We start from the raw sequence: 226,191 nt of genomic DNA on the forward strand, positions 1-226,191 counted from the left end.
GGTGCGGATTTTTGAGCTGCACATTCGATGTGAGAACTGCCTTCGGGAATCCTTGAGGGCTGTCGAGGTTCCGAACGTGGACGATGCGCCGTCTGACGAGGACGAGTTGATGGAAAGCGGCTTCCTAGGATCGTTGCGGTTTTCCTGTCGCCGTTGTGAGGGAACGATTGGACGCCTGTTCGGGGTATCGCGCAGGCGATCCTAAAGAGGAACCTCGTTCTGTATCTTCCTCACAAGCGCGATGACTTCAACTGTGGTGCCTTCGTCGGCTGCCATGTCACGCTGCACCACAATCGGCTTATGTTTGGGGTTGGTCGACCTCGGGTGGAATTCAGTCCGGTCCTGGTATATTTCAACCTGTTTTACGGACCATTCGCGGATATGTCCGCCGTCTCGTGTGCGCTCAACCACCACAACCATTCGGTCTCTCAAGGGTACCTCGTGCGCAACATCCTCATATACAACGCACACGACACGGTCACCAGGCAAGATCGCTCGCGGACGGAGATCGTTCATTGAATCTCCACCGACATTGAAGATAAGCAAGCGGGCGTTTGGGAATCGTTCGTCGGGCGACAAAGTCATGTACTCACTCTCGGACTGATCGAATTGATCCACCTCCCGAAAGGTTCCGGCCTCTACCGTTCCGACGATTGCTGCCGATGTCATACGCTCGCGTACCGGGAATGCATCGGCATCCGCGGCGTCCAGTCCGTCCCGTAGCCAAAGGAGCGGCTTGCTCACTGTGTCTGCGAGCTTCTGCATGACATCGCCGCGAGGTTGATCAATGTCCCCCCGCAGGTATTTATTGATGTTGTCGTAAGGCACGCCTGAACGGCGAGCCAACTCAGCCTTATTCCAGCCAAGTTCCCTGCGGGCTTGATCAAGTCGTTTCCACCATTCCATATCAAGCATCATAGTTCCGGATAAAAATTCCGGATTGGATTTCCGGCGCCTTGTAATTGGATTTATAATCCAGTATTTGTTCAGCATGAGTGAAGCTCTTTCGATCAGGGACGTCATTAAGGTAGCTGGGGGGCCGGCGGCTGTTCAGGCCGAGCTGGAGAGGCGAGGCCACGACCTGACGCGCGATGCGATTTACAAGTGGCCGAAAACCGGCGTCCCGGATCGCTACTGGGATGCTCTGATTCAACTTACCGACCTCGGCCCCGCAGAACTTTATCAGGCCAACTGCGCGGCTCGCGAACAGACAGTGCTTCAGGAGGCCGCAGAATGATGAGCCTCTTTCATAAGTTCCTCCCGCGCGGCTTTTCAGGCATAGGCCGCGCCAACTGTCGCCGGAGTGGCGGACCTCGAAGCTCCGGCGACTTTCTTTTCCTGCAGATGACATGCGGTCCCCCGTGATTTGACAGGCGGATCTTAGGCCGCCTCGAAGCGGCATTCACGGAATCAAACCATCCACCTTTTTTCCTTGACCGATTTTCAGGGGTATTTTCGTGCGCTCACTCGACGCCAAAGAACAGGAAGCTCTCAAGGCCGCGACGGCCGCGAGCTATGACGCCATCGGCGGGGTTAGCCGCGCCGCCGATGCGATTGGGGTCGCCTCGTCGACCCTGACGAAATACGCCTCGACCGGATCGGAATGGGTATCGAGCTACATCCGTCTCGACCTTGCCGTGGCGCTGGATCGGCGGACTTCGCATCCCTTCTTCCTCGATGCCATGAACCGCCTGGTTCGCAACGAACCGATCGCGCCGGCAACGTCGCTCACGCCGACCGCAGTCCTAAAACTCGATGGGGTGCTTGACGACGTCGTGCGTGAGGTCGTGCGCGCGATCGAGGACGGGAGGATCGATGCTGCCGAGCGGGCCGCAGTGCGCAGCCGCATCGTCGCCGCCCAGCAGGATCTCGCGCGGCTCTTTTCAATGATGGGAGGATGAGATGGGAAATGTCTCCGACAAGGCGCGGGCATTCGTCAACCTCGTGGCGAGCAATCTCCCCGAAGGCGACGACGAAGCGCTTGGCGCGGCCGCCACGGCTTGCGCCTATGCCTGCATCAAGCGTGGCCACGACGACGTCGACGCGCATGTCGCGCTGCAGGCGGCGCTGGATGGGTTGCGCCACAGGATGAATGACGACGGCGGGGTTCTTCAATGACCGCCACGATCATCCAGCCGATCGGTGGCCATGCCCGCGCCTTCCTGCGGCAGGCCGTTATGAATTCGGGCGCGATCTGCGTCACGGGTGCCGATGAATTGGCGCTGGCCGGAGAATGTTTCTCCGCCGGGTATCTCGATCATGGTGTCGGCGACCGCTTCACCTTTGTCATCACCGAAAAGGGCAAGGATTATCTCCGGCGCCTCGCGAGGTGCGAGTGATGGCCTATTCTGGAAAGAAGCCTTTTGCCGTCCCTGGCGCTCGCGGGCTCGAAATCATCCGCACTGCGGTAGCGGGCGGCATATTCGATGACGGCAAGCGGCAATCCGACCGGCAGGCAGCGGCGAAGGCCAACGGGAACGGCTATCTCGACCGCGATTCGAAGGACGGGGCGAAGTGGTATCCGACCGAAAAGGCGCGGCAGATGCTGGCCTGGCTGGAAAGCCAGATCGCCGGTGGCGTCGCCGTGCCGGTTGCGTCCGCTGGTGAACCGGCCGGATCGGGCGTCGCGGCGATGGAGGCAAAACTGGGCGCAGCTCGGGCTTTGCTCGCCCATGGCGACGTGATGGCGGCGCGGGAACTTGCTGAGGGCATTTATGAGCAGGCGAAGGCCGGCGGGCGATTCTCGGCCCGGTTCAGGCTGAAGGAAAGCCTTGAGGCCTGCCACCGTATCCAGGCGGACGCGCTGAGCATCGAAGTCCGCACGAAAATGCGGATTGCCGAGGAGTGGGAGAAGGCAAAGGCGGAAGGCAAGACGTTGAAAGGTCGCCCGAAAAGCGTTCCGGACGAGAACGCTTTCACGGCCGAAGAAGCTGGCCTGACCCGAAAGGATCTGCACTACGCGAAACAGCTGCTGGAAGCAGACCGGCGTGAGCCTGGTATTGCCGAACGGGCGATTGCCGCACGGCTGCAGGCCGGCCTCGAACCTTCCCGGTCCAACCTGCGCGCCTCGATCGGCACCAAGACGGCGACCAAGGAAGAGCGCGGCGACAATCTCTACCAGACCGGTCCGGAAGCAATGTTCACGCTTCTGGGACTGGAAAGCTTCTGCTCGACGATATTCGAGCCCGCGTGCGGCAAGGGCGCAATCGTGCGGCATCTGGAGGCGGCGGGTTGGGATGATCTCATCCTCGCCGACCTCATTGACTACGGTACAGCCGACCAGTTCGGCGAGGTCCAGAAGGTCGAGGATTTTCTCACGTCGGCGCCGCCTGATGTTGATGGAGATTTCGATATCGTCACCAACCCGCCTTACGGGACGGTGTTGAACGCTTTCGTCGCGCATGCGCTGCGCGTCCATCGCCCGCGCAAGATGGCCCTTCTGTTAAACGTCAACTTCTTCGGCGGGTTCGACGACGACGACCGGAATTTCGCACTCGACGAATGCTCGCCCGCGCGGATCTGGTGGTTCTCACGGCGGCTTCCGATGATGCACCGCGAGGGCTGGGAGGGCAACAAGGCCAACAGCAGCATGAACACGGCGTGGTTCATCTGGGAGATGCAGCCGGACGGAACGTATGCGACGCCGACGACCATCCGGCGGGTCGATTGGAAGGATTATGTGCCGGCGGACCTGGCGGCCGTGGTGGATGACGAGGCCGAAGCGCGGCAGCCGGAAAGCGAGGACGCATGACCGATGCGACTGCGCATGCCGACCGGGAAAGGGAAAAGCTCAAGCTCAACAAGCTGCGCGACATTGCGGGTCGCGTGGCTGGTGATGTCTGGGACATGGAGGCCGATCGGGACGGCATCCATGTGATTTCGCGGAGGGCGACAGGGGAAGAGGTCAAAATCCTCACGATCCACCACGAAGCTTTGCCGGACGAGCAGGATCTGATCGCCGGCGCGCTTGACCACCTATTCTTCTTCCTCGGGTTCGTCGGCCGCGCCGTTCAGCGCGTGCGGGAATTGCAGGCCGAGCTGGACCGTTTGATCGGCCGCAAACGTGCCGAGAACTACGGCTTTATCGCGAAATCGCTCTGCGAGAAGACGTCATTCTGGCGCTTCCTTGAAACGCGAGGGATCGACGGCGTGATCACCTCCCGCATCGCGGCCGAAACCCGAATGAAGGGCCTGCTCAACATTTCCTCGAAAGCGGAACTGAACAGCGACGAGGCTGCGCGCAAGCGCTTCTTCCATCTGCGCGCCGATTACTACACCTGGCAGAGGGGTGGAGCGGCATGAGCGTTTATGTCGACGATATGGCGGCGGCATTCGGAAACATGGTGATGTGCCACATGTGGGCCGACACCGAGCAAGAACTGCTTGCAATGGCCGATCGGATCGGCGTGCAGCGGAAGTGGATTCAGGGGCATCCAACGCTTTCCTTCGGAAAGCACCGCAACGCGAGCTGGGTACATTTCGACATAGCCAAGTCGAAGCGGGCGCTTGCGGTGAGGGCAGGTGCGATCGAGACCGACAGGTTCGGACCTGTACTTCATTCCGCGCGTCTGCGGTTGGCTGTGGCGGTCGAACGCGGCGACGAGGAATGGGCTGAGCGCGAGAAAGGCCGGATAGCTCAGATCGAGGCGCTCCGGGCCGAACGGCAGGAAAGGCTGCCGTTATGATCTTCAGAACGTTCCCAGAAGAGCGAATCTCGTCGGGCGGCATCTCGGCGGTAGCCTATCGCATAGACTGCTCGGGTTGCCCGGCAGTGGGTTTTTACCCGCAGAAACGGGGCGGCGTACCCAGGCCGCCGCCTGCCATTACCGAGCATTTTCGCGGCATGAACTGGATCGTCGGCAGCTCGCCGCGAAAGGATCTCTGCCCAGCCTGCGCCAAGCGCCGCAAACCCCGGAAGGAAAAGAGCATGGACCAGACCGTCAAGGCCACCAGGCCCGTGGCGGAGCCGCCGCGTGAATGCACGCGTGAGGACCGTCGCATCATCATGGAAAAGCTCGACGAGGTATATGGCAAGGATGCCTACAAGGCGCCCTGGACGGATAACGCGGTCGCCAAGGATCTCGGCGTACCGCGCGATTGGGTCTTAAAACTGCGCGAGGAATTCTTCGGGCCGGCAGGCTCGAACCCGCTGTTTGACGAATATCTGGAAAAGCAGGCGGCTCTTGCCGCGCAGGCGTCGACGGTCTGCGATCTAGCCAAGCGGGCGGATGTCGCCGCCTCCGACTGCCGGAAGGCATGGGAGGATATGGTGCCGAAGCTTGACGAGCTGCGCCTGTTGTCCAAGCGCATCGAACGGGAGATCGGCCGGTGAAATACCGCCTGCTTCGCCCTGATATCGCCGACTGTACCGGCCATCGCGAAATGGCGGCCTGGCTGCTGGCCTGCCCGTTTTCGACGATGATTTCCGACGAGGCATTCATCCGCCGCTGGCTTCAGATGGCGGGTTTTCGCGAGGGGCTCGGCTACCTCGACACCATTCTTTCCATCCTGCGCGAGGACCGGCGCGAGGACGGGAATCTTCTTCACATCATGAGCTTTTCCGCTGCGAACGGGCGTCTTTGGCGCGTCGCGGATGGCGTGACGACGGACGATGAGGGGCGCGGATGAGCCACAAAGCGACCATGTGGGCCGTCACGGTGCGCGGCATCACTTGTGCGGAAGCGCGGGTGCTGTGGCATCTCGCTGACTGCCATAATCCTGTCGAGGGATGCTTCCCTTCCCAAGATTACCTTGCTGAAGCCTGCGAGATTGACGAGCGGACGGTGCGCCGGCTGCTGGCTAATCTGCGAGGAAAGAGCCTCATAAATTGGACTGAGCAGCGCGACGGGAAGTATCGCAAAAACAACCGGTATGCCCTTGCCTTCGAAGATGGGTTCCGTGCCGCGCCGACAGAAGATCAACCGGACAATTTGCCCGGTTCAAATTCGGCTTCAACCGGACAAATCGAGCAGTTTGAACCGGACATTTCTGACAGTTTGAACCGGACACTGGAGTCCTCTAAAGAGAAACCTGTAATAGAACCGGTAATATTAACCGAGAGAGAGGGCGCATGCGCTGGCTCGGATGAAGATCCGAAAAAAATAGAGCGCAAGTTCAAGGCCTGGTACCCGACCTGGCCAACATATCTTTCGAGCAGCGAAGAGGCAGCCCGTCGCGCCTTCCATGCCCTTTCGCCTGAAGATCGGGCCGCATGCATCGAACGCACGCCAGCGTTCATCGCAGCAGTGAGGGCGACCAAGACCGCCAAGTTCACATTCGCGGCCGTCTACCTCGCCGATCGCGCCTGGCGTCGGCTTGAAGACCCGAAAGACGAGATCGCGCCGCCGACCATGCACAAGGCATTCAGCCGGCCGTGGACGGCGCTGTTCCTCGCCGAGCTCTCCAAGCCCATGTCGACGACGGGATGGCCGGCGCTGACGCACTTTCAGCGAAACCAGATGCGTGATGCCGAAGAAGCTCGAAAGCTGGAGCGGGAGCGCACGGCGAAATACGGGTGGCCCAAAGCCTCGGCCATGGTGACGGACGGAAAGGCCGTATCCGTTCCTCCGAAGCTGGTCTCTCTATCAGAAAGCTTCGAGCGAATGCGCCGTGGTGACGAGCGATACCTGCGTTGGCAAGGGCTGCACGAACGCATGGGATGGCCGTGGTTCCCGGATGGCGATCACGAGTGGTTCTTCTTCCCGGCGGGCGAGCCGGAAGACGCGATGGCGGAATTTCAGGCACGGTTGAACGAGGGCAAGGGCGATGTTGATGCAGCGTAGGATCACGATGATGCACGAAGGCAATGAAGTGGACGTGACGCGGGGCATGGAGAAGATCGCGAGGGATGTGCGGGAGATGGGTGAAGAGGCAACGAATCGGCACGCCGCATGCGTCGATCGCGTCTATGAAAAGCTCTGGGAGGCGCGCTGGTACTGCCTGCAGGTCAAGAAAGATTGCGAAACGTCTGTGGAAAATGCCTTGCGGCTTTCGCGTATCGAGGCGTTTATGCCGCGTGAATTGCTGGTCGAAGTGCGTCGTGGGCGCAAGGTCGAACGCAATGTTCCTTGCTTTCCGGGCTACATGCTGGTGCGCATCGTGCCATCTGCAGCGGCCTTCCTGGGGCTGAAAAGCCATGATCATGTCGTCGATATCGTTGGCAGCAAGAGCGGTTCCTATCATGTGATTCGGGACGCGGATGTCGATGTTTTCAGACGGTTTTGCGAAAATACCGAGGCGCCGCGGGTGGCTGTCGACAAGACGATGAAGGATGGTGACAGGGCCGATATTGTCATGGGTCCGTTCGCCGGGTTCATGTGTGTCGTCACCTCGGTGAAGTGGTGCCGGGAAGCCAAGGCCAGCGTACGCATCGATGTCCAGGGACGGTCCTTCGACCTTGCCAGCATCCCTCTTGCGTTCCTGAAGAAGGTGTGAGAGTCGTATCAGCATTGGACACGTAGGAGTGTCTCACCGTCATCATCGCCCGACTTGATCGGGCCAGACGACGCCGAAAGGTGTCACGGAACAGGGCCTCCTACCCCAGCTTTGACGGCCTCGAAACGGAGGCGCCGACTCAAGGCAAGTGCTACCGCTATGAGCAGATGATGAGGCGACCGAGAGGTCGCCTTTGTCATGTCTAGAGTATGGCGCCTCGTCTCACCACACTGAAGCCGAAGCTATCCACTCTCGCACCTCGTATCGGTCGACTCCCTAATGATGAGCGGGAGCGTCACCGCGAGCGCGACCAGAACCTTGAGCATCGCAAGTGGTACAAGACGGCGCGCTGGCAGAAGCTGCGTATGTCCATTCTGGTTCGTGACCTCTTCATCTGCCAAATGGCCGGATGCGGCAAGATTGAGCCGAACACATCGCAGCTCGTCGCCGACCACAAGAAGCCGCACCATGGCGACGAGGCCTTGTTCTGGGATGAGCAAAACCTGCAGTGCCTTTGCAAGCCATGCCACGACAGGCTGAAGCAGAGGGAAGAGCGAGCGCAGGCTCGATGGTGACCGGCCGAAGGCTCGACCCCTCATAGGGGGGGGCGGGTCGAAAGTCTGGAAGGCCCCCGACCCCTAGACCCGCACCCCTCTCATTCGGAGATTTTTTTCTCGTGAACACGAATTTCGACCTGCTTGGCGACCCCATTCCGGAGGGGTGGGGTAAGCGAGGGCGTCCGCCGCATGTGGCGACCGAGAAAAACCGCAACAAAGTCATGCTGTTACTGGCGATGGGCTGGAGCATTTCCCGTATCGCCAACGCGATCGGCATTACGCAGCCGACTTTGCGGAAGAATTATTTTCAGCAGCTGCGTCAGCGTGACTTGGCACGCGATCGTCTTGAGGGCGCTCGTCTGGAGCTTGCCTGGGAGATCGCCAAGACCGGGAATGTCGGCGCTATGCGGGAATTCGGAAAGCTTATGGATCGCAACGATCGCATGGAAGTCGAGCGGGAGCTTTCTGCATCGCCCACGCGGGAGGTGGATGCCGCACCGTCAGATCGGCTCGGAAAGAAGCAGCTCGACGAGATCCGGGCAAGAGATGCTGACGCGGATCTGATGGCGGAACTGGAGCAGGAAGCATCTCAGAATGCCCGACATTAACGAGGAGCTTCCTCGGTTTGCCTGCCCGGATTGGTGGGAAAGGCTGCTTGCCGGCCGTCCGCCGATGGCGGACGTTCCATACGACAAGGTGAAGGCAGGCAAGGCGATCGCGTTCTTCAACCGTCTTCGCCTTCCGGATGTTCCAGGCAATCCGCCGTTGGCGGAAGCCTGCGGGGATTGGTTCCGAGACATGCTGGCTGTTTTTTTGGCGAGCGAAGACCCGGAAACTCTCCTTCCGACTGTCTGGGAACTGCTGTGCATGGTCCCTAAGAAAAACTCGAAGACGACATACGTGGCCGGCCTGGCGCTGACAGCGTTGTATATGATCGAGGTGCCTAACCGCCAAATGCTACTGGTCGGACCCAGCCAGAACATTTCCGAGCGGTGCTTCGATCAAGCGCAAGGCATGATCCGTCTCGACCCAAAGCTCGAGGTTATTTTTAAGGTTCAGGATCACACGAAGACAATCACTCGGTACAAGACCGGCACCTGTCTGGACGTGAAGACGTTCGATACTTCGATCGTAACCGGCGAAATCCCGATCCTCACGATAATCGACGAAGTTCATGAGTTGGGGAAGAAGGCTAAAGCTGCCGCCGTCATGCAGCAGATTCGGGGCGGCGGCATCACGAAGCAGCGCGGCCGATTGCTGATGATCACGACGCAATCGGATGAGCCGCCCGCAGGCATCTGGCGCACCGAACTGGACAAAGCGCGCAAGATCCGTGACGGAAAAGGCGGCCGGTTACCAATCATGCTGCCGGTGCTCTATGAATATCCTGTCGAGAAGCAGCTCGATCAAGACTTCTGGCGCAATCCGAAAAATTGGGACCTGATCCTTCCGAACATAGGGAGATCCATTGATCCTCAGGCCCTGTTCGAAGACTACGAGAACAACGGAAGGGTCAACAAAGAGGCCGAGCAGATATGGACCAGTCAGCACCTCAACATTGAAATTGGTGTTGGTCTTGGTGGCGATGGATGGTCAGGCGCGCTTCATTGGACCTCCTGTGTCGACGACAGACTGTCCGGTCTCGACGCTCTGCTCGCGAGATCAGAAGTCTGCACGATCGGTGGAGACTGGGGAGGCGCCGACGATTTGGCGGCTCTCTATGTGATCGGCAGGGAAAAGCACACCAAGCGGTGGCTTGGTTGGGGGCGGGCATGGGCAAGGCCTTCCGTATTCGAGCAACGGAAGAGCATCGCGCCGCGGCTTCGTCAGTTCGCGGAGGACGGCGATCTGGTCATCTCGAAGACCGGTGAGGAGCAGGCTGCTTCAGCAGCGGAAATTTGCCGTAAGGTATTTGATGCCGGCTTGCTTCCCGAAACGGGTGGTATAGGCCTCGACTCTGCTGGCATTGCGCTCCTGGTTGACGCGCTGGGTGATCTTGATCTGGTCGATCCTCTTGTTCAGGCCGTCATTCAGGGTTGGCGCCTCCAAACTGCTATTTCATCTGTGCCTTTGAAGTTGGAAGATCAGCGGTTTCTTCACGGTGACCAGCCGCTAATGGCCTGGGCAGTTGGAAACGCGAAGCAAACCCTCAAAGGGAGCAACTACGTGGTGACCAAGGAAGTTTCTGGCGCCGCGAAAATCGATCCGCTGATGGCACTTTTCAACGCGGCGATGCTCATGTTTCAGAACCCAGAAGCGGCCGGCAAGAAGGTGTCCGTCTACGAAGAGATGGCGCGCCGGCAGAGAGAGAACGCGTGACCTGGCTTGGTAGAATGTGGAACCGGGTGACCGGTTGGGGAAATCAGCCGACGTCGTCCCGTATCGTCCACACGGGGCGAACCATCGCTGGCGTCTACGTCGACGCCGATACGGCGCTCAAGAACGCGACTGTCTGGGCTTGCGTGCAATATCTTACCCGCGCCGTCTCTCAGCTTCCGTGGCACGTGATGGTCAAGGACGCCAGCGGCAACGCGACCGTCTCCGGTACCCATCCGCTTGATTGGCTTCTGTCCAGGCGTCCGTGTCCGGACTACGGTTCTTTCGCCTGGCGACAAGCCATGGTCGGAAACGCACTGTTACGGGGGAACGCCTACGCAGAGATCCAGTGGGACAACCGCGGGATGCCCTATGCGCTCTGGCCGATTCATCCGGATCGCGTGGCCGTGCGACGGGCTGCAAATGGAGAACTGGAATACGAGGTCTGGAACAATGGTGGAAATACCGTTGTTGCAGCTCGTGACATGTTTCACCTGCGCGGTTTCGGTGACGGCGTGGTGGGCTACAACGTGATCGAATATGCGGCCCAATCCATCGGCTGGGCGCAGGCCACCGAGGTTTTTGGTGCTTCGTACTTCGGGGACGGCATGAACCCGACCATGATTATCGAGACTGAGAACACCCTCAGCCCCGAAGCACTGGAGATGCTGAAGGCGGAAGTCGATCAGCTCTACAAAGGGCCGCGCGGCCGCCGGACAGCAATTCTCGACGCCGGGATGAAGGCAAATAAAATCACGGGGACGCCAGACGACGGTCAGTTCATCGAGACCCGTCAGCACCAGGTCGAAGAAATTTGCCGCTGGTTCGGTGTGCCGCCCCACAAGGTCATGCACCTGTTGCGGGCTACGTTCTCCAACATTGAGCATCAATCGATCGAGGTTGTCGTCGACTGCGTGACTCCATGGGTTCGGCTTCTGGAGGAAGAGGCGGACTACAAGCTGTTCGGCGCGACCAACCGGCAGAACTTCTACACCAAGATGGCGCTGCAAGCGTTGATGCGCGGTGACAATGCAAGTCGGATCGCCTTTTATCAGGGGATGCACGGCATGGGCATGACGATCAACCAGATCCTGGCGCTCGAAGACATGAACGGCATTGGACCGGAAGGCGACATTCCGTTCGTCTCCAATAATGTCCAGCCGCTCAGTCGTGCGTTGCAAGATCCGGCGCCTCCACCTGAACCTTCTACGGTAGACGACACCTCTGTCGATCCCGCACCAAAGCCCAATGGAGCCTTGAATGGAAAACCTTTCCGACACTGATTATTTGGTTTTCGCCGCGGCCCCGGGCGAAAACATTCCACATCGCTATAGCATGCAGGCGAAAGGGAATTCGGAAGCCGAAATCTTGCTCTACGGTGACATTGGCGACCCATGGTTCGGCGGCGTAACGGCGAAACAGTTTGCGGATGATCTGAAGGCGCTCGGCAAGGTGGATACCATCCACCTGCGCATCAACAGCTATGGTGGGGACGTTTTTCAGGGGCTGACGATTTATCGAATCCTGATCGATCACCCGGCCAAGATTATTGCCCATGTTGACGGGGTGGCCGCGTCGATCGCCAGCGTCATCGCCATGGCCGCGACCGAAATCAACATCAGCGAAGCCGGATTCATCATGATCCACAATGCCTGGGGAGTGGCTATCGGCAACGAGGGCGATATGCTGACCATGGCTGCGTTGCTGAAGAAGACGACGACAAGCCTTCGTGACGTCTACGTCGCTCGCACGTCCAATACGGCCGACAAGGTCAAGAAGTGGATGGACGATGAGACGTGGTTCACTAGTGATGAGGCCGTAGCGAACGGTTTTGCCGATAAAGTTTCCGACAACATGCGGATCGCCGCTCGCGTCGACCTTTCGAAACATCGCTTCAAGCGTCCGCCGGCCGCGCTGGCTGATACCCCGAATGCCGATCTCATGCGTCAACGTATCGCCCGCATGAAAAACAAACACGCCCGCAGCGCTTCTGCGGCTTAAATTCCGCCGGCGATTGATCGCCTCGGATACGTGCCGGCCCGGCACCCTATGGCTCGCCTGTCGCAGCCCTTTCACGGAGAGAACTACCATGACCAAGCACTTGACTGTGCCGGCGAGCGTTGCTGCGTTGCTGGCGCTCCACATTCCCTCGAACTTTTTCCTGTACGCGGAAGATCCAACCATTGCAGCCCATCGGGAACGCCAGATGGAGCTCATGAACTCCTCACAGGCAATCCTCGCCCGGGCGGAATCGGAGAGCCGTGACCTCACGCAGGCGGAGACCGATGAGGTCGAAGGGCTGACCAACGAGTTCGAAACGCTCGAATCGCAGATCAATCTGCGTGAGCGCGTCGCTCAGCAGAACGCCCTACTGACGGCGCCTCGCGCCCGGCAGACGGATCCGGACCCGGTCGGCAACGAACAGAATCCTTCCGATAATGTCCGCGGCATCAACAACCAGGCCCGCACGCCCGCTCCGCGGGTTCCGGCTGCGCCTCGCGCGACTGCCGGCGGCAATTCTGGGTTCCGTCACCTCGGCGAATTTGCGAACTCTGTACGCATGGCGTCCATGCGGTCGGGTGGCGACCTCGATCCGCGCCTGCGCAATGCTGCGGTCAGCACCTATGGCAATGAGGGGTCCGGCGCGGACGGTGGCTTTGCCGTTCCACCGGACTTCCGGACCGAGATCCTGAGCCCCGTTTTCAACGAGGACAGCCTTCTGGCGATGACTGACCGACTTCAGTCGAGCTCGAACACCCTGACGCTTCCAACCGACTCGACCACGCCGTGGCAGACCTCCGGCGGTATCCAGTCCTACTGGACGGCGGAAGGCGGCACCAAGACGCAGAGCAAGCCGACCCTCGGCGAGACGACGCTGAAGCTGCATACCTTGGCGACCCTCATTCCGGTTACGGAAGAGCTTCTCGAAGACGCTCCTGCGATGGGTGCCTATCTCAACCGCAAAGCCCCGGAGAAGATGGATTTCAAGGTTTCCGATGCAATCGTGCGCGGCACGGGCGTCGGAATGCCTCTCGGCTTCATGAATTCTCCGGCCTTGGTCACCGTTGCGGCTGAAGCGGCCCAGACGGCCGACACGATTGTCGTCGCCAACCTGGCGAAGATGTGGGGCCGTCTTCCTGTCCAGTCCCGGCGTACCGCTGTGTGGTTGATGCATCCGGACGCTGAAGCGCAGCTTCCCCTGATGACGCTTGCCAACCAGCCTGTTTACCTACCGCCCGGCGGCGTTTCCGGGAACATGTACGGCTCGCTCTGGGGCCGTCCCGTTATTCCGCACCAGGTTGCCGAGACTGTCGGTGACCTTGGTGACGTCATGCTCGTCGACCTGAAGCAATACCTGTCGGTCACCAAGACCGGCAATGGGCGCGACGCCAATGGACTGAAGTCCGACGTCTCGATCCATCTCTGGTTTGACCAGGACATGGTCGCGTTCCGCTTCACGATGCGCGTTGCCGGTCAGCCCTGGTGGCCCGCTGCGATCACGCAGCGCGACGGCGCGAACAGCCAGTCTCCCTACGTCGCGCTCGCCGCACGCTAAGCGCACGTGGCGCCGGGTAGCCGGCGCCTCCTCTCCACGGCGCCCGCGGGGCGCATCTCAAGGAACACGACAATGAACCTCAATGCCATGCTCTCCGAGCAGGTCAAGTTCGTCGAAGGCCTGCTTGGCGTCACTCCTTCCACGTCGACGCCCGATTATGTCTCGCTGAAGAACTTCGAGCGCTGCGCAGTCATCGTCTTGGTGAAAAATGCCACCACCGTTACCGGTTCGGCAATCACTCTGAAGCAGGCCACCACCGTCGCCGGCGGCAGTGAAAAGGCGCTTCCTTTCAGCAAGGCGTATCGGAACGTCGATACGGGCGCCGGCGACGCGCTGTCGGAATTCGCTGTGACGTCCGACACCTTCACCACGCAGGCGGTCAATAGCAAGAACGCCATGTATGTGATGGAAGTGAAGGCCGAAGATCTCGACGTCAACAACGGCTTCGACTGCATCCGGGCTGGTACAGGCGATGCGACGGCGACCACGATCACCGTTCTCTACGCTCTGTACGGCTCGAAGTTCGCGACAACCGTCGCGGCCATCACCGACTAAACCCATTCTCAACCAGCGAACATGTGGCGTGGGCGGCTATAGCCGTCCATCGCTTCATCACGCCAAATGGAGGCATGATCATGCCCCGCATTCGCTTTTCTTCCGAACAGATCTATGAGACCGGCGCGCCTGGCAAGGGGCCGAAATTCCCCCAGGGCTTCGTCCTGGATGCCGATGATGTGGGTGACGTCCTTCGAGTTGGGCGGGCTGACAACGCTTTCGCGCTGGCATTCCTCAATCGATGGGTTCAGCGCGGTAAGGCTGAATATGTCGGCGAGGATGTCGCCACTTCCGATCCTAAGGACGTTGTCTGGGCTGGAGCCAAGATCGTCGAGCCGATACCGAGCGAGCCGGAGGGTGCGGATCTCCTTGCTGATGACGGGCTCGACGATATGACCCGAGCACAGCTCGACGCTCTTGCCGCCGATCGCAACGTCGATATCTCTTCGGCCCGAAACAAGGCTGACGTTATCGTTGCGCTGCGATCGGCCGCTTCGACCGAGATTGCGTCCTGATCCCGGATTTTATCTCTAGTCTGCTGATGGACCAACAATGATCACCATCGTAACTCCGCCGTCGCCCATTGTGACATCTTCGGACCTTATCGGTTACGGAGGTGATCAGAATACCGCAATCGCAATTATTGCGGCCGTAACGGCGGAGTTTGATGGGCCGTACGGAAAGCTGAGGCGTTGTTTTGGACCTCAGACACTTGATCTTACGGTTCCTCAGCAGCGAAACCGACCCATTCGGTTGCCTTGCCCGCCAATTATCGAAATCGTGAGCGTGACTTCAATCGACCAAAGTGGCGACGAGGCCGTCATCGACGAGGCCGGTTATAAATTGAAGAATGGTCAACTGTCCTGGTTGGATAGCGCCGACATTGCACGGTGCAATCTGGTCCGGATTAGGTATCGCGCTGGGTACGATGGCGTTAAAACTGGCGATCTCCCGGCGCAAATTAAGGCCGCAATCGCCATGAAAGCCAATTTTCTCCTGAGAATTTCAGGAGGAGCAGCTTTCCTTCGCTCTGAAGAGGTAGAGGGCATCGGAAGGACGGAATATTCCATCCCAGAGCAAGCCACGATGGCGATCAACTCGGCAGCTGACGCGCTTGTCGAGGGTTTGAAGATCTACCAGCTATGAGTCCCGACCAAGCAATATCCATGCTCGATCGGCAGCTCGCCGATCATGGGCAGACAGTCAAGCTTCGCAAGGGGAACACGGCCGCCGGAGAGGTGGCCGTGAAGGCTTTCGTACGCGGCATCACAGCCGACGAAATCGTCGGGACGATCACGCAGTCGGACAAGAAGGTGACGGTTTCTCCGACGGATCTCGCCATCTTCGGCATGCCTGCCGCCGGAGGCAGTGTGGTGGTGGATGACAAGCCGCGGGCAATCGTCGGCTCGCCGGAAATCCTGAAGATGGACGATGTCATCGTCCGCATCAATGTGGTGGTGAAGGGCTGATGGCCGCAATCGCGGAAACGGTTCGCATCCTGAAGCAGGATACTGTCGAGGCCACGAAGGCGCTGCTGGTGCAGACCGCCAAGCGCGAGCATGCGAAAATCATGGCCGCAGATCCCGCGCCGCAGTCCTTCGTCCGCATCGTCGATGGCATCGTCGGCGCGCCGGAAGATCGTGCCAGGCCGGACGGCATCATCATCTATCAGTATCGCCGCCTCGATGAGGTTGTCGAATTCGCAATGGCGACGCTGTTCGATCTGTCGCCGGTTCTTTCCGGGGAATATCGTCTGTCGCATACGATCATGGTCGACGGCATTGCCGAGCGGAACCTGAAACACTGGAAGCCGGGTTCCGAGATCTCGATCATGAACCAGCTTCCCTACAGCCGCAAAATCGAAGTCGGCAAGATGAAGATGCGGGTTTCGGGCACGTCCAAGGTCTACCAGCAGGCGCTTCGCAAGATCATGGATAGGTTCGGCAACCTGGTGATCGTCCGTTTTACCTACCGATCAGCCCGCGGCGCGCCGACGAAAGGCGCGGACCGTGACAGCTACCGGTTTCCGACGCTCGTGATCAGGGAACGATAATGGCCGATTATGCCGGCGCGGAAGCCGCCATTCTTGCTCGCCTGCAGGCCGGATGGACGACGACGCGCATCACCTACCAGAACGAGACGCCCGCCGATCCATGGCCGCCGGTCATCGCCTCGCCGACGCCCGAAGATCCGGACGCGACGATCCTGGCGCCCTGGGTCAACCTTGAGATCGAGTGCTTCAGTGCTCCGATCATCGGCCAGGGGAGGCCCGGCAATCACGTCTATCGTTATGACGGTCTGATCGAGGTGCATGTATTTACGCCGGTTGGCACCAGGACCGCACTCGGAAAAGAATATGCGGTGGCGATCGGCGAGATCTTCCGCCGCAAGAAGTTCTACGACCAGACGCCCGGTTGCTACGTCCGGACGGAAGATCCCTATCCAGCAGCCGGCAATAGCCGATCCGACGATGGAAACTGGTTCGGCACGACGATGACGTGCCCGTTCGCCTACTGGCATCGCGGTTAACCGCACCCACCAACAGCAACCCGCCATGAGCGGATAACACTGAGGAGCGCTCGCGATGAGCTATTCTGAGAATTGGAACGGCTATGTCGCCATCAAGGAGCAGTCCGCCAAGGGCGCGCAAGCGTCCGGTGCTGGCGGCCTGCTCCTGTGGACGAGCGGCGGCCAGGGCGGCCAGCTGACCAAGCAGGCGATCCAGTCGCAGATCGTGCGGCACGACGCGCAGCAGCTGCGCGGCCGGCACGGCTCGCGACGCACCGCCGGCACCTATGCCAGCGAGGTTGCGATCGGCCGCGCCGATCCCGTCCTCGAAGCTCTGATGCGCAGCGCCTGGTCGACAGCGGATCTCGCCATCACGCAAGCCGACATGACCAGCGTCACGACCGGCGCCAACACCATCGTCGCGGCCGCTGGAAGCTGGATCACCAAGGGCTTGCGGGTCGGTGACGTCATCCGCGCCACCGGACTTCCGGATGCCGCCAACAACGGTAAGAACCTGCGGATCGTCGGACTTACCGCCCTGACCATCACCGTGGCAGAAACCCTCGTCGTCAATGCCGTGGCGGACACCACCTTTTCGATCGTCCGGCCTGGCCGCGTCATCATCAATGGTGCGGCGGGCGCCCTGGCCCGGAAATACTTCACGATCGAGGAGCATGAATACGACCTCGATGCGTCGGAGGTCTATACGGATTGCCGCTGGTCTCGCCTGATGCTGCGCATGAGTGCCGATGGGCTTCTCGAATGCGAGTACGGCTGGACCGGTACTGGCCAGCTTGACGTCGTCGATGCTGCGGCCGCCCCGCACTTCACCAATCCGACCGACCCGACCAACGTTTCGCTCGCCGCGTCGGAAGCGGTGCTGCGGCTCGGTTCGGGTGACGAGCTCGATCTCACCAGCTTCGATTTCACGATGGATCTCCAGCCCGCGGCGCCTGCTACCGTCAATCCGACCGGCCTGGCGCCGGATGTCTTCCTCGGCACGGTGCAGGCGTCCATGAACCTGACGCTGCTGCGGAAGGACATGCAGGCTCTCGCCGACCTTTCTGACGAGACTGTGCTGTCGCTGCATCTGTTGGCGTCCGAGAACGAAACGTCGCCGGCCGATTTCTTCTCCCTCGTCGTGCCGAACTTCACGCTGGGGAGTGTTGCCAAGTCGGCGCTGACCAAGGCGGGCGGCGCTCGCACCGTCACGATCGGTGTTCCTGCGGAGCTTGTCGGCAAGGATACCCGTGGTGGCGCGTTCGATCTCACCACTGTCAAGATGCAGGTCAGCAACGCGGCATGACGAGACCTAGTTCTGTCGATCCTTCGGAGGGACTGTCGCTTCCAATGCCGTGGCATACCGATGGAGTTGATCAGCAAGCTCGCGCGCCGCCTTCGGGCTCATCATTACTTGTATCTGATTTGGTGAACGGTTTTGACGACGGGCCTTATCTAGTTCGGCCTGAGACTTCGCGTAGCCTACTCGCAAGACTACGTGATGCACTATCGTCGCTACACCCCAATCGTAAAGCGTATCGGCCTTAAGGTCATTCTCCGACCTGAAATCCCATTTTGATCGATCATTGTCCGTCATTATCCCCTCCGTTGAAAGCGCATGGGATCATGGCTTCGACTTTAAGTCGAGCGAAACCCGAAAGGAAAAATCGATGAAAGCTGCAGAACAGAAGGTGCGGGAGACGGCGACCGCACTGCATGACGCCATCGCCGAGGCCCGCGCCGCCGGCCTTCATGTCGTCTGGCCGCGTACCGTCTACGATCTGCCGACGATCGCCGTTAGCGAAACCGGGAAGGCGGCGACCACCGTCCATGTCGACATGCCGGAGGGCACCGACCCTGCTCTTGCCGGCAAGGCGGAAGCTGCGGCCGCAAAGGCTGTCGAGAAGACGGTCGAGCGGGCGAAGTAAGAGATCGGCGCCGACGAGCCGATGAAAATTGCGCGCAATGGCGGGCGGGCGTGTCGGCGCTCGCCCGTTCCCTTCCGACAAAGGACGAATGCCATGAACGAACCTATCGATATTTCCGCCTTTCTGCCGGCGGACACGAGCGAGTTGCACATTCTGAATACCGCCGGCCAGCAAACCGGCTGGATTGTCACCCTTGCCGGTCCCTCGCATCCGAAATCCGTTGCTTACAGCGATGCCGTCGCGCGTCGAGCCCTCGATCGTGCCAAGCGACAGGAGCAGGCGCAGGTAAACGGGAAGAAATACAAGGCTGAAGATCAGACGCCCGATGATGTCCGCCGCGAGAATGTCGAAGGCGTCGTCGCCCGCATCGTCGAGTGGACGCCGGTCAAGATCGGGGCGGATACCTACGACGCCTCGCGCGCGGCTGAGCTACTGATCAAACCGGAGATGGGCTGGGCCTACGCACAGATCCTCGATGCGTTCGGCGACGAGCGCCGTTTTACCAAGGCCTCCGCGAAGATCTGATCGCCTTTGCGGAGCGGGCCTTCGCCCTGGCGGTAACCGACGAGCACGGGATCACGGTCCGTGAATCGCTGTTGGCGCAGATCGAACGGACCAAGAAACCGAAGCGCTTGGCGGAACTGGAGGCTGATCTTGCGATGCCTCCGTATCCGGAAGAACTGGCCTATCTCTGGCGCGCCTACAACCGTATCCGGCGTCGCAAGGGAAGCGGGTTCGCCGGACGGACACCGATCGAGTGGACCGATATTGATGCCTTCGTTCGCAATGCTCGCATGATGCTCGTCCCTTGGGAGATCGAGATCATCGAGGCTCTCGACGACGCGTTCATGTCGGTCAAGCAATCCCCGTCATCGTGATCACGGTGGCGGCTCCTCACCCTGACTTTGAGCCCACGGAAGCAGTTCATGGCCGCTGAACAGAGAGTTGTCGAGCTCGTCGTTGATGCCAGCGGCGCTGTCGCCGGTGCGCGTCTGGCGGGTCAGGCGTACGACCATATGGGCGACCGTGCGCAAGCGGCGATGCAGAAGGCGCAGAGCGCATTCGATCGCCAGCAGCAGGTTTATGAACGACAGTTGCCGCGCTCGATCGACCAGGTCGGCGACGCATACGATCGTCTCCGGGGGCGGATCGATCCTGTCTTCAATTCGCAGCTGCGCGCCGAACGTGAAATGACGCAGAGCCTGGCTGTGATCAATCGCGCCGTCATGCTTGGCGTCACGACCGAACAGGAGGCGACCGCCACGATCATGCGGCTGAAACGCCAGCAGATCGAGGAGATCAACCGGGTTCGGGATGCTCAGGTCCAGGCGAACAACGCGCTGCGGATGCAGGGCGCGAACGACAACCGTCGCGGTGGCGGTCTGGACGCCGCGAACATCGGCTATCAGTTCCAGGACATTGCCGTCACGGCTGCCATGGGCATGTCGCCGCTCATGATCGGCCTGCAGCAGGGCACGCAGCTGGCCTCTGTCGTCTCGACGATGGAGCGTCCTGTCAGAGGCTTGGCGACAGCCTTCATGTCGCTGATCAGCCCGGTATCGCTCGTGACCATCGGTCTGACAGCGGGCGTTGCGGCGTTGATCCAGTATTTCAGCACGTCGTCGGAAGGCTCCGGCAAGATGAGCGCGGATCTGCGCGCTCAGGCGGAACTGATCGCTTCGGTCGCGAACAAATGGGGTGACGCAACCCCGATGCTGAAGGCCTATGCGGACCAGCTGGAACGGGCCGCCGACGCGGCGAACCGTCTCAAAGCCGCCGATGTTGTTGCCAAAGAGCAATACAAGCCGGTCGAGGACGTTCTTTCCGGGATCAACCCGCAATACATTGCGGCGCGTCGGGCTCTGCAGGGTCTCGGCGAAGATGCAGACCCTCTGTTCCGGAAGGTCACGGGCAGTTTTGCCGATCTTCAGTCGAAGATCATGAATGGCACGGCCACGATTGAAAACCTGACCACGGTGCAGAACGCCCTCAATGAGGCGTACGAAAAGACCGGCCTCCCGGTCATAGCCCGACTGATCAAGGCCTATGACGAACTGCTTCCGCGCCTGCGCGAAGTTGCCAAGACGGCCGCCGATATCCGCAAGGAAGGCGTCACCTCGATCTATCCGAGCCCGGGTAGCTATGATGGCGTGCCGAGAAGCGCAGACGGCCCGATCCAGGGGGAGGAATTCCAGCTTCCGGAACGTGGTCCCACTCCGCAGAGCCGCCCGCTTCGCGAACTTGATCCCGCCTTCAATCCCTATGACCAGATCAACAAAAGCGGCGACGAAAGACTGCGCCAGCTTAAGCAGGAGGCGGATCTTCTCGGTTTGACCGGTGCGGCGGCTGCAGCTCTGCGGTTCGAGCAGGAGCAGCTGAATGCCGCCTATGCTCAGAACCTTGAGCTTTCGCCTGACCAGTTGACGGCGATCCGCGACCAGGCGGCGGCCTATGGTCAGTTGACCGAGCAGATGGCGCGCGCCCGCATGCAAGCGGACGTGAAATTCGATATCGACCAGCTCGGTCGGTCGCCGATCGACCAGCAGATCGCATCGAGCCAGAGGAGCGCTGGCCTGCCGGTCGACCTCAATGGCGACTACGCCGGCCAAGTCCGTCAGCTCGAACGGGTAAAGGAGCTGCGCTCGGACGTTAAGGGCTTCTTCAGTGACTTCAAGGAAGGCCTGCTTTCCGGTGACAGTATTGGCGAGGCGCTGCGAAATTCGATCATCAACGCGTTGAGCAAGCAGGCTGACCGCCTTTGGGATAGCGTCTTCAGTGGCCTCGCCAGCGTCATGTTTCCCGCGAGCGGCGGCAACCAGGGCTCCGGCCTCTCGGCCGCGGGATCGGTTGCCGGCGCGCTGTTCTCCGGTCGCGGCGCCAATGATAACCGCGCACCCGTCACGCCTGTCACAAGGGCGGCTCTGCCGGATGTCGGCGCGGTCTCCGATATGTCCGGCTTTCGTAACGCCATCGCATCCATCGAAAGTGCGGGAAGCGGCGGATATAGCGCCCTTGGCCCGATCACGAAGAACGGCGACCGCGCTTATGGCCGCTATCAGGTCATGGGCAACAATATCGGACCGTGGTCCGAAGCGGCTCTCGGACAGCGCCTTTCTGCAAGCGACTTCCTCGCCAATCCTTCGCTGCAGGACAAGGTCTTCGATCACCGTTTTGGCGGCTACGTGAACAAGTATGGCCCGTCCGGCGCGGCGCAAGCCTGGTTCGGCGGTCCCGGATCTGTCGGCAAGGGCGGAAATGTCACTGATATGCTGGGCACGAGCGGCACGGAATATGTGAACAAGTTTACCAACGCGCTGGGAGGCGCCTCCAAGAACGTCGACACGTTCGGCGGTGGCCTCGGCAAGCTTGGCCAGTCACTCTCGGCCAGCGCGTTCCCGGCCGCTCCGGCCGCGCCTTCGGGTGGCGGCGGCGGTGGCTTGTTCGGGTGGCTCGGTGGCCTCTTTGGCGGCGGCGGGCTGAATTCGGCGCTGTCCGCATCGCCGCAGTTTGCCAAGGCCTGGTCGCTGGGCGGTATCGGGCTTTACGATCGCGGCGGCTTCACCGGTCATGGCGGCGTTAATGATCCGGCCGGCGTCGTGCATCGCGGCGAGGTCGTCTGGAGCCAGGCGGATGTCGCGCGCGCCGGCGGCGTCGGTGTGGTCGAAGGTATGCGCCTTGGTCTTCAGGGTTATGCTGACGGCGGTGTCGGAGGCAACCGGCCCACCGTCGCGCCCATCCGGCAGGCTGCAGCGCCTGCGGCTGCAAACACCAATCTGCGCTTCGAGCACGTCCATTCCTTCGACGGCGATGGCAACATCAAGACGATCACCCGGACGATCGTCCGCGAGGAGGCTCCGGACATCTCGCGGCAGGTCGGCGCCGATCAGCTTCGCCGGGAACGGATCGACCAGGAGCGCGGCGGCTTTGGTGCAATCCAGTCGAACTACACCAAGCGCAAAGGCTGAACCTTGTCCCGATATTCGTCCGTTCCGACGCTGAACCCTGCGATCATGATGCCGGGCAAGGTCACCTTCGATACGCCGGGCGGTAGCGTCGACGGTGGTCGCAACGGTCTCGGTGACGGGATCAGCATCAACCTGACCGGCGGCCCGATCGTCACGGCCACGATGGAAAACTGCTTCATCCATGAGCCGGAACAGTTCGAATATATGGGCTGGCTGCGCGCCCGGTTGAACAGCGGCGTCCGGTTCGTCAACGTGCCCTTGCTGACCGACTGGTACGGACCGTTCCCGATCATCGACGGGGTTCCGACGCCGACTGTCGAGGGCATCCCGCATTCTGATGGATCCTATTTCGGGGACGGGGCGGGATACAGCCAGGCCACCGTCTGGGGCAAGGTCACGGAAGATGCGGGGCAATACGCCGGTATCCTTCGTCTGCGCATCTACAACGCCTCCCGGCCGCTGCGGCATAACGACTGGTTCTCGATCTACCACGAAACCAAGGGCTGGCGCGCCTACAGCTATTGGGATGTCCTGGAGCGTTATGACGATGGCATCGAAACCATCGTCGGCACGCCGTCGCCATATCAGGAATACCGCCTCGCACTGGATATTCCCTTGCGGGAGGCGGTGACCGCCGGGATGCGCGCCGAATTTGCGCGGCCGCGCTGCGTCATGAAATTCCCGGTCGGTTTCTCGCTGCCGACCGAGATCGAGGGTTTTTATGAGTACCGGCCCACTCTCCGCTTTACCGAGGGCAAGTGATGGGATGGGTTCCTGACAACGTCATCGAAGAGATGCGCGGCAGCCATACGCTCGGCATCTTCATGCATGTCGCCACGGATCCGCCGCTGCATGTCTGGTTCGGTGCTGAAGACCTGCCGGCAAATTTCGACAGTGTCGACGAGACCGGAGCGATCTATCTCGGCGGTGGCATCCTCAATGGCCTTCCAACGCTGGAGGTTCTGCTCAACGGGGCTTCCGACGCGGTGGACTTCAGCCTTTCGGGTATCGATCCTGTTACCGGCGCGGAAATGATCGGCAGCATCCCGCCACTGCGCGGCAAGGCCGTAACGATCGGGGTGACGACGCTCGACGACTATTTCCAGCCGATGAGCTCGATCATTCCGCTCTGGCAGGGGATCGCCTCGCACCTGACTGAGCAGTCGGCGCCGGTGCGGTCCGACCAGGCGCCGACCCTGACGCTCAGCCTGTCGGTGATGGCCGGCGAGGCGAGCCGATCGCGCCCGTCGCGTTCGCTTTGGTCGTCGCCGCATCAGAAGGCGATCTCGGCGACAGACAAGTTTTGTGATGACACCGCCCGCCTGGGGCGCGGCGTGCAGCCCGCATGGGGTCTCGGTTACTGATCATGGACATTCAAGATTTTATCCGGCTTCCGCACCGCTTCATGTGGGGCGGGGATGGCAAAGCGCACCCGTCCGACCCGATGGGCAGGATCTATAACGACTGCACCACGTTCTGCGCGTCCTGGGCGGCTGCCCTGACGGGTGTTGATCCTGCCTCGGCTCTGCGCGGTACCTATCGAACAGCCGAAGAGGCACATGCGATCGTCGAGGCTGCCGGAGGCCATATCGCATTCATGACGTCGCATCTGGTCCCGCTCGGCTTCAGCCGAGTGCAGAATCCGGTCGATGGCGATATCGGCTGCGTGGTCGCACCGGCTGGTGTTGAGGGCGATTTCGCTGAGATCGGCGCGGTGCGTTTCGGTCCGCTTTGGGTCTCGCTGGGGCCGGCCGGCCTTGTCGGGAAGCGGCTGAATACGCTCGTGGCCTGGAGATTTCCAGCGTGATGATCCGACGGCACTTCGAGAACCTGTCAAGCGAGGAGATCGAGGTCAGGCTACGGGAGCTCGCGCTCTATTCGAGCACGAAGATCCCCGAAGCCCGGCGCGACCCGATCTTCACGCCGATCTTTACGGCGATCCTGGGCGCTGGCGGCCTTGGCTTGTCAGGCGCTGCGCTGTCGATCGGCGTTGGCCTCGCGTCCGCGATCGCGACGACGGCCCTGACGATCGGCCTGCAGATGATCATGGCGCCGAAGCCGCCGAAGGCGGAAGCAGCCAAGATCCCGTTGACGCAGCCGATCCCCTACCGGATCTGGGGCGTCGGAAGAACCCGGCTTGCCGGCGCGTATATGTTGTGGGAGACGGCCGGCCCGAACCTCTATGCGGTCCAGGCCATCGCCGGTCACCGGATCAAGTCGTTCAACCGCTTCTGGCTGCACGATGACGAGGTGTTCCGGTCGGGTGACAGCGCCGTCTATCATCCCGGCGGACGGTACGGCCAGAACGTCTTTATCGGGCTAAGGCTCGGGCTACCCGTGGAATCGCCGTTCGGCTTCTATGCGACGGGCATATGGACGCCGAACCATCGCGGCGATGGCCAGGCGCAATTGGGCATGGTCGCCTCCGCGACCCGGCAAAAAGACCAGAACAGCATGTTTCCCTATGGGCCGCCGTCGCTTTCGACCGAAGCGGACCTCGCGCTCTGCTGGGACTTCCGCGATCCGGACCAGGACCCGGACGATCCGGAGACATGGGAATGGACCCAGAATTCGGCGATCATCTGCGCCTGGCATCTCTGCTTCAATGAGTTCGGCTACCGGCTGGACTACCATTCCGCCCTCTTGCCTGTGATCGACCTGTGGAAGGAAGAGGCGGATATCTGCGACGAAAACGTTCCTCGCGCTTCAGGCGGCTTCGAGAAACGGTACCAGTGCAACGGCCATGACACGACCGAAAACGCGCCCAAGTCCGGCCTGAACGCGATACTTGCTTCCTGCGACGGGCATCTGGTCGGGCGTGGGGACGGTGCCAGGATCCTGACTGTCGGCAAGTTCCGGGAAAGCCGCTGCGGCGTGCTGACCGACGAGGACATCACCGGTCGGCACATCCAGTACGACGTGCTTTTCGAGGACGAGGTGAACCGCCTCGTGCCGAAGTTCACCTACCCGGATACCGACTACACCACGACCGACACGGACTATTTCGAAGATACGGATGCGCAGGTGGAAGCCGGCCGCATCCTTTCCGAGGAGGCGAATTACCAGTGGGTCCATCAGTGGCGGCAGGCGCGTCGCCTCGGCAAACGTGATTGGCTCCGGCTGCGGGAAAAGGTGAAGGGCAGTATCGATATCCGGCTTTCCGGCATCAATGTCGCCTATTCGAGGTGGGTGCGGATCGAAGCCCCGAACCAGTTGCCACGGCTCACGGGCAAGATCGTCGAAAACCGCCGGTCGGTCCTGGCCCTCACGCGCGGTGGCTTCACGATGGATATCGTCAAGAGCCCCGACGACATCGATGTGTGGGTTCCGGAGGTCGACGAGGGCCATGCGCCGCCGGTTCCCTTGGCGCCGACGCCGGCCGCGATCCCGACTCCTGTGATCAACCTCCTGCAGGCGCAATCGAACGCGGGCACGGTCTACATCCGGGTCGTGATTATCAACCCGGCCGATGCCAGCCTGACGCCGGTCGTACGCTACCGTGTCGCGGATATCGGCGGCGGCATACCGGGCGCGTGGGTGGAGCAATCCTATCCGGACGCCGTGGCCGTCTCCGGCTTCATCAACCTCAACACCGGCACGGTGCCCGTCGACACGACGCTGCAGGTCGGGGTCGCATTCATTGGGGCGGGTGGCGGCTACTCGGCGTTCTCGCCGACCGAGGACATCGTCTCGACGGCCGATCCGACACCGCCGGCCGTCGTCACCGGCGTCAGCGTCACGCCCGGATCCGGGACGGCGACGTTCAACTGGACCGCGCCGAACAGCGCCAACTATGCCGGCGCGAAGATCTACTGGAACACCGTCAACACGTTCGGAACTGCCGCCTATATCGGCCCTCCGAAATACGGCGCTCCGAGCTCGGTCAACTCGATCGCCAAAGCTCTCACCGCCGGCGTCCGTTACGGCTGGGTCGTTCCAATCAATGGGTCCGGCGTCGAAGGCACGCCGACCGCGACCGGCAGCTTTACCGTCACATAACAGGAGCCACCATGGCAGAGAATGCAAACATCGTCTGGGCGGATGGCCCGGCCGGCTCGCCCTCGCAGCCTGACAAGGCGAGGATCCGCGCATGGGGAACCTGGCTGGAATCGTTTCTGACCGCGATCGGCTCGAACAGCGGATCGGTCTATGCGACCCGCGCCGCCCTCTACGCCGATCTTGCCCATGCCGCCAACACGATGGCTTGGGTCGTCGACGACGCGACGGCCGCCTATAACGGCATCTACCAGAAATCCGGCGGGTCCGGTTCTGGAGCATGGACGAGGCTCGCGGACCTGCCTTATTCCTTCGTCGTGGCGACGGATGCAGGGGTAGGAACGCCCAATGCCATTCAGGCGACGACTGCGGTCCCCGTCAGCGAGTCGTCGCTGATCGTCCTGAATATATACGAGACGAGCGCGGGGTCCCCCGTCACCGTGTCGTTCAACGGCGGCGCCGCACTGACCATTAAGACCAACAGCGGCAACAACGTGGCGGAAGGTGGCTTGCTTGCCGGAATGCGATTGCTAGGTACGATATCCGGGTCCACCTTCCGGAGCGTAACCGACCAGGTATCAACCGCAGTTGTCGCGGCCGCCGAGGCTGCAGCAGCGGCGGCGCTTGTCTCGAAGAATGCTGCCGGCACTTCCGCGACGAATGCCGACGCCAGCGCTACTCTCGCTCAAAAATGGGCCAACAACCCGGAAGATGTAGCCGTCGTCGGCGGTCTGTACTCCGCCTTCCATTGGGCGCAGAAGGCTGCGGCAGTGGTCACCGGCGGCATTGCCGCAGCGTTTCATGCCGCCACTGCAAAGGCGGCGATCGACGATGCGGACGAATTTGGTCTTGCCGACAGCGCGGCCGCTTGGGCTCTGAAGAAGGCTACGCTGGCGAACCTGATCTCCAGCATATTCAAGACCGCCCGCACCATTACGAATGCGCGCTTCGACGGCTCAACGTTCGGCCTCATGTTCAGCGGTAAGCGCATCATTGTAAACGGCGCGCCATCGGTCGATCGGACCTGGACGTTTCCGGACCGGGATCTTGTGTTTGACCAGTTCGGGCTCAAGTACGGATCGGTCTTCACCTTGACCGGATCCGCGTTCGATCTAACGGGGATCCCTGCAGGTGTAAAACGGATCGAAATCCCGGTTGCGAATATGTCTAGCAGTGGCTCCACGGGTATTAGTATGCAGCTCGGGACGGCATCAGGCGTCGAGACGACCGGCTACAAATGCTCTACCGCGAACGGGGGCGGTAGCACGACGGAGTTCCTGCTCACTGGCGGATCCAGCGCGGCATCCGGCGATTATCAGGGTGTCATCACCCTCGAGCTGATCAACGCCGCAACCAACCTTTGGGCTGCGACCGCAATTATCGCTCGAACTGACTCGCCTGTGGCTCTTATTATGGGCGGGTCGAAAACGCTTGCGGGCGTTCTCGACAAAATTCGCCTCAAGAGCGGCAATGGGGTTGAGACCTTCGATGCGGGTTCCGGCATTCTGGTTTATCAGTGAGGGTGAGATGGCAATTTTAACGACAATCGACATTCTGACCGGCGAAACAACGCAATCACCTTACACGCCCGCACCTGGGCCGGCGCTTGACCAGGTCAAAGTCAGACTGAAGGCGATCGTCGACGCAGATGCGGAGATCGAGCGCCTGAAATATATTACGGCCGGCGCAGGTCAGGCGATGACCTATCAACAGAAAGCGGACGAAGCGCGGGAGTATCTCGAAGAGGATCAGCCGGATGCCGCAGATTATCCCCTGCTTACCGCAGAAATCGGCATCACGGGTGCGACGATCGCAGACGTGGCGAATGTCATCATCGCGTCCTTTCAGCAATGGCAGGTGATCGGCGGCGCGATTGAAGCTGCCCGTCTCGGCACGAAGGCGGCGATTGACGCGGCCGAGACCGTTGACGACGCCGAAGCTGCTGCCAATGCGATCTTTTGGCCTGCGCCGTAGCGCGGCGACAGCTAGTTATAGGATGAATATCGTGGACCGAGCGAGGGCGGTTACAGATAACTGAGGCCGCCTTCAAGCGCCTCTAGCGGAAACTAGCCCGCTCTTGCCCAGACTACGGGACAAGTTGTGCGCTGGCTTTTCGATGTAGCGGTAGAAGGGATAGATTGCCAAAAGCGTCAGGCCCGTGATGAGAACAGGATCGCGAAGACCGCGGTGTTCCAGTTCGAATGCGACGATCGCATGTATTAGGTAGATCGAAAAGCAGGCCTTCCCGATCTTCTCCATCGCCACTATGGCGTGACCGCGCGCGGCGCTGGATGCTTCAGCCAACATCCATCCGCCTGCCAAAACCGCGAATGGCGTCATGGTCAAGTAGAAGCCGACCGGAGTGTTGATCGTCGCCCAGCTTAGACATGAAGCGGTAACGGCTGTGGCAATTCGCCAAAACCAGACGTTGCCCAGAGAAAGGTCGCTGCGGTAGTGCTGCGCTATAAAGCAGCCAATTAGCCACGCGGGGAGCGATACGAGCCAATTTAGTCCGGCTCCGTAGATGTGCGCACTCCCGTATTCATCAGAGCCCAGGGCAAGCACGATGACGTAGGAGGCAAGAGCGGAGACGAGGATCATGGTGGACCATCCTATCTTCCGCGAGATCGGCAGAATGACCGGGTAGAGCGAATAATAGATCAGTTCGCAAACCACCGACCACAGGATATAGCCATCTATGGGGTTGTAGGTCCGGACGCCCGCCACTTGAGCCCAGACGAAGGCGACTGTCGCCGGCACCCCGATCCGAACATATCGCCTCTTCAGGAATGTCGCGACCGGAAGCTCAGCGTCGCGGAACGGGAAATGAATGCAGAAGCCCGAGATGACAAAAAAAGCAATGACTGCTGGGTGACCCGTGAAGACATACTTCGTTACGCCGGGCATGCTCGGGCTCAGTAAATGAGCAAATACGACCGATAGGGCCGCAAGTGCCCTCGCTGTGTCGATACCAGAAATATGCACACGTTCGCGTTTTGCTTGCATATCAATCCCGTAGCAGAACTTCTCTTTGAAGGGAACGGCGCTCCCGCACCCGTTCATATCTCCTAACCTACAAGGACATCACCTCCCATGACCGAGTTTAACGGTTTCAAGGGCGCGGCCGTGCGCCTGGACGATATCGACATTCCGCGCATCGGTTCCGAGATCGGCGTGGGAGAAGACGAAATCCACGCCTTCATGGACGTCGAGGCGGCCGGGTCTGGTTTCGACGGCCAAGGTCGTCCGAAAATCCTGTTCGAGCCGCACGTCTTTTACCGCAACCTCACCGGCAAGAAGCGAGACGAGGCGGTCAAGCAGGGGCTGGCATATTCGAGCTGGGGCGAAAAGCCCTACCCGAAGGACAGCTACCCGCGCCTCATCATGGCGATGGCGATCGACGAGACCGCGGCGATCAAGGCCACCTCATGGGGCCTGACACAGATCCTTGGCGAGAACTGCAAAGGGGCAGGTTATGCGACGCCCCAGGCTATGGTGCTGGCTTTTATGGCGGATGAGGAGAACCATCTCGCCGCGACGGTCTCCCTGCTCAAGCACATGGGCATCGCCGACGATCTGAAGGCGCATGCATGGGCGGTCGTCGCGCGGGTCTGGAACGGTCCTGGCTACCGCAAGAACAAGTACGATACGAAGATGGCAGCCGCCTATGCGAAGTGGGCGAAGGTCAGGGACACCCCGTTCAGCGCTGGCGCTAACAAGGCTTCGACCAATGTCGACACGGCGTCCGGCAAAACCGATCGCACGACGGTGCGCGTCGTACAGGAGCGACTGAAGGAGCTCGGCTATACCGAAGTGGGCAATCCCGATGGTAAGATGGGCAAGCTGACGAAAACGGCTATCCTCGCATTCCGCAACGAAAACGATCTCCCGGTCTCCGACGTCATCGACGACGCCTTGTTGCAGGCGCTCGACGGCGCCAGCCCGCGTAGCCTGCCGCGGAACGATGCCGAACCGGCCGCTGTGCGCCAGGCTGTTCCCGAGGTGCAGTCCAACTTCCTAACGAAGGTCGGGGCCGGGACTTTGGCCGGGACCTTGGCGACCGGCTCGGTAACCGATCTCGCCAGCAAGGCCGAAGGTGTTAGGTCCTTCATCAGCCCGTGGAAGGAGATGTTCAGCGACATTCCTTCGTGGGCATGGCTCGGCTGCGGCGCCCTGGTCCTCGTCGCGATCATGATGATCGCCCGCCGCGGCGAGTTGAAGGGCATCGAGGCATTTCAGGCAGGGGAGCGCCGGTGATGGACCTGATTTCAAAGCTCATCCCTGACGTGATCAAGCTGCCCGTCATAGCCGTGCTCTGCTTCGCAGTCGGTGCGGCGGCGATGTACTACCCCGCGCGCTGGATGGGGGCGACGAACGAGAGACAGGTGCTCGCGGCTCAATCAGCAAAAGAGGCCCTCGATCGTGTTCAGAACCTGGAGAAAAACAATGCGAATTTCCGCAATCTTTCGGATCGCGATCGCTGTCTCGCTTTCATGCGGGATAGCAAGTTGCCAATCAGTTCCTGCGACGAACGGTAGCGGATACCAATTCGTGCGGTTTTCGACGCCTGCGACAGCCCTCGCAGCCTCTCAAGACCCTTTGGCCGGCCCCGCCATCTCCTCCAATAACCAGCAATGCCGGAAAGATCCCGGGTGCCGCAAATGAGCGACGGCTACATGGGGCCGGGCATCTGGATCCGCATCCAACACCGCTTCGGCCCGCGCATGATGGAATGGTTCATGGCCGGCCATATGATCCTGTTCGGATGCATCCTGCTTCTGCCCACTGAAACGTTCAATCAGCCGGCATGGTCGTCGTTCCGGGACCTCTTCCACTCCGAGCAGCGTCTTGGGTGGATCATGTTCTTTGTGGGTGTCCTGCGGATCGTGGGGCTGATCATCAACGGGGCAAGAAAAAAGGTCACACCGCAAATCAGGCAGATATCAGCCGGCGTCGGCTGCTTTATCTGGGCAGGCATCACATACGGATTTACTTCCTCGGATGTCGTCTCGACATGGCTCGCCATCTACCCGCTGTTTGCGGTTGGCGAGCTGGTCAACATTCACCGTGCGGCACACGACGAGGGAGAGATCAGGAATGGAACAACTAGGTAATCTCCCAATGCCGGCGCTGGTCACCTTCGGCGCCGTTCTGGCAGTCATATTCGGGGTACGGTATTTCGGCCTCTGGCAGGGGCAGCAGCACGCGCCGGCGTCGTCGGCAGCGTCCGCCCAGGTGGCGGCGGTGATCGTCGATCCGACGGCGCTCAACAAGGCCACGGCGGCGCTTGAGGCCCACACGGCAGCAATGAACAGGATGATTTTCGTCGGCGAAGAGATGACCCGCCAGAACGATCACCTGGCGGATGAGCTTGGAAGATTCCGAGAAGAGCTTCGCATCCACCGCGAGATCCGCCGGCAAGCTTGATCGGCCGTCGATTTAGTGGAAATTTTCTAACAGACCCTATCCTTGATTAACATTCGACCGCACCAAATGGGCGTCGTTGTAGCGATCGGTTGAGATCCCCTGTAAGAGCTTTGGCGTGTAGCTGGTGTCCAAGATTTCGGAAGGGATAGGCTTTGAGATATCGGCCAGAGATCGACGGCCTGCGCGCAATTGCGGTGGTTCCAGTAATTTTGTTTCATGCCGGCCTTAGCTGGTTCAGCGGCGGATTTGTCGGCGTCGACGTTTTCTTTGTCATAAGCGGTTATTTGATCACCGGGATTATCATGAAAGAGGTTCTTTCCGGTGATTTCTCGTTTCTAAGGTTCTATGAGCGCAGATTTCGTAGGATTGCGCCTGCATTCATCGTTGTTCTGTTGTTTTGTATGATCCTAACTTGGGTATTCTTGCTACCAGCGGAACTCGTCTCTTTCTATTGGAGCCTGATTTATTCCTGCGTCTTCTCTGCAAATATATTTTTTCGAGGAGAGGCGGGATACTTCGAAACGGCCTCCGAGTTGAAGCCCTTGCTCCACGTATGGAGCCTGTCGGTGGAAGAGCAATTCTATCTGGTGTTCCCGATTGCGCTTGTGTTGCTGTCTAAATTTGGGCGCCACAAGGTCCTAGTGTTTTTAGCCGTCGGGATTTGTGTGAGCTTATACTACGCAGAGACACGGAACACGACTAGGGCGGAAGCGGCGTTCTTCATCATCAAATACCGCGCATGGGAATTAGGCCTAGGCGCTTTTACTGCGGTCATGTTCGCAGAGGGTCCGCGTCCCGGGAAGGACCTGGCCAAAGAAGTGTTTTGCTGGGCAGGGCTGTCGCTAATTGTCTTCTCGATTTTCCATTTCGATCACTCGACGCCTTTTCCCGGGCTCTGGGCGCTGATCCCGACTTTGGGTTCCGTCCTTATTCTCGTCTTCGCTGACGAAGCGACGTACTTCGGGCGGCTACTGCGATCCCGGTTCCTCGTCGTGCTCGGGACATCGAGCTATGGTGCATATCTGTGGCACAACCCGATCTTCGTCTTCACTCGCTACTTCTACGCAAATGAACCCAGTCTCGCAGTGCTGCTGCTGATGGCAGGGGTGTCGCTGGTTCTCGGCTTTCTATCTGCCAAGTTTATCGAAAAACCTTTTCGGGACGGTCGGCGTATTCCGTTGGCCACCCTGGCGTGGAGTACAGGGGTTCCTCTGCTGATTTTCGTTGGCGTCAGCTTTCTTGGTGTATGGAAGAGCGGATTCTATGAACGGTATTCGCTGGAGCAGATCGCTTTATTGCGCTCGGGTGAAACACCCCTCAGGGAAAATCTTAGAAGTTACGACCTCGGCCATTGCTTCATAGATTACGAACAGACCGTCGACGCCCTCCTTACCAACCAATGCGTGTCGGACACTCCAAAAAGGCGGGTGATTGTTTTCGGAGATTCGAAGGCTGCGCATTGGATGGCCGGCGTGAAGCGGGCTTTTGTGAGTGACGATTTTTTCGTGCAGCAGTGGACTGGAACGAGCTGCCGAGCAGTCGACTACCCCAAGAACTCGGCCAGGTGCAAAGATTTCTATCGCGTGTTTATTGAAAAGATAGCGCCACAGATCCGGCCAAGCGACATCATCATCGTGTCATCTCGCTGGATCGGAGTTCTAACCGATAGTGGCACCTCGTCGTTCGCGCTATCAGTCCGCGCGCTTTTCGATGTTCTCAAGGCGACGAACGCTGAGATCGTCGTGATAGGAGATACCCCTGAGTTTCCCCTTCCGCCGCAATCCCTTATGGTGAGGCAGCGCATCAGGAATGTTGGGGAAGTGTATCTGAAGGCGGAAGAGGTCGCCTCCGCAAACACGATCCTGGCGGATGAAGCTAAAAACTACGGCTATACGTTCCGCGACCCAACGACCTATCTCTGCAAAAGAGATGATGAGCGACACTGCATGGTCGCGCGCAATGGTGAGTTCTACTACTTTGATGCGGGACATCTGTCTCCGCTTGGTTCGACGACGCTGTTCGAGGATTTTGCCCTTTCGAAACAGCCGCAAAAGCCTTGATCCGCACGCGCAACCGCCTGCCCGTAGGCGAGGCCGTTGTCGGGCGGCCTCTCCTACGGAAAATGATCAAGCGCGCTTTTACTTGCTGAGAACGTAGCAGTGGAAAGCGTTGGCCTTGTCATCCGCATTGCCGACGTGGGATAGCGGTTCGGCGAACATCTTTAGTGTCTTCACCCATTCCGCCTTTACCTCATCGCGCTGGTCGGGGCGAACGGCATCAACCATCTTCATGAGCGCGGGGAACATGGGCCGAAAACCGATGTCCCACGCTTGGATGATCGGCTTGGGGAGGTGCTGCTTGTGCTCCGCAACAAATAGGCCGGCCGCTTCAAACAGCGCTCGCCATTGATCATCTGTCTTAGCCTGCCGAATGTTGTCAGAGAGTCTTCCTCGATCAATTAGATCGAGCCACTGCCATTGCTGGTCGCCGGTCTTTCCGAAAAGCGAGTTATAGAAACTGTATTCCGGCAACGTGGAGTTCGGGAGCATCAAGCAGATTTTTCCGCCCGGCTTCAGGACCCTGCTCAACTCCGCAAAAACTGCGGCTGGCTCATCGAGCCAATAAACGATGTTGGAAAAAATGGACTGGAACTCTTCGTCGGCGAACGGCAGTGGAGAATTGCCGTCTCCTTCGACTGTCTCGCCGTAGAGACCCAGCGCGGACGCCTTGCTCAGAAGGTTCGCTTTATGGTCAAACCCAACGCTGATGGTGTATTCGGGCGCTTGGGAAACGAGCGGCGAATAGCTGCTATCGTAGGCGTCAAAGACGTCTGCTTTGGCATAGAACTGGTCAAGCTTGTCGGTTTTCTGGAAGGCATCGAAGCTGGGGGAGAACTGGCCTCCTGCTCGGATAAATGAAAACAAGCCATCCCCGCACCCAAAATCGAGCGACCTTCCTTCGAAGCGGAAGCCCCTCATCGCGGCGATATCAAGGTATCGCCATAAGGCGGTCTCAGGACGGAGCCAGAATACATTTAGTAGTTGATTGAAACTTTCAGACACCATAGTGACTCTCACATTTGCTCAGATCGGAGACTACGATGCCACCACTACAGCCAAGGTCGCGGGACGATTCGATCTCGTCAGCTCTAAAGTCCCTCTATTCTATTAAGGGCTCCTCTGACAGTGAAAAAATTGAGGGTATCCGGCTGGCCTTAGTAGATCTTCTGCAAGCCGAACAGCAAGAGCGTGAAGACGACCGGACGAAGCCAGCGGCTTGATTTCCTGACGCAGCGGACGCGATTCTAGCCTCGTAGCTTTAACCGGCCGCGGGGCTTTTTTCGTTTTCGGCCCGCGCGTAATATCCCGTCATCAGCTTGGCGTTCTTCTCGCCGCACGCCTCGCACCGCAGTCGCGTCCCCATCTCGCGGATGCCCTCCAGCCCGCGCACAGCCTTTTTCAAGCGTTCGCGCTCCATCTCCCTCTGCACTCCGCATGCTAGACATTCGGCCATCAGGATCATGTGATCGGGGACGGTGGACAGATAGCCGTAGCCACCCGTAGGTATTCGCTCGATAAATCTGGGCATGCGGAATCGCTCTCGTGTTCGAGACCGGCCGCATCGGTCGTGTTTGATTTATGCCCCGCAGATGAAATGGCGCAGGATCTTGGCCGCGTCAAGCCACCAAAAATTTTACCGCCCAACTGAGCACACTCAGCTTTTTCCGACGCGAAACGCGTGATTTTACAGCCAAGCGGCGGAAAACAAAGGAATGGGGCGAGCTTCCCAAGCTGACGGCAAATCAATCCACCTCTTCGAATTCGGTCCCGTGAAGCTTCAGGGACTTGTTCGCGAACATGACTTTGAAGCGTTTAAAGAATGCGAAAAAGTCAGCTATTGGCAGATCGAACACTTCAACCAAGCGGACCTTGAATACCCCGTCTGATTCTTTTCGACGCGCCACATCATCGATGCCCTGACCCTTAGCCAGAAAAACTACGATGCCAGGATCTGGCATGGGCCGCCCGTCGTTTTCGTTAAATACGATCTCGAACCCCACGACCTGTTCATTGTTGCCAATTAGCTGGCGCGCTCGCAACAGATCTTCGATTGACTTCACGTCGCTGCGGTCGGCCGCAACGGACCCGACGAAGTCGTTGTATTGGGTATTAGCCTCAAAGGTTTGGCGCATTCTGGTCCTCCATGTTTTAAAAGACATGGTTGTGCCACGAACTAAAATTGCTCGCAATGGGCACCGTTTATCCGGCTCAAAGATCAGCGTCGTATTGATAGACGTTGAAACGCTCGGCGACGGCTCGGCCGGCGTTGCGCGGGTTGGCATAGGTGCCGAGGAACACAGCAATGCTTTTCCACCCGCCGGCATCCATCGTCGTCTTGATATCTAGGCCCATCGAAAGCGCTATATTGGCAAAGGCATGCCGGCCGCAGGTGTGCGAAGGCTTGTACGGGATATCCGCGCGGCGGCAAACTGCCTCGATGCGTTCATTGACCGCATGCCGATTGTGGTAGCGGAAGACAGGATCGCTTGGTGCCGATCCCTTCTTCAGATCGTATAGGCGGCTGATCAGCTGATCGGTCAGGAACCTCGTCGAGTTTGCTCCGGTCTTTGTCTTCAGCAGCAACGCCGTCCTGTTCAAAAGATCGACCTCGCCCCATTGGAGGGCGACAGCTTCGGACACTCTGGCGCCTGTCTGGCTCATGAACAGCACGAGCGCTGCCAGGTGCGGCAGCTCGTCTTTGGCGCACTGACGCACGAATGCATGCAGCCAAGGCTGCGATGCGGCCTTCTTTCGTTTCGGTGGATCTTCCTTCAGATTGCGCAGTCGGATTGCTGGCCCCCAGCCTCGATCGTAGGCATGGTAAACTACGGCGCGAACGGGAGTGATGACGCAGCGGTTCCGAGTCGAATTCTGGTGCGCCGGATAGAGCTGGTTCGCGAGATGCTTGACGTCGAAGGGGAAGATCTCGGTCATGGCCCTGTCGCCTATGCGGTCGACGATCCTTCCTAGATATTGCGCCTGACCGCCGTGCTCGATGTAGCTGGCTGCGGCTTCCGCGAAGGTGCGGACGAGTGTTCCGGGATGTGCGGGAGGCGGCGCAACCGCCGTCCGGATCGGCATATCCATGAATGCTCCATCAAAAAAGAACCTATAAAAACGTGACAAAAGCCTCGCCGGGTGGTCCCCGGCGAGGCTAAGTTTCAGTGAAACGCCACGTTGATATGTCTTCTTGTTCTCGAAGCTTCCCAAGCTGAATACGAGGGTTCGATTCCCTTCACCCGCTCCAGCTCACTCTTCCTGCGAAGTAGACCAAGGTTGGACGCCTGTCGCGCCTTCTCTGCCCCACCCACAGGGACGGCATCGAGTAAACTGGGAAGAAACGCCGCCGTTCGAAGAGAAATAAAGAACAAAAGCGACCACCAAGGTTTGCCATCTTGACGACGAGAATGTACGCGCATAAGTAGCAGAATGACGACGATGCAGGTTCTATGACAATTGCGGCGCATTCCGTAGCGACGGGAGTCTCGAAATTAAGTTAGCGATTATGCGCTTTTACATTTCGATTGTGCAAGGAGCCTATTCCAGTGAGGCGACATCTTTACCTCGTGGTCCTTATCTTTGTCGGCATCGTCATACCATCCGCCTGGGCAGAGATGAGCGATATGAGGGGGATGATTGCCCCTCCCGATCCGTCCGGTTGCAAGGATGTAGATGGAATGCTTCTGACAACTCTTCGAGATGAGCAGCAAGGAAAACCAATTTATATCACAACCACGCTAAGATGCGGTGAGAGCTATTTTATATTGCTGAAACGGAAGATAGCGGGGAACGGACGCGATTCTACTTGGAAGGTAGTGGACCAAGCCACTGTATCAAAATTGAAGCGCGGATATAGAATATTTCCGCCAATAATCTGCGCGTCGGATAATTTTCCGAACTATCCCACGACGGCGGTGGGTAAGTTTGTCAAACAACCCGATAATTCCTTCGAATCAAGAAATATTACCGACGCCTGGCGATTTGACTTGGATAACGAGAGAATCGAGCCAATCCCTTTGTCGGGTGTCCTTTGCTCTGTTGATGCGGTTGATTAAAACGCTGTTTACTTAGCCGAACAGCGTTCCGGAAGGAGCGGTTGGGAAATACGCGGTGGCAGGCACCTTATCTTGGCTCCTCGGGAGCAGTGGCTAGCGGAGACTTTGCAGTCGGTGGTCGCCGGGCGCCTTGAGCGCCCGGCGAACCGGCTTACTTCTTGGTGTCAGCCCAGCTCTTTACGAGTTCGTCGTAGTTGACGGTAACGGGCTTTTCCTTCTCGGCTGCGATCTTGAGCTGCGGAGCGAGGTTGCCTTTCGCGGCGGCATCCTTGTTCCAGTATGCGAGATCGTGTTCCTCGGCGAGCTTCGGTCCGATGTCGCCCTGGACCTTGGCGCGCTCCAGGCGCTGCAGGACCTTTTCCTGCTCGGAGCAAAGCGAGTCCATGGCCGCCTGGGCGGTCTTGGCGCCCGACGACGCATCGCCGATTGCCTGCCACCAGAGCTGCGCGAGCTTCGGATAGTCAGGCACGTTCGTGCCGGTCGGCGACCACTGGACGCGGGCCGGGGAACGGTAGAACTCGATCAGACCACCGAGTTTAGGCGCGCGATCCGTGAAGCTCTTGTGGCGGATGGTGCTCTCGCGGATCAATGTCAGGCCGACATGGCTCTTCTTGACGTCCACCGTCTTCGAGGTGACGAACTGGGCATAGAGCCAGGCCGCCTTGGCGCGGTTGGTGGGCGTGGACTTCATCAGCGTCCAGGAGCCGACGTCCTGATAGCCGAGCTTCATGCCGTCCTTCCAGTAGACCCCGTGCGGAGACGGTGCGAAACGCCATTTCGGCGTGCCGTCCTGGTTCATGACAGGCAGGCCTGCCTTGACCATGTCGGCGGTGAAGGCCGTGTACATGAACATCTGCTGGGCAATCTCGCCCTGGGCCGGCACCGGTCCGGATTCCGAGAAGGTCATGCCCTGGGCGGCGGCGGGGGCGTAGGCCTTCAGCCAGTCGAGGTATTTCTGGATGGAGTAGACGGCGGCCGGGCCGTTCGTATCGCCGCCGCGCGCGACGCAGGAGCCGACCGGACGGGATTTCTCGTCGACCTTGATACCCCATTCGTCGACGGGCAGGCCGTTCGGCAGGCCTTTGTCGCCGTTGCCCGCCATGGACAGCCACGCATCGGTGAAGCGCCATCCGAGCGAGGGGTCCTTCTTGCCGTAGTCCATGTGACCATAGACCTTCTTGCCGCCAACCTCGCGGCCGGTGAAGAAGGCGGCAATGTCCTCATAGGCGGACCAGTTCACCGGAACACCAAGATCGTAGCCGTATTTCGCCTTGAAATCGGCCTTGTTCTTCTCGTCGTTGAACCAGTCGTAGCGGAACCAGTAGAGGTTCGCGAACTGCTGGTCCGGCAGCTGGTAGAGTTTCTTGTCCGGCGCCGTGGTGAACTTGAGGCCGATGAAGTCCTCAAGATCGAGGCCGGGATTGGTGACGTCCTTGCCTTCTCCCGCCATCCAGTCGGTGAGCGAGCGGGCCTGCTGATAACGCCAATGCGTGCCGATCAGGTCGGAGTCGTTGACATAGGCGTCGTAGATGTTCTCGCCCGACTGCATCTGCGTTTGCAGCTTTTCGACGACGTCGCCTTCGCCGATCAGGTCGTGGCTGACCTTGATGCCGGTGATTGCGGCAAAGGCTTGCGCCAGAACCTTCGATTCATACTCGTGCGTCGTCAGGGTTTCGGAAACGACCTTGATGTCCATGCCGGCAAAAGGTTTCGCCGCATCGATGAACCACTGCATTTCCTTTTCTTGTTCGGCACGGGAAAGCGTCGAGAGTTCGCCGACTTCTTTGTCCAGGAATTGCTTTGCCTCATCCATGCCGGCATAGGCGGAACCGGTCAGAGCCAGCAGCATTGCCGCTGTCGTTGTCATAAGATGCCGTCGCATTTTATCCTCCCAGAGTTTTGCGATTGCAATTTCCGTATCGGGCGGCGGTTTTCCCGCCACCTTTTCAGCTTGCCTTAAACGAAGCGGAAGACGCCGATGGCGTAGACCACTGCAAGGGCAAGAGCCCACCACAGGTTGGGGCCAATCAGCCCCAGCCATGCAAGATGAATGAATGCCGCGCCGAGCAGCGAGATGAAGAGCCGATCTCCCCGCGTCGTCTCGAAACGCAGGATGCCGATCCTGGGCGAACCGCCCGGCGCAAAATATTCCCAGACGCTCATGCCGACGAGCAGGGCGAGGATCGTCAGAAAGAACAGCGCCGTGGGAAGCGTCCAGGCCATCCATGAAAAGTTCATGCGTGGTTCCTCCTTGTCAGACCCGCCCGAGGGCAAAGCCCTTGGCGATGTAGTTGCGGACGAAATAGATGACGAGGGCGCCAGGAACGATCGTCAGCACGCCGGCCGCTGCCAGCACGCCCCAGTCCATGCCGGAGGCAGAAACGGTGCGCGTCATGATGGCGGAAATGGGCTTGGCGGCAGTCGTCGTCAGCGTCCGGGCGAGCAGCAGTTCCACCCAGGAAAACATGAAGCAGAAGAAGGCGGCGACCCCGATGCCCGAGGCGATCAGCGGCATGAAGATCTTCACGAAGAACCGCGGGAACGAATAGCCGTCGATATAGGCGGTCTCGTCGATTTCCTTCGGTACGCCCGACATGAAACCTTCCAGGATCCAGACGGCAAGCGGCACGTTGAACAGGCAATGGGCGAGGGCGACCGCGATATGCGTGTCGATGAGACCGAAGGCGGAATAGAGCTGGAAGAAGGGTAGGGCGAAGACGGCGGGCGGCGCCATGCGATTGGTGAGCAGCCAGAAGAACAGATGTTTGTCGCCGAGGAACCGATAGCGCGAAAAGGCATAGGCAGCCGGCAATGCCGCCAGCACCGAAATCAAGGTGTTCAGGACCACATAGATGATGGAATTGATGTAGCCGTTGTACCAGGAAGGATCTGTGAAGATCACCATGTAGTTCCTGAGCGTCGGGTTCTGCGGCCAGAGCGAGAATGCACCGGTGATCTCGGCATTCTCCTTGAAGCTCATGTTGACGAGCCAGTAGATCGGCAGGAGCAGGAAGATGATGTAGATCGTCGAGACCAGCCAGGAGAAATTGCCTGCAGGCTTGTATTTGATTGTCCTTGCCATGGTTTTCCTCCCTCCTTCAGGTGTCTGCGTCGCTGCTGGTCATCACGGTGTAGAAGATCCATGACAGCAGCAGGATGATGAGGAAGTAGACGATCGACATGGCGGCGGCCGGCCCGAGGTCGAACTGCCCGACCGCCGTCTTGACGAGATCGATCGACAGGAAGGTCGTCGAGTTTCCCGGGCCGCCACCGGTCACCACGAAAGGCTCGGTATAGATCATGAAACTATCCATGAAACGCAACAGGACGGCGATCAGCAGCACCCGCTTCATCTTCGGCAGCTGGATGTAGCGGAACACCGACCACCTGGATGCACCATCGATCTTGGCCGCCTGATAATAGGCATCCGGAATGGAGACGAGGCCGGCGTAGCACAAGAGCACGACGAGGCTCGTCCAGTGCCAGACGTCCATGACGATGACCGTGATCCAGGCATCGAGAGGATCGCGCACGTAATTGTAGTCCACGCCGAGCGCCGCCAGCGTGTGGCCGAGGAGCCCGATATCGACGCGGCCGAAAACCTGCCAGATCGTGCCGACGACGTTCCACGGAATGAGAAGCGGAAGAGCCATCAGCACCAGGCAGACCGGAACGCCGATACCCTTCTTCGGCATGTTCAGAGCAATGAAGATGCCGAGCGGAATTTCGAGCGCAAGGATGATGAAGGAGAAAAGCAGATTGCGCTGCAGCGCTTCCCAGAAACGGGCGGAATGCAGGATCTCGTTGAACCAGTCGGTACCGGCCCAGAAGAACGCGTTGTTGCCGAACGTATCCTGGACCGAATAATTCACCACGGTCATCAGCGGAATGGCTGCCGAAAAGGCGACGAGCAGGAGCACGGGAAGCACCAGAAACCAGGCCTTGTTGTTCCACGTCTTTTCCATGGTTCAGGCCTCCCTGCCAACGCGCCACGAATTGGCATAGATATTCAGCGCAGCGGGATCGAAGGTGACGCGAGCCTCAGCCGGTATCTCCGCATCCTCGGAAACGACAATCGCCATCGGTTGCCCCGCAAGGCTCGCGCGGACGATCCTGCGCCGGCCGATATCTTCGATGCGCGTTATCGTGACAGGCATTCCCTCCCGGCCGATGCGAATGAATTCTGGTCGAATGCCGAGCTCGACCCGGTCTCCAGCAGTAATCTTTGGTGCATGGTCGAGGGCGATTGTCTCACCACCGAGCGTGATCGTGCTGCCATGGACCTCGGCGGGCATCACGTTCATGCCGGGCGAGCCGATGAAATAACCAACGAACGTATGGCTCGGTCTCTCGAAGAGCTCGGCCGGCGTTCCGATCTGAACGATTTGCCCGTCGTACATCACGACAACTTTGTCCGCGAAGGTGAGCGCCTCCGTCTGGTCATGGGTGACATAGACCATGGTGAAGCCGAATTGCTTGTGGAAGCGCTTCAACTGGGAGCGGAGCACCCATTTCATGTGCGGATCGATGACCGTCAGGGGTTCATCAAAAAGGATCGCGTTGACGTCGTTGCGGACGAGACCTCTCCCGAGCGAAATCTTTTGTTTCTGATCGGCCGTGAGCCGCTGGGCCTTGCGGTTCGACCAGTCGGAGAGATCGATGATGTCAAGCATCTCGCGGACGCGGCGATCGACATCCGGCTCGGCGATGCCTCGGTTGCGCAAGGGAAATGCCAGGTTGTCGTAAACGGTCATCGTGTCGTAGATCACCGGAAACTGGAAAACCTGGGCGATGTTGCGTTCCTGCGTGGAAAGATTGGTGACGTCGTTTCCATCGAAGAGGATACGTCCGTGGGACGGCTGCAGCAGGCCGGAAATGATGTTCAGCAGGGTGGTCTTGCCGCAACCGGAGGGGCCGAGCAGAGCATAGGCACCACCATCGGCCCATTCGTGATCGACTTCGCGCAGCGCGTAGGCCGCGTCGGATTTCGGATTGGGACCGTAGGCGTGGCGGATGTGATCGAGCGTGATGCGTGCCATGTTCCCCTCCTTCAAGCCGCCGCCGCGATGGCGCGGCCGTCTGTTCCGAAAGCCATCAGATGACGGGTATCCAGGAAGAGCTCGATTTCGGTATCCGGGTCGATGTCGTGGATGCCCGGGGAGCGAGCATGACCCAGCGCACGCCATTATAGTGCATGTGCACGAAGCTTTCGGAGCCGGTGATTTCCGAGATCTGCGTTTGAGCCTTGAGCCTCGCTGCGTTGCTTGTCTGCGCCGTGAGCCCCAGGTGATGGGGATGAAAGGCGATCGTCACCGGACCGTCCGGCACACTGGAGAGATGCGACGGCACGGCAAGGCTGTCTGTTCCCTGATACTGGAATGAGCCGCCAGACTTGATCACATCGATGAAATTGAGTGGGGGATCGGCAAATGTCTTGGCCGTCACGAGGTCTGCCGGGCGACGATAGACCTCGATCGTCGGCCCGAATTGCGTGATCCGTCCTTCCGAGAGCGTGGCCGTATTGCCGCCGAGCAGCAAGGCTTCGGACGGTTCGGTCGTTGCATAAACGAAGATGGCGCCGGATTGCGCGAAGATCTTCGGCAATTCCTCGCGCAGTTCTTCGCGAAGTTTGTAATCGAGATTGGCCAGCGGCTCGTCCATCAGCACCAGGCTGGCATTCTTGACGAGGGCGCGGGCAAGCGCCGTACGCTGTTGCTGCCCACCCGAAAGATTAAGCGGCGTCCGATCGAGATAAGGCGTCAATCTCAGCAATTCTGCCGCCTTGCGGACTTCCCGGTCGATCATCGTCGCGTCCTTGCCGGCGATCCGCATCGGCGAGGCGATGTTCTCGTAGACGGTCAGGGCCGGATAATTGATGAACTGCTGATAGACCATCGCGACATTGCGCTTTTGCACCGCAACCCCGGTGACGTCGGCGCCGTCGAAATACACGGAGCCGCTGGTGGGACGGTCGAGTCCAGCCATCAATCGCATGAGTGACGTCTTGCCCGAGAGCGTCGGGCCAAGCAATACGTTCAGCGAGCCGCGATCCAGTGCAAGATTGGCCGGATGGATATGATGTTCACCACCCACCATCTTGGCGACGTTGCGCATTTCCAGCATTCGAGTTCCCGTGCCTCCTCACACCGAGAACACATGCCGCTTATCCGGCCATTTTTGCCGGTATAGCGGCCATGTACTCCTCCAGATACTCTTTCTCAGTTTCGCTTAGCCGCAAACCGTCCTTGGTTCTCCTCCAGAGCACGTCCTGCGCACTCATGGCCCATTCACGGTCGATAAGATATTTGACCTCGGCCTCGTAGAGATCGCCGCCGAAGTGGTGACCAAGATCCTCCATCTTGGTCGCCCTGTCGAGGATCATCCCGGCGCGGGTTCCATACCGGCGCACCAGTCGCCGCGCATGCCGTTCCTCCAGAAATGGATAACGGGCCTTGAGTTTCGCTACTTCTTCCTCGTAACCCTGGACCGCAAAATCGCCGCCCGGCAGGTGGCTTTTCGCCGTCCAAGGCCGGCCTTTTGCTCCGATCGCTTCGGCGATCTTCTCGAGCGCATGTTCAGAAAGCCGGCGATAGGTGGTCAGCTTGCCGCCGAACACGTTGAGCAACGGCGCGCCCTGGGTGTCGTCGAGCTTCAGCACATAGTCGCGCGTTGCTTCCTGCGCCTTTGAGGCACCGTCGTCGAAAAGCGGGCGAACCGCCGAATAGGTCCAGACGATGTCCGCCGGCCGCACCGGCTCCCGAAAATACTCGCTCGCTGCATTGCAGAGATAGGTCGTCTCCTCTTCGGAGATTTTCACGTCTCTCGGATTGCCGGAATAGTCCCGGTCGGTCGTACCGATAAGGGTGAAGTCGTTTTCGTAAGGGATCGCGAAAATGATGCGATTGTCTCGGTTCTGAAAGAAATAGGCCCGGGATCCTTCGAACTTCTTTTTCACCACGATATGGCTGCCCTGGACAAGGCGGACATGGCGGGCGTCATTGTCGCCGAGCGCTTCGCGGATTACCTGATCCACCCAGGGACCTGCGGCATTCACCAGCATGCGGGCCTTGTAGGTCTCTGTCCTTCCCGTGCGGGCGCCGACGGTCTCGATCATCCAGAGGCCGCCTTCCCGACGGGCGGCAACCACGCGGGTGCGCGGCAGGATCAGAGCGCCGCGATCGGCCGCATCCCGAGCGTTCAGCACCACCATCCGGGCATCGTCGACCCAGCCGTCGGAATATTCGAATGCCTTGGTAAAAAGCGGCTTCAGAGGCTTTCCGGCCGGATCGGTACGCATGTCGAGCACGGCCGTCGGCGGCAGCAGCTTTCGACCGCCGAGATGATCGTAGAGAAACAGGCCGAGCCGGATCAGCCAAGCCGGGCGGATACCGCCCTTGTGGTATGGCAGGACGAAGCGCAGCGGCCAGATGATATGCGGTGCCATCGCCCAGAGGGTTTCGCGCTCCATCAGCGATTCCCGCACCAGCCTGAATTCGTAATGTTCGAGATAACGCAGGCCGCCATGGATGAGTTTGGTGGCACCAGAAGAGGTGCCCGAGGCAAAATCGTCCATCTCCGCAAGTGCCACGGAATAACCGCGCCCGGCCGCATCACGTGCAATGCCGCAGCCATTGATGCCGCCGCCGATCACGAAGATATCGTGGATTTCCTCGCCCATCATTCCCCTCGCTGAACCGAAATGGACAGCAATCCACAAACGTTGTGAACCTAAAGTGGATTAAATCGAAAACATTCCGAATGTCAAATGAAACTCCGGGGCTATAAATCCAATTCCTCGTCTTTCGAAGTTTCCACGAGGGCCACACCGTTCACGAGGCATACATCTCGGATCGACGGCGAAGGACAATGGTCGGTGATAAAGGTTTGGACCTGCGAGATCTGTCCGATGCGCACGGGCGCAGTGCGCTCGAATTTTGTCGAGTCGGCGACGAGGATTACGTGTCTCGCATTGGCGATGATTGCCTGGGCAACTTTCACTTCGCGAAAATCATAATCGAGAAGGGCACCATCCGGATCGATTGCCGAAACGCCGATAATCGCATAATCGACCTTGAACTGGCGGATGAAGTCGACTGCGGCTTCACCTACAATGCCACCGTCTGACTGACGAACGACACCACCGGCAATGACCACCTCGATTTCGTCCAGAATGCGCAACCTATTGGCAACGTTGATATTATTGGTGATCACCATGAGTTCGCGATGATTGACCAGCGCCTCGCTGACCGCCTCCGTGGTGGTGCCGATATTGATGAAGAGCGAGGCGTTGTCCGGAATAAGATTGGCGGCGGCGACGCCGATCGCCTGCTTTTCCGCCGCCGCGATCTGCCGGCGCGCATCGTAACGGACATTTTCGTTGCTGCGGGGAAGGGTGGCGCCCCCGTGAATACGCGTCAGAATTTGCTTGTCGCATAGATCATTCAGATCTTTGCGGATCGTCTGCGAGGTTACCGAAAACGTTGCTGCCAAGTCGTCGACGAGGACCCGCCCCGCAGTTTTCGCGCGTTCGACAATCTTCGCCTGGCGGTCCGTAATAAACATCCGACCCCTCCGTTTCGCTTTTCTTTCACTTCTAACGAAAGCGCGCGTGAAGGCAAAGGCCGTAGACCGATTTTTCGGGGTCGGATGCGAGTGCGGTCTGAAGTCTTCAGTCGGCGCGGGCGCCGGATACGCCTTCGAGTTCCGTCATCACGGCGTCCGACAGCTGCAGTTCAGCCGCGGCGAGATTTTCACGCAGGTGGGCCACGGACGAGGTTCCCGGGATGAGCAGAATATTCGGTGCCCGACGCAGCAACCAGGCAAGTGCGACCTGCATCGGCGTCGCGCCCAGGCGCTGGGCAACGTCCGACAGGATCGACGACTGGAGCGGGCTGAAGCCTCCGAGCGGGAAGAACGGCACATAGGCGATACCATCGCGAGCGAGATCGTCGATCATGGCATCGTCTTGCCGATGGGCGAGATTATACTGGTTCTGCACACAGACGATCTTGGCGATCCGCTGACCTTCCGCTACCTGTGTCGGGGTCACGTTGCTGAGCCCGATATGGCGAACAAGCCCCTTACGCTGCAGGTCGGCCAGAGCCGTCAGGGGCGCTTCGATCGAGCCTTCTGCCGGGCCGTGGACATCGAACATGATACGCAGGTTGACGACGTCCATGGCGTCGAGACCAAGATTGCGCAGGTTGTCGTGGACGGCCTGAGTCAGCTGGTCGGCTGAAAATGCCGGGTTCCATGAACCGTCATCCCCGCGCACGGCGCCGATTTTGGTCACGATCACCAGGTCATCGGGATACGGATGAAGCGCCTCCCGGATGATCTGATTGGTCACATGCGGACCATAAAAATCGCTGGTATCGATATGATCGACCCCAGCCGCAACCGCTTCGCGCAATACCGCCACTGCTGCGTCGTGATCTTTCGGCGGCCCGAAGACACCCTTGCCCGCAAGCTGCATGGCGCCATAGCCGAGCCGTTTCACGTTGCGGTCGCCGAGGATAAATGTGCCTGCCTGATCAATATTCGACATGGGAATATCTCCTGTTCAAGATGATGTGGATATAGGCCTTGAGAGGCCGCACGAAAATCCGGTACAATCGGCACAGGCCGTGCGGAATTTCGAACGATGAAAATCGACCTAGGTGATCTGAATGCTTTTGTGGCGGTGGCGCGCGCTGGTGGGTTTCGCGAGGGCGCGCGTGCCACAGGCAGCAGCGCATCAGGATTGAGCGAGGCGGTGCGGCGGGTCGAGGCGCAACTGGGGGTGCGGCTCCTCAATCGCACGACACGCAGCGTGGTGCCGACGGAGGCAGGGGCAGGTCTCCTGGCTCGGCTGACCCCGGCGCTTACCGAGGTCGACGCTGCCCTCGACGTCATTAACAGGTTTCGCGACAAGCCTGCCGGCGCGTTGCGTCTCAATGTACCGGTCAGCGCCGCCCGATTGGTGCTCCCGGCGATCATCCCGGCGTTCCTCGCGGCCTATCCCGACATACGGCTCGAAATCGTCGCCGATGACAATTTCGTCGACGTGCTGGCTGCCGGATGCGACGCCGGCATCCGCTACGACGAGCGGTTGGAGCAGGACATGATTGCGGTGCCGATCGGTCCGCGGCTGCAGCGCTTCGCGGCCGCGGCATCCCCGGCATATCTCGATCGCCATGGCCGCCCCGATCATCCCCGCGATCTGCTTGGCCATGCCTGTATCCGCGGGCGTTTTGCAAGCGGCGCAATGATACTCTGGGAATTCGAGCGGGACGGCGAAGTGGTGCGGGTCGATCCGACAGGACCGCTGATCGTGCAGGTGGGTGCGGCAACCGATCTTGCCGTCGATGCAGCGATCGCCGGCACCGGTATCATGTCGCTGTTCGAGGACTGGCTGCGGCCCCATCTCGACAACGGCTCACTCGAACCCGTGCTTGAGCCATGGTGGCAGCAATTCTCCGGTCCATTTCTCTATTACCCCGGCCGGCGGCTCGTACCGGCGCCGCTGCGGGCCTTCATCGATTTCATTAAGGTTTCGTCCAATCAACGGTGACGGGCGGGGCGCGTATTTAGCGTCAATCGCCGACGTCGAATCTCCATCCGCCGGGATCAGATCCTGCTGCAGGAACCACGTTTCCTACCGGGCGTTGAGGAGGCGCGGAGAACGAAATGGTTGGTAATTGGATTCATCTTTGCGTCGACATGCAGCGGATGTTCGCTGAAGACACCCCATGGCACGTCCCCTGGATGCGCGAGGTATCGCCGCAGATCCAGGAACTATCCGGCCGCCATCCCGAGAATACCATCTTTACCAGGTTCGTGACGCCGACGCGCCCCGAAACGATGGAGGGGATGTGGCGTGTGTATTATGAAAAGTGGCGGATGATGACGCGCGAGCATCTCGATCCGGGCCTTGTCGACCTGATCCCCTCATTGAAGCTCCTTGTCCCGCCTGCGGGCATATTTGACAAGGTGACTTATTCTCCCTGGATAAGTGGAGAGCTGCACCGAATGCTGCTGAAGAAGGGTATCGAAACCGTGGTCCTGACCGGGGGCGAGACCGACGTTTGCGTCCTCGCCGCAGCGCTTGGCGCCATCGATCTTGGGTACCGCGTGGTCGTGCTGAAGGATGCCGTCTGCAGCGGAGCCGACGACACACATGATGCATCGCTCGAACTTCTGGGAGACCGCTTCTCCGTTCAGTTGCGCCTTACAACCACCGGAGAGTTCCTGCGAGAGCTGTAGAGTGCTGGCCCGCCTTGGGAATGTTCGTAGGATGAGAGTTCGCTCTGCGGAACTCCCTCCTGCCATGCCGAGCGGCCTGCCCCATTTCATTACCCGGGGTGAGTTCTCTGTCGAGAGATTAACGAGGTATTGACTAAGTGCTTTAGCGATTTTTAATATTCGTACATGCTATTGGATCCGTGCAGCGCAATGCGGACATGACGTCTTCTGCAGCCTTGGGCAATTCAATAAAGCTGGGATCTGTCATGCTCGCACGCCGACCGAAGGAGAGCCGTGAAGGCTACTCCGTTTTCATTGCCACCTCGCTACTCCTTCTTGTCGCCGTGATCCTTGGCGGCATGGGTGCTCATGTCGTTGACCGCATGCGCAGTTCCGCAAATGCGCTCGATGACAACAGAGCCATATTGGCGGCAGAGGCTGCCGTCTCGTCCTTCAAGGGGAAACTTGCAGCAACGGTGCGGGACAATGCCGTTTGGGACGAGGCCTACAAGGCGATAGCGCAAGGGGATCGCGACGCTTGGACTTATGAGAATTGGGGCAAGACCAGCGCGGACTACGCGCTCTATGACGGGGTCGTGCTGACAGCCCCGGCAGGCGGTAAGAGCATCGCCTATCTTAAAGCCGATATAATAGATTCGAACGAATATCTTGGTGCAAAATTTCGTGGGCAAACGGAATCAGCCGCTCGGCCCGGCATGGACCCTACCGTCAACTTCTTCAGAAACGGCGACGATATCATTGCAGTGGCGTCGGAGGCGGTTCAGCCGTTCGGATCGAAGGTTGAGGATTCGCAGTACTATGTCCTCAGCTTCTTCAAGACCCTGACTTCCGAAGTCGTGGCTGAAATGGCCAAGGATCATCAGCTCCCGGAACTCCACATAACCTACGGTCCGGCAGCCGATCTCCTGAATTCGCCGCTCATGGATGCCGATGGAGTTGAAGTCGCGCGTTTGGCTTGGCCAAGTGCCGCTCCCGGGAATACGATTTTTGATGAGGTTCGCCCCTTTATTGCCGCCGCTATCGCAGTCCTTGGTGTTTATTTGGTGGGCGTTCTGTATGCAGGCTGGTCGGAAACGCGTCGATTGAAGAGTTTGGCCGATCGCGCCCGGCATGAGGCCACGCACGATAGTCTCAGCGGTCTTTTGAACAGGCTCGGTCTGATCGAGGGACTGGACCGGCTGATGCAGGCTAACAAGAGCCAGATGCTGGTTTTGCACCTCATCGATCTCGACGGCTTCAAGGCCGTCAACGATGCCTGGGGGCATGCGATCGGCGATCAGCTGATCAGGCTGGTGGCGGAAGCCCTGCGTGATATTCATCCCGACGCCGCTGGTGTCGCGCGATTGGGCGGCGATGAATTCGCTCTTATCCAGCTGGGTTCCGCCAACCTTGCCGAACTTGACGATGAACTTCTTGAACGTCTCAAAAAGCCGTTTCTCATCGAAGGCCGCACGATCGAAATCGGGGCGAGCATCGGGGTTGCTTCCCGTGACGACGCGGAGGATGCGCACGAACTCCTTCGTCGGGCGGACATGGCCCTTTATGAAGCGAAGGAAACGGGCAGGGGATGCGCGGTCACCTATCATCCGGATCTTGACCGCCAGCGCGAGAAGATCGCGGCGTTGGAAAGTGAGCTTCGGCGCGCACTTCAGAAGGATGAGATCCAGCCGGTCTTCCAGCCCCTGGCTTCGGCTGCCTCCGGAGACATCACAGGCGTGGAGGCGCTGGCAAGATGGAGGCGCGCCGAAGGAGCAATCGGCCCGGACGCCTTCATACCGCTGGCGGAGAAATGTGGATTGATCGATATCCTGGGCCTCCAGATGCTTCGAAAGTCCATCGTGGCGTCGAAGGCGTGGGCTCCGCTTTCCTTGTCGGTCAATGTCTCTCCGATCCAGCTGTGCAACCCAAACTTTGCGGGGGACGTGCTCGCCGTTCTGGAAGAGGAAGGGTTTGACCCTTCCCGACTGACACTGGAGATCACCGAAGCGGTTCTGATGTCGAACCCTGAGCAGGCGCGGCGCTCCATCACCGCCCTGAAATCGGCCGGCATCCGGTTTGCCCTCGATGATTTTGGCGCAGGTTATGCCAGTATCGGCACGCTTCGTGAATTCGGGTTCGACCGGATGAAGATCGATCGCTCGCTGGTTCAAGCCATGGATGACGGCAGCACTGGCCGGAACGTCCTGACGGCCACGATCTCCTTGGCTATGGCGCTCGGAATTCCGGTCACGGCGGAAGGCATCGAATCCGCCGACCAGGCGGACGCCCTTCGAGTTGCCGGTTGCGATCAGCTGCAAGGCTACCTGGTGGGCAGACCCATGGGACGGGACGAACTTGTATCCTGGCTTGCTTCATCGATTGCCGCGTAAAGGGCTCTTCCCGTGACGCGAAGCCCTACGCCGACTGCTGTTGCCTGACTTCTTCGAACGGCAGATCGACCGTGAAGGTCGTGCCTCGGCCCAGAATGCTCCGGACCGAGATCGACCCACCATGCAACTCGACAATTTCCTTGACGATATTGAGACCGATCCCCGTTCCCGCGATTCCGGTGGCGCTGCGGGCACGAAAATAGGGTTCGAACAGTTTCGGCAGGTCGTCTGCATCCATGCCGATGCCGGAGTCGGTGACGCTGACAACCACGCGCCCACCGTCCTTCCATCCGCTGACATGAATGTTGGAACCGGCAGGTGAATATTTGACCGCGTTCGACAGCAGATTGGAAAAGACCCGCTCTATCGCGTCCCTGTCGATCATCTGCAGCGCTGGAATTGCATCGAGATTGTGGCTGATCGTGTGGCTTTTGCTGAGCTCGGCTCGGCTTGCGATGCATTGACGAAGTATAGCGCTGAGCGAACTGGCTTGTTTGTTGATGGCAATGGTCCCGGTCTCCAACCGCCCGGCGGCGAGGATGCTTTCCATCAGCTCGACCATACGGGCAACTGCGCCCTTGATTTGCAAGGCCTTGCCCTCCAGGAACTGCGGGGTCACAGCCGTCTTTGTCCGCGTCAGCCGCTGGGCCGCTCCGTCGATCACGGCCAAAGGCGTCCTGAACTCGTGGGATATCATCCCGACGAAACGGCGCTGCAGCGCATTGATACCCCGTTCGTGCTGGAGAAGGCGATCCAGCTCAATATTCTTTTCCTGAACTTCCGCCGTTCGGTCCAGAACGATCTTTTCGAGCTCGTCCCGATGCTGGCGCAGTCTCCGCTCGCTGGACTGAAGCGCCTTGAGGGCAAGTTGCCGGTCATGGACGTCCTCAAGGAGCCCATACCAGCGGACAACCCCGCCGTTGCCATCGAGCCGAGCTGCCGCGCGGTTCCGATACCACCGATATCGCCCCCTCGCTGTCCCGATCCTGTAGATCATGTCGAACGGTGCGCCGGTCTTGACCGAGGACCCCCATTTGGCAATGACCTCAGGCAGGTCCTTCGGATGCAAGGTCTTCTCCCACCCGCGCCCCAGGGCTTCGCCGACTTCCCGTCCGGAGGCGTTCTGCCACCCTGGGCCGACTTCGACAACATTCCCCAGCGCGTCGGCTAGCCACGGTGTCTGGGGATGCAGCTCAATGAGAGAGCGATAATGTTCCTCACTTGCCCGCAGGACCGTCTCTGCATGGCGGAGCTCGGTGATGTCGGAAATAACGACAATCAGAACCGGCTTCTTCCCCGCAGCCGTTGGTACGAAGGACCGCCGCTTGTGCGTCAGAAGCGTCCGGGCCGAACCATCCGGACCGGTGACTTTCTCCTCGAACAGCCGCTCCTCACCGGTCGCCAGCACGCCCGCATCCATCTCTCGGATCCGTTCGGCTTCGCCTGCAGGCAAGAAGTCACGGTCGGTGCGGCCAAGTATGTCGCCGAGGCCGACGCCGAACATCTCGCACGCCTTGCTGTTGAGGAACAGGAAGCGTGACTCTTCGTCCTTGATGATCGTGGGGCTCGGGGCGCCTTCGAAAAGGTCTTCCAAAAGTTCGCGATGGGATGTGTGCAGATCAGGTCCGATGGCGGAGTCTTGGTTCATTCGCAAGGGTCCAGATCTACTCGCGTAATTTGATCGGTGCCTAATGTACAATCGGAGCGTTACCGAATGCTGAAACCAAGGGGGGCTGTTTTAGCCGAAGAGAAATCGAAGAGAGACCTGAATATGGCGGTTTTTCACCCATGCCGAATTGCTGAGGACGTGTTTGTCGTGGCACCCAAAATCATTCCTCGACCCAATAGGAAGTCGTATTCTCGATGACTTTTTTGATCTTGCGGTTGTCTCTCCATTCTCGTCCGGTGTCACGGATGACCGGTGTCTGCCGGGGAGAAAAAATATAGTTCTTATGCGGGCCCGCCAACCGCTCCAGTTCTGCGTTGACGCCGGAATAGAATTGTTTTTCCGGATCTCGCGAGGCGTCCATCAGGCCGGAAGCCTGCCGGGCGAAAGAACCGCGAAGAATGGAAGGTGACGTCGTGAATTTCGGAAAAGTCCGAAACAGCGGGATTTTTATGCCGAGAAACCGTGCATATTCGTTTCTCTCGTGAAGATGGCCGTCTTTCGCGATGCTCCAGTTCTGGTCAGCCGTGTGAAAGGATACCTGCATTACGGCGGGATCTGCAAACGGGGCAAAAATCTCCTCGCCGAGATCCGTCAGCGCGATCCAGTCGTCTTCGAGGTGGAATACGTAATCCGACTGCGTATTGGACCAGAGACGCTTGACCGCAGCGCCAAATCCAGGCTCGCTGGGTCTAAAGAAGGAAGCTGACGGAAGGTAGTTCGAGACGACCCGCAGGCACTCGGCCTCATCCTCTTCGGTTCCGAAGATCGGATCCATGTTGACGAGGACATTCGAGACGGAGAAATGAGCAAAGCAGCGCTTTGAAAAACTTTCCAATGTCTGCTCAAGCAAATCCGGCCTTCTGCCGGCAACGATGCACAAATCCAGACTAAAATTCGCCAACGCAGCATATCCCACTGAAACCGGAGCTCTTTAGAGTTCGGTCCAAATACCATAGTGGCGGCAAGGTCGCCACCTTCTGGGGACATGCAGTCCTCTCGCCCACAACGGTGTGGGTTACGACGCAAACTTTATCTCGCAGCGCGTGGCCGCCGCGGTCAAAATGGATCGACAAGGGCCGCACCGGCCGCCTCGTTCTTTCAGGACGCAGCGTCAACCCTCGGCCGTTCCCGCAACGGCAAGCGGCAACGCCGAGGTATCGGGCAATCGCCCGGCAAGGCGCAGTCTGATCGTGTTTGACGAAGCGACAAGGCTACCTTCTGAAGAAAGAAGCCAGGTATGCAAGGGGGCCGCTGGATCTGCGGGTGGCGATGGACCGCACCTGATGGGCGACGGTGCTTGCGCTCACATGCGCTCCGAAGTGGCAGAAGCAGACCAGTTTGTGGATCTGTCGGTCTGACAGTTCAAAAAACCGCCTGGCTTCCCCATAGGTGTCGTCTCTCATCCCCGCGGCGCGCAGCACGGGATCCCCGAACGCGACGGCAATCGCCGTTCCGTCGCCGCGCATGGCGGCCCTTATTTCATCCGGCTGATATTCGGTTTCCCGAAATGTCGAAAGGGATCGGTCGGGGTTGAGCTCAAGAATCTCGGCCCACCGTTCGAGCCGTTCGCTGCTGGACATCTGGAAGTCGGGATAGCTGCGGTTTATCCTGGCGATAGTCTTCAGCTGATCGACTGCACGTTGCTCCATTACGGCCTCCTATTTGAACAAAATAGATGCCCGTCGCCCAGACGTTATTTTGATCCTGACCGCTTTTGATGTCCAATCACGATTGTCCATCGGCAGGAACTCCGGCCGCTCCTGTAATCAAAGTTGATGAGCGGGGATCAACGTCGCCATCGCGTCCTGCCAGGCTTGGAGTTGCCGGATCGACAGAGACCTGCCTCGTGCGCTGTCGTCAGGAGAAAAGGTCACCCTTATGAAGGATTTCGCGGGGATGGGCGGCATGTTCCTTCACTACCTTCTCGGCGCTGTCGATTTCCTGCAGCATGACGTCGTATCCCCACAGATCCGCCAGATGTTGCAGAACCTGCCGGGTCTCGCTGTCCTCGAGAACCCAGTCGTTCGGCGCCCGGTGCTGCAGGAGAAGGCGGCGGTCGCCGGCGAGATCGACATCGATGATGTCGATCCTCGGATCGGTCCAGCCGATATCGTATTCGCGCGCCAGTTGGCGGCGGACGCGCTTGTAGCCGCGCTCGTCGTGGATCGCCGAAACCAGGATCCCTTCGCTCATCTGCGGATCGTCGTAGAGCTGGAAAAGGCGCCACTTGCGGATCAGGTGCGGGCTCAGGAACTGGCTGATAAAGCTCTCGTCGCGGTAGTCGGCCCAGATACCGCGCAGGACCTGCATCGGATCTCCGCGGCCGGCGATATCCGGGAACCATTCGCGATCCTCGTCGGTCGGCTTGGTCACGATCCGCTCGATATCCTGCATCATGGCGAAGCCGATGGCATAGGGATTGAAGCCGGAGAAACGCCGATCGTCATAGGTCGGCTGGAACACGACATTGGTATGTGATTTCAGGAATTCGAAATAGTTGCCGTCGTTGATCTGCCCGCGGTCGTGCAGCCTTTCCATGATCTGGTAATGGACATAGGTCGCCGTCCCCTCGTTCATCACCTTGGTCTGGCGCTGCGGATGGAAATATTGTGCGACGTGGCGGACGATGCGCAGGATTTCCCGTTGCCATGGTTGCAGCCGGGGCGAGGACTTTTCCAGGAAGTAGAGCAGATTGTCCTGCGGCAGGCCGAGTGCCGTACGCCGTCTTTCGAGATCGACATCGGCCGCATCGCGTTTGCGGCCCGTCGGCACCGTGCGCCAGAGATCGTTGAACATCTGCTCTTCATGGGCGCGCCGTTCCAGCTGGCGTTTTTCCTCCTGGCGCAGGTCGAGCCTCGTCTTGCCGGCATAACGGTGTACGCCATGCGACATCAGAGCATGGGCCGCGTCGAGGGTCCGCTCGACGGCTGTTTCGCCGTAACGCTCTTCGCAGCGGGCGATATAGCCCTTGGCGAAATCGAGATAGTCGAGAATGCCCTCGGCATCCGTCCACAGCTTGAACAGATAGTTGTTCTTGAAGAAATGGTTATGGCCGAAAGCCGCATGGGCGATCACCAGGGTCTGCATCGTCGCGGTGTTCTCCTCCATCAGGTAGGAGATGCAAGGCGACGAGTTGATGACGATCTCATAGGCGAGATCGCGCATGCCGCGGCGGTAGAAGGCTTCGTGATGGGCGAAATGTTTGCCGAACGACCAGTGCCGGTAAAACAGCGGCATGCCCGTCGACGAATAGGCATCCAGCATCTGTTCGGCGGTGATCACCTCGATCTGGTTCGGATAGACGTCGAGCCCGAGTTCCCCGATCGCGATTTCCTCGCAGGCATCGTGGATACGCTGGAGCGTCGTGAAATCCCAGTCCGCGCCTTCGAAGAGCAGTCGATCCTTCTGCATAGCCGCCTGAGTCATGGCACCGCCTTCGTCTGTATCGAACGCTTCTGGAAGAGATCGTGGAAGACCGGAAAAATCTCGTTCTTGCGGCAGACCTTGCGCATCGCAAGCGTTGCCGAACCGGACCGGATGCTTTCATAAAGGCGCCAGAGAGGGGAATTCGATACCGAGGAATCGCCACCCTCTTCATCGACCTCAATATAGGCGAAGTACTGGCAGAGCGGCAAAATCTCGTGTCTCAGCAGATGGCCGGTCGGAGCTTCGTCCCGATAGGAGTTGTCGCCATCCGAGGCCTGCGCGGCATAGATGTTCCATTCGGTGGGGTCGAAGCGTGAAGCGATAATGGAGCGCATCGCCGCAAGCGCGCTCGATACCAGCGTGCCGCCGGTCGCCTGACCATAGAAGAAGGTCTCCTCGTCGACCTCCTCGGCCTTCTCGGTGTGGCGGATGAAGACGATCTCGACCTTCTCGTAACGCTGCGAGAGGAACAGATAGAGCAGCAGGTAGAAGCGCTTGGCCAGATCCTTCATGTGCTCCGACATCGATCCGGAGACGTCCATCAGGCAGAACATCACCGCCTTAGCAACCGGCTTCGGCTCGTTGTCGAAACGACGATAGCGAACGTCGAGCGGATCGACATAGGGAATGCGCCGAATCCTGTCCGTCAGCGACTTGAGTTCCGCCTCCAGCGACAGGCGCGTCTCCTCGTTCTCAGATTCGTCGATCTGGCGCTGCAGCGCCTCGATCTCGGCAGGCTTGGGGCGCTTGAGAGCGATGCGTCGCATCATCGCGAGCCGCGTCGTCCGGTCGATGGAGAGATTGGAAGGGGAGCCCGAAATGGAGTAGCCGGCCCGCACTGGGCTCATCTCCTCGGTCTCGCTGAGCCGTCGCTTGGCGAGTTCGGGCAGTTCGAGGTCATCCAGAAAAACCGAGAGGAATTCTTCGCGCGTCAGAACGAAGCGGAAGCCGTCTTCACCATCGCCCTGGCCGGCCTCCTTGGGTCTGCCTGCACCCTGGCCGGGTGGGCGGGGAATGATATCGCCTTCGACGAAGGCCCGGTTGCCGGGCAGGACATGATCCGTAATCCCGCCTTCGGCCCGGCGAAAACTCGGCTCGCCCATGCCGCCGATCGGGAGGCTGACTTCGCCGCCATCGAGTACATCACGGATACTGCGGCTTTGCAGGGATCGCCTGACTGCCTGCTGCACGGCGTCCTTTGCGCGCCGCAGAAACCGCTGTCGATTTTCCAAACTTTTACCGCGCGGGTTCAGCCGCCGGTCGATGATGTGCATGTTGGCTCCTGCATGAGCATTAGGGTCTGTACTCAACTAGGTTTCGGACGCCGCACAACCCAGTATGCCACAATCCTACGTCCTGTCGTCACACACAATGATGGAGATGACGTCCACCTTTGTGTGTTTAAGGAACTGAACGGTTTTCTTGCATGCTGCGTTCCAAATCCTAATTGAGTACAGACGCTAACCTGCCTGTTTGACCCGCATGTACCACTCCACCAGACGGCGAACCTGTCTTTCGGTGTAGCCGCGCCCCGTCATGCGCGACACGAACTCGCTGTGTTTCTTTTCTGTTTCGCCGTCCTTCTTCGACCCGAAGGAGATCACCGGCAGGAGATCCTCCACCTGGGAGAACATTCTTTTCTCGATCACTTCCCGGATCTTCTCGTAGCTCGCCCAGGACGGGTTCTTGCCGCCGTTATTGGCGCGCGAGCGGAGGCAGAACTTGACGATCTCGTTGCGGAAATCCTTCGGATTGGCGATGCCCGCCGGCTTTTCGATCTTGGTCAATTCCTGGTTCAGGAGTTCGCGATCGAGAAGCTGCCCGGTATCCGGATCCTTGAAGTCGACGTCCTCGATCCAGGCGTCGGCATAGTCGACATAACGATCGAAAAGATTCTGACCGTAATCGGAATAGGATTCCAGATAGGCCTTCTGGATCTCGTTGCCGATGAACTCCGCGTACCGAGGAGCAAGGTCTGCCTTGATGAACTCGATATACCGCTTTTCGGTTTCCTCCTGAAACTGTTCGCGGCGGATGGCCTGTTCCAGCACATACATCAGGTGAACCGGATCGGCGCCGATATCCGTCGTATCGTGATTGAAGGTCGAGGCTAGAACCTTAAAGGCAAAACGTGTCGATATTCCGTCCATGCCTTCGTCGACGCCGGCCGCGTCCCGATATTCCTGAACACTGCGGGCGCGCGGATCGGTTTCCTTGAGGCTTTCGCCGTCGTAAGCACGCATCTTGGAAAAGAAGGTCGAATTCTCGTGCTTGCGTAGCCGCGAGAGCACGGAAAACCGGGCCAGCATCTCAAGCGTCGCCGGCGCGCAGGAGGCATCCGCAAGCTCCGAACCTTCGATCAGCTTTTCATAGATATGCTGTTCTTCCGTCACCCGCAGGCAATAAGGAACCTTGATGACGCAGATGCGGTCAATGAACGCCTCGTTGTTCTTGTTCGCCTTGAAGCTCTGCCATTCCGCCTCGTTCGAGTGGGCAAGGATGACGCCGGAGAAAGGGATGGCGCCGATATTCTCGGTGCCCATGTAATTGCCTTCCTGCGTCGCCGTCAGCAGCGGATGCAGCATCTTGATCGGCGCCTTGAACATCTCGACGAATTCGAGCACGCCCTGGTTGGCGCGGTTGAGCCCTCCGGAATAGCTGTAGGCATCCGAGTCGTTCTGGGAATAGTTTTCGAGCTTGCGAATGTCGACCTTGCCGACCAGCGACGAGACGTCCTGATTGTTCTCGTCGCCCGGTTCGGTCTTGGCGATCCCGATCTGGCGAAGCCGCGAGGGCTGCAACCGCACCACCCGGAAGCGGGTTATGTCGCCTCCGAATTCGTCGAGCCGCTTCAGGCACCAGGGGCTCATCAGCCCGCTGAGGCGCCGGGTCGGAACGCCGTACTGCTCAAGCAGCATAGGCCCCATGGCGACCGGATCGAAGAGGTTGAGCGGGCTTTCGAAAACCGGACTGATGTCGTCGCCGGCCTTCAGCACGTAGATCGGATTGGCCTCCATCAGCAGCTTCAGCCGCTCGGCAAGCGACGACTTGCCGCCACCGACCGGACCGAGCAGGTAGAGGATCTGCTTTCGCTCCTCGAGCCCCTGCGCGGCATGCCGGAAGAAGGAAACGATCCGCTCGATCGTCTCTTCCATGCCGAAGAAACCGGAGAAAGCCGGATAGGCCCGGATGGTGCGGTTCATGAAGATCCGGCCGAGCCTGGCATCCTTGGCCGTGTCGACCATCTGCGGCTCGCCGATCGCCGCCAGCAGCCGCTCGGCGGCGTTGGCATAGGCCATCGGATCTTTTTTACAAATCGCCAGATACTCGGCGACAGACATATCTGTCTCGCGCCGCGCTTCGTAGTTCCTGGTGAAGGCATCGAACAAGGATTCACTCGGCATAGGCTACTCCAGTCAGGGTTGCGCTACTGCTCGACTGCCGCAAAGATTGAAAACGCTGCGGCAATCTATTGAGAATCAAGATGTTTCTAAACCTAATACGACACCCGGAGCGTTTTCATGGCAATGCACAAAAATGTGCGTCCACAAATCCGTGCTGACTTGGCAAACAGCAAGTCGGGGCCTGTTGCATCCCCACCACAACGTCTGCGCAACGCTTCGGGTCTTCCGGAAAGTCGCGTCGTCGGCGGGGAAGACAAGCCCTGCTTCGCCGTCTATGGATGCAACCGGCAGCGAGACGGGCGTTTCTTATGGACCAGCAGTTTTTCGATAGAGGCTCCGTAGAGGTGGCGCGTGATCTGATCGGCGTCGAACTCGATGTCTCCGGCGCAGGCGGCGTGATCGTCGAGACGGAAGCTTATGAGCCGGACGAGCCGGCCTCCCACAGTTTTCGCGGGCCCACGCAGAGAAACGCGGTGATGTTCGGGCCGCCGGGACACGCTTATGTCTACCGTTCCTACGGCATTCACTGGTGTCTGAATTTTGTCTGCCGGCCCGGTAGCGCCGTGCTGATCAGGGCGTTGCAGCCGGTCAGGGGCCTTCAGGAAATGGAGAAAAGGCGCGGTCTTGCCGATCCGCTGCTCCTCTGCTCCGGTCCGGGCCGCCTCTGCCAGGCGCTCGGCATCACCATCGAGCACAACGGCCTGCCGCTGTTTGCGCCACCGTTCGAGTTCACGTTGCCGAAAACACCACCCCTGATCGTCACCGGTCGGCGGATCGGCATCTCCCAGGCCATCGATCTGCCCTGGCGTTTCGGTCTTTCCGGCTCGCTGCATGTCAGCAGGAAGTTCACCGGCAAGGGTGGCATGGCGCTTTGAGTTAAAGCTTATCCGTTGCAGCCGCTCGCCGATATGGGAGACAAGGCGGGTTGGCCGACGTTCAAGCGGCCAATTGAGAAAAACCGTAACCACCGAGCAATGCCGAAGCGAATACCCTGATAGCGGGTAATATGCGCCTGCCTGAAGCAAAACAGGCATGCTTCTACCTTCCATTAACCTTCAGGCAAGGAATTAACCATACATATTAGAGACCACGGCGAAATGGGATGACTGCGGTCCCCCACCAGGCATGAAGCCGCAAAGCCGTACCGGTCCAATCCGGTATCCGCTCATGAAAATCCAGCAAAGCCCGTGGTGACCGCGTTGCCCATGCCCGACGGATATCGATCCGGTTTGGCCAGCATCCCCCGTTCATCCAGGCGCTGGCTGACAGCAGCTTGCATGCCGCTGATCCTCTCCGGGGATTGGCTTGAATAATTTTGGGGACGGTTTTGGTGCAGGAAATGCCATCGGATCAGGCGCGACGTGGCCAGGCAGGCAGCCTGGGCGAGAGACTGGCATTTGCCGGCCTCGACGGCGAACTGCGCGATCTGCTGCGCCGCTGCCGCCCGCAGCTCGACCGGCATCTGAAGACCGGCCTGCGCGATCTCTTCCACCGCTTTCAATCCTTTCCGGAAGCCGCCCGCAATTTCGAGAGCGAGCAGCAGATCGAACGGCTGCACGACCTGCAGGCCTCCCATTGGGGCGTGTTGACCGATGCCCGCTTCGACGCGCTTTATGCCGAGCGAGTGAAGGTTCTGTCCGATGCCGAGAGCCGGATGGGCCTCGACCCGCGCTGGCACGTCGCCGGCCACGCGGTCATGCTCGAACATCTGATCGCCGGCGCGATCGTCGACCTTGCTCCGAAGTCGCTGCTGCCGGGCGGCCGTAAACGGGAGCAGGAATTGCTCGATCTCGTCGGCGCGATCACCCGCCTTGTCATGGTCGATGTCGAGATCGCCGTCTCGCTCCGCTTCAACGAACAGCGCCAGAAGCACCAGCGCGCGCTCGCCGAGCAGCGCGAAGCCGATCATGCGCAGGCGATCGAAACTTTTACCGACGTCATCACGGCACTCGCCGACCGCGATCTGACGGCAGGTCTTGCCGACGACGTGCCGGATGCCTATCGCGAACTCGCCGATCTGCTCAATCAGGCAGTCGCCGGCATGCGCTCGTCGGTCGAGACGGTCGATGGCCATGGCCAGAAGGCCGGGGCGCTGACGCAGGCCCTCACTGAGGGCACTCGCTCCTTTGCCGCCGCTTCGGAAGAACAGTCCACCCGCCTCAGGGAGGCGGCACGCGTGCTCCTCGACGTAACCGCCAGGGTTAAGGGCAGCGCTGCCGAGACGGCCGCCGCCGAAAAGGCCGCCGCCGAGACGCGTCGTTCGGTCGAGGCAAGCGGCGAGGTTGTCGGTCGCGCGATCAACGCCATGGCGGATATCGAATCCTCGGCTGAAAAGATCGGCGAGATCATCGGCGTCATCGACGACATCGCGTTCCAGACCAATCTGCTGGCGCTGAACGCCGGTATCGAAGCTGCCCGTGCCGGGGAGACCGGCCGCGGATTTGCCGTCGTTGCCCAGGAAGTGCGCGCGCTCGCCCAGCGCTCGGCCGACGCAGCACGCGAGATCAAGACGCTCGTCAACGGCACCAAGGCCCAGGTGGATGCCGGGGTCGACATGGTTCACCGCACCCAGGACGCGATCGGCGGCATCGTTCGCCAGGTGTCCGACATCAACGACGCGATCGCCGGTATTGCCCGCGACACCGGCGAACAGGCCGTCGGCCTCGACCGGTTGACCGCCGAGATCGGTTCGGTCAGCGAACACGTCGCCTCGAACGCCAGCCTCGCGTTCCGCGCGGGCGAGGGCGCCGACGAACTCCATACCGTTATCCTGGAACTCGGCCGCACGGTCCGCGAGTTCCGGATCGAGCGGCAGAACCGCTATGCGGATGCGCGCCGACCTGCAGCTCCAAGACCTCAGCCGACTTTGGTCCCGATCGCGCCGATGGCGGCTGAGCGGGCGGATGACGGCGAATACCTCTTTCAGAAACGACAAGGAATAAGCTGATGGCAGCAAAGAAGGCTGGAGCTGGAAGTTTGAAGCTGGCCGCAGTGTTGGACCTCAACGAGGCCTCGAACCTGCATGGCAAGCTGGTCTCCATGCGGGGCAGCGATCTCAAGATCGACGCCTCGGGCGTCGAGCGGGTCGGTGTCCAGTGCGCCCAGGTTCTGGTCGCCGGCGTCAAGGCTTGGGAAGAAGACAAGAAGTCCTTTCTCGTCGAGAAGGCTTCGGATGCATTTCAGAAGACGATGCAACTCATCGGCATTAATAACGAAAATTTGGTTGCTAAGGAGATCTAGCAATGAAGAAGAAAGTACTGACCGTGGATGACTCACGGACGATCCGGAACATGCTTCTGGTGACCCTGAATAACGCAGGCTTTGAGACAATTCAGGCGGAAGACGGCATTGAGGGCCTCGAAGTCCTCGAGGGCTGCAATCCGGACGTCATCGTCACGGATATCAACATGCCGCGCCTCGATGGCTTCGGTTTCATCGAAGGTGTTCGCCGCAACGAAAAATATCGCGCCGTTCCGATCCTCGTCCTGACGACGGAAAGCGATGCCGAGAAGAAGAACCGAGCCCGGCAGGCCGGCGCGACTGGCTGGATCGTCAAGCCCTTCGATCCTGCCAAACTGATTGATGCGATCGAGCGTGTAACCGCCTGAGCCAGGAATTCCCCCGATGGATATGAACGAAATCAAAGAGATCTTCTTTCAGGAATGCGAAGAGCAGCTCGCAGAACTGGAGTCGGGTCTTCTCAAGCTGAACGACGGGGATCGCGACCCCGAAACGGTGAACGCCGTTTTCCGTGCCGTTCATTCCATCAAGGGGGGTGCTGGCGCCTTCGGTCTGGACGACCTGGTTTCCTTCGCCCACGTCTTCGAGACGACGCTCGATTGCGTACGCTCCAACAAGCTCGAGCCGACGCAGGACGTCCTGAAGGTCATGCTCAAGTCGGCAGACGTGCTGGCCGATCTCGTCAGCGCATCGCGTGACGGCGGCGGCGTCGACGAATCGAGAAGCCGCAGCCTCGTCAAGGAACTTGAGGCGCTCGCCCATGGCGGGTCGCCCTCTTCCTCCGGTCACGACGCCCCGAAACCGGCCGCAAAGGCTGCCCCGGCTCCCGTGGCGAAAGTCGATCTTCCCAAACCGAGCGACGACAGCGGCTTTCAGCCGGTCCCCTTTTCGTTCGACGGCTTCGGCGAGGACGATGAGCCGGCAATTGAAGGCTCGGTCTACGAAGTCTCCTTCAAGCCGCGTCGCGAACTCTATTCCAAGGGCAACGAGGCAGCGCTCCTGCTGCGCGATCTGTCCCGTCTGGGAGAGATGAGCATCAATTGCGACACGGACGCCCTGCCGACCCTCGACAAGATGGATCCGGAGGCCTCCTATTTCAGCTGGAAGATCTCGATCCGGACCACCAGGAGCGAAGACGACATCCGTGCCGTCTTCGAATTCGCGGAATGGGATTGCGACCTCGAAGTGAAGCTTGCCGAAGAGGCATCTTCCAACGAGGAACTGCCGATGGTTCCGGTTCCGTTCGATCTGTCGATCCTTGATGACTCCGCTGGTGGAGAAGACGAGGAAAAGACCGCCGAACGGGGCGTTTCGGAAGAAACCGTCGCTGCGGCCGTATCCGCTGCCGAGACCGCAAGCAACGTCTCGAGGACGGCCCGTGCCGCCGAGAGGAAGGAATCGGCTGCCGCGGCAGCTGCCGCCCAGAACAATGCCGCTGCCGCGGCAGCCGGCGCTGGCCAGACGATCCGCGTGGATCTCGACCGCGTCGACCGCCTCATCAACCTCGTCGGCGAACTCGTCATCAACCAGGCGATGCTCTCCCAGAGTGTCGTCGAGAACGACGCGACCGGTACATCGGCCGTCAACATGGGCCTCGAAGAGCTGCAGCAGCTCACCCGCGAGATCCAGGACTCGGTCATGGCGATCCGCGCGCAGCCGGTAAAACCCGTCTTCCAGCGCATGTCGCGTATCGTCCGCGAAGTGGCCGACATGGTCGGCAAGTCGATCCGGCTGGTCACCGAAGGTGAAAACACCGAAGTCGACAAGACGGTCATTGACAAGATTGCCGAACCGCTGACCCACATGATCCGTAACGCCGTAGACCACGGCATCGAATCGCCCGAAAAGCGCGAGGCCGCCGGCAAGGATCCGGAAGGCACGATCAAGCTGACCGCAAAACATCGTTCGGGCCGCATCCTGATCGAACTTGCCGACGACGGCGCCGGCATCAATCGCGAGCGCGTCCGCCAGAAGGCGATCGACAACGACATCATCGCAGCCGACGCCAACCTGTCGGATGACGAGATCGACAACCTGATCTTCATGGCGGGTTTCTCGACCGCCGATAAGATCTCCGACATTTCCGGTCGCGGCGTCGGTATGGACGTCGTCAAGCGCTCGATCCAGGCGCTCGGCGGCCGCATCTCGATCTCATCGCGGCCGGGCTTCGGCTCGACCTTCACCATGAGCCTGCCGCTGACGCTTGCCGTTCTGGACGGAATGGTCGTCACGGTCGCCGGCCAGACGTTGGTGGTGCCGCTGACCGCCATCGTCGAGACGCTGCAGCCGGAGGCTGCCGCCATCCATTCCTTCGGCGCCAATCAGCGGCTTATCTCGATCCGCAACTCGTTCTGCCCGCTGGTCGACGTGGGCCGGGTCCTCAACTACCGCGCCACCCAGGCCAATCCGGTCGAAGGTGTCGCGCTGCTGGTCGAATCGGAAGGCGGCGGCCAGCGCGCCCTGATGGTCGATGCCATCCAGGGCCAGCGCCAGGTCGTCATCAAGTCGCTCGAGGCAAACTACACGCACGTTCCGGGCATCGCCGCAGCCACCATTCTCGGTGACGGCCGCGTCGCTCTCATCCTCGACGTCGATGCGGTCGTCGCAGCGTCGCGAGGCCAGTCCATGAAACCTGAAATGTCGTTAGCCGCCACGGGTTGAGTTGTTATGTCGTATGCCGTGAAAAATCTGGTCCCGGGAAGCAAGGAGCTGATCGCTTTTCGCATCAGCGATCAGGAATTTTGCGTGAACATCATGTCCGTCCGCGAGATTCGCGGATGGACCCAGGCAACCCCGCTGCCGCATGCGCCCGCCTATGTCATGGGTGTCATCAATCTGCGCGGCGCGGTCCTGCCGATTGTCGATCTTTCGGCCCGGCTTGGCATGAAGGATGCCGAGCCGACGGTACGCCATGTGATTATCGTGGCGCAGATGAAGGCCAAGATTGTTGGTCTCCTCGTCGAGGCCGTTTCCGATATCCTTACGATTACCGACGAGAATATCCAGCCAGTACCGGAAGTCTCCTCCGATCTGGAGAGACAATATGCCCGGGGGATTCTCGCCATCGATAAGCGGATGATCTGCATGATCGAGTTGGACGCCCTCTTCCCCGACCAGGAAAGCGACGCTGCATGAAGCCCTTGGGCGCCATAGAAAGCCGACAATCACCGGATGAGGTGCTCGCAAGCGGAGAATATCCGCTGACGCGCCGCGACCTCACCGACATTTCGGCGATGATCTACTCGGATGCCGGAATCTATCTCAACGATTCCAAGGCCTCGCTCGTCTATTCCCGTCTTTCCAAGCATATCCGGGCCTTGGGTCTGCGCGGCTTCAAGGATTATTGCGTTCTGGTGGCCTCGCCCGAAGGTGCCGCCGCCCGCCGCGAGATGTTGTCGCATCTGACGACCAACTTCACCCGCTTCTTCCGCGAAAACCATCATTTCGAGCACCTGCGCGACGAGGTTCTGCCGGGTCTTATCAACCGCGCCAAGAGCGGCGGCCGCGTGCGCATCTGGTCGGCCGCCTGTTCGGATGGGCAGGAGCCCTATTCGATTGCGCTGACCGTACTGTCGCTGCTTCCCAACGCGGCCGATCTCGATTTCCGTATCCTGGCGACCGATATCGACCCGAAGATCCTGGCCGCGGCCCGTGCCGGCCTCTACGACGAGAACGCGCTCGAAACGATGACGCCGGCCATGCGCAAGCAATGGTTCCGCGAAGTCGATGCCGGCGGGCGCCGCAGGTTCCAGATCGACGACCGCGTCAAGAAACTGATTACCTTCAACGAATTGAACCTGATGGCGCAGTGGCCCTTCAAGGGCAATTTCGACATCATCTTCTGCCGCAACGTCGTTATCTACTTCGACGAACCGACGCAGGTGAAAATCTGGTCCCGCTTTGCTTCGCTCCTGCCCGAAGGCGGACATCTCTATATCGGCCATTCCGAGCGTGTTTCCGGCGACGCCAAAAACCTGTTCGATAATATCGGTATCACCACCTATCGTTATACCGGTAAGGGCGCGGGGAGAAAAGCATGAGCGCTCCGGCACGAGTCCTGGTCGTTGACGATTCACCCACCATGCGCGGGCTGATTACGGCCATCCTGAATTCCGACCCGGAAGTGAATGTCGTTGGCCAGGCTGGCGATGCGCTGGAAGCACGCGTCGCGATCAAGCAGCTCAACCCCGATGTCGTTACCCTTGATATCGAGATGCCCAACATGAATGGGCTGGAATTTCTCGAAAAGATCATGCGCCTGCGTCCGATGCCGGTAATCATGGTCTCGGCAATGACCCATCAGGGTGCCAATGCGACGTTGGCTGCTCTTGAGATCGGCGCCTTCGATTGCGTCGGCAAACCGGCTCCCGGCGATGTCCGCCCGTTCATGGATCTTGCTGAAAAGGTGAAGGCTGCAGCCCGGTCCGGACCCCGCCGGAATGGACCGACGCCTTTCATCGCCGCCTCTCCCGCTGCGGAATACCGGGTGGGCCGGAAGGTTGTGGCTATAGGGTCGTCAACTGGAGGTGTTGAAGCTCTTATCGCGGTATTGCAAAAGTTTCCGCAAAATTGTCCGCCGACCGTAATTACTCAACATATGCCTTCCACGTTTACCAAAAGTTTTGCCGAACGCCTTAATCGTATCTGCGCTCCTGTGGTGCAGGAAGCCACCGATGGCGCGCGGCTGGAGATCGGCAGGATCTATCTGGCGCCCGGTGGCGAACGACACTTGCAGGTGGTCAATCCGTCGGCGCCATGTTGCCGGCTGATCGAAAAGGAGCCGGTAAACGGCCACAGGCCCTCCGTGGACGTCCTTTTCGACTCGGTCGCCGACCTGGCAGGTCGTAATGCGGTCGGGGTCATCCTGACGGGCATGGGCCGCGATGGAGCTGCAGGTTTGCTCAGAATGCGTAGCGCGGGCGCACGCACGATCGGGCAGAACGAAAAGACCTGTGTGGTCTACGGCATGCCGAGGGTTGCCCATGAAATGGGGGCTGTCGAGCAGCAACTGCCGTTAGGCTCCATAGGAGAAGAAGTGTTGAAGTTAACTGCTGCCCGAAAAGAAGGTACCGAATAAATGTCTATCGCTGAAAAAATCAAAGTTCTGATCGTCGACGATCAGGTCACCAGCCGCCTGCTGCTCAGCGACGCCCTGACACAGCTCGGCTTCAAACAGATCACTTCTGCCGGCGATGGCGAGCAGGGCATGAAGATCATGGCCGAGCAGCCGCACCATCTCGTCATTTCGGATTTCAACATGCCGAAAATGGACGGTATCGGTTTCCTGCAGGCCGTTCGCGCCAATCCGAACACGAAGAAGGCCGCATTCATCATCCTGACGGCCCAGGGCGACCGTGCCCTGGTTCAGAAGGCTGCATCGCTCGGCGCCAACAACGTTCTCGCCAAGCCGTTCACGATCGAAAAGATGAAGGCCGCTATCGAAGCGGTGTTTGGAGCATTGAAATGAATGACGCCGCTGCAGTCAGGCGTGTCCATATTATCCAGGGGGAATTTAAGGTCCTGAACGACCCGAATGCTGTTCTCTCCACGATTCTGGGCTCATGCGTGGCTGCGTGTCTTCGCGATCCTGTCGCCGGTATCGGCGGCATGAACCACTTCCTGCTTCCGGGATCCGCCGGTTCCATGGCCTCGGGCGGCGATGCGACGCGTTACGGCGTGCATCTGATGGAACTGTTGATCAATGGTCTTTTGAAGCAGGGAGCCCGGCGAGACCGGTTGGAAGCGAAGATTTTTGGCGGCGCCAAGACAATTGCCAGCTTTTCGAATGTCGGCGAACAGAATGCCGCATTCGCTATGGAATTTCTAAAGGACGAAGGTATTCCGGTGGTCGGCTCCTCAACGGGCGGGGAGCACGGGCGCAAGCTGGAGTTCTGGCCGGTAAGTGGTCGGGCTCGTCAGTATCCGCTGACCGGCGCTGAAACTCAACGGACCGTGGCGATGGAGCAGCGTCCGGTACGCATGCCGGCGAAGCCGGTCGAGAGCTCAATCGAGTTCTTCTAAAAAAATCATTTCTCGGGGCGAAGATAGCCATGAACGACATCGTCAAGACGCCAATCGCTCCGTTTGAGGAATCTCTTCCAGAAGTCCTGATGCGCCTGGTCTCGGAGCTTCATGACGTGGCATACCTGATCGAACGGGTCGAGCCGCAGCTTCTGGAACTCGGCGGAGAAACAATCCTGCAATCGCCGGACAGCCTGAAAGTCCTGCAGGGCATTGACCTTGCCGTGCAGAAGACGCGCGGCCTTGCGGAATTCGTCGACACCATCACCGGCGGCATTCCGAGCGAATGGATGGTCGATGTCTCGACCGCGCTCAATCTCGTCAAGCTTGCCGACATGCAGAAGGCGCTGACCAACGGCATGCGCCACGGCCATTCCCAGCCTTTGAGCAAGGCAGCCGGCGATTTCGATTTCTTCTGATCGCCAGCCCTGACATGCATGTTTCGGCCATGATGGCCGATTACCCAGCCAGCCCTCCATAGTCGCCAGAATCCCTGCGCTCGCGAAACGCTCGCACAAGCTTCGCTTTCTAAGGTGCGACTGGGCATGGGCTCGAATACCTAGTTGGCGATGTGGGAACAGAATGAATCTGTTGGCTCAATTTTCACAAGTCTTTAGAAATCTGGCCGGTTTAGGCCAGACGAGACTTATTGCTTTAGGCGCTGTCGGCGTCATTTCAGTTGCGATCGTTATTGCGGCGGCCCTTTTCGTTAACAAGCCGGCTTACGAAACGCTCTATGTCGGGCTTGATAAGGCCGACCTCAATCAGGTGAGTATTGCGCTGGCAGAGGCTAACATGCCTTTCCAGGTCGGTACGGACGGTTCGAGCCTTCAGGTTCCGGCCGGCTCGACGAGCAAGGCGCGGCTTCTGCTGGCCGAGCGCGGTCTACCGAACAGCTCCAACGCCGGTTATGAACTCTTCGACAACGTCGGCTCGCTCGGCCTGACCTCCTTCATGCAGGAAGTCACCCGGGTTCGGGCCTTGGAAGGTGAGATCGGCCGGTCGATCCAGCAGATCAACGGCGTCAACGCCGCTCGCGTCCATATCGTGATGCCGGATGTCGGCAACTTCCGCAGGGGTGAACAGAAGCCGACCGCATCGGTGATGATCCGGGCCAGCTCGACGACGGGCCGCAAGGCGACTTCGTCCATTCGTCACCTTGTCGCTTCCGCTGTCCCGGGCCTCGACGTCGATGACGTGACAATTCTCGACTCCACCGGTCAGTTGCTCGCATCGGGCGACGAATACGGCGGCAGCGAAATGAACAAATCGCTGAGCATCGTCCAGAACGTTCAGCAGGAAATCGAGAACAATATCGACAAGGCGCTGGCGCCTTTCCTCGGCATGGACAATTTCCGTTCGAGCGTCACGGCGTCTTTGAACACGGACAGCCAGCAGATCAACGAGACGGTCTTCGATCCGAACTCCCGCGTCGAACGTTCGGTCCGGACCACCAAGGAAGCGTCCAAGTCGCAGCAGACCCAGGACGACAACGCCACGACCGTCGAGCAGAACGTGCCGCAGGCCGCTCCGCCTCCGGGTGGTGCCAATGGCCCGAAATCGACTGATCAGTCCGACAAGAAGGAAGAACAGACCAACTACGAAATCAATCAGAAGACGGTCGCCACGACGCGCAACAGCTATCAGATCGAGAAAGTCTCGGTCGCGGTGGTCGTCAACAAGGGCCGCGTCGCCAAAATGATCGGCGAGCCGGCCGACCAGGCCAAGGTCGATGCCTATCTCGCCGAGATGCAGAAGATCGTGGCATCCGCGGCAGGCATCAATTCGGGCCGCGGCGATGTCGTCACCCTGACGGCCATGGACTTCCTGGAGAACCAGCTTCTGAGCGAGGCCTCCAGCGGTCCGGGCATGATGGACATGCTGAGCCGGAATGTCGGAGGCATTATCAACTCGCTCGCCTTCGTCCTGGTTGCTTTCCTGGTGGTCTGGCTCGGTCTTCGCCCGCTCATCCGCACCGTCAGCGGCACCAATGTCGCCGGCGAAGCGGCAGAGGGTGCAGGTCTCGAACTTCCCGACTTCTCGCCTACGACCGGCAGCCCGGCGCTCATGGACGGCTTCGGTTCCGATTTCGGTTTCGACAGCTCGAACGACATGCTGGGCGGTGGCGACGACGAGGGCTTCAACCGCCGCGTCAAGGAAGGCCCCGAAAAGCGGCTTGCCCGGATGGTCGAAATCTCCGAAGAGCGCGCCGCGAAGATTCTCCGCAAGTGGGCGCTCGAAAAGGCAGCGTGACAAGGTATCACGAAAATATGATTGCGATGGGCCGGACCTTGTCCGGCCCATTTCTTTTCAGCCCCGCCGCACACTTGGCGGATTTATCCATTAGCGAATCAGTGAACAATATGGCGCAACTGGGGAAATCCGGTGTCGAGGCGATGGTAATTCGTAATGCGTCTCCTACAATGGCCTTGATTCGTACAATGGCTTCCGAGGTCCCGTGGAGGGTGGGGCTGGCTGGAAATTCCGGTGTGGACGACGAATGAGAGCGGCTACCAACAGTATTCCTTGAAGAATTCGTCTAACTCGGGATCGTTTCGGCCCAAGAGGGGTTGTATGAAATCGCAGCATGCCGCGGCGCGCGCATTCATGATGGATGCGCCACGTGGCGGGGAGCAGATCGCGAATGGAGTTGTCGGGGGTAGAAATGATGACGGAGGGGCGCTCCTATACGGAGTCTGCCGGCTCCCGGGGACTATCGCGTGAGCAATTGGTTCGCCGTCTTTCTGTTCTGGCGGGATCCAACAACGTTCAGGCAGTCATGCGCCTGCTTGCCGATTACGTCGGCGCTTCTCATTTTCTGCTGGCCCGCTACGACCTTATCCAGGAGCAGGGCCTCGATTTTATCGTAGCGTCCAACTGGCCGTTCGATCTCGTCCGGCGCCTAGGCTCGGAGCTTGCGAGCGGTTACGCCCGTTCCACCGAACTCGAAAAATGTCTCTCGCTGCTGACCCCGAGCTTTGCGCTGTTGCCGGACGACATCGTGCCGCCGGACGACATCAGCCGGCAGTATTGCGCGCTGACGTTCTGTGTCGGCCGGACGCGCTTCTCGCTGATGCTGCTGTTTCTGGACGGCATCATCCTGTCGCAGGAACGGTTGAGGGAAGTAGGGCTGTTCGCCGCGTACGGCTCCAGTTTCGGAGAGAATGCGGATGCCAGGACGGAACGTGATTTCGAACTGACCGAACGCGAGTTGGAATGCCTCTTCTGGATTGCCGAGGGCAAGACCAGCGACGAGATCGCCGTGATCCTCGGCATATCCCGCAACACCATCAACAATTACATTACCAGCGTGATGCGCAAGACGGCAACCAAGACACGTTCCGAGGCGATTGCCTACGCCGTTCGCAACAATCTAGTTTAGGAAAATAATTTCAATGGGTTATTCGCGCAGCGGCACGGCAGATGGACCTGGAAGCATCCAGTATCTGCGCCTCCAGCGCGCATCGAGCAGGTCGGACATCTTCCCGAAGCTCATCGCCATGCAGAAGAACCTGAAGGCGCGGAATTTTGCGGTTTTCCGCATCGCAGGCGCCGGGTTGCCCAACAAGCGCAAGCTCGTATGCGAGCTTGAAAACTGGGGAGCAGGCGCACTCGAAAGCAGCAACCAGCTCATCAGCGCTTATGGCGAGGCGCTGCTGGACCATATCGAGACGTCACTCCTGCCGCTGATCTGGAATGGTTCGGAAAACACGAGTTTTGCCGATGCCGGCGAATTTTCGCCATTGACGCATCGTCTGGATGCCGGCGCCGTTCCCTTTTCGGGGATAGCATTCCCCGTACGCCTTGGCGCCCTCGGCAATGGTTATGTTGCTTTCTTCGGGACATCGATGGAACTGGTGAGCGATGTCATCATCGACCAGCACGTTAAAAGCTGCCAGGTGGTCATGGACCTGCTGGCACTCGACGAACGCCGGAGCGTACCGGCGGAATCACTGAGCGAACGCGAGATAGCCTGCCTTCAACTGGCCGGCGACGGTCGCATCAGCGAAGAGATCGCCGAAAAACTCGGCCTCTCCGTCCACACCGTCAACGCCTATCTCGGCTCTGCTACCGTCAAGCTCGATTCGGTCAACCGCATCCAGGCGATCGCCAAGGCGATCAGGCTCGGTTATATCCACTGACTAATCCGGCCAGGAACGCGTCTCTTACGCTTCGGCGGCAGCCTCACATCTGCGAGTTGCTGGTCTTTACGAATTTGGCTTCCTGAAGGCTTTGTGCAAGGAACGCGGTGTTGTCGTGGGGGTCCTCAAACGGGGCCTGGAATGCAATATGGTCAATCTCAAGCGCCGCCAGCTGGTCCGCCAGTGTCAGGCGCGCATAGACCGAAACGCCGCGCGGCTTAATTTCGAGGTCGAGGACGACTTCCGGCTTGCCGTTCCATTCGAGCTTGTAATCGCCGCCAGCACCGAAACTGACGGTCCCAGGGTGGAAATAAAGCTCCGCTGCCGAAGATACGAGGTCGGCGAGGCTGCTGTGGCATTCTAGACGGAGAAGTGAGATGAGGTCACCGGCATCGAGCAGGCGAAGTTCCGAAGCCACCGGGCTGATTGCTTGTGCGACGATTTCTTCTCGTTCGGTGGAGTAGGTGCATTTCTTCATGACGCTCAGCGTGTCCGTTTTTTTTGCGACCGGGAGGCGTAGACCCGGTGCACGAGTTCCGCCACAGCCTTATAAAAGACTGGCGGAATGACACTATCCACTGAGACTTGCGCAAACATGGAGCGTGCCATGGGCGGATCTTCAAAAACGGGGATGCCGTTTTCCTCTGCAATTTCGCGGATCTTGAGCGCAATCAGGTCCTGGCCCTTGGCGACGACGACCGGGGCGTCGTTTTCTTCGCGCACGTATCGCAGCGCCACCGCAAAGTGAGTCGGGTTGGCGATCACCAGCGTCGCACGGGGGACGTTGTTGATCATGCGCCGGCGGGCACGGTCGCGCGCCACCGATTTCTGGCGCTGCTTGACGATCGGGTCGCCCTGCGCCTGCTTGTATTCGTCCTTGACCTCCTGCTTGGTCATCTTCAGTTCGTTGTACCAGTGATACCGCGTCCAGAGGACGTCGACGACGGCAAGGATGCCCGCCGACATGACGACAACGATCACCATTCGGCGGATAATTGCGTCCAGTTTGACGAGAATGATCTGGGGATCCGAGAACATTGCGTCGAGTGAGGCGAAATATTCGCTGCGCAGCGCGAAATACATGATCACTGCCACGATCAGGATCTTGAAGATCGACTTTGCGAATTCGACGAAGCCGGGGACGCTGTAAATCCGTCCAAAGCCCTTGGTCGGTGAAACACGGGCAATTTGCGGCCGCACGCGCTCGAGGACGAGCGACGGCATGTTCTGCGCGAACGAGGAGCCAAGGCCGAAAATGATGAAGAGCAGCATCACCGGAACGAGGAATGCGGCGATGGCCCAGCCAAGATGGACGCTCAGCGAGACGACATCCGTCGAATTTTCGAGCCGCCACTGATCCGGCTGCTCGAAAAGGTCTTTCAGCGTCTCGGCCATCTTTGCGATGCCGGAGGGAAGGAAGAAGACGAGATACACATAGAAAGCCAGGATCGAGGCAAAAAGCGGTACTTCGCGGGAGACCGGGACGTTACCCCTGTCTGCCGCTTCCGACATTCGTTTGGCGGTCGGGTTTTCTGTTTTACTGTCTTTATCGTCGTCGGACACGGCTTTGAACCAATCGTTCTTCCGGTTGCGAGGACGTGGCTCAAACGAATCGGCCGCCGCCGCTCGCGATGTTACCGCATCGCCTGCTAGCCGCTAATCGAGTCAACAAAAAGACTGTGGGTGGCCGGAGAATAACGGCGAAAGGTGGCTTGAAACGAAAACGGAGCGAGATGTTTCCCGCTCCGCCTCTTTTGTGGTGTCTCAATAGGCAGCTCAGGCGGCCTCGGCCGGCTTGTCGCCATCCTTCTTTTCTTCCTTGAGGAGGATTTGGCCGGAATTGGCGAGCCGGATCGCTTCCTGTGCGATCGCGCGGCGGGCAATCGCCACTTCGCGCGGATTGAGGTTCATGTTCTGGACCGCCAGATCGCTTTCGATCATGCGGCGCTGGCGCGGGCTGATCGCCGAGAGGACACATTCCTTGATCTCGTTGGTCGCACCGCGCAGCGCCATCGTGAGGATGTCGCCTGCGACGTCGTTGAGCAGCATGACGCGGCTGCGCTGCGGCATGAACATGAGGTCTTCGAAGAGGAAGATCTTCGGACGGACCTTGTTGACGGACTCCTTGCTGATCGTCTCGAGGGAGCTGAGCAGGGTATCGACCTGGTTCTTGTCGAGCTCGTTCATAAGCTCGGCGACCTTGTTCGAGCCGTTGGAGTTGCGTTCGGCTTCGATTGCCGCAATCAGTTCCATTACCCGGTTCTCGATGATCTGGGCTGCCTTGGGGCTGACTTCCTTCATGTTGACGGCGCGGTTCATGATATCGGCGCGGCGGCTGTCGGGAAGCTGAAGCAGGACCTTCGCACCGAAGATCGACGGCATCTGCGAAAGAATGTAGGCGACGGTCTGAGGATGTTCACGCGACAGGAATTTGCCCACGAATGCCGGATCGGCATCCTGCAGGCGGTCCCAGATATTGGCTTGGTAATCGTCGAACGCAGTGCGGCGGCCGAGCAGGCCGTCAACTTCTTCCGGTGTCAGGCCCGCTTCGAGAATGCCCTCGATCGCTGCGGCATTGTCCATAAGGCCGGTGCCCTCGGTGAACAGGTCCTCGAACTCGTTGACGAGTTCGAGGAGTTCGTCCGGCGGGATCGCGCGCAGCGTCTGAGCACAGGCAATGATATTCTGCAGCTCGCTCTGGGTGAAATACTTGAGAAGCTTGCCAGCGACGCCCTTGCCCATAGCCAGGAGCACTGCCGCGGCCTTTTCGGCCTTGGACAACGGTTTCGTAGATAAGGCGCTGCCACCGAAATCCTCAAAGTCCATCATGGTCTTCCTTTTCTGTCCCAAACAGGGATCAGGTTCTTCTCGTGCTCAATACTTCCGTCAGTCTCACACCGAAGCGCGTGTCGTCATTTTCCAGCACGGTGATCTCACCCTTGCCGATGCGGCGTCCGTTGACCACGATCTCAACCGGCTCGCCGATCTTCTTGTCGAGCGCGATCGTCGCACCTTCCTCGAGCGTCATCAGGCCCGAAACCTGCATGCGGCTGGTTCCGAGCACGATCTCGACGTCGATCGGGATATCCATGATCAGGTCGAGATTGGCATTGAGCGCGCTGCCCGGCTCCTGATAGGCGGCACTGCTGGATGTCGAACTGCCGAAATCGTTGCCGCCGAAGCTTTTTGCACCGCCAAGGCCAGCGCTACCGCCGCCGAAGCTTCCGCCTCCGCCGAACGTATCGGCCTGGGCTTCGAAGCCGCCTCCGAACGATGGGGCGTCGGACGAAAAGTCGCTGGTTGCGGATGCGCCGAAATCAGCATCGAAGCCAGGCACGCCGCCGTCGGCGTCCGTCTTCAAGACGCCGCGCAGATCGTCGATAGCCTGATCCAGATCGACATCATTGCCGAGGGGCATCAGTGAATCGTCATCGGTGAGAGGTGTCTTCTTCGTAGCCATGCGGTGATTATTCCCGTTGAAACTTGCGTCAGCCTGCCTTTGCGAAAACGCCGGCGGCAGGCTCGCCGCGGATCTAGCCTATCAGGTGTTGGAGGATCTCGTCGTCCGTGCTGATGTTATCCTTTACGCGGACTGTATACCGCTCGCCGGACCGCCCGAATTCGCAAGAATACATATCCCGGCCGTTGGCACTGACCTGAACCTGGACATCGCGCTTGTCCTGGAAAGCAATCACGTCGCCGGCGGCCAGCCGCGAGATCGTCCCGAGCGTCAGCTTCTGCAGCCGGATACGGGCCTCGAGGGTCACATGCGAACGGCGGACCTGGTCATTCATGCGGTCCGTCCATTCTTGCTTGGCCTTGACTTGAGCCTTCGCCCGCGGAGCGGTGACTTTGGTCTTCAGGAAGGCACGTTGAGGGATGACCAGGGCAAATTCGGACATGACCGAGCCGAGCTCGAATGCCATGCGGATGGAGACACCGAATTCCGGGCGTGCCAGATCATCTGATTTCGGCCTGTCCTCGGCGTTATGGGGTCGTTCAAGGTTTGCTTCGAACCCCCCCTGCGAATTGACGCCGGAGCGCAGCACGTTGGCGATCCGCTCGAAAACCATCGCTGCGAGGTCGAGCTCGATATCCGAGAGCGGACGTTCGATCGGCTGCATGATCGTGTCGGCTGCCGAGCCCAGCATCAATTCCATGAGCGCGATCACGAAGCTGTTGCCGCAACCGAGCACGAAATTCGGGGACCAGTTGCGCAAGGATCCGTCAGAAAGCGCAAAGCCATCGCCCAGATCGGCGATGAGGTCGGTCATCAGGCCGGACGTGCAGCTCACATATGAGACGCCGATCCGGATGCCGGTTTCGCTGTGAAAGACGTCTGGCAGGAATTCCGCGTAGAGTTGCGCGAATTCGCTGCTGATCTTCTCGACGGTTTTCTTGTCGCCGAGACCCCCGGTCAGTTTTGCGAGGAGCGCCAGGTCCATGCCCGACGCCGGTGATTGGTTTGCTTGGTTCGACGTCATCATGCCGCCTTTTCTCCACCAGGATTCATCATTTCCTGCTCGACCGAGTCGATCGAGGGCCGTTCTTTGTTGGAAATAGTCTTACGTCCGTATTCGAGCGCAACCTGCGGCACGGAGCCGTTCATGTAGGCAAGCAGGGTCTGCTTGACGATGATGTACAGGCGGTGCTGCTTGGTGCGGACGATCTTGATCTGCGAGGTCAAAGGGTTGCAGACCGAATAGGACAGGAAGATGCCGAGCATGGTGCCGACGAGAGCCGCGCCGATGAGGCCACCGAGAACTTCCGGCGATTCGTTGATCTTGCCCATCGCCTTGATAACCCCGAGAACGGCGGCGACGATACCGATGGCCGGGAAGGAGTCCCCCATCGCGGTGATCGCGTGATAAGGCTTCATCTTGTCGGAGAACATCGTGTTGAGTTCTTCGTCCATCAGCGCCTCGATCTCGTGGGAGCGGGCGTTGCCGATGATGATGAGGCGCACGTAGTCGCAGATGAAGGCGGTCAGTTCCTTGTTCTTCAGGACCGTCGGAGCCGTCTGGAAGATCGGCGATTCATCCGGATTGTCGATATGGGCTTCGATTTCGTTGCGCGACTTGGTTCTGAGGTCGCGCATCAGCGAATAGAGCACGCCGAGAACGTCGAGGTAGTTGCGCTCCTTCGGTACGGCATTCTTGAAGGCTTCTCCAAGCGCCTTGCCGCTATCCTTCACCACCTTCATCGGGTTGGCCATGATGAAGCCGCCAAGACCGGCGCCGCCGATGATCATCAGCTCGAAAGGCTGGATGAGAACGTTGATATGGCCACCCATGGCCATGAAGCCGCCGAGAATACAGCCAACGGTGATGACAAAGCCGATAATAATATTCATCGCGTACCTGTGCCCGATCGTTTTCGTTTGTCTTGGGGATAAGGCTTCTGGCTTGCGTGAGGCTGGCTGTGAAGACGCTAATAAAAGCGGGTGCCGAACAGTTTCGCACAAGTCTTCGGGGCTAGTTCTGCCTACGATCGGACCGGATTGCCGGCTCCGCAGCGACGTTCGCCGCTTCCGCGGACTTAGGTAGAGCTACCGTGATCACGACTTACACCAGCTACGCAATGATCAGTCGCGACATGTCGAAGTCGCTGGAGCGTGTCGCCGAAAAGCCGGAAGTTGCGCGCGAGACCGAATATTATCTGTCGAAGATCGGCAGCATCAAGAATATCGACGACTTCATGGCTGATACGCGTCTCTATAACTACGCGCTGAAGGCACATGGTCTCGAGGATATGGGCTACGCCAAGGCATTGATCCGCAAGGTCCTGACGGAAGGCACCGACAACAAGGCCGATTTCGCCAACCAGCTGTCCGACAGCCGTTATGCGCAACTGGTCGAATCCCTGAATTTCGCAGCTTTCGGTGCGACCGCCACGTCGTTCGACAAGGCCCAGAAAGGCGTCGTCGACAAGTTCCAGCGCCAGACGCTGGAAGAGGATGCCGGTGCCGACAATATGGGCGTTCGGCTGGCTCTCTATTTCGAACGCACTGCGCCGACGATCAAGTCCGGCATGGAAGTCCTGGCCGACGATGCGCTTTCGGAAGTCATGCGCACCGCGCTTGGCATGCCGGATGAGATGATTGGTGCCGACCTCGACCGTCAGGCCAAGTACATCGAAGACATGGTCAAGATCGAGGATTTCCAGGATCCGACCAAGGTCAACAAGTTCCTCGAGCGGTTCACCGCCATGTGGGAGATCAGCAATCCCACCGACACTTATGACCCGCTCGCCGTCTTCAATTCCCCCGCGTCGAGCGGGATTTCAACAGATCTTCTGATCTCGATCAACAATCTGAAACTCGGAGGCAAATGATATGCAGTCCGGACTTTACGTCGGCATCTCTTCCCAGATCGCGCTTGAGCGTCGCTTGAACACGATCGCCGACAACATGGCCAACATGAACACGGTCGGCTTCCGCTCCACGGAGGTCAAGTTCGACGAGGTTCTGAGCAAGACACAGAACGATATCGGCGCAAAGGTCGCGTTCGTCACCCAGGGCAACGACTACCTGTCGACGCGTACGGGTGAAATGCAGCGCACGGGCAACCCGCTCGACTTTGCGATCAAGGGCGACGCCTGGTTCGCGATCGACACGCCTGCCGGCAAGGTATTGACCCGTGACGGCCGTTTCACCATGGATGAGCTCGGCCAGCTCCGCTCGATCCGCGGTTATGCGGTCCTCGACGCAGGCGGCGCGCCGATCCAGCTTAACCGCGACGGCGGTCCTCCAACCGTCGGCTCCGACGGCATCATTCGTCAGAACGAACAACCGGTGGCCAGCCTCGGCCTGTTCACGGCTGATGTCACCAAGGGCTTCGTGCGCCACGACAACTCCGGCGTCATCACGGTCGACACCCCGCAGCCGGTTCTCGAGGGCATCAAGAATTCCGTCGTCCAGGGCTATATCGAAGGGGCCAACGTCAACGGCATCAGCGAGATGACCCAACTCATCCAGGTCAATCGCGCTTTTGAAAGCATTTCGTCGCTGATGCGCGACAGCGAGACTTCGCTGGACGCCGCGATCAAGACGCTCGGTGGTTCCAACGCTTAAACGATAGGAAAGAGGGCCCACCATGATGGAAGCGGCTATCCTCGATGCAATCAACGGCGGCAAGCTGGGCCAGCTTGCCGGGCTTTCGGCGCGTTACGCCGATCCGGCCTTCTCTGTTGCCCATGGTGGTCATGTCAGGACCATCGCTGCAGGGCATTATACGGTTGCGGGCTTGTCGAAACATGTGCGGCTCGGCGAATTCGTCGCCCATCGTAGCGCGACCGGCATCCATCTCGGCGAGGTGGTTCGCGTCGAGCCGGACATCATCTATGTCTGCCCCATCGAACCCGGCGAGCCGATCGGCATCGGCGATACCGTCATTCGCAAGGGCGCCTTTCGTGTCGCGCCCGACGAGAGCTGGTGCGGGCGCACGATCAATTCGCTCGGCGAGCCGATCGACGGCAAGGGGCCGATCGCGCGCGGCCTTCACCCCCGTTCGATCGCCAATACGGCGCCACCGTCCATGACGCGCAGCCGCGTTGAAAAGGGTTTCAGGACCGGCGTCCGGGCAATCGACATCTTCTCGCCGCTCTGCCTCGGCCAGCGTCTCGGCATTTTCGCCGGTTCCGGCGTCGGCAAATCCACGCTTCTGTCGATGCTCGCCAGAGCCGACGCGTTCGACAAGGTGGTAATCGCGCTGGTCGGCGAACGCGGCCGCGAAGTGCGCGAATTCATCGAGGATACGCTCGGCGAGCACATGTCGAAGTCAATCGCTATCGTCGCGACTAGCGACGAAAGCCCGATGCTCCGCAAGATGGCGCCATTGGTGGCGATCACCGTCGCCGAACATTTCCGCGACCAGGGCGACAACGTCCTGTTCATTGCCGACAGCGTCACCCGTTTTGCCCATGCGATCCGCGAGGTCGCTGTCGCGGCCGGAGAACCGCCGATCGCACGTGGTTATCCGGCATCCGTCTTCACCGAACTGCCGCGCCTGCTTGAGCGCGCCGGTCCGGGCGTCGAGGGCACGGGCACGATCACCGCGATCATCTCGATCCTGGTCGACGGCGACAACCACAACGATCCGATCGCCGACTCGACCCGCGGCATTCTCGACGGTCATATCGTTCTCGACCGTTCGCTTGCCGAAGAGGGCCGTTATCCGCCGATCAATCCGCTCGCCTCGATCTCGCGTCTCGCCCGCAAGGCCTGGACCGAGGATCAGGAAAAGCTGGTCTCGCGCTTGAAATCACTGGTGCACCGCTACGAAGAAACCCGCGATCTGCGCCTGATCGGCGGTTATCGCGCCGGCAGCGATCCGGATCTCGACATGGCGATCAAGCAGGTGCCGGTCATCTACGAAGTCCTGAAGCAGACGCCGGGAGAAAAGCCGACGCTTGATGCCTACGCGGACCTGGCCAATGCGCTCCGGGCGGCGGCGGGGCAGGGCAATCCGCAGTCGGCCATAGCAAGAAGGTGATTATTCGATGAGCGACAAGAACAATCAGGACGCGGCGGCTCAATCGAAGTCGGAGGAGGCACAGTCGCGACTGGGGGATAAGATCCTCGTCGCGACGGGCATCACGCTGGCCGCCGCCTCCGCCTTCTTTCCCTGGTACGTCTTCTTGAATGCCGACAAGTTCGGCATCCGCACGGAAGCACTCGGCCGCACCCGCGATCTGCCTCCCGGCGTCGCTCGCTCGGTCGTCACCGTATCGCCTCTCGCCATGACCGACAGTTCGAAGGACGACTGGCCGAAGCCCGTCGAGCCGACAGACGCCCTGACCACCGCCACCACCTCGTCGCTCGGCGAGACCCGCAACACCGGTAGTGTCCGGGAAGAGCAACCCTTTCCGGGCAAAGGCAATTTCCGGCTGCTTCATGTCGCCAATGGCCGCGCGCTCATCGAAGACGGTTCCGGGATGTACATGGTCCGGGTAGGCTCGATCCTGCCCAACAACAGCAGGCTCGCCACGCTCGAACAACGGGACGGCAAATGGGTGATCATTACTTCGAGCGGAGAAGTTTATCGTGACACGGGCGTCAGCGCGCGCCCGTAAGTCCGACGCAAGCTTACTGGCATAGTCTCCAGACAGAAGATGGAGACAACCCTATGCAACCGATTCAATTGTTCGAAATGGCATCCCGGCAGGCCGATTGGCTCTCGGTGCGTCAGGAAGTTGTTGCGGGCAATATCGCGAATGCCAATACGCCGAAGTTCAAGGCGAAGGATATCACGCCTTTCAACTCGGTGCTGGACCGCACGCATGTTCCGATGGCTCGCACCAATCCGGGCCATTTCGCGAGCAACGACCTCAGCGATGAGATCGACATCAAGCCATCGGAACTGAACGACGAAATCGGCGTCCAGGAATCCGGCAATACCGTCTCGCTGGCCGACGAGCTGACGAAGACGGGCGAAATCAAACGCCAATACGAATTGAGCACAGGACTAGTGAAATCGTTTCACAGCATGATGCTGACGTTAGTGAAGAGGTAAGCAAATGGATCCGCTTTCAGCCTCCTTGAAGATCGCTGGATCGGGAATGGAGGCGCAGTCGACACGTCTGCGCATCGTTTCCGAAAACATTGCCAACGCCCGCTCTACCGGCGACACGCCCGGCGCGGACCCCTATCGCCGCAAGACGATTACCTTCGGCTCCGAACTCGACAGGGCGAGCGGCGTAGACGTGGTGCAGGTGAAGAAGCTCGGCAACGACAGCTCGAAGTTCATCGAGGAGTATGATCCGGACCATCCGGCGGCCGACGCGAAGGGCATGGTCAAGCTGCCCAACGTCAACATGCTGATCGAAATGGCCGACATGCGTGAAGCCAATCGCTCCTATGACGCGAACATCCAGACCATCAAACAGACGCGCGAACTGATCGCTGCGACGATTGACCTTCTGAAGGCCGGACAATGATCGATAAAATTCAAAACGTTAGTTCTCTGTCGCTGTCGAACGGCATCGACGAGGTCGGTTCCACAAACAGCTCCGTGCTCGCCGGCGGCATCGCGACGACGCCCGGCCAGAACACCGGAATGGATTTCGGCAGCGTCATGGCCAGCATGGCGACGGACACGATGAACAGCCTGAAGGGCGCGGAATCGATGTCGTTCAAGGCCATCCAGGGCAAGGCCAACACCCGTGAAGTCGTAGATGCGGTCCTTGAAGCGCAGCAGTCGCTCCAGACCGCCATGGCGCTGCGCGACAAGATCGTGTCCGCCTATCTCGAAGTCACGAAAATGCAGATCTAGAGTTTGAGGACGAAGACATGAGAGCGCTTTCCGTCGCAGCAACGGGCATGGATGCCCAGCAGACCAATCTCGAAGTCATCGCGAACAATATCGCGAACATCAACACGACAGGTTACAAGCGCGCCCGCGCCGAGTTTTCCGATCTGCTCTATCAGAGCGAGCGTGCCCAGGGCGTGCCGAACCGGGCCAACCAGGCGATCGTGCCGGAAGGTGCCAATATCGGCCTCGGCGTGCAGACGTCCGCCGTGCGCAACATCCATACGCAGGGTGAACTGACCCACACCGAGAACGATCTCGACGTCGCGATCGTCGGACGCGGCTGGTATCAGATCCAGACGCCGGATGGCCAGACGCTCTATAGCCGCGCCGCGCGCCTTCAACAAGAATGCCCAGGGCCAGCTGGTCACGATCGACGGTTATGCGGTCGTGCCGAACATCACCTTCCCGGCGGATGTCAGCGAAACGCAGATCACCCGCACCGGCCAGGTCATGGTCCGCGTCGGTAAATCAGCGGATTTCACCGAAATCGGCCAGCTCACCACGGCCAACTTCGTCAACGAAGCCGGCCTGCAGCCGCTCGGCGACAACCTGTTTGCGCAGACCGCCGCATCCGGCGAGCCGATCGTCGCAGCCCCCGAGGATCCGGGCTTTGGTTACCTGAAGCAGGGCTATCTGGAAAGTTCCAACGTCGACGCCGTCCGCGAAATTACCGATCTGATCTCCGCCCAGCGCGCCTACGAAATGAACTCCAAGGTCATCACCACTGCCGATGAGATGGCTACGATCGTCAGCAAGAACCTGAAATAATAAACAGGAGACGGGCAGACATGAAGTTTCGCCGGAAAAATGCGATTGGCGCCAGGCTGGCCTTGCGGCTCCTGGCAGCTCTTCTCGCCGCAACGGGCTCGCCGGTCCTGGCCGGCATGGGGACGGCCGTCGTGCCGACCCAGACGATCTATCCCGGCGAAGAGATCACCGAGGGCAAGGTCGAAGAAGTCCAGGTGACCAATCCGAATCTGGCCGGCGACTATGCCCGCAAGACCAGGGAAGTCGTGGGCATGGTGGCAAAGCGCACGCTGCTGGCCGGGCGTACCGTTCCGGTCTCGGCGCTTCGCGAAGCCTTCGCGGTCACCCGCGGCAAGGCGGTTCGCCTGACCTTCACCATCGGCAGCATGACGATTTCGGCCTCCGGCTCGCCGCTTGAGAATGCGGCAGTGGGGGACGTCATTCGCGCACGCAACATCGATTCAGGTGTCACGGTCAGCGGCACCGTCATGGCTGATGGGACAATCCAGGTGATGGCGAAATGAGAACCCGTTTCTTCCTCGCGACGCTCGCCGTGATCGTCTCCCTGCTGGGAAGCGCGCCGGCGTCCGCCGATGGGCCCTACATCGTCTCCGCCCGCATCAAGGATATCGCGTCACTGCAGGCAGGCCGCGACAACCAGCTGATCGGCTACGGCCTCGTCGTCGGCCTCCAGGGCACGGGCGACAGCCTGCGCTCGTCTCCCTTCACCGACCAGTCCATGAAAGCGATGCTGCAGAACCTCGGCATCTCGACGCAGGGCAGCCAGTCCAATGCCAAGAACGTCGCGGCCGTCATGGTCACGGCCAACCTGCCTCCTTTCGCCAGTCCCGGCAGCCGCATCGACGTCACTACCAGCTCGCTCGGCGATGCGACCTCGCTGCGCGGCGGCACGCTGGTGATGACCTCGCTTTCCGGCGCCGACGGCCAGATCTATGCTGTGGCCCAGGGCGCCCTGGTCGTATCCGGGTTTTCGGCCCAGGGTCAGGCGGCGACGCTGACCGAAGGTGTAACGACTGCGGCCCGGGTGCCGAACGGTGCAATTATCGAGCGCGAGCTGCCGTCCAAGTTCAAGGATTCGGTGAACCTCGTCCTGCAGCTCCGCAATCCGGATTTCTCGACCGCGGTGCGCGTCTCGGACATCGTCAACAGTTTCGCGGCACGCCGTTACGGTGGTCCGATCGCCGAGCCCCGCGATAGCCAGGAAGTGGTGATCGAGAAGCCGAAGAGCGCCGATCTGACGCGGCTGATGGCCGAGATCGAGAACCTCGTGGTTGAAACCGACACGCCGGCCAAGGTTGTCGTCAACGAACGGACCGGGACGATCGTCATCGGTGCGGATGTGAAGATCTCGCGTGTCGCGGTCAGCTACGGTACGCTCACGGTGCAGGTTACCGAGACCCCGCAGGTGATCCAGCCAGAACCGTTCTCGCGTGGCGAGACGGCGGTTCAGCCCCAGACGGACATCATGGCGATGAAGAACGGCGGCCAGGTCGCTCTCCTCAACGGTCCGGATCTCAGGACCCTGGTCGCCGGCCTCAACAGCATCGGCGTCAAGCCGGACGGCATCATCGCCATCCTGCAAGGCATCAAGTCCGCCGGTGCCCTTCAAGCGGAGCTCGTCCTGCAATGACCGAGACCCTGTTCACCATTTCCATATCGAAGAAGCTGGCGCGTCGGGTGCTTGCCGCCGCTGCTGTCCTGACGCTGGTTTCCCAGGTCGGAGCGCAGCAGCCGGCTCCGGTCAACGAAGCGTCGACCAGCGACGAGATCCAGAAGTTCTGTACCAATATCGCCGATGCCGCGCGAGACCAGCGTTATCTCCTGCAGAAGCAGGAGCTTGAAAAACTGCAGGCGGACGTCGACGACCGCATCAAGGCCCTCCAGGATCGGACCACTGAATATCAGGACTGGTTGAAGCGCCGCAACGACTTCCTGGCGCGTGCCCAGGCCGGCCTGGTCGACATCTTCAAGACGATGAAGCCGGATGCGGCCGCGCCGCAGCTGGGAGAAATGAACATGGAGGTCGCGGCCGCGATCATCATGCAGCTTCCGGCCCGTCAATCGGCCCTTTTCCTCGCGGAAATGGATCCGCATAAGGCCGGCATGATCTCGACGATCATCTCTAGCGCTTCCGACCCGCATACGTCGAAAGCACGCGCTCCCAATGTTCCGAAAGTACCCTCATGACGAAACGCATTCCCGCAATCCTCGCCGTTCTCCTTCTGGCCGGTTGTTCCAGCCAGACGATCAAGGAAATCGGCAATGCGCCGGCGATGAGCCCGATCGGCAGTGGCCTGCAATATGCGCAGGCGCCGCAGATGTCGTCCTATCCGAAGCAGCCGCGGCAGATGGCCAGCGGCTATTCGCTGTGGAGCGACAACCAGGCCGCGCTTTTCAAGGATTCGCGTGCCCTCAATGTCGGCGACATCCTGACCGTCGACATCAAGATCAACGACAAGGCGTCGTTCGACAACCAGACGGAACGCAACCGTAAGAATTCGACCAGCCTGACCTGGGGCGCTAGCTTGAGCAATCTGTTCGGCTGGACGCCCAAGGCAGGGACGACCGGCGATCTGGGCACGGATTCGAATACGGACACGCAGGGCAAGGGAACGATCAAGCGTGCCGAAAGCCTGAAGCTGCTCGTGGCTGCCGTCGTCACCGGGATTCTCGAAAACGGTAATCTCCTGATCAGCGGATCACAGGAAGTGCGCGTCAACCACGAAATCCGCATCCTCAACGTTGCCGGTATCGTCCGGCCGCAGGATGTCGATTCCACCAATATCATTTCTTATGACAAGATTGCCGAGGCCCGCATTTCCTACGGCGGTCGCGGCCGCCTGATGGAAGTCCAGCAGCCTCCGGTCGGTCAGCAGGTCGTCGATCTGTTCTCGCCCTTCTGACGGACCCGGGCGAAGGTCTCTTGATGTGAAGGTTTGAAGATCATGGCGGATGAAGCACAGGCGGCCGACGCTAAGAAAAAGAAGAATGGCACCATCATGGTCATTGCGGGCGTCGCGGTCCTGACCGTGATCGGCGCCGGTGGCGGCTGGGTCGTCGGCGGCATGATCGCGCCGAAGGATCCGAACGCGCAAGCGCATCAGGCCGAACCCGCGGCCGGCGAACACGGCGAAGCCGGCAAGAAGGAAGAGGGCCTTCCCCATATCTCAACCCAGGCCAATGGCGTCATTCTCCTCGAACCGATTACCACCAATCTCGCCTATCCGTCCGAGAACTGGATCCGGCTCGAAGTGGCGCTTTCGTTCAAGGGGCCGCCGGAACTGGCACTCGCGGAAAATATCCATCAGGATATTCTCGCCTATATGCGCACGGTCTCGCTGCAGCAGATCGAGGGGCCACGGGGCTTCCAGTATCTCAAGGACGACATCAAGGAGCGCGTCGATCTTCGCTCGCAGGGCAAGGTCGCCAAGGTGATGTTCCGCTCCTTCGTAATCGAATAGCGGTCGTCTCAACGACAAATCACGAAAAAAGCGGCCTGTAAGCGGCCGCTTTTTTCGTTTGGGTCGGATCTCTGTCCGATCGTGACTGCTCCTTCGGTTTACCGAAGGAGCGTCCTTTCGTTTAGCGGACCCGCTTCAGGAAGCCGTCCGGGGCGACCGTGATCAGCAGCTTGTTCTCGACCGACTTGTCGATCTCGAATTCCGGATGCGTCTTCAGATATTCGAAGACGGCCGTTTTCGGATTGTCGCCCGGTCCCCAGGGGCGATTGCCGGCCAGTTCCTTCGGAAGGTCCTCGACGACGGTGTCGAACACGACGCAATAGCTGCCGACGCTGGTGAGCGGGGCATAGAGCTTGAGTTCCTCGAGAACGTGCTCGTGCGTATGGTTGCTGTCGAGGCTGATCAGGATGCGCGAATAACCGGCAGCGACCTTGCGGACCTGATCCATGATCTCGGGCGCGATGCTGGAGCCTTGGATCATCTCGATCCGCGACGCCATCGGGTGGGCCTCGATCGCGTCCTTGTTATGGGGGCGGATGTCGATGTCGATGCCGAGAACCTTGCGCTTCGGCTTGGCCGGATCGACGACTTCGCCCTTTTCCGCCGCTTCCGACAGTTCCAGCAGCGCCAGCATCGAGGCGCTGAGGATGAGGGAGCCGCCATGGGCGATGCCGGTCTCGATGATCAGGTCGGGCTTCACGGTCCAGATCAGTTCCTGCATGGCGACCATATCCTGCGGATACTGGATGATCGGTCGGCCGAGCCAGAAATAGTTGTAGGAATATTGCGAGGCGATCGACGTGCGCATGAACTGCGCGGCGCTGTCGATAAGTTCCTTGTTTCCAGGGACGGCAGCGACGCGGGCTTCAACTTCCTTGGTGAAATCACTCATTGTCGATCCCCACATAGATATAGGCGTTGTGAGACAGCATTCGAATTTCCTCGAGATAATTGGAGTTCATGACGTAGATGGTCGAGCCGTGGGGAAGCTTCGCCAGGGCCTGGTCCGGCGATTGCACCATCAGGCCGGTCGCCGGCAGGAATTTGCCCTGTTTGGCGGGATTGATGTCGATGACCATGTCGACCGGCTGCCCCTGACGGGATTTCAACAGCGAGAAGGTCACCCCCTTCGACGCGCCGCCCCAGATAGCCGAACTGTCGCCCGCTGCAATTCGATCGCCGAGCGTGCGGGTGAAGTCGGCGGGAAACGCGACGCGATCGGTTTCTTCGCGCACCGGCGGCCGCAACGAGTCCAGCTCGGCCACCACATAAAGGTACTGCCCGCCGAAAACCCGACCGCTTTCGATGACATTGCCGAAGATCCGATGGAAATCGGACAGCCGGAAGTAATTGACGTGCTCGTAGAACACGTCGAACCAGGCGCGGTGTTCCATGATCCAGTCGAAGCAGGGCACTTCGATATAGATGCGGCCCTTGCCGCCGTTCGCCTTGCAGAGTTCGACGAGGAAATCATACGGGCTCTGGATATGCTCCAGCACGTGGCGAAGGATCAGCCCCTCGCCTTGGACGTCGACGCCAGCCTCGAAATAGTGTCGTTTCACGCGCGGGTTCGTGCCCTCGTAGGTGGGATCGAAACCGGTGAGGTCGAAGCCTTTTTCGAGCAGCATTTCGAGGAAGAGGCCCTTGCCGCAGCCAACCTCCACCAGGTTCTCGCGGCCCATCGTCCGCTCGACGATACCGGCCACCATTTCCAGATGCTGGTGGAAATGCCGGCTGACGCCCTGTTCGTTATTGTAATTGCCGTCGTAGTCCATGAGCTTGGGGTCGAACGCATCGTTGTAGATGAGGCCCGTCGTCATGTCCTGCACCAGGCGGATATCGCCCTTGGCGCAGCCTTTGGCTTCCGCTGCCGTGGGATAAACGCGGTTCTGGAAGGTCGGCAACTGCGGCTGTTCGTAAAGCAGCAGGGTATCTTTCGTCGTCATGTCATCACCTCGTTAATCCCACAACGCAGGGAGGATCCACCAGATTGTCGGGACGGACGCCGAATCGCAGGAGATCGCGTCGACCATACTCGTCGGCCAACCGCTCGGCTATCTGCCGCACGGTCACCGGAATTCCGGAACAGATGTTGGCTGCTCCCGTTCTGTCGCCAAGTCCGATATCGGCGATCTGCCTTCCGGCTTCCCGAACGTCCAGGAAGTCGCGGATCTGGTTGCCGCTGGTCAAATCCACCGGTTTGCCTGCGGCGAGCTGGGCGCGAAGGTAGGGAAACAGCCGTCGCTCGTCTTCACCTTCGCCGAAAAGATAAAAGAGCCGGCACCAGGCAAAGCTGATCCGGTGTAGCGGCAGCCATTGCGACAGGGCCATAAACACCGCGGCTTTCGCGCCGGCATAGGGGCTGATCGGCCGCAACGGCGTGTCGGTGGCGAGCATGCCCACCGAGACGTCATATTCGAAACACGTGCCCACGCCGACGAACCGTTTGACGCCGGCGATTGCCGCGCCCTGCGCCATCCGCAACGTGCCTTCGAGGCAGACGATGTTTTCTGGTGACTGCAAATATTTGCCGGGTTCGGCGTACCAGGCGACATGTGCGACCGTATCGACGCCGTCTAGGGCCTTCGCCCACCACTCGACCGGCTCGCGGAACAGGTCCGGCGTCCGCACGATGCTCTCGACGGCGGAGAGATCGCCAAGCCGGCTTTCCGCTGTTCCTTCGCGTAAAATCACCCGGACGCGCGCACCGGATTCGGTCAGCGCCCGCAGCACCTGCCGGCCGACAAAACCTGTTCCCCCGGTAAGCAGGACGAGTGGCGTCATATGATCTTCAATTCCGGCACGGCGGTTACGAACCTGGTGCCCTGATCGGCAAGCGAGGCCAGCTGCTGACGGACCTCGGTCGCGATGTTCCAGGGCAGGATCATCACATAGTCGGGCCGGCGCGCGACGATCTCGTCCGGGTGCAGGATCGGGATATGGCTGCCGGGCATGAACTTGTTCTGCTTGGCCGCTGCTGCATCGCAGACATAGGGGAGGAGATCCGGTTTGACACCGGCAAAATTCAGAAGCGTATTGCCCTTGGCTGCGGCGCCATAGGCTGCGACCGTCTTGCCCTCGCGCTTTGCGTCCAGCAGGAAGGCGAGCGCGTCGTTCTTGACCTTTTCGGCCTTGGCCTGGAAGTCGGCATAGGTGGCCGCTGTCTGAAGACCGCGGCGCTGTTCTTCGCCGAGAAGTGCGGTAACCGCCTCCGTCGTCCGGCGCGAATCACCCGCATGGCATCCGTAGACGCGCAGGCTGCCGCCATGGGTCGGCAATTCCTCGACGTCGAAGACGCGCAGGCCCGCCGCGTCGAAAATCTTTCCGACCGTGAAGAGGGAAAGATAGGAGAAGTGCTCGTGATAGACCGTATCGAACTGATTGTGCTCGATGAGCTGCATCACATGCGGAAATTCGAGCGTCACCGTGCCGCCGGCCTTCAGCACCGCCTTAAGGCCGCGCGTGAAATCGTTGATATCGGGCACATGCGCGTAGACGTTGTTGCCGAGGATGAGATCAGCACTCTTGCCCTCGTCGGTCAACGTCTTGCCGAGTGCCTCTCCAAAGAACTCCCGTCGGACCGGGATGCCAAGCGCTTCGGCGGCTTCCGCCGTGCTTGCCGTCGGTTCGACGCCGAGGCAGGGAATGCCAGCCTTGACGAACTTCTTGAGCAGATAGCCGTCGTTCGACGCGACCTCGATGACCATGCTGTCCCTATTAAGGCCGAGACGCGAGGTGATCATCTCGACATAACGGGCTGCATGGGCAAGCCAGCTCGTCGAGGCACTGGAGAAATAGGCATATTCGGCACTGAAGAGTGATTCGGCCGAGGCATAATCCTCGGTCTGGACCAGCCAGCATTCCTCGCAGACCTGTAGCCTCAAGGGAAAATAGACTTCCGGCTTGGCCAGATCCTCGACGGTCAGATACGCGTTGGATGGCGGCGCGAAGCCGAGGTCCAGGAAATCGCAGCGAAGTGTGGTCCCGCAGTGGCGGCAGTTCATAGCGTCAGTCCCGTGAATTGTGATGTCAGGAAGGAATGGCCGCGATCACGATCCGACATTTCGGTGATCTCCAGCGGCCAACTGATGTCGAGTGCGGGGTCCTGGGAGTTCAAGGCACCCTCCGAACCGGACGCATAGGGCATCGAATGGAAATAGAGGAGCTCACAGTCGTCGGTCAGCGTCTGGAAACCGTGCGCAAACCCTTCCGGGATCAGCAGCGATCGGCGGTTCTCGGAGGAAAGCTCCTGGGCATGCCATTTCAGGAAGGTCGGAGAATCCTGTCTGAGATCCACCGCAACGTCGAAGACCGCGCCGCGCAGGCAATTGACCAGTTTCATCTCGGCATGGGGAGGGCGTTGGAAATGCATGCCGCGCACGGTGCCTTGGCGGGCCGTCATCGTTAGGTTGATCTGGGCGATCGGCTTTGCCCAGCCCGCCGGCGCCAGTTCGTCTGCGCAGAACATGCGCGACAGGAAGCCGCGCGAATCACCGAGATTTTGACGTTCGACGAGCTTCAGGCCGGCAAGCGGCAGATCGGTGACGGTGAAGCGGCTCAAGGGCGTGCCTCGTATTCGTCGATCTCGGCTTCGCAAAGGGCGCGGGCGTCGGCGCCGTCATTCTGCGCACGATACCATCTCATCGTCCGGTCGACAGCCTCCGCCAGCGACCAGCGCGGTTCGATGCCCAGCATATGCCGCGCCTTGGCCGTTTCCAAGGCAAGCCAGCCCGCTTCGTGCGGCCCTTCGGTGCCGTCGCCATATTCTACCTCGCCACGGCCGTAAGAGGCGCGGGCGATCTCGATCACCTGGCGCACCGGTGCGGCCTCATGGCTGATCGGGCCGAAATTGAATGCATCGCCAATTGAAGGATCGCTCCACAGCCGTTCGGCAAGCACGAGATAGGCCAAGAGCGGCTCGAGCACGTGCTGCCACGGGCGCTTGGCTTCCGGCCGCCGGACGCTGAGGGAATTGCCGGATTGCCAGGCGCGGACCGCATCCGGCAGCAGACGGTCAGCCGACCAGTCGCCGCCGCCGATCACATTGCCGGCCCGGGCGCTGGCAACCGCCACGCCTTTTTCGCGCAGAAACGAATCGCGGTAGCTCGCAATGATAATCTCGGATGCGGCCTTGCTGGCGCTGTAGGGATCGTGCCCGCCGAGATGGTCCGTCTCCCGGTAAGGGAAGGCATGTTCGAGGTTGCGGTAGACCTTGTCCGTGGTGATCGCGACGACCACGCGCGCAGACGGCACCGACCTGACCGCCTCCAGCAGATTGGCGGTCCCGAGCACGTTGGTCGCGAACGTGCCAAGCGGATCTTGGTAGCTCGGGCGCACCAGGGCCTGAGCGCCGAGATGCATGACGATGTCGGGGGAGGCGGAGCGCACCAGTTCGGCGAGCCTGGCCGCATCGCGGATATCCTGGAAATGACTTTCCTTGAGATCGGGCCGCGCAAGTGCAAAGAGGCTGGGCCGCGTTTCCGGGGGCAGGGCAACGCCGGTGACCGTGGCGCCGAGGCGGCCGAGCCAGATGGAGAGCCAGGCTCCCTTGAAGCCTGTATGCCCTGTCAAAAGGACGCGTTTACCTTCCCAGAAAGCGTGGCTCGGCTGGGCTCCTCCGCTCACGGCCAGATTTTCCATGGCGCTTTTCCGGAAGCCCAGAGGTCTTCGAGCAGGTTCTTTTCGCGCAGCGTGTCCATCGGCTGCCAGAAACCTTCGTGCTCGTAGGCCATCAGTTCGCCCATCGTGGCAAGGTCCGCCATCGGCGCGGATTCCCACGGAATGTTGTCGCCCTCGATGAGGTCGATGCATTTCGGCGAAAGCACGAAGAAACCGCCGTTGATCATGCCGCCATCGCCACGTGGCTTTTCCACGAAGCCGGTGACCTGGTTGCCGGAGCGTTCGAGCGCGCCGTAGCGGCCCGGCGGATGGACGGCGGTAACCGTCGCGTTCCTGCCGTGCGAACGATGGAACTTGACGAGCTCGGTGATATTCACGTCGCTCAGACCGTCGCCATAGGTAAAGCAGAAGCTTTCCTCGTTGCGGAGGTATTCGGAAACGCGCTTCAGGCGGCCGCCGGTCATCGTCGCTTCGCCGGTATCGATCAGCGTTACCTTCCAGGGCTCGGCGGTGCGGCGATGGACCTGCTTTTCGTTATAGGCCATGTCGAAGGTGACGTCCGACATATGCAGGAAGTAATTCGCAAAATACTCCTTGATGACGTAGCCTTTGTATCCGCAGCAGATGATGAACTCGTTCACGCCGTGGGCGGAATAGAGTTTCATGATGTGCCAGAGGATCGGCCGTCCGCCGATCTCGATCATCGGCTTCGGCTTGAGATGCGTCTCCTCGGAGATACGGGTTCCCAATCCACCGGCGAGAATTACAGCTTTCAATTCCGTCTCTCCGTAACTGACGCGCTATCCATTGAAACGACGACCGTCAGCAAGCCATGCAAGGGAGGCTTTCAAGCGATCGGGCTAAACGCCTTCGTCCGTTAGAGCAAAATGGTCTTGATCAGATCGTCCTGGCTGAACACGAGGTTCGGCAGGTAGCCCATTTCCACGAAACGGTCGCGCTCTTCCGGCAGGTGCACGAGGACTGCCGTATTATCAAGTTGCCGCGGCGTGGGGGCGGCCGGCTCGTCGATCATCTGCAGCCGCAAGGGGAAATCGACCCTGAAAAGCCGTTCCTTGATGGTGTCGATGTCATGAAACCCATGAATGACGAGATTTTCGATGCCGGCAGTGACACTCACCTGCCACACGAGGATCTGCAGCGCCGTTGCCAGCAATCCGCCATCCTTGAAGGACTGAACTTCCGGATGCTCGTCGAAGCCTCCGAAGACCATCCTGGTATAGACTTCGTACGCCTTCACGAATTCGCGCATGCCAACGAGCAGTCGCATCGAGACGGCCATTCGCTGCAGCGTGAAGTTTCTGCAAAGATGCTCCTGGGTTGCGCGCTCGTCGGGCGAAGTGCCGACCTTGCCGCGTTTGGATGCGAAATAGAGGAAATATTCCAGGCCGCCGCGGTACTGGTCCCATCCGGTTGCCGCGATCTGAGCGCCTCCCTGAACGCGATCCCGTTCGACGCCGGATACGATGACCTGGCGATAGAAGGGCGTCTTGCGGAAAGCGATGTCGCCCTGGTCCAGGAAGTGGGCAAGCATGGGGAACGGGTAGAAGCAGATATCTCTCGGAACCCACGCGGCCCGGAAAGCGCTGCTGCGATAGATGCCGATTTCAGGGAAGATGTGGCCCCTGAACATATAGTTGAAGACTTCGGCGAAGCTTTTCTGCGGGAAGACCTTGTCCTCGTTGACCGTGTAGAACAGCCCGCCCTCTACCTCGTTGATGCCGTCATACATCGCCCATGGTGCATGGCAGACCGTGATGTTCGGGTTTTCGTCGAGATAGGCAACGATATTGGCGACTTCCTGCGGGATCAGGCGATCGTCGTCCGCGAGATAGAGCATGTATTCGCCACGCCCCAGCCTGAGCGCGCTGTTCATGTTGGGGATCATCCCGACATTCTGCGCACCCCTGACGTAGCGGATCGGCATCCCCCGCTCGATGAACTCCTTGGCAACCGCACCCGTATTGTCTGTGGAGGCGTTGTCGGAAATGACGATTTCATAGGGGAAATCGAAGCGGAAATCGCGATGGCACCGTTCCAGGCAATCGTGCAGGTGTTTTTCACGGTTGTAGGTCGGAATGCAGATGCTGAGTTTAATGGAAGACACCGAATTTCCTCGATCTGATTTACTCGAACAAGCCCTTCCGGCTCGCCGCAGACGATTGACGTTCCGAAGCACCGGTGACTTGCCGAAGTGAGAAGCCCTCACATTGCTGTTGGGCCTCTTTGCGGCTTTGAGCCATTCATAAGCTCACGCTATTCAACCAGACTTGCGCCAAGCTGAATGAAGGCCTCGTTCGGAAACCCAGGCCTTGTCGTTTGGTCAGGCTGATGCGGCTTTCTGTGCACGAGCTTCGGGATGCGGCCTTGAGGTGTTGACCTGCGTTGGTCGGGATGACTATCGAAGGTGACGCAAAGGACCTTCGTGATCGCATGATTCGGCTGATCTTCCTGTTCGTCGCTCTGATCGCGGCACCCGGGCTCGCGCTCGCCCAGCAATCGCCCGCGGATCTTCTCAATCTGCCGGTCGATGGTTCCGCAGCCGCGTGGATCATCCGAACCTTCGGGTTGTTGACGGTTCTTTCCGTCGCCCCCGGCATTCTGATCATGGTCACGAGCTTTCCGCGGTTCGTGATCGCCTTTTCGATCCTGCGCTCCGGCATGGGTCTGTCGACCGCGCCGTCGAACATGATATTGGTCTCGATGGCGCTGTTCATGACGTTTTATGTGATGTCGCCCACCTTCGACAGGGCCTGGAACGAGGGCGTCCAGCCGCTTCTTCAGAACAGGGTCACGGAGGCTGAGGCGGTTCAGCGGATCGCGGAACCGTTCCGGGTTTTCATGTCGGCCAATACGCGCGACAAGGATCTGCAGCTTTTCGTCGAAATCGCCCGGGAACGAAACCAGTCGGTCGGCACGCCGCAGGCGATCGACTACCGCGTCCTCGTCCCCGCCTTCATGCTCTCGGAAATCAGGCGCGGTTTCGAGATCGGCTTCCTGATCATCCTGCCGTTTCTGGTCATCGACATGATCGTCGCGGCAATCACCATGGCGATGGGCATGATGATGCTGCCGCCGACGTCGATCTCACTGCCCTTCAAGATCCTTTTCTTTGTCCTGATCGACGGCTGGAATCTGCTGGTCGGCAGTTTGGTTCGTTCCTTCAATTAACTGGCAGCAGGGCTGCGGAAATGGAAACGGCGGGGGATCCCCGCCGTTTCCATTCGCATATCAATTCTTGCGTGAGCTGAAGGGGCCTTCCCGCGGCGGGAGGGCCGGAACGCTGAAGTGGTCGGGCTTGATCTTGGCCTTCGCCTTCTCGGCCATCATCGTGTAGGCGGTTTCAAGATGCCGGCAATACCGTTCGGCGTCGAACAGCGGGTGCGTGAAGCGGTTTGCCTCGAGCCGTTTCCGGACCTCTTTGAGCTCCTCGCGGTTGTTGTAGTAATGGACCGCGCGGCGAACGAAATCATCCTGATCCTCGGCGACCATTTCCGGCAGGCCGAGCGCATTCAGCAGGCTTTCGCTGACCCGGGATGCAAAATTCTTGCCCTTGTGGGTCAGCATCGGAAGTCCGGCCCACAGCTTTTCGGAGGTCGTCGTGTGGCCGTTATACGGATAGGTGTCGAGACCGAGATCCGTCAGGCCGATACGGTTGATATAGGCCGCATAGTTGTTGACGCGATCGCCGAACATCAGGCGGCTCTCGGGGATTCCCGCTTCCGCAAAGGCCTTGATCAGGTTCTTTCGAGCACCGAACCGTTCGCGGCAGATCAGGAATAGATAGCTCTCCGGCGTTTCCTTGAGGACGCGGACCCAGAGGTCGATGGTTGCTGGCGTGAATTTCCAGTGGCTGTGGAAACACGAGAAGATGAAGGCGTCCTGTGGCATGTCGCAGAGTGCCCGATCGATCGGCTGCGGCATCGGGCGGTGGACCGCTTCGTTCGGGAAGAACGTCTCGGGCATCCAGCAGATCTTCTCGTAATAATGCGGGAAGGAGCTTTCCGGCACCACCGTGCTGTCTGCAATGAGATAGTCGATATCGACGTTGACGACAGTGCCCGGATAGCCGAGCCATGTCGCATGTACGGGCGCAGCTGGCCGGTTCATCACGAATACCCTGTTTTCTGCAGTGTGTCCCTGCAGGTCGACCAGGATGTCGATGTTTTCGGCCTTGATAGCCTCGGCGGCTTCGTCGTCCGTCATGTTGCGAACCCTGACGACCCTGCCCCATTCCTCGCGGATGGCGTTGTTGTCGTTACGCAGGCGTTCGGGAGGGGCGTTGCAGAAGAGGGTGATTTCGAAACGGCTTCTGTCGTGCGATTCCAGTATGCCGCGCAGCGCCTTCATGACGGCGTGTTCCGTCCAAAGGTCGGCCGAGAGATAGCCTATGCGCAGTTTGCTGCCCCAGCGATGCGGCATGTTGTGCCTTTTCGAGGCGGCGTTTTTGGGCTTTCTCTCGCCCATTCTGGAGCCCGCGATGGCGTTCGTCTTTTCATCGTCGCACCAGCGCAGATTGAAGAGAGATACTTCGTCTGCGATCGCTTCGAATTCGCCCCGGGCAATTTCCTCTAGCTGGATCGGCTCGTATTTCCGCAGCACATCGTAGTCGAGGCTGTCCCGCATCGCCGAAAGGTAGAAATTGCGCACGATGCGGTCTTCGGGATCTCTTTCAAAGATCTCGAGAATGCACTTGTTCTCTTCGTCGCTGCGTTCCTGAAGCTTGATCGAGCGGGCAGCAAGGTGCCGGTGTGTCGGTTCGTCGCTTCTTGCAAGTGTATTGCGAAATGCTTGGGCGCCGTCCAGTTCCTGGCGCATGAGAGCGCCGGACATCAGAACTGCCATATCGGGATCAGCGATCGCCTCTTTGAGAATGCGTGCGCCGAGGCGAAGGACGCTGATGTCGTCGTTATTGGAAAAATGAAGCCGCATGGCTTCGCGCAGATATTTGAGCTTATGGGGGGATTCCATGCCCCCGGCAAGTTGGAACGCCTGGGCTGCCTCGGTCTTCATCTTGAGCTTCAACAGAGTTGCGCCCAGAAGTGCGTAGTGCCTCGGATCCTTGTGAACATCCAGCAGCTTGTTCAGGATGCCCAATACATCGTGATATTCTTTTTTGTCGAAGTGATTTTGCGCTGCGACGTATTGCCGTTGTATCTTCAGGGGTTTCAAGGCTTCCCGCTCCAGTAAAGTTGTGCCGGCGTCCCGGCAAATCGGCTTCACCGCGCATCGTGGCAAGCCAAGCTTGCATGAAGCCGACCTCGCAGAAGCGGAATTTTTGTCAATCTTTTGTTAATCATATCGGTCGAACGCCTTTTAGCTCCCCTCGTTGTTTAAAGAACTTAGAAAGGAAATGCTGCGAGATTTGCCTCACACGACGGGTTTGGTGTTCCTTCAGATTGAAGAGACCGAGTTGGCATGATGCCGGACCGAAGTGCCGGTAAAATATACAGTCCGGTATGTCCCCCTCCAGGTATTTCGTTCAAAGGGACAATCAACTATGGCTAGCATTCTCACCAACGTGTCGGCGATGGCCGCGCTTCAGACGCTGCGCGGCATCAGCAACGACATGGAATCCACGCAGAGCCGAGTTTCCTCGGGCCTGCGCGTCGGCTCTGCTTCCGACAACGCTGCCTACTGGTCGATCGCGACCACCATGCGGTCCGACAAGGGCTCGCTCTCCACGGTCCAGGACGCCCTCGGCCTCGGCGCTGCCAAGGTCGACACTGCCTATTCCGCCATGGAATCGGCAATCGACGTCGTCAAGGAAATCAAGAACAAGCTGGTTGCCGCCGCTGAACCGGGCGTCGACAAGTCGAAGGTCCAGGAAGAAATCACCCAGCTGCAGAGCCAGCTGAAGAGCATCGCTTCCTCCGCGTCGTTCTCCGGCGAAAACTGGCTGCAGGCCGAAATCGGCGGTTCGCAGAGCGCCACCACGGGCGTCCTCTACGCTTCGAGCGAAATCACCAAGCAGCTGGTCGGCTCGTTCGTTCGCGACAGCGACGGCAACGTCTCGGTCAAGACCGTCAACGTTGTTCTCGACGAGCAGAACGTCCTGTTCGACTTGAGCGGCGGCCGCGGCGGTCTTCTCGACGCCAACGCTCTCAACGGTTTCCGCGCCATCAACTTCGATGACGGCACGACCAACCACAAGGAATATTTCGGCAAGATCAACACGTCTTCCTACTACGCAACCAACGCTGTCTGGAAGGACATCGGCGGCGGCGTCTTCATGAAGGGCGATACCAACGGCGTCTATTCGTCGGGTTCCAACGGTACCTACCTGATGAAGGTCGGCGGTGCTTACATCGATGCCGTCTACACCACCAAGGGCTACGACTTCTCGGCCGGTGCGACTGCAACGAGCGGCATCAAGTATGGAGCGGACGTCTCGGTTTCCGACCTCGACATCACCAAGCTCAAGGACTATCGCGACTCCAACGGGGCGAGCTACCTCGGTCTCGGTACAAAGGCCAGCGATGAAGACCTCATGGCTGCACTGACCTCGTTCGTCGACGGTCAGCTGGAATCGATGAGCAGCGCGGCTGCCAAGCTCGGTGCGGTATCGAAGCGTATCGATATGCAGTCCGACTTCGTCTCGAAGCTGACGGACTCGATCGACAAGGGTATCGGCCGACTGGTGGATGCCGACATGAACGAAGAGTCGACCAAGCTCAAGGCACTGCAGACCCAGCAGCAGCTGGCGATCCAGTCGCTTTCGATCGCCAACTCCGACTCGCAGAATATCCTGTCGCTCTTCCGTTAATCGGAACTGGAAATATGGCGCGGAGGCTAACCGCGCCATTGACCTCAGAAAAAGGGCCGCGTCCGAATTCGGACGCGGCCCTTTTGTTTTTCCGGTTCGCTTCAATGTTCCTTAATCATATTGCGGTTATCTTGAGCCATCGAAACGGTGAGTTAACCAAGAAAATTAAATGGTTAACAAGCATGACGCTGTCCGCTGTTCCCGGTGAATTCCGGAATGTCCCTTCCTGCAAGTAGCCATTCAAGGGGCAATCAATATGACTAGCATTCTTACCAACATTGCGGCGATGGCCGCGCTTCAGACTCTGCGTGGTATCGGTTCCGACATGGAATCCACGCAGAGCCGAGTTTCCTCGGGCCTGCGCGTCGGCTCTGCTTCCGACAACGCTGCCTACTGGTCGATCGCGACCACCATGCGTTCCGACAAGGGCGCCCTTTCGACGGTCCAGGACGCCCTCGGCCTCGGCGCTGCCAAGGTCGACACTGCCTATTCCGCCATGGAATCGGCAATCGACGTCGTCAAGGAAATCAAGAACAAGCTGGTTGCAGCTTCCGAACCGGGCGTCGACAAGTCCAAGGTCCAGGAAGAAATCACCCAGCTGCAGAGCCAGCTGAAGAGCATCGCTTCCTCCGCTTCGTTCTCCGGCGAAAACTGGCTGCAGGCCGAAATCGGCGGTTCGCAGAGCGCCACCACGGGCGTCATCTACGCCTCGAGCGAAATCACCAAGCAGCTGGTCGGTTCGTTCGTTCGTGACGGCGACGGCAACGTCTCGGTCAAGACCATCAACGTTGTTCTCGACGAGCAGAACGTCCTGTTCGACCTGAGCGGCGGCCACGGCGGTCTTCTCGACGCCAACGCCCTCAACGGTTTCCGCGCCATCAACTTCGACGACGGCACGACCAACCACAAGGAATACTTCGGCAAGATCAACACGTCTTCCTACTACGCAACCAACGCTGTCTGGAAGGACATCGGCGGCGGCGTCTTCATGAAGGGCGATACCAACGGCGTCTATTCGTCGGGTTCCAACGGCACCTACCTGATGAAGGTCGGCGGTGCTTACATCGATGCCGTCTACACCACCAAGGGCTACGACTTCTCGGCTGGTGCGACTGCAACGGCCGGCATCAAGTACGGAACTGACATCTCGGTTTCCGACCTCGACATCACCAAGCTCAAGGACTATCGCGACTCCAGCGGCGTCAGCTACCTTGGCCTCGGTACCAGAGCCAGTGATGAAGACCTCATGGCTGCACTGACCTCGTTCGTCGACGGTCAGCTGGAAGCAATGAACAGCGCGACTGCCAAGCTCGGTGCTGTTTCGAAGCGTCTTGATCTGCAGACGGACTTCGTCTCGAAGCTGACGGACTCCATCGACAAGGGCGTCGGCCGACTGGTGGATGCCGACATGAACGAAGAGTCGACCAAGCTCAAGGCACTGCAGACCCAGCAGCAGCTGGCGATCCAGTCGCTTTCGATCGCCAACTCCGACTCGCAGAACATCCTGTCGCTCTTCCGTTAATCCGAACTGGAAATATGGCGCGGAGGCTGACCGCGCCATGGATCCAAAAAGAAGCCGCGTCCGAATTCGGACGCGGCTTTTTCATTTTCTTAATTCGCTTCAATCTTCATTAACCATATTGGGTTTACCTAGGATCATCGAAACAGTGAGTTAACCAAGAAAATTAAATGGTTAACAAGCATGACGCTGTGCGCTGTTCCCGGTGAAATCCGGGATGTCCCTTTTCGTAATCAGCCACTCAAGGGGCACCTAAAATGACTAGTATTCTTACCAACATCGCAGCTATGTCTGCTCTCCAAACTTTGCGCGGCATCGCGTCCGACATGGAATCCACGCAGAGCCGGGTTTCCTCGGGCCTGCGCGTCGGAACCGCCTCCGACAACGCCGCCTACTGGTCGATCGCGACCACCATGCGTTCCGACAATGGTGCGCTCTCGGCAGTTCAAGACGCCCTCGGCCTCGGCGCTGCCAAGGTCGACACTGCCTATTCCGCCATGGAATCGGCAATCGACGTCGTCAAGGAAATCAAGAACAAGCTGGTTGCAGCTTCCGAACCGGGCGTCGACAAGTCGAAGGTCCAGGAAGAAATCACCCAGCTGCAGAGCCAGCTGAAGAGCATCGCTTCCTCCGCGTCGTTCTCCGGCGAAAACTGGCTGCAGGCCGAAATCGGCGGTTCGCAGAGCGCCACCACGGGCGTCATCTACGCCTCGAGCGAAATCACCAAGCAGCTGGTCGGTTCGTTCGTTCGTGACGGCGACGGCAACGTCTCGGTCAAGACCGTCAACGTTGTTCTCGACGAGCAGAACGTTCTGTTCGACCTGAGCGGCGGTCGCGGCGGTCTTCTCGACGCCAACGCCCTCAACGGTTTCCGCGCCATCAACTTCGACGACGGCACGACAAACCACAAGGAATACTTCGGCAAGATCAACACGTCTTCCTACTACGCGACCAACGCTGTCTGGAAGGACATCGGCGGCGGCGTCTTCATGAAGGGCGATACCAACGGCGTCTATTCGTCGGGTTCCAACGGCACCTACCTGATCAAGGTCGGCGGTGCTTACATCGATGCCGTCTACACCACCAAGGGTTACGACTTCTCGGCTGGTGCGACTGCTACCGGCGGCATCAAGTACGGAACTGACGTCTCGGTTTCCGACCTCGACATCACCAAGCTCAAGGATTATCGCGACTCCAGCGGCGTCAGCTACCTTGGTCTCGGTACGAAGGCGACTGACGAAGACCTCATGGCTGCACTGACCTCGTTCGTCGACGGTCAGCTGGAATCGATGGCGAGTGCGGCTGCCAAGCTCGGGGCTGTTTCGAAGCGCCTCGAGATGCAGACGGACTTCGTCTCGAAGCTGACGGACTCGATCGACAAGGGTGTCGGCCGACTGGTGGATGCCGACATGAACGAAGAGTCGACCAGGCTCAAGGCACTGCAGACCCAGCAGCAGCTGGCGATCCAGTCGCTTTCGATCGCCAACTCCGACTCGCAGAACATCCTGTCGCTCTTCCGTCAGTAAGACGCGCAGATATCGCATCAAGGAGCCGCGCCCTTCCCAGGCGCGGCTTTTTTTATGCCCCGGTAGTTTTTGTTAACTTTCGTAAATACCGTTTAACCTTTGTTAACCATTTCCACCTTAACTGAGCTCATCGAAACGATGGGTTAACCAAGACGAAGAAGAGGTTAACAGGCATCAGGCCAAGCCAACGTTCACCGGTGTGATCCCGGAAATGTCCCTTCCATCTAGCCAATCAAGGGGCAATCAAATGACCAGCATTCTTACCAATGTAGCAGCCATGGCTGCACTCCAGACTCTGCGCAATCTCGATGGTCAGATGCAGACCACCCAGAGCCGGGTTTCCTCCGGCCTGCGCGTCGGTACCGCGTCCGACAACGCTGCCTACTGGTCGATCGCGACCACCATGCGTTCCGACAACGGTGCGCTTTCCGCTGTGCAGGACGCACTCGGTCTCGGCGCTGCCAAGGTCGATACGGCCTATTCCGCAATGGAAAGCGTTGTCGACGTCGTCAAGGAAATCAAGAACAAGCTCGTTACCGCCTCTGAAGCAGGCGTCGACAAGTCGAAGATCCAGGCAGAAATCTCGCAGCTCCAGGATCAGCTGAAAAGCATCACATCCTCCGCCTCGTTCTCCGGTGAAAACTGGCTGCAGGCAGAAGTCGGTGGCGCCACGAACGCCACTACAGGCCTCATTTATGCGGCCAACCCGGTCGTCAAGCAGGTTGTCAGCTCGTTCATCCGTGATCCGGACGGCAATGTTGCGGTCAAATCGGTGGATGTCGTCCTGAACGAAACGAATGTTCTGTTCGACTTGAGCGGCGGCCATGCCGGTCTGCTCGACGGCAATTCCTACAGCGGCTTCCGCTCGATCAACTACGACGACGGCACGACCAATCACAAGGAATACTTCGGCAAGATCAATACAGCCGCGATATACGCAACGGACGCGATCTGGAAGGATGTTGGCGGCGGCGTCTACATGAAGGGCGATACCAACGGCGTCTATACCTCGGGTTCCAGCGGCACCTACCTCATCAAGATCGGTGGCGCCTATATCGATGCCATCTACACCACCAAGGGCTACGACTACTCGGCCGGTGCGACCGCAACGGGCGGTATCAAATACGCCGCCAACGTTTCGATCTCCGAACTGAATATCACCAAGCTGGACGATTACCGCAATTCCAACGGTGTCAGTTACCTCGGCATGGGGACCAAGGCCACCGACGCGGACCTCATGGGGGCCCTCAACTCCTTCGTCGACGGCCAGCTCGAAGCGCTTATCAGCGCTACCGCAAAACTCGGGTCGATCTCCAAGCGTATTGATATGCAGTCCGACTTCGTCTCCAAGCTGACCGACTCCATCGACAAGGGTATCGGCCGATTGGTGGATGCGGACATGAGCGAAGAGTCGACCAAGCTCAAGGCACTGCAGACCCAGCAGCAGCTGGCGATCCAGTCGCTTTCGATCGCCAACTCCAGTTCCGAGAATATTCTGTCGCTGTTTCGTCAGTAAGCGGCGCTCTAGGCTAGGAGCGGTTCGTCCCGCTCTGACGTGGCAGCAAATATTCCGGAAAAGAAGACCGCGTCTCGAAAGGGACGCGGTTTTTCCGCATTTTGGCGCGTGGCTTGCGCGAAACCTGCACGGTTGTCGGATACCGCCGTTAAGACTTCATTAACATCTTGCCAATCCACAATTGCCTTTGCTAACTGTCGACTTAACGATTTGTTAAGAACGACAGACCGCCCGCATTCTGTGATGCTGAGTGGCGGTACGCATGATGCCTCTCGTCGTTTCCGGTGAAAATACCCCGGATTTCCAGAATATTTGACCGAGGCACGGCCTATGACCAGTATCCTGACCAATCCCGCCGCTATGGCTGCCCTGCAGACGCTGCGCTCGATCGACCGCAGTATGGAAGTGACCCAGGCGCGGGTTTCCTCGGGCATGCGTGTCCAGACGGCAGCCGACAATGCCGCCTATTGGTCGATCGCAACGACGATGCGGTCGGACAATCACGCGCTTTCGACGATCCAGGACGCGCTTGGTCTCGGGGCCGCCAAGGTCGATACGGCCTACACGGCGATGGAAAGTGCGATCGACACCGTCGTCGAAATCAAGTCCAAGATCGTTGCTGCCTATGGCGTCGGCGCCAATCGCGGCAAGATCCAGGAAGAAATCGCCCAGCTCCAGGAACAGCTGAAGAGCATCTCGGACTCAGCGACCTTCTCCGGCGAGAACTGGCTTCAGGATTATATCAGCGACGGCGGTACCAACGCCCAGGAACGGCCGGTCATCAAACAGGTCGTCGCGTCGTTCACCCGCACCGCTTCCGGCGATGTCGCGGTCAAGACCGTCGATTATACGCTCGATTCCAAAACCGTCCTTTTCGACCTCAATGGCGGCAATCTCGGGATTCTCGATTCGTCCGTCAAGTTCGTTGCCGAGAGCGAGACGCCCGTCGATATTGCCACGAGCAACGGCACGATGGGCGCGACCAACGCATCCTACGCCGTCTCGTTCCTGACCGAAAGCCAGCTGACGGCACTCGGTGCCGACACGAATACAATCGATACGAGCATCTATGCCGTCGGCGGTAATTTCTATCTGAAGGTCGCCGAAGGCAAATGGGCACAAGTCACGACGACCGATCCGGCGACGGCGCCCGCGGTAACGACGCCGGCGCATGATGACGGCACCACAAAATATTACTTCGTCGTCACTGCCGCGAACAATCTCAACAATCGAAAACTTGGGATGTCCGTGACCAATCTCGACATCAACAAGCTGAATGATCTCGTGGTGAAGATGAACACGATGGTCCCTGGCTCGGCGCCGAACACGGATGCCGTGCTCGATATGATGGAGCGGTTCCTCGACAAACAGCTTTTGGCCATGACCAGTGCTGCTTCGAGCCTTGGTTCGATCCAGAAGCGCATCGATCTGCAGGAGAGCTTTGTGGCCTCGCTGACGGACGTGATCGACAAGGGTGTCGGCCGGTTGGTCGATGCGGACATGAACGAAGAGTCGACCCGTCTGAAGGCGCTCCAGACCCAGCAGCAACTCGGCATTCAGTCGCTTCAGATCGCCAACAGCAACGCCGAAAACATCCTGCAGTTGTTCCGGCAGGGGTAAGATTGAGCGGCGCCGGTCACTCCGTCGCCCGATAATACTCGGCCGGACCTGTCCGCGAGGTTCGAGGCGATACGGCATCTTCATCCTCGCGCAAGTTTAACTTCCTACCGTTCCGTTAAAGTCCGGCGAAGTGTCTTGTGTCGCCGAGGACAGATGAATGGCAACCTTGTCGGGATGATACGATGATTGCAGCGGTGACGATTTGCGCTTTCGGGAGGCTCATGACGAGCCCCGCACGAAAGGCGACGGCAGGGCGGGGGGGCTCACGATGAGTGCTTCGATCGCCCGCTATCTGAAGGATTTCAGCGAGCCGCAGACCCTGCCTTTATCCCTGTCGGCCGATGGTTTCGGCGATGGTCTCGAAGACGATCTGGCATTTCCCGCCATGGTCGAAGAACCAATCGATATCGAAGCCGAGCGCACCGAGGCTTATGCGAAGGGTCACGAGGCAGCGTCGGAGGAACTTCAGCAGCGTTTTGACGAGGAGCGGCAAGCGCTTTTGGCCGCACATGCGCAGGAAATCGCAGCGCTGCACGAAAAATATGAGACCGAAGTGGCTACGACGATCTCGATGGGCCTTCAGGACATTGCCGGGCTGACGGCGCAGGCCGTCAGCGACCAGACGGCACGGATCCTGTCGCCCCTCCTCGACGAAGCGCTGGTCGCCAAGGCGATCTCCGACATGGCCGACATCATCCGCAGCGCCATGCTCGAGGGCGACGTCGGCACATTGACGGTTCGCGGTCCGGTGCATCTGTTCGAAAAACTGAAAACTGCGCTTGGAGCGCCCACCCAACTCCTGCGCCATATCGAAGCGCCTGACCTCGATATTGCGGTCGACATCGGCGAAACCGCCCTTGTGACCCGCATGTCTGCGTGGTTGGCGGGTCTGAAGAAGGTATTGGGATGAGCGAAGGCGAAAACCATCACCACGGCAAGAACGAGGTCGTCATCGTCAAGCGACATGGCGGCGCACACGACGAAGGCGTCCATGGTGGCGCCTGGAAGATCGCCTATGCCGACTTCATGACTGCGATGATGGCGTTTTTCCTCGTCATGTGGCTGGTCAACGCCGCCAACGAGGAGACGAAGGCCTCGATGGCGAGCTATTTCAACCCGATCAAGCTTTCCGACGAGACCCCGGCCTCGAAGGGATTGGAAAAGCCGGTCGATGCGGCCGAGGGTCAGGAGAAGGGCGAGAAGTCGAAGGTCAAGGCGGAGGGTGACGTTCAGGGCTCCGCGGCAGCGACCGGCGAGGACATGACCTCGACGTCCGGCGACGAACCCAATTATTCCGAAGCGGATTTCTTCGAAAATCCCTATTCCGTTCTTGCCGAAATTGCCCAGCAGGTTGGCCAGCAGGCCAATGTCAGCGCCAAGGGCGAGGGCGGCGCCAGTGACTCGGGCCCCGCGACCGGTGCCGACGGCGGTCAGGCCTATCGCGATCCGTTCGATCCGGACTTTTGGACCAAACAGATGCAGGTGACCCGCGCCGACGGACCTGAAAAAGCCGTCAAGACCACGGCGAGCGACGATCCATTGGCCCAGATGGGGCAGGCGCCGCAATATCAGCAGGCCCCGCAGTCCACGGAAGCCAAGACACAGCTGCAACAGACCCAGATGGCTGTCGCCATCCCGACTCCGCGCCCGGATCCGACCCAGCTGGACAAGCCTCAGACGCCGTCGGGCGCCGAGGCCGTGAAACCGGCCAATCTCAAGGGCCAGAAGCCGGAGGATGGCGCGAAGGCGGAACAAGTGGCCGAGCTGAAGGCTGCCGACGAGCTGAAGAAGGAAATCCAGCAGCAGATTTCCGGCATTGCCGGCAAGCTGGCGGAAGGTCTCGTCGTAACGCCTGCAGAAGGCGGTCTGCTCGTCTCGATTTCGGACCAGACCGACGACCCGATGTTTAATATCGGTTCGGCCGTACCGCGTCGCGAAATGGTGCTGGCAATGGAGAAGATCGGCCAAATCCTCAAGGACCGCAAGGGCAGTATCGTCCTGCGCGGACACACCGACGGCCGTCAGTTCAAGGGCACCGAGAACGACAACTGGCGTCTTTCCATGTCCCGCGCTCACAGCGCCTACTACATGCTGGTGCATGGCGGCCTGGCGGAGGATCGTATCAAGCAGGTTTCCGGCTTCGCCGACAGGCGCCTGCAGGTCCCGGCGGATCCGCTCGCCGCTGGCAATCGACGTATCGAAATCCTGATCGGGTCGGACGAGGGATAGTGATGGCTGTGGGCATAAAGTCCTTAGTTGCAGCTGGCCTCGTGCTCGGGGTTGCACTCGCGCCTGCGGCATCGGCTCAGGATCGTGCGGACCTTGCGCCCTATGCGATGCTCAGGTCCCTGCAGTTCGTGCAGGATTCCGTCGTGCTCGGCGACCATTCGGCCGCCGAAATGCAACGTTTCATGCTGGAAACGATCGATCAGCGCCTGCGGACTGCCGAACCGTCGGTCTTCGAGGATCCGCGCAATGTCGACGCTGCATTGGTCTATGCCATGAGCGGCGGCAATCCCGCGACGCTCGAATATCTCGCCTCGCGCGACGTTGCAGGCAATTTCGACAATCGCGTTGCCGATGGGCTGAGAAAGTATCTCGGCGGCCGCGGGACGCTGATCGAAAAAAGTCTGAGCGAAATGGCCAAGGAATATCGCGACGAGAAGATCGGCCCCTACCTTTCGCTCGTCAGCGGAAACGTGATGGTCGCCAAGGATCCGAAGGGCGCTTTGGTCTTTTATGACTGGGCGCGCTTGACCGCGCCGGGCACAATCATCGAGGAAGCCGCTTTGCGCCGATCGGTCGCGATCACCGTCGATGCCAACATGGTGGCCCAGGCGCTCTCCTATTCACGCAAATACGCGCGGCGTTTCATCCATTCGCCCTACGCCAGCCAATTCGCCGATTTCTTCGTGCAGCTGGTCGTCGGCCACTTCGGTGAGATCACGCAGGACGATATCGACGGAGCGGTGGAATTCATGGACGCCGACCGGCGTCGTGAGATTTTCCTGCGCATCGCTCGCTCGGCGGCAATCGCCGGCAAGAACGATCTTGCGCGCCTCGCCTCCGCAAAGGCCGAAACACTCGCCAAAAGTCCGACGCCCGAGGCGCTCGCGAAGCTTTACGGCGGATTTGCCAATATCCCTACCAAGGACATCGGGCAGGCCATCCAGGCGATAGCCGACGTTCCCGAGGAAACTCTTTCGCCGCGTGACCGCGCATTGAGGCAGGCGGCAAAAACAGTGGCAGAGCAGGTCGTTAGCCGGCCCGTCGCCGACAGCCTCGCACAAGATAAAGCTATCAAACTGACTAATACAGAAGACGCGAAATCTCCAGTCGCGTTGCCCAGGAATGAGATCGCTGGGCCTGCCTCCGCCACGGAACGTCCGATGGCCGGCACCGCTGCCAAATTCGATCCGGCCTTCCAGACATTCGTCGATAGCGGTCGTTCGAAATTGAGTGCTATCGACGCAATGCTGAAGGAGGAGAACGCTTCCAAATGATTACAGACATTCTTGGTGGTGGTAAGACTGGCGCGGCCGATGCGGCTTCGTCCACGAAGCAGGGTGTTGCCGGTCGCAAAGGCGCCGATGGTTCCTCTGGGTTCTCCGACGCTCTTTCCGGTTTTGACCGCGATGCATCTCCGAACAATAAGGACGTACCGGAGGAGGGCGCTCGCGCGTCTTCTGCGGAAGAGCGCATGGCCGGCGACGTGAAGCACGGCAAGCCAAAGCCGATCATCGACATCAAACCGGAATCACTCCGCCGCCCGATCGAGGAGACGGAAGAAACCGCAGGCGCTCTGAAGCAGGCCGCTGCGAACGGGCCCAAGGAAAAGCAGGTGACCCCTGCCGAGAAAAAGCTTCGCGAGGCCCTGGAGGCCGCGAAAGCCGTCGCGCGGAAGTCGGACGAGGTTCAGGGCAAGCGCGCCGCCAGATCCGAAAAGGCTGCGGCGACGGAGACGGACGGCAGCGAAGATCTCGACCTCTCCATGCTGGTCGCAGACGATGCCAAGATCACCGACATGCTCTCGCTTTTGACGAGCGGCGAAACGAGCGTCGGCGAGATCAGCGCGATGATATCGAAGAATGCGCCCGGGCAGCAGCCGAACAAGCGGGCAAAAGGTCAGGACGGTAGCGGGCACGAAGGCGATGCTCTTGCCGTCAAGGATGCCAAGCACGCCGGCGTGCGGAGTGAGGCGGACGGTGATCCGCTTTCGACGCCGGTGGATACCGACACGAGCGCTCCCGGCACCCGTGTCTTCCGTTTCAGCAATGCACGTGGCGACCAGCATGTCGATATGACTGTCGGTGGTCGAGGCGAACGCGGCGCCATGGAGCCCAGAGTGCCGTCGAACGGGGTCGCGGAAAACGTTACCGTGCTCGACGCGCGCCGGTTCCTCGGGCTCGCAGCGAATTCGAACGGCGCCAATCTCGCGGCGATGTTGTCGGGTGACCCGGAATGGGCCGGCGCCATGAGCCCCAGTTCGGCTCTTTCGAATGCCGCTGCGCAAAGCAGCACCGGCACTGTCGTGAATACTCTGAAGCTGCAGATGAACCCGCACGATCTCGGCGCGGTGACGGCCATGCTGCGGCTTCACGGCGAGGAGCTGAATGTTCATCTCACCGTCGAGACGCGGGCGGCCTACAGGCAGCTCAGCGAGGACAGCGGCGGTATTCTCGATGCGCTGCGTGCGCAGGGCTTTGCCGTCGATCAGGTGACCATCAGCATCGCGCCGACGGCAGATTCCGACGGTGCCAGCAGCCAGCAGGGGCAGCCCGGCCAGACGGGCCAGCAGGCCATGGCCGAAGGTGGGCGCCAAGGCCAGGCTGCCGGTCGTGGCCAGCAGCAGAATGGGGAGCGCCAGGCCGCCGATCAGGGGACGAGGAATGCAAATGACGCGGCATCGGACAATGTGGCGGGGACCGCTCCTGGCGGCGCTCGTCCTGGTCAGCTCTACCTTTGACGTCGACGCCGGGTCGCTCTTCAGTTCTGGAGGTTGGGGAACGCAGCAAGGCGCTGCGCCCGCCGCACCTCCGAGCCGAGCTGCCATCACGCGCCGCGCGCCCGTCAGAACGCCGGCCAGCAGCGCGCCGGCCACAGGTTCATCGGTCAATTCCGGCGTCTGCGAACGGGAAATACAGGCAGCCGCGGCAAAATACGGCGTACCGGAAGGTATTCTCTATTCGGTCGGTCTGACCGAGACCGGCCGCAAGGGCAGCCTCAGCGCCTATGCCATGAATGTCGAGGGAAAGGCCTTTTTTCCACCCTCGCAGCAGGCGGCGATGACGACCTTTTACGACGCCAAGCGGCAGGGCATGAAGCTCATCGACATCGGCTGCATGCAGATCAACCACTACTTCCACGGCGAAAATTTTTCGTCCCCGGAAGAGATGTTCGACCCGAAACGCAATGTTGAATACGCGGCAAAGTTCCTCCGGAACCTGCACGACAAACACGAAACTTGGACGATGGCGGTGGCGCGATACCACGCCGGACCGAATAACAATCCCGCTCAGAAGCAATATGTCTGCCGGGTGATCAGCAATCTCGTCGCCACAGGCTACGGAGAGTGGACCTCCAACGCTTCCCGGTTCTGCGCCAGCTAAGCAATCTGTAGTTGAATCGTTAAAATAAAGAATCGCAAAATTGCAGCGGTTTGCATTTATGGCAAAAATGGCCATGCAAGCCTTCTTTTACGATGCGTTAATTTTTCCACCGGAAACTTGTGTTCAAAATCGATACACCCACTACATCTAGTGCAAATCGCGGTGCAGTTATTAATCAACTATTAATTTGTTTGGTTAACTTCACACAGCTTGTCTCGGATTCCGCCGATTCGTACCCATAGACATATTGAAGCACCACAAGTGATTCGGAGGCGGACGAATGATCGTAGTGGTTGATGAGCGTGAGCTCGTGAAAGACGGATACACATCTCTTTTTGGACGCGAAGGAATTCCGTCCCAGGGGTTCGATCCAAAAGAATTCGGCGAATGGGTGAGCACGGCGGCTGATTCGGACATCGCCGCGGTCGAGGCGTTCCTGATCGGTCAGGGCGAGCGTACGCTCGAACTGCCGCGGGCCATCCGGGACCGGTCCATGGCACCGGTGATCGCAGTCAGCGATCAGCCCTCTCTGGAGGCGACCCTTGCCTTCTTCGACAGCGGCGTGGACGACGTGGTGCGCAAGCCCATCCATCCCCGCGAGATCCTGGCGCGTGCCGCGGCGATCCGTCGTCGGCTGAAGGCAATCTCGAATTTCACCGATATCGGTTCGATCCGGGTGTTCTCCGACGGTCGTGATCCGGAAATCGACGGCGATGTCTTCGCCCTGCCGCGCCGCGAGCGCCGCATCCTCGAATACCTGGTCTCCAACCGCGGTCGTCGCGTTTCCAAGACCCAGATCTTCAATGCCATCTACGGCATCTTCGACGAAGAAGTCGAAGAGAACGTCGTCGAAAGCCACATCAGCAAGCTGCGCAAGAAGCTGCGCAAGAAGCTCGGCTTCGATCCGGTCGATTCCAAGCGTTTCCTTGGTTATTGCATCGACTGGAGCTGATTTTCCAAAAGGGCCTTGCCGCATATTTTCGGCGGGAACCGTAAGCAGACAGCTTCACGCAAGGCCCGCCACTTACTCTCTCCATCAGACAAAAAGGAGATTTCCTATGAGTATTTTCGGCACGATGAAAACGGCCGTCTCGGGCATGAACGCTCAGGCAAACCGTCTCGGTACTGTTGGCGATAACATCGCGAATTCGAGCACCGTCGGTTACAAGCGTTCTTCCACGGCGTTCTCAACGCTGGTCCTGCCCTCGACTCAGGGTTCGTATTCTTCCGGCGGTGTCGAAACCAACGTTCGCTACAGCATCGCAGACCAGGGTGGCATCCAGTACACCACCTCCTCGACCGATCTTGCCATCCAGGGCGAAGGCTTCTTCATCGTCAGCGATCCGAACGGTACTCCTTACCTGACCCGCGCCGGTGCCTTCGTGAAGGATGCGACGGGCTTCCTCAAGAACACTGCCGGCTTCAACCTGATGGGTTATCCCTACGGCTCGAACCCGCCGGCAGCCGTCGTCAACGGCTTCAACGGTCTCGAAGAAATCAACATCAACGACTTCGGGATGGTCTCTTCGCCGTCCAGCACGGGCAGCTTCCCTGCCAACCTGGACAAGGGAGCGGCCGTTGTGCCTGCCGGCACTCGTCCGAGCGACAACGTCGCAGGCAGTGTCATCACCAACAAGAGCTCGCTGACGGCCTACGACCATGCCGGTAGCAAAGTGCTCTACGACTTCTACTACACCAAGACCGGTACCGGTCCCGATACATGGGAAGTGTCGGTCTATCGCCAGGATCAGTCGACCAACGGCGGTTTCCCCTACGTGGCGGTTCCGGCTGCAAACCTCGTCAAGCAGACGGCAAATCTCGTGTTCGACCCGAACACGAACAAGCTGCAGACGGCCGCTTATTCCGCTGGTCCTCCGCCGACAGGTTCCGACAAGTCCATCACCTTCGTCGACCCGACCGACGGCGCAACTCCCTCGCAGGCGATCAAGATCGACCTTTCGGAAATGACGCAGTTCGCAGCCGCCTTCACGCCGGGCAAGGGTATCATTGACGGCAATGCGCCGAGCCCGATCACCGATGTCGAAATCGGCGGCGACGGTCTGGTCACGGCGGTCTACCAGGATGGTGGCCGTCGCCCTATCTACCAGGTCGCGCTCGCAACAGTTCCGAGCATCGACAAGCTACTTCCGCAGAACGGCAACGTCTTCCTGCCGACCAATGACTCGGGCGTCGTCACCATCGGCTTCCCGCAATCCGGCGCCTTCGGCCAGGTCTATTCCGGCGCGCTTGAAAGCTCCAACGTCGATATCGCCAGCGAGCTCACTGAAATGATCGAATCGCAGCGTGTCTACACCGCGAATTCAAAGGTCTTCCAGACCGGTTCGGACCTGATGGACGTCCTGATCAATCTGAAGAGATAATCGGACCGACGATCGAGAGAATAAGTCTCAAGAGGTTAGTAAAAAATGTCGCTCGCATCAGCATTGTCTACGGCACAATCGATCTTCACCAACTCCGGCACTCAGTCGGCGGTATCGGCGAAGAACATCGCTAATGCACAAAACCCCGATTACAGCCGCCGATCCGCGATGGTCGTGACCGGCGGCAACGGGGCCATGATCGGCGACATTACACGGTCCCAGAACGAGCCGCTCCTGCGCCAGACGATCGCAAGCTCGTCGATCGCAAGCGGCCAGCGGACGGTGCTGGACGGCCTCCAGGAGATCAAGAACCTGATGGGGGGGAACGACAACGAGCTCTCCCCCGCCAAGCTGATCGCGGCATTCCGCAACAACCTCGATGCCTTCGCCGGAAAGGCGAACGATACCGGCATCGGCATCTCCTTCATTTCGAGCGCGCGGGACGTGGCGGCCGGCCTCAATATCGCTTCCGACAAGCTTCAGCAGATCCGCAAGGACGCGGACGATCAGATCAAGCAGAACGTCATCGATCTGAACGCGCTGCTTGCGAAATTCGAGACCGTCAACAACCAGGTCAAGAACGCGGTCTCCAGCGGCGCCGACCCGAACGACTCTCTCGACGAGCGCGATGGCCTCGTCAAGAAGATCTCGGAAATCGTCGGCGTCACGTCTTATACGCGCGGCGGCAACGACATGGTGCTCTACACCACGGACGGCACGACGCTGTTCGAGGCGGTACCGCGCAAGGTGACATTCCAGCAGACAGCCGCTTTCGACGCATCGACCTCCGGCAACGGTGTTTATATCGACGGCGTGGCGCTCAAGCCCGGAGATTCGGGCAACACCACCGCCAAGGGCTCCATTCAGGCCCATATGCAGATCCGCGACAAGATCGCACCGACCTTCCAGAGCCAGCTCGACGAAATCGCCCGCGGTCTGATCACCTCGTTTGCGGAAACCGGGCCGACCGGCGCTTTGACGCCGATGACGGGTCTCTTCACATACAAGGATGGCGCCGGCGTCCAGCACAGACGGCCATTCCCGCTGCCGGCACGATCGTTCCGGGCCTCGCCTCCAAGATCTTCGTCAATCCGGTGGTCGTCCCCCCGGCCGGCACCCCGGACAAGGTGCGCGACGGCGGCATCAACGGCGCAACCTACGTCGTCAACACGGGCGGCAGCAGCTACGGGGACCTCCTCGACAAGTACAACCAAAACCTGACCAGCCCGATGGCCTTCGATACGGACACGGAAATCGCCGATGCGCCGGACGTCCTCTCTTTTGCGGCCGATTCCATGGGCTGGCTCGAGCAGCTTCGCAGCACGGCGACCGCCGCAGACGAGACGAAGACGGCCATGCTGTCGCGCAGTCTTGAAGCATTTTCCAGCAACACGGGCGTCAGCCTCGACGAAGAACTGTCGCTGCTTCTCGATATCGAGCAGTCCTACAAGGCGGGAGCCAAGCTCATGTCGACGGTCGACGATATGATGAAAGCCCTCTTGGATATTGCGAGCTGATCATGAAGACCTCTTTCATTTCCACATTGTCGATCCAGACCACGATGCGAAACTCCATCTCGAACGTTCAGCGCGAGATGGTAAAGGCGAACCAGGAGGCGGTGAGCCAGAAACACGCCGATCTCGGCGTCGCCCTCGGAGCCAATACGTCGCGCGCTCTCGATCTTTCCCGCGACATCAGCCGCACCGACTCGCTGCTGACGACCGCAGCACTCGCGACACAGCGTCTCCAAACCGCTGAACTTTCGCTCAAGAGCATGAACGAACAGGGCTTGAAGATTCAGAGCGCGATCCTGACGCTTGGAAGCTCGGCCGACGAAACAAGCCTGGCGACGGCGCGCATGGCGATGTCCGACGCGCTTGATGCATTCACGAACTTTGCCAATACCGCAGTCCAGGGCGAGTATATCTTCTCCGGCATCAATTCCGATGTGAAGCCGATGGAGGATTATTTCGCACCGGGATCACCGGCCAAGGCCGCCGTTGCCGCCGAGCTCACCCAATATCTCTCCGCCAATGCGATTCCGAGCAAGGAGCAGATGACGAAGGCCCAGATGGACGGCTTTCTAGATAATCTGCAAGCCAAGTTCGACGGCTCCGCGCCGTTGACAAGCCCGCCCCATCCGGCGGCCGTCGCCGGCCAGGACTTCTGGAAGACCTTCTTCTCGGATGCCAGCGACGAAAACATGAAGAGCCGCATCAGCCCGACAGAAGTGGTCGAAAGCTCGACCAATGCCAACAGTCAGGGCATGCGCAATTTTGCTTTCGCGTCGATCATCTCGATGGAATACCTGCAGACCGGGATGGACAAGGATGCCCGGGCCGCGGTCGCCACTCGCACCACAAGCCTCATCAACAAGGCGATGAACAGCGACGGCAGCATCAACCAGCAGCGGACGTCGATCGGTATCTATACCGAACGCGTCTCCAAGGCTGAGGAAAGGTTGCAGGCGCAGAAAGATATTCTGACGACCAGTCTCGGATCGATGGAGAACGTCGATCCGGAGGAGGCCGCGACCCGTCTCAATACGATGAAGACGCTTCTCGAAACCGCTTATACAGTAACGGCAAAGATACAGCAGCTGAGCCTGGCCAACTTCCTTTGATGAATAAAGGAAGGCTCGTGACGAAGGATACATGAATGTACCAATTTTCATATGCCGAGATCATGGAGGACGGCGTTGCCAACGCCAAGGATCGCGAGCGGCAGGCCCTGGATCGCTCTATCGAGCTTCTGATCGCCGCGCGCGATGAGAAAGCCTATACGCGCACCACGGTTGAGGCGTTGTTCTATACCCGGCGTGTCTGGATCCGTTTTGTCGAGGATCTGAAACATCCGGACAACGAGTTAGCCAACGAACTTCGAGCGGATCTGATCTCGATCGCAATCTGGATACTGAAGGAATGCGAGAAGATCAGAAACCGTGAATCGACCAATTTCCAGGGCATAATTGAAGTGACCACCATCATCAGGGATGGACTTAAATGAAAAGTACGCTTCGCATCTCTTTGAAATCCGGCGAGCGGATATTCATCAACGGCGCGGTTCTGCGCGTTGATCGCAAGGTCGCGCTGGAATTTCTCAATGACGTCACGTTCCTGCTGGAGAACCACGTTCTTCAGCCGGAAGATGCGACAACGCCGCTTCGGCAGCTCTATTTCATCGCCCAGATGATGCTCATCAATCCGGATGGCAAGGAACAGTCGAACGCGCTGTTCCGCAAGTCGGTCGCCATGCTGCTGACCTGCTTTACCGATGATGAGATGCTGGCCGAACTGAAGCGCATCGACGGTATGGTTGCATCGGGTCGCGCCTTCGACGCTCTGAAGGCGATCCGCGCGCTCTATTCCATCGAAGACCGTATCCTCAACAATCGGGAAATCGCGCCGGCGACAGTCGAGCGGATTCGCAAGGAGATCGCACCGTGGCGGTAGACTCGATCAATACCAAGAACCCCTACGCCGCCGGCGACGGCAAGGCGGCATCGTCCGACAAGTCGGCCGCAGGCCTGAACTACGACAACTTCCTGAAGCTGCTTATCGCGCAGATGAAGTATCAGGATCCGACCGATCCGATGGATGCGAGCCAGCAGATTTCCCAGCTCGCAACCTTCTCGCAAGTCGAGCAGTCGGTGAAGATGAACTCGAACCTGCAGTCGCTGATCCAGGCGTCCTCGTTCTCGCAGGCTGCCGACATGATCGGCAAGACGATCACCAGCGCCGACGACAAGACCACCGGTGTCATCAAACAGGTGGAAATCTATTCCGACGGTCTGGTGGCGATCACCGAGAAGGGTGATAAGGTTCTCATCCAGCCGGGGATCGTTCTTTCGAATCAGCCTGCAGCGAGTAGCTAAGAGCGGGAATACCTCGGCATGACGCCGAAACTTTAAAGCAGACGGAGCCGGCGCAATGAATGAGGCCGATGCCCTTGATATCATGCAGGCGGCGATCTGGACGATCCTGATCGCCTCCGGTCCCGCGGTCCTTGTGGCGATGGTCGTGGGTGTCGTTATTGCATTTCTCCAGGCTCTGACTCAGATCCAGGAAATGACGCTGACGTTCGTGCCGAAAATCGTCGCCATCATGATCACGATCGGCATTACTGCGCCTTTTATCGGCGGCCAGATCAATCTTTTTGCTCATCTGGTATTTTCGCGGGTGCAATCGGGGTTCTGACCCGGTTGTGGCCCGCCTGATCTTTTTCGCTTACCCACCTTCGCGCAAGCTTCGCCCTTTAGGCAGGACATGAACTGGCAGGAGTACTTCCTGCCGCCATCTCATGAAGAGACGGGAAAGTCATGGCGCAACCACCTTCACTATCCATTCCGAAAGTAGCCCCGAGCGGTCGCGATCTCGGATTTGCGGGCGGCATCGTCGCCATCCTCTGCATCCTCTTCCTGCCGATCCCGCCGTTTCTGATCGACCTTGGCCTTGCCTTCTCGATCGCGTTCTCGGTGTTGATCCTGATGGTGGCGCTCTGGATCCAGAGGCCGCTGGACTTCTCGTCCTTCCCGACCATCCTGCTGATTGCCACCATGATACGGTTGTCGCTCAACATCGCGACGACGCGCGTGATCCTGTCGCACGGCAACGAGGGCCATGGCGCGGCCGGCAACGTGATCCAGGGCTTCGCGGGCCTCGTCATGTCCGGCGACTTCGTGATCGGTGTGATCGTCTTCATGATCCTCGTCACGGTGAACTTCATCGTCATCACCAAGGGTGCCACCCGTATCGCGGAAGTCGGCGCCCGCTTCACTCTCGATGCCATCCCCGGCAAACAGATGTCGATCGATGCGGACCTTTCGGCCGGCATCATCGACGAGAAGGAAGCGCAACGCCGCCGCTCCGAGCTCGAAGAAGAAAGCTCCTTCTTCGGGGCCATGGATGGTGCATCGAAATTCGTGCGCGGCGACGCGATCGCCGGTCTCATCATCACCGCCATCAACATCTTCGGCGGCATCATCATCGGTTACTTCCGCCACGGCATGCAGATCGGCGAAGCCGCCGATGTCTTCGTGAAGCTGTCCGTCGGTGACGGTATCGTCACGCAGATCCCGGCTCTCATCGTTTCTCTCGCCGCCGGCCTCCTGGTCACCCGCGGCGGCACCGCCGGCTCCACCGACAAGGCCGTCATCGACCAGCTGAGCGGCTATCCGCGCGCTCTTTCGATGTCGGCTGGTCTGATGGCTCTTCTGGCGATCATCCCTGGACTGCCGTTCCTGCCCTTTATGACACTCGGCGGCCTGATGGGTTTCGGCGCCTGGCTCGTTCCGCGCCGTATCGAGGCGGAGAACAAGGCGCGTCGCGAAGACGAAGAGCAGAAGGTCGTCCAGACCAAGGAAGCGGAAAAGGACTCGGTCAAATCGGTCCTCAAGACCTCCGAAATCGAGCTCGCTCTCGGCAAGCAGGTCTCCACCCGGTTGCTTGGTGCCCATCAGGAACTTGCCTTCCGTGTCGGCAAGATGCGCAAGAAGTTCGCGACGCAATACGGTTTCGTGGTGCCGGAAATCAAGGTTACCGACGACATCTCGATCCAGGAAAAGTCCTACCAGATCCGCATCCACGGCACGACGATCGCTTCGAACGCTCTGCGGGTCGGCGACGTCCTCGTGGTGACCGGATCCGGTCGCAAGCCGAGCATCCCGGGCGACGAGATCCGCGAACCCGCCTTCGGCATGCCGGCGGTGTCGATCCTCGAAACCTTTGCCGAAGACTTGAAGCGTGAGGGTTTCCATCCGATCGACAACGTCTCGGTCGTGCTGACCCACCTGTCGGAAGTCATCCGCAACAACCTTCCGCAGCTTCTGTCCTATAAGGACGTCAAGATCCTGATCGAGCGTCTCGATCCGGAGTACAAGAAGCTCGCCGACGAAATCTGCTCGTCGCATATGTCCTATTCCGGCCTGCAGGCGGTGCTGAAGCTTCTGCTTGCCGAGCGCGTGTCGATCCGCAACCTGCATCTCATCCTGGAAGCGGTAGCCGAGCTTGCTCCGCATGTCCGCAAGACGGAGCAGATCGTCGAACATGTGCGCGTGCGCATGTCGCAGCAGCTCTGTGGCGACCTGGCCGACAACGGCGTGCTGCGTGTGCTCCGTCTCGGCAACAAATGGGACATGCTGTTCCATCAGGCGCTGAAGCGGGACGGCAAGGGCGAAGTGGTCGAATTCGACATCGATCCGCGCACGCTCGAAGAGTTCAGCGAACAGGCGACAAAGGTCATCCGTGAATTCATGGACCGCGGCCTGCCTTTCGTGCTCGTCACCTCGCCGGAAACGCGCTCCTACGTCCGCATGATCATCGAGCGGCTGTTCGCGACCCTGCCCGTTCTTTCCCATGTAGAACTCGCCAAGGGTCTCGAAATCAAAATACTCGGCGCCATTTCGTGATAGGCTGTCCGCAAAGGACGATTCTCGCATGATTACCGACCCGCAGGGGACCATTCTCGCACTTTTCCTTGCGTTCTGCCGTATGGGGACGTGCGTGATGGTTCTCCCGGGGCTGGGAAGCGGTCGCGTTCCGGTGCAGGTGCGGTTGTTTGTGGCCGTCGCCCTGTCGATGGCCGTGCTGCCGGTTCTCTGGGATCAGATCTACCCGAAAGCGTCGGAACCGACGGCCACCTATCTTGGCCTGATCTTCACCGAAGCCGCGATCGGCACCGTTTATGGATTGATCGCCCGGCTTTATACACTCGGCATGCAGTTTGCCGGCACGGTCCTGACCCTCTCGATCGGTTTCACGGCGCCTGGCGGCCACGACGTTTTCGAAGACTCGCAGGAAAACTCGCTGACTATCCTGCTGACGCTGAGCGGACTGCTGCTCCTGTTCATGATGGATTTCCATCACATCGTGTTCCGCGCGCTGGTCGATTCTTACACGGCAACGCCGGTCGGTGCGGTGATCGATCCGCAGAAGATACTGATCACCCTGACGGATACCCTGAGAGCGTCGACCGTGATCATGCTGCGGCTTGCAAGCCCATTCCTGATCTTTGGCCTGATGTTCAACGTGGCGATCGGCCTCATCAATAAGATGGCGCCGCAGATCCCGATCTTCTTCATCTCGACGCCCTTCATATTGATGGGCGGGCTTTTCCTTCTCTATCTGTCGATCGCCGCCTTCATTCGCCAGTATGCGGATGGGTTCGCGCCGATCTTCAGGTCCTTCTAGGAGGCGGCAATGGCAGGCCCAGTCAAGCGGTCGGACAAGCTCAAGCGTCTCGTTGCGGTCCAGCGGCATCTCGAGACGATGGCCGAACACGAGCTTGCGGCCACCACCCGCTATCGCGCGGAGGTCAATCAGTCGATGGAGGAAGTCATAGATGCGATCGGCTCGATGAACCCGGTCCATCGACAGTTCTCGCAGCATTATTCCGAACGGTTCGGTCGCTTGACGACGAAGGAACGCCAGCTTGCCGGCGTTCAGCAGATCCAGGAGATGAAGGTTCTCAAGGAGCGCACCAAGGCCGACCGTCTGGAAGAGAACATGAAGGACGCTCGTGATCATGAAGACCGCGAAGCCGCGGACGACTCGATCTATGAGCTCATCGATATCACGCTTGCCCTCGATCGGGTCAAATAGACTGGCCAGCCTCCAGCAAGCTTCGAACGTCATAGTCTCGTCATTGCACTGATTGCCGGCTCGAATCGAGATCGGCGGGATCACGTGCCATTTCAAACTGTTGCTGCGCTCGGGCACCTTTAGGGATGCGGTCCGCGGCAGTCATGAAGGGAGCTGACGTGGCGATTTCACCTCCGAGCGATCTGGTCATGGACGTCGTCCGCGCTGCGGACCCGACTGCCGTTCAGGAAGCGCAGGCCAAGCTGAAGGCGAACAAGGCGGCCTTTGCCGCGACTAGCCTTGCCGAAGTTGGCAAGGGTTTTGGTGCAGCCATGAAATTCATCGACACACCCGGCACGGCGGCGGGTCTCGGCAATCCGGAGGCGCCGAACAAGGTTGCCGAAATGCCGGAGGAATATCGCAAGTTCGAAGCCTCGGTGCTTTCGACCTTCGTGAATTCCATGCTCCCCAAGGAGACCGAGGACGTTTACGGCAAGGGCTCTGCCGGGGAATTCTGGAAGAGCATGATGGCTGAGAAGATTGCCGACGAGATGTCGAAAAAGGGCGGCGTCGGTATTGCCGAGCAGATGTATTCGCAGGCGGTCGCCCGTGCGGAACGTCAGGCCACGGTCAATCCGACCACCAATGAAACTGATCGTAGCCGCGCAATAAGCATGATCACCGATTTCGAGCGGCAGGTTCTCGGCGTCGGCAAGAAGAGTGAGGCCTGATATGCATCAGACTGGGGCAGAAAATATGGAAGTCGTTTCGAATGATTATCGCATCAAGACCGTGCTTGGCCGGTTGGAGCTGATAATCGACAACGAAAATCAGCGGATCGGCCGCGATCCGGAATTCGACCTGAAAGTGTCGAACGCGCACAAAAGCCGCTGCCTATACGAATTGACCATGCTGTTCCGCGGCACCGACCCGAAGCAGCTCGCCACCGGCCATATCGATCAGATGCACGGATTGAAGAGCAAGCTGGCCCTCAATGCCCGCCGGGTCGAGGCGCATCTCCACGCCGTCCGCGCCGTCGCGGATCTTCTGAAGAACGCTGCCCGTGACGCGGACGACGACGGTACCTACACCCAAGAACAGTTCACCTACGGCGAGGCCTGATGGTCAAGCTCCTTCTCACCGGTCTATGGGTCTGCATCGTCACGCTTGCGGCGGTGTATTTCTCCGTGCAGATGTCCGCAGCGCCGGCGCCGGTCGATGAAGCGGCCAGGCGCAAGGAGCTTCAGACGCTGGTGCGCGGGGAATCCATCACCATTCCGATGATCGCGGACGGCGCGATCACCGGTTATTTCCTGGGCCGCGTCTCGTTCATGATGGACAAGGAAAAGATCAAGAACACCAAGCTTCCGATCACCGAACTGACGACCGACGAGCTTTTCACGCTGCTGATCGGCAACCAGATGGTCGATCTCAGCAAGCCCGGCGCTTTCAATATCGAGAAGTTCCGCACGGCCATCAAGGATGACTTCAACAAGAAGCTCGGCGACGGGCTGGTGGCAGAGGTCCTGGTCGAGCAGCTCGACTATCTCTCGAAGGAAGACATCCGTAACAATGCCTCGCGCGGCAACAAGAACCCGAACCCGGGCAAGAAGATTGTCGAGGGTGTGAAGATCGACGATCCGAAAGCCGCGCCCGCGGGTCACTGACGCGCCCCGAGGCATCGCGGCGGCGCTCACCATGGAGTATAACGGCCGGCCGCGATGGCCGGCCTTTTTGTTGTGAAGCCCCGAAAATACGGGCATCGCTTGCATTTTACCGATCGATTTAAAGGCGATTTCAGAGCGCGCTGTTAGACCTTGGGGGAGAATTGGTCTTGCCCCATGGGGAGCGCATTGATGAACGCATCCGGAGACTTCCTGGCATCCGCGTCACCCCGGACCCTGTTCGGTTTGCGTGTCTGCGATCTCGGATGGAACGCCACGCTCGGCCTCGTGGAAAGCCTGATCGCCTTGCGCGGCAACCGCTCCACCCTCGGCTTCCTGGATGAACGGACTACTCTCCGCCAGATGGTCGATCCTGCCTACCGCAGTCAGCTGGGCCGCAGGGTGCTTCTGCCGGGCGGCGGCCGTGCTTTCAGCCTCCTCACCAAGGCGCGGCATGAGAAGCCCGCACCGGTGCGTTTTTCGGCCAGGACCTTCGTGCCAGCCCTGCTGAGCTTCATGGAAAAGAGCCACTGCATCGGCATAGCCGGCGAGGATACGGGACGTGTCGAAGCGCTCCGCGAGCATTTCGCCCGCCATGCGCCCTGGCATGACGTGGCGGTGGTCGCGCTGGACCAGGAGATCTCGCAGCGCTTCGATCTCGTCCTCGTCGATGCGGCAAGCCTTGCACAGGAACGGCGCATCGAGCGCCGGCTCGCTTTGGTCCGCGCCGGATTGGTGGTCATGGCCGGGGCCGGACTGTCCACCTTCATTGAAGGCAAACCTGTGCGCGCGGTGCCAAAGGCGGATGTTCCTTCGCCGCAACCGTCTTTCGCCTGACAAGTTAACCCTTTCTTTGCCATGAAATTTTAAACTGCCTTAATCAGAGGGCTGCCTGCGGGATGTCGGCAGCACCAGATCAGCGCGGTCATCCCATGTATCAGTCGGCGAAAATCGAAGACGACCGAAACCCCAAACCGGCAGCATCGCTCGCCGGCGCCGGTTCCGTGTCGACCGGATTGCGATCCGCCGTCCTCAAGGTCGGCGCCCTCACGCTGGTTGGCGCCTTCTTGCCGCTGCTGTTCATTGATACGTTTCCGCATAAATTCAACGTTGAAACCAGGCTGAAGATCGAAACGGCGAGCGAGGCGGCGGTCAATACAGCTGCCGCCGCATTGCGCTCGAAGGCCAGCCTCGACAATGTCATCCGTGCCCTGAACCTTGGCCGCGACAGTGAATTCTCTGCCGACCGTCCGAGTGTCGTCAGGATCGTGTCCGATATCGTCTCCGGCGACACGATGACGGTATCGGAGGCTGAAAACAGGTTACGCGCGCGACTTTCCCAGGCGATTGCCACGAGCTACGACCGCCGCACCGGGCGGCTTGTGATTTCCGTTACGGCGGAAGAGCCGGGCGAGGCGGCGCGCATCGCGAACATGCTCGGCAACACTTTCCACGACGAGATCGCCTTCTCCGGCACAGCGTCGTCCGCGCCGGTGGCGGAGAAGCTGCGCCAGACGCTCGAGCATGCAGAAGCAGCCCTTGCCGGTTTCATCGCCGAAACGGATGCGCAGAAGCTTGCCGAACTGCGCCGGACCGAGGACAACGGGCAGCAGCTTGTCGCAGAGATAAACGAGGCGACGGCGCAGCTGGGCGACCTGAGACAAAAGGCGGCACAGGCCTCCGCCATGAAGCTCTCGGACGTGCTGAACAAGCCTCTGCCGGACAGTCTCGAATATACCGGCCTCGATTATCAGCGACAGCGGCATGTCGAGGCAAAGCTTGCCGTCGACCAGCTTTCGAGTGATCTCGGCCCGCGCCACCCGCGGCTTGCCGCGGCTCAGGCAGCTCTGGCGGATGTCAAAAACGACATTCAGGACGCGCTGAAACAGCTTGGCGCCTCGCTTCGCCAGCAGGAGGCGGCAGCCGCCAGACATTTGGCCGATCTAAAGGCGAAGCAGGTAAAGAAGCCTGACGACAAGGAAATTACCGAATCCGCGGCGCGGCTGACGGCGCTCGAGGCTGCGGTCGACGAGGCGCGGCGGAATTATCTCGACGCGCTTCACGGCACCGAGACGAAGGCATCAACGGCCAAGGTGACCGTGCTGGTTCCGGCTGAGGCAGCAGCGGCGGCAGCCCTTGGCCCCTCATTGGCCGAGGTTGCGGGCATCGGTGCGCTGATCGGTTTCTCCCTCGGCATCGGGCTCGCCTTCATGACCCGGGGCAGGAGCTTCTCCACGCCTTCGGCAATCTCGACGGAGGAACTGGATCTCACCGACGAGCCCGCGCTGATGATCGATCGGCACCTGCTGGCGGAGCATCTGGACGAGCAGGACTTTTTTTCCGAGGAAGACGACCCGGCCAACGATCAGCCTGGCTACGATTGGCCAGCTTATGAGCCGCAGCGGCCCTGGCGCCCGCGCCATCCGGCGCCGGCCAATGACAGCCCGCTTGCTGATCATATCCGCGGGATGCTGATGGCCAATCGTCGCCCCGCAGCGGAGGCTGAGCTTCCGCCGCTGGTCGCGGCCGTCATGGCCGGCCGTCTTGCCGATGCCCCGTCCTATGGCGCAGCCCATCGTCCGGCTCCCTCGCCGGAAGAGGTCCGCAAGGCCGAAGAACTTCGCGAGCTTCGCCGCGACATGGCGGAATTGCGCGAACGAGTGCAGGTCTATTCTGCGCGCCGGAAAACCTCCCGGGGATAAGACCTGCGACATCGAATCCGCTTGCATTTGCTGCCTGCGACCAGCATAGGGCGTTGGCGGGCAAATTCAGAACATGCTCCATGTATACATTGGTGGCGGTTTCAAGCGGGAGGTGCGCATGGCTGTGGTAATCGATGGTAAAGAAGCGGCGGCATCCGTCATCGCTGCCGTGACCCAGGCGTCGGGCTCTCTCGAACACGAAACCGGCGTGAAGCCGGGCCTTGCGGTCGTCATCGTCGGCGACGATCCGGCCAGCCATGCCTATGTCAATTCCAAGAGCAAGATGGCCAAGCAGTGTGGGTTCAACTCGATCCAGCACAGCCTGCCTGAAGACACCACCCAGGAGACGCTGGAAAAGCTGGTGGCGGAGCTCAACGCCGATCCGGCCATCAACGGCATCCTCGTCCAGCTGCCGCTGCCGAAACACCTGAACGCAGAGCCTGTCATCTTGTCGATCTCGCCGGAAAAAGACGTCGATGGCCTGCACGTCGTCAACGCCGGCAAGATCGCCACAGGCGACCTGGAGACCGGCTTGATCTCCTGCACCCCTGCCGGCGCCATGCTGCTGGTCAACCGTATACATGGCCGTGATCTGTCGGGCCTCAACGCCGTCGTCATCGGTCGTTCCAACCTGTTCGGCAAGCCGATGGGCCTGCTGCTCCTTGCAGCCAACGCGACCGTTACCATGGCGCATTCGAAAACGAAGGATCTCGCGGGCGTCTGCCGCAATGCCGATATCCTGGTCGCCGCTGTCGGCCGCCCGCAGATGGTCAAGGCCGACTGGGTGAAGCCCGGGGCAACCGTCATTGACGTTGGCATCAACCGCGTTGCCGCTCCCGACAAGGGCGAGGGCAAGTCCCGGCTGGTCGGCGACGTGGCCTATGCTGAAGCCGCTGAAGTCGCTGGCGCGATCACCCCGGTTCCCGGCGGCGTCGGCCCGATGACCATCGCCATGCTGATGGCCAACACGGTCATCGCCGCCTATCGTACGGCCGGCAAAACCGCACCCAGATTCTGATCCTGCGGGGACGGATTTTTTCATTTGTTCCACGCGGCCTGCGCAGGGGTTGACTCCTCCGCGAGAGCGTTAAATCTCTCCCATGTTGTAAACTCCCGGCAAGGTAGCAGAAGTCGGGACAACGGGAGGATTATTTCATGAAGGCATCATTTTGGATCGGCACGGCGCTGGCAGCGCTCGTGGCCGGCGGCGCAGTCGCTCAGGAGCTGAAATTCGCGCCTGGCCAGGATTCTAAATTTACCTGGAAGAGCTATGAGGATTTCAAGGCTGCCCACGCCAACCTCAAAGGGCAGAGCCTGACGCTTTTCGGCCCCTGGCGCGGCGAGGACGAGGTGCTGTTCAACAGCGTTCTGGCCTATTTCAACGCTGCGACCGGCATCAACGGCCGCTATTCCTCCTCGGAAAACTACGAGCAGCAGATCGTCATCGACACGCAGGCCGGTTCTCCGCCGAACATCGCCATCATTCCGCAGCCCGGCCTTCTGGCCGATCTTGCCGCCAAGGGGTTCCTGACCTCGCTCGGCCAGGAGAACTCCGACTGGGTCAAGACCAACTACGGCTCTGGCGGGGACTGGATCCGTTATGGCACCTACAAGGGCAAGGACGGCAAGGAGGCCTATTTCGGCTTCCCCTTCAAGGCCGATTTCAAATCCATGGTCTGGTATGTGCCCGAAAACTTCGAGGAGGCCGGCTACGAAGTTCCGAAGACCATGGAAGACCTGATCAAGCTCAGCGACCAGATCGTCAAGGACGGCGGGGTTCCGTGGTGCATCGGTCTCGGCTCCGGCGGCGCGACGGGCTGGCCGGCGACCGACTGGGTCGAAGACATGATGTTGCGCACCCAGAAGCCGGAAGTCTACGACAAGTGGGTGAGCAATGAAGTCAAGTTCAATGATCCGGCTGTTATCGGTGCGATCGAGGAATTCGGCAAGTTCGCCAAGAATCCCAAATATGTCAGCGGCGGCGTCGCGGCCGTTGCCTCCACCGATTTCCGCGACAGCCCGAAGGGCCTCTTCGGCATTCCGCCGAAATGCTACCTGCATCACCAGGCATCCTTCGTGCCGTCCTTTTTCCCGCCGGATACCAAGCTCGGCACCGATGCCGACTTCTTCTACCTGCCGACCTATGCTTCGAAGCCGGAGCTCGGAACGCCGGTCCTCGGCGCCGGCACGATGTTTGCCATCACCAAGGATTCGCCTGCCGCCAAGGCGTTCATCGAATTCCTGAAAACGCCGATTGCCCACGAGGTCTGGATGGCGCAGTCATCGTTCCTGACGCCGTTCAAGGGCGCCAATCCGAATGCCTATGCCAATGATGTCCTGAAGAAGCAGGGCGAACTTCTGACCACCGCCACGACCTTCCGCTTCGACGCCTCCGACCAGATGCCCGGCAAGATCGGCGCCGGCGCGTTCTGGACCGGCATGGTCGACTATGTCGGCGGCAAGGACGCAAAGACCGTGGCGACCGACATCCAGAAGGCATGGGACGGTCTGAAATAAGCCTCCCCCAGTAGGCTCTCAATACGACCGCGCCGGACGCCGGCGCGGTACAGTCAAAAGCTACGCATAAAACGGTGAAAAGGGGAGAGCCATGATATCGCAGATCGTTTCAGCCGTCGGCGTCGTGATCGCCGGCGTTTTCGTCTGTGCCTTATATTACTGGCTCTCCGATAAGATCCTGCAGATCGTCTTTCCCGTGCCGGTGGACAATGTCCGCGCCGCTTCCGTCAACCTCAACCGCCGCGCCATGGTGCGTCCCTGGTTGTTTCTCGGCCCGGCGCTGCTCCTACTGGTCGTTTATCTCGTCTATCCGGTCGTCGCGACCTTCTTCCTTTCCTTCTACGATCGGTCGGGCGGCAATTTCGTCGGCCTTGCGAACTATCGCTGGGCCATCCAGGACGCGCAATTCCGCCAGTCGATCTTCAACAACATCCTCTGGCTCGCTGTCGTGCCGGCGGCGTGTACCTTCTTCGGCCTCGTCATCGCGGTGCTGACCGACCGCATCTGGTGGGGCAATCTCGCCAAAAGCCTGATCTTCATGCCGATGGCGATTTCCTTCGTCGGCGCTTCGGTCATCTGGAAGTTCATTTACGAATATCGTGGTGGTAGCGAAACGCAGATTGGCCTGCTTAACGCCATCGTGCAGGCCATTGGCGGCTCTCCGCAGGTGTGGATCTCGCTGCCGTTCTGGAACAACTTTTTCCTGATGGCGATCCTCATCTGGATCCAGACGGGCTTTGCCATGGTCATCCTCTCGGCCGCGCTTCGTGGCATCCCCGAGGAGACGATCGAGGCGGCAGTGATCGACGGCGCCAACGGCTGGCAGATCTTCTGGAAGATCATGGTGCCGCAGATCTGGGGCACGATCGCCGTCGTCTGGACCACCATCACCATCCTCGTTCTGAAGGTCTTCGACATCGTGCTGACCATGACCAACGGCCAGTGGAACACCATGGTTCTGGCAAACCTGATGTTCGACTGGATGTTCCGCGGCGGGGGCGACAGTGGCCGAAGTGCGGTCATAGCGCTGGTCATCATGGCCGCCGTCACCCCGATCATGATCTGGAACATCCGCCAGGCGAACAAGGAAATGGGAGGCCATTGAGATGAGCGCAGTTGTAAGCCTTCGCCGTATCGGCCTTCCACGCCTCATCGTCCACGCCTCCGTCCTCGTCATCTGCTTCATCTGGCTGATCCCGACGCTCGGCATCCTCGTCACCTCCTTCCGCGAAGCGGGCCAGATCACCGCATCGGGCTGGTGGACGGCCTTCACGGGCGCTGCCGAGACGAGTGCTGCACGCCTCGGCGAACCTTCGACAGCCAAGCAGAATGGCGCGACTTATGTTATTTCGGGTTCGGTCTTCGAAGGCGGGAAGGGGGGCAGCGTGCGCGCCTTCGGCACCCGCGTCGCCGCTCCAACCGAGTTTGCAGCAGGAAAGCCCGCTGATATCGGCGACGGCGAGACGCTGACCATCAATGAAGACGGCAGTTATACCTATTCCAAGAATGCGCCGTTCGAAAGCGGGCGTGGCAAACGCGTCTACCTCTCCGTCGCGACGCCGCCATCCTTCACCACCGAAAATTACCGCACGGTGCTGACCTCTCAAGGGATAGGCCAGTCCTTCGTCAACTCCCTGACGGTCGCGGTTCCCGCAACCATTATTCCGATCCTGATCGCAGCCTTTGCCGCCTACGCTCTGTCCTGGATGGAATTTCCCGGGCGCGCCCTCATCATCGCCCTGGTGGTCGGGCTGATCGTCGTGCCTTTGCAGATGTCGCTCATTCCGCTTTTGAAGATGTACAACGAGATCGGCAATTTCTTCGGCGTGCCGTCTCGCAGTTATGCGGGCATCTGGCTTGCGCACTCCGCCTTCGGCATGCCGCTCGCGATCTATCTCCTGCGCAACTACATCTCCGGTCTGCCGCGGGAAATCATCGAATCCGCCCGCGTCGACGGCGCCAGCGATTTCGAAATCTTCGTCAAGATCATCCTGCCGCTGTCATTTCCGGCGCTCGCGTCCTTCTCGATCTTCCAGTTCCTGTGGACCTGGAACGACCTCCTCGTCGCCATGGTCTTCCTCGGCACAGGCAAGGATCAGTTGGTCCTCACCGGCGCTCTGAACGCACTTCTGGGCTCAATGGGTGGAAAGTGGGAAATCCTGACGGCTTCGGCCTTCATAACAATCGTCGTGCCGATTATCGTCTTTTTCGCCCTTCAGAGATATCTCGTCCGCGGACTGCTTGCCGGCTCCGTCAAGGGCGGCTGATCAACATCGAACGACAACAGGACATTGAATGAGCGTTTCAGCAGAAGCCCCCGCAACACCGGACAAGGACTGGTGGCGTGGGGCCGTTATTTATCAGATTTATCCGCGCTCCTATCAGGACTCGAACGGTGACGGCATCGGCGATCTGAAGGGCATTACCGCCCGCCTGCCACATGTGGCAGCGCTTGGCGCCGACGCCATCTGGATCTCGCCCTTCTTTCCGTCGCCGATGCGGGATTTCGGCTACGACGTCTCGAACTACACGGATGTCGATCCGATGTTCGGCTCGCTGTCGGATTTCGACGGTCTGATTTCCGAGGCACACCGGCTCGGCATCAAGGTGATGATCGATCTCGTGATGTCGCACAGCTCGGACCAGCACCACTGGTTCATCGAGAGCCGGTCGAGCCGCGTCAATCCCAAGTCGGACTGGTATGTTTGGGCCGACGCCAAGCCGGACGGCACGCCACCCAACAACTGGCTATCGATCTTCGGCGGGTCGGCCTGGCATTGGGACCCGACGCGCATGCAATATTACATGCACAACTTCCTGACCTCGCAGCCGGATCTCAATCTGCACAATGCCGAAGTCCAGGATGCGCTGCTCGACATGACCCGCTTCTGGCTGAAGCGCGGCGTCGACGGGTTCCGGCTCGACACGATCAACTTCTATTTCCACGACAAGGACCTGCGCGATAACCCGGCGCTCGATCCCTCGCGCCGTAACGCCTCCACCGCGCCGGCCGTGAACCCCTATAATTTCCAGGAGCATCTCTACGACAAGAACCGCCCGGAGAACCTGGAATTCCTCAGGCGCTTTCGCGCCGTGCTCGACGAGTTCCCGGCGATCGCCGCCGTCGGCGAGGTTGGTGACAGCCAACGGGGCCTGGAGATCGTCGGCGAGTATACGTCCGGCAACGACAAGATGCAGATGTGCTACGCGTTCGAATTCCTGGCGCCTGATCCGCTGACGCCGGCGCGTGTCTCCGAAGTGCAAAAGGCATTCTCTATCGCTGCACCGGATGGCTGGGCCTGCTGGGCCTTTTCCAACCACGATGTGGTGCGCCATGTCAGCAGATGGGGCCACGACGTTCTCGATCGCGACAGTTACGCCAAGATGGCGTCCGCCATCCTGATGTCTCAGCGCGGCTCGGTCTGCATCTATCAGGGCGAGGAACTCGGATTGACCGAGGCCGACATTGCCTATGCCGACCTTCAGGATCCCTACGGCATTCAGTTCTGGCCGGAATTCAAGGGCCGCGACGGTTGCCGCACGCCGATGGTCTGGGACAGCCAGGCACTGCAGGCTGGCTTCTCCACGGCGGAGAAAACCTGGCTGCCTATCCCGGTCGAGCATCAGCTTCGGGCCGTCGGCGCTCAGTACGGCGATCCAGCATCTGTTCTGGAACAGTACCGACGGTTCCTCGCCTTCCGCAAGCAGCACCCGGCTTTTGCCAAGGGCGAGATCGAATTCCTGGCCGAGGACGGCGCCGTTCTCGGCTACAAGCGCCAATACGGCAACGAGACGGTGCTCTGCCTGTTCAACATGAGCGCGGCGGAAACGGCAACCGAGCTGCCGGCCGGCGATTGGGAAGTGCTGACCGGCCACGGCTTCGAAAGCCGGCTTGAAGGCAGGCATGTCGAACTACCGGCTTGGGGGGCGTTCTTCGCCCATCACGCGTAACGAGAACAAAGGGGAGGAAAAAATGGCTGGTGTCGTTCTGAAGGATATCCGCAAGGCCTATGGCCAGGTGAAGGTGCTGCATGGCATCGACCTGGAGATCACCCAGGGCGAGTTCGTGGTCTTCGTCGGCCCGTCCGGCTGTGGCAAGTCCACGCTGCTGCGGATGATCTCCGGCCTCGAAAGCATCACCAGCGGCGAGATGTTCATCGACGGCCAGGTCGTCAATGACGTGCCGCCGTCGAGGCGCGGCATCGCCATGGTCTTCCAATCCTACGCGCTTTATCCGCATATGACGGTCTATGACAACATGGCCTTCGGCATGCGGATCGCCAAGGAAAGCCGTGACGAGATCGACCGCCGGGTGCGCGCGGCGGCCGATATCCTCCAGCTCACGCCCTATCTCGACCGCCTTCCGAAGGCGCTGTCCGGCGGCCAGCGCCAGCGCGTCGCCATCGGTCGCGCCATCTGCCGCGATCCGAAGGTGTTTCTGTTCGACGAACCGCTTTCCAATCTCGACGCCGCACTGCGCGTCGCCACCCGCATCGAGATCGCCAAGCTGAAGGATTCAATGCCGGATACGACGATGGTTTACGTGACGCACGACCAGGTGGAGGCGATGACGCTCGCCGATCGCATCGTCGTGCTCTCGGCCGGCCGCATCGAACAGGTCGGCGCCCCGCTCGAACTCTACGAGCGGCCGCAGAACCTCTTCGTCGCCCGCTTCATCGGCTCGCCGGCGATGAATATCATCCCGGCCACCATTGCCGAAACCGGCGAGATGACCGCGGTTGCGCTGAAGGGTGGAAAATCAGTGCGCATGCCGGTGCCGACGGCGGCTTCGGAAAAGGGCAAGACGGCCAGTTTCGGGGTGCGGCCGGAAGATTTGTCGATTGCCTCGGGCGAGGACTACCTCTTCGAAGGTCAGATCGGGATCATCGAGGCGCTGGGCGAGGTGACGCTGCTTTACATCGAAGGATTGGCTGATCAAGAGCCGATCATCGCCAAGATTCCCGGCATTCTGCAGGTGAAGAAGGGCGAGACGATGCGCTTCTCAGCAGACCTCAAGAAACTGCACCTTTTCGATGCAGAAGGTAAGGCCTACCGCATCTAGGAGTAACCATCCGTTTACCGTGATCTTGCGATATGCAATTGGAGTTGTTCTGATTTGGGACTTCAAAACTCTCTGTTAAATTTCGCCGGCTAGGCTTCTCCTGTAAAGCAATGGAGGGATGTCGTGAGCGCGGCTCCAAGTAACAAAAATCACTTTTTGAACAAGGAAGAGTCTTTCATGTACGACCGGGAAGCCCGGTTCAAAATGGAAGACACGATGAATGCGGCGCGGATCGAATATACCGAAAATGGCGTGATGAACATGGCGCAGCGTCGCTGCGACGTCATCCGGATCTCGATGAGCGGCGCCGTTCTCGGCATCCTGACCCAATATAATCTGCCGAAGCAGTTTTATCTCGACATTCCCGACGCGCGCATTTCCAAGGTCGGTTGCCTGCTGATGCGCACCAATGCCAACAACACGATCGAGGTTCGTTTCCTGTCTCTTCTCACCAAGAAGGAGCTTGATCGCATCTTCATATTCTCGACGCATCCGAACCATCGCGACCGGACGATGGATATCCGCTCCTGGTAACGCGGCTCGTGGCTTGACATGGAAGCGGCGGCTCCAGGGCCGCCGTTTTCGTTTCTGCCGGCAATCGGCCTGTTTACGCAAACACGCTGGCACCCATGTCCGCGGTGCCGACATGGCGGCGGAAGGGGGCGAAGAGTTCGCGGCCCATGCCGAATTCATTGTCGGAAAGATCGACGACGACAGGCGTGCGGCCTGCAAATTCCGTAGCGTCCACCAGCACTTCCAGCGTTCCGGCGACAGCATCGAGGCGGATCATGTCGCCGTCCTTGATCTTGGCGATCGGGCCGCCATCGCAGGCTTCCGGGGTGATGTGGATTGCCGCCGGCACCTTGCCGGAGGCGCCGGACATGCGCCCGTCGGTCACTAACGCCACCTTGAACCCACGGTCCTGCAGCACGCCGAGCGGCGGGGTGAGGCGGTGCAGTTCCGGCATGCCGTTCGCCTTCGGTCCCTGGAAGCGGACGACGGCGATGAAATCCTTGTTGAGCTCGCCGCGCTTGAACGCTTCCTGCAGCCCATGTTGGTCGTGGAAGACGATCGCCGGCGCTTCGACGATGTGGCGTTCCGGCTTGACGGCGGAGATCTTGATGACAGCCTTGCCGAGATTGCCCTTCAGCATCTTGAGGCCGCCATTCGACTGGAAGGGGGTCTCGATCGGCGCCAGGACCTTCAGATCGCCGCTCTGATCCGGGATCGCTTCGCGGGTGACCTGGCCGTTGGCGTCCAGCTTCGCCTCGACCGTATAGGCTTCCAGCCCATGGCCGAAGACGGTGCGCACGTCGTCATGCACCATGCCGGTCTTTAGCAGCTGCTTGATCAGGAAACCCATACCGCCGGCGGCGTGGAAATGGTTCACGTCGGCAAGCCCGTTCGGATAGACGCGGGCAAGCAGCGGCACCACGTCGGAAAGCTCGGAAATATCCTGCCAGGTGAGCAGGATGCCCGCCGCGCGGGCCATGGCGACGAGGTGGAGCGTGTGATTGGTTGATCCGCCGGTGGCATGCAGGCCGACGACGCCGTTGACCACGGAGCGCTCGTCGATCATCTCGCCGGCCGGCGTGAACTCGTTGCCGAGGGCGGTGATCGCCAGCGCCCGCTTGGCGGCCTCGCGGGTCAGCGCCTCGCGCAGCGGCGTGCCCGGATTGACGAAGGAGGCGCCGGGCATGTGGAAGCCCATGATCTCCATCAGCATCTGGTTGGAATTGGCGGTGCCATAGAAGGTGCAGGTGCCGGGGCCGTGATAGGATTTGGATTCCGCCTCGAGCAGTTCCGCGCGGCCGACCTTGCCCTCCGCATAGAGCTGGCGGATGCGCGACTTCTCGTCGTTCGGAAGCCCGGTGGTCATCGGGCCGGCCGGAATGAAGACCGAGGGCAGGTGCCCGAAGCTAAGCGCCGCGATGACCAGGCCCGGCACGATCTTGTCGCAGATGCCGAGGAAGACGGCTGCGTCGAACATGTTGTGCGACAGGCCGATGCCGGCCGCCATGGCGATCGCATCGCGCGAGAACAGCGATAGTTCCATGCCCGGTTGCCCTTGGGTGACGCCGTCGCACATGGCCGGCACGCCACCGGCGACCTGGGCGATGCCACCGGCTTCCCGTGCCGCCTCGCGAATGATCGGCGGGAACGTCTCATAGGGCTGGTGCGCCGAGAGCATGTCGTTATAGGCGGTTATGATGCCGAGGTTCGGGATGACGTCTCCTGCAAGCGCGTCCTTCTCGGCGGGGGAACAGACCGCAAAGCCATGGGCGAGATTGCCGCAGGAGAGCGTCGATCTGTGTGGGCCCTGCGTAGCCGCCCGCCGCACACGGTCGAGATAAGCCTCGCGATGGGGTTTCGAGCGTTCGACGATACGGGCGGTGATTGCCTCGATGCTGGAATGAGCGGCCATGGTCTTGTCCTCTTGTGCTCAACCCCGGCTTGGGAGGGACAGGACCTTCGGGAGGGCCCTAAGCCACCGGGATTGCTCGCGTTGAAAAGTCGGCGCTTTAGGGCGCCCAGAAAATCTGCAGCGGCGATGCGGCGCGGTTGAGCACGGCGCGGATCGGCATGTCCGTTTCGTCGGAGCCGGCCTTTGCCGCTTCGAGCACGTCCTTCTTGCCCTGGCCTTCGATATGCAGCGCCAGGAACCGAGCGTCCGAAAGGCTGGCGAACGAGAAGGTCAGTCGCTCTTCGCCGGCACCTTCCGCCTGCATCGTCAGAACGCCGCGCGGCCCGGAAAGATCGAGTGCCCGGGCAAGATTATTCCCATGCGGGAAAAAGGATGCCGTGTGGCCGTCGCCGCCCATGCCGAGGATCGCCACGTCGAAAGGATGGCCGATACCGGCGGTCTTTTCGGTCGCGATCACGGCCGCTTCATCGATCGACGGCGCCTCGTAGTAGAGCGGGATGAAATGCGCCGCCGCCGCCTTGTCCTTCAGAAGATGCGTTGACACCAGGAGGTGGTTGGAACGCGGGCTGTCCGCTGGCACGAACCGTTCGTCGACCAGCGTCACCGAAACCTTGCCCCAGTCGATATCACGGGTCGCCAGTGCCTCGAAGAACTTCTTCGGCGTCGAACCGCCCGAAACCGCGATCGAGGCGGTGCCGCGGTCGCGGATAGCGGTTTCAAGCTGTGCCGCAACCTCGTCCGCCAGGCTGGCGGCGAGGGCTGCGGCATCCGCAAATTCATGCATCTTCGCGGTCATGACCCTCAACCCTCATGCCATGTCCGGCCGTCGCGCTCGATGAGGGCGATGGCCTGGCTCGGACCCCAGGTGCCGGCGGTGTAACCCTGCACCTGCTGGCCGGCCGCTTCCCAGCCTTTGAGGATCGGATCCACCCAGCGCCATGCGGCTTCCACCTCGTCGCGGCGCATGAACAGCGTCTGGTTGGAGCGGATCGTGTCGGTGAGCAGGCGCTCGTAGGCATCCGGATTGCGCACCGAGAAGGCTTCCGCAAAGCTCATGTCGAGCGACACATTGCGCAGCCGCATCCCGCCAGGGCCCGGATCCTTAATCATCAGCGACTGCTTGACGCCTTCGTCCGGCTGCAGGCGGATGATCAGTTGGTTGGCCGAAATGCGACCGGCAGCCGCGTCGAAGATATTGTGCGGGATCGGCTTGAAGGTGATGACGATCTCGGACATGCGCGCTGCAAGCCGCTTGCCGGTGCGGATGTAGAAGGGAACGCCGGCCCAACGCCAGTTGCCGATCTCGGCCTTGATGGCGACGAAGGTCTCGGTGTTGGAAACGCCGCCTTCGAGTTCATCGAGATAACCCTTGACCGGACCGCCCGCGGATGCGCCGGCGCGGTACTGGCCTCGCACCGTCATCTGCTCGACATTGGCCTCGGTGATCGGCTTCAGGGCGCGCAGCACCTTGAGCTTTTCGTCGCGCACCGATTCCGAATTCATCGAGGAGGGCACTTCCATGGCGACAAGGCAGAGGAGCTGCAGAATGTGGTTCTGCACCATGTCGCGGAGCGCACCCGCCGTGTCGTAATAACCGGCGCGGCCTTCGAGGCCGACGGCTTCGGCGACCGTGATCTGCACGTGGTCGATATGGTCGGCGTTCCACAGCGGCTCATAAAGCGCGTTGGCGAAGCGCAGCGCCATCAGGTTCTGCACCGTCTCCTTGCCGAGATAGTGGTCGATGCGGAAGATCTGGTCTTCGTGGAAGGCCTTGCCGATCATGTCGTTGAGCTGCAGCGCCGATGCGAGGTCGCGGCCGATCGGCTTTTCGACGACGATGCGGGTCGACCTGGTGATCAGCTTGTGGTCACGGATCTTTTCGGAAATCGGGCCGAAAATACCCGGCGCCACGGCCAGATAGAAGACGCGGATACGCTCCTTGCCATCGTCGAGCAGTTTCTTCAGTTCCGCCCAGCCTCCTTCGGCCTTTGCATCGACCGAGATGTAATAGATCCGCTGGAGGAATTTCTGGACTTCCGCTTCGTCGTATTCGCCCTGCTTCAGATGCTCTTTCAGGGCATCCTGGGCGAACTTGCGGTAATCCTCGTGCGAAAGCGCGCTGCGCGAGGCGCCGATGATGCGGGTTGGCTCGGTGAACTGCCCCTCGATCTGCCGGTGGTAGAGGGCCGGAAGGAGCTTGCGTTCCGCAAGGTCGCCGGTACCGCCGAACACGATACAATCAAAGGGTTCAACTGGGATGATCTGGCTGCTCATCGCTGTTCTTTCGTCCTGCATGGTTGGGTGCATACTTATTCTAATCGATTTAAAAACGCTAGCCCGAATTGGCTTCCGAAGTGTGTTGCGGACCCCGCTTGTCAGAGCCTGTCGCGCAGCGCAAACCACGTGAGGGCGAGGAAAAGCAGTGGGGTCCGCATGTGACGCCCGCCTGGGAAGGCGGGAATTTTGAGTGCGGCGAGGTGGTCGAGATCCGTCGCCTTGCCGCCGACCATATCAGCATAAAGTTTGCCACAATAGTTTGACAGCATCACACCATGGCCTGAATAACCGCCGATCGAGGTGACGCCGGGCATGACTTCGCGCACGAAAGGCTGGCGCGGCATGGTGATCCCGACATTTCCGCCCCAGGCATGGGTGATTTCAACGCCTTTCAGCGCCGGATAGGTATCGACGATCTGCTTGCGGATGGCATTGGCCGTGTCCGCCGGATTGCTCGAGGTATAGACCTCGCGACCGCCGAACAGCAGTCGGTTGTCGCGGCTCTTGCGGAAATACCGCACCACGAACCGCGAATCAGCAACGGCCTCGCCACCGGGAAGGACGCCCGGAAAATCGTCGAGCGGCGCGGTCGCGGCGATGAAGGAGCCGATCGGCATGATATGCGCGGATGTAACCGGTTCGAGATCGCCAATATAGGCATTGGTGGCGATCAGCACCCGATCTGCAGTCAGCGTGCCCTTGGGCGTCCGGACCAGGATCTTGCCGCCGGGTCCGTTTCTCGTTTTCTCGATGCCCGTCGCTCGGGTCATCTCGAAAATCTGCGCACCGGCCGCCTGCGCCACCCGCGGCAAGTCCGACCAGCAGCTTCAGCGGATGGATATGGCCGGTGCCGGTATCGCGCACCCCGCAATAATAATCTTTCGTGCCGAGCCGCTCGGCAGTCTCCTGGCCATCCATGAAGGAGATGTGCGGATAACCGTAACGCTCCGCGGCGATCTCGGCGGTCGCCCGATAATCCTTCTCGTGGCCCCGTTTGTGGGAAACGTTCATCTGTCCCGGCATGTACTCCATGTCGATGCCGTGGATCTCGGCAAAGTCGAGGAGATGCCGCTTGGCGTTTTCGGCCATGTCGAACAGTGCTCTGGAGCGCTCGTAGCCGATCTCCTTTTCAAGATCCTCCGGCCACCAGCGCTGCCCGGTACCCATCTGTCCGCCATTGCGGCCGGAGGCGCCGTCGCCGAACCGGTTGGCCTCGATCAGTGCGACGGAGATGCCGGCTTCTGCCAGATTATAGGCTGCCTGCAGGCCGGTATAGCCGCCGCCGATGACCGCCACGTCGACCGTCTTCGATCCGTCGAGCGCCGGATAGATCGGCCGCTCGCCGACTGTTGCCTGATACCAGGAAATCCCCGGTGCGATCGGGCTCTGCCATTCATCCAAGGAGCAGCCCTCACACGTTGAGAAGCAGGAATTCCCGCTCCCAGGGGCTGATAACCTGCATGAAGGTCTCGAATTCGCCGCGCTTGACGCCCGCATAGAGGCCGATGAATTCCGAGCTGAAGACGCTGGCAAGCGCCGGATCGGATTCGAGCAGCGACACGGCTTCGAGCAGGCCGCGCGGCAGTTCGATCGACCCCTCGTTGGCTGTATCCTCGGTCGGCGGTCCCGGCTCGATCGCGTTCATGATGCCGAGCAGGCCGCAGCCGAGTGAGGCCGCAAGCGCCAGATAGGGATTGGCGTCCGAGCTTGGCAGGCGGTTTTCCACGCGGCGGGCATTCGCATCCGAGACCGGCACGCGGAAGGCGGTGGTCCGGTTGTCGTAACCCCAGGCATTGTTGACCGGCGCCGACATGTCGGGCGTCAGGCGGCGGTAGGAGTTCACATAGGGGGCCATCATGGCGAGCGTCTTCGGCACATAGGTCTGCATGCCGCCGATGAAGTGGAAAAATTCCTTGGAAGCCGAACCGTCCGGGTTCGAGAAGACGTTCTTGCCGGTCTTGATGTCGACCACCGACTGGTGGATGTGCATTGCCGAACCCGCCTGGCCCTGCATGGGCTTGGCCATGAACGTGGCGTAGATGCCGTGTTTCATGGCCGCCTCGCGGATGGTGCGCTTGAACATGAACACCTGGTCGGCGAGTTCGATAGGATCGCCATGGCGCAGGTTGATTTCGAGCTGCGCCGGGCCTTCCTCGTGGATCAGCGTATCGATCTCGAGGCCCTGCTTTTCCGAGAAATGGTAGATGTCGTCGATCAGCTCGTCGAATTCGTTGATGCCGGCGATCGAATAACCCTGGCCGCCGAGGATGGAGCGGCCGGACCGGCCTTTCGGCGGATGCAGCGGATAGTCCGGGTCGTCGTTCTTGGCGACAAGATAAAATTCGATTTCCGGCGCCACGACCGGTTTCCAGCCCCGCTCCTCATAGAGTTTGAGGATGTTCTTCAGCACGTTGCGCGGCGTATAGGGAACCGCCTTGCCTTCGGTATCGACGATGTCGCAGATCACCTGTGCGGTCGGGTCGGTTTCCCAGGGTACAACCGAAAGCGTCGAAAGATCCGGCACCAGCTTCAAATCGCTGTCGCGCGGCTCGTAGCGGAAGGTGCCGGTCTCTTCCGGGTATTCGCCGGAAATGGTGTGCCGGTAGAGGGCCGACGGCAGCGCGAGCGAGGTATTCGAGGTGAACTTCGAAGACGGCATCATCTTGCCGCGCGGCACGCCGGCGAGATCGGGCGTGATGCACTCGATATCCTCTATCCCTCGAGCCCGAAGCCACGCGGCGGCCTCCCGCCAGTCCCCGACCCCTCTGAGCGAAGTGAGCGTCGGCTGGGCGGTCGCGGCTTTCGCCACGGTGCCGGTTGCGAGGGCGGGAGCGTTTTTTTTGCGCGGCATGACACATCGGGGTGAGGTTGATCGGATGTTCCATCATAACCACGGATTGACGAATGGCGAGGGGGAGACGCCATTGACTTTGAGTTGCCGATCGAAAACAGCAGATATCGAAACAGGGAGCATGCGGTGACGCGGAAATTCGATGTGGTGGTTTTGGGCGCCGGCGGGGCTGGCATGATGTGCGCCGTCCGCGCAGGCGGGCGCGGCCGTTCGGTGCTCGTGCTAGACCACGCCAAGGCGCCGGGCGAAAAGATCCGCATTTCCGGCGGCGGACGCTGCAACTTCACCAATATCCACGCGACCGCCAAGAACTACCTCTCCGCCAACCCGCATTTCGCCAAGTCGGCGCTCGCCCGGTACACGCCGCGCGATTTTCTGGACATGGTCGAACGCCACGGCATTCCTTGGCACGAAAAGACGCTCGGCCAGCTCTTCTGCGACGACAGCGCCAAGGACATTATCCGCATGCTGCTGTCCGAGATGAAGGCGGCGAATGTGGTGCTTGAACTGCAGAAGCAGGTCACGTCGATCGAGAAGACGCCAGAAGGTTTCCGCATCGGCACCTCCGATGGACCGGTGGAGGCGGCATCCCTGGTGGTTGCGACCGGCGGCAAGTCGATCCCCAAGATGGGCGCCACCGGTTTTGCCTACGATATCGCCCGGCAGTTTGGCCTGAAGATCGTCGAGACGCGGCCGGCGCTCGTGCCCCTGACGCTCGACCCGAACCTGCTCGAAAAGCTCTCGCCGCTTTCCGGCATCTCGGTACCGGCGGAGGTCCGCCACGGCAGGACTGCCTTCCGCGAGGCGCTGCTCTTTACGCATCGTGGCCTGAGTGGTCCGTCGATCCTGCAGATCTCGTCCTATTGGCGCGAAGGGGATGACGTGACGCTGATCATCGAACCCGACCTCGATATCGCAGCGATCCTCAAGACCGCCCGCAAGGTCAACGGTCGCCAGGCGGCGCAGACGGTGCTGGCGGAGGTGCTGCCGAAACGGCTGGCGCAATTCTTCGTCGAGGCGCGCGGCCTGACAGCCCACCTCGCCGATCTGCCCGACAAGGCGATCGAGGGCCTGGCCGCCTCGATCCAGACCTGGCCCATCCGGCCCGCCGGCTCCGAAGGTTACCGGACGGCCGAGGTGACGCTCGGCGGCATCGATACGTCCGAACTGGACTCGAAGACAATGCAGGCAAAGGCAATGCCTGGCCTTTATTTCATCGGCGAATGCGTGGATGTGACCGGCTGGCTCGGCGGCTACAATTTCCAATGGGCCTGGGCTTCGGGCCATGTTTGTGGGGACGCATTGTAGTATAAGTTGATTCAGCAGTTGTTAATGTGAGCGCCCCATCCTGCCTTAATGCCAGCCAATTCCTGTGGTTTAAGGCAGGCATGCGCTTCCTGCCGGTGGCGGCTGGAGCGCCAGAGCAACTTGCCTTGGAGTGCCGTTTCCATGCAGAGACCCAGCCGTGCCCGCGCAATCGCAATCGCTAAGGTTCAGGATAACCAGAAGCTCATTCGCCTGCGTTTTCTCGCGATCGCCGTCGGTGCAACGGCCGCGCTCCTCGCGCTTCCGACGCTTTTCTTCTAAGAGCTTCCGCTCTTCGATCTTATCGCGCGCCTGAATGGCGGCGGTCTTAAGCCACGCTCGCGAGCGCTGGCGGTTTATTCCGCGCATTTCCGACCTACGGTTTGCGTCAGCTCCGCACCTCGGCGGCCTCTTTAATTCAATACATTCAAATTTAGTAATTTTTCACTTCCGCCAGCGATATTCGGTCAGTTCATAGTTTTGTGGGGAAGCTGGCCTTTTATGATCAAAATCCTGCCGTCATCCGTGGTATCGCGGATCGTTCTTCTCTGCCTCTTGATGATCTTCCTCGCGGTGATGGCCGTTGGCGGTCTCACCTATGCCTACTTGCGCGGCGATATCATGGACACGGCGAGAGGAGATGCGCGCAAGGCGATACGCACCATGAGCCTGCTTTACGATCTTGAACTGGATGGCGCCAAAAGCGAGATCCGCGACGGCGCGGTCATCCGTGTCAGCCAAGGCGAGGGGACGGTGAAAGATCATGACATGGTCGATCGTACGGCAACTGCCATCGGCGGCGTCGCAACCCTGTTCGAAAAGAAGGGTACTGACTATGTCCGGATATCGACCAATGTGAAGACGGAAAAGGGCGAGCGGGCGGTCGGTACCAAGCTTGCCGCGGAGCACCCAGCGCAGCCGTTTCTGGCGCGCGGAGAGGCTTATTTCGGTCCCGCAGTGTTGTTCGGCAAGGATTTCATGACGGGTTATTTCCCGATCACCAATGCTTCGAACGGCGTCACCGGTCTGCTTTTCATAGGCATTCCGATGGAAGTCTATTTCGCCCATATCGCTACCGCGGGCTACGTCGTCATCGGCACGTCGCTCGCCGCTCTCCTCGTCGTCGGCATCGCAAGCCTGTTCGCCCTTCGTATGCTGCTCCGGCCGCTCGGCGTGCTGACCGGCACTGTACATGCGCTTGCCCAAGGCAATGACGCCACCGAAATACCCTATGCTGAACGCCGCAACGAATTCGGCAATATCGCCCGCGCCTTGGAAGTCTTCCGGGAAGCGGCGCGTGAGAAGCAACAGATGGAAAGCCGCAGTGCCGAGGATCGCGCCGAAGCGGAGGCCGAACGCCTTCGCAACGATGCCGAAAAACAACGTGTCGACCGTCAGATCGATACGGCCGTCAGCGAATTGGGTGCGGCTTTGGCCCGCCTAGCTGATGGCGATCTGTCGAGCACGATCGAGACGCAGTTCTCCGGTCGGCTGGAACAACTTCGCACCGACTTCAATGGCTCTATCATCCGGCTGCGCGATACGCTTTCTCACATCCGCCAAAGCACGCTCTCCATCCAGAAGAGCAGTGCCGATCTCAGCCATTCCTCGGAAGAGCTTTCGCGACGCACCGAAACCCAGGCAGCTTCCCTCGAAGAGACGGCCGCCGCCGTTGATGAGATCACCGCAACGGTCCGTTCTTCGGCCGAACGCGCCCACGAGGCCAACCGCGCCGTTTCGCTCACCAAGAAAAGTGCCGACAGTTCCGGCACGGTGGTGAGCAATGCGGTCGGCGCCATGGGACGCATCGAGGAGGCTTCGGGAAAGATCGAGTTGATCATCGAGGTGATCGACGACATCGCTTTCCAGACCAACCTGTTGGCGCTCAACGCCGGCATCGAGGCGGCCCGTGCCGGCGAGGCCGGCAAGGGTTTTGCCGTCGTGGCGCAGGAAGTTCGCGAACTGGCGCAACGTTCCGCCAGTGCCGCCAAGGAAATCAAGGACCTGATCACCCAGTCGAGCCGGGAGGTCGGCTCTGGTGCCGGCCTGGTGCAGGAGGCGGGCGAAGTGCTGGCGGCGATCAGCCAGCAGATCACCGGCGTCAGCCAGCACGTGGAAATGATCGCGACCGCCAGCCAGGATCAGTCGGCCGCATTGCAGGACATCAACAACTCCGTCAACCGCATGGACCAGATGACCCAGCAGAACGGCGCGATGGTCGGCGAAACCACGGAAGCGAGCCGACGCCTTGCAAGCGAAGCGGATGCCCTGCTTGAACTGGTAGAGCAGTTCCGCATCGATACGAGCAGTCGTTCCCGTTATTCTCGCGCTGCGTAATATTTGCGGGTGTCAAAGTAGGGGTGACGCCGCCTTTACGTCTGCTCCTGAGCCGTAGCAGGTCAGCGAACCAGCTCGGATAGGGCTGGGCGTAACGTTCATAGAAATCGTTTTCCGCGGCAATATCGCGACGGACGGACTTTGTTCCAAAGGGATAGGAAAAGGCAGCTGCGACGATGTTCTCATACATCGGAGTTCCTCCGTTTGTGGAAATCGTCTCCTTTATTAAACCTCAAAAACTGCTTCTTGTACCGTCAGATTCCGGCTATGCTTTTCACTGATGAAAAACGCCAACTGGGATGCCTACGAGCTTTTTATGCAGGTCTCGCGCCTCGGCGGACTGTCCGGGGCCTCGGGCGTCACCGGTCTCAGCCCTGCGACGGTCGGTCGGCGGATGCTCGATCTCGAGGAGGCGATCGGGCGCGCCCTGTTCCTGCGCAGCCGTACCGGCTATCAGCTGACCGCCGATGGATCTGCCTTGTTTGCCCAGATCCTGGAGATGGAAGGCGCTGCCCGGCGCATCGAAAGCTGGAAACGGGAAGGCGCCGGTTCCACGCTGGTAAGGGTTGCCTGCGGCACTTGGCTCGCCTGGATGTTCACGCGTAATCTATCGCTCATCCGCACCGAACGGGACGGTTTCCGCCTCGATTTCTATGTTGCCGAGCGACGAGCGAGCCTTGCGCATCGGGAAAGTGACATCGGCATCCGCGCGTTCGAACCGGACGAGCCGAACCTTGCGGCGACCAGGCTCGGCGAGGTCGCCTATGCGGCCTATCGGGCCCGCAACGCCCATCCCTCGGCTGCCGAACGCTGGCTTGCGGTCTCGGAGGAGGACGCGATTTCCGCCTATTTGCGCTGGCCGCATCAGGAACGGGGAGGTCAGGTGGTCGTCACCGTCAACCGCCCGCGTTCTCTGCGCGATCTGGCACTTGGCGGCGCAGGGACCGCAGTCCTGCCCTGTTTCGTCGGCGATCAGGACATGCGGCTGGAGCGTGTCGGAGGAGAGATCGAAAGCCTGCGCCACAATCAGTGGATCGTCATGAACAACGACGATCGCCACCGCCGGGATATCCGCGCGGTGGTCGATCGGATGGTGAAGTTCGTCCGCGGCCACGGCCCGCTTTTCGCAGGCCGCCAGCCTTAAACCTGTCTTTCGATCACTGCATCCGGTTGGTGACGACGACCGGGATCATCAGGTCGCCCCAATGACCGCCGCCGCCGTGGTGCCGGGCGGAACGGACGAGCTCCACCGAAACCCCGGCCTCGACCGCCTTCATGATTGCATGGTTGAGGCGGTGCAGATCGTTGGCAAGCGTGCGGATCGCTGCCTGCTGGTCGGGCGTCATCGCCGTCGACTGCTCTTCTGCGCGTTCCTTGACGTGGGTCTGGATGTTCATGTCGGTTCTCCTCCTTGTGATGGGGTTCAGGCTTATTCCGCAGCCGGCCGGAATTGGTCGTGCTCCGTGGATTCCTTCATTGCGGTGGTGGACGAAAGTCCGCCGGTAATTGCCACGGAGACAGCGTCGAAATAGCCGGTGCCGACCTCGCGCTGATGTTTGGTGGCGGTATAACCGTTGATCTCGGCGGCGAATTCCGCCTCCTGCAGCTCCGAATAGGCCGCCATCTGGCGGTCCTTGTAGCCACGGGCGAGCTCGAACATGCCAAAATTCAGCTGGTGGAAACCGGCGAGCGTGATGAACTGGAACTTGTAGCCCATCGCACCCAGTTCCCGCTGGAACTTGGCGATCGTCGCGTCGTCGAGGTTCTTTTTCCAGTTGAACGACGGCGAGCAGTTATAGGCGAGCATCTTGCCGGGATGCGCCTTGTGGACCCCTTCCGCAAACCGACGGGCCTGTTCGAGATCCGGCTTCGAGGTTTCGCACCAGATGAGATCGCAATAGGGCGCATAGGCGACGGCGCGGGCGATGCAGGGTTCGAGCCCGTTCGTGACCTGGTAGAAGCCCTCCACTGTCCGGCCGGCATCGTAGTCGACGAAGGGCTGGTCGCGCTCGTCGATATCCGAGGTGAGCAGCTTGGCCGCTTCTGCATCGGTGCGGGCAATCACCAGCGTCGGCGTGCCCATGACGTCGGCGGCAAGCCGCGCGGCCGTCAGGTTGCGAATATGTGCGGCGGTCGGGATCAGCACCTTGCCGCCGAGATGGCCGCACTTCTTTTCCGATGCGAGCTGGTCTTCGTAATGGACGCCGGCGGCGCCCGCCTCGATGAATGCCTTCATGATCTCGAAGGCGTTGAGCGGCCCGCCGAACCCGGCTTCCGCATCCGCAACGATCGGCGCGAACCAGGTCTCGACCGAAAGACCCTTGCCTTCGGCGGTCTCAATCTGGTCGGCACGCTGCAGGGTGCGGTTGATGCGCCGCGCCAGTTCCGGTGCCGCATTGGCCGGATAGAGCGACTGGTCCGGATACATGGCGGATGCGGTATTGGCGTCGGCCGCGACCTGCCACCCGGAGAGGTAGATTGCCTTCAGCCCGGCGCGGACCTGCTGCATGGCCTGGTTGCCGGTCATCGCGCCGAGCGCGTTGACGAAGTCTTCGCGGTGCAGCAGCGACCACAGCCGGTTGGCGCCCATCTCGGCAAGCGAATAACGGATCTCGGCCGAACCGCGCAGCCGCTTCACGTCCTCGGTGGAGTAAGGGCGTTCGACACCCTCGAAACGCCCTTTTTGAGCGCCTGGAACCAGCGTGTAAAACTCTGTCATTGCTTTCCTCCTATGTAAATCGGCGAGCCAAGATATGGCGCTTTTGATGTGACTGAATTTACAGAAAAGAATGCTGCACTGCCAGAAAAGATACAGAATTGAGGGTATGAAAGGGGTTAGGTTGTCTTGTCTTTCACAAAGGGTTCTGTGAAGATGTCACAATGGTAAATGCGGCGAGCTGGCCGATTTTGTAAAAGCGGTGACAAAAGTGGCGGAGCGAAAGATTTTTGCCGGCCCGCGGGTACGGCGGGTGCGATTGGGGCTTGGGCTCACCCAGACGGCCATGGCCGAAGCGCTCGGCATTTCGCCCTCCTATCTCAACCTCATCGAGCGCAACCAGCGGCCGCTCACGGTCCAGCTCCTCTTGAAGCTTGCCTCGGTCTACAAGGTCGATCTCGATACGCTGCAGGGGGAAGGTGGCGGCCTTGCGGGGCGGCTGCGCGAGGTGTTCGCCGATCCGCTGCTGGCGGGCGAGATCCCGGGGGATCAGGAAATCATCGAGGTGGCGGAAGCCGCCCCCAACGCGGCGCTGGGGCTGATGAAGCTCTATCGCGCTTATCGCGAGCAAGCGGCCCGGCTTTCCGATCTTTCCGATCTGCTGGCCCGCGAGGGTCACGAGACCTCGATCGCCGGCACGCGCCTGCCGATCGACGAGGTGCGCGAGACGCTGCAGCGCCGCCCCAACTTTTTCGCGCGCATCGAGGACGCGGCCGAAACCTTCGTCGCTAGGCTAGGGACCGGCGACGAACTGCCTAGTGCCTTGAAGGCCTGGGCGAAGAACGAGCACGGCATCGTGGTGCGTACGCTGCCGGTTCATACCATGCCGAACCTGCGCCGGCGGTACGACCGCCATTCCATGCGGCTGTTTCTGTCAGAACGGCTCTCGCCCTTCGACCGGACGCGCGAGCTTGCCATGGAAGTGGCGCTGCTTGCATTGGGCCAGGAGATCGCCGCCGAACTCGATGATCTAAAACTTTCCACCAACGAGGCGCGTCGCATCGGCCGCTTCGAGCTCGCCCGTTATGCCGCCCATGCGCTGATGATGCCTTATGGGGCTTTTCTCACGGCGGCCCAGCGTGCCCGATACGACCTCGACGTATTGCGCTCCCGTTTCGACGTGTCGTTCGAGCAGGCCGCCAACCGGCTGACATCGCTTGCCCGGACCGGCACGCCGGGCATTCCGTTTTTCCTGATGGAAGTCGATCACGCCGGTAACGCCATCCGCCGTGCCGGTGCGCAAGGGTTCCCGCAAGCACGTTTCGGCGGGCTCTGTCCGAAGCTCGGCCTTCATGCCGCCTTCCTTCAGCCGGGGCAGGTTCTCGTCGATCGGGTCGAGATGCCGGATGGCGCCGCATTCCTGACGCTGTCGCGCACGCTCGAAGGTCCGCAATCGGGATTCGGCGAGCGTATCCGCCGTACGGCAATTCTTCTCGGCTGCGATCTGTCGAGTGGCGGCGACACCGTCTATGGCGAGGCACTGCCGGGGGCCGTCGGAACGGTGCTTGCCGGCACCGCCTGCCGGCTCTGCGAAAGGCAGGGTTGCCTCTCTCGCGCCGAGCCTCCAGTCACGAGACCGCTCGGTCTGGATGAGATGGTGACCGGTCTCAGTGCCTTCGATTTCCAATGAGTTTTGCGGCGGCGCACATTCCCCCTTGTGGGGTGTAAAATTACTTTTTACTCTCGCCGAAAAATATAAGGGAATTAGGCGCGATTTGACGATTGCGCAGACAAAACTGGAACAGGAGAGATCATGAAAAGTCATTTGCTCAGCCTTGCCGCCGCAGTTGCCGCGGCGGCTTTCGCCGCGACGGCTGCTCTGGCCCAGGAGCGTGAAGTCCGTGTCTACAACTGGTCGGACTATATCGATGAATCGATCCTGGGGGATTTCACCAAGGAGACCGGCATCAAGGTCATCTACGACGTGTTCGACAACAACGAGATGCTGGAGACCAAGCTTCTGGCTGGCGGCTCCGGTTACGATGTCGTCGTGCCGACCGGCCCGTTCCTGGCCCGCCAGATCCAGGCCAAGGTGTTCCAGAAGCTCGACAAGTCGAAACTGCCCAACCTTTCCAACATGTGGCCGGTGGTTACCGAGCGGCTGGCGAAATACGATCCCGGCAATCTGTATGCCGTCAACTACATGTGGGGCACCACCGGCATCGGCTATAACGTCGACAAGGTGAAGGCCGCACTCGGCGACGTGCCGATCGACAGCTGGAATGTTCTCTTCAAGCCGGAAAACGCCGCAAAACTGAAGTCCTGCGGCATCAACATTCTCGACGCATCCGACGAGACTTTTGCGATCGCGCTGAACTATCTCGGCAAGAATCCCGACAGCAAGGACACCAAGGACCTCGAAGCCGGCGGCGCCGTCTACTCGAAAATTCGCAAGTCGGTGAAGACCTTCAATTCGTCGGCCTATATCGATGAACTCGCCAATGGCGACAGCTGCATCACGATCGGCTGGTCGGGCGACGTGTTGCAGGCCAAGACCCGCGCCGAGGAAGCCAAGAACGGCGTCAAGATCCGGTTCGTCATTCCCAAGGAAGGCACGTATATGTGGTTCGACAACCTCGCGATCCCGGCGGACGCGAAGCATGTCGACGAGGCGCATGCCTTCATCAATTACCTGATGAAGCCGGAAGTCATCGCCAAGGCTTCCAACTTCGTTCAATACGCCAACGGCAACCTGGCTTCGCAGAAGTTCATCGACAAGGAAGTCTTGGAAAATCCCTCCGCCTATCCACCAGAAGACGTCGTCAAGAAGCTCTTCACCATTTCGCCATACGGGCCGCGCGAGCAGCGGGTCCTGAACCGGGTCTGGACGCAGATCAAGACCGGTAGCTGATCAAGGGCGGGGCAGGCGGAAACGTCTGCCCCGATTACTTTCGGGCGGCCATCGGGGCGAAATGGGGTAAGGCATGGCGAAATCTCTTGGGCCGGTTAAACGCAAATTTTCTCCCTGGGCTGATCCTTCAGCGGTTCCGTTCATCCGTTTCGAAAACATCACCAAGCGGTTCGGCACCTTCACCGCCGTGGATAACCTGACGCTCGATATCTACGAGCGGGAGTTCTTCTCGCTGCTCGGGCCGTCCGGTTGCGGCAAGACGACGCTGATGCGCATGCTCGCCGGCTTCGAGGAGCCGACCGAAGGCCGCATTCTGCTGCAGGGCAAGGATATTTCCGGCGTGCCACCCTATCGCCGGCCGACCAACATGATGTTCCAGTCCTACGCGCTCTTCCCGCATATGACGGTCGAAAAGAATGTCGCCTTCGGCTTGGAGCAGGACAATCTTCCGAAGGGTGAGGTCGCCGCCCGTGTCGAGGAGATGCTGAAGCTCGTCAAGCTGGAGCAGTTCGCCAAACGCAAGCCGAACCAGCTTTCCGGCGGTCAGCGCCAGCGCGTCGCGCTCGCCCGGTCTCTCGCCAAGCGCCCCAAGGTGCTGCTGCTCGACGAACCGCTCGGTGCGCTCGACAAGAAGCTGCGCGAAGAGACGCAGTTCGAGCTGATGGACCTGCAGACCAAGCTTGGCCTCACCTTCCTGATCGTCACCCACGACCAGGAAGAGGCGATGACCGTGTCCGATCGTATCGCGGTCATGGACAAGGGCCTGATCATGCAGGTGGCAACGCCAGCCGAGATCTACGAAGCGCCGAACAGCCGCTACGTTGCGGATTTCATCGGCGACATCAATATCCTCGAAGGCACCGTCACCTCGACGGACAGCGCGCTCGGCGCACCGGGCTCGGTCAGGATCGACTGCGACGGCATCGCCGTCTCCGTCGAGCAGGAATGCCAGGCGGTGAAGGGTGACAAGGTCGCTTTCGCGGTGCGGCCGGAAAAGGTGCGTATCTCGCCCGATCAGCCGGCCGATATCTCGGCCAATGCGGTTTACGGCGAAGTCTGGGACATCGGTTATCTCGGCGACTTCTCGGTTTTCCTCGTCAAGCTCGCGGATGGCCGGGTGGTGCGTGCGGCGCAGGCCAACGTCTCCCGCCTCGTCGACCGGCCGATCACATTCGGCGACATGGTGTGGCTCACCTGGCCGCTCGATGCCGGCCTCGTGTTGACGCGCTGAGTGGGGGACAAGGAGATGGCAAGCGTTTCCGAAACCCACCCCGCCAACAAACCCAATCCCGCCCGCTGGCTGGTGGTCGCGGTTCCCTATCTCTGGCTGCTGCTGTTTTTCGCAGCGCCCTTCCTGATCATCTTCAAGATCTCGTTGTCGGAGACGACGATCGCCATGCCGCCCTATACACCGCTCTTTGAAGGGTTCGGCGCATTCGGCGACTTCGTCTCGCAACTCGACTTCGACAACTACCTCTTCCTGACCGGCGATCCGCTTTATATCGAAGCCTACCTGTCTTCGCTGCGCATCGCGGTGATCTCCACCTTCCTGCTGCTGCTGATCGGTTATCCGATGGCGCTCGCCATGGCTCGTGCGCCGACGATGCTGCGGCCAACGCTGGTCATGCTGGTCATCCTGCCGTTCTGGACGTCGTTCCTGATCCGCGTCTATGCCTGGATCGGCATCCTGAAGCCCGACGGACTGCTGACGCTGCTGTTCCGGTCGGTCGGCCTTCTTGGCGTAGACGATCAGGTGCAGATCTTGCGCACCGATTATGCGGTCTTCATCGGCATCGTTTATTCCTACCTGCCCTTCATGGTCCTGCCACTCTATTCGGCACTGGAGAAGATGGACAATGCGCTTTTGGAGGCCGCAAGCGATCTCGGCTGCCCGCCCTGGAAGGCGTTCTGGAAGATCACCTTCCCGCTGTCGCTGCCTGGCGTTATTGCCGGTTCGATGATCTGCTTCATTCCGATCACCGGCGAGTTCGTCATTCCGGATCTGCTCGGCGGTGCCGATACGCTGATGATCGGAAAGACGCTGTGGACGGAGTTCTTCGGCAACCGCGACTGGCCGCTGGCATCGGCCGTGGCGGTCATCCTGCTGATCATGCTGGTCGTGCCAATCATGATTTTCCAGAACCAGCAGAAGAAGGTGGCTTGAGATGAAATCATCCCGCTTCGACGCCACCGTCCTCACCCTCGGTTTCGCATTCCTCTACATCCCTATCATCATCCTGGTGGTCTATTCCTTCAATGCCTCCAAGCTCGTCACAGTATGGGGCGGGTTTTCGCTGCAATGGTATCGCACCATGTGGTCGAACCAGGGCCTCATGGACGCCGCCTGGGTGACCGCGCGCGTTGGCGTCATCAGCGCCACGATCGGCACGGTGCTGGGCACGCTTGCGGCGCTTGCCCTGGTGCGGTTCACGCGCTTTCACGGCCGGATGCTGTTTTCTGGGATGATCTATGCGCCGCTCGTCATGCCGGAAGTGATTACCGGCCTGTCGCTGCTGTTGCTGTTCGTTGCCGTCGGTATCGATCGCGGTTTCTGGACGGTCGTTATCGCGCATACGACATTCACCATGTGCTACGTGGCGATCGTCGTGCAGTCGCGGCTGCTGACCTTCGACCTCAGCCTCGAGGAGGCGGCGCTCGATCTCGGCTGTCCGCCAGTCAAGACTTTCTTCAAGATCACCCTGCCGCTGATCTTCCCCGCCGTGATCGCCGGCTGGATGCTGGCTTTCACCCTGTCGCTGGACGACCTCGTCATCGCGAGCTTCACGACCGGTCCGGGTGCCACGACGCTGCCGATCAAGATCTACAGTCAGGTGCGCCTGGGCGTCACACCGGAAATCAATGCGATCTGCACCATCCTGATCGGACTGGTGACGATCGGCGTCATCATCGCCTCGATCAGCACCAAACAGACGGAAATGCGCCGCATCCGCGACGAGCATGTCGCCGCTCGCGGCACGACCTGACGATCATTCGCCCCGCGGCGGCAGGAAGATATAGATGAGCAGCCACGCCGGCAGCACGATCACGGCGCCGAGCACGATGCGTGGCACCGACCAGATATAGGCGTTTTCGAGCCCGACCCTGATATCGTCCGGCGTCAGATGCAGGAGCGCCAGTAGCGTCGGCATGGTGATGCCGAAGAAGCTGAGCACTGCGCCCATGATGAGGCAGGCGAGCAGCGCCTTGCATAGACTGATCAGGAATCTCGACACCAGATAACCCCCATCCGGTTGATTCGGTTCATTGTAGGGGCTTCGCCGGAGTTTGCGAAACAGGCCAGATGACGGGGTTCGGCCAGGAGCCGCCGATGAAGACCATCAGCGGTGCCGCCTTGGTGCCCTGCGCAATCGGCTCGATGGTTGCGGAGAGCGCGAGGCTGCTGTTGATGTAGGGAACAACGCCGGAAAGCGTCAGGTTCTCGGAGGGGCCGGTGATCTTTCCTTCGCGGATATCCGCCGAACCATCCGCGAGATTGGCAGAGATGTCGATATGGTCGAATTCCAGGCTGCCGCTGCCGGCATCGCTCAAGGGAAAATAGGGTTTTTGAGCTGCAAGCTGCCGGACACCGGCAAGGTTGACGCCGGAAAGCGAGCCGCGGTCCGTCCGAAAGCGTAGGGTGCCTTTCGCATTGCGCCAGGCTTCCGGTTCCAGCGGCCGATCGACGTCGAGCGCCAGATCCAGCGACCCGCGCGCCGCCGGAAGCGGGCCGGCGAGGCCAAGTTCCTTGACGATATTGCCGAAATCCGCGTCCTGGATGGCAAGGCGCAGCGCCACGGCTCCGGCCGCACCGCCCTTCACCGTGGCGATCCGGCCGGTCAGTCGGCCGGTCTCGAAATCGCTGTCGGCGATGTCGATGCGCGATTGCTCGCCGACGTTCATGATGCTTACGGCGGCTTCCGAAAGCTGGAAAGGCCCGAGCGTCGCCTGCTGGGCGGAAAGCCTCAGGTCGAGTTCCAGGCCTGCGAGATGGCTATTGCCCCGACTGGTATCACCCATGGCGCGCGGCGCGATGGCGGCAAGCGCTGCGGAAAGGTCCATCCGGTCGAAGGCGAGCGTACCGGTGAGCCTCGCCGGCCGCTCAGGCGGCAGCACGAGATCGAGTATGCCGGTCGCCTTGGCGTCGTTCAGCCCGAGGGACAGGTTGTCCAAACGCAGGATGTCTTCGTTGGTGACGAGCCGGGTATTCAACGAGAAGCTCTTCAGGCGTTCGACACCGGCAAAGTTCAGCCCGGCCCAGCGCATCGCCGTCGAAAGGTCGGGAACTGTCAGTTCGGCATCGCCGGAAAGAAACGCATGCGCCGCCAGATTGGCGACGCCGCGGAACTGGCCATGAAAGAGAGCGGATGCCATCGTACCGGAGATATTGCCGCTTTTGCCCGAGAGCAGCAGCAGCGGCTGCGTCGAACTCATATCCAGCGTCAGCGCCTGGCCGTTGAGATTGGCATCCGCCTTCAGTTCCAGGCCCCGGGACAGCCAGGGCCAGTCGAGCGTGCCGTTGATCGACTGGAACCGCGTGATCCGGCCGCTGGCGACGTCGGAGATCTCGAATGTCCCGTTGCTGATGCGGACATCGCCCATCCGCGCATCGTCATCCGTCGCCAGTGCCTGACTGCTGCCGTCCGGCCGTGCATCGCGCACGGCGCGGCTGAGCAGCCCGTCATTCGCCCAGTCGAGCCTGCCGTCGGCCTCCCTGAGGACATAGATCTCCGGGTTCGTCAGGCGAAAATCCTTGAACTCCGGCCGTCCGAGCAGAGCCTGCAGAAGATCGAAGGAGGCCGAAAGCCGCGAGACCCGGCCGAGCACCCGCTCGCCACCCTCCGCCTGCTTGCGGATGGTGATCTCCCTGAGCGTGATCCTGGGCTCCGGCCAGAAGCGGATATCCGGCGTCCCCTCAATCGTCACATCGTGGCCGGTCCATTCGGCGACCGCCCGCTCCATGCTTTCGCGCACCACGGTCGATGAAACCAGGAACGGCGCGATGAGCTGGAAAAGCGAAAAGAGGCACACTGCGATGATGGCGCCGATCAGAACGCGGCGCGACCGCCGGCCCAGCGGGCGGCTCAGGTTCTTCCGCAGATGTCCGAACGGGTTGGTGAGCATGATCACACGCGCATTATAGGAAATGCTGGGTTCGCGCAAATCCGGGAAACTTCCCTGGCGGTCTCCTTTATAATGCGGTGCAACATGCTATAAAAACCGATACGCTGCGACCTCGCAGGATCTGGCGTGGATGGAGATGGGGCAGAACCCTGGTTCCGATGTCGGGGTGGGGTTCTCCGAGGGTGGAGGAATGGGAATGGGCAATGAACAGCCGCTCTGGAGCCCCTCGGCGGAAGTACAGCAGAAAACCCCGCTTTATCATTTCATCAGCTGGTGCGCCGAGCGCTTTGGCAAAGTCTTCCTCGACTATGATGCGTTCTACGCGTGGTCGATCGGCGAGCGCGCCGATTTCTGGTCCGCGGTCTGGGAATTCTGCGGCGTCAAGGGCGAGCGCGGCGACCGAGTGCTGATCAACGGCGAAGACATGCTTGCCGCCCGCTTTTTCCCCGATGCCACGCTGAATTTCGCAGAAAATCTACTTTCCGGAACAGGCGCCGGAGACGCGCTGATCTTCCGCGGCGAGGACAAGGTGAACTATCGCTGGTCCTGGGATAGGCTTCGCGCCGAAGTCTCCCGCCTGCAGCAGGCCTTCAGGGGGCTTGGCATCGAGAAGGGCGACCGCATTGCCGCGATGATGCCCAATATGCCGGAAACGATTGCCTGCATGCTGGCCGCCGCCTCGATCGGTGCCATCTGGTCTTCCTGTTCACCTGATTTTGGCGAACAGGGCGTGCTCGACCGTTTCAGCCAGATCGACCCAAAACTGTTCATCACCTGCGACGGTTACTGGTACAATGGCAAGCTCCAGGACGTCGCCGCCAAGGTGAGGGCAGTTTCCTCGGTGCTGAAGACGCCGGTTCTGGTGGTGCCCTATGCGGGAGATGCTCCCGCGCTCGCCGCATCGCTTGCCGACGGCCGTACACTCGCCGATTTCACGGTGCCTTATGAAGCAAGGGCCGTCGAGTTCGAGCCCCTGCCGTTCTCCCACCCGCTCTACATTCTCTTTTCGTCCGGCACGACAGGGGTGCCGAAATGCATCGTCCATTCGGCCGGCGGCACGCTGCTGCAGCATCTCAAGGAGCTTCGCTTCCACTGCAGCCTGGAGCCCCGCGAAAAGCTGTTTTATTTCACCACCTGCGGCTGGATGATGTGGAATTGGCTGGTGTCAGGCCTCGCAGTCGGCGCCACGCTCTGCCTGTTCGACGGTTCGCCGTTTGCGCCGGATGGCAATGCCCTGTTCGACTATGCCGAAGCTGAAAAGTTCGCGGTGTTCGGCACCTCGGCAAAATACATCGACGCGGTCCGCAAGGGCGGCATCGCACCGAAGCAGAGCCACGATCTGGCCGCGCTCAGGCTCGTCATCTCCACCGGTTCGCCGCTCTCGCCGGAAGGTTTTTCCTTTGTCTACGAAGGCATCAAATCCGACGTGCATCTGGCCTCGATTTCGGGCGGCACCGACATCGTTTCCACCTTCGTGCTCGGCAATCCCCTGAAGCCGGTCTGGCGTGGCGAGATCCAGGGGCCGGGCCTGGGGCTTGCCGTCGACGTCTGGAACGACGACGGCAAGCCGGTGCGCCGGGAAAAGGGCGAGCTCGTCTGCACCAAGGCCTTCCCGTGCATGCCGCTCATGTTCTGGAACGATCCCGGAGGCCAGAAATATCGCGCCGCCTATTTCGAGCGCTTCGAGAATGTCTGGTGCCACGGCGATTTCGCCGAATGGACCGAACATAACGGCATCGTCATCCACGGCCGTTCGGACGCGACGCTCAATCCGGGCGGCGTGCGGATCGGCACCGCCGAGATCTACAATCAGGTGGAGCAAATGGAGGAGGTCGTGGAAGCCATCTGCATCGGCCAGGACTGGGACGACGACGTCCGCGTCATCCTGTTCGTCCGCCTCGCGAACGGCCTGGCGCTGAGTGACGATCTCGCCAAGGCGATCAAGGCCCGCATCCGCACCGGCGCATCGCCGCGCCACGTGCCGGCCAAGGTCATTCAGGTCGCCGATATCCCCCGCACCAAGTCCGGTAAGATTGTCGAACTCGCAGTCCGCGACGTCGTGCACGGCCGGGCGGTCAGGAATAAGGAGACGCTCGCCAACCCGGAAGCGCTTGATCTGTTCGACGGCCTTGCCGAGTTGAAAAGCTGAATGGCCGGGTATCCCCGACGAGGCGAGATGTATCGATACGGTACATCTCCAGCATAAATTCCAGAAATGGAGCGCCGTTAACGCGCTATTAAGCCGCTTTGATCAAAAGTGGAGCAACATGGTTTCGTCTCGTGTATGAAATACGCCTAGCCGCGAGCTTTCATAGACATGACGTCTCCACCGACCCTCGTTGGACAGCATTAAACTTCAAAGGCAGCTTCGGCTGCCTTTCTTTTCACGTTATTATCAACTCTGAGATGCTGATAGGTGCGATTGCAACCGTATCCCGTTGGCGAGAAACAGGGTATTACCTGCGGCAGTGACGATGCCAAACCCGATTACAATCTCCTGATCAATTCGCAAGCACCCGCGGCGAAGGGAAGGTGATCTCCACCAGCGTGCCCTCGTTCGGCGCCGAAGTGATCGCGAAGGCGGCGCGATTTGCGTCGACCATCGCCTTTGTTAAAGGCAGGCCAAGACCGGTACCGTCGCCGCGCTTGTGCGAGGCGCTCGACACCTGGCGGAACGGCTTCATGGCAAGCTCCAGCTCCGAGCGGGTCATGCCGATGCCGGTATCGCGGACACGAAGTACCACGTTTCCATTGGTCTCGTAGGCGGTGGAGACGACGATCTGGCCGCCCGAGGGCGTGAAGCGGATGGCGTTCGACAGGATGTTCAGCACGATCTGCTTGATCGAGCGCGGATCGGCGACCACCTGCGGCACGGCATGCGAGAGCGCCGTGCGGATGATGACGCGCTGGCCGTTTGCCTGCGGCTGCACCAGCGAGACGGCTTCCGACACCGCCTCGTTGAGGCCGACGGCGACGAAGTCGAGCTCCATCTCGCCCGCCTCGATCTTGGAAATGTCGAGGAGGTCGTTGACGATATCGAGCACATGCCGGCCGGAGCGGCTGATGTCGTTGGCATATTCGACATAACGCGCATGGCCGATCTGGCCGAAGCGCTCGCTCGCCATCATGTCGGCAAAGCCGATGATCGCGTTGAGCGGCGTGCGGATTTCATGGCTCACATGGGCGAGGAATTCGCTCTTATGGGCATTTGCGGTCTCGGCGGCGCGCTTGGCGGTACGCAGCTCGTCTTCGGTGCGCTTCCACTGGGTGATGTCGCGGATGACGGCGCAATACCCGTTAGAGGAGGTCAGCTTGCCGATCGTCATGAACAGCGGCAGGAATCCGCCGGAAGCTTCGCGGCCGATCACTTCGCGGCCGTCGTTGAGGACGCTGGCGACGCCGTGGCCGGCAAGGCCTGCGAGATAATCGAGGATCGCCCGCTGGCTCTCGTGCGCAAACAGCGTGACGAAGGGTTTGCCGCTGATCTCTTCATTATCGTAGTTGAAGAGCGCGCTCGCCGCCCGGTTCACCGAGCGGATGTCGCCTTCCGCACCGATGATGACCACGCCGTCGGTGGCGGTTTCCAGGATCGCGCGCAGTTCCGTCACCTCGACCTGCAGCTTTGCCAGCTGGTCGGCGGCGCGCGGTGCGCGCAACGGAATGACTTCTGCCGCTTGGCCGTCCTCGGTGGAGGCCTGTACCTCGGCCACGACCGGCATCAGCGCCAGCATGAGGACAGTCGAATTGTCCCAGCGGACGGATTGAAGGCGTGCCGTCACCGGCACCAGTTCATCGTCGGCGCGCACCACGACCATGCCGCCGGCCTCAGCCGTCTTGCCTTCGAGATCCTGGCGCTGCAGCAGCGCATCGAGACCGCCGACTTCTGCCAGTTCGCCGATCGAAGCATAACCGGTCAGCCGCAGGAATTCCGGATTTCCGTGGATCAAAAGGTCGCCGCTGTGCACGAGAAGCGCCACCGGCATCTGGTCGACGATCTCCGCGGAAAGGCCGATCCGCTCGCGGACCGGGATCATCTGGCTCAACAGTTCACGGTCGGACAGTTCCGGATGCGGGTCGGCAGGCGCCTCTGCGGCATCTTCCGCCTCTTCAGTGGGCTCGATCGGCGCGTCGGCAAAAGCCTCGTTCGCTCCTTCGGCGAATGCGACCGCCTCTTCCTCGGAAATCTCTTCTGAAACGGGGGCGACAGGTTCCTCGCGCACAGTCTCCTGTTCGAGCTGGGTGGGCTCTATCGCGGTCGGCTCGTTCTGTTCGACAACGGATACGTCCGCCTCGGCCGGGGTATCCGGCTTCTTTTCCTCGTTGCGGCGCCCGACGAAATTGTCGAGCTGGCGGGCGATCTCGCGGAAGGCCGCTTGTTCGACGGGGGTCAGCCCGTCGCGGCGGTTGGAGCGACGCTCCTCGAGCTGGATGACCTTATCGGATTGGCGGCGGCCGGCGTTTTCGACGATCCGGAGCGCCGGGCGTTCGCCTGCCGGCCAGTCGAGCAGCGAAGGGATCTGTCGGCCGGACATCGACGGCTGCGGCCTGTCCTCCGGGGCAGGCTCCAACGGCAGGTCTTTCGCAAGCAAGTCTTCGGATGGTGTCGCATCGGCGGATATGTCTTCGGCGACCGCAGGCTGCTCGGCATCTTCCGCGAGTTCCGGCTCTTCGAACGCGGCATGCTCCTCGGCCGCAGAAGCCTGTGCAGCCGGTTCTTCGCTCGCGGAGCTTTCAGCGTTTGCGTCATCGGCCGAGCCGATCCCAGCTGGCGCATCGACGGCTTCGTCCCGCCCAACGGCCAGACTGTCTTTTGCCGTCAAGTCCGCCGTATCGACGGGCATCTCATAGGCTTCGGAAACAGTCTCGGCTTCTGGTTCTACCACATCCTCCGGCACGGCGCGGGTCAGCGTCAGGCCGACGGCATTCGGATCCTCGGCTGCATCGCCGATGCGCACGATGCCGAAACCGCGAAAGCCGTCGAACTCGCGGGTACGGGTATAGGTCGGCAGCGCGGCGAGATCGACCGGCACCATCAAAGACGTGCCCTCGACCGGCCACCAGATCGTCTTGCCGGACCAGGTATCGCGCTTGTTGAGCAGTTCGGTGATCTTGCCCTCGGGGTCAAGATAGAAGAGGGCGGCCAGATCGGTAAAGGCCATGCCGTTGATATCGGCGGCATGCGGGCCGACAGCGTCGGCAAATTCGCTCGAAACTTCCCTGAACCGGCCCTCGGCATCGATCTTCCAGACGAAACGGGTCGCGCGCCCATCGCGGCGGAAAACGAAACCATCCGGTTCCCGTGCGGCAATTTCGGCGGCTGCGGGTTCGGCTGCAGGCGCCGCCTCCACCATCTCAGCCTCGCCAGCCACGGTTTCCTCGGTGGCGGTTTCGGAAACGACCTCTTCCGCCGCCCCGATCGTTGCTGCCGAGGAAACGGCATCGATTTCCGCGTTCGGCGCGGCCTCTTCAGGCGCGACCTGTTCAATCGGTTCCTCGAAAGCAACAGCGTGGACGGGAGCAAAATTTTCGCTGGGCTCCAGCAAAATCTCTTCTTCCGGCTCTTCCGTGTCGACGATCTCCGACACGGCGGCAATCACATCGGCAAACCCGTCGGCAGGCGCGGGCTCGGCCGCGAAGTCCGCGGTGTCATCACTTGCGGCAAGTTCGGCCACGGCTTCTTCGACGGCTTCGGCATTCGCCGGCGCATCATCGCGCGGCTCGTAGCCGTTCGCGGCGGTGGCCCGGCCCTGTTCGGTCTCGACCGTGAATAGGAGATGCAGGGCCGGTTCGTTGGAAAGCTTGCCGATCGCAGCCGGCAGGTAGCCCTTGGAGGTGGGGATGGGGCGCTTGACGAGGCGGCTCGGATCGGCGCCCGCCATGGTCGTCATCATCTTGGCGGTGTGGGTGGAAACGCCGAGCCCCGCGAACTCGGCCGAGGCGGCGAGCACCTCGCCGTTTTCGTCGATCACCGCCATATGCGTATCGGGATCGTCGAAGCCTTCGATCATCCGGGCCGCAGAGGCTGAGGGCGAGAGCCTGCCCCGTTCCACCGGCGCGCTGAACAACACGGCCGTTTCGCCCTGAACCTGAACAAGTTCGCAGACCGCCTGTACGGGAATGCGCTGGAAACCGGAAGCGACGCGGATCGTCAGATTGCGGATGTCGCCGACTTCGCCGAGCTGGCGCGCAGCCGCTTCGATCTGGCGGAAGGCGATATCGACGCGGTTCGGACCCTGGTCGAGGAAATCGTAGATGGAGCCGAAGCCGAAAAGATCGGCGCCGCGCCCGTTCGCCCAGAGGGGGCTTTGCATGTCCGGAGAAAACAGCACGATCGCTTCGCCCGCCGCAAAACGATCGCGGACGCGCTCGTGCACGGCAATATCGATGAACGGGTATTGGACTGCGGACATAGGCAAAACCTACAGGACGTTTGTGACCGGATTTCTACGTAGTTTAACGGATTGTTAATAACCTTCCCCTGCCTTCGGGTCGAGAGCGGCGCTATCCAAACCTCCGACAGGGTTAATTCCGGGATTCATTTTATTGTGCACCGCACAATGATATTGCAATGCACAACGAGATGGTCTATATAAGAGGCATGACATCTTCGGTTCTGCCGAAGAAATCGCCAACGAGGACCTGAAACGATGGCATACAAGACCGACGATATCTTTTCCTTCTCCGCTTTCGATCCGTCCAAGATGACCGAAGGCTTCCGCGACTTCGCTGAAAAGGGTGCCACCCAGTCTCGCGAAGCTTATGCTAAGATGAAATCCGCTGCCGAGGAAGCCACCAAGACGGTGGAATCCACAATGCAGTCGGCGCAGGCTGGCTCTGTCGAACTCGGCCTCAAGGCGATCGACGCGCTGCGTACCAATGCTGAAAACTCGCTGACCCATATGGAATCCTTGCTCGGCGTGAAGTCCTTTGCCGAACTGATCGAACTGCAGACTGGTTTCATCCGCAAGCAGGCCGAAATCACGGTTGAGCAGGCCAAGTCCATGCAGGACACCGCCCGCAAGATCGTCGAAGACGTGACGAAGCCCGGCAAGGAAGCCGCTGAAAAGGTCATGACGACCTTCAAGGCTGCCTAATTTTTAGAGCCTGATTTGAAGGAGAAGGCCGGAGCATGCTCCGGCCTCTTCTATTTGCGGGAAAGGACTTTCTATTTGCGGATAGGACTTGCAAAAAAAGTCCGATCGCCGTATGTGACCCCCCAACGGCGCCCAAGGGCGCTTGTGCGGTTGTAGCTCAGTTGGTTAGAGCGCAGGTTTGTGGCACCTGAGGTCGGAGGTTCGAGACCCCCCAACCGTACCATTTTTCCAAAATCCCAATTTTTTTGATATCCAGCCGAGCAGATTTGCGGCTGGATTCCCGTATTTGAATTGTGGCGGAACAAAACGGCGGGCCGATGAAAATATCGGATGTGAGGCGTTCCCGCCCGCTCACCAGCGCAGCAGGCGCGGTCCCAGAAGCGAGCCGGCAATGCCGGTCAGCAGGATGCCGAGCGAATACCAGATGAGCACGAAGGGCATGCCGTTCTCTGTGCAGAACCAGGAATAGACCCAGGCGCCGGCAGCACCCGCCGCGATGCCGGCGATGAAGCCGGTCAGCTTCAGATCAGTTGGTGCGCCATGGCGCAGCACCCAGACGTTGCCGGCAAATACCGGAAGCGCGAAGAGGAAGATCAGCAGCGGGCAATGCAGCGCCGACGATCCGATGATCATTTTGGAATAGTTTTCGGCCGGCGACATCATCAGTTGGATCACGGCGACCACAGCCATGATCGCAACGATCGCCGCCGCGGTCTGGAAGAACCGTCCCCTGGAACCGTCAGGCCGTGCCAGATGATAGGCGGCGAGGAAAGCGGCGATCGCCAGCAGCGCATTGTAGGCGGATTTGATCCAGAACACGGGCAGCATCAGCGCTTGCGCCATGTCGATGCGCAGACCGAGGATCGCCAGCATCAGTACCAGCGACACGACGAGCGCCGGCAGGACGCCGAGCACGAAGCGGCGCGCCAGCGCATGCCGCGGCACCGGCTTCAGGTCGCCTACCAGGCTGTCGATGATGTCGTCCGTCTTTCTCACTTTCCGCCTCGCAGTTTCTCCGCCAGTGCCTTGAGCCCTCGGTGAATGCCGACCTTGACCGCCGATTCCGACTGACCGGTCCGGCTCGCCGTGTCGGCCACCGACTGGCCTTCGAGCTTCACCTGACGGATCAATTCCCGCTGTTTCGCCGGCAGGCTTTCCAGAAGCCGCTCGACATCCATCCGCGCGGAGATCGCTTCCTCATGGTCGTCGCTCTCGAAATCCTCGCCGAGCTCCGTTTCCGCCATCATCCGGCCGCCGCGGCCGCGATGGTGGTCGATCAGCTTGTAGCGGGCGATCGAGAAGAACCATGCCGTGAACGGTCGCTCGCGATCGTAGGTCTCCCGGCGCGAATGCAATGCCAGCAATGTCTCCTGGACAAGATCTTCCATGTCCGCTTTCGTTGCAGCAGCCATCCGGCGGCTGTAATATCCGACTAGCAGGACACGCACCGCGTTGAGCAAACGCCGATAGGCTGCCTCGTCCCCATCGAGGGACAGAAGCATCATAGCCTTCAGGGCTTCTTCCGAATGGGCGCTCGTCATGCTGTTTCAATGATCATTCGGAAAAGCACGTAAACGGTTACAGGTGGAATGGAAAATATTTCGAATGCTTTCGGCCTATCACATAACCGTGAAGCTGTAACGACTTTCTGCGTGGGTCGAATTGATGGTTGTGAGCCCTCGGCAGGCAGCCGGCGGACACATCGATTGATCCAGGAGGACATCCCATGACCAAGCTTCTTTCCAGCCTTGCAGCCTGCACCTTCGTCGTCGGCCTTTCGCTTGCCGGCGCGGCGAACGCCCAGAGCAGCACGAGCACCGACACGATGAAGAAGGACACCATGAAAACCGACACCATGAAGCAGAATTCGATGAAGAAGGATTCCATGGCGACCGGCACCAAGACCGACTGCATGCACAAGGCCGGCATGGAAAAGAACACGATGAAGAAGTCCGAGATGATGAAGGCCTGCGACGCAATGAAATAATGCCGTGAAATGATCTGACCGCGGCCGCTGAAACTTTTTGTCCGGCGGCCGCGTCTATCTGCTGGAGCCCACTTCCCGCATTCGGAGGAAATACCATGGCCACGATCGATGCCGGCGTTGCGACCGGCCGGACGGTCATTTACCGCCACAGCCTGCTAGTGCGCCTCTCGCACTGGGTGAATGTGCTCTGCATGACCGTGCTGCTGTTCAGCGGCCTGCAGATATTCAATGCCCATCCGGCGCTCTATTGGGGCCAGTATGGTGCCGATAACGATCCGTCCTTCATTTCCATGGAGGCGGTCGAGGATGGCGACAAGGCCAAGGGCGTGACCCGCGTCGGTTCGCTGTCCTTCAACACGACCGGGGTTCTCGGCCTCTCGCAGGTCGACGGCGAGGCGACCGCGCGAGGATTTCCCGACTGGTTGACGATCCCGAGCTATCAGGACCTCGCGACCGGCCGGCGCTGGCATTTCTTCTTTGCGTGGCTGTTCGTGATCAACGGTTTCATCTATCTCGCCTACGGGCTGCTGAGCCGGCATTTCCGCCGCGATCTCTTACCCGCGGGAAATGAACTGACGCCCGCCCACATCGGCCATGAAATCGTCAATCACGCCCGGCTGCGGTTTCCGAAAGGGCCGGAGGCGCGGCATTACAACACGCTGCAGAAGCTAACCTATGTTGCGGTTATCTTCCTGCTCCTGCCGTTGATGATCCTCACGGGGCTCACCATGTCGCCCGGCTTCGACGCTGTGGCACCCTGGCTGCTCGATATATTCGGCGGCAGGCAGTCAGCCCGCACGATCCACTTCCTGACGGCCTTTTCCCTCACCGCCTTCGTGGTCGTCCACGTCGCGATGGTGATCCTGTCGGGCGTCTTCAACAATCTGCGTTCGATGATCACCGGTTACTACGCCATAGACCATGGGGACATAAAGGGAGACAAGCTATGAGCCGCATCATCACCCGCCGCCGCTTCCTGATCGGCGCGACCATGACGGCTTCGGCGCTCGGCCTGAGCGGCTGCGACGCGATTGTCGAAAGCGACCGGACGAAATCCGTCCTCAAGATCGCCGAAGGGTTCTCGATGAAGACCCAGCGCTTCCTGCTCGGCGATGATGCGCTGGCGCGCGAGTTCACTGAGGCGGATCTCTCGCCGGTGTTTCGCGCCAACGGCACCAGCATGCCGGACAATCCGCAATATCTCGACTGGATGAACCAGCAGTTCTCGACCTGGAAGCTGGATATTGGCGGTCTGGTCGACAAGCCGATGCAGCTGTCGCTGGCTGAACTCAAGGCGCTGCCGGCCCGCACCCAGATCACCCGGCACGACTGCGTCGAAGGCTGGAGCGCCATCGGCAAATGGACCGGCGTGCCGCTGGGTGCGCTGCTCAAGACGGTCGGCCTGAAGCCGGAAGCTCGCTACATCGTCTTCCATTGTGCCGACGAATACGAAAAGACGCTCGATGGCACCGGCTGGTACTACGAGAGCATCGATCTGGTGGATGCCTTCCATCCGCAGACCATCCTTGCCCACACGATGAACGGCCGCGACCTTGAAGTTGACCATGGCGCGCCGCTGCGGCTGCGTGTCGAGCGCCAGCTTGGCTATAAACAGGCGAAATATCTGACACGCATCGAAGCGGTTGCCGATCTCGGCCGTCTTTACGGAGGCAGCGGCGGTTTCTGGGAGGATCGCGGTTACGAATGGTATGCCGGGATCTGAGGAGGTGCTCAGGTTTCCGCCCGTGCCGGAGCAACTCTCGGAAGCCGGATGATGAACCGGGTGCCGCGGGCCCCACCGGCCGGCGGGCTCTCGACGGTGATCGATCCGCCGAGTACTTCGTTGACGATCTGGTGGACGATATGCAGCCCGAGGCCCGTGCCGCCGCTGTGACGGGCCGTGGAAAAGAACGGTTCGAATATCTTCTGGATGTCCGTCTCGTTGATCCCGCGGCCGTTGTCAGTAAACTCGATGAGGACCTGCTCCCCCATTCTCCGGACATCGATGATGATCATGCCGGGTTTGCCCGCATCGAAGGCATGCAGCAGCGAGTTGTTGAGGAGGTTCGACAGGACCTGGGCAAACGGTCCCGGATAGGTGGTGATCGCCAGATCATCAGGCACGTTCACCGTCAGGCTGATGCCGGCGCTGGCGTCCCATTTGCGCAGGCGTGGATCGGCATCGGGAATGAATGCGGCAAGATCGATATCCCGTCTCTCCAGCGTCGCGCGGTCGACCGCAACCTGTTTGAACCGTTGAACCAGCGCGGTGCATCGATGAATGGCGTCGCGCACCAGATCGAGGCTGACGTCGCTGTCTGCGATATAGAGGTCGAGATCGGAGCGGCGCAGCCCCGCCACGATCCGTTCCTTGAACAGCCTGAGATCCTTGGCGGCCTTGCTGAGCACGAGTGCAGCACTTCCAAGCGGCGTGTTCATCTCATGGGCGACGCCGGCAACCATCAGGCCCAGCGACGATAGCCGTTCGGCCCTAGCAAGTTCCCGTTGGGTTACGCTCAGTTTTTCATTGGTCTCGCGCAGCGTTTTGTTCGTGTCCTCCATTTGCCGCGCCCATTCCGCTTCGGCCTCCATGCCGTTGGCCAGACGTCCCGTTACCGCCAGCGCCACGGCGGCAAGGATTGCCGCCACCACGCCGAGAATGAGTTTTCCCCTCGTTTCCTGGTCGTTGATCGCGGCCGCCGAGTCACGGGCGAGCAGATAGAGGTCGGCATCCGCGGCACGTCTTTCCGCGACTTCGCCTGTTGCCAGCAAGCCAGCACCGGGTTGGAAGCGACGGTAGTTCCAATCTCCGTCCCTACTGCCGAAAAGCCCCCTGTCCCCCTTGCCGATCGCCCGCAACATCTCTGCCTCAGCCGGGCCGGGCGTTGAGGCCCCGAGCTGCCAGCCCCAGTTCGCATCCGCATTTGGGCCCTGGAGCCAGTATCCGGCCTGGTTCATCAGATAGAGCTCGACGCTCCTGTCGAGGCGCTTCAGGCGTTCGAGCAACCGCGTGGCGCGGTAGTTGATAACGATGATGCCCTGCTTGATCCCGTTGCGGAAGACAGGACTTGCAACGCGCAATGTCGGCAGATGGGGGACCTCGACCACGCCGTTGTCGATATTCAGATCGAGGGCAGAGAAATAGAGGCCGTTCAGCGGCAATTGAATCGTATCGCGAAAATAGGGCCGGTTCGCCTTGTTCTGCAGCTGCTCGCTGCTCACGACGACCGGTTCAGCGCCGCTGCGGCGGTTGACGCGCAGCCGTTCATTGCCGTCATTATCCAGCCACCGTACCTGATCGTAATCCGGCGAGCTGGCGGCGAAACTCTGGAAGATTTCAGCGCTCAACGGAGCAAGCCGAGTGGTCGTTTCGCCGAAGCGCGATTGCAGGTCGGCCAGAAACAGGGCGTCGCGGCCCAGCCGGTCCAGGGCCCGACCGAGAATGTCATAGCCTTGCGACAGGGTCTCCTCCCTGTTGCGCACCTGAGGTTCTCGCGCATTCACGCCGATCTGATGCCAGAGCAATGGAACGCCGATGCCAAGTCCCACGACCCAGGGTACCACGAAGATGGCAAGCCGCCTGCGATGGCGATAAACGGCCCGGAGCGACGGAAATATGCGAGTTGCGGACGAGCGGATCATAGGCAATTACGCAGTCTTGACAGACGAATTTTGCAGCCTGGCCAGGAACTGCTCGAACGGCTCAGGACGGGCGTAGAGAAAGCCCTGCGCCAGGATGCATCGCCTCGACTGCAGCCATTCCGCCTGCTGCTCTGTTTCGACACCCTCGGCGAGGACACGCATGTTCATGCGCTCGCCAAGCCGAATGATCATCTCAACGATCGTCTCGTTCTGGCCGGCACCGCCGAGACCGGCAATGAAGGACCGGTCGATCTTGAGTGTGGCGGCCTCCAGGGAGCGGAGCTTCGCCAAGGAAGAATAACCCGTGCCGAAATCATCGATGGCGATCGCAAATCCTTTGCGTCTGAGAATGGAGAGGACGTCGTCAGCATGTTGCTGCTCTTCCATGGCGACGGTCTCGGTAATTTCCAATTCCAGCCGATCCGGCGATAAGCCATGGCGGCGGATGGTCGCGATCAGTTCGTCGATGAACTCCTTTCGTCCAAGCTGCACCGGCGAGACATTGACGCCGAGGGTGATCCCCGGAAATCCCGCTTCGTCGATGGAGCGGAGCGCGCTGCAGGCCTGTTCCAGGATCTGCTGACCCAGGGGTACGATCAGCCCGTTCGCCTCCGCGAGCGGAATGAAATCCGCCGGAAAGATCGTCGATCCATCCGGGCGCGTCCACCGCGCCAGGATCTCCGCGCCAACAATCCGATTGTCGGTCAGGTCGATCTGCGGCTGGAAAACGACAGTGATTTCCCGGTTTAGCACAGCCTTGTAAAGCTGCTGCGAAAGAGCGAACCGGCGGCGCGTTTCCTCTTCGACATTCGGATCGTATTCGATGAGTTGGCCGCTCGTCCCCTTCAGTCCGGCCTTCTTCAGGAGTAGAAGTCCTGTCGCGATGACGGTTTGAGCCGACGTGAAGTGATTGAGATCAAGAGACGCCGCCTCCGCGCCGAAAAACAGCGCTTCCGGGGTTTGGGCTCCCGCTTCGAGGCGGTTTACATAGTCGATCCGCACCAGATATTCCGGGCCGAGCACGGCAAATACGTCTTCATGCAAACGGGCGATCATGCAGGGCGGCGGAAAGGCCGCCGCCAGGCGCTTCACGAAGGCGCGCAGCAGATGATCGCCCTGTTCGACGCCGAGGGAGACGCAGCTTCTCGCATATTGGTTGAGTTCGATGAACAGGACCTTCCGCCTGCGGGGCGGAGGAATCTCGAGTGCTGCCTGAATGCCACGCTTCAGGGCGTTGCCGTTCGCGATCTCGAGCAGGCTGTCTTCGTAGGCGATCCGATCGAGCTGGCTCGTCAGCGCGACATTGATCAGGCCGGTGCCGATATTGGTCGCGAAGACCCGCAGCAATTCCCGCTCGGTTTCGTCGATGAGCCTGTTTGTCGCTATGTAGGCTGCCGCAGCAGGCGCGACCGCCTGGCCCGGAAAAAACAGAACCTGCGCCTTCTCCGTCTCGATGTTCGCCTGTTCGTCCAGCGAGCGTTGGATCAATTCTCGAATCGATTGGTCGTTGATGGTGTCGAGGGTCTGGTTGATGGCCGAAGCGAACCGCCCCGCCGAGCCGATGATCCTCGGCGGATGTTCGTGGTCACTCCCGCGGACGCAGACGATGCCGTCCTCGCTGACGCCGAGAAGTGCTGCCAGTTCGTGGATCATCCGGCGGGAGAAATCCTCAAATCCCGAGGATTTCGCCAGGCTGTTGCTCGCCTCGACAATGCTCTGAAGGCCTCGGCGGGCACGGTTCAGCACATCGATCTGCTCGAAGGTCCTGAGGTTCGCGGTAAGAATGCTGTGAAGCCGCTCGTTGGTCAGGTCGGTCTTCAGCCAATAATCGGCGATATCGTAGGTCTCGAGCGACGATTGCATCGGCGCGATACCCGGCTGTCCCGTGAGAAGCACGATACGCAGCTGCGAGTTGCCGAGAACTTCGCGAATCGTGCGGACCAGTCGGAGCCCCGCATCGTCCGTCTCCATCACCACATCGAGCAGCAGGACCGCGATTGAAGGCGTTTCGAGCAGAAGCTTGGCCGCCTCGTTGGCAGAACTGGCAGTCAGTATACGCGGGGCGACGCCGCGATAGGTGTAGCCCGAAAGCGAGAGCTTGAGGGAGTTCTGGAACATCGCGTCGTCATCGACGCTCAAGATGGTGAAATCACGCATCTCCGCCTCGAATTGGTCGGGCGAGGCCCCCGTCCCGGTGGCGGGTTCCGGGTGAAATTCGAAAAGATCCTGAGATTGCGTTTCTTGTTCGATATCGCCCACGGACACATCCCCCGATTGTCGCGCAAGAGCAGAACCCTTGCATTTCCGCGAATCCATTAATCATCCTAAAACCTGGCATGTCTCGCAAAAAATGAGCGTGGGGCGAGATTTTGGTCTCAACTGCGGATCGAGGCCCGTTGCGGGGTGGGAATGGTCGCCGTAAAAGGCGGGATCTCTCAAGCTTCGCTTGACCTGCGGCCGGGCGAAAGGCCGGCATCGAAACTTTTATCCTTTCTGCCATGCGGCTGCTTGAGGAAGCCTGTCGCTTCGGCGAAAAGGTGTTGCCGCGTCTCGATGTTGCCCGCGAGGTCTCGGCATCGCGTCATTTCACCGGATCGACGCTCTTCGATCGTGATCTTTCACGGTCAAGGCCGCCTGATCCTCCTGCAAAGGTAAGAACCCGTGGCAGCCAGCCCATCCGATTTTCTCGAGCAGACGGCTATCCCCGGCGACGGTATCGCAGCGAGGGTGCTGAAGGGCGTCGAGACTGTTCTCGGTGTCATCGCGGCACTGATCCTCGCCGTTTTGCTGACGGTGGTGCTGGTCAGCGTCTGCCTGCGCTATTTCTTCAACACTGGTTTCATCGGCGCCGAGGATCTCGGCATCTGGCTGCATGTGGCGCTGATCTCGATCGGCGCCCCGCTCAGCCTCAACAGCGCGCTGGCGATGCGGCTCGACGTTTTCGTGCGTTTGGCTCCCGCCCGGCTGCTGCCGGTAACCCAGGTGCTGGCGGACGTGTTCACGGTGCTTGCGGCGCTGATCCTGCTGTTTGGCGGTTCCGAAATCATGGCCATGCTCGGCGGTATTTCTCCGACGCTTGGCGTTCCGGAGTGGATCCGCTTCGGTTTTCTCGGCGCGGGCGGCGTGCTGATCCTCGTTGTGCTCCTCCTGCAAAGACTTGCCGAGGGCAGGGCGCTGCCGGTACTGATATCGCTTAGCCTCGGCGCAGCGCTCTATTTCGGCATCCCAGAAATCTTCATCGACAGCGACCTTCCGCCGAGCCTTTTCCTGGCATTGGTCGCAGCACTTGGCTTGGTGCTGGCGGCACCGCTGGCGCATGCGTTCCTGACCGCCGCCTATGTGGCGATTGCCTTCGGCAGCAGCCTGCCGGAGCCAGCGATCGTCTCCTCGACGGTGACGGGCATGTCGAAATTCCTGCTGCTCGCCATTCCCTTCTTCCTGCTCGCCGGCGGGCTGCTGACTTCTTCGGGTGTCGCCAATCAGCTTGTCCGGTTCGCCGCCTCGATGGTCGGCCATCGCCGGGCGGGGCTGGCGCAGACGACGCTGCTGACAAGCGTGTTGTTTTCCGGCGCATCAGGCTCTTCCGTTGCCAATGCCGCCTTCGGGGCTTCGACCTTCCAGCCGGAGCTGGTGAAGCACGGTTATCCTCCGGCCCAGGCGGGTGCGATCATTGCCGCGACATCGGTACTCGACAACGTCATTCCGCCGTCGATCGCCTTCCTGATCCTGGCGACTGCCACCAATCTGTCGGTCGGTTCGCTGCTGGTCGGCGGCTTTTTCGCCGGCGGCCTGATGGCGATCTGCCTCGCGGTGGCAATCCATCTGTCCGTCCGCGAGCAGGTCGCCCTGCCGCGCGCCTCGGGTCGCGAACGCCGGCAGGCGGCGATCTCCGCCATTCCTGCCTTCGGTCTCGGCATCATCGTCGTGGTCGGCATCCGCATAGGCATCGTCACCACCACCGAGGCGGCGGCACTGGCAGCGCTCTATACGATTATCCTCGCCGTCTGGGGCAAGGTCGGAGCCGGTTCGCTGCTCGCCTCGTTCCGACAGGCGGCGACGGAGTCCGCGGCGATCGGCCTCTTGATCGGCACGGCCGGACCCTTCGCCTTCCTGCTTGCGGTCGACAATGTCTCCGGCCTCGTCTCGGAGTTCGTGACGATGCTCGGCGGCAGCGCGCTGGCGGTGATCGTCCTCTCCAACGTCATCCTTCTGGTCGTCGGACTGGTGCTCGATATCGGCGCGGCGATCCTGCTGTTCGGCCCGATCCTGCTGCCGGCCGCCGTCGCCGCGGGCATCGATCCGATCCATTTCGGCGTCATCATCGTCGTCAACCTGATGATCCACGGCCTGACCCCGCCGCTCGGCATGCTGATCTTCGTCGTCAGCGGCGTCACCCGCATTCCCGCGGCCGCACTGTTCAAGGCGGTCGTGCCCTATCTGCTCGCACTTCTGGTTTCCCTGGCGATCCTTTGCGCCTGGGCGATCATCTTTTAACCGCTTCACATCTCTAGGGACCTTGAGACATGGACAATATCAACCGCCGAACCCTTCTGAAGACTGCCGCAGCAACCGGCGCGGCGCTTGCCGCGCCCGTCTTCGTGCGCAGCGCCGCCGCCCGCACCACGACGATCACCACCGCCTCGCTGCTTGGCGACGACAAGCCGGAATCGAAGATCTGGGTGAAGATCGGCGAGCTGGTGGAAGCCAAGCTGCCGGGCCAGTTCAAGTTCAACGTCGTCAAGAACGGTGCGCTCGGCGGCGAGAAGGAAGTGGCAGAAGGGGCCCGTCTCGGTTCCGTGCAGGCGAGCCTTTCGACCGTCTCGTCACTGTCCGGCTGGGTGCCGGAACTGCAGGTCCTCGATTTGCCGTTCCTCTTCCGTGACGCAGCCCATGTCCGCAAGACGGTCGATGGCAGCGTCGGCGCCGACCTCAAGCAGAAGCTCGCTACCCAGAATTTCGTGATCGGCGATTTCATCAACTACGGCGCCCGCCATCTGCTCACGAAGGAGCCGGTCACCCGTCCGGAACAGCTGAAGGGCAAGAAGATCCGTGTGATCCAGAGCCCGCTGCACACCAAGCTGTGGGCCGCCTTCGGCACCGCCCCGGTCGGCATTCCGATCACCGAGACCTACAATGCGCTGGCGACCGGCGTTGCCGACGCCATGGACCTCACCAAATCCGCTTATGCCGGCTTCAAGCTCTATGAAGTCGTGCCCTACATGACCGAAACAGGCCATATCTGGGCGTCCGGCGTCATCTATTATTCCGCCAGCTTCTGGAACCAGTTGAACCCCGAGCAAAAGACAGTCTTCCAGGACGCCTCGAGGCAAGGGGCTGCCTATTTCAATCAGCTGATCGTCGATGACGAGGCGGCATCCATTGCCGTGTCGCTCAAGAATGGCGGCAAATTGCTGAAGCCGGAAGCCTTCGAGGAGTGGCAGAAAGGTGCACAAGGCGTCTGGCAGGATTTCGCCGCGATCGTCGGCGGCATCGACAGGATCAAGTCGATTCAGTCCGCCTGATAGCCTTTTCTAAAGGTTAAGAAAATTTAATGTGGCACCGCAAACGCGGTGCCATTTCTGTTTTTTCAGCTCGATTTAAGGCAAAAATGCCCGATTCCAGCCGTTTTAAGCGAGCTGGGTAAATGGATGCCGCCTTCTTTCGACCTGAAAGCGAACACATTTTTGTGCACTGCAGTAACCGCCCTTGTCTCGGTCGTCAGCATGCCTATGTTTGCGGCAGCCGGTGCCTAATTTTTTAGACTCCTGCGTCTCGGGCATTCGTCCCCCTTCACCTGACCGGTTTTCGGCAGGCCATTCTAGAAGGAGCATACAATGACAATTTCGATCAATAATTTCGCATCCGCCAATGGAGCGAAGCTTTCTCCGCAGCACATTGCCTCAGCCGTCGCCGAAACGCGTCGTTCTGTCGGCTACAGCATTGAAGAGCTTGCCATCACGACCGGCCTCGTCAACGACGAGATCGTTCGCATTGAAAACGGCACCGATGCCGATCCGGCCAAGCTGAAGCGCATTGCCGCGGCACTCAAGGTTCCGGTTACGACCTTCCTGCCTTCTTGATACAAGGTTTTCCGGCCGCTTCGGCGGCCGGACCCTGTTTGGGTCTTCTTCTTTTCCCCATGAAGACCGTCCTATCCGTCACACAAAAATGTGGCTTTCCCCATCGACCAGTTCCTTCAGAAACTCCACCACCGTCCTCAGCCGCATCAGGTCGCGGGTCGTTTCGTGGTAGGTGGTCCAGTAGGACCGCCGAATAACGGTCCCGGGCAGCACCCGCACCAGTTCCGGATATTGTCGCGCGACATAGTCGTGAAGGATGCCGATGCCGGCGCCGGAACGGACCGCCTCGGTCTGGCCGATCGCGCTTGAAATCTCGAAGCTGGCATCCCAGTCCCGCATCACCTCGCCGGTGAAATTCAAGGACGGCGAAAAAATCAGGTCCTCCACATAACCGATGCGCGGATGGCTCTTCAGCGCCTCCACCGTCTGCGGCGTTCCTGCCTGATCGAGATAGGTCTTCGAGGCATAGAGGCCGAGCGTATAATCGGTCAGTTTCGAAGAGATGAGCCGGCCCTGTTCCGGGCGTTCGATGGTGATGGCGATATCCGCCTCCCGCTGGGACAGCGAGAAGGATCGCGGCACGGGCACCAGCTGCAGCTTAAGTTCCGGATGGCGGCGCGTCAGCCGCCCGAGCCGTGAGGCAAGAAAGGAAACGCCAAAACCGTCGGGCGCCCCGATCCTGACCGTACCGGCGATCGCCGCGTCGATCCGCCCGGTGCTCGCCTGCGCCGCCAGCATCTCCGTTTCCATCCGCTCGGCCGCCCGAAAGAACACCTCGCCTTCGGCGGTCAGTTCGCAGCCGTTGGTGCGGCGGATGAGGAGGCGGGTGCGCAAATCCTCTTCCAGCGCCGTCACCCTCCGCCCGAGCGTCGCATGGTTGACGCCGAGCCGCCGCGAAGCAGCCAGAATCTGGCCGGCGCGGGCTACCGCCAGAAACATGCGGACATCGTCCCAGTTCATCGTTGGTTGTCTTTCAATGCCTGCTGCTTATTTTGCCCGCATCATCACCGGATCGACGTCGATCAGCCTGAGAGACTTCACCATGTCCGCCGTATGTTCCTTATATTTCAGGAAATGCGGCGTCCGGAGATGCGCCTCGTAGGCCTTCTGGTCAGCATATACCTCCAGGATACGGATTTGCTCAGGCCGTTCCTTTTCAGCGACGGCATGCAACATCAGCACGCCCGGCTCATTGTCCACCGATGCCTCGATTTCCTCGGCAAGGAGGGCTCGATAGGGGTCGATTTGTGCGGGATGAATTTCCAGTTCCGCGATCCTGACGATCTTGCCAGACATGACAGCCTCGGTCTTGCTTCAATTTCTGCACAACGGATGCTTATTCCACTCCATTGCTTTGTGCAAATCGAAGTGTAGACTCCCGTCACGTACCAAAAATGGAGGAGCATACCCATGCGTGAGATCGGGCATTTCATCGGCGGCAAGCATGTCGCCGGCACCAGCGGCCGCACGGCTGACGTCTTCAATCCGGCAACCGGCGAAGTCCAGGCGAAGGTTTCGCTTGCCAGCGTTTCGGAAATCCGGGCTGCCGTCGAAAGCGCCAAGCAGGCCCAGCCGAAATGGGCTGCCACCAATCCGCAGCGCCGCGCCCGCGTCTTCATGAAGTTCGTCGACCTGCTCAACCAGAACATGGATGAACTCGCCGAGATGCTGTCGAAGGAACACGGCAAGACGGTCGAGGATTCCAAGGGCGACGTCATCCGCGGCCTGGAAGTCTGCGAATTCGTGATCGGCATCCCGCATCTGTCGAAGGGCGAGTTTACCGAAGGCGCCGGCCCGCAGATCGATATGTATTCGATGCGCCAGCCGGTCGGCATCGGCGCCGGCATCACCCCGTTCAATTTCCCGGGCATGATCCCGATGTGGATGTTCGCCCCGGCGATTGCTTGCGGCAATGCCTTTATCCTGAAGCCGTCGGAGCGTGACCCGTCCCTGCCGATCCGCCTCGCCGAGCTGATGATCGAAGCGGGCCTGCCTGCCGGCATCCTGAACGTCGTCAACGGCGACAAGGCGGCCGTCGATGCGATCCTCACCGATCCGGATATCGGCGCCATCTCCTTCGTCGGCTCGACCCCGATCGCCCGTTACGTCTATGGCACGGCTGCGATGAACGGCAAGCGCGCGCAGTGCTTCGGCGGCGCCAAGAACCACATGATCATCATGCCGGACGCGGATCTCGACCAGGCCGTCAACGCGCTGATGGGGGCCGGCTACGGTTCCGCCGGCGAGCGCTGCATGGCGGTTTCGGTCGCGGTCCCGGTCGGCGAGGAAACCGCCAACCGCCTCGTCGAAAAGCTGATCCCGAAGATCGAGTCGCTGCGTATCGGTCCCTATACGGACGACAAGGCCGACATGGGCCCGGTCGTCACCAAGGAAGCCCATGCCCGCATCAACGGGCTGATCAACCGAGGCGTCGAGGAAGGCGCCAAGCTTCTGGTCGATGGCCGCGGCTTCAAGCTGCAGGGTTACGAGAACGGCTATTTCGTCGGCGGCACGCTGTTCGACAATGTCACGCCCGAGATGGACATCTACAAGCAGGAAATCTTCGGTCCTGTCCTCTCGGTCGTCCGCGCCCATAACTATGAAGAAGCGCTCGATCTGCCGATGAAGCACGAATACGGCAACGGCGTTGCGATCTACACCCGCGACGGCGATGCCGCCCGTGACTTCGCCAGCCGCATCAATATCGGCATGATCGGCATCAATGTTCCGATCCCCGTTCCGCTCGCCTATCACTCGTTCGGTGGCTGGAAGGCTTCGAGCTTCGGCGATCTCAACCAGCACGGCACGGATTCGATCAAGTTCTGGACCAAGACCAAGACGATCACCGCCCGCTGGCCGTCCGGCATCAAGGATGGTGCCGAATTCGTCATGCCGACGATGAAGTAAGCAGAAACTCGGTCGACATTATCAGGCGGGCCTCTTCGGGGGCCCGTTTTTTGCTGGTGTCATATCCGGTTTACCAAGCAATTTAATCCCGCTTTATCCGTGAATACTGGCCAAATCGTCAGTGGTTCTCGTTTATACGAATGACGGTAAAGTAACAAAAAGGGGACGGGCATGGCCAAAAAGGTAATGATGAAGAACGACAGCATCGGTCTGACCAAGAAGGGTTTCCACGGTTTTTCGTGGACCTACCTTTTCTTCGGCTGGCTGGTTCCGGTTGTACGCGGTGAAATCTCCATCGGTGCCCTGCATCTGGTGATCTCGGTGTTCACCGCGGGCATCTCGCAGCTCATTTTCTCCTTTCTCTACAACAAGCAGTATACGCATCGGCTGATCGAAAAAGGTTATCGGTTCGCCGACACGCCGGAGAACAACGCGGCTGCGGCCCAAGCGCTCGGCGCCGATCTCCCTGTCGGGACGCCGGCACACGCCTGAGGGCCCAATCGAGAAATGAACAAAACGGGTCTCGCAGGAGGCCCGTTTTTGTTTTGACGACCCAGAATCTGATTACGTGTCGCGCGAACAATTGAAATGACATATCCAGGCCCTACAATCATGCGGGGAATCGGGCAGGCAGCCGTCTCGACGGTATTCGGCAAGGGGATATGACATCATGGCAATGGCGGAGACGACGCCTCGGGCGGCGGCGGGGCAGTATTTTGAGCGCGCATCCTTCACCGGCAGCGCCAGCGAATATTTCGGTATCTGGATCGTCAACGTTCTGCTGACGATCGTCACCCTCGGCATCTATTCGGCCTGGGCCAAGGTGCGGCGCATGCGATACTTCTACGGCAACACGGTCATTCTCGACCGCGCCTTCGAATATCACGCGACCGGCAAGCAGATCTTCATCGGCCGGCTGATCGTCATTGCGTTCCTGATCGTCATCAACATCGGCACGGCGATCTTTCCGCCGATCGGCATCCTTACTCCGATCGTGATCCTGGTCGCTCTGCCGTGGCTCATCAAGCGCAGCCTGCGCTTCAACGCCCGGGTGACGAGCTACCGCAACGTGCGTTTCGATTTCGTCGGCACCGCGGGCGGCGCTTTCGTTGCGATTCTGCTCGGCAGTTTTGTCGCCTTCATTTCCTTCGGCATCCTGGCGCCACTCGCGAGCCGCTGGACCTGGCGATACCTCTTCAACAACCTGCGGTACGGCGATCGGCCGTTTTCCAGCGATCCGCAGCTCAGCCGGCTTTATGGCGTCTGGATCCTGCCGGCATTGATCGTGTTCCTGGGCAGCATCGTCTTCGGTTTCATTGCCTTCGTCGTGATCATCGGTGCTGCGACCGTCATGCGCGAGAGCGCCGAATTGACGAGCACGCAGATGACCGTGCTGAGCATCGCCGGTCTCTACGCCGGGGTCTTCATCTATTTCATCCTCTATGGTGTTGCTGGTCTCTTCTATCGGGCGGGTGTGCGCAACGTCGCCTGGTCGGCGGCGGAACTTGACGGTCGCCATCAGCTGGTCAGCGATATCTCCCGGCTGCGTTATGCCTGGATAGCAATCAGCAACGTGATCGTCACCGTGCTGACGCTCGGACTGATGCGCCCCTGGGCGGCGGTCCGGATGGCGCGGTATGTGAACGAGCATTCCGGCATCCGCATTAACGGCGATCCGGGCGAAATCCTCTCCTCGATCGAGGCGACCGGTGCTGCAATCAGTGCCGAATACATGGATATGGAAGGGTTCGACTTTGGCTTCTGACGGAGCGGTCATCGCTAAAGGCGAATGGCATCCGGCCAATTCCAGCCGCGCAATCCCGGCCGTTCTGCGCGAGGATGGCAGTCTCCTCGTCGCAGCGGAAGAGGGGCGGGTCCTCGCCTCTGCCGTGCCGGAGCGGATCGAGGTCAGTGCGCGCGTCGGCTCTATTCCGCGGCGAGTGAGTTTCCCCGACGGTTCCGTGTTCGAAACGCGCGACAACGAGGGCATCGACACCTATCTCCGCGCCAAGCGAGGCGCTCGCAGCGGCCTGATCCATCGGCTGGAGCGGTTCCATCCGCGGCTGATCGTCATGACGATCGCCGTCATCCTGCTTGCGGCTTCGATCTATCGGTTTGCGGTACCCGTGCTGGTGGAGGTTGCCGTCCTGGTAACGCCGCCGTTCGTGCCGGAACTGATCGGCTCCGGCACGCTCGCCTCGCTCGATCGGACGATCCTGAAACCCTCCGAATTGCCGGAAGGCGAACGGCAGGCGATCTCCGAGGGCTTCTCGAAACTGGCCGAACATTCGAAGGGCGGACAGAAGGCCTATCGGCTTTATTTCCGGGATGGCGGCGTGATTGGCCCGAATGCCTTCGCACTCCCCGACGGCAGCCTGATCCTCACCGACGATCTGGTGAAGCTCGCCAACAGCGACCGGGAAATGATCCTCGGCGTGCTCGGCCACGAGATTGCCCATGTCGAGGGCAAGCACAGCCTGCGGCAGCTCTATCGCGCAGCCGGCGTTGCCGCGCTGGTCATGCTGATTGCCGGCGATGTCGGCTCGGGCGTCGAGGATATCCTCACCCAGGGCGGTGCACTGGTGGCATTGTCCTATTCACGGGCCGCGGAAGCGGAGGCGGATCGCCGTTCGGTCGAGCTGATGCGGGCTGCCGGTTACGATCCCGCCGCACTTGCCCGCTTCTTCGTGGTCCTCGAAGAAAAGCTCGGAGACCATGGCGACGCGAGCATCCTGTCGAGCCATCCGGGCACCCCGCAACGTCAGCAGGACATCCGCAATTATGCCGCCGAGCTGGAAGGTCGGCCTCAGGCAAGGTAGCCATGATCGATAGCCACCATTGACGTATCCGCAGACTATCCTAATTTAGCTTGCGGAGTAGGAGTGGGGATGTATGTCCATGGTGTACGAGTGGGATGCGAAGCGTGCCCGCCGCGCGTATCTGGCGAGGATCGGCCTTAGCCTGCTGGCAGCAATGGTGGTGGTCGCTGTCCCCACCTGGGTGGCGATCTCGATGACCGGTTGACGCCGGCCGGAACTTTTCTGGCGAGCCGCCGCCGGTCCTGAACCGGCTTCGCACAGGACCATCAAAACTTCATGCAGGTCGCGGGATATCGTTGGCAATCCCTGCGCGGCCTGTTCGGCGCGGCTAGACGTTGTCCTTCGGCAGAGGGCCGAAGGTTTGCCTGGCAGAGCCCGCGCCTGTCTGCCCAGCCCGCCGCTCCGGCTTGCCCCAGCCTTCCGGGCGTCGTCTGTGCGGACGAGCAATTCATAGCTTGAATTCCGCTCCGATGCAGGCAAGCTGCCTCACGTCGGAAACTTGATGACGATTTTCTTATTTTGGAATTGTTCAAAACTAGGGAAGCCATTATATAGGGCGGGTACGAGTCTCGGGAGACCAGCATGCGCTTGACCAAACAGACGAATTACGCAGTACGGATGCTGATGTATTGCGCCGCCAACGAAGGCCACCTGAGCCGCATTCCCGAGATTGCCAGGGCCTATGGCGTTTCCGAACTCTTCCTTTTCAAGATCCTCCAGCCGCTCACGAAGGCCGGTCTGGTGGAAACCGTACGTGGTCGCAACGGTGGCGTAAGGCTCGGCCGAGCTGCTGAGCGCATCACCCTTTTCGACGTCATTAAGGTCACCGAAGATAGTTTCGCCATGGCGGAATGCTTCGAAGAGGGAGTTGCGGAATGCCCGCTTGTTGACAGCTGCGGCCTGAACGCTGCGCTTCGCAAGGCGCTCAACGCTTTCTTCGATGTGCTCGCCGAATACACGATCGACGATCTCGTCAAGGCGCGCCCGCAGATCAATTTCCTGCTGGGCATCGATATGCTGCATCTGCCGAAGGCCATCCCGAAGGTCGTCGCGCCGGCCGCTTGATCTTGCCCGTTGACGTTTCTTGAAGGCGCCGCCGTTGAGGTTGGCGCCTTTTGCTATCCCCCGTATGCTGTAGAAGAGGTTGACCTCGCGCGCATTTGCAATAGAAGGGGACGAGGCGTTTTGCTGGCTTTTGTCAGTTTTCCTTCCTGTGGCGCCTTCAGGATCAAGCCATGCCCCTTTCGGAATTGCGCGTATTCGCGCTGACTGCGCTGATCGGCACTGCCGGTGCGCTGATCGCAATTCTCATTGCTTTTCCAGCTCCTTACCTCATCGGTCCGGCAATCGCGATCACCATTGCGGGGCTTGCCGGGCTGAACTTGGCGGTGCCGGCGCAGGTCCGCAACGTCTGTTTCATCATCGTCGGCGTGTCGATGGGGGCGACTGTCACGCCGGAGGTGATCGTCGCGGCGCGCACCTGGCCTCTGAGTTTCGTCATGGTGCTCGTGGCGGTCGTCATCCTGCTCTATGTGAGTTCGTGGGTGCTGCAACGGTTCTTCCACTATGACCGGATCACTGCGCTGCTCGCCTCCTCCCCCGGGCACCTGAGCTATGTGCTGAGCCTCGCCGCCGAAACCCGCTGCGACCTGCGCGCCGTCAGCGTCGGCCAGAGCGTGCGCGTGCTGGCGCTGACGATTACGGTCCCGCTGATCGTGGAAATCTTCGATCTCGTGGGCACCGACCCGGTTCTGGTGCCTTTGGTGATGAGCGCGCCTGTCCTCATCGCCATGCTTATCGTCTCGGCGCTGTTCGGCGTGGTGTTCATGCGCTGGAATTTTCCGGCGGCGCTGCTGCTCGGCGGCGTCGTGGTATCGATCGCCACGCATGTGACCGGCTTCATCAACGGCGGAGTTCCGAACTGGCTGCTGGTTCCGACCTATGTCATCCTCGGTTCAGTCATCGGCACGCGCTTCTGCGGCGTATCGATCCGCGAATTGCGCACCGCCTTTGTGGCCGGCGGCGTGGTGACCGTGGTCGTCATCGCGCTTGCGGCAGCGATTGCCGGCGGCGTTTCCTGCCTGACCGGCGTGCCGCTCGACGCCGCCCTGATCGCCTTTGCGCCGGGCGGGCTCGAAACCATGTCGGCGATGGCGGTGATGCTGCATGCCGACCCCACCTATGTCGGCGCTCATCACGTGCTTCGGCTGATGTTCCTGTCGGTGCTGATGCCCGTCGTGCTCGGCAAGGAAGCCCGGCAGCGTTGAGCGTCAGTTGACGAGGCGCACCGATGTAATTTCGGAACCTGTCCCGCTGTCAGCCCCGGTGTAGGGTTCGATCTGCCAGTTCGCGGAGTTCATGATCATCGTATTGACCACCAGCGTAATCAGGTTCGACTGATTGGTGGTCGAATTGTAGACGACGTCACGGTTCGGAAGATGGATGACTCCCTTGAGCGTCTCGCCATTGGAGCCGTTGAAGATATACTGTTGCTTGCGGCCGTTGTTGGCGACATCGCTGGTCTTTTCGAACATCAGGATGCCTTTGTAGGTGCCGCTGGTCGGCGCCGATGCGGTGAAGCTCAGGGCGCCATTGGCGCGGATTTCGCTGTCGGTATCGGGGAAATAGAAGGTCACCCCGTCCGCGACGACCGTCGAACCGGAGTTGATGATCATCCGGCCCTTGATGATATGGAGGCCGGGTTTGAACGTGATCTTCGGTGATCCGTTGAAGGTGGTGCCGCAATGGACGCCTGGGACCATGTCCTGCACTGCTCCGTCCCTTGTGCCGCTGGTGGTGCAGGTCGAGGAGACGGTCGGCTCGGCGATGCCGACGGCATAGGGATCGCCAGATACCTTGCAGCCGGGTTTTAGGTTGCTGAGCGTCCCGCCGTTCTTGATATACTGGGTGCCCGCGACGCAGAAGCTGGGCGTATCGATCGTCGCGCCGCTGTTCATGATGAAGGTCGGGTTCTGGGTAGAACTGACCTCCACGCCGCATTTCTCCGAATGCACGTTGGCGCCCGAATTGATCAGGACGGCCTGCGTCGTGTTGCCGAGCACGTAGATGCACGCGCCTGAAGGCTTCGGGTTCCTGTTCGCGATCGCGGTGGATTGGACTTTGACGTCGATGGTGTGAATGCCGAGCAGACCGAGGAAATTGGTCGGCACGCCTTGGGCATAGGTACCCGTCAGGCTGCCATCCGCATTTCCGGCGACGATGAGCGCGGTGTCGAGGTCGGTGTCTTCCGGTACCGTATCGGTCAGAAAGCGCAGCGCTTCCCGGCGCTGACTTGCAATATCGGGTTTCGCAACGGCGCTGAGCAAGGCCGCATCAAGGGCGCCCTGCAGCCGGCCGCGCTCGAACGAGGCCTGGGCAAAATCGATCGCGCCACCGGCGGTCGTGACGAGGAGCGGCATCGCCAGGGCGGTGGCTATCGCAAAATTGCCGCCTGTATCGCGTAGGGTATGATAAAGGCGTAACGCAATATTGTCGATGAGTCGCCGCATGATCGTGGGTTCCCGGTTGAGCTCGGTGAGTGCAGAATGCGCTTCAAGGTCAGCCCTTTTATCGCAGCCCCTCTAAAGTTCCCGTAAGAGAATTGGAAAACCTGAAGTTAACCTCGGCTCCTGTATTTCGGTTTTCCCGCCCCTGAACATGGTCCCAATGGAAGTTAATCATGCCCTCGATCGAACCCTCGTTTCCTCTCGCAATCGTCGTCATGGGTGTCAGCGGATCGGGGAAGACATCGGTGGGCGAACATCTCGCCGCGCGTCTCGGCTGCGCGTTCGTGGAGGGTGATCGCTTGCATCCGGAGGCGAATGTCGCCAAGATGGCGAAGGGCATTCCGCTGACCGACGACGACCGCTGGCCCTGGCTCGATCTTGTCGGCAACGAACTGGCCACGGCAAGGGGACGCGGCGAAAGCGTGGTCGTCTCGTGTTCGGCGCTCAAACAAACCTATCGAGATCGTTTGCGGCGGGAGGCCGGCGGCACGCTCTATTTCGTCTTTCTCACGGGCGACCCCAAGGTTCTTGAACAACGGATGGGCGCGCGTACCGGCCATTTCATGCCGACATCATTGCTTCAGAGCCAGCTCGCAACCCTTGAAAGCCCCGAGCATGAGGCCGGGGTGATAACGGTCGACGTCGACGCAAGTGTCGATACCATCGTCAGCAAGGCTTTCGATGGTATTACCAGGCTCATTTGAGGATAGATAATAGGATTTAGCCTCTCGTTTTCTCCGATGTTCTGTCTTGTGCATCGCCGTGGAAAGTATTCTAAAAATTACCAGTCATTGTGATCCGATGCTCTTCGGGCGCCGTATAAGTAACAGTTTTGCGTTCAAGCAATTCCGCCTGACTTGCCGGGAATTTTCCCGGCGACGGCAGGGAGCAGTTGACAGGTGTTTGAGGAGACGGTTTGCGGATGCCAGATTCGACGAAAGGATCCGGGCGGGGTTCCCTTCGCCGGGTGCCGAAACAGGAGCGGAGCCGCGAGCGTATCGATGAGATCCTGAAAGTGTCGATGCAGCTGATCGGCCAGAAGGGCATAGACGCAGTGACCATGAAGGAGATAGCTGCCCTTTCCGGGGGGCCTATCGCATCGGTCTATCAGTATTTCCCGAACAAGTCCGCCATCATCGCAACGCTCTACGAGCGTTACGTCGAAGAGGTTCGTTCCTTTGTCGCAGAGCAGATCGGAAAGATCGCCACGGCCGAAGACGCTTTGCAGGCCCCGGCCGCACTTTTCGATTTATACTACTATAACATGCGGGAAAGGCCATCGCTCCAGGATCTCCTGAATGCCATCCAGGCGGACAAAGCGCTTGCTGATCTGGATATTGCCGAGACCCGCTTTCAGGCTGATGTATTCTACAAGGCCACCGAGCCTTTCGTGGAAGAACCGCTTCGCGAAAACTATGCACGGGCGCTTCTGGTGATGTTTCACCTGTCGGGCGCTACTATGCGGCTTGCCCTCATGGTTCCGGAAGACGAAGCCGCTGCGACCGTGGCGCAGTTCAAGTCGATCATTCGCGCCCAGGCGACCTATTATTTCACCGGCAGCTTCCCGATTTCTCTTTGATCCCTTGATCAGAGGCCCAATCGGTCGCGCAACCCATACCACCAGGCACCGAGCACCGTGAGCGGCACCCGGAACGTCTGCCCGCCCGGAAAGGGAAGGTTGGGCAGCGACGACCAGATATCGAAGCGTTCCGCATGGCCGGCGACCGCCTCGCCGAGGATCTTGCCGAGCAGATGCGTGGTGGTCACCCCGTGGCCGCTGTCGCCGTGCGAGAAATAGACCTTGTCCGACAGTTTTCCCACATGCGGGATACGCGTCAGGGTAAGCGCAAAATTGCCGCTCCAGGCATAGTCGATCTTGACGCCCTTCAACTGCGGAAACGTCTTCAGCATATTGGGGCGGATGACGCCCGTGAGATCGCTCGGGTCGTTTCCGCCGTAACCAATGCCGCCGCCATAGAGCAGCCGGTTGTCGGCAGTCCGCCGGTAATAGTCGAGAATGTAATTGGCGTCTTCGACGCAGTAATTCGCCGGCAGCAGGCTTTCGATCAGGCTCGCGTCGAGCGGTTCCGTCGCCATCACCTGACTGGAAACCGGCATCATCCGGCCGCTGATCTCTGGAAACTGCGGGGAGAGATAGGCATTGCCGCAGACGAGCACATACGAGGCCTTCACCGAGCCCTTTTCGGTTCGCGCCACCGGCTTTTCGCCCGTGTCGAGGCCGATCACGCGCGAACCTTCGAAGATGCGTCCACCAAGGTTTTCGAACGCTGCCGCCTCGCCGATCACGAGATTGAGCGGATGGATGTGGCCGCCGAGCCTGTCGATCATGCCGCCGGCATACCTGTCGGTCTTTACATACCGTCCGACCTCGGCTTTCGAAACCATTTCCAGCCCGCCATGGCCGTATCTTTCCCAATCGGCTTTGTGATGCGCCATCTCGCGGATCTGCTTGTCCGTGAAGGCCGCGAAGAAGCCGCCATCCACCAGGTCGCAGTCGATCCCGTATTTCGCCACCCGGCTGCGGATGATCTCGCCGCCTTCGAGCGACATCGCCCCGAGCTGCACCGCCTTGTCGCGGCCATACCGTCCGGCGATGGTATCGAGGTCGCGGCTGTAGCCGTTGACGATCTGGCCGCCATTGCGGCCGGACGCGCCGAAGCCGATGCGCTCTGCCTCCAGCACCACGACGGAATATCCGCGCTCTGCAAGTTCCAGCGCCCCGGAAATACCCGTGAAGCCCGCGCCGACGACGCAGACATCCGTCTCTATCTCTCCGTCAAGGGCAGGGCGGACACGCTTGTCCTTTGCCGAAGCCGCGTACCAGGAATTCGTGTGTCGGGGATTGTCTGCGGGTCTAAAGGCCATGTTACACCGTCCGAATATAGGCGCCGCATTCGACATCGGTCCCGCACAGGGCAGGCTCCGACAGTCCGTGCCCCTTCAAGACCAATCGAACAGAGCTAGGCGTTGAAGCGCTCTGGCCTATAAGCCGAGATGTCGATCAATGTCTTCTGCCCCGTGATCGCCTCCGCAATCACCTGACCGGTCACCGGACCCAGCGTCAGGCCGTGATGCGCATGACCGAAGGCGAACCACAGGCCGTCGTGCCGGGGCGCCTTGCCGATGACGGGCATCATGTCCGGCGTGCAGGGGCGGGCGCCCATCCACGGCTCTTGGTCGAGCCGCTCCGCGAGCGGGAAGATGCTGCGCGCCACGGCTTCGGCGCGTTCCAGCTGAACAGGTGTCTTCGGCGCGTCGCGGCGGGCAAATTCCGCGCCCGTCGTCAGGCGGATGCCCTGGTTCATCGGGGCCAGGAAATAACCGCGCTCCGCATCCATGGTCCAGCCGTTGAGCTTGGCATTGCCCTTGGCCGAATAGTGCATGTGGTAGCCGCGCTTGACGCCGACCAGGAAATTGTAGCCGAGCGGCTTTGTGACCGTGTCGGACCAGGGCCCAAGCGCCACCACCACGTCCTTGGCTTCCACCGTGCCTTCGCCGGCGACGATCCGCCAGCCCGTCTTGGTCTGCGACAGGCTCTTTGCATCGCCCTTCAGCACCCGGCCGCCGAGGCTTTCGAACAGTTTTACATAGGCTCGCGTCAGCGCCAGCGGATCCTTGACCGACCATGGGTCTTCCCAGCGCAGGCCACCGACGAAATCGGTGGAAAGATTGGGTTCCTGCTCGGCGATATCGGCCGGCGAAAGTTCCTTGAAGGCGACGCCATACTCCTTGCGAAGCCGCTCGGCCTCGCCGATCTCGCCGTCATGCTTGCCGCGGGTGCGGAACACCTCCGTCCAGCCGTTCTTGGCGATCAGCTCCTGGGCTCCGGCTTCCTCGATCAGCTCGTTATGGGTCGCGATCGAGTGCTCGATCAGCGGCGCATAGGCGCGGGCGATCAGCTGGTGGCGGGTCATGTTCGAATGCCACCAGTATTTCGCCAGGAACGACGTGACCGACGGAATGGCCTTCCAGTGGAAATGCGCGTCGATGCGGTTGTTCATGGCATAGCGCAGGATCAGGCCGAACTGCTGGGGAAAGCCATAGGGCACGACGCCCTCGCGCTGGATCAGGCCGGCATTGCCGTAGGATGTCTCCATGCCGGGTTCTTTCCGGTCGACGAGCACCACCGATTTGCCGCGCCGGGCGAGCTGCAATGCCGTCGAAACGCCGACAATGCCGGCTCCCAGCACGATCGCATCTGCTGTCATGATCTGAATTCCATTTCCCAAGTCTTTTATCGTTCGAAGATTTCAACATGCCGCCCGGAATGCTGCGGCGCAAACGAAAAATCACGGTTGCTTATATGGATTCCCTATTTCTTCGTCTGCCGCATCCAATCGAAAGCCTATGCGGCCGTCGCTACCTTTCGGGTCGTCGTGCATCGGTTTCGATGCGGGCTCCGCGCGAACAATGCCGCGGGCCGATCCCAACAAGGAGTGACTGAAATGTTTGGTCGTTTGGGGAGCGTCTACTTCCTGCATCTTGCTGAAGCCAAAGCCCGGCAGCGCCGGCTGTCGAAGCCAAACCGCCCGGTTGACGCGAACCTTGGCGTTTTCCTGAGGCTCCTCGGCGTCATCGGCCTCGGCCTTTGCGCCGCGGGCCTTGTTTCCATGATGGCTGCGTGAGGGGATCGTCATGGGTAAGGCAATGCCGAAAGTCGAGCCTCCCTCGCGAGGCGTGCGTTTCATGGTGGGCCGCGATGTCGGCGGCCGTTGGGTCGTCTCCGACCGCGATGGGCTCGTCGGCGGATTGTTCACCAATCGGGCGTCGGCGGTGCATTTCGCCATGTTCGAAAGTGATCGCACGCCGGGTGCCGTCTGCTGCCTCCCGGAAGGCGTCACCTTGAGCCTGGGGCCGATTTTCGAGGCCCCGGTGAAGGCCCCCGAGGCGATCGATCCCCGCATGAAGATCGTCGGACGGGGATGAGGAGAACGCCGATGTCCAAGGTCGTTCACCACATGCGCCAACACGTATATCCGCGCTCCCGTAATTTCGGGAATCCGGACCATCTGCGTACATCGAGCATCATTCTCGGCATGCTCGCGGTGATGCTGATGGCGCTCGTTTTCGCCTATGCCATAACCTTTACGGCCGCTTCCTGAGGGCAGTCGCCGCCGGAAAGAACGAAATTCCTATAGGATTTTTATTTCTTTCCCCTGAGCCCCGTCTCGAACCCCTATGCGGTCGCGCCGCATATTAGGGTCCGAGAGATCGCTAAAGATCATCTCCAAAGCCGCAAAGCATCAAAGTGCCGTCTTTCGGGGACGGCATCCCTTGCCTTGTCCGGCCTCGCCTTAACAACAGGAGTCCAGATCGATGTTGGACGTCATTCTACTCGGCACCGCAGTCGTCTTCTTCGGTCTCTGCCTTGCCTATACCCGCGCCTGCGACAGGCTTTGAAGGGAGAAGCTCCGATGATCCTCGATTATGTCTTGAGCGGCGGCGTGACCGTGTTCCTCACCGTCTACCTCACCTACGCTCTCATTCGCCCAGAACGCTTCTGAAAAGAACGCTTTTAAAGAGAACCGGCGCCGTTCGTCAGCTGCCAGGTATTGAAAGTTAAGCCCAAATGACCCTCAACGGATGGCTTCAGATCCTGCTTTATTGCGGGATCATCATCGCGCTCGTCAAACCGCTCGGCGGTTACATGACGCGTGTCTTCTCAGGCGAGCGCACTCTTCTGTCACCTGTCCTCGTTCCGATCGAACGGGGACTTTATGCCGTGGCCGGCACCAGCGAACGCGAGGACCAGCGTTGGACCTCCTATGCTTTCTCGCTGCTGATGTTCAACCTGTTCGGCGTCGTCGTGCTCTATGCGATGATGCGACTGCAGGCCGGCTTGCCCTATAATCCGGCCGGCATGGCTTCCGTTCCGCCCGAGCTTTCCTTCAACACCGCCGTCAGTTTCGTCAGCAATACCAACTGGCAGAACTACGGCGGCGAAAGCACCATGTCCTATCTGACCCAGATGATGGGTCTCAACGTGCAGAATTTCGCCTCCGCCGCGACCGGCATGGCAATCGCCGTCGGCCTGATTCGCGCCTTTTCGCGCGCTTCCGGCAAGGCGATCGGCAATTTCTGGGTCGATATGACCCGCGCCACGCTCTATATCCTGCTGCCGATCTGCATCGTGCTGACGCTGGTCTACGTCTGGCTCGGCGTGCCGCAGACGCTCGGACCTTATGCCGAAGCGACGACGCTGGAAGGCGCCAAGCAGACCATCGCGCTCGGCCCGGTCGCCTCGCAGCTTGCCATCAAGATGCTCGGCACCAATGGCGGCGGTTTCTTCAACGCCAACTCGGCACATCCGTTCGAAAATCCGGATGCGATATCCAATCTCATCCAGATGGTGTCGATCTTTGCGATCGGTGCCGCCCTGACCAACGTTTTCGGCCGTATGGTCGGCAACCAGCGCCAGGGCTGGGCGATCCTTGCATCGATGGGCATCCTGTTCATCGTCGGCGTCGGCATCACCTACTGGGCGGAAGCGGCCGGCAATCCGCTGATGCACCAGTTCGGCCTTGCCGGTGGCAACATGGAAGGCAAGGAAGTCCGCTTCGGCGTGACCCTGTCGTCGCTGTTTGCGGTCATCACCACGGCGGCCTCCTGCGGCGCGGTCAATGCCATGCATGGCTCGTTCACGGCACTCGGCGGCCTGATCCCGCTCATCAACATGCAACTCGGCGAAGTCATCGTCGGCGGCGTCGGCGCGGGTTTCTACGGCATCATCCTCTTCATCATCGTCGCAGTCTTCGTGGCCGGGCTTATGGTCGGCCGCACGCCGGAATATCTCGGCAAAAAGATCGAGGCGAAGGAGATGAAGATGGCCGTGCTCGCCGTTCTCTGCCTGCCGCTCGCCATGCTGGTCTTTACGGCGATCGCCACGGTGCTGCCGTCCGCGGTCGCCTCGATCGGCACCGCCGGCCCGCACGGCTTCTCCGAAATCCTCTACGCCTATACGTCGGCTGCGGCCAACAACGGCTCGGCTTTCGGCGGGCTTTCGGGCAATACGCCCTGGTACAACGTGACGCTTGGGCTCGGCATGCTGATGGGCCGCTTCCTGGTCATCATTCCGGCGCTCGCCATCGCAGGCTCGCTGGTCGCCAAGAAGACGGTTCCGGCCTCGGCAGGCACCTTCCCGACAGATGGTCCGTTGTTCGTCGGCCTGCTCGTCGGCACGATCCTGATCGTCGGCGGCCTCACCTTCATGCCCGCCCTGGCGCTCGGGCCCGTCGTCGAACACCTGGTCATGATCGCCGGCCAGACCTTCTGAGGGACCAAGGGGAGCAATGCCATGAGCATCCGCAAAGCTCTCCGCAGACAGTCCACTCTTGCCTCGCGAAAGCAAGGCAAGAGTGGACAGAGCCCCTACGGATCCTATGCAATTTTTATCATGACGGCGGTCATTCTTGCCATTGTCCTCGTGATCGAAGTCTTGCGCGGCTGATCGACCCTTCGTCGCCTCGATTGACAAGCCAACTCATTTTCAAAGCTGGAGTCTCTTATGAGCCAGGCAAAATCCGCGAGCATCATCGATACTCGCATCCTCATTCCGGCCGCAGGCGATGCTTTCAAGAAGCTCAACCCGCGGACCCTTGCCCGGAACCCCGTCATGTTCGTCGTGGCCACGGTCTCGGTCCTCACCACCGTGCTTTTCCTCCGCGACCTCGCGGCCGGCAACGGCAATCTCGGTTTCTCCTTCCAGATCAACATCTGGCTCTGGTTCACCGTCTTGTTCGCCAATTTCGCCGAAGCGGTCGCCGAAGGCCGCGGCAAGGCGCAGGCGGATTCGCTGCGCAAGGCCCGCACCGAAACCCAGGCCAAGCTGCTCTCGGGCAGCGACCGCACCCACTACAAGATGGTCGCCGGCACGAGCCTGAAAGTCGGTGACGTGGTGCTCGTCGAACCGGGCGACATCATTCCGTCGGATGGCGAAGTCATCGAGGGTGTCGCCTCTGTGAACGAAGCGGCGATCACCGGTGAATCCGCGCCCGTCATCCGCGAATCCGGCGGCGACCGCTCGGCCGTGACAGGCGGGACGCAAGTCCTGTCGGACTGGATCCGCGTCCGTATCACGGCCGCTGCCGGCTCGACCTTCCTCGACCGGATGATCTCGCTCGTCGAGGGCGCCGAGCGCCAGAAGACGCCTAACGAGATCGCGCTCAACATCCTGCTCGCCGGCATGACGCTGATCTTCGTGCTCGCGACCGCAACGATCCCGAGCTTTGCGATCTATGCTGGCGGCTCGATCCCGATCATCGTTCTCGTCGCGCTGTTCGTGACGCTGATCCCGACCACGATCGGCGCGCTGCTGTCGGCGATCGGCATTGCGGGCATGGACCGCCTCGTCCGCTTCAACGTGCTCGCGATGTCCGGTCGCGCCGTCGAAGCTGCCGGCGACGTCGATACGCTGCTGCTCGACAAGACCGGCACGATCACGCTCGGCAACCGCCAGGCCACCTCGTTCCGCCCGGTCCGCGGCGTCTCCGAACAAGATCTCGCCGATGCCGCCCAGCTCGCCTCGCTTGCCGACGAAACGCCGGAAGGCCGCTCGATCGTCGTGCTTGCCAAGGAAAAGTACGCCATCCGCGGCCGCGACATGGCGAGCCTGAAGGCGAGTTTCGTCCCCTTTACCGCCCAGACCCGCATGAGCGGCGTCGATCTCGAAGGCTCCCAGATCCGCAAGGGCGCGGTCGATGCGGTGCTCGCCTATGTCGGCTCGGGGACGATGCCGGTCTCCGGCAACGCGGCAATCGCCGCCAGCCCGCAATCCGATATCGTGCGCGAGCTGCAGGCGATCGCCGACGAAATCGCCAAGGCCGGCGGTACGCCGCTTGCCGTTGCCCGTGACGGCAGGCTGCTTGGCGTCGTCCAGTTGAAGGACATCGTCAAGGGCGGTATCCGCGAACGTTTTGCGGAACTGCGCCGCATGGGCATCCGCACCGTGATGATCACTGGCGACAACCCGATGACCGCGGCGGCGATTGCCGCCGAAGCCGGCGTCGACGACTTCCTTGCCCAGGCGACGCCTGAGAACAAGCTGACGCTGATCCGCGAGGAACAGGCCAAGGGCAAGCTCGTCGCCATGTGCGGCGACGGTACCAACGATGCGCCTGCACTCGCCCAGGCCGATGTCGGCGTCGCCATGAACACCGGCACGGTCGCCGCCCGCGAGGCCGGCAACATGGTCGACCTCGACTCGGACCCGACGAAACTCATCGAGATCGTCGAGATCGGCAAGCAGCTCCTGATGACCCGCGGCGCGCTGACCACCTTTTCGATCGCCAACGATATCGCCAAGTATTTCGCCATCATCCCGGCGATGTTCCTGACCTTCTACCCGCAGCTCGGCGTGCTGAACATCATGGGGCTCGCCACGCCGCAAAGCGCCATCCTGTCGGCGATCATCTTCAATGCGCTGATCATCATCGCGTTGATCCCGCTGTCGCTGAAGGGCGTCAAATACCGGGCTATCGGCGCCGGCGCGCTGCTTTCCCGCAATCTGCTCGTCTATGGTCTCGGCGGCATCCTCGTTCCCTTCATCGGCATCAAAGCGATCGACATGATCATCACCGCGATCGGTCTCGCTTAAATTTTACGCGGTTTCTTCACGCGAACCGGCATCCACTTCGCTTGAAAACGCTTTTCGGAGAAATGACAATGTTCAAGCAACTTCGCCCTGCGATCGTCATGATCGTCGCTACCACGGCCATTACCGGCCTGATCTACCCCTTCGCCATGACCGGCATCGCCCAGGCCGTCTTCCCCGTCCAGGCAAATGGCAGCCTGATCGAGAAGGACGGAACCGTTGTCGGCTCGGCCCTTATCGGCCAGGCCTTCACCGCCGACCAGTACTTCCACGGTCGTCCGTCTGCTGCCGGCGACGGTTACAACGCCGCCTCGTCCTCCGGCTCCAACCTCGGCCCCACCAGCGCCAAGCTGATCGATCGGGTGAAGACGGACTACGAAGCCGCCAAGGCGACCAACCCGAACGCGGAGGTGCCGATCGACCTCGTCACGGCCTCCGGCAGCGGCCTCGACCCACATATCTCGCCGGAAGCCGCGCTCTTCCAGGTGCCGCGCGTCGCCAAGGCCCGCAACATGGATGAGGCAGCGGTCCGCGCGCTCGTCGAAGCTCATGTCGAAAGCCGCGAACTCGGTTTTCTAGGCGAACCTGTGGTCAATGTGCTTGCGTTGAATATGGCGATTGATGCTCCTATGACTCGATGAAGTAGCAAGTTGCGTCGCCCCCTCATCCGACCCTTCGGGCCACCTTCTCCCCGCCGGGGAGAAGAAAGTTATGCCGCGGCGTTTCCGGTCCTCCTCTCCCCTCGGGGAGAGGGTGGCCGAGCGTAGCGGAGGCCGGGTGAGGGGGTGTCACCCACCGACACGAAAGACCAAACCGCATGCCCGACGACAGTCGCGAGAGTGAGAACAGGCCTTCGCCGGATGCGCTTCTGGAGCATGCCGAGCGTGAGGCGCGCGGGCGGCTGAAGATTTTCCTGGGCGCTGCGCCCGGCGTCGGCAAGACCTACGAGATGCTGATGTCCGGCCGCGCCCGCAGGGCGGACGGTCTCGACGTGGTGATCGGCGTGGTCGAAACCCATGGCCGCCAGGAGACCGAGGCGCTGGTCGAGGGCTTCGAGATCGTGCCCCGCAAGGCGATCGATTATCGCGGCCAGCAGCTCGATGAAATGGACCTCGACGCTATTCTCGCGCGCCGTCCGGCGCTCGTTCTGGTCGACGAACTTGCTCATACCAACGCCGCCGGCAGCCGCCATCCGAAGCGCTACATGGATGTGCAGGAAATCCTCAGCCAAGGTATCGACGTCTATTCGACGCTCAACATCCAGCATGTCGAGAGCCTGAACGACGTGGTGGCACAGATCACCCGTGTCCGGGTGCGTGAGACGGTGCCGGACAGCATCATCGACCGGGCCGACGACGTCGAGATCATCGATATTACCCCCGACGACCTCATCAAGCGGCTGAACGACGGCAAGGTCTATGTGCCGCAGACGGCGCGGCGCGCGATCGAGAACTACTTTTCACCTGGAAACCTGACGGCGCTGCGCGAACTGGCGCTCCGCCGCACCGCCCAACGGGTTGACGAGCAGCTTTTGAACCATATGCAGGCGCATGCGATTTCCGGCCCCTGGGCGGCCGGCGATCGGGTGCTCGTCTGCCTCGACCACGGCAGGAACGGCGCGAGCCTGGTGCGGTACGCCCGCCGCCAGGCCGATCGCCTGCGCGCGCCCTGGGCGGCGCTGCATCTGGAAACGCCGCAGTCGGTCAATCTGCCCGAACAGGACAAGGACCGGCTGGCGGCCAACATGCGGCTGGCCGAACAGCTCGGCGGCGAGACCGTGACGCTACCGGCGCTGCAGCCGTCGCGCGAGATCATTGCTTATGGGAATGCCAACAACTTCACCCATATCGTCGTCGGACGCCCGGCCAGACCGCGCTGGCGGCAGATCTTGCAGGGGTCGGTTACCTATGACCTGATCCGCTACGCGGGCGATATCAGCGTCCATGTCATCTCCGGCGACACCAAGGAAGGCGAACCGAAACGAGGCCTGAAGGCGGCGCAGCTGCCCAAGGCCTTCCGCTTCAAGCCCTATGTCAAAAGTACGATTTTCGTGGCTCTCGCGATCATCGCCGGTGCTGCGCTCGACCAGACGCTCGACGTCCGCAACCTTGCCCTCGTTTTCCTCATGGCGGTGTTGGCGGCCGCGGTGCGCGGCGGGCTGGGGCCGGGCTTGTTCGCTTCGGTGGCCGGGGCGCTCTCCTTCAACTTCTTTTTTCTCGAACCGCGCTACACGTTTACGGTCCGGGATCCGGAAAGCCTGGTGGCGCTGTTCTTCTATCTTGGCGTCGCGGTCGTTGCTTCAAACCTGACGGCGGCCGTGCAGCGCCAGGCGGCGGCGGCCCGCCAGCGGGCGCGCACCACCGAAGACCTCTATCTCTTCTCGAAGAAACTCGCCGGTACCGGCACGCTGGACGATGTGCTCTGGGCGACCGCCTTCCAGATAGCCTCGATGCTGAAGGTCCGGGTGGTCATCCTGCTGCCGGAAAACGGCTCGATCGCCGTCAAGGCCGGTTACCCGCCGGACGACACGCTGGTGGATGCGGATATCGCCGCCGCCAAATGGGCCTGGGAGCATAATCGCCCGGCCGGCCGCGCCGCCGACACGTTGCCGGGGGCCAAACGTCTTTACCTGCCGATGCGCACCGGCCGCGAAGCGGTCGGCGTCATCGGTCTCGACAACGATAAGCAGGGACCATTGCTCACCCCTGAACAGCAGCGGCTGTTCGATGCGCTGACAGATCAGGCAGCGCTGGCGATCGAGCGCATCCAGCTTGTCTCCGATGTCGACAAGGCCAAGCTCGCCGCCGAGACCGACCGCCTGCGCACCGCGCTGCTCACCTCGATCTCGCATGACCTGAAGACGCCGCTTGCCGCGATCATGGGGTCGGCGGGCACGCTCAAGGATTTTGGCGCCGACATTCCGGAAGAGGCGCGTGCCGAACTGCTGACCAGCGTCGTCGACGAGTCGGAGCGGTTGAACCGTTTCATCTCCAACCTGCTCGATATGACCCGCATCGGCTCCGGTGCCATGGAGCCGAACTACGCCTTTCATTTCGCCGGCGATATCGTTGGCACGGCCTTGAGCCGGACCGCGAAGATTGTCTCCGCCCACAAGCTCAATGTCCGCATTCCCGCCGACATGCCGATGCTGAAGGTCGATCCGGTCCTGTTCGAGCAGGTCCTGTTCAACCTCATCGACAATGCCGCCAAGTACGCGCCGGAAGACACAGTCATCGATATCCGTGGCTGGCAGGATGGCGGTTCAATCCTTATCTCGGTGATGGACGAGGGACCTGGCATCCCGCCCGACGATCTGGAGCGGATCTTCGACAGTTTCTACAGGGTGCGGAAGGGTGACCATGTGCGGGCAGGCACGGGGCTCGGCCTTTCCATCTGCCGCGGCTTCATCGAGGCCATGGGCGGTACAATCCGGGCGTCCAACCGGTCCGATCGCCCGGGTGCGATCTTCACGATCCGGATGCCGGTGCCGACTGAAATGCCCATTATGGGAGAACAGGAATGACCAATACCGCGGTGCGCGTCCTGATCGTCGATGACGAGCCGCCGATCCGCAAGCTCTTGCGCGTGGGCCTCTCCACCCAGGGCTATGCCGTCAGCGAGGCGATGAACGCCAAGGTCGCGATCGATCTCGTAAGATCAGAAAAGCCGGACCTGATCATCCTCGATCTAGGCCTGCCGGATATGCCGGGTCACGATCTGCTGGCCAGATGGCGGGGCGAGGGGCTGGATTTGCCGATTGTCATCCTCTCCAGTCGCACCGACGAGGCCGGCATCGTCAAGGCGCTCGAACTCGGCGCCGACGACTATGTGGCGAAACCCTTCGGCATGAACGAACTCGTCGCCCGCATCCGGGTGGCACTGCGCCATCGGCTGCAGACACAGGGCGAAAAACCCGTCTTCCAGACCGGTGAGCTTTCGGTCGACCTCGTCAAGCGCATCGTCAAGGTTGCCGACAAGGAGATCAAGCTGTCGCCGAAGGAATACGACATCCTGCGTATCCTGGTGCAGCATGCGGGCAAGGTCCTGACCCACCGGTTCCTCCTCGAACATGTCTGGGATGGCCTGACCGACGTGCAATACCTGCGCGTCTATGTGCGCCAGCTTCGCCAGAAGATCGAGAAAGCGCCCGATCAGCCGCAATATATCCTGACCGAAACCGGCGTCGGTTATCGGCTGCAGGAAGGCCAATAGGCGCTGCTATTTTCATCAATGGACATGACCCCCATGAAACTTCGGGATTATCTCCCGCCGGAGAATATCGTGCTGGATCTGGCGCCGCCGTCGAAGGCGATCCTGATCCGGCAACTCGCCGCGCTGGCCGCCGAAAGGCTGGCGCTCGATGCCGGCGAGATCGTCCGGGTGCTGACCAACCGCGAAGCCCTGGGTTCGACAGGGATCGGTGCCGGCATTGCCATTCCGCATGCAAACGTGCAGGGCCTCGATCGGCATTTCTGCCTTTTTCGCGCGGCTGGCGAAGCCAGTCGATTTCGAGGCGGTGGACGACGAGCCGGTCGATCTCGTATTCCTGCTTCTCAATCCGCAGAACCGTTCGGACCACTTGAATATTCTGTCCTGCATCGCGCGGCGCGTGCGTGAGGAGGAGGTGGCTGCAGCCATTCGGCGAGCTACCGGCGTCCAGGACGTTCATTCGCGTCTTTGCCCAGCAAATCTATGATTAAAATGCGGGTAAGTTGGATTAGGCGAACGTAAACGACTTCTTCCTAATGTCCTTGACCGGCGGATCGCAACTCCTGGGGCGCCCTGTTGCGTCGGTTTGGGAGAGAGAGATGATAGGTGCAATCAAATTCCTGCCCGCCAGGACGTTTGCTGCCGTTGCATTTGCCGTCTCCGGCTTCGTCGGCCTGATCGCCTGGGGAGAATATTCCAGCTGGAGGTCCCAGGTCGCCGGCATCGAGGCGGGCCTGGCCCAGACGGCCAAGGCGCTGGTGCAGCATGCCGACGACACGGTCGACATGGCGAGGTTTCCGCTGGCGGCCCTGATCACCCGCATCGAGCAGGAACGCGACGTGGTGGACATGCCGGCAAAGATCACCCAGGTGATGAAACGACAGGTCGAGACCACCCCTTGGCTCGACGCCCTCGCCGTCATCGATGCCGATGGCAGAATGGTCGCGACATCGTCTTCGATCGACGCCAGCGGCATGAATTTTTCGGATAGGGAGTATTTTGTATTCCACCAATCCTCAGACACGCGCGAGCCCGTATTGGGCAGGCCGTTGAAGAACAAGTTGAACGGTCAGTGGATATTGCCGGTCACGCAGAGGATCAGCAATCCGGACGGAAGTTTCGGCGGCGTTGCGCTGGCGGCATTCATCCTCACCGAATTGACCAACTTCTTTCAGGGCTTCAGCCTGGGCAGCGAGGGCTCGTTCCTGTTGGTTCGCCGCGACGGCGTCGTGCTGGCGCGTGCGCCATTCCTCCAGACGCTGCTTGGATCGAGCATCTCGTCCTACGATCTGTTCACGGACCATCTCCGCCAACGGCATTCCGGCTCCTATCACTACGTCTCCCCGATTGATGGCCTGCAACGCATAGGCGGCTTTTATCAGAGCGAGCGCAGCGGCCTGGTCGGACTTGCTGCGGTATCCCAGTCCGAAGCGCTGGCGACCTGGATGAAGGGCGCGCGGATACGATGGGTCGCGTGCCTTATCCTGGTGGCGATCACCGGCTTCCTGGTTTGGCGCTGGCGGCGCCAGGTGATGTTGCGGCGGGCGAGCGAAGCACTGCTGGTGGCGCGCGAAGCGGAATTCCGGCTGCTTGCGGAAGGTTCGGGCGACCTGATTCAACGCTTCAACGGCCATGGGATCAGGGAATATCTCTCGCCATCGGTCAGGGAGATACTCGGTGTCGACGCCGAGGCGATGCTTGGCACTCATATTCTCGAGAACCTGCATGAGGACGATCACGGTGCCGTCACCGAGGTCATGGCCCGGCTGCGGGAAGGGTCGACCAGGGAAAATATGATCGTCCGGCGCAAACGGGCCGACGGCAAGCAGATCTGGCTCGAGACCACTTTGAACAGGCTGCCGGGCGGCACCGGCGGTACCGATATTCGCATTGTTGCCGTCACACGCGACGTCACGCGTCAGAAGAGCCTCCAGGAAGAGCTGGATGCGCTCGCCAATACCGACGAACTTACCCAACTCGCCAATCGCCGCTCCTTCAATATCCATTTCGAGGACATGGTGTTGCAGGCGGCACAGCAATACGCGCCGCTCTCTCTTCTGATGATCGACGCGGACCACTTCAAGCTGTTCAACGATACCTATGGCCACGCCTCCGGCGACGACTGTCTGCGAGCGATTGCCACTGTCGTGCGCGGTTCGATCCGTCGGTCGAAGGATCTTGCCGCCCGTTATGGCGGCGAGGAACTTGCGGTCCTGTTGCCGGATACGAATGGCGCCGGTGCGTTGAAGGCGGCGGAAAACATCCGCCAGCGCGTCGCCGGCCTTCAATTGCCGCATGAGAAGAACCTTCCCTGGGGGCACGTGACGATCAGCATAGGCACCGCGACCTTCTATCCCGCAGCAGGCGCCAAGCTGACGACCGCGGAACTGTTCGAGCGCGCCGACCATGCGCTCTACCGGGCGAAAAACAACGGTCGCAATCAGGTCGCGGCTGGCGGGGATGAGGCGGCCAGGACCACCGTTCGGCCGGAAATCAAGTCCGTCTGACCGCCTGCCACGCTCATTGGCCCGTTATATCCTTGATAAATGCCAGATTTCGCGCTTGACGTCGGCCCGGAGGGGAATACTAAGAAACATCCCCCACCGACGGCCGTTTGACCGCCGAACATCCATCCCTATCGTGTTCGCCCCGCGGCGTTCCCAGGTGAACCCATGACCAATCCAAGCTCCAACCGGGCGCTCGTCATTGCGGCCGTCATGGCAAGCATGGCGATGATCGCAATCGAGGCGACGATCGTCTCGACGGCCATGCCGCAGATCGCCGCCCAGCTCGGTCAATTAAACCTCTATAGCTGGGTCTTCTCCTCCTTCCTGCTGGCACAGACCGCGATGACCGTGGTGTTCGGCAAGCTTTCCGACATCTACGGCCGCAAGCCGATCATCCTGTTCGGTACGGCGATTTTCCTGATCGCCTCGGTTCTGGCAGGTTTCGCCTGGTCGATGCCGTCGATGATCGCCTTCCGGCTGTTGCAGGGCATCGGCGCCGGTGCGATCCAGCCGGTCATCATGACGGTCGTCGGCGATCTGTATCCGGGCGCGGAACGTGGCAAGGTCCAGGGATATCTCGCCAGCGTCTGGGCGCTTTCTGCGGTCGTCGGGCCGTTGCTCGGCAGCATTATCGTCCACAGCCTGCCTTGGGCCTGGGTGTTCTGGATCAACGTGCCGATCGGCATCATGTCGGCGATTGGCTTCATCGTGTACCTGCACGAAGAAAAGCAGACCCGGACGGCATCAATCGACTTTCTGGGGGCAGGCCTCTTCGCCGTGGCCATTTCCGCGCTGATGATCGCGCTCACCGAAACCGAAGGTGCCACCGGCTATCTGTTCGTTTCGTTGGCGATCTTCCTCGTCAGCTTCCTGCTGTTCATCTGGCAGGAGCGGCGCGCCTCGGCTCCGATGGTTTCGTTGGAACTCTGGCTGAAGCGGCCGATCGCTTTTGCCAATACGGCGGTCTTTCTCTCCAGCATGGCGATCATGGGGCTGACGACCTTCCTGCCGATGTACGTGCAGACGGTGCTCAACCGCTCGCCGCTGGTGGCCGGGTTCACGCTGACCATGCTGCTGGTCGGCTGGCCGAGCGGCGGGACCTTCGCCTCGCGGATGTTCCCGCGCTTCGGACTGCGGCCGCTGATGATCGCCGGCAGCCTCTTCGTTCCGGTCGGGGCGTTTCTCCTGGTGCTGCTGACGCCGGAAAGCTCACCCGTCCAGGCAGGCGCCGGCTCGCTGCTGATGGGCTTCGGCATGGGCCTGCTCAATATCTCCGGCCTGGTGATCATCCAGGACAATGTCGGCTGGTCCGAACGCGGCAGCGCGACGGCCTCCAACGTCTTTTCCCGCAATCTCGGCAGCACGCTCGGTGCAGCGCTTCTCGGCGCCGTCCTGACCTACGGGCTTGCCAATTCCATTACGGGGCCGATCACGTCCGATCAGTTGCGCGATCTGCTGCAGGGCGTCGGCGGCGGACTTGCGGCCGGTTCGCCCATCAGGTCCGCGCTTCAGCACGCGCTGCACATGACCTTCATCACGATGTTCCTGATCACTGCGCTCATCATCGTCGCCTGCCTCTGCGTTCCGGGTGTTGCACGGCGCACCGAGGCGGCGCAGGAAGGCTGAGGCCTTCGAGACGGCCGATATCGCCGGACGGGCGGCGATATCGTTTGGGCTAAAGCAGTACGGGAGCCGTATGTTACGGGTTTCCTGAAATGCGTTCAGTTGCCGATACCGGCCTGCGCGACCAGGACCGGTTTGTCGCGGTAGTCGCTCGGGAACAGCTTCTTCAGGTTCTCGATCTTCGGCAGGTCGTTATAGACGATATAGGGATAGGTCAGGTTCTGGGTCAGGAAGTCCTGATGGTAGGCTTCCGCCGGATAGAAGGCCTTGCCCGGCTCGATGGTCGTGGCAATCGCCGCATGGAAGATTTTGGCCTTGTTGAGCTGGTCGATATAGGCCTTGGCGACGCGGGCCTGATCCTCGCTGGTCGGGAAGACCGTCGAGCGATACTGCGTTCCGGTATCCGGCCCCTGGCGGTTGAGCTGGGTCGGATCATGCGCGACCGAGAAATAGATCTGCAGCAGGTGCCCGTAGGTGACCTTTTTCGGGTCGAAGGTTACCCGGACCGATTCCGCATGGCCCGTCTTGCCGTAACCGACCGTCTCGTAGGCGGCGGTATCCTTGGCGCCGCCGGCATATCCGGAGACGGCGTTCTTGACGCCTTCGACATGCTGGAACACGCCCTGGACACCCCAGAAACAGCCGCCGGCAAAGATGGCGGTTTCGGTCGCAGCCGTGCTCCCCGCCTGGTCGATCGCGGGAGCGGGGATGGCAATTCCTTCCTCGGCCGTAGCGCTGCTGGTCGCGCCAAACATCAGGCCTGCCAAAACCAGCGCAGTGCCGGCAAAGGCGGTGAGGGTATAGGGTGTTTTCGTTCTGTTTTTCATGGCGGTCTCCTCAACCGAAGTGAATGAAGGATAGGGCGGCGGATCAGGCCGATACGGCACGGAATTTCATGACTGCGCCATTCATGCAGTAGCGCAGACCGGTCGGCTTCGGTCCGTCGTCGAAGACATGGCCGAGATGGCCACCACAACGGGCGCAATGAACCGCGACGCGGACCATGCCGAGCGTCGTGTCGCTCACCGTGCCGACGGCGTCCTTAAGGGGCGCCCAGAAGCTCGGCCAGCCGGTGCCGCTTTCGAATTTCGTTTCCGACGAGAAAAGCGCCTGGTCGCAGCCGACACAGGCGAACGTGCCCTTGCGATGCTCATTGAGGAGCGCGCTGCTGCCGGGATATTCGGTGCCTTCCTCGCGCAGGATATTGTACTGCTCCGGCGTCAAAAGCTTGCGCCATTCGTCCGCCGTATGGGTCACGGGGAAACTGTTTCCGGCCGCCGCGAACGTCGAGCGGATGCTCGCGGCCAGAGGGACTACGGCGAGTGCCAGCGCGCTGCCGGCCAGGAATATACGTCTGTTCATCATGGCGGAACCTCCCGGTCCATAATCTGCTTTCCTGCATGATTACGGAAGAGGCGTGCGCTTGGTTACAAACATCGCCGGGAAACACCGAAACGTGATCTCGCGTCGAAAGCCAAGTTTCCCGAACCGGGTGAAGGCCCCGACCGAAAGCCAGGACCTTCATGGATACCGCGTCAGCGCGCCGACCATTTCCAGTTCTGGATTTCCGGCATGTCTTCACCATGTTCGCGGACATAACGCGTGTGCTCGCCAAGCTTGCTCTTCAGCATGTCGACCACATCAGCCGCCTTTTCCTTCAGTCCGGGAACGCGCGCGATTGCCTCGATAGCGAGGTGGAACCGGTCGAGTTCGTTCAGCACCGTCATGTCGAAGGGCGTTGTCGTCGTGCCTTCCTCGATGAAGCCGCGCACATGGATGTTCTGGTGATTGGTGCGTTTGTAGGTCAGCCGGTGAATGAGGTAGGGATAGCCGTGATAGGCAAAGATCACCGGCCGGTCGGGGGTGAACAATCGGTCGAATTCCGCGTCCGGCAGTCCGTGCGGATGCTGGTCCTGAGATTGCAGGGCGAGCAGGTCGACGACATTGACGACGCGGATCCTCAAGTCGGGGATCGCTTCGCGCAACAGGGAGACTGCCGCAAGCGTCTCGAGCGTCGGCACGTCGCCGGCGCAGGCCATCACCACGTCCGGCTCGACCGCGCCGCTCTCGTTGCCTGCCCAGTCCCAGATGCCGATGCCGGCCTCGCAGTGCCGGATCGCCTCGTCCATCGTCAGCCATTGCGGTTCCGGCTGCTTGCCTGCGACGATGACGTTGACGCGGTCCCAGGTCTTCAGGCAGTGGTCGCCGATCCATAGAAGCGTATTGGCATCCGGCGGCAGGTAGATACGCACGATATCCGCCTTCTTGTTGGCGACGAGGTCGACGAAGCCGGGGTCCTGGTGGGAAAAGCCATTATGGTCCTGCCGCCAGACATGCGAGGTCAGCAGATAGTTGAGGGAGGAAACGGGCTTGCGCCACGGCAGCTCGCGCGACACTTTCAGCCACTTGGCGTGCTGGTTGAACATCGAGTCGACGATGTGGATGAAGGCCTCGTAGCACGAGAAGAAGCCGTGCCGGCCGGTCAGCAGATAACCTTCCAGCCAGCCCTGGCAGAGATGCTCGGAAAGCACCTCCATCACCCGGCCGTCGCGCGACAGGTGCACGTCATAGGGCTCGATCCGTTCCATCCAGACACGGGAGGTGGCCTCGAAGATATTGCCGAGCCGGTTCGATTCCGTTTCGTCAGGGCCGAAGATCCGGAAGTTGGAATTAATGTCGTTGAGCTTCATCACGTCGCGCAGATATTTGCCGAGGATTTCCGTCGTCTGGACCATCTCGGCACCCGGCGTGTTGACGGGCACCGCATAGTTGCGGATGTCGGGCACGACGAGTTCCTTGCGAATGAGGCCGCCATTGGCACGCGGGTTAGCCCCCATGCGGCGTTCTCCCCGGGGCGAGAGCGCGCGCAATTCCTCCTTCAGGCGCCCATTGCCGTCGAAAAGGTCTTCCGGGTCGTAGCTCCGCATCCAGTCCTCGAGGATCTTGCGGTGACCGTCATCCTCGCGGCAGCCGGAGACCGGCACCTGATGGGCACGCCAGAAACCTTCGACCATCTTGCCGTCGACTTCCTTCGGCCCCGTCCAGCCTTTCGGGCTGCGCAGCACGATCATCGGCCAGCGCGGGCAGGTTTCAGGCGCCTTGCCTTCGCGCGCTTGAGCCTGGATCGCGCGGATGCGATCGAAGACGGCGTCGAAGGTCGAAGCCATCTGCCGGTGCATCTTTTCCGGCTCGTGGCCCTCCACGAAGAACGGTTCGTAGCCGTAGCCGCGGAAAAGATGGTCGATATCCTCGTCAGCCATGCGGCCGAGCAGCGTCGGGTTGGCGATCTTGTAGCCGTTGAGATGCAGGATCGGCAGCACGGCACCGTCGCGGACAGGGTTCAGGAATTTGTTCGAATGCCAGCTCGCGGCGAGCGGCCCGGTTTCGGCCTCGCCGTCGCCGACGACGCAGGCGACGACGAGGTCCGGATTGTCGAAGGCCGCGCCGAAGGCGTGCACCAGCGCGTAGCCGAGTTCGCCGCCTTCATGGATGGAGCCGGGCGTTTCCGGCGCCGCATGGCTCGGAATGCCGCCCGGGAACGAGAACTGCCGGAACAGCTTTCGCATGCCGGCCGCATCCTCGCCGATCTCGGGATAGATCTCGCTATAGGTGCCTTCGAGATAGGTGCTGGCGACCATGCCCCGGCCCGCCATGGCCGGGACCGCAGACATAGATCATGCTGAGATCGCGGTTGCGGATGATCCGGTTGAGATGCGCATAGATGAAGTTGAGGCCGGGGGTGGTGCCCCAGTGGCCGAGCAGCCGCGGCTTGATATGCTCCGGCTTCAGCGGCTCCTTGAGGAGCGAATTGTCGAGCAGATAGATCTGCCCGACGGAGAGATAGTTCACCGCCCGCCAGTAGCGGTCGATGAGCGCCAGTTCCTCCGCCGTCGTCTCATGGTTTTCCGGCACAGTGGTCTTGAGCTGCATCTCATTCTCCTTCGATAGGTCGACCACATCTACCGCGGGTTTCCACCCGGGCTCATGACATGGATCAAGGCTGCGAATTGAGGACGGCGAGGCATTCCTCGGCGATCATCCGCTCCTCGTCGGTCGGGATGACATAAACCGCGACGCGGGCCGCGGGCGTGCTGATCTTCAGGGCGTTGCTGTGGTTTGCCGCCGTATCCAGCTCGACGCCGAGCCAGAGCAGGCGTTCGGCGATGCGCTTCCGGACCTCCGGCTGGTTCTCCCCGATGCCGGCGGTGAAGACCAGCGCATCGAGACCGCCGACCGTCGAGGCAAGCCTTCCGACCTCGCCGGCGATCCTGAGCGCGAAAAGATCGATTGCCTCCTGGCCCCGGCTGCCGCCGTCCGCGATCAGTTCGCGGGTATCGCCGCTGAGACCCGAGACGCCGAGCAGGCCGGACTTGTGGTAGAGCATGTCCTCCACCTCCTCGACCGATTTCCGGAGCGGACCCAGGAAATGCAGCACCACGCCGGGATCGAGCCAGCCCGGCCTCGTCGCCATCGGAATGCCGTCGAGCGTCGAAAATCCCATGCTGGAATCGCGGCTCTCTCCGTTCTCGATGGCGCAGAGGCTGGCGCCGCTGCCGAGATGGGCGATGACGACTTTGCCGTTCGCGATGTCCGGGGCCTCCCGGACGAGTGCACCAGCCACATACCGGTAGGAAAGTCCGTGGAAGCCGTACCGCTTGATACCCTGGTCGTGATAGGCGCGGGGGATGGCGAGACGCCGCACGAGGTCTGCCTGCGTCGCATGGAAGGTGGTGTCGAAGGAGCCGGTCTGGAAAAGCGCGGGCCGCAGGTGCCTGATGGCCCTGATCATCCGTAGCGCCTGCGGCTGGTGAAGCGGCGCCAGTTCCGTCAACGACTGGACCTTGGCGATCGTCTCGGCCGCCAGTTCCACCGGGCCACCGAACACGTCGCCGCCATGGACGATCCGGTGGCCGGCGGACGTGACGGCGTCGAGGTCGAAATGTTTGCCGAGTTCCCCGAACACCTCGTCCATCAACTCGGCGAGATCGTCGCCGGCCTCGCCCTTCAGCGGCAGCTCGAACTGTTCCGGGCCTTCCTTTAGATGCAGCGTCAGCGGGTAGGTCCCGAAATCGACGACGGCCTTGCCGATCCGTTCCGGCCTGTCGCCGTCCACCTTGAAGATGCCGATCTTCACCGTCGAAGAGCCGGCATTGAACGTCAGGAGAAGGTTGTCCGTCATAGAGGCATCCTTGCTTCAAGTCGTTTCGCAGCAGTGAGCCTCGCAAGAGCGGCCGACGCGGTTCGAACCTTGGCCGGGTCTGCACGACTTGTCAGTATGATAGGAACCCGGGCGCCGAGGACCAGTCCTGCGGCGTCTGCACCGGCGAAATAAATGAGCTGCTTGGCGAGCATATTGCCGGCTTCGAGATCGGGAACCAGCAGGATATCCGCCCGGCCGGCGACCGGAGAGGCGATACATTTTGCCTGCGCGGCCTCGACGCTGATTGCATTGTCGAAGGCGAGCGGACCGTCGACGACCGCCCCTTCGATCTGCCCGCGCGCCGCCATGACGGTCAAAGCCGCCGCGTCCAGCGTCGAGGGCATTTTGCTGTTGACGGTCTCGACGGCGGCCAGCACCGCCACAAGCGGCTTTGCGACGCCGAGAAGGTGCATGAGATCGACAGCATTCTGGCAGATGTCGCGCTTCTGATCGAGGTCCGGCTGGATGTTGATTGCCGCGTCGGTGACGATCAGTAGCTTGTCATAGGCCGGAATGTCCATGACGTAGACATGGCTCATGCGCCGCCCGGTCTTCAGTTTCGAGGCCGGCGCGACCACTGCCGAAAGCAATTCTTCGCTGTGCAGGCTGCCTTTCATCAGGGCAGCGACCTTGGCCGTCGAGGCAAGTTCGACGCTGCGGTCGGCCGCCGCATGGCTGTGCTCGACGGGCTCGATGTCGATGCCGGCAAGCGAAAGTTCGGCGGCGTCCGCTATCGCCCTGATCTTGTGCTCCGGGCCGACCAGGACCGGATCGAGAAGGCCCTGTTCCTTGAGTTCCACGGCAGAGCGCAAGGTCTCGGTCGAATATGGATGCACGACCGCCGTCCGCATCGCCGGCAGCGAAATCGCTTGGCGGATGATGGCCTCGTATCGGCCGTGATGTCTGAGCATGATGTCCACGGGAATCGACCTGTTCCTCTCGCTGAGAGCGCATGAGGGGGCGCCTACGGTGACCTGTGTCGCCCGGAACGGAGCCGCTTTCCTTGACACAGCTCAATGTGCCGGCGCCGCGATCCGTGGACTGTCGAGCCGGTGCCGTTCAGCATAAGGTGCAGCCATGATGACAGAAGATCAGAGCAAGACGGCAGCCTTTCTGGCCAACCCGGCATCCTATGGGATCGCAGTCCCCGTCGAGCGGATGGAGACGCATATCTCGTTGATTTTCCTCGTCGGCGACCGGGTCTACAAGCTGAAGAAAGCGCTCAAACTTCCCTATCTCGATTTCTCGACTGCCGCGATCCGTGAGGATGCCTGCCGCAAGGAGGTCGCGCTGAACAGCGAGACTGCTCCCGGTCTCTATATCGGCGCGCGGCGGATCACCCGTTCGGACGCCGGCACTTTGGAGTTCGACGGCGACGGGCCGCTCGTCGATGCCGTCGTCGAAATGACCCGGTTCGAACAGGGCCAGCTCTTCGACCGGATGGCGATCGCTGGCCATCTGACGCAGGAGCTGATGACGCAGACCGCTCGGATGATAGCGTTCTATCATCGCCGTGCACCGGCTGTTTCGAAAGGAGGCGGGGCGGCCAATATCGAGGCTGTCCTCGACATCAACGATGCCGGGTTTGCGACCAGCCATGTCTTCGGTGCGGGAGAGGTGGCGAAACTCAGCGAGATCTTCAGGTCCCGGCTCGTGCAACACAACGAACTTCTCGACCAGCGCGCACTGGCAGGCAAGGTCCGCCGTTGCCATGGCGATCTTCACTTGCGCAACATCTGCCTGCTGGGCGGCAAGCCTTGCCTGTTCGACTGCATCGAATTCAATCTCGGGATCGCCACCGTCGATGTCCTCTATGACCTTGCCTTTCTGCTGATGGATCTCTGGCACCGCGGTTTCCCCGATCTCGCCAATCTGGTGATGAACCGCTATCTCGATGAAACAGACGACGACGGTGGGTTCTGCCTCCTGCCGTTCCTGATGGCGATCAGGGCCGCGGTCCGCGCGCATGTGACGGCGACCCAGGCCGAAGAGCCAGGCCAGGATGCCGCCAGACTGGGACAGGAAGCGAAGTCCTATTTCGATCTCGCCCATGGTCTTCTGAGGGAAACGTCGCCGCGCCTGATCGCGATCGGCGGCCTCAGCGGTTCCGGCAAGACGACGGTCGCGGATTGCTTGGCCGCCAAGGTCGGCGCGCCGCCGGGAGCGAGGATCGTCGAAAGCGATCGTATCCGGAAAGCCCTGCATGGCGTCTCGGCCGAGACGAGACTTCCCATCTCCGCCTACCAACCCGATGTATCGAGAAAGGTCTATCACGAGATGGCGAGGCATGCGGAACTGATCCTCACCCAGGGCGGATCCGTCGTCGCCGACGCAGTCTTCGAGGACCCGGACAATCGGCACCTCATGGAGGCTGCGGCCGCAAAGACCGATGCCAGCTTTCAGGGTATCTGGCTCGAGGCAGATCCGGAACTGCTCTGGCAGCGGGTCCACGAACGGACAGGAGGCCCCTCGGATGCCACCACCGACGTGCTGTCCGGGCAATTGGCCCGCAAGCCCGCGGATATAACCTGGCGGCATCTCGATGCGTCGAAAGAGCCCGATGCCATTGCCGCAGCGATCCTGCACGAATGATTTCAGCGCCGGGCGTGTGTCGCCCGACGCTGAATGATCACAAGGGTGTTCACGAAAAATCCAGCACCATGCGTCCGTCAATCTTGCCGTCCTTCAGGCGCGCGAAGATGTCGTTGATCTCTTCGAGCGGCGCCTTGTGGATCTCCGCCTTGACCTTGCCTTCCGTGGCAAAGGCGATCGCCTCGTCGAGATCGCGTCGTGTCCCGACGATCGAGCCGCGAACGGTGATGCGTTTCAGCACGACATCGAAGATCGGCGTCGGGAACTCGCCGGGCGGCAAGCCGACCAGGCTGACAGTTCCCTTGCGTCTCACCATTCGGATCGCCTGCGAGAAAGCCGGCGGCGAGACGGCGGTGACCAGAACGCCATGCGCGCCGCCGCCGGTCGCACTGATAACCTCTTCGACAGCGGTAAGCCTGCGGGCATCCACCATCAGGTCGGCGCCGAGGCTGCGGGCAAGTTCCAGCTTATCGGCACTGACGTCGAGTGCTACCACATGAAAACCCATCGCCTTGGCATATTGAATTGCGACGTGGCCGAGCCCGCCGATGCCGGAAATCGCCACCCATTCGCCGGGCCTCGCTTCGGTCTCCTTGAGGCCTTTGTAGGTTGTCACGCCGGCGCAGAGGATCGGCGAGATTGCCGCAAAGTCAACATTCTGCGGCAGTCTTGCGGCGAAGGCGGCGGATGCGATGACATATTCGGCAAATCCGCCATTGCAGCTATAGCCGGTATTGTGCTGGTGCTCGCAAAGCGTCTCCCAGCCGGTCTCGCAATATTCACAGGCAAGGCATGCGTCGTGCAGCCAGGCAACGCCGACGGCGTCGCCTTCTTTCAATCCTGTCACGCCCGGACCGAGCTCGACGACGATGCCGGCCGCCTCGTGTCCGGGGATGAACGGCGGGTTGGGCTTGACGGGCCAGTCGCCATCGGCGGCGTGAAGGTCGGTGTGGCAGACGCCGCAGGCCATGACCTTGACGAGGATTTCGCCTGGACCCGGCACGGGCACCGGGACGCATTCGATCGCAAGTGGCTTGCCGAATTGGTGCACGACAGCGGCTTTCATCGTTCGCGTCATGTTCGTCTCCTTGTTGTGGGAAGCATGAATGCCGCAACGATTATCTCGGACGCGGGCCGCTTCATTGACCCAGCGCAAGCGCGGGGCCGACGGTTCAGCCCTGCGCCCGTTGATGCGCGTCAATGTTCATGGCGCCGATAGCACTCAGAAATAGAGTTTGGAGAGCCGGCCCGGCGATCTGCATGGGCCTTCCTGGAGCGAGGATATGGAGATGGATTACGACGTGGGTGTCCTCAACGCTGCGGATGTCTATCGTGCTTACGCGGTCGTCCAACTGGTCATGTCAGGGCTGGATCTGCAGCGATGGAAGCGGCTGACCGCTTCGGCCTCATTGCGCCGTGATTGGCTGGCGGTGACGGATGCGCAAGGGTATGTTCGCGGCCTTTGCTACGTCTTCGCCCGCGAGCACCCGGTCTACGGGCGCCAGCTCGAAATCCCTCTCTTTGCATCCGTCAGTCTTCTCGATGACCAGCGCGTTGCAAGACATCTTTTCGAGTTCGCCAAGCTAAGGGCAAAACTGGACGGGTGTGAGAAGGTCCACTTCTGGTCCTCCGCATCGAGAGACTGGGGCAGCCTCGATACACTCAGGGACGCGGGACCTTGGGACGATGGATTGGTCTATGATATGGGCACTGACCGGGCCACGGTTCATTGACCGCGTTGAGCGCCCGGAGCCTCGAAGGCAGCGGGCCGCCTCTCGGTAGGCGATCAGATTTCCACCCGGATTAGCCGAGATCGGCCGCCGTCAGCGTATAGGTCGTACCGCGATTGGGGCGATATGCCCTCATTGCAGCATCCTGGATGCTGGATCTGGCCGCATCAAAGGCCTGGAGGTAATCGTTCTCCGACATGCCCGTCGCCGTTCTGCTGGCGAGCGCTTCGGCTTCCACGAAAAACCTGACTTCGAACATGCCGTCATAGCCCAGGAAGCGAACGACCTTGCGCGCTTCGTCGAAACTGCGGCTTCTGTTCGGAAATATCAGGGTCATGACGGTTTCAATTCGAGATGGAACGCGTTCTCTGGGGGCGGCGTTCCGGGTTTCTGATGATGCGCATTGCCAGGTCAGAATAGGTCGCGAAGCAGGATGAAGAGAATGAATGCCATGCAAACAGCCGGCACCGCGATGCGGAACAGGTGTGCATAGCCCGCCCGGTGTAATTGCGGGCCTGTCTGGGAAGAAGGTTGGATTCGCCTGATGGAAGACATGCCGTCCTCCTCCTTGGGGCCAGGGCTCGCGCCCTTGATCGCAGCGCCCGTTCTGAATCTGCTACCTGCGGCTAATATGGGTCGAAAACGGACAAATACAAGGGTATTTCTCTCTGCTCCTCAAGAGAAGAGAGATCTGCTGCAGCCGTATTTCACATGATCCGGCTGCTGCATATCGCACGGTATAACCGCATATCGGTTATTTGTTCTTCAGAAGCCATATCTTGCCGGCCATGGTGATTCCATGCGCCGATTCTTCCACCGAGACGTCCTCGTTGAGGACACGCAGAAGGCCGTGTTCCCGCAGTTCGTTCAGCGTCGTCGTCGTCAGGAACTTGATCTTCTGCGGCCGTTCCTTGAACCGGTCGTTCCGCGCGTAAGTCACGACCGCGTTCAGATGCGTCCACTTCTTGGCTTCCTGCGGGAACAGGTCACCATCCTTCGCCAGCTTGAGGCCCCTGACCTGGGTCGGCGTCAGCTCGACAGTCAGCGCATGCGCCGCCGGCGTCGGGGCGGTGGTCGTTTTGGTGTTCTCGGTCGTGTTCAATGTACAGTCCTTGATCGGTAGGGAGGTAGTCTTTGTGCATCGGTGCTCAGGCAGTGGTTTCAGCCTCGCCGATTGCAGCGGTTAAGAAGTCTTCGCCGCCTTGGCGGCATCGCGAAACGACAGGAGCTTTCGGCTCTTTTCGTCCCAGAGCACGAGTTTGACGCATTGGATGCTCTGCCAAAGCGTTATGCGGCCGATGCCGGCCAGTTCGGGATGATCGCGCAACACCTCGGGCAGCCGGTAGTAGGGTATCCTGCTCGAAAGGTGATGGACGTGGTGGATGCCGATATTGCCGGTCAGCCAGCGAAGCACCAGCGGCAGGTCGTAATGGGAGGCGCCGTGAAGGGCGGCCTCCGGAAACTGCCAGTCCTCGGTCTTCGACCAATGGGTCTCCTCGAACTGGTGCTGAACGTAGAAAAGCCAGACGCCGGCGGCCCCTGCGATCAGCACGATCGGCAGGTGGACCAGCAGAAAGGGCACGAGCCCGATCGCCCATATCATCAAGGCCGCAAGAACAGCGATCGCGAGATTGGTCGCCATCGTGGAAATCCAGGGCAGGGCGCCGGACCCCATCATTCCAAAGGGCAGGCGCTGCTTGAAGAGGAAAAGCCAGGCGGGTCCGATGCCGAACATTACCAGCGGATGGCGGTAAAGGCGATAGGCCAGCCGGCGCGACCAGGGAAGAGCCTGATATTCGGCGATCGTCAGCGTGGTGATATCGCCGACGCCGCGTTCATCGAGGTTGCCGGCCGAGGCATGGTGGGCGGCATGTGCCCGGCGCCAGTAGTCATAAGGCGTCAAGGTCAGGACACCCAGTACGCGTCCGGTCCAATTGTCCAGGCGCCGACGTGCGAAGAACGAGCCGTGCCCGCAATCGTGCTGGATCATGAACAGCCGCAGCAGAAAAGCGGCGGCGGGAAGGACGAGGATCAGCCCGATCGGGAAACCCAGGAATACGGAAATATAGGCGCCGGCCCAGAGGACGGCGAACGGCAGCACCGTGACAAGCAGTTCGAAGCTGCTGCGTCCGAAACGCGGCTGCCGATATTTAGAAAGAATCTTCAGCCACGCGCCGATATCGTCTTCGGTATCGGGCGCTGGCGCATAGGCTCTGGCGTTCATGGAAATCGATCCACCTTTTTTGCCTCGGCATGCGGCGGGCCCGAAGCGGGATGTGCCTGCATGGTTTCAGGCACATGCCTCGAATATCAGCCCTGACGGGCCTTGCGTGCCGCGTAACGACGATCGCGCTCCGCCTTGCGGGCGGCTTCATCGGCAACGACCCGGGCAACCCGGGCGTTGGTTTCCGCTTGCTGGGCCTCGGCTGCGGCCTTTTCATGGGCTTCCGCGGCTGCGGCCAATGCGGCAGCTTCCTGCAGCTGGCGTTCGTTCTCCGCCGCCTTCAGCGCTTCGCGCTCGGCACGGCGGGCTTCTCTCGCGGCGGCAAGGGCCTCGCGTTCGGCGCGTCGTTCCTGCACGGCGGGATCGGTCGGTTTGGGGGCGGACGCAAACTTCGCCAAAAGCTCTCGCTTGGCATCCGCCGCTGTCTTGCGGCGCTCGGCAAAGCTGTTGTCGCTCGGGTGTCTCAATGTATCTTCCTTGTCAGATCTTGAATGTGGCGGTTGAAAACGAATATCGCGCTTAACGGGAAGTTATGCGGATGTTCGCGTCAGCCAAATGCCTCAACGGAAAAAGGCCAGACATATGCCTGGCCTTCACATATCTTTTGCCGCCATGCCGGTACATCCGTGGTCATGGGAGGCTAAAGTTTTAGGCAGCCTGAAGCTGGCCTGCGGACATCTTGCCCGACTTGCGGTCACGCTCAAGTTCAAAGCCGAGCTTCTGACCTTCAACGATCGAGCTCATGCCAGCGCGTTCGACGGCCGAGATGTGAACGAAGACGTCGGCGCTGCCGTCGTCAGGCTGAATGAAGCCGAAGCCCTTGGTGGCATTGAACCATTTAACTGTGCCAGTGGCCATAACGAACCCTTTCATAGCAACATTGATAATCCGCCGGGCGACGCACGGCGGGTGTTTCGACTTTTGAGAGGGAAAGTTCGTCAAGAAGCGCGATGCGCAGCAAAAACAAATATCGGCAAACAAAGTATCGATGTCCCCTACCTAATGCATCATGACCGAAGTGTCAACTTTTTGTTTTGAAAATCATGCAGAGCGCAACCATGAGTAGCTTTTGTTGATGGCCGAAGAATATCAACGGTACCCCCTTTCGGGCTTGAGCGCCGAAGGGCCGGCAGTTTGAAGATTTAGGCGGAGGCCGGTATTTCTTCGGTCGTCACCTGGAAAGAAGCCAGGATCGCCGGGCCGAAGGCGGTCGAAAGCGCCACGTCCGTCGCGTCTCGCCCGGTCGCCATCAGAATGCGCCCGATGCGGGGTTTGTTATGACGGGCATCGACGGTATTCCAGCGCCCGCCGAGATAGACCTGGAACCAGGCGCTGAAATCCATCGGGTTGATATCCACCGGGACACCGATATCGCCGAGATAGCCGGTGCAGTAACGCGCCGGAATGTTCATGCAGCGGCAAAGCGTGATGGCGAGATGCGCGAAATCGCGGCAGACGCCTGTGCGATCGGTAAAGCCTCCAAAGGCTGTCCGCAGCGGATCCGCGTTCTGGTAGTTGAAAGTGATGTGGTTGTGGGCGAAGTCGAGGATCGCCTGCACCCGCGGCCAGCCGAGAGGCGTCGCGGAAAATGTCTTCCAGGCAAAATCCGCCAGGCGGTCGGTGTCGCAGTAGCGGCTGCCGAGCAGGAAGACCAGCACGTCGTCCGGCAGATCCTTGATGTCGTGCTGGAAGGCATTTTGCGGCACCGGGTCAGGCATGCCGTCGTCGTAGATCTCGAATTCGGTCGAGATCGTCGTCAGCCCCGGCGGGGCCACGATCCGGCTGCAGGCGTTTCCGAAGCTGTCGAGATAGCTCCAGGCCTCGATCGGGCGGTCGAAGCTCAGCACTTGGTCGCTCAAAAGGTCCGCGCGACGCGAGGGATGGATATTCAGAACCAGTAGCATCGCCGTATCGTGCTGGCATTCATACCCTATGCGAAACCCTGCGCGTATCTTCATGATCGTATCCCTATGGAGAAACTCTGGCCGAAATGGCAGTTCAGCGGCAACGCTCGAATAATCCGGGTGTTCCGGTTACCCGTGGAGTTTCACGCTTTGGTCATCGGTCGTCACGTTAACCTGCACGGACATGCTGTCGAAATCGGTATCGTCGCCATCGTAACTTCCCGATAGCGGGATCGCCTGTCGCGGATCGCGAGCGACACCCACGCGTATCAGGTCGCGATTGCCGACGATACCGTTGGTGGGATCGAATTCCACCCACCCGGCGCCGGGAAGATAGACCTGACACCAGGCGTGGGTCGATCCGCCGCCGAGCGTTATCGAGCCGTCGCGGTCGGGCACGTAGATATAGCCGGTCACGAAACGCGCCGCCAAACCGAGCGACCGCGCCGCTTCCATCATCAGCAGTGCGAAATCGCGGCAGGTGCCGCGGCGCAGCTGCAGGGTTTCGAGCGGCGGTTGCGTCCCGTGTTCGGAGCGCCTGGCGTAGATGAAACCCTCGTGGAGCGCGAAGCACATGGTCATCAGCAGATGGCCGGTTTCGGTGGCATGGCCGACCCTGACGAATTGCCGTGCCCATTTGCCAACCCGGTCCTCGGGATCGGGATAGTGGCGCTGGATCGTCCTCTCCAGATCGAAGGCTTCTTCCGGATCGTATACGAACGGATAGGTGAGTGCCTCTTCGTCGATCTGGAAGTCCATCGCCACCTGCGGCGTGTGGTCGAGGCGGATATTGGTTTCGAACCGCAGTTCGGAAGACGCCTTCGATATCCCGACCAGCGCGACGCAATTGCCGAAGACATCATGGATCCACCGGACATAGTCCGGCTTTGGATAAACGTTGAGCTGGGAACTCAGTAAAGTCTGGTCGAAGCTATCCCGCGGCCTGAACATCAGCCTGTGTTCGCCGAACTCCACCGGCCTCGTATACCGATAGGAGGTGACATGCCGGACGGAAAATATCGTCATCCAATTCACCCCAAGAGCAGTAAGGTCGGCACGCGCTGGCGCGGGGGCTTTCATCGAACCCTGCTTGATTACCGCTATAACAGCCGCCATGCCAAGGCGATAGGAAAAACCAGCCGCACCCGGTAAATTACGGTAATCCCGAACGCTGCATAGGAACCCCGAGAGGGGTTACTTCACTGGTCCCGACGCTGCAGCGGATATTCACCGGCGTCGTAGAGTTTCTGTATCTGCGTGCTGTCGAACCGGGCTTCTTCGACCTCGAGAATCGACCCGCGCAGCAGCGATGCAGGCATGACCTCGATTGCAAAACGCAAGGCCTCGGCCACGGTTTCGAACCTCTTGTAGCCAAGCCTGCTCGTTCTCTTCCAGTTCTTGCACGGGTAGAGTCCCGCGCCGGCATTGTAGTTGAAGGCGGCCATGCTGGTGTCCTTGTGGTCGAGGAGATGTGCGAGGGGATGATCCGAACGAATAACTTCGTCGGAACAATCCGTGTCAGGCCGGCTGCAATTGCGATGCGCGCCTCTGGAGGCGCTCCTGCTTTTGCGCGAGCTTGAGTTCCCGGCTTCTCAGCGCCTGTCTCTGGCGAAATTCCTGCAGCTTGGCTGCATTGGAGCCTTCTTCTGCATCGGGTTTGCGAAACAGATTCTGGGCGGCGTTACGGACGGTATCGATCATTGATGTAACCTTAAAGGATAGACTGCGGGACGCGACAACGGCCAACGCAAGAATTCTCCAGCCGACGGGGCGGAGTTCGACGTTCGCAAAATCAAGGGTGTCGCCAAGCAACCGGCGGAGCCGGGAGGATCAGGTAGCCGAAAAGGCTGAAAACGTGAATCATATATGGCGAAATAATGCGTCAGTTTCAAGTCTTGTCTCAAAACGGATAGGCGGTGCTTGCCATGGGCGGGAATGAGGCCCATCGTGGCTGGTCGGCTGCAACTGGCAAGGGCGCAGCCGCCTGAGGGACCCGATGCGAGCCCTAGCCCCGACGACCAAGGAGGGGCACGATGTCCTCACGATCCTCGCATTCGAATTTCCAGCTTTATTTCGAGAAAATGCTGACGAACAACCAGCCGCAGGCTGAACAATCCGCAGAAAGCTGCCCCGACGCATCGAGCCTGCATGCCATCTTCCGGGGTATGCCGATCCAGGGACCGCCGCTGACGGGTTCGGAGATTTGGCTTGGTGGCATCCGCGCCACCCGCGTTTCGAAGAAGCCTCCCGGATTGCGCTAGCCGGCAACGCTTTCCGCCGACGCAGGGATTGGAAATAGGATCACATCTCCGCGCCCGATGGGAGCGAATGGTTGAAGAACACATTTCCCGAGAAGGCGAAACGCAAACGATCCAGCAGCGACCGGATGGCAATCATCCCTGTCGCCTGCTTGAGCCTGCGAATTTCGAAGGGGGCCGGCGTCGGAGGCGCCGTGGTACGGCGCCTCCTGCCCGAAACATTATTTCGGCTTTTTGCCCAAGGTGAGACCGCTGCCGGCGAGCTTGACCTGTGCGCCTGCGGGCGCGGCCGTCACGGCTGCAGTCTTGTCTTTTTTCGGTTTGCGAGTTTCGCGGTTACTTCGTACCTGGCCTTTAGCCATTTTGTCCTCCTTGGGCGGCGATGGATAGTGGAGAGTGAAACCGTTGTTCGGCAGACAGGCATGCAAAGCGTGAAATGACGGATCTGCGAAATCCTGCCTTTGCCAGCCGAACTATCAAAGCTGCGGTGTTACGGTATCTCTGTGTTTGCTCAAAGAAGCCGATATTGCGGCCCCAAAGCTCTTTTCGGGATGATCGCCAAAACGGGCAAGCATCATGGCTGCTCCCGTCGTGTCTGCCCGACCGCCGACAAGCATTCCGCTTGGCTGCGTACGCTCACTGAATTGGTGAAGTTCGATATTTTCCCGGTATCCGGGGCCGCTGACGCGGACCAGGTTGCGGGAGGTGGTCTGAGAGAATTCGGAAGACATGACGTCCTCCTTTCATTGGGGCCAGGGCGTGAAAATCCTGAAGCAGCAGCGCCCTTTATATAGCTGCTGAAGTCGTCATCATGCGCCGGACTTGCGCCAAAGGCAATGTGCGGGGTTGCGAGAAATGCCTTGCTCAAGACATAGTTGACCGATAGGGGTTACCATCGAAATTGGTTGTCGAGCTTCGTTTTCACGCCTTTTGCGTTCGAGCTGATCTTTCCTTTCAAAATCGATCTCTTTTGTCGCCGGCATTTTGCCGGACGGCGACCTGTGTTCGATCGGAAGGATCATCTTCATGAGCAGCGGAATCGTAAAATTTTTCAACACCTCCAAGGGCTTCGGCTTTATCCAGCCCGCCGACGGATCGACGGACGTGTTCGTCCACATCTCGGCCGTCGAACGTTCGGGAATGACCTATCTGGCTGAAGGCCAGAAGGTGAGCTTCGATGTCGTGCGGGACAACCGCACCGGCAAGAATGCAGCTGAAAACCTGCAGATCGCCTAAAGCAAAACCAACTCCGGTCCCAAAACCAACTCCGGTATTTGACCACGGATGTACAGGCACGGACCGTTGAAGCGGTCGGGTGGCTAGCCCCGCTCGGCCTTTCTCTTCGAATAACGAAAGAATTTCCATGAAAAAGACAGATGCAGAACAGCAGATAAAGCGGGCCCAGCGCCAGGTCGTCAATACCAGCGGCGGCGGCCATCTCGGCGGCACCAACCACGGCCAGGGCTATGACGCCAAGACCTCTTCCGCAAAGGGCAAGGCCGACAAAGGCCGCAAGGCCGGCGGCAAGAACTAAGCATCACATTATGCGGGCCGAGGAGCACTTCGGCCCGTTTTTACTTGCGCTTGGGAGCAACCGGCTGTTTCTCCGGCTTTCGGGGATGGCCCGGTGCGATGGGATCGCTTGCCGGAAAAGTCTCTTCGAGCGACTCTTCCAGGTAATCGTCCTGCTCCTTGGCGATATCTTTGGCGGACGTTCCGGGTGAAGGCCTCTCTTTTCCCATTTTAGAGCTTCCTCATTGATCGACCCCGTAATTCTACTCCCGTTTCTTCGCCGGCAGAAGCAGGAATAAGCACCGGCATGTTCAGGTAGGCCTTATCGCAACGACCTGCGGAAGCCGCGCAGCGAGAAGGCAAACAACACCGTTGCGATGACGAACAGCCACGCAAATTGCGGCCAGACCACAGAAAACCCGGCGCCGCGGTAAAGGATCGCCTGGGCGAGCAGGATGAAATGTGTGTTCGGCGCGGCGAGCATGATCGTCTGGATCACTTCCGGCATGCTTTCGCGGGGCGTGGTCGCGCCTGAGAGGATCTGCAGCGGCAGCAGCACCAGCATCAGTAGCAGGCCGAACTGCGGCATCGAGCCCGCAAGCGTCGCGAGCGCGATCCCCATCGCGGTTGCAGCGAGAAGATGGAGCGCCGCCCCCGCCATGAACAGCATGATCGATCCCTCGACCGGAACCTTCAGCAATCCCTGCACCACGAAGATCAGCGAAAGCAGGGTGGCGACGAACACCACCAGCCCCATCGACCACACTTTTGCAGCCATGATTTCGAACGGCGTCAGCGGCATCACCAGAAGATGCTCGACCGTGCCGTGTTCCCGCTCGCGGATGAGGGCGGTGCCTGTCAGGATGATCGCCAGCATGGTGACGTTGTTGATGACGTTCATCACCGAGGCGAACCACATCTGGTTGAGTTCGGGATTGAACCGCGCGCGCAATGCGAGGTTCACGGTCGGCGTTCGACCGTCGATATCCGCGGCGGCAAAACCGGCGACTTCGGTCGAGACGATATTCTGCACATAGCCCGATCCGGAAAATGCCTGGGTCATGCGGGTCGCATCGACATTGAGTTGGACGACGGGGGATTTGCCGGCGATCAGGTCGCTCTGGAAGTTCGGCGGAATATCGAGTGCGAACGTGTCGGTGCCGGCATCCATGCGAGCATCCATCTCGCCAGCCGTGATCATCGCCGGCGGTTTGAAATAGGGCTGCAGGAAAGAGTCGGCGATCTGGCGCGAGAGCGGCGAATTGTCCTCGTCGACGATCGCGATCGGCGCATTGTTCAATGTTTCGGGAACGGCTTTTGCTTCCGTATAAACGGCGATCGTGAAGGAATAGACGATCAGTCCGAGCAATATCGGATCGCGCATCAGCCCGCGCAATTCCTTGATCCCGAGGTGGACGATATTGGCGAGCCGCATCCGTCACCGTGCCTGTTTCTTGAGAAATACGGCGCTCGCCGCAATCAGCAGCGGCCCGGCAACAATGAGCGGCAGGAAAGCTTCGAAGAGGTTTTCGAAGCCGAGGCCCTTCGAGAAGGTGCCGCGCGAGATGATGTTGAAATAGGTCGTCGGATAGATCTGGCCGATGACCGCCCCGATGCCCTGAAGCGAGGAGACCGGATCGATCATGCCGGCAAACTGCACCGCCGGTATGATCGTCATTAGCGTCGTCCCGAAGATTGCGGCGATCTGGCTCGACATGAAAGTCGAGACGAGCAGGCCGAAGGCGGTCGCGAAAGCGACATAGAGAAGTGCTGCCGCGGTGAAGGCAGCTAAGCTGCCGGTGAACGGCACCTGGAACACCAGGATCGCAAACAGCCACAGGAGCACGGCGTTCATCATGCCGAGCGCCAGATAGGGAAGCTGCTTGCCGATGAGGAATTCCAGCCGCGTCACCGGCGTCACGTAGAAATTGACGATCGAGCCGAGCTCCTTCTCCCGCACCACCGACAGCGCCGCGAGCATCGCCGGGATCAGCAGAAGCAGCAGCGGAATGACGGCCGGGACCATCGCCACCAGGCTTTCGATGCCAGGATTGTAGCGGAAGCGGGTCTCGATCGAGAATTGCCCCTTGGCTGCATCGCCGAAGATTTCGCGCGCCTTTTGCGCCAGCCAGTGGGCGTGCATGCCCTGCACATAACCGCGCGTCGTTTCGGCCCGTTGCGGCATGGCGCCGTCGATCCAGGCGCCGATTTCCACGTCTTGGCCGCGTGCGACATGTTCGGCAAAACCGGCCGGGATCTCGATCGCCAGCTTCAGCGAGCCGTCGCGCATGCGCCGGTCGAGGTCGGCATAATCGCCGAGCGGCGGCTGCTCGACGAAATAGCGGGAACCGGCGATGTCGGCGATATAGTCGCGGCTGGCGACCGTGTCGTCCCGGTCGAGAACCGCGAATGTCAGGTCCTTGACGTCCATGTTGATGCCGTAGCCGATCACGAACATCAGGATCACGCTGCCGATCAGCGCCAGGGTGGCCCGAATGGGGTCGCGGCGGATCTCCAGGGTCTCTCGAAGACTATAGCTCCAGATGCGAAGCGGGTCGAAGGAGCGGTGCGGCCGTGCTCCGGCGAACTTGCGCCCGTCGTCTGCCGTCGAGGGCGTCGATGCGGATGAGACGGCCGTCTCGCCAATCGCATCTTCGAGATAGGCGATGAACGCCTCCTCCAGCGTCGTGGCATAGCGGCTTTTGCGGATCGCATCGGGCGTATCGCTCACCAGCACCTTGCCGGCATGCATCAGCGAGATGCGGTCGCAGCGCTCCGCTTCGTTCATGAAATGGGTGGAGATGAATATGGTGACATGGTCTTTGCGGGAGAGCTCGATCAGCGCCGCCCACAGCTGGTCGCGGGCGATCGGGTCGACGCCCGAAGTCGGTTCGTCGAGGATCAGCACTTCTGGCGAATGGATCAGCGCCACCGCTAGCGAAAGCCGCTGCCGGACACCGAGAGGCAAACCGTCCGGCAGTGCGTCCATGACGTCCATAAGCTCGAAACGCCGGCCCATTTCCTCGATCCGTGCCGAGATCGTGTCGGCCGGCAGCTGAAACAGCCGCGCATGCAGGTCGAGGTTCTGCCGGACCGTCAGTTCCGTATAGAGCGAGAAAGCCTGGCTCATGTAGCCGACGCGCCTGCGGACATCCATGTCCTTCGGGTCGACCGTCTTGCCGAACAACTTCGCCGTGCCTTCGCTGGCCGGCAACAGGCCGGTCAGCATCTTCATCGTCGTGGACTTGCCGCAGCCGTTCGAGCCGAGGAAACCAAAGATCTCGCCGCGGCGGATGCGGAAGCTGACATTGTCCACCGCCGTGAAATCGCCGAAGCGCATGGTGAGGCCTTCCGCCTCGATGGCAAATTCGGCCTCGTCGAAATCTGCCGGCGGGTGAATCGGAATGGCTTTGTGCGTGGCGCGCCTCTCCTCCGGCATCAGCGTAATGAAGGCATCGTCGAGCGTGGCGCCGCCGGTATGGGTAAGGATTTCGCGCGGTGTGCCGGTCGCCAGCACCTTGCCGGCATCCATGGCCGCCAGCCAGTCGAAGCGCGCCGCTTCCTCCATATAGGCAGTCGCAACGATCACGCTCATCTTCGGCCGCTCCCTCCGGATATCGTCGACGAGGCTCCAGAACTGCCGGCGCGACAGCGGATCGACGCCGGTCGTCGGCTCGTCGAGGATCAAAAGGTCCGGATCGTGAATGAGGGCGCAGCAAAGGCCGAGCTTCTGTTTCATGCCGCCCGAAAGCTTGCCGGCGGGGCGATCCTCGAAGCCCGACAGGCCGGTGCGTTTCAGAAGGTTAGCGATGCGGTATTCCCGCTCCTCGCGGCCCTGGCCGAACAGGCGGGCAAAGAAATCGGCATTCTCGAACACCGATAACGTCGGATAGAGGTTTTTGCCGAGTCCCTGCGGCATATAGGCGATGGCCGGGCAGGTGCGATCGCGGTGGCGGGCGCTGCGCATGTCGCCGCCAAGCACTTCGACCTCGCCCGTCTGGATCTGGCGTGCGCCGGAGATCAGCGAAAGCAGCGAGGATTTGCCCACCCCGTCCGGGCCGATCAGACCGACCATACGTCCGGACGGCACGTCGAGACTTATGCCGTCGATGGCGCGCGTCTTGCCGTAGGAATGGTTGACATCCGTCAACCGCGCCACATAGGCAGGTTCTGCCTCGGTGCCCTTCGCCTGCTGCTCCGGGCTCATGGGGCGATCGGCCGTGACAGCGCCGCCGGCCATTCTGCGGCGGGATCGAGCTTCACATAGGTCCGGCCAGGCAGCCCGGTCTTGACCTGCGCAATATATTTCTGGAGCAGTTCCGGAGAGACGCGTGCCCGCAGGCGGAACATCAGTTTCTGTCGTTCCTCCTCTGTCTCCACCGTCTTCGGCGTGAATTGCGCGACATCGGACACGAAGGATATCCGGGCCGGAATGACATATTGGGGAGCGGCATCGAGAACGATCCGGGCCTCGCCGCCGATCGGGGTGCGCCCCGCTTCCCCGGTCGGCAGGAAGAACGTCATGTAGACATCGCCGACATCGAGGATGTTGAGCACGCGGCCGCCGGCGGCGACCACTTCGCCCGGCTGCGCCACGAGATATTGCACCCGTCCGTCGCGCGGCGCCTTGAGCTCGGAATCGCGCAGATCGGCGTCGATCCGCGCGACGGTCGCCTGCACCGCCTCGACCGCGGCCCCGGCATCCACGACCTGCGACTGCGCCGCGCCGATCGCCGCATCGGTCGCCGCGAGATTGGCTTTGGCGGCCGAGACGGTTGCAACGCTTCCCTCGACCCTGGCGCGGTCGTCATCCAGCAACTGTTCGGACACCGATCCGCTGCGGCTCATCTGCTCGCTGCGGGCCAGCCGCTTGCGGGCCGATTGCAGCTGGACCTCGTTCTGAGAGACCGTTGCGGCCGCGGCTTCTTTCTCCGCCTGACGCTGGACGACGAGGCTTTTCGCGGTTTCGATGGCGATCTTCGCCCTTGCAAGCTGGGCCTCCGCTTCCCGTTTCTGGGCGGCGAGCTGTTCGATATCCATGCGGGCGACGACCGCGCCGGCTTTGACAAAGTCGCCTTCTCTGACCAGGATGTTGGAAAGCCGCCCTGCAGTTCTCGCCGCGACGTCGATTTCGACCGCCTCGATGCGGCCGTTTCCACTGGCAATTCCCTGCATGGCTCGCTCGGCCCGAAGGTCCTGCTGATAACGCCAGCCGAAATAACCGGCGGCCCCTACGACTGCGACAATGATGGCGGCTTTTGCGATACGGTTCAAAGGGAGGCTCCATGAACGCTGATGTCAGGCAGTTCTCGTATCTGTCCATCACGGGCTTTGCGGTGATCTAAGTCAAGCCGTGGAGGGGTTTCGCCGGCGCCCGGCACTTCGACATGCAAAGCCGGATTTGGCTCCTCGCTTCATGGCCGCTGTCGAGCCGCAAAATCGACGAGGATCGGCTGCTGCCCCTTCAAGATCTTGCGCTCCGCCTCGTCGAGGCTGAACCAGCCGGCCCTGTCGACCTCCGGAAACTCCCTGATCAGTCCCGATTTCGGCGGCCACTCGATCCGGAACGTGTTGCTGGCGATCTTTTCGACATCGATATCGGCCTCGATCGACCAGGCGAGCACCCGCTTGCCGCCCGGCTGGCGGTATTCGCCGAGCCATTCGAAGTTGCCGTTAATTCTCGCTCCTACCTCCTCGAAAACCTCTCGTTTCGCGGCCACCAGTTCGTCTTCTCCTTCATCGACAAGGCCCTTGGGAATGGACCAGGCTCCTTCGTCCTTGCGTGCCCAGAACGGTCCGCCGGGATGAACCAGAAACACTTGCCGATCTCCGGCGGCGTGGCGGAATATCAAAAGACCTGCGCTGCGTTTCGGCATGGCGAGTGCTTTCATCGTGGAGGCAGAAGCGGGGTTTATGATCCTAGTTGATCCTCAGATAGTGCGCAGCAATCTGAAATTCCGCTTTCGATTGACGAAGATCATGGCTCGGGCCGGTGCCGGTTCTAGGCTTTCCTTCCATAGGCCAATCAAGGCGTTATGCAGAGGAGACAGACAATGTCATTCAAGACAGTGCTCGCGATGATCGGCAATACGGATCCAACTGCTGATCTCGCCCGTGCCATGGAGACCGCGATCGAACTCGAAGCGCATCTTTCCGTCGTGGTCATCGGCCTCGCGGTTCCGGCAACCATGGGTGATTTTCCGGCCGGCACGGTGTGGCTCGACCAGCGGGACGAGGACTTGAGATTGCTCGACGGCATCCGGAAACAGGCGGCAGCCGCCTGCACGACGAATGGTCTGTCGTTCGATATCGACGTCATCTACTCCGAAGGCGTTTTCGTCGGCGAGGAAATTCATCGCCGCGCACTTTATGCCGATGTGCTGGTGATCGGAGACGG

General features: G+C 60.4%; 225 protein-coding genes, 1 tRNA gene and 6 pseudogenes (2 of these 232 running past the window's edge). 152 read left to right on the top strand and 80 right to left on the bottom strand.

Going from position 1 to position 226,191, the window contains the following annotated elements; genetic code table 11:
* A protein-coding gene (locus tag ACZ9IU_RS03125; protein ID WP_157885056.1) for a hypothetical protein crosses the window boundary here: on the top strand, positions 1-15 show its 3' end. It extends 153 nt beyond the left edge of the window; only the last 15 of its 168 coding nucleotides appear in the window; the start codon falls outside the window, past its left edge; it ends in the stop codon at positions 13-15.
* A gap of 186 nt (positions 16-201) precedes the next feature.
* Here ACZ9IU_RS03125 and ACZ9IU_RS03130 read toward each other — a convergent pair whose 3' ends face one another.
* A complete protein-coding gene (locus ACZ9IU_RS03130) occupies positions 202-993 on the bottom strand; it encodes an XRE family transcriptional regulator (RefSeq protein ID WP_244447465.1) in 792 nt (263 codons plus the stop codon).
* Here ACZ9IU_RS03130 and ACZ9IU_RS03135 point away from each other — a divergent pair.
* The 34 genes from ACZ9IU_RS03135 to ACZ9IU_RS03300 all read left to right on the top strand — a co-directional run bounded on the left by ACZ9IU_RS03135 (position 992) and on the right by ACZ9IU_RS03300 (position 28,789).
* The gene (locus ACZ9IU_RS03135) at positions 992-1,237 is read left to right on the top strand and encodes a hypothetical protein (protein WP_038548648.1); all 246 of its coding nucleotides are present in this window, start codon (positions 992-994) and stop codon (positions 1,235-1,237) included. The genes ACZ9IU_RS03130 and ACZ9IU_RS03135 overlap by 2 nt on opposite strands.
* Positions 1,238-1,457: 220 nt before the next feature.
* Positions 1,458-1,901, top strand: coding sequence for a phage regulatory CII family protein (locus tag ACZ9IU_RS03140; protein WP_038539506.1), 444 nt, complete (start codon positions 1,458-1,460; stop codon positions 1,899-1,901).
* Position 1,902: 1 nt separating this feature from the next.
* Positions 1,903-2,118, top strand: coding sequence for a hypothetical protein (locus ACZ9IU_RS03145; protein ID WP_038539509.1), 216 nt, complete (start codon positions 1,903-1,905; stop codon positions 2,116-2,118).
* The gene (locus ACZ9IU_RS03150) at positions 2,115-2,339 is read left to right on the top strand and encodes a hypothetical protein (RefSeq protein WP_038539512.1); all 225 of its coding nucleotides are present in this window, start codon (positions 2,115-2,117) and stop codon (positions 2,337-2,339) included. Before ACZ9IU_RS03145 ends, ACZ9IU_RS03150 begins: the two co-directional genes overlap by 4 nt.
* Complete coding sequence (locus ACZ9IU_RS03155) at positions 2,339-3,751, top strand: hypothetical protein (RefSeq protein WP_038539515.1); 1,413 nt, start codon at positions 2,339-2,341, stop codon at positions 3,749-3,751. The genes ACZ9IU_RS03150 and ACZ9IU_RS03155 overlap by 1 nt, the downstream gene beginning before the upstream one ends.
* Entirely contained in the window at positions 3,748-4,302 is a 555-nt protein-coding gene (locus ACZ9IU_RS03160; RefSeq protein ID WP_038539518.1) for a hypothetical protein, read from the top strand. Before ACZ9IU_RS03155 ends, ACZ9IU_RS03160 begins: the two co-directional genes overlap by 4 nt.
* Positions 4,299-4,685: a DUF4031 domain-containing protein gene (locus ACZ9IU_RS03165; RefSeq protein ID WP_038539521.1), complete on the top strand. Its 387-nt coding sequence runs from the start codon at positions 4,299-4,301 to the stop codon at positions 4,683-4,685. Before ACZ9IU_RS03160 ends, ACZ9IU_RS03165 begins: the two co-directional genes overlap by 4 nt.
* Positions 4,682-5,332: a hypothetical protein gene (locus tag ACZ9IU_RS03170; protein ID WP_038539524.1), complete on the top strand. Its 651-nt coding sequence runs from the start codon at positions 4,682-4,684 to the stop codon at positions 5,330-5,332. The genes ACZ9IU_RS03165 and ACZ9IU_RS03170 overlap by 4 nt, the downstream gene beginning before the upstream one ends.
* The gene (locus ACZ9IU_RS03175; protein ID WP_038539527.1) at positions 5,329-5,628 is read left to right on the top strand and encodes a hypothetical protein; all 300 of its coding nucleotides are present in this window, start codon (positions 5,329-5,331) and stop codon (positions 5,626-5,628) included. Before ACZ9IU_RS03170 ends, ACZ9IU_RS03175 begins: the two co-directional genes overlap by 4 nt.
* Complete coding sequence (locus tag ACZ9IU_RS03180) at positions 5,625-6,782, top strand: helix-turn-helix domain-containing protein (RefSeq protein WP_080719264.1); 1,158 nt, start codon at positions 5,625-5,627, stop codon at positions 6,780-6,782. The genes ACZ9IU_RS03175 and ACZ9IU_RS03180 overlap by 4 nt, the downstream gene beginning before the upstream one ends.
* Positions 6,772-7,434, top strand: coding sequence for a transcription termination/antitermination protein NusG (nusG, locus tag ACZ9IU_RS03185; RefSeq protein ID WP_244447466.1), 663 nt, complete (start codon positions 6,772-6,774; stop codon positions 7,432-7,434). Before ACZ9IU_RS03180 ends, nusG begins: the two co-directional genes overlap by 11 nt.
* Before the next feature lie 209 nt (positions 7,435-7,643).
* Positions 7,644-8,009: an HNH endonuclease gene (locus ACZ9IU_RS03190; RefSeq protein ID WP_038539535.1), complete on the top strand. Its 366-nt coding sequence runs from the start codon at positions 7,644-7,646 to the stop codon at positions 8,007-8,009.
* A 173-nt stretch (positions 8,010-8,182) separates the two neighbouring features.
* Entirely contained in the window at positions 8,183-8,599 is a 417-nt protein-coding gene (locus ACZ9IU_RS03195; RefSeq protein WP_498956684.1) for a hypothetical protein, read from the top strand.
* Entirely contained in the window at positions 8,586-10,310 is a 1,725-nt protein-coding gene (locus ACZ9IU_RS03200) for a terminase large subunit domain-containing protein (RefSeq protein ID WP_038539541.1), read from the top strand. Before ACZ9IU_RS03195 ends, ACZ9IU_RS03200 begins: the two co-directional genes overlap by 14 nt.
* Positions 10,307-11,590 (top strand): phage portal protein, encoded by a 1,284-nt coding sequence (locus tag ACZ9IU_RS03205; RefSeq protein ID WP_157885057.1) that lies wholly within the window; start codon positions 10,307-10,309, stop codon positions 11,588-11,590. The genes ACZ9IU_RS03200 and ACZ9IU_RS03205 overlap by 4 nt, the downstream gene beginning before the upstream one ends.
* The gene (locus tag ACZ9IU_RS03210; protein WP_051899630.1) at positions 11,568-12,308 is read left to right on the top strand and encodes a head maturation protease, ClpP-related; all 741 of its coding nucleotides are present in this window, start codon (positions 11,568-11,570) and stop codon (positions 12,306-12,308) included. The genes ACZ9IU_RS03205 and ACZ9IU_RS03210 overlap by 23 nt, the downstream gene beginning before the upstream one ends.
* Positions 12,309-12,396: 88 nt before the next feature.
* A complete protein-coding gene (locus tag ACZ9IU_RS03215) occupies positions 12,397-13,863 on the top strand; it encodes a phage major capsid protein (protein ID WP_051899631.1) in 1,467 nt (488 codons plus the stop codon).
* Positions 13,864-13,935: 72 nt separating this feature from the next.
* Positions 13,936-14,418 (top strand): hypothetical protein, encoded by a 483-nt coding sequence (locus ACZ9IU_RS03220; RefSeq protein ID WP_038539545.1) that lies wholly within the window; start codon positions 13,936-13,938, stop codon positions 14,416-14,418.
* An 80-nt stretch (positions 14,419-14,498) separates the two neighbouring features.
* Positions 14,499-14,933, top strand: coding sequence for a hypothetical protein (locus tag ACZ9IU_RS03225; RefSeq protein WP_157885058.1), 435 nt, complete (start codon positions 14,499-14,501; stop codon positions 14,931-14,933).
* A 37-nt stretch (positions 14,934-14,970) separates the two neighbouring features.
* Positions 14,971-15,564, top strand: coding sequence for a hypothetical protein (locus tag ACZ9IU_RS03230; RefSeq protein ID WP_038539549.1), 594 nt, complete (start codon positions 14,971-14,973; stop codon positions 15,562-15,564).
* Positions 15,565-15,584: 20 nt separating this feature from the next.
* Positions 15,585-15,887, top strand: a complete 303-nt coding sequence (locus ACZ9IU_RS03235) for a hypothetical protein (protein WP_038539552.1) — start codon at positions 15,585-15,587, stop codon at positions 15,885-15,887.
* On the top strand, positions 15,887-16,471 hold the full coding sequence (locus tag ACZ9IU_RS03240; RefSeq protein WP_038539554.1) for a hypothetical protein: 585 nt from the start codon (positions 15,887-15,889) through the stop codon (positions 16,469-16,471). Before ACZ9IU_RS03235 ends, ACZ9IU_RS03240 begins: the two co-directional genes overlap by 1 nt.
* Entirely contained in the window at positions 16,471-16,947 is a 477-nt protein-coding gene (locus tag ACZ9IU_RS03245; RefSeq protein ID WP_038539558.1) for a hypothetical protein, read from the top strand. Before ACZ9IU_RS03240 ends, ACZ9IU_RS03245 begins: the two co-directional genes overlap by 1 nt.
* Before the next feature lie 55 nt (positions 16,948-17,002).
* Entirely contained in the window at positions 17,003-18,232 is a 1,230-nt protein-coding gene (locus tag ACZ9IU_RS03250; RefSeq protein WP_038539561.1) for a phage tail tube protein, read from the top strand.
* A gap of 364 nt (positions 18,233-18,596) precedes the next feature.
* Positions 18,597-18,854, top strand: a complete 258-nt coding sequence (locus tag ACZ9IU_RS03255) for a hypothetical protein (protein ID WP_038539567.1) — start codon at positions 18,597-18,599, stop codon at positions 18,852-18,854.
* Positions 18,855-18,875: 21 nt separating this feature from the next.
* The gene (locus ACZ9IU_RS03260; RefSeq protein WP_157885059.1) at positions 18,876-19,379 is read left to right on the top strand and encodes a hypothetical protein; all 504 of its coding nucleotides are present in this window, start codon (positions 18,876-18,878) and stop codon (positions 19,377-19,379) included.
* Positions 19,380-19,450: 71 nt separating this feature from the next.
* Positions 19,451-19,732 (top strand): phage tail assembly chaperone, encoded by a 282-nt coding sequence (locus tag ACZ9IU_RS03265; RefSeq protein WP_051899633.1) that lies wholly within the window; start codon positions 19,451-19,453, stop codon positions 19,730-19,732.
* Positions 19,733-19,780: 48 nt separating this feature from the next.
* Positions 19,781-22,819: a phage tail length tape measure family protein gene (locus ACZ9IU_RS03270; RefSeq protein WP_038539576.1), complete on the top strand. Its 3,039-nt coding sequence runs from the start codon at positions 19,781-19,783 to the stop codon at positions 22,817-22,819.
* 3 nt (positions 22,820-22,822) lie between these two features.
* Positions 22,823-23,581 (top strand): hypothetical protein, encoded by a 759-nt coding sequence (locus tag ACZ9IU_RS03275; RefSeq protein WP_038539579.1) that lies wholly within the window; start codon positions 22,823-22,825, stop codon positions 23,579-23,581.
* Positions 23,581-24,183 (top strand): hypothetical protein, encoded by a 603-nt coding sequence (locus ACZ9IU_RS03280; RefSeq protein WP_038539582.1) that lies wholly within the window; start codon positions 23,581-23,583, stop codon positions 24,181-24,183. The genes ACZ9IU_RS03275 and ACZ9IU_RS03280 overlap by 1 nt, the downstream gene beginning before the upstream one ends.
* A 2-nt stretch (positions 24,184-24,185) precedes the next feature.
* Complete coding sequence (locus ACZ9IU_RS03285) at positions 24,186-24,626, top strand: DUF6950 family protein (RefSeq protein ID WP_038539585.1); 441 nt, start codon at positions 24,186-24,188, stop codon at positions 24,624-24,626.
* The gene (locus ACZ9IU_RS03290) at positions 24,626-26,818 is read left to right on the top strand and encodes a phage tail protein (protein ID WP_051899634.1); all 2,193 of its coding nucleotides are present in this window, start codon (positions 24,626-24,628) and stop codon (positions 26,816-26,818) included. Before ACZ9IU_RS03285 ends, ACZ9IU_RS03290 begins: the two co-directional genes overlap by 1 nt.
* A gap of 11 nt (positions 26,819-26,829) precedes the next feature.
* Positions 26,830-28,335 carry a hypothetical protein gene (locus ACZ9IU_RS03295; protein WP_038539588.1) on the top strand — a complete coding sequence of 502 codons (1,506 nt, stop codon included), beginning with the start codon at positions 26,830-26,832 and terminating at the stop codon, positions 28,333-28,335.
* Positions 28,304-28,789 (top strand): hypothetical protein, encoded by a 486-nt coding sequence (locus ACZ9IU_RS03300; protein ID WP_157885060.1) that lies wholly within the window; start codon positions 28,304-28,306, stop codon positions 28,787-28,789. The genes ACZ9IU_RS03295 and ACZ9IU_RS03300 overlap by 32 nt, the downstream gene beginning before the upstream one ends.
* Before the next feature lie 72 nt (positions 28,790-28,861).
* On the opposite strand, the gene ACZ9IU_RS03305 is transcribed toward ACZ9IU_RS03300, so the two are convergent.
* A complete protein-coding gene (locus tag ACZ9IU_RS03305; RefSeq protein WP_038548669.1) occupies positions 28,862-29,821 on the bottom strand; it encodes an acyltransferase family protein in 960 nt (319 codons plus the stop codon).
* Between the two features lie 87 nt (positions 29,822-29,908).
* Between ACZ9IU_RS03305 and ACZ9IU_RS03310 the strand changes: the two genes are divergently transcribed.
* The 5 genes from ACZ9IU_RS03310 (at position 29,909) to ACZ9IU_RS03330 (ending at position 34,302) form a co-directional block, all read left to right on the top strand.
* Positions 29,909-31,072, top strand: coding sequence for an N-acetylmuramidase domain-containing protein (locus ACZ9IU_RS03310; protein WP_065814764.1), 1,164 nt, complete (start codon positions 29,909-29,911; stop codon positions 31,070-31,072).
* Positions 31,072-31,353, top strand: coding sequence for a hypothetical protein (locus ACZ9IU_RS03315; RefSeq protein ID WP_038539591.1), 282 nt, complete (start codon positions 31,072-31,074; stop codon positions 31,351-31,353). The genes ACZ9IU_RS03310 and ACZ9IU_RS03315 overlap by 1 nt, the downstream gene beginning before the upstream one ends.
* Positions 31,354-31,476: 123 nt before the next feature.
* Positions 31,477-31,929 carry a hypothetical protein gene (locus tag ACZ9IU_RS03320; protein ID WP_038539593.1) on the top strand — a complete coding sequence of 151 codons (453 nt, stop codon included), beginning with the start codon at positions 31,477-31,479 and terminating at the stop codon, positions 31,927-31,929.
* Positions 31,913-32,242, top strand: coding sequence for a hypothetical protein (locus ACZ9IU_RS03325; protein WP_157885061.1), 330 nt, complete (start codon positions 31,913-31,915; stop codon positions 32,240-32,242). The genes ACZ9IU_RS03320 and ACZ9IU_RS03325 overlap by 17 nt, the downstream gene beginning before the upstream one ends.
* A gap of 152 nt (positions 32,243-32,394) precedes the next feature.
* Positions 32,395-34,302 carry an acyltransferase family protein gene (locus tag ACZ9IU_RS03330; RefSeq protein ID WP_051899636.1) on the top strand — a complete coding sequence of 636 codons (1,908 nt, stop codon included), beginning with the start codon at positions 32,395-32,397 and terminating at the stop codon, positions 34,300-34,302.
* 78 nt (positions 34,303-34,380) lie between these two features.
* Here ACZ9IU_RS03330 and ACZ9IU_RS03335 read toward each other — a convergent pair whose 3' ends face one another.
* From ACZ9IU_RS03335 to ACZ9IU_RS03395, 13 genes and pseudogenes are all read right to left on the bottom strand, one after another.
* On the bottom strand, positions 34,381-35,307 hold the full coding sequence (locus ACZ9IU_RS03335; protein ID WP_038539600.1) for a class I SAM-dependent methyltransferase: 927 nt from the start codon (positions 35,305-35,307) through the stop codon (positions 34,381-34,383).
* Positions 35,308-35,560: 253 nt separating this feature from the next.
* Entirely contained in the window at positions 35,561-35,830 is a 270-nt protein-coding gene (locus ACZ9IU_RS03340; protein ID WP_038539603.1) for a hypothetical protein, read from the bottom strand.
* Between the two features lie 214 nt (positions 35,831-36,044).
* On the bottom strand, positions 36,045-36,434 hold the full coding sequence (locus ACZ9IU_RS03345; protein WP_038539606.1) for a hypothetical protein: 390 nt from the start codon (positions 36,432-36,434) through the stop codon (positions 36,045-36,047).
* A 76-nt stretch (positions 36,435-36,510) separates the two neighbouring features.
* A complete protein-coding gene (locus tag ACZ9IU_RS03350) occupies positions 36,511-37,389 on the bottom strand; it encodes a tyrosine-type recombinase/integrase (protein ID WP_038539609.1) in 879 nt (292 codons plus the stop codon).
* A gap of 1,119 nt (positions 37,390-38,508) precedes the next feature.
* Positions 38,509-40,239: an ABC transporter substrate-binding protein gene (locus tag ACZ9IU_RS03355; protein ID WP_038539613.1), complete on the bottom strand. Its 1,731-nt coding sequence runs from the start codon at positions 40,237-40,239 to the stop codon at positions 38,509-38,511.
* Between the two features lie 74 nt (positions 40,240-40,313).
* Positions 40,314-40,595 carry a DUF2160 domain-containing protein gene (locus ACZ9IU_RS03360; protein ID WP_038539616.1) on the bottom strand — a complete coding sequence of 94 codons (282 nt, stop codon included), beginning with the start codon at positions 40,593-40,595 and terminating at the stop codon, positions 40,314-40,316.
* 16 nt (positions 40,596-40,611) lie between these two features.
* Positions 40,612-41,439, bottom strand: coding sequence for a carbohydrate ABC transporter permease (locus ACZ9IU_RS03365; RefSeq protein ID WP_038539619.1), 828 nt, complete (start codon positions 41,437-41,439; stop codon positions 40,612-40,614).
* A 16-nt stretch (positions 41,440-41,455) separates the two neighbouring features.
* On the bottom strand, positions 41,456-42,322 hold the full coding sequence (locus tag ACZ9IU_RS03370) for a carbohydrate ABC transporter permease (protein WP_038539622.1): 867 nt from the start codon (positions 42,320-42,322) through the stop codon (positions 41,456-41,458).
* Between the two features lie 3 nt (positions 42,323-42,325).
* A complete protein-coding gene (locus tag ACZ9IU_RS03375) occupies positions 42,326-43,396 on the bottom strand; it encodes an ABC transporter ATP-binding protein (protein WP_038539625.1) in 1,071 nt (356 codons plus the stop codon).
* A gap of 11 nt (positions 43,397-43,407) precedes the next feature.
* Positions 43,408-44,480: pseudogene (locus ACZ9IU_RS03380) on the bottom strand (ABC transporter ATP-binding protein).
* Between the two features lie 40 nt (positions 44,481-44,520).
* Entirely contained in the window at positions 44,521-46,035 is a 1,515-nt protein-coding gene (glpD, locus tag ACZ9IU_RS03385) for a glycerol-3-phosphate dehydrogenase (RefSeq protein ID WP_038539631.1), read from the bottom strand.
* A gap of 101 nt (positions 46,036-46,136) precedes the next feature.
* Positions 46,137-46,919, bottom strand: a complete 783-nt coding sequence (locus ACZ9IU_RS03390) for a DeoR/GlpR family DNA-binding transcription regulator (protein ID WP_038539633.1) — start codon at positions 46,917-46,919, stop codon at positions 46,137-46,139.
* Positions 46,920-47,025: 106 nt separating this feature from the next.
* Positions 47,026-47,904, bottom strand: coding sequence for an aldo/keto reductase family oxidoreductase (locus tag ACZ9IU_RS03395; protein WP_038539636.1), 879 nt, complete (start codon positions 47,902-47,904; stop codon positions 47,026-47,028).
* A gap of 96 nt (positions 47,905-48,000) precedes the next feature.
* Between ACZ9IU_RS03395 and ACZ9IU_RS03400 the strand changes: the two genes are divergently transcribed.
* From ACZ9IU_RS03400 to ACZ9IU_RS03410, 3 genes are all read left to right on the top strand, one after another.
* A complete protein-coding gene (locus tag ACZ9IU_RS03400; RefSeq protein WP_038539639.1) occupies positions 48,001-48,909 on the top strand; it encodes a LysR family transcriptional regulator in 909 nt (302 codons plus the stop codon).
* A gap of 116 nt (positions 48,910-49,025) precedes the next feature.
* Positions 49,026-49,601, top strand: a complete 576-nt coding sequence (locus ACZ9IU_RS03405; RefSeq protein WP_038539642.1) for a cysteine hydrolase family protein — start codon at positions 49,026-49,028, stop codon at positions 49,599-49,601.
* Positions 49,602-49,846: 245 nt separating this feature from the next.
* Entirely contained in the window at positions 49,847-51,970 is a 2,124-nt protein-coding gene (locus ACZ9IU_RS03410) for a bifunctional diguanylate cyclase/phosphodiesterase (protein WP_038539645.1), read from the top strand.
* Between the two features lie 25 nt (positions 51,971-51,995).
* Here ACZ9IU_RS03410 and ACZ9IU_RS03415 read toward each other — a convergent pair whose 3' ends face one another.
* From ACZ9IU_RS03415 to ACZ9IU_RS03440, 6 genes are all read right to left on the bottom strand, one after another.
* Positions 51,996-53,618, bottom strand: a complete 1,623-nt coding sequence (locus ACZ9IU_RS03415) for a sensor histidine kinase (RefSeq protein WP_051899637.1) — start codon at positions 53,616-53,618, stop codon at positions 51,996-51,998.
* Positions 53,619-53,799: 181 nt separating this feature from the next.
* Positions 53,800-54,555 (bottom strand): glycosyltransferase family 2 protein, encoded by a 756-nt coding sequence (locus tag ACZ9IU_RS03420; protein WP_498956701.1) that lies wholly within the window; start codon positions 54,553-54,555, stop codon positions 53,800-53,802.
* Between the two features lie 295 nt (positions 54,556-54,850).
* Positions 54,851-55,288 (bottom strand): hypothetical protein, encoded by a 438-nt coding sequence (locus ACZ9IU_RS03425; RefSeq protein WP_038539647.1) that lies wholly within the window; start codon positions 55,286-55,288, stop codon positions 54,851-54,853.
* A gap of 208 nt (positions 55,289-55,496) precedes the next feature.
* The gene (locus ACZ9IU_RS03430) at positions 55,497-57,065 is read right to left on the bottom strand and encodes a SpoVR family protein (protein ID WP_038539649.1); all 1,569 of its coding nucleotides are present in this window, start codon (positions 57,063-57,065) and stop codon (positions 55,497-55,499) included.
* The gene (locus ACZ9IU_RS03435; RefSeq protein WP_038539652.1) at positions 57,062-58,339 is read right to left on the bottom strand and encodes a YeaH/YhbH family protein; all 1,278 of its coding nucleotides are present in this window, start codon (positions 58,337-58,339) and stop codon (positions 57,062-57,064) included. Before ACZ9IU_RS03435 ends, ACZ9IU_RS03430 begins: the two co-directional genes overlap by 4 nt.
* Positions 58,340-58,525: 186 nt before the next feature.
* On the bottom strand, positions 58,526-60,469 hold the full coding sequence (locus ACZ9IU_RS03440; protein ID WP_038539656.1) for a PrkA family serine protein kinase: 1,944 nt from the start codon (positions 60,467-60,469) through the stop codon (positions 58,526-58,528).
* Positions 60,470-60,777: 308 nt separating this feature from the next.
* On the opposite strand from ACZ9IU_RS03440, the gene ACZ9IU_RS03445 reads away from it, so the two are divergent.
* The 14 genes from ACZ9IU_RS03445 to visR all read left to right on the top strand — a co-directional run bounded on the left by ACZ9IU_RS03445 (position 60,778) and on the right by visR (position 73,872).
* Positions 60,778-61,344 carry a DNA-3-methyladenine glycosylase gene (locus tag ACZ9IU_RS03445; RefSeq protein ID WP_038539658.1) on the top strand — a complete coding sequence of 189 codons (567 nt, stop codon included), beginning with the start codon at positions 60,778-60,780 and terminating at the stop codon, positions 61,342-61,344.
* Positions 61,345-61,808: 464 nt separating this feature from the next.
* Entirely contained in the window at positions 61,809-63,416 is a 1,608-nt protein-coding gene (locus tag ACZ9IU_RS03450; protein WP_051899638.1) for a globin-coupled sensor protein, read from the top strand.
* A complete protein-coding gene (locus ACZ9IU_RS03455; protein WP_038539662.1) occupies positions 63,416-63,709 on the top strand; it encodes an STAS domain-containing protein in 294 nt (97 codons plus the stop codon). Before ACZ9IU_RS03450 ends, ACZ9IU_RS03455 begins: the two co-directional genes overlap by 1 nt.
* Before the next feature lie 2 nt (positions 63,710-63,711).
* Complete coding sequence (gene cheY1 / locus ACZ9IU_RS03460; protein WP_038539665.1) at positions 63,712-64,077, top strand: chemotaxis response regulator CheY1; 366 nt, start codon at positions 63,712-63,714, stop codon at positions 64,075-64,077.
* 16 nt (positions 64,078-64,093) lie between these two features.
* On the top strand, positions 64,094-66,370 hold the full coding sequence (locus tag ACZ9IU_RS03465) for a chemotaxis protein CheA (RefSeq protein ID WP_038539668.1): 2,277 nt from the start codon (positions 64,094-64,096) through the stop codon (positions 66,368-66,370).
* A 6-nt stretch (positions 66,371-66,376) separates the two neighbouring features.
* On the top strand, positions 66,377-66,844 hold the full coding sequence (locus ACZ9IU_RS03470) for a chemotaxis protein CheW (protein WP_038539671.1): 468 nt from the start codon (positions 66,377-66,379) through the stop codon (positions 66,842-66,844).
* Complete coding sequence (gene cheR / locus ACZ9IU_RS03475; RefSeq protein WP_038539673.1) at positions 66,841-67,749, top strand: protein-glutamate O-methyltransferase CheR; 909 nt, start codon at positions 66,841-66,843, stop codon at positions 67,747-67,749. The genes ACZ9IU_RS03470 and cheR overlap by 4 nt, the downstream gene beginning before the upstream one ends.
* Positions 67,746-68,786, top strand: a complete 1,041-nt coding sequence (gene cheB / locus ACZ9IU_RS03480) for a protein-glutamate O-methylesterase CheB (protein WP_038539676.1) — start codon at positions 67,746-67,748, stop codon at positions 68,784-68,786. The genes cheR and cheB overlap by 4 nt, the downstream gene beginning before the upstream one ends.
* Positions 68,787-69,176, top strand: a complete 390-nt coding sequence (locus ACZ9IU_RS03485; protein WP_007759259.1) for a response regulator — start codon at positions 68,787-68,789, stop codon at positions 69,174-69,176.
* A complete protein-coding gene (cheD, locus tag ACZ9IU_RS03490; RefSeq protein ID WP_038539681.1) occupies positions 69,173-69,730 on the top strand; it encodes a chemoreceptor glutamine deamidase CheD in 558 nt (185 codons plus the stop codon). Before ACZ9IU_RS03485 ends, cheD begins: the two co-directional genes overlap by 4 nt.
* 29 nt (positions 69,731-69,759) lie before the next feature.
* Positions 69,760-70,149 carry a chemotaxis protein CheT gene (gene cheT, locus ACZ9IU_RS03495; RefSeq protein ID WP_038539684.1) on the top strand — a complete coding sequence of 130 codons (390 nt, stop codon included), beginning with the start codon at positions 69,760-69,762 and terminating at the stop codon, positions 70,147-70,149.
* 163 nt (positions 70,150-70,312) lie between these two features.
* The gene (fliF, locus tag ACZ9IU_RS03500; protein ID WP_038539686.1) at positions 70,313-71,983 is read left to right on the top strand and encodes a flagellar basal-body MS-ring/collar protein FliF; all 1,671 of its coding nucleotides are present in this window, start codon (positions 70,313-70,315) and stop codon (positions 71,981-71,983) included.
* A 412-nt stretch (positions 71,984-72,395) separates the two neighbouring features.
* Positions 72,396-73,112: a transcriptional regulator VisN gene (gene visN / locus ACZ9IU_RS03505; protein ID WP_244447468.1), complete on the top strand. Its 717-nt coding sequence runs from the start codon at positions 72,396-72,398 to the stop codon at positions 73,110-73,112.
* Positions 73,113-73,125: 13 nt separating this feature from the next.
* A complete protein-coding gene (gene visR / locus ACZ9IU_RS03510) occupies positions 73,126-73,872 on the top strand; it encodes a transcriptional regulator VisR (RefSeq protein ID WP_051899639.1) in 747 nt (248 codons plus the stop codon).
* A gap of 43 nt (positions 73,873-73,915) precedes the next feature.
* Here the strand turns inward: visR and ACZ9IU_RS03515 are convergent, their stop codons facing one another.
* From ACZ9IU_RS03515 to motA, 6 genes are all read right to left on the bottom strand, one after another.
* The gene (locus ACZ9IU_RS03515; RefSeq protein ID WP_038539694.1) at positions 73,916-74,350 is read right to left on the bottom strand and encodes a BspJ family T4SS effector nucleomodulin; all 435 of its coding nucleotides are present in this window, start codon (positions 74,348-74,350) and stop codon (positions 73,916-73,918) included.
* Between the two features lie 5 nt (positions 74,351-74,355).
* Positions 74,356-75,435: a flagellar biosynthesis protein FlhB gene (flhB, locus tag ACZ9IU_RS03520; RefSeq protein WP_038539697.1), complete on the bottom strand. Its 1,080-nt coding sequence runs from the start codon at positions 75,433-75,435 to the stop codon at positions 74,356-74,358.
* A gap of 213 nt (positions 75,436-75,648) precedes the next feature.
* The gene (gene fliG, locus ACZ9IU_RS03525) at positions 75,649-76,701 is read right to left on the bottom strand and encodes a flagellar motor switch protein FliG (RefSeq protein ID WP_038539700.1); all 1,053 of its coding nucleotides are present in this window, start codon (positions 76,699-76,701) and stop codon (positions 75,649-75,651) included.
* Between the two features lie 28 nt (positions 76,702-76,729).
* Complete coding sequence (gene fliN, locus ACZ9IU_RS03530; protein ID WP_038539702.1) at positions 76,730-77,332, bottom strand: flagellar motor switch protein FliN; 603 nt, start codon at positions 77,330-77,332, stop codon at positions 76,730-76,732.
* 73 nt (positions 77,333-77,405) lie between these two features.
* Positions 77,406-78,356 (bottom strand): FliM/FliN family flagellar motor switch protein, encoded by a 951-nt coding sequence (locus ACZ9IU_RS03535; RefSeq protein WP_038548690.1) that lies wholly within the window; start codon positions 78,354-78,356, stop codon positions 77,406-77,408.
* Positions 78,356-79,225: a flagellar motor stator protein MotA gene (gene motA, locus ACZ9IU_RS03540; protein ID WP_038539704.1), complete on the bottom strand. Its 870-nt coding sequence runs from the start codon at positions 79,223-79,225 to the stop codon at positions 78,356-78,358. Before motA ends, ACZ9IU_RS03535 begins: the two co-directional genes overlap by 1 nt.
* Before the next feature lie 200 nt (positions 79,226-79,425).
* Between motA and ACZ9IU_RS03545 the strand changes: the two genes are divergently transcribed.
* The 13 genes and pseudogenes from ACZ9IU_RS03545 (at position 79,426) to ACZ9IU_RS03605 (ending at position 88,411) form a co-directional block, all read left to right on the top strand.
* Positions 79,426-80,205 (top strand): DUF1217 domain-containing protein, encoded by a 780-nt coding sequence (locus tag ACZ9IU_RS03545; protein WP_038539707.1) that lies wholly within the window; start codon positions 79,426-79,428, stop codon positions 80,203-80,205.
* Position 80,206: 1 nt separating this feature from the next.
* Positions 80,207-80,944 carry a flagellar basal-body rod protein FlgF gene (gene flgF, locus ACZ9IU_RS03550; RefSeq protein WP_038539710.1) on the top strand — a complete coding sequence of 246 codons (738 nt, stop codon included), beginning with the start codon at positions 80,207-80,209 and terminating at the stop codon, positions 80,942-80,944.
* A 22-nt stretch (positions 80,945-80,966) separates the two neighbouring features.
* On the top strand, positions 80,967-82,364 hold the full coding sequence (gene fliI, locus ACZ9IU_RS03555) for a flagellar protein export ATPase FliI (RefSeq protein WP_437179040.1): 1,398 nt from the start codon (positions 80,967-80,969) through the stop codon (positions 82,362-82,364).
* Between the two features lie 7 nt (positions 82,365-82,371).
* Positions 82,372-82,944 carry a hypothetical protein gene (locus ACZ9IU_RS03560; protein WP_038539713.1) on the top strand — a complete coding sequence of 191 codons (573 nt, stop codon included), beginning with the start codon at positions 82,372-82,374 and terminating at the stop codon, positions 82,942-82,944.
* 53 nt (positions 82,945-82,997) lie between these two features.
* Positions 82,998-83,384: a flagellar basal body rod protein FlgB gene (gene flgB, locus ACZ9IU_RS03565; RefSeq protein ID WP_038539716.1), complete on the top strand. Its 387-nt coding sequence runs from the start codon at positions 82,998-83,000 to the stop codon at positions 83,382-83,384.
* 4 nt (positions 83,385-83,388) lie between these two features.
* Positions 83,389-83,808, top strand: a complete 420-nt coding sequence (gene flgC / locus ACZ9IU_RS03570) for a flagellar basal body rod protein FlgC (protein WP_038539720.1) — start codon at positions 83,389-83,391, stop codon at positions 83,806-83,808.
* Positions 83,805-84,143 (top strand): flagellar hook-basal body complex protein FliE, encoded by a 339-nt coding sequence (fliE, locus tag ACZ9IU_RS03575; protein ID WP_038539727.1) that lies wholly within the window; start codon positions 83,805-83,807, stop codon positions 84,141-84,143. Before flgC ends, fliE begins: the two co-directional genes overlap by 4 nt.
* A gap of 17 nt (positions 84,144-84,160) precedes the next feature.
* Positions 84,161-84,950: pseudogene (gene flgG, locus ACZ9IU_RS03580) on the top strand (flagellar basal-body rod protein FlgG).
* Between the two features lie 20 nt (positions 84,951-84,970).
* Positions 84,971-85,453 carry a flagellar basal body P-ring formation chaperone FlgA gene (gene flgA / locus ACZ9IU_RS03585; RefSeq protein WP_038539734.1) on the top strand — a complete coding sequence of 161 codons (483 nt, stop codon included), beginning with the start codon at positions 84,971-84,973 and terminating at the stop codon, positions 85,451-85,453.
* The gene (locus tag ACZ9IU_RS03590; protein ID WP_038539737.1) at positions 85,450-86,580 is read left to right on the top strand and encodes a flagellar basal body P-ring protein FlgI; all 1,131 of its coding nucleotides are present in this window, start codon (positions 85,450-85,452) and stop codon (positions 86,578-86,580) included. The genes flgA and ACZ9IU_RS03590 overlap by 4 nt, the downstream gene beginning before the upstream one ends.
* Positions 86,577-87,137 carry a MotE family protein gene (locus tag ACZ9IU_RS03595; RefSeq protein WP_051899640.1) on the top strand — a complete coding sequence of 187 codons (561 nt, stop codon included), beginning with the start codon at positions 86,577-86,579 and terminating at the stop codon, positions 87,135-87,137. The genes ACZ9IU_RS03590 and ACZ9IU_RS03595 overlap by 4 nt, the downstream gene beginning before the upstream one ends.
* Positions 87,134-87,853: a flagellar basal body L-ring protein FlgH gene (gene flgH, locus ACZ9IU_RS03600; RefSeq protein ID WP_038539740.1), complete on the top strand. Its 720-nt coding sequence runs from the start codon at positions 87,134-87,136 to the stop codon at positions 87,851-87,853. Before ACZ9IU_RS03595 ends, flgH begins: the two co-directional genes overlap by 4 nt.
* Before the next feature lie 42 nt (positions 87,854-87,895).
* On the top strand, positions 87,896-88,411 hold the full coding sequence (locus ACZ9IU_RS03605) for a flagellar basal body-associated FliL family protein (RefSeq protein ID WP_038548699.1): 516 nt from the start codon (positions 87,896-87,898) through the stop codon (positions 88,409-88,411).
* 121 nt (positions 88,412-88,532) lie between these two features.
* On the opposite strand, the gene ACZ9IU_RS03610 is transcribed toward ACZ9IU_RS03605, so the two are convergent.
* From ACZ9IU_RS03610 to ACZ9IU_RS03645, 8 genes are all read right to left on the bottom strand, one after another.
* A complete protein-coding gene (locus ACZ9IU_RS03610; protein ID WP_038539743.1) occupies positions 88,533-89,303 on the bottom strand; it encodes a cephalosporin hydroxylase family protein in 771 nt (256 codons plus the stop codon).
* Positions 89,296-90,357, bottom strand: coding sequence for a class I SAM-dependent methyltransferase (locus tag ACZ9IU_RS03615; RefSeq protein WP_038539746.1), 1,062 nt, complete (start codon positions 90,355-90,357; stop codon positions 89,296-89,298). The genes ACZ9IU_RS03610 and ACZ9IU_RS03615 overlap by 8 nt, the downstream gene beginning before the upstream one ends.
* A 4-nt stretch (positions 90,358-90,361) precedes the next feature.
* A complete protein-coding gene (locus ACZ9IU_RS03620; RefSeq protein WP_038539749.1) occupies positions 90,362-91,195 on the bottom strand; it encodes an NAD-dependent epimerase/dehydratase family protein in 834 nt (277 codons plus the stop codon).
* Entirely contained in the window at positions 91,192-92,415 is a 1,224-nt protein-coding gene (locus ACZ9IU_RS03625; RefSeq protein ID WP_038539752.1) for a class I SAM-dependent methyltransferase, read from the bottom strand. Before ACZ9IU_RS03625 ends, ACZ9IU_RS03620 begins: the two co-directional genes overlap by 4 nt.
* Positions 92,412-92,972: a dTDP-4-dehydrorhamnose 3,5-epimerase family protein gene (locus tag ACZ9IU_RS03630; protein WP_038539755.1), complete on the bottom strand. Its 561-nt coding sequence runs from the start codon at positions 92,970-92,972 to the stop codon at positions 92,412-92,414. The genes ACZ9IU_RS03625 and ACZ9IU_RS03630 overlap by 4 nt, the downstream gene beginning before the upstream one ends.
* Complete coding sequence (gene rfbG, locus ACZ9IU_RS03635; protein ID WP_051899641.1) at positions 92,969-94,051, bottom strand: CDP-glucose 4,6-dehydratase; 1,083 nt, start codon at positions 94,049-94,051, stop codon at positions 92,969-92,971. The genes ACZ9IU_RS03630 and rfbG overlap by 4 nt, the downstream gene beginning before the upstream one ends.
* Positions 94,033-94,806, bottom strand: a complete 774-nt coding sequence (rfbF, locus tag ACZ9IU_RS03640; protein WP_038539757.1) for a glucose-1-phosphate cytidylyltransferase — start codon at positions 94,804-94,806, stop codon at positions 94,033-94,035. Before rfbF ends, rfbG begins: the two co-directional genes overlap by 19 nt.
* Before the next feature lie 101 nt (positions 94,807-94,907).
* Complete coding sequence (locus ACZ9IU_RS03645; RefSeq protein WP_038539760.1) at positions 94,908-96,155, bottom strand: glycosyltransferase family 2 protein; 1,248 nt, start codon at positions 96,153-96,155, stop codon at positions 94,908-94,910.
* Between the two features lie 326 nt (positions 96,156-96,481).
* On the opposite strand from ACZ9IU_RS03645, the gene fliP reads away from it, so the two are divergent.
* The gene (gene fliP, locus ACZ9IU_RS03650) at positions 96,482-97,219 is read left to right on the top strand and encodes a flagellar type III secretion system pore protein FliP (protein WP_038548705.1); all 738 of its coding nucleotides are present in this window, start codon (positions 96,482-96,484) and stop codon (positions 97,217-97,219) included.
* A gap of 60 nt (positions 97,220-97,279) precedes the next feature.
* Here fliP and ACZ9IU_RS03655 read toward each other — a convergent pair whose 3' ends face one another.
* On the bottom strand, positions 97,280-99,145 hold the full coding sequence (locus tag ACZ9IU_RS03655) for an O-linked N-acetylglucosamine transferase, SPINDLY family protein (RefSeq protein ID WP_051899642.1): 1,866 nt from the start codon (positions 99,143-99,145) through the stop codon (positions 97,280-97,282).
* A gap of 403 nt (positions 99,146-99,548) precedes the next feature.
* Between ACZ9IU_RS03655 and ACZ9IU_RS03660 the strand changes: the two genes are divergently transcribed.
* The 34 genes from ACZ9IU_RS03660 (at position 99,549) to ACZ9IU_RS03825 (ending at position 135,041) form a co-directional block, all read left to right on the top strand.
* Positions 99,549-100,814 (top strand): flagellin N-terminal helical domain-containing protein, encoded by a 1,266-nt coding sequence (locus ACZ9IU_RS03660; protein WP_038539762.1) that lies wholly within the window; start codon positions 99,549-99,551, stop codon positions 100,812-100,814.
* A gap of 256 nt (positions 100,815-101,070) precedes the next feature.
* Entirely contained in the window at positions 101,071-102,336 is a 1,266-nt protein-coding gene (locus ACZ9IU_RS03665) for a flagellin N-terminal helical domain-containing protein (RefSeq protein WP_038539765.1), read from the top strand.
* A gap of 254 nt (positions 102,337-102,590) precedes the next feature.
* A complete protein-coding gene (locus ACZ9IU_RS03670; RefSeq protein WP_038539769.1) occupies positions 102,591-103,859 on the top strand; it encodes a flagellin N-terminal helical domain-containing protein in 1,269 nt (422 codons plus the stop codon).
* 247 nt (positions 103,860-104,106) lie between these two features.
* Positions 104,107-105,375 (top strand): flagellin N-terminal helical domain-containing protein, encoded by a 1,269-nt coding sequence (locus ACZ9IU_RS03675; protein ID WP_038539771.1) that lies wholly within the window; start codon positions 104,107-104,109, stop codon positions 105,373-105,375.
* Positions 105,376-105,705: 330 nt separating this feature from the next.
* Positions 105,706-106,995, top strand: a complete 1,290-nt coding sequence (locus ACZ9IU_RS03680) for a flagellin N-terminal helical domain-containing protein (RefSeq protein ID WP_038539774.1) — start codon at positions 105,706-105,708, stop codon at positions 106,993-106,995.
* A gap of 268 nt (positions 106,996-107,263) precedes the next feature.
* Complete coding sequence (locus ACZ9IU_RS03685; protein WP_038539777.1) at positions 107,264-107,905, top strand: hypothetical protein; 642 nt, start codon at positions 107,264-107,266, stop codon at positions 107,903-107,905.
* Entirely contained in the window at positions 107,902-109,224 is a 1,323-nt protein-coding gene (locus ACZ9IU_RS03690; protein WP_038539781.1) for a MotB family protein, read from the top strand. The genes ACZ9IU_RS03685 and ACZ9IU_RS03690 overlap by 4 nt, the downstream gene beginning before the upstream one ends.
* Positions 109,225-109,226: 2 nt before the next feature.
* Positions 109,227-110,498, top strand: coding sequence for a chemotaxis protein MotC (gene motC, locus ACZ9IU_RS03695; protein ID WP_051899643.1), 1,272 nt, complete (start codon positions 109,227-109,229; stop codon positions 110,496-110,498).
* Positions 110,495-111,961 (top strand): flagellar hook-length control protein FliK, encoded by a 1,467-nt coding sequence (gene fliK, locus ACZ9IU_RS03700; RefSeq protein ID WP_051899644.1) that lies wholly within the window; start codon positions 110,495-110,497, stop codon positions 111,959-111,961. The genes motC and fliK overlap by 4 nt, the downstream gene beginning before the upstream one ends.
* 85 nt (positions 111,962-112,046) lie before the next feature.
* Positions 112,047-112,604, top strand: coding sequence for a transglycosylase SLT domain-containing protein (locus tag ACZ9IU_RS03705; RefSeq protein ID WP_038548716.1), 558 nt, complete (start codon positions 112,047-112,049; stop codon positions 112,602-112,604).
* 280 nt (positions 112,605-112,884) lie between these two features.
* Positions 112,885-113,556: a transcriptional activator Rem gene (gene rem / locus ACZ9IU_RS03710; protein WP_038539784.1), complete on the top strand. Its 672-nt coding sequence runs from the start codon at positions 112,885-112,887 to the stop codon at positions 113,554-113,556.
* 106 nt (positions 113,557-113,662) lie between these two features.
* Positions 113,663-114,985 (top strand): flagellar hook protein FlgE, encoded by a 1,323-nt coding sequence (locus ACZ9IU_RS03715; protein WP_038539787.1) that lies wholly within the window; start codon positions 113,663-113,665, stop codon positions 114,983-114,985.
* A gap of 45 nt (positions 114,986-115,030) precedes the next feature.
* Positions 115,031-116,206 carry a flagellar hook-associated protein FlgK gene (gene flgK, locus ACZ9IU_RS03720; protein ID WP_498956724.1) on the top strand — a complete coding sequence of 392 codons (1,176 nt, stop codon included), beginning with the start codon at positions 115,031-115,033 and terminating at the stop codon, positions 116,204-116,206.
* An 8-nt stretch (positions 116,207-116,214) separates the two neighbouring features.
* A complete protein-coding gene (locus ACZ9IU_RS03725; protein ID WP_498956725.1) occupies positions 116,215-116,502 on the top strand; it encodes a flagellar basal body rod C-terminal domain-containing protein in 288 nt (95 codons plus the stop codon).
* 2 nt (positions 116,503-116,504) lie between these two features.
* Positions 116,505-117,608 (top strand): flagellar hook-associated family protein, encoded by a 1,104-nt coding sequence (locus ACZ9IU_RS03730; protein WP_038539793.1) that lies wholly within the window; start codon positions 116,505-116,507, stop codon positions 117,606-117,608.
* Between the two features lie 35 nt (positions 117,609-117,643).
* Positions 117,644-117,991: a flagellar biosynthesis regulator FlaF gene (flaF, locus tag ACZ9IU_RS03735; protein WP_038539795.1), complete on the top strand. Its 348-nt coding sequence runs from the start codon at positions 117,644-117,646 to the stop codon at positions 117,989-117,991.
* The gene (flbT, locus tag ACZ9IU_RS03740; RefSeq protein WP_038539798.1) at positions 117,988-118,437 is read left to right on the top strand and encodes a flagellar biosynthesis repressor FlbT; all 450 of its coding nucleotides are present in this window, start codon (positions 117,988-117,990) and stop codon (positions 118,435-118,437) included. The genes flaF and flbT overlap by 4 nt, the downstream gene beginning before the upstream one ends.
* Positions 118,428-118,859: a flagellar hook assembly protein FlgD gene (flgD, locus tag ACZ9IU_RS03745; RefSeq protein ID WP_038539801.1), complete on the top strand. Its 432-nt coding sequence runs from the start codon at positions 118,428-118,430 to the stop codon at positions 118,857-118,859. Before flbT ends, flgD begins: the two co-directional genes overlap by 10 nt.
* 55 nt (positions 118,860-118,914) lie before the next feature.
* Positions 118,915-119,181, top strand: a complete 267-nt coding sequence (gene fliQ / locus ACZ9IU_RS03750; RefSeq protein WP_038539804.1) for a flagellar biosynthesis protein FliQ — start codon at positions 118,915-118,917, stop codon at positions 119,179-119,181.
* A gap of 122 nt (positions 119,182-119,303) precedes the next feature.
* Positions 119,304-121,391 (top strand): flagellar biosynthesis protein FlhA, encoded by a 2,088-nt coding sequence (flhA, locus tag ACZ9IU_RS03755; protein WP_038539807.1) that lies wholly within the window; start codon positions 119,304-119,306, stop codon positions 121,389-121,391.
* Between the two features lie 28 nt (positions 121,392-121,419).
* Positions 121,420-122,172, top strand: a complete 753-nt coding sequence (gene fliR, locus ACZ9IU_RS03760) for a flagellar biosynthetic protein FliR (protein WP_038539809.1) — start codon at positions 121,420-121,422, stop codon at positions 122,170-122,172.
* Positions 122,173-122,181: 9 nt separating this feature from the next.
* Positions 122,182-122,583, top strand: coding sequence for a hypothetical protein (locus ACZ9IU_RS03765; RefSeq protein ID WP_038539812.1), 402 nt, complete (start codon positions 122,182-122,184; stop codon positions 122,581-122,583).
* A gap of 158 nt (positions 122,584-122,741) precedes the next feature.
* Positions 122,742-123,293: a rod-binding protein gene (locus ACZ9IU_RS03770; RefSeq protein ID WP_038548718.1), complete on the top strand. Its 552-nt coding sequence runs from the start codon at positions 122,742-122,744 to the stop codon at positions 123,291-123,293.
* Between the two features lie 25 nt (positions 123,294-123,318).
* The gene (locus tag ACZ9IU_RS03775) at positions 123,319-123,684 is read left to right on the top strand and encodes a hypothetical protein (protein WP_038539815.1); all 366 of its coding nucleotides are present in this window, start codon (positions 123,319-123,321) and stop codon (positions 123,682-123,684) included.
* On the top strand, positions 123,684-124,229 hold the full coding sequence (locus ACZ9IU_RS03780) for a hypothetical protein (RefSeq protein WP_038539817.1): 546 nt from the start codon (positions 123,684-123,686) through the stop codon (positions 124,227-124,229). The genes ACZ9IU_RS03775 and ACZ9IU_RS03780 overlap by 1 nt, the downstream gene beginning before the upstream one ends.
* 189 nt (positions 124,230-124,418) lie before the next feature.
* Complete coding sequence (locus ACZ9IU_RS03785; RefSeq protein ID WP_038539819.1) at positions 124,419-125,063, top strand: hypothetical protein; 645 nt, start codon at positions 124,419-124,421, stop codon at positions 125,061-125,063.
* Between the two features lie 62 nt (positions 125,064-125,125).
* Positions 125,126-126,928 carry a GumC domain-containing protein gene (locus ACZ9IU_RS03790; protein WP_157885063.1) on the top strand — a complete coding sequence of 601 codons (1,803 nt, stop codon included), beginning with the start codon at positions 125,126-125,128 and terminating at the stop codon, positions 126,926-126,928.
* A 118-nt stretch (positions 126,929-127,046) separates the two neighbouring features.
* Positions 127,047-127,946, top strand: a complete 900-nt coding sequence (folD, locus tag ACZ9IU_RS03795) for a bifunctional methylenetetrahydrofolate dehydrogenase/methenyltetrahydrofolate cyclohydrolase FolD (protein WP_038548720.1) — start codon at positions 127,047-127,049, stop codon at positions 127,944-127,946.
* Positions 127,947-128,083: 137 nt separating this feature from the next.
* Positions 128,084-129,445, top strand: coding sequence for an ABC transporter substrate-binding protein (locus ACZ9IU_RS03800; protein WP_038539824.1), 1,362 nt, complete (start codon positions 128,084-128,086; stop codon positions 129,443-129,445).
* Positions 129,446-129,536: 91 nt separating this feature from the next.
* Positions 129,537-130,550: a carbohydrate ABC transporter permease gene (locus tag ACZ9IU_RS03805; protein WP_038539827.1), complete on the top strand. Its 1,014-nt coding sequence runs from the start codon at positions 129,537-129,539 to the stop codon at positions 130,548-130,550.
* A gap of 1 nt (position 130,551) precedes the next feature.
* Positions 130,552-131,712 carry a carbohydrate ABC transporter permease gene (locus tag ACZ9IU_RS03810; RefSeq protein WP_038539829.1) on the top strand — a complete coding sequence of 387 codons (1,161 nt, stop codon included), beginning with the start codon at positions 130,552-130,554 and terminating at the stop codon, positions 131,710-131,712.
* A gap of 28 nt (positions 131,713-131,740) precedes the next feature.
* Positions 131,741-133,396 carry a beta-galactosidase BglA gene (bglA, locus tag ACZ9IU_RS03815; protein ID WP_038539832.1) on the top strand — a complete coding sequence of 552 codons (1,656 nt, stop codon included), beginning with the start codon at positions 131,741-131,743 and terminating at the stop codon, positions 133,394-133,396.
* A 22-nt stretch (positions 133,397-133,418) separates the two neighbouring features.
* Positions 133,419-134,507 (top strand): ABC transporter ATP-binding protein, encoded by a 1,089-nt coding sequence (locus ACZ9IU_RS03820; protein WP_038539835.1) that lies wholly within the window; start codon positions 133,419-133,421, stop codon positions 134,505-134,507.
* A gap of 177 nt (positions 134,508-134,684) precedes the next feature.
* Positions 134,685-135,041: a hypothetical protein gene (locus tag ACZ9IU_RS03825; RefSeq protein WP_038539838.1), complete on the top strand. Its 357-nt coding sequence runs from the start codon at positions 134,685-134,687 to the stop codon at positions 135,039-135,041.
* 73 nt (positions 135,042-135,114) lie between these two features.
* Here ACZ9IU_RS03825 and edd read toward each other — a convergent pair whose 3' ends face one another.
* The 5 genes and pseudogenes from edd to ACZ9IU_RS03850 form a co-directional block, all read right to left on the bottom strand.
* Positions 135,115-136,932 carry a phosphogluconate dehydratase gene (gene edd / locus ACZ9IU_RS03830; protein ID WP_038539841.1) on the bottom strand — a complete coding sequence of 606 codons (1,818 nt, stop codon included), beginning with the start codon at positions 136,930-136,932 and terminating at the stop codon, positions 135,115-135,117.
* Positions 136,933-137,029: 97 nt separating this feature from the next.
* Positions 137,030-137,728: a 6-phosphogluconolactonase gene (gene pgl / locus ACZ9IU_RS03835; protein ID WP_038539843.1), complete on the bottom strand. Its 699-nt coding sequence runs from the start codon at positions 137,726-137,728 to the stop codon at positions 137,030-137,032.
* A 5-nt stretch (positions 137,729-137,733) separates the two neighbouring features.
* Positions 137,734-139,206, bottom strand: coding sequence for a glucose-6-phosphate dehydrogenase (gene zwf, locus ACZ9IU_RS03840; protein ID WP_038539846.1), 1,473 nt, complete (start codon positions 139,204-139,206; stop codon positions 137,734-137,736).
* 101 nt (positions 139,207-139,307) lie between these two features.
* Positions 139,308-140,610 (bottom strand): annotated as a pseudogene (locus ACZ9IU_RS03845) (NAD(P)/FAD-dependent oxidoreductase).
* Positions 140,611-140,620: 10 nt separating this feature from the next.
* Positions 140,621-142,060 carry a glutamine synthetase family protein gene (locus ACZ9IU_RS03850; RefSeq protein WP_038539852.1) on the bottom strand — a complete coding sequence of 480 codons (1,440 nt, stop codon included), beginning with the start codon at positions 142,058-142,060 and terminating at the stop codon, positions 140,621-140,623.
* A 126-nt stretch (positions 142,061-142,186) separates the two neighbouring features.
* Here ACZ9IU_RS03850 and ACZ9IU_RS03855 point away from each other — a divergent pair, with 126 nt between their 5' ends.
* From ACZ9IU_RS03855 to ACZ9IU_RS03870, 4 genes are all read left to right on the top strand, one after another.
* Entirely contained in the window at positions 142,187-143,368 is a 1,182-nt protein-coding gene (locus tag ACZ9IU_RS03855) for a BaiN/RdsA family NAD(P)/FAD-dependent oxidoreductase (protein WP_038548722.1), read from the top strand.
* Positions 143,369-143,509: 141 nt separating this feature from the next.
* Entirely contained in the window at positions 143,510-143,647 is a 138-nt protein-coding gene (locus ACZ9IU_RS03860) for a hypothetical protein (RefSeq protein ID WP_173426738.1), read from the top strand.
* Positions 143,648-143,866: 219 nt separating this feature from the next.
* Positions 143,867-145,702 carry a methyl-accepting chemotaxis protein gene (locus tag ACZ9IU_RS03865; protein WP_038539855.1) on the top strand — a complete coding sequence of 612 codons (1,836 nt, stop codon included), beginning with the start codon at positions 143,867-143,869 and terminating at the stop codon, positions 145,700-145,702.
* Positions 145,703-145,982: 280 nt separating this feature from the next.
* On the top strand, positions 145,983-146,846 hold the full coding sequence (locus ACZ9IU_RS03870; protein ID WP_038539858.1) for a LysR family transcriptional regulator: 864 nt from the start codon (positions 145,983-145,985) through the stop codon (positions 146,844-146,846).
* A gap of 13 nt (positions 146,847-146,859) precedes the next feature.
* On the opposite strand, the gene ACZ9IU_RS03875 is transcribed toward ACZ9IU_RS03870, so the two are convergent.
* Both ACZ9IU_RS03875 and aceA read right to left on the bottom strand, forming a co-directional pair.
* Positions 146,860-147,099 carry an SMc00767 family acetate metabolism repressor gene (locus ACZ9IU_RS03875; RefSeq protein ID WP_038539861.1) on the bottom strand — a complete coding sequence of 80 codons (240 nt, stop codon included), beginning with the start codon at positions 147,097-147,099 and terminating at the stop codon, positions 146,860-146,862.
* Between the two features lie 32 nt (positions 147,100-147,131).
* Positions 147,132-148,421: an isocitrate lyase gene (gene aceA / locus ACZ9IU_RS03880; RefSeq protein WP_038539864.1), complete on the bottom strand. Its 1,290-nt coding sequence runs from the start codon at positions 148,419-148,421 to the stop codon at positions 147,132-147,134.
* Positions 148,422-148,629: 208 nt separating this feature from the next.
* Here aceA and ACZ9IU_RS03885 point away from each other — a divergent pair, with 208 nt between their 5' ends.
* The 5 genes from ACZ9IU_RS03885 (at position 148,630) to ACZ9IU_RS03905 (ending at position 154,253) form a co-directional block, all read left to right on the top strand.
* Positions 148,630-150,048, top strand: coding sequence for a helix-turn-helix domain-containing protein (locus tag ACZ9IU_RS03885; protein WP_038539867.1), 1,419 nt, complete (start codon positions 148,630-148,632; stop codon positions 150,046-150,048).
* Between the two features lie 123 nt (positions 150,049-150,171).
* A complete protein-coding gene (locus tag ACZ9IU_RS03890; RefSeq protein WP_038539870.1) occupies positions 150,172-151,269 on the top strand; it encodes a polyamine ABC transporter substrate-binding protein in 1,098 nt (365 codons plus the stop codon).
* A 73-nt stretch (positions 151,270-151,342) separates the two neighbouring features.
* The gene (locus ACZ9IU_RS03895; RefSeq protein WP_038539873.1) at positions 151,343-152,500 is read left to right on the top strand and encodes an ABC transporter ATP-binding protein; all 1,158 of its coding nucleotides are present in this window, start codon (positions 151,343-151,345) and stop codon (positions 152,498-152,500) included.
* Between the two features lie 15 nt (positions 152,501-152,515).
* The gene (locus ACZ9IU_RS03900; protein ID WP_038539877.1) at positions 152,516-153,433 is read left to right on the top strand and encodes an ABC transporter permease subunit; all 918 of its coding nucleotides are present in this window, start codon (positions 152,516-152,518) and stop codon (positions 153,431-153,433) included.
* Position 153,434: 1 nt separating this feature from the next.
* Positions 153,435-154,253, top strand: coding sequence for an ABC transporter permease (locus ACZ9IU_RS03905; RefSeq protein ID WP_038539880.1), 819 nt, complete (start codon positions 153,435-153,437; stop codon positions 154,251-154,253).
* Between the two features lie 3 nt (positions 154,254-154,256).
* On the opposite strand, the gene ACZ9IU_RS03910 is transcribed toward ACZ9IU_RS03905, so the two are convergent.
* Both ACZ9IU_RS03910 and ACZ9IU_RS03915 read right to left on the bottom strand, forming a co-directional pair.
* Positions 154,257-154,502, bottom strand: coding sequence for a hypothetical protein (locus ACZ9IU_RS03910; RefSeq protein ID WP_038539882.1), 246 nt, complete (start codon positions 154,500-154,502; stop codon positions 154,257-154,259).
* Between the two features lie 28 nt (positions 154,503-154,530).
* Positions 154,531-156,429 carry an AsmA family protein gene (locus tag ACZ9IU_RS03915; protein ID WP_038539885.1) on the bottom strand — a complete coding sequence of 633 codons (1,899 nt, stop codon included), beginning with the start codon at positions 156,427-156,429 and terminating at the stop codon, positions 154,531-154,533.
* Positions 156,430-156,586: 157 nt separating this feature from the next.
* Here ACZ9IU_RS03915 and ACZ9IU_RS03920 point away from each other — a divergent pair, with 157 nt between their 5' ends.
* Positions 156,587-158,539: an acetoacetate--CoA ligase gene (locus ACZ9IU_RS03920; RefSeq protein WP_038539889.1), complete on the top strand. Its 1,953-nt coding sequence runs from the start codon at positions 156,587-156,589 to the stop codon at positions 158,537-158,539.
* A gap of 352 nt (positions 158,540-158,891) precedes the next feature.
* Here the strand turns inward: ACZ9IU_RS03920 and ACZ9IU_RS03925 are convergent, their stop codons facing one another.
* Positions 158,892-162,800: a sensor histidine kinase gene (locus ACZ9IU_RS03925; RefSeq protein ID WP_038539893.1), complete on the bottom strand. Its 3,909-nt coding sequence runs from the start codon at positions 162,798-162,800 to the stop codon at positions 158,892-158,894.
* 237 nt (positions 162,801-163,037) lie between these two features.
* Here ACZ9IU_RS03925 and ACZ9IU_RS03930 point away from each other — a divergent pair, with 237 nt between their 5' ends.
* Together ACZ9IU_RS03930 and ACZ9IU_RS03935 are read left to right on the top strand one after the other, a co-directional pair.
* The gene (locus ACZ9IU_RS03930) at positions 163,038-163,484 is read left to right on the top strand and encodes a phasin (RefSeq protein WP_038539897.1); all 447 of its coding nucleotides are present in this window, start codon (positions 163,038-163,040) and stop codon (positions 163,482-163,484) included.
* Positions 163,485-163,630: 146 nt separating this feature from the next.
* A tRNA-His gene (locus ACZ9IU_RS03935) sits at positions 163,631-163,707 on the top strand.
* 128 nt (positions 163,708-163,835) lie between these two features.
* Here the strand turns inward: ACZ9IU_RS03935 and ACZ9IU_RS03940 are convergent.
* Together ACZ9IU_RS03940 and ACZ9IU_RS03945 are read right to left on the bottom strand one after the other, a co-directional pair.
* Positions 163,836-164,480 carry an NrsF family protein gene (locus tag ACZ9IU_RS03940; protein WP_038539901.1) on the bottom strand — a complete coding sequence of 215 codons (645 nt, stop codon included), beginning with the start codon at positions 164,478-164,480 and terminating at the stop codon, positions 163,836-163,838.
* Positions 164,477-165,025, bottom strand: coding sequence for a sigma-70 family RNA polymerase sigma factor (locus ACZ9IU_RS03945; protein ID WP_038539905.1), 549 nt, complete (start codon positions 165,023-165,025; stop codon positions 164,477-164,479). The genes ACZ9IU_RS03940 and ACZ9IU_RS03945 overlap by 4 nt, the downstream gene beginning before the upstream one ends.
* A 185-nt stretch (positions 165,026-165,210) precedes the next feature.
* Here ACZ9IU_RS03945 and ACZ9IU_RS03950 point away from each other — a divergent pair, with 185 nt between their 5' ends.
* The 3 genes from ACZ9IU_RS03950 to ACZ9IU_RS03960 all read left to right on the top strand — a co-directional run bounded on the left by ACZ9IU_RS03950 (position 165,211) and on the right by ACZ9IU_RS03960 (position 167,194).
* Positions 165,211-165,471, top strand: a complete 261-nt coding sequence (locus ACZ9IU_RS03950; protein WP_038539907.1) for a pentapeptide MXKDX repeat protein — start codon at positions 165,211-165,213, stop codon at positions 165,469-165,471.
* Positions 165,472-165,566: 95 nt separating this feature from the next.
* Positions 165,567-166,421: a cytochrome b/b6 domain-containing protein gene (locus ACZ9IU_RS03955; RefSeq protein WP_038539910.1), complete on the top strand. Its 855-nt coding sequence runs from the start codon at positions 165,567-165,569 to the stop codon at positions 166,419-166,421.
* On the top strand, positions 166,418-167,194 hold the full coding sequence (locus tag ACZ9IU_RS03960; RefSeq protein ID WP_038539914.1) for a molybdopterin-binding protein: 777 nt from the start codon (positions 166,418-166,420) through the stop codon (positions 167,192-167,194). Before ACZ9IU_RS03955 ends, ACZ9IU_RS03960 begins: the two co-directional genes overlap by 4 nt.
* A gap of 8 nt (positions 167,195-167,202) precedes the next feature.
* Here the strand turns inward: ACZ9IU_RS03960 and ACZ9IU_RS03965 are convergent, their stop codons facing one another.
* Positions 167,203-169,113: a sensor histidine kinase gene (locus tag ACZ9IU_RS03965; protein WP_051899645.1), complete on the bottom strand. Its 1,911-nt coding sequence runs from the start codon at positions 169,111-169,113 to the stop codon at positions 167,203-167,205.
* 6 nt (positions 169,114-169,119) lie between these two features.
* On the bottom strand, positions 169,120-171,270 hold the full coding sequence (locus ACZ9IU_RS03970) for a putative bifunctional diguanylate cyclase/phosphodiesterase (protein WP_244447469.1): 2,151 nt from the start codon (positions 171,268-171,270) through the stop codon (positions 169,120-169,122).
* A gap of 299 nt (positions 171,271-171,569) precedes the next feature.
* On the opposite strand from ACZ9IU_RS03970, the pseudogene ACZ9IU_RS03975 reads away from it, so the two are divergent.
* The 4 genes and pseudogenes from ACZ9IU_RS03975 to ACZ9IU_RS03990 form a co-directional block, all read left to right on the top strand.
* Positions 171,570-171,734: pseudogene (locus ACZ9IU_RS03975) on the top strand (alkanesulfonate monooxygenase); the annotation flags it as partial.
* Positions 171,735-171,774: 40 nt separating this feature from the next.
* Positions 171,775-173,607 (top strand): TRAP transporter large permease, encoded by a 1,833-nt coding sequence (locus tag ACZ9IU_RS03980; RefSeq protein ID WP_038539921.1) that lies wholly within the window; start codon positions 171,775-171,777, stop codon positions 173,605-173,607.
* A 29-nt stretch (positions 173,608-173,636) separates the two neighbouring features.
* Positions 173,637-174,635, top strand: a complete 999-nt coding sequence (locus ACZ9IU_RS03985) for a TRAP transporter substrate-binding protein (protein ID WP_038539924.1) — start codon at positions 173,637-173,639, stop codon at positions 174,633-174,635.
* Positions 174,636-174,947: 312 nt separating this feature from the next.
* Entirely contained in the window at positions 174,948-175,193 is a 246-nt protein-coding gene (locus ACZ9IU_RS03990) for a helix-turn-helix domain-containing protein (protein ID WP_038539927.1), read from the top strand.
* Positions 175,194-175,271: 78 nt separating this feature from the next.
* Here the strand turns inward: ACZ9IU_RS03990 and ACZ9IU_RS03995 are convergent, their stop codons facing one another.
* Both ACZ9IU_RS03995 and ACZ9IU_RS04000 read right to left on the bottom strand, forming a co-directional pair.
* The gene (locus tag ACZ9IU_RS03995) at positions 175,272-176,153 is read right to left on the bottom strand and encodes a LysR family transcriptional regulator (RefSeq protein WP_038539930.1); all 882 of its coding nucleotides are present in this window, start codon (positions 176,151-176,153) and stop codon (positions 175,272-175,274) included.
* Between the two features lie 27 nt (positions 176,154-176,180).
* Positions 176,181-176,489, bottom strand: coding sequence for a putative quinol monooxygenase (locus ACZ9IU_RS04000; protein ID WP_038539933.1), 309 nt, complete (start codon positions 176,487-176,489; stop codon positions 176,181-176,183).
* Between the two features lie 114 nt (positions 176,490-176,603).
* Here ACZ9IU_RS04000 and ACZ9IU_RS04005 point away from each other — a divergent pair, with 114 nt between their 5' ends.
* The 7 genes from ACZ9IU_RS04005 (at position 176,604) to ACZ9IU_RS04035 (ending at position 183,186) form a co-directional block, all read left to right on the top strand.
* Positions 176,604-178,100 carry a CoA-acylating methylmalonate-semialdehyde dehydrogenase gene (locus ACZ9IU_RS04005; protein ID WP_038539937.1) on the top strand — a complete coding sequence of 499 codons (1,497 nt, stop codon included), beginning with the start codon at positions 176,604-176,606 and terminating at the stop codon, positions 178,098-178,100.
* A gap of 171 nt (positions 178,101-178,271) precedes the next feature.
* Complete coding sequence (locus ACZ9IU_RS04010; protein ID WP_038539941.1) at positions 178,272-178,592, top strand: hypothetical protein; 321 nt, start codon at positions 178,272-178,274, stop codon at positions 178,590-178,592.
* A gap of 184 nt (positions 178,593-178,776) precedes the next feature.
* Positions 178,777-179,865 carry a YjgN family protein gene (locus ACZ9IU_RS04015; RefSeq protein WP_038539944.1) on the top strand — a complete coding sequence of 363 codons (1,089 nt, stop codon included), beginning with the start codon at positions 178,777-178,779 and terminating at the stop codon, positions 179,863-179,865.
* The gene (locus ACZ9IU_RS04020; protein ID WP_038539945.1) at positions 179,855-180,919 is read left to right on the top strand and encodes a M48 family metallopeptidase; all 1,065 of its coding nucleotides are present in this window, start codon (positions 179,855-179,857) and stop codon (positions 180,917-180,919) included. Before ACZ9IU_RS04015 ends, ACZ9IU_RS04020 begins: the two co-directional genes overlap by 11 nt.
* A 79-nt stretch (positions 180,920-180,998) precedes the next feature.
* The gene (locus ACZ9IU_RS04025; RefSeq protein ID WP_258718814.1) at positions 180,999-181,124 is read left to right on the top strand and encodes a hypothetical protein; all 126 of its coding nucleotides are present in this window, start codon (positions 180,999-181,001) and stop codon (positions 181,122-181,124) included.
* A 377-nt stretch (positions 181,125-181,501) separates the two neighbouring features.
* On the top strand, positions 181,502-181,984 hold the full coding sequence (rirA, locus tag ACZ9IU_RS04030; RefSeq protein ID WP_038539948.1) for an iron-responsive transcriptional regulator RirA: 483 nt from the start codon (positions 181,502-181,504) through the stop codon (positions 181,982-181,984).
* 170 nt (positions 181,985-182,154) lie between these two features.
* The gene (locus tag ACZ9IU_RS04035) at positions 182,155-183,186 is read left to right on the top strand and encodes an AbrB family transcriptional regulator (protein WP_038539951.1); all 1,032 of its coding nucleotides are present in this window, start codon (positions 182,155-182,157) and stop codon (positions 183,184-183,186) included.
* A 3-nt stretch (positions 183,187-183,189) separates the two neighbouring features.
* Here the strand turns inward: ACZ9IU_RS04035 and ACZ9IU_RS04040 are convergent, their stop codons facing one another.
* Positions 183,190-184,428, bottom strand: a complete 1,239-nt coding sequence (locus tag ACZ9IU_RS04040) for a TadE/TadG family type IV pilus assembly protein (RefSeq protein ID WP_038539955.1) — start codon at positions 184,426-184,428, stop codon at positions 183,190-183,192.
* Between the two features lie 170 nt (positions 184,429-184,598).
* Between ACZ9IU_RS04040 and ACZ9IU_RS04045 the strand changes: the two genes are divergently transcribed.
* Together ACZ9IU_RS04045 and ACZ9IU_RS04050 are read left to right on the top strand one after the other, a co-directional pair.
* Positions 184,599-185,129 (top strand): gluconokinase, encoded by a 531-nt coding sequence (locus ACZ9IU_RS04045; RefSeq protein ID WP_038539960.1) that lies wholly within the window; start codon positions 184,599-184,601, stop codon positions 185,127-185,129.
* Between the two features lie 218 nt (positions 185,130-185,347).
* Positions 185,348-186,004, top strand: a complete 657-nt coding sequence (locus ACZ9IU_RS04050) for a TetR/AcrR family transcriptional regulator (protein ID WP_038539962.1) — start codon at positions 185,348-185,350, stop codon at positions 186,002-186,004.
* A gap of 8 nt (positions 186,005-186,012) precedes the next feature.
* Here ACZ9IU_RS04050 and ACZ9IU_RS04055 read toward each other — a convergent pair whose 3' ends face one another.
* The 3 genes from ACZ9IU_RS04055 to ACZ9IU_RS04065 all read right to left on the bottom strand — a co-directional run bounded on the left by ACZ9IU_RS04055 (position 186,013) and on the right by ACZ9IU_RS04065 (position 189,083).
* The gene (locus ACZ9IU_RS04055) at positions 186,013-187,311 is read right to left on the bottom strand and encodes an NAD(P)/FAD-dependent oxidoreductase (protein ID WP_038539965.1); all 1,299 of its coding nucleotides are present in this window, start codon (positions 187,309-187,311) and stop codon (positions 186,013-186,015) included.
* Positions 187,312-187,406: 95 nt separating this feature from the next.
* Entirely contained in the window at positions 187,407-188,654 is a 1,248-nt protein-coding gene (locus ACZ9IU_RS04060; RefSeq protein WP_038539967.1) for an NAD(P)/FAD-dependent oxidoreductase, read from the bottom strand.
* An 81-nt stretch (positions 188,655-188,735) separates the two neighbouring features.
* The gene (locus ACZ9IU_RS04065) at positions 188,736-189,083 is read right to left on the bottom strand and encodes a hypothetical protein (RefSeq protein WP_157885066.1); all 348 of its coding nucleotides are present in this window, start codon (positions 189,081-189,083) and stop codon (positions 188,736-188,738) included.
* Between ACZ9IU_RS04065 and ACZ9IU_RS04070 the strand changes: the two genes are divergently transcribed.
* The 13 genes and pseudogenes from ACZ9IU_RS04070 (at position 189,082) to ACZ9IU_RS04130 (ending at position 202,377) form a co-directional block, all read left to right on the top strand.
* Entirely contained in the window at positions 189,082-189,372 is a 291-nt protein-coding gene (locus ACZ9IU_RS04070) for a hypothetical protein (protein WP_038539973.1), read from the top strand. The genes ACZ9IU_RS04065 and ACZ9IU_RS04070 overlap by 2 nt on opposite strands.
* A gap of 11 nt (positions 189,373-189,383) precedes the next feature.
* On the top strand, positions 189,384-189,548 hold the full coding sequence (locus ACZ9IU_RS04075; RefSeq protein ID WP_157885067.1) for a hypothetical protein: 165 nt from the start codon (positions 189,384-189,386) through the stop codon (positions 189,546-189,548).
* A 312-nt stretch (positions 189,549-189,860) separates the two neighbouring features.
* Positions 189,861-189,950, top strand: a complete 90-nt coding sequence (gene kdpF / locus ACZ9IU_RS04080; RefSeq protein WP_038539975.1) for a K(+)-transporting ATPase subunit F — start codon at positions 189,861-189,863, stop codon at positions 189,948-189,950.
* A gap of 65 nt (positions 189,951-190,015) precedes the next feature.
* Positions 190,016-191,719 (top strand): potassium-transporting ATPase subunit KdpA, encoded by a 1,704-nt coding sequence (gene kdpA, locus ACZ9IU_RS04085; protein ID WP_038539978.1) that lies wholly within the window; start codon positions 190,016-190,018, stop codon positions 191,717-191,719.
* Positions 191,720-191,740: 21 nt separating this feature from the next.
* The gene (locus ACZ9IU_RS04090; protein WP_157885068.1) at positions 191,741-191,893 is read left to right on the top strand and encodes a hypothetical protein; all 153 of its coding nucleotides are present in this window, start codon (positions 191,741-191,743) and stop codon (positions 191,891-191,893) included.
* Positions 191,894-191,950: 57 nt separating this feature from the next.
* Positions 191,951-194,038, top strand: coding sequence for a potassium-transporting ATPase subunit KdpB (kdpB, locus tag ACZ9IU_RS04095; protein WP_038539982.1), 2,088 nt, complete (start codon positions 191,951-191,953; stop codon positions 194,036-194,038).
* Positions 194,039-194,106: 68 nt separating this feature from the next.
* Complete coding sequence (gene kdpC, locus ACZ9IU_RS04100) at positions 194,107-194,676, top strand: potassium-transporting ATPase subunit KdpC (RefSeq protein ID WP_038539984.1); 570 nt, start codon at positions 194,107-194,109, stop codon at positions 194,674-194,676.
* Between the two features lie 176 nt (positions 194,677-194,852).
* The gene (locus tag ACZ9IU_RS04105) at positions 194,853-197,558 is read left to right on the top strand and encodes a DUF4118 domain-containing protein (protein ID WP_038539987.1); all 2,706 of its coding nucleotides are present in this window, start codon (positions 194,853-194,855) and stop codon (positions 197,556-197,558) included.
* A complete protein-coding gene (locus ACZ9IU_RS04110) occupies positions 197,555-198,247 on the top strand; it encodes a response regulator transcription factor (RefSeq protein WP_038539990.1) in 693 nt (230 codons plus the stop codon). Before ACZ9IU_RS04105 ends, ACZ9IU_RS04110 begins: the two co-directional genes overlap by 4 nt.
* A gap of 33 nt (positions 198,248-198,280) precedes the next feature.
* Positions 198,281-198,499, top strand: a pseudogene (locus ACZ9IU_RS04115) (PTS sugar transporter subunit IIA); the annotation flags it as partial.
* A complete protein-coding gene (locus tag ACZ9IU_RS04120) occupies positions 198,477-198,731 on the top strand; it encodes a PTS sugar transporter subunit IIA (RefSeq protein ID WP_498956752.1) in 255 nt (84 codons plus the stop codon). The pseudogene ACZ9IU_RS04115 and the gene ACZ9IU_RS04120, both read left to right, overlap by 23 nt.
* Positions 198,732-198,843: 112 nt before the next feature.
* A complete protein-coding gene (locus ACZ9IU_RS04125; protein ID WP_038539993.1) occupies positions 198,844-200,751 on the top strand; it encodes a sensor domain-containing diguanylate cyclase in 1,908 nt (635 codons plus the stop codon).
* A gap of 165 nt (positions 200,752-200,916) precedes the next feature.
* Positions 200,917-202,377 carry an MFS transporter gene (locus tag ACZ9IU_RS04130; RefSeq protein WP_038539997.1) on the top strand — a complete coding sequence of 487 codons (1,461 nt, stop codon included), beginning with the start codon at positions 200,917-200,919 and terminating at the stop codon, positions 202,375-202,377.
* 95 nt (positions 202,378-202,472) lie between these two features.
* Here the strand turns inward: ACZ9IU_RS04130 and msrA are convergent, their stop codons facing one another.
* The 5 genes and pseudogenes from msrA to ACZ9IU_RS04155 form a co-directional block, all read right to left on the bottom strand.
* Positions 202,473-203,201 (bottom strand): peptide-methionine (S)-S-oxide reductase MsrA, encoded by a 729-nt coding sequence (gene msrA, locus ACZ9IU_RS04135; RefSeq protein ID WP_038540000.1) that lies wholly within the window; start codon positions 203,199-203,201, stop codon positions 202,473-202,475.
* 43 nt (positions 203,202-203,244) lie between these two features.
* A complete protein-coding gene (gene msrB / locus ACZ9IU_RS04140) occupies positions 203,245-203,739 on the bottom strand; it encodes a peptide-methionine (R)-S-oxide reductase MsrB (RefSeq protein WP_038540003.1) in 495 nt (164 codons plus the stop codon).
* A gap of 170 nt (positions 203,740-203,909) precedes the next feature.
* Positions 203,910-206,304, bottom strand: a pseudogene (locus tag ACZ9IU_RS04145) (phosphoketolase family protein).
* A gap of 64 nt (positions 206,305-206,368) precedes the next feature.
* Complete coding sequence (locus tag ACZ9IU_RS04150; protein ID WP_038540009.1) at positions 206,369-207,553, bottom strand: acetate/propionate family kinase; 1,185 nt, start codon at positions 207,551-207,553, stop codon at positions 206,369-206,371.
* Positions 207,550-208,584: a bifunctional enoyl-CoA hydratase/phosphate acetyltransferase gene (locus ACZ9IU_RS04155; protein WP_498956756.1), complete on the bottom strand. Its 1,035-nt coding sequence runs from the start codon at positions 208,582-208,584 to the stop codon at positions 207,550-207,552. The genes ACZ9IU_RS04150 and ACZ9IU_RS04155 overlap by 4 nt, the downstream gene beginning before the upstream one ends.
* 67 nt (positions 208,585-208,651) lie before the next feature.
* On the opposite strand from ACZ9IU_RS04155, the gene ACZ9IU_RS04160 reads away from it, so the two are divergent.
* Positions 208,652-210,166, top strand: a complete 1,515-nt coding sequence (locus ACZ9IU_RS04160; protein ID WP_038540012.1) for a bifunctional aminoglycoside phosphotransferase/ATP-binding protein — start codon at positions 208,652-208,654, stop codon at positions 210,164-210,166.
* 49 nt (positions 210,167-210,215) lie between these two features.
* Here ACZ9IU_RS04160 and adhP read toward each other — a convergent pair whose 3' ends face one another.
* Positions 210,216-211,244, bottom strand: coding sequence for an alcohol dehydrogenase AdhP (adhP, locus tag ACZ9IU_RS04165; RefSeq protein WP_038540015.1), 1,029 nt, complete (start codon positions 211,242-211,244; stop codon positions 210,216-210,218).
* A 211-nt stretch (positions 211,245-211,455) separates the two neighbouring features.
* Between adhP and ACZ9IU_RS04170 the strand changes: the two genes are divergently transcribed.
* On the top strand, positions 211,456-211,899 hold the full coding sequence (locus ACZ9IU_RS04170; protein WP_157885069.1) for a hypothetical protein: 444 nt from the start codon (positions 211,456-211,458) through the stop codon (positions 211,897-211,899).
* Between the two features lie 70 nt (positions 211,900-211,969).
* Here the strand turns inward: ACZ9IU_RS04170 and ACZ9IU_RS04175 are convergent, their stop codons facing one another.
* The 10 genes from ACZ9IU_RS04175 to ACZ9IU_RS04220 all read right to left on the bottom strand — a co-directional run bounded on the left by ACZ9IU_RS04175 (position 211,970) and on the right by ACZ9IU_RS04220 (position 217,725).
* Entirely contained in the window at positions 211,970-212,233 is a 264-nt protein-coding gene (locus tag ACZ9IU_RS04175) for a DUF1488 family protein (protein ID WP_038540019.1), read from the bottom strand.
* A 74-nt stretch (positions 212,234-212,307) separates the two neighbouring features.
* Positions 212,308-212,451, bottom strand: coding sequence for a hypothetical protein (locus ACZ9IU_RS04180; protein WP_157885070.1), 144 nt, complete (start codon positions 212,449-212,451; stop codon positions 212,308-212,310).
* Positions 212,452-212,650: 199 nt separating this feature from the next.
* A complete protein-coding gene (locus ACZ9IU_RS04185) occupies positions 212,651-212,941 on the bottom strand; it encodes a hypothetical protein (protein ID WP_038548735.1) in 291 nt (96 codons plus the stop codon).
* A gap of 138 nt (positions 212,942-213,079) precedes the next feature.
* Positions 213,080-214,120: a fatty acid desaturase gene (locus ACZ9IU_RS04190; RefSeq protein WP_038540022.1), complete on the bottom strand. Its 1,041-nt coding sequence runs from the start codon at positions 214,118-214,120 to the stop codon at positions 213,080-213,082.
* 86 nt (positions 214,121-214,206) lie between these two features.
* Positions 214,207-214,587 (bottom strand): DUF6481 family protein, encoded by a 381-nt coding sequence (locus ACZ9IU_RS04195; RefSeq protein WP_038540025.1) that lies wholly within the window; start codon positions 214,585-214,587, stop codon positions 214,207-214,209.
* A gap of 181 nt (positions 214,588-214,768) precedes the next feature.
* Positions 214,769-214,978 carry a cold-shock protein gene (locus ACZ9IU_RS04200; RefSeq protein ID WP_037085395.1) on the bottom strand — a complete coding sequence of 70 codons (210 nt, stop codon included), beginning with the start codon at positions 214,976-214,978 and terminating at the stop codon, positions 214,769-214,771.
* Between the two features lie 284 nt (positions 214,979-215,262).
* Positions 215,263-216,078 carry a transglutaminase-like domain-containing protein gene (locus ACZ9IU_RS04205; protein WP_038540029.1) on the bottom strand — a complete coding sequence of 272 codons (816 nt, stop codon included), beginning with the start codon at positions 216,076-216,078 and terminating at the stop codon, positions 215,263-215,265.
* Between the two features lie 75 nt (positions 216,079-216,153).
* Positions 216,154-217,050: a transglutaminase family protein gene (locus tag ACZ9IU_RS04210; RefSeq protein ID WP_038540031.1), complete on the bottom strand. Its 897-nt coding sequence runs from the start codon at positions 217,048-217,050 to the stop codon at positions 216,154-216,156.
* A 173-nt stretch (positions 217,051-217,223) separates the two neighbouring features.
* Positions 217,224-217,469: a hypothetical protein gene (locus tag ACZ9IU_RS04215; protein ID WP_038540034.1), complete on the bottom strand. Its 246-nt coding sequence runs from the start codon at positions 217,467-217,469 to the stop codon at positions 217,224-217,226.
* A gap of 73 nt (positions 217,470-217,542) precedes the next feature.
* Positions 217,543-217,725 carry a hypothetical protein gene (locus ACZ9IU_RS04220; RefSeq protein ID WP_038540037.1) on the bottom strand — a complete coding sequence of 61 codons (183 nt, stop codon included), beginning with the start codon at positions 217,723-217,725 and terminating at the stop codon, positions 217,543-217,545.
* A 332-nt stretch (positions 217,726-218,057) separates the two neighbouring features.
* Here ACZ9IU_RS04220 and ACZ9IU_RS04225 point away from each other — a divergent pair, with 332 nt between their 5' ends.
* Positions 218,058-218,285: a hypothetical protein gene (locus ACZ9IU_RS04225; protein ID WP_038540040.1), complete on the top strand. Its 228-nt coding sequence runs from the start codon at positions 218,058-218,060 to the stop codon at positions 218,283-218,285.
* Between the two features lie 218 nt (positions 218,286-218,503).
* Here ACZ9IU_RS04225 and ACZ9IU_RS04230 read toward each other — a convergent pair whose 3' ends face one another.
* The 3 genes from ACZ9IU_RS04230 to ACZ9IU_RS04240 all read right to left on the bottom strand — a co-directional run bounded on the left by ACZ9IU_RS04230 (position 218,504) and on the right by ACZ9IU_RS04240 (position 219,310).
* Entirely contained in the window at positions 218,504-218,644 is a 141-nt protein-coding gene (locus tag ACZ9IU_RS04230; protein ID WP_167551667.1) for a hypothetical protein, read from the bottom strand.
* Between the two features lie 114 nt (positions 218,645-218,758).
* On the bottom strand, positions 218,759-219,013 hold the full coding sequence (locus ACZ9IU_RS04235) for a hypothetical protein (protein WP_038540046.1): 255 nt from the start codon (positions 219,011-219,013) through the stop codon (positions 218,759-218,761).
* A 78-nt stretch (positions 219,014-219,091) separates the two neighbouring features.
* A complete protein-coding gene (locus ACZ9IU_RS04240) occupies positions 219,092-219,310 on the bottom strand; it encodes a hypothetical protein (RefSeq protein WP_151040875.1) in 219 nt (72 codons plus the stop codon).
* Between ACZ9IU_RS04240 and ACZ9IU_RS04245 the strand changes: the two genes are divergently transcribed.
* Complete coding sequence (locus ACZ9IU_RS04245) at positions 219,309-219,518, top strand: cold-shock protein (RefSeq protein WP_038548738.1); 210 nt, start codon at positions 219,309-219,311, stop codon at positions 219,516-219,518. The two genes, ACZ9IU_RS04240 and ACZ9IU_RS04245, sit on opposite strands and share 2 nt — an antisense overlap.
* A 127-nt stretch (positions 219,519-219,645) precedes the next feature.
* The gene (locus ACZ9IU_RS04250) at positions 219,646-219,816 is read left to right on the top strand and encodes a hypothetical protein (protein ID WP_167551668.1); all 171 of its coding nucleotides are present in this window, start codon (positions 219,646-219,648) and stop codon (positions 219,814-219,816) included.
* Positions 219,817-219,856: 40 nt separating this feature from the next.
* Here the strand turns inward: ACZ9IU_RS04250 and ACZ9IU_RS04255 are convergent, their stop codons facing one another.
* From ACZ9IU_RS04255 to ACZ9IU_RS04275, 5 genes are all read right to left on the bottom strand, one after another.
* A complete protein-coding gene (locus ACZ9IU_RS04255; protein WP_167551669.1) occupies positions 219,857-220,024 on the bottom strand; it encodes a hypothetical protein in 168 nt (55 codons plus the stop codon).
* Positions 220,025-220,116: 92 nt separating this feature from the next.
* The gene (locus tag ACZ9IU_RS04260) at positions 220,117-221,229 is read right to left on the bottom strand and encodes an ABC transporter permease (RefSeq protein WP_038540049.1); all 1,113 of its coding nucleotides are present in this window, start codon (positions 221,227-221,229) and stop codon (positions 220,117-220,119) included.
* A 3-nt stretch (positions 221,230-221,232) separates the two neighbouring features.
* The gene (gene rbbA, locus ACZ9IU_RS04265; protein WP_038548740.1) at positions 221,233-224,001 is read right to left on the bottom strand and encodes a ribosome-associated ATPase/putative transporter RbbA; all 2,769 of its coding nucleotides are present in this window, start codon (positions 223,999-224,001) and stop codon (positions 221,233-221,235) included.
* Positions 223,998-225,068, bottom strand: a complete 1,071-nt coding sequence (locus ACZ9IU_RS04270; RefSeq protein WP_038540052.1) for an HlyD family secretion protein — start codon at positions 225,066-225,068, stop codon at positions 223,998-224,000. The genes rbbA and ACZ9IU_RS04270 overlap by 4 nt, the downstream gene beginning before the upstream one ends.
* A gap of 140 nt (positions 225,069-225,208) precedes the next feature.
* Positions 225,209-225,670, bottom strand: coding sequence for an NUDIX hydrolase (locus tag ACZ9IU_RS04275; protein ID WP_038548743.1), 462 nt, complete (start codon positions 225,668-225,670; stop codon positions 225,209-225,211).
* Between the two features lie 177 nt (positions 225,671-225,847).
* Between ACZ9IU_RS04275 and ACZ9IU_RS04280 the strand changes: the two genes are divergently transcribed.
* Positions 225,848-226,191 carry the start of a universal stress protein gene (locus ACZ9IU_RS04280; protein WP_038540055.1) on the top strand. The gene runs 487 nt beyond the window's last position, so the window shows 344 of its 831 coding nt (coding positions 1-344); the start codon lies at positions 225,848-225,850; its stop codon lies off the right edge, out of view.

Source organism: Mesorhizobium sp. USDA 4132 (assembly GCF_056279545.1).

Bases quoted from the DNA above. Each gene is read 5' to 3' on its own strand.
- ACZ9IU_RS03300 (WP_157885060.1), top strand. From the start codon at position 28,304: ATGCGGGTTCCGGCATTCTGGTTTATCAGTGAGGGTGAGATGGCAATT.
- ACZ9IU_RS04240 (WP_151040875.1), bottom strand. From the start codon at position 219,310: ATGAAGATGATCCTTCCGATCGAACACAGGTCGCCGTCCGGCAAAATG.
- ACZ9IU_RS03435 (WP_038539652.1), bottom strand. From the start codon at position 58,339: ATGCACATCATCGACCGGCGGCTGAACCCGCGCGGTAAAAGTTTGGAA.
- ACZ9IU_RS03590 (WP_038539737.1), top strand. From the start codon at position 85,450: ATGAGAACCCGTTTCTTCCTCGCGACGCTCGCCGTGATCGTCTCCCTG.
- edd (WP_038539841.1), bottom strand. From the start codon at position 136,932: ATGGCCGCTCATTCCAGCATCGAGGCAATCACCGCCCGTATCGTCGAA.
- ACZ9IU_RS03430 (WP_038539649.1), bottom strand. From the start codon at position 57,065: ATGACTCAGGCGGCTATGCAGAAGGATCGACTGCTCTTCGAAGGCGCG.
- ACZ9IU_RS04120 (WP_498956752.1), top strand. From the start codon at position 198,477: ATGCAAACGTGCAGGGCCTCGATCGGCATTTCTGCCTTTTTCGCGCGG.
- ACZ9IU_RS03200 (WP_038539541.1), top strand. From the start codon at position 8,586: ATGCCCGACATTAACGAGGAGCTTCCTCGGTTTGCCTGCCCGGATTGG.
- ACZ9IU_RS04200 (WP_037085395.1), bottom strand. From the start codon at position 214,978: ATGGCCACTGGCACAGTTAAATGGTTCAATGCCACCAAGGGCTTCGGC.
- ACZ9IU_RS04105 (WP_038539987.1), top strand. From the start codon at position 194,853: ATGCCCGACGACAGTCGCGAGAGTGAGAACAGGCCTTCGCCGGATGCG.
- fliK (WP_051899644.1), top strand. From the start codon at position 110,495: ATGATTACAGACATTCTTGGTGGTGGTAAGACTGGCGCGGCCGATGCG.
- ACZ9IU_RS04210 (WP_038540031.1), bottom strand. From the start codon at position 217,050: ATGACGATATTTTCCGTCCGGCATGTCACCTCCTATCGGTATACGAGG.
- ACZ9IU_RS03535 (WP_038548690.1), bottom strand. From the start codon at position 78,356: ATGACGTCGAACCAAGCAAACCAATCACCGGCGTCGGGCATGGACCTG.
- ACZ9IU_RS03305 (WP_038548669.1), bottom strand. From the start codon at position 29,821: ATGCAAGCAAAACGCGAACGTGTGCATATTTCTGGTATCGACACAGCG.
- visR (WP_051899639.1), top strand. From the start codon at position 73,126: ATGGGTTATTCGCGCAGCGGCACGGCAGATGGACCTGGAAGCATCCAG.
- ACZ9IU_RS03155 (WP_038539515.1), top strand. From the start codon at position 2,339: ATGGCCTATTCTGGAAAGAAGCCTTTTGCCGTCCCTGGCGCTCGCGGG.
- ACZ9IU_RS03605 (WP_038548699.1), top strand. From the start codon at position 87,896: ATGGCGGATGAAGCACAGGCGGCCGACGCTAAGAAAAAGAAGAATGGC.
- ACZ9IU_RS03150 (WP_038539512.1), top strand. From the start codon at position 2,115: ATGACCGCCACGATCATCCAGCCGATCGGTGGCCATGCCCGCGCCTTC.
- ACZ9IU_RS03965 (WP_051899645.1), bottom strand. From the start codon at position 169,113: ATGATCCGCTCGTCCGCAACTCGCATATTTCCGTCGCTCCGGGCCGTT.
- ACZ9IU_RS03825 (WP_038539838.1), top strand. From the start codon at position 134,685: ATGTACGACCGGGAAGCCCGGTTCAAAATGGAAGACACGATGAATGCG.
- kdpF (WP_038539975.1), top strand. From the start codon at position 189,861: ATGATCCTCGATTATGTCTTGAGCGGCGGCGTGACCGTGTTCCTCACC.
- flgA (WP_038539734.1), top strand. From the start codon at position 84,971: ATGAAGTTTCGCCGGAAAAATGCGATTGGCGCCAGGCTGGCCTTGCGG.
- ACZ9IU_RS03335 (WP_038539600.1), bottom strand. From the start codon at position 35,307: ATGGTGTCTGAAAGTTTCAATCAACTACTAAATGTATTCTGGCTCCGT.
- cheT (WP_038539684.1), top strand. From the start codon at position 69,760: ATGAACGACATCGTCAAGACGCCAATCGCTCCGTTTGAGGAATCTCTT.
- zwf (WP_038539846.1), bottom strand. From the start codon at position 139,206: ATGAGCAGCCAGATCATCCCAGTTGAACCCTTTGATTGTATCGTGTTC.
- folD (WP_038548720.1), top strand. From the start codon at position 127,047: ATGGCTGTGGTAATCGATGGTAAAGAAGCGGCGGCATCCGTCATCGCT.
- ACZ9IU_RS03875 (WP_038539861.1), bottom strand. From the start codon at position 147,099: ATGAACATCCAGACCCACGTCAAGGAACGCGCAGAAGAGCAGTCGACG.
- ACZ9IU_RS03290 (WP_051899634.1), top strand. From the start codon at position 24,626: ATGATCCGACGGCACTTCGAGAACCTGTCAAGCGAGGAGATCGAGGTC.
- aceA (WP_038539864.1), bottom strand. From the start codon at position 148,421: ATGACAGAGTTTTACACGCTGGTTCCAGGCGCTCAAAAAGGGCGTTTC.
- adhP (WP_038540015.1), bottom strand. From the start codon at position 211,244: ATGACGCGAACGATGAAAGCCGCTGTCGTGCACCAATTCGGCAAGCCA.
- ACZ9IU_RS04215 (WP_038540034.1), bottom strand. From the start codon at position 217,469: ATGGCCGCCTTCAACTACAATGCCGGCGCGGGACTCTACCCGTGCAAG.
- ACZ9IU_RS03765 (WP_038539812.1), top strand. From the start codon at position 122,182: ATGGCAGGCCCAGTCAAGCGGTCGGACAAGCTCAAGCGTCTCGTTGCG.
- ACZ9IU_RS03375 (WP_038539625.1), bottom strand. From the start codon at position 43,396: ATGGCACGCATCACGCTCGATCACATCCGCCACGCCTACGGTCCCAAT.
- ACZ9IU_RS03160 (WP_038539518.1), top strand. From the start codon at position 3,748: ATGACCGATGCGACTGCGCATGCCGACCGGGAAAGGGAAAAGCTCAAG.
- flgC (WP_038539720.1), top strand. From the start codon at position 83,389: ATGGATCCGCTTTCAGCCTCCTTGAAGATCGCTGGATCGGGAATGGAG.
- ACZ9IU_RS03310 (WP_065814764.1), top strand. From the start codon at position 29,909: ATGACCGAGTTTAACGGTTTCAAGGGCGCGGCCGTGCGCCTGGACGAT.
- ACZ9IU_RS03985 (WP_038539924.1), top strand. From the start codon at position 173,637: ATGGACAATATCAACCGCCGAACCCTTCTGAAGACTGCCGCAGCAACC.
- flgH (WP_038539740.1), top strand. From the start codon at position 87,134: ATGACGAAACGCATTCCCGCAATCCTCGCCGTTCTCCTTCTGGCCGGT.
- ACZ9IU_RS04160 (WP_038540012.1), top strand. From the start codon at position 208,652: ATGATGACAGAAGATCAGAGCAAGACGGCAGCCTTTCTGGCCAACCCG.
- ACZ9IU_RS03235 (WP_038539552.1), top strand. From the start codon at position 15,585: ATGCTCGATCGGCAGCTCGCCGATCATGGGCAGACAGTCAAGCTTCGC.
- ACZ9IU_RS03445 (WP_038539658.1), top strand. From the start codon at position 60,778: ATGGACCAGCAGTTTTTCGATAGAGGCTCCGTAGAGGTGGCGCGTGAT.
- ACZ9IU_RS03370 (WP_038539622.1), bottom strand. From the start codon at position 42,322: ATGGAAAAGACGTGGAACAACAAGGCCTGGTTTCTGGTGCTTCCCGTG.
- ACZ9IU_RS04260 (WP_038540049.1), bottom strand. From the start codon at position 221,229: ATGCGGCTCGCCAATATCGTCCACCTCGGGATCAAGGAATTGCGCGGG.
- cheR (WP_038539673.1), top strand. From the start codon at position 66,841: ATGAAGCCCTTGGGCGCCATAGAAAGCCGACAATCACCGGATGAGGTG.
- ACZ9IU_RS03995 (WP_038539930.1), bottom strand. From the start codon at position 176,153: ATGAACTGGGACGATGTCCGCATGTTTCTGGCGGTAGCCCGCGCCGGC.
- ACZ9IU_RS03285 (WP_038539585.1), top strand. From the start codon at position 24,186: ATGGACATTCAAGATTTTATCCGGCTTCCGCACCGCTTCATGTGGGGC.
- ACZ9IU_RS03785 (WP_038539819.1), top strand. From the start codon at position 124,419: ATGAACGCATCCGGAGACTTCCTGGCATCCGCGTCACCCCGGACCCTG.
- ACZ9IU_RS03350 (WP_038539609.1), bottom strand. From the start codon at position 37,389: ATGGATATGCCGATCCGGACGGCGGTTGCGCCGCCTCCCGCACATCCC.
- ACZ9IU_RS03360 (WP_038539616.1), bottom strand. From the start codon at position 40,595: ATGAACTTTTCATGGATGGCCTGGACGCTTCCCACGGCGCTGTTCTTT.
- ACZ9IU_RS03805 (WP_038539827.1), top strand. From the start codon at position 129,537: ATGATATCGCAGATCGTTTCAGCCGTCGGCGTCGTGATCGCCGGCGTT.
- ACZ9IU_RS03960 (WP_038539914.1), top strand. From the start codon at position 166,418: ATGAGCCGCATCATCACCCGCCGCCGCTTCCTGATCGGCGCGACCATG.
- flhA (WP_038539807.1), top strand. From the start codon at position 119,304: ATGGCGCAACCACCTTCACTATCCATTCCGAAAGTAGCCCCGAGCGGT.
- ACZ9IU_RS03465 (WP_038539668.1), top strand. From the start codon at position 64,094: ATGGATATGAACGAAATCAAAGAGATCTTCTTTCAGGAATGCGAAGAG.
- flbT (WP_038539798.1), top strand. From the start codon at position 117,988: ATGAAAAGTACGCTTCGCATCTCTTTGAAATCCGGCGAGCGGATATTC.
- fliR (WP_038539809.1), top strand. From the start codon at position 121,420: ATGATTACCGACCCGCAGGGGACCATTCTCGCACTTTTCCTTGCGTTC.
- fliF (WP_038539686.1), top strand. From the start codon at position 70,313: ATGAATCTGTTGGCTCAATTTTCACAAGTCTTTAGAAATCTGGCCGGT.
- ACZ9IU_RS03610 (WP_038539743.1), bottom strand. From the start codon at position 89,303: ATGAGTGATTTCACCAAGGAAGTTGAAGCCCGCGTCGCTGCCGTCCCT.
- ACZ9IU_RS04070 (WP_038539973.1), top strand. From the start codon at position 189,082: ATGGGTAAGGCAATGCCGAAAGTCGAGCCTCCCTCGCGAGGCGTGCGT.
- ACZ9IU_RS03425 (WP_038539647.1), bottom strand. From the start codon at position 55,288: ATGGAGCAACGTGCAGTCGATCAGCTGAAGACTATCGCCAGGATAAAC.
- ACZ9IU_RS03780 (WP_038539817.1), top strand. From the start codon at position 123,684: ATGGTCAAGCTCCTTCTCACCGGTCTATGGGTCTGCATCGTCACGCTT.
- fliP (WP_038548705.1), top strand. From the start codon at position 96,482: ATGATTCGGCTGATCTTCCTGTTCGTCGCTCTGATCGCGGCACCCGGG.
- ACZ9IU_RS03730 (WP_038539793.1), top strand. From the start codon at position 116,505: ATGAAGACCTCTTTCATTTCCACATTGTCGATCCAGACCACGATGCGA.
- ACZ9IU_RS04010 (WP_038539941.1), top strand. From the start codon at position 178,272: ATGGCCAAAAAGGTAATGATGAAGAACGACAGCATCGGTCTGACCAAG.
- ACZ9IU_RS04205 (WP_038540029.1), bottom strand. From the start codon at position 216,078: ATGAAGATACGCGCAGGGTTTCGCATAGGGTATGAATGCCAGCACGAT.
- ACZ9IU_RS03865 (WP_038539855.1), top strand. From the start codon at position 143,867: ATGATCAAAATCCTGCCGTCATCCGTGGTATCGCGGATCGTTCTTCTC.
- motA (WP_038539704.1), bottom strand. From the start codon at position 79,225: ATGAATATTATTATCGGCTTTGTCATCACCGTTGGCTGTATTCTCGGC.
- ACZ9IU_RS03165 (WP_038539521.1), top strand. From the start codon at position 4,299: ATGAGCGTTTATGTCGACGATATGGCGGCGGCATTCGGAAACATGGTG.
- ACZ9IU_RS03390 (WP_038539633.1), bottom strand. From the start codon at position 46,919: ATGTTTATTACGGACCGCCAGGCGAAGATTGTCGAACGCGCGAAAACT.
- cheY1 (WP_038539665.1), top strand. From the start codon at position 63,712: ATGAAGAAGAAAGTACTGACCGTGGATGACTCACGGACGATCCGGAAC.
- ACZ9IU_RS04015 (WP_038539944.1), top strand. From the start codon at position 178,777: ATGGCGGAGACGACGCCTCGGGCGGCGGCGGGGCAGTATTTTGAGCGC.
- ACZ9IU_RS03295 (WP_038539588.1), top strand. From the start codon at position 26,830: ATGGCAGAGAATGCAAACATCGTCTGGGCGGATGGCCCGGCCGGCTCG.
- rem (WP_038539784.1), top strand. From the start codon at position 112,885: ATGATCGTAGTGGTTGATGAGCGTGAGCTCGTGAAAGACGGATACACA.
- ACZ9IU_RS04110 (WP_038539990.1), top strand. From the start codon at position 197,555: ATGACCAATACCGCGGTGCGCGTCCTGATCGTCGATGACGAGCCGCCG.
- ACZ9IU_RS03220 (WP_038539545.1), top strand. From the start codon at position 13,936: ATGAACCTCAATGCCATGCTCTCCGAGCAGGTCAAGTTCGTCGAAGGC.
- ACZ9IU_RS03345 (WP_038539606.1), bottom strand. From the start codon at position 36,434: ATGCGCCAAACCTTTGAGGCTAATACCCAATACAACGACTTCGTCGGG.
- ACZ9IU_RS04040 (WP_038539955.1), bottom strand. From the start codon at position 184,428: ATGCGGCGACTCATCGACAATATTGCGTTACGCCTTTATCATACCCTA.
- ACZ9IU_RS03260 (WP_157885059.1), top strand. From the start codon at position 18,876: ATGAAAATTGCGCGCAATGGCGGGCGGGCGTGTCGGCGCTCGCCCGTT.
- ACZ9IU_RS03320 (WP_038539593.1), top strand. From the start codon at position 31,477: ATGAGCGACGGCTACATGGGGCCGGGCATCTGGATCCGCATCCAACAC.
- rfbG (WP_051899641.1), bottom strand. From the start codon at position 94,051: ATGGAAAATCTGGCCGTGAGCGGAGGAGCCCAGCCGAGCCACGCTTTC.
- ACZ9IU_RS04255 (WP_167551669.1), bottom strand. From the start codon at position 220,024: ATGGGAAAAGAGAGGCCTTCACCCGGAACGTCCGCCAAAGATATCGCC.
- ACZ9IU_RS03355 (WP_038539613.1), bottom strand. From the start codon at position 40,239: ATGCGACGGCATCTTATGACAACGACAGCGGCAATGCTGCTGGCTCTG.
- ACZ9IU_RS03990 (WP_038539927.1), top strand. From the start codon at position 174,948: ATGACAATTTCGATCAATAATTTCGCATCCGCCAATGGAGCGAAGCTT.
- ACZ9IU_RS04090 (WP_157885068.1), top strand. From the start codon at position 191,741: ATGAGCATCCGCAAAGCTCTCCGCAGACAGTCCACTCTTGCCTCGCGA.
- msrB (WP_038540003.1), bottom strand. From the start codon at position 203,739: ATGATGAACAGACGTATATTCCTGGCCGGCAGCGCGCTGGCACTCGCC.
- ACZ9IU_RS04190 (WP_038540022.1), bottom strand. From the start codon at position 214,120: ATGAACGCCAGAGCCTATGCGCCAGCGCCCGATACCGAAGACGATATC.
- ACZ9IU_RS03790 (WP_157885063.1), top strand. From the start codon at position 125,126: ATGTCGGCAGCACCAGATCAGCGCGGTCATCCCATGTATCAGTCGGCG.
- ACZ9IU_RS03280 (WP_038539582.1), top strand. From the start codon at position 23,581: ATGGGATGGGTTCCTGACAACGTCATCGAAGAGATGCGCGGCAGCCAT.
- ACZ9IU_RS03250 (WP_038539561.1), top strand. From the start codon at position 17,003: ATGAGCTATTCTGAGAATTGGAACGGCTATGTCGCCATCAAGGAGCAG.
- ACZ9IU_RS03900 (WP_038539877.1), top strand. From the start codon at position 152,516: ATGGCAAGCGTTTCCGAAACCCACCCCGCCAACAAACCCAATCCCGCC.
- ACZ9IU_RS03675 (WP_038539771.1), top strand. From the start codon at position 104,107: ATGACCAGCATTCTTACCAATGTAGCAGCCATGGCTGCACTCCAGACT.
- ACZ9IU_RS03315 (WP_038539591.1), top strand. From the start codon at position 31,072: ATGGACCTGATTTCAAAGCTCATCCCTGACGTGATCAAGCTGCCCGTC.
- ACZ9IU_RS03255 (WP_038539567.1), top strand. From the start codon at position 18,597: ATGAAAGCTGCAGAACAGAAGGTGCGGGAGACGGCGACCGCACTGCAT.
- ACZ9IU_RS03905 (WP_038539880.1), top strand. From the start codon at position 153,435: ATGAAATCATCCCGCTTCGACGCCACCGTCCTCACCCTCGGTTTCGCA.
- ACZ9IU_RS03665 (WP_038539765.1), top strand. From the start codon at position 101,071: ATGACTAGCATTCTTACCAACATTGCGGCGATGGCCGCGCTTCAGACT.
- bglA (WP_038539832.1), top strand. From the start codon at position 131,741: ATGAGCGTTTCAGCAGAAGCCCCCGCAACACCGGACAAGGACTGGTGG.
- ACZ9IU_RS04130 (WP_038539997.1), top strand. From the start codon at position 200,917: ATGACCAATCCAAGCTCCAACCGGGCGCTCGTCATTGCGGCCGTCATG.
- ACZ9IU_RS03925 (WP_038539893.1), bottom strand. From the start codon at position 162,800: ATGTCCGCAGTCCAATACCCGTTCATCGATATTGCCGTGCACGAGCGC.
- ACZ9IU_RS03615 (WP_038539746.1), bottom strand. From the start codon at position 90,357: ATGACGACGAAAGATACCCTGCTGCTTTACGAACAGCCGCAGTTGCCG.
- ACZ9IU_RS03860 (WP_173426738.1), top strand. From the start codon at position 143,510: ATGCAGAGACCCAGCCGTGCCCGCGCAATCGCAATCGCTAAGGTTCAG.
- msrA (WP_038540000.1), bottom strand. From the start codon at position 203,201: ATGAAAAACAGAACGAAAACACCCTATACCCTCACCGCCTTTGCCGGC.
- fliN (WP_038539702.1), bottom strand. From the start codon at position 77,332: ATGGCTACGAAGAAGACACCTCTCACCGATGACGATTCACTGATGCCC.
- ACZ9IU_RS03870 (WP_038539858.1), top strand. From the start codon at position 145,983: ATGAAAAACGCCAACTGGGATGCCTACGAGCTTTTTATGCAGGTCTCG.
- ACZ9IU_RS03225 (WP_157885058.1), top strand. From the start codon at position 14,499: ATGCCCCGCATTCGCTTTTCTTCCGAACAGATCTATGAGACCGGCGCG.
- ACZ9IU_RS03410 (WP_038539645.1), top strand. From the start codon at position 49,847: ATGCTCGCACGCCGACCGAAGGAGAGCCGTGAAGGCTACTCCGTTTTC.
- ACZ9IU_RS03685 (WP_038539777.1), top strand. From the start codon at position 107,264: ATGAGTGCTTCGATCGCCCGCTATCTGAAGGATTTCAGCGAGCCGCAG.
- ACZ9IU_RS03595 (WP_051899640.1), top strand. From the start codon at position 86,577: ATGACCGAGACCCTGTTCACCATTTCCATATCGAAGAAGCTGGCGCGT.
- cheD (WP_038539681.1), top strand. From the start codon at position 69,173: ATGAATGACGCCGCTGCAGTCAGGCGTGTCCATATTATCCAGGGGGAA.
- fliG (WP_038539700.1), bottom strand. From the start codon at position 76,701: ATGATGGACTTTGAGGATTTCGGTGGCAGCGCCTTATCTACGAAACCG.
- ACZ9IU_RS04075 (WP_157885067.1), top strand. From the start codon at position 189,384: ATGTCCAAGGTCGTTCACCACATGCGCCAACACGTATATCCGCGCTCC.
- ACZ9IU_RS04250 (WP_167551668.1), top strand. From the start codon at position 219,646: ATGAAAAAGACAGATGCAGAACAGCAGATAAAGCGGGCCCAGCGCCAG.
- glpD (WP_038539631.1), bottom strand. From the start codon at position 46,035: ATGGGCGAGGAAATCCACGATATCTTCGTGATCGGCGGCGGCATCAAT.
- ACZ9IU_RS03415 (WP_051899637.1), bottom strand. From the start codon at position 53,618: ATGAACCAAGACTCCGCCATCGGACCTGATCTGCACACATCCCATCGC.
- fliE (WP_038539727.1), top strand. From the start codon at position 83,805: ATGATCGATAAAATTCAAAACGTTAGTTCTCTGTCGCTGTCGAACGGC.
- ACZ9IU_RS04225 (WP_038540040.1), top strand. From the start codon at position 218,058: ATGTCCTCACGATCCTCGCATTCGAATTTCCAGCTTTATTTCGAGAAA.
- ACZ9IU_RS04060 (WP_038539967.1), bottom strand. From the start codon at position 188,654: ATGACAGCAGATGCGATCGTGCTGGGAGCCGGCATTGTCGGCGTTTCG.
- ACZ9IU_RS03890 (WP_038539870.1), top strand. From the start codon at position 150,172: ATGAAAAGTCATTTGCTCAGCCTTGCCGCCGCAGTTGCCGCGGCGGCT.
- ACZ9IU_RS03620 (WP_038539749.1), bottom strand. From the start codon at position 91,195: ATGACGCCACTCGTCCTGCTTACCGGGGGAACAGGTTTTGTCGGCCGG.
- ACZ9IU_RS03325 (WP_157885061.1), top strand. From the start codon at position 31,913: ATGGAACAACTAGGTAATCTCCCAATGCCGGCGCTGGTCACCTTCGGC.
- ACZ9IU_RS03230 (WP_038539549.1), top strand. From the start codon at position 14,971: ATGATCACCATCGTAACTCCGCCGTCGCCCATTGTGACATCTTCGGAC.
- ACZ9IU_RS04150 (WP_038540009.1), bottom strand. From the start codon at position 207,553: ATGACGGACAACCTTCTCCTGACGTTCAATGCCGGCTCTTCGACGGTG.
- ACZ9IU_RS04230 (WP_167551667.1), bottom strand. From the start codon at position 218,644: ATGGCTAAAGGCCAGGTACGAAGTAACCGCGAAACTCGCAAACCGAAA.
- ACZ9IU_RS04235 (WP_038540046.1), bottom strand. From the start codon at position 219,013: ATGTCTTCCGAATTCTCTCAGACCACCTCCCGCAACCTGGTCCGCGTC.
- ACZ9IU_RS03270 (WP_038539576.1), top strand. From the start codon at position 19,781: ATGGCCGCTGAACAGAGAGTTGTCGAGCTCGTCGTTGATGCCAGCGGC.
- ACZ9IU_RS03365 (WP_038539619.1), bottom strand. From the start codon at position 41,439: ATGGCAAGGACAATCAAATACAAGCCTGCAGGCAATTTCTCCTGGCTG.
- kdpC (WP_038539984.1), top strand. From the start codon at position 194,107: ATGTTCAAGCAACTTCGCCCTGCGATCGTCATGATCGTCGCTACCACG.
- ACZ9IU_RS04170 (WP_157885069.1), top strand. From the start codon at position 211,456: ATGGATTACGACGTGGGTGTCCTCAACGCTGCGGATGTCTATCGTGCT.
- ACZ9IU_RS03970 (WP_244447469.1), bottom strand. From the start codon at position 171,270: ATGCGTGATTTCACCATCTTGAGCGTCGATGACGACGCGATGTTCCAG.
- ACZ9IU_RS03680 (WP_038539774.1), top strand. From the start codon at position 105,706: ATGACCAGTATCCTGACCAATCCCGCCGCTATGGCTGCCCTGCAGACG.
- ACZ9IU_RS03670 (WP_038539769.1), top strand. From the start codon at position 102,591: ATGACTAGTATTCTTACCAACATCGCAGCTATGTCTGCTCTCCAAACT.
- ACZ9IU_RS03440 (WP_038539656.1), bottom strand. From the start codon at position 60,469: ATGCCGAGTGAATCCTTGTTCGATGCCTTCACCAGGAACTACGAAGCG.
- ACZ9IU_RS03920 (WP_038539889.1), top strand. From the start codon at position 156,587: ATGGGCAATGAACAGCCGCTCTGGAGCCCCTCGGCGGAAGTACAGCAG.
- ACZ9IU_RS03485 (WP_007759259.1), top strand. From the start codon at position 68,787: ATGTCTATCGCTGAAAAAATCAAAGTTCTGATCGTCGACGATCAGGTC.
- ACZ9IU_RS03820 (WP_038539835.1), top strand. From the start codon at position 133,419: ATGGCTGGTGTCGTTCTGAAGGATATCCGCAAGGCCTATGGCCAGGTG.
- flgK (WP_498956724.1), top strand. From the start codon at position 115,031: ATGTCGCTCGCATCAGCATTGTCTACGGCACAATCGATCTTCACCAAC.
- ACZ9IU_RS04125 (WP_038539993.1), top strand. From the start codon at position 198,844: ATGATAGGTGCAATCAAATTCCTGCCCGCCAGGACGTTTGCTGCCGTT.
- ACZ9IU_RS03945 (WP_038539905.1), bottom strand. From the start codon at position 165,025: ATGACGAGCGCCCATTCGGAAGAAGCCCTGAAGGCTATGATGCTTCTG.
- ACZ9IU_RS04025 (WP_258718814.1), top strand. From the start codon at position 180,999: ATGGTGTACGAGTGGGATGCGAAGCGTGCCCGCCGCGCGTATCTGGCG.
- ACZ9IU_RS03240 (WP_038539554.1), top strand. From the start codon at position 15,887: ATGGCCGCAATCGCGGAAACGGTTCGCATCCTGAAGCAGGATACTGTC.
- flgF (WP_038539710.1), top strand. From the start codon at position 80,207: ATGCAGTCCGGACTTTACGTCGGCATCTCTTCCCAGATCGCGCTTGAG.
- ACZ9IU_RS03450 (WP_051899638.1), top strand. From the start codon at position 61,809: ATGCCATCGGATCAGGCGCGACGTGGCCAGGCAGGCAGCCTGGGCGAG.
- cheB (WP_038539676.1), top strand. From the start codon at position 67,746: ATGAGCGCTCCGGCACGAGTCCTGGTCGTTGACGATTCACCCACCATG.
- ACZ9IU_RS04220 (WP_038540037.1), bottom strand. From the start codon at position 217,725: ATGATCGATACCGTCCGTAACGCCGCCCAGAATCTGTTTCGCAAACCC.
- ACZ9IU_RS03145 (WP_038539509.1), top strand. From the start codon at position 1,903: ATGGGAAATGTCTCCGACAAGGCGCGGGCATTCGTCAACCTCGTGGCG.
- ACZ9IU_RS04175 (WP_038540019.1), bottom strand. From the start codon at position 212,233: ATGACCCTGATATTTCCGAACAGAAGCCGCAGTTTCGACGAAGCGCGC.
- ACZ9IU_RS03245 (WP_038539558.1), top strand. From the start codon at position 16,471: ATGGCCGATTATGCCGGCGCGGAAGCCGCCATTCTTGCTCGCCTGCAG.
- flaF (WP_038539795.1), top strand. From the start codon at position 117,644: ATGTACCAATTTTCATATGCCGAGATCATGGAGGACGGCGTTGCCAAC.
- ACZ9IU_RS03690 (WP_038539781.1), top strand. From the start codon at position 107,902: ATGAGCGAAGGCGAAAACCATCACCACGGCAAGAACGAGGTCGTCATC.
- ACZ9IU_RS04245 (WP_038548738.1), top strand. From the start codon at position 219,309: ATGAGCAGCGGAATCGTAAAATTTTTCAACACCTCCAAGGGCTTCGGC.
- ACZ9IU_RS03210 (WP_051899630.1), top strand. From the start codon at position 11,568: ATGGAAAACCTTTCCGACACTGATTATTTGGTTTTCGCCGCGGCCCCG.
- ACZ9IU_RS03560 (WP_038539713.1), top strand. From the start codon at position 82,372: ATGAGCGACAAGAACAATCAGGACGCGGCGGCTCAATCGAAGTCGGAG.
- pgl (WP_038539843.1), bottom strand. From the start codon at position 137,728: ATGACCGCGAAGATGCATGAATTTGCGGATGCCGCAGCCCTCGCCGCC.
- ACZ9IU_RS03625 (WP_038539752.1), bottom strand. From the start codon at position 92,415: ATGAACTGCCGCCACTGCGGGACCACACTTCGCTGCGATTTCCTGGAC.
- ACZ9IU_RS03180 (WP_080719264.1), top strand. From the start codon at position 5,625: ATGAGCCACAAAGCGACCATGTGGGCCGTCACGGTGCGCGGCATCACT.
- fliI (WP_437179040.1), top strand. From the start codon at position 80,967: ATGATGGAAGCGGCTATCCTCGATGCAATCAACGGCGGCAAGCTGGGC.
- ACZ9IU_RS03950 (WP_038539907.1), top strand. From the start codon at position 165,211: ATGACCAAGCTTCTTTCCAGCCTTGCAGCCTGCACCTTCGTCGTCGGC.
- ACZ9IU_RS03850 (WP_038539852.1), bottom strand. From the start codon at position 142,060: ATGCCGCGCAAAAAAAACGCTCCCGCCCTCGCAACCGGCACCGTGGCG.
- rbbA (WP_038548740.1), bottom strand. From the start codon at position 224,001: ATGAGCCCGGAGCAGCAGGCGAAGGGCACCGAGGCAGAACCTGCCTAT.
- ACZ9IU_RS03660 (WP_038539762.1), top strand. From the start codon at position 99,549: ATGGCTAGCATTCTCACCAACGTGTCGGCGATGGCCGCGCTTCAGACG.
- ACZ9IU_RS04275 (WP_038548743.1), bottom strand. From the start codon at position 225,670: ATGCCGAAACGCAGCGCAGGTCTTTTGATATTCCGCCACGCCGCCGGA.
- rirA (WP_038539948.1), top strand. From the start codon at position 181,502: ATGCGCTTGACCAAACAGACGAATTACGCAGTACGGATGCTGATGTAT.
- ACZ9IU_RS04180 (WP_157885070.1), bottom strand. From the start codon at position 212,451: ATGTCTTCCATCAGGCGAATCCAACCTTCTTCCCAGACAGGCCCGCAA.
- ACZ9IU_RS04005 (WP_038539937.1), top strand. From the start codon at position 176,604: ATGCGTGAGATCGGGCATTTCATCGGCGGCAAGCATGTCGCCGGCACC.
- ACZ9IU_RS03215 (WP_051899631.1), top strand. From the start codon at position 12,397: ATGACCAAGCACTTGACTGTGCCGGCGAGCGTTGCTGCGTTGCTGGCG.
- kdpB (WP_038539982.1), top strand. From the start codon at position 191,951: ATGAGCCAGGCAAAATCCGCGAGCATCATCGATACTCGCATCCTCATT.
- ACZ9IU_RS03395 (WP_038539636.1), bottom strand. From the start codon at position 47,904: ATGTCGAATATTGATCAGGCAGGCACATTTATCCTCGGCGACCGCAAC.
- ACZ9IU_RS03405 (WP_038539642.1), top strand. From the start codon at position 49,026: ATGGTTGGTAATTGGATTCATCTTTGCGTCGACATGCAGCGGATGTTC.
- fliQ (WP_038539804.1), top strand. From the start codon at position 118,915: ATGAATGAGGCCGATGCCCTTGATATCATGCAGGCGGCGATCTGGACG.
- ACZ9IU_RS03400 (WP_038539639.1), top strand. From the start codon at position 48,001: ATGAAAATCGACCTAGGTGATCTGAATGCTTTTGTGGCGGTGGCGCGC.
- motC (WP_051899643.1), top strand. From the start codon at position 109,227: ATGGCTGTGGGCATAAAGTCCTTAGTTGCAGCTGGCCTCGTGCTCGGG.
- visN (WP_244447468.1), top strand. From the start codon at position 72,396: ATGATGACGGAGGGGCGCTCCTATACGGAGTCTGCCGGCTCCCGGGGA.
- nusG (WP_244447466.1), top strand. From the start codon at position 6,772: ATGCAGCGTAGGATCACGATGATGCACGAAGGCAATGAAGTGGACGTG.
- ACZ9IU_RS04000 (WP_038539933.1), bottom strand. From the start codon at position 176,489: ATGTCTGGCAAGATCGTCAGGATCGCGGAACTGGAAATTCATCCCGCA.
- ACZ9IU_RS03455 (WP_038539662.1), top strand. From the start codon at position 63,416: ATGGCAGCAAAGAAGGCTGGAGCTGGAAGTTTGAAGCTGGCCGCAGTG.
- ACZ9IU_RS03930 (WP_038539897.1), top strand. From the start codon at position 163,038: ATGGCATACAAGACCGACGATATCTTTTCCTTCTCCGCTTTCGATCCG.
- ACZ9IU_RS04045 (WP_038539960.1), top strand. From the start codon at position 184,599: ATGCCCTCGATCGAACCCTCGTTTCCTCTCGCAATCGTCGTCATGGGT.
- ACZ9IU_RS03170 (WP_038539524.1), top strand. From the start codon at position 4,682: ATGATCTTCAGAACGTTCCCAGAAGAGCGAATCTCGTCGGGCGGCATC.
- ACZ9IU_RS04065 (WP_157885066.1), bottom strand. From the start codon at position 189,083: ATGACGATCCCCTCACGCAGCCATCATGGAAACAAGGCCCGCGGCGCA.
- ACZ9IU_RS03190 (WP_038539535.1), top strand. From the start codon at position 7,644: ATGGCGCCTCGTCTCACCACACTGAAGCCGAAGCTATCCACTCTCGCA.
- ACZ9IU_RS03130 (WP_244447465.1), bottom strand. From the start codon at position 993: ATGCTGAACAAATACTGGATTATAAATCCAATTACAAGGCGCCGGAAA.
- ACZ9IU_RS03775 (WP_038539815.1), top strand. From the start codon at position 123,319: ATGGAAGTCGTTTCGAATGATTATCGCATCAAGACCGTGCTTGGCCGG.
- ACZ9IU_RS03715 (WP_038539787.1), top strand. From the start codon at position 113,663: ATGAGTATTTTCGGCACGATGAAAACGGCCGTCTCGGGCATGAACGCT.
- ACZ9IU_RS03895 (WP_038539873.1), top strand. From the start codon at position 151,343: ATGGCGAAATCTCTTGGGCCGGTTAAACGCAAATTTTCTCCCTGGGCT.
- ACZ9IU_RS04035 (WP_038539951.1), top strand. From the start codon at position 182,155: ATGCCCCTTTCGGAATTGCGCGTATTCGCGCTGACTGCGCTGATCGGC.
- ACZ9IU_RS04050 (WP_038539962.1), top strand. From the start codon at position 185,348: ATGCCAGATTCGACGAAAGGATCCGGGCGGGGTTCCCTTCGCCGGGTG.
- ACZ9IU_RS04055 (WP_038539965.1), bottom strand. From the start codon at position 187,311: ATGGCCTTTAGACCCGCAGACAATCCCCGACACACGAATTCCTGGTAC.
- ACZ9IU_RS03340 (WP_038539603.1), bottom strand. From the start codon at position 35,830: ATGCCCAGATTTATCGAGCGAATACCTACGGGTGGCTACGGCTATCTG.
- ACZ9IU_RS03470 (WP_038539671.1), top strand. From the start codon at position 66,377: ATGTCGTATGCCGTGAAAAATCTGGTCCCGGGAAGCAAGGAGCTGATC.
- ACZ9IU_RS03810 (WP_038539829.1), top strand. From the start codon at position 130,552: ATGAGCGCAGTTGTAAGCCTTCGCCGTATCGGCCTTCCACGCCTCATC.
- ACZ9IU_RS03725 (WP_498956725.1), top strand. From the start codon at position 116,215: ATGGCCTTCGATACGGACACGGAAATCGCCGATGCGCCGGACGTCCTC.
- flgB (WP_038539716.1), top strand. From the start codon at position 82,998: ATGCAACCGATTCAATTGTTCGAAATGGCATCCCGGCAGGCCGATTGG.
- kdpA (WP_038539978.1), top strand. From the start codon at position 190,016: ATGACCCTCAACGGATGGCTTCAGATCCTGCTTTATTGCGGGATCATC.
- ACZ9IU_RS03135 (WP_038548648.1), top strand. From the start codon at position 992: ATGAGTGAAGCTCTTTCGATCAGGGACGTCATTAAGGTAGCTGGGGGG.
- ACZ9IU_RS03515 (WP_038539694.1), bottom strand. From the start codon at position 74,350: ATGAAGAAATGCACCTACTCCACCGAACGAGAAGAAATCGTCGCACAA.
- ACZ9IU_RS03955 (WP_038539910.1), top strand. From the start codon at position 165,567: ATGGCCACGATCGATGCCGGCGTTGCGACCGGCCGGACGGTCATTTAC.
- ACZ9IU_RS03800 (WP_038539824.1), top strand. From the start codon at position 128,084: ATGAAGGCATCATTTTGGATCGGCACGGCGCTGGCAGCGCTCGTGGCC.